At 41.5% G+C, this 230,686-nt stretch carries 190 protein-coding genes and 20 pseudogenes (2 of these 210 only partly in view); 113 read left to right on the top strand and 97 right to left on the bottom strand.

The annotated features are described in order from the left end of the window. Positions 1-425, bottom strand: the start of a protein-coding gene (lpxD, locus tag NSTCB13_RS01275; RefSeq protein ID WP_448271167.1) for a UDP-3-O-(3-hydroxymyristoyl)glucosamine N-acyltransferase. Its footprint begins 628 nt before the window's first position; 425 of the gene's 1,053 nt are visible here — the first part of the coding sequence; the start codon lies at positions 423-425; the stop codon falls past the left edge of the window. A gap of 133 nt (positions 426-558) precedes the next feature. Further along, complete coding sequence (locus NSTCB13_RS01270) at positions 559-1,641, bottom strand: hypothetical protein (protein ID WP_448268439.1); 1,083 nt, start codon at positions 1,639-1,641, stop codon at positions 559-561. 293 nt (positions 1,642-1,934) lie between these two features. On the opposite strand from NSTCB13_RS01270, the gene NSTCB13_RS01265 reads away from it, so the two are divergent. Continuing rightward, positions 1,935-2,420: an SMI1/KNR4 family protein gene (locus NSTCB13_RS01265; RefSeq protein WP_448271166.1), complete on the top strand. Its 486-nt coding sequence runs from the start codon at positions 1,935-1,937 to the stop codon at positions 2,418-2,420. Between the two features lie 95 nt (positions 2,421-2,515). Here the strand turns inward: NSTCB13_RS01265 and NSTCB13_RS01260 are convergent, their stop codons facing one another. The 3 genes from NSTCB13_RS01260 to NSTCB13_RS01250 all read right to left on the bottom strand — a co-directional run bounded on the left by NSTCB13_RS01260 (position 2,516) and on the right by NSTCB13_RS01250 (position 4,454). After that, positions 2,516-3,751 (bottom strand): NAD(P)/FAD-dependent oxidoreductase, encoded by a 1,236-nt coding sequence (locus tag NSTCB13_RS01260; RefSeq protein ID WP_448273096.1) that lies wholly within the window; start codon positions 3,749-3,751, stop codon positions 2,516-2,518. 51 nt (positions 3,752-3,802) lie between these two features. Then, positions 3,803-3,967: a rubredoxin gene (rd, locus tag NSTCB13_RS01255; RefSeq protein ID WP_292774831.1), complete on the bottom strand. Its 165-nt coding sequence runs from the start codon at positions 3,965-3,967 to the stop codon at positions 3,803-3,805. 292 nt (positions 3,968-4,259) lie between these two features. Then, on the bottom strand, positions 4,260-4,454 hold the full coding sequence (locus tag NSTCB13_RS01250) for a hypothetical protein (RefSeq protein ID WP_322683898.1): 195 nt from the start codon (positions 4,452-4,454) through the stop codon (positions 4,260-4,262). Between the two features lie 421 nt (positions 4,455-4,875). On the opposite strand from NSTCB13_RS01250, the gene NSTCB13_RS01245 reads away from it, so the two are divergent. Further along, the gene (locus NSTCB13_RS01245) at positions 4,876-5,433 is read left to right on the top strand and encodes an SRPBCC family protein (RefSeq protein ID WP_448268438.1); all 558 of its coding nucleotides are present in this window, start codon (positions 4,876-4,878) and stop codon (positions 5,431-5,433) included. A gap of 106 nt (positions 5,434-5,539) precedes the next feature. Here NSTCB13_RS01245 and clpB read toward each other — a convergent pair whose 3' ends face one another. Beyond that, positions 5,540-8,158 carry an ATP-dependent chaperone ClpB gene (gene clpB / locus NSTCB13_RS01240; protein ID WP_448271165.1) on the bottom strand — a complete coding sequence of 873 codons (2,619 nt, stop codon included), beginning with the start codon at positions 8,156-8,158 and terminating at the stop codon, positions 5,540-5,542. 89 nt (positions 8,159-8,247) lie between these two features. Here clpB and NSTCB13_RS01235 point away from each other — a divergent pair, with 89 nt between their 5' ends. From NSTCB13_RS01235 to NSTCB13_RS01195, 9 genes and pseudogenes are all read left to right on the top strand, one after another. Continuing rightward, positions 8,248-8,550, top strand: a complete 303-nt coding sequence (locus tag NSTCB13_RS01235) for a hypothetical protein (RefSeq protein ID WP_448271164.1) — start codon at positions 8,248-8,250, stop codon at positions 8,548-8,550. A 209-nt stretch (positions 8,551-8,759) separates the two neighbouring features. Continuing rightward, entirely contained in the window at positions 8,760-9,308 is a 549-nt protein-coding gene (locus NSTCB13_RS01230) for a hypothetical protein (protein ID WP_448271163.1), read from the top strand. Between the two features lie 847 nt (positions 9,309-10,155). Further along, entirely contained in the window at positions 10,156-10,530 is a 375-nt protein-coding gene (locus tag NSTCB13_RS01225; RefSeq protein WP_448271162.1) for a hypothetical protein, read from the top strand. Positions 10,531-10,621: 91 nt separating this feature from the next. Then, positions 10,622-10,876 (top strand): TIGR02450 family Trp-rich protein, encoded by a 255-nt coding sequence (locus tag NSTCB13_RS01220; RefSeq protein WP_322672297.1) that lies wholly within the window; start codon positions 10,622-10,624, stop codon positions 10,874-10,876. A gap of 737 nt (positions 10,877-11,613) precedes the next feature. Beyond that, a pseudogene (gene bchL, locus NSTCB13_RS01215) lies at positions 11,614-12,481 on the top strand (ferredoxin:protochlorophyllide reductase (ATP-dependent) iron-sulfur ATP-binding protein). Positions 12,482-12,513: 32 nt separating this feature from the next. Next, positions 12,514-13,302 carry a DUF5331 domain-containing protein gene (locus tag NSTCB13_RS01210; protein WP_445629959.1) on the top strand — a complete coding sequence of 263 codons (789 nt, stop codon included), beginning with the start codon at positions 12,514-12,516 and terminating at the stop codon, positions 13,300-13,302. A 204-nt stretch (positions 13,303-13,506) separates the two neighbouring features. Beyond that, positions 13,507-14,910, top strand: a complete 1,404-nt coding sequence (locus NSTCB13_RS01205; RefSeq protein WP_334912169.1) for a ferredoxin:protochlorophyllide reductase (ATP-dependent) subunit N — start codon at positions 13,507-13,509, stop codon at positions 14,908-14,910. A gap of 173 nt (positions 14,911-15,083) precedes the next feature. Then, positions 15,084-15,347, top strand: coding sequence for an AbrB/MazE/SpoVT family DNA-binding domain-containing protein (locus NSTCB13_RS01200; protein WP_448271161.1), 264 nt, complete (start codon positions 15,084-15,086; stop codon positions 15,345-15,347). Further along, on the top strand, positions 15,334-15,729 hold the full coding sequence (locus NSTCB13_RS01195; RefSeq protein ID WP_448271160.1) for a type II toxin-antitoxin system VapC family toxin: 396 nt from the start codon (positions 15,334-15,336) through the stop codon (positions 15,727-15,729). The genes NSTCB13_RS01200 and NSTCB13_RS01195 overlap by 14 nt, the downstream gene beginning before the upstream one ends. Positions 15,730-15,866: 137 nt before the next feature. On the opposite strand, the gene NSTCB13_RS01190 is transcribed toward NSTCB13_RS01195, so the two are convergent. Beyond that, positions 15,867-17,153 carry a hypothetical protein gene (locus NSTCB13_RS01190; protein WP_448271159.1) on the bottom strand — a complete coding sequence of 429 codons (1,287 nt, stop codon included), beginning with the start codon at positions 17,151-17,153 and terminating at the stop codon, positions 15,867-15,869. A gap of 202 nt (positions 17,154-17,355) precedes the next feature. On the opposite strand from NSTCB13_RS01190, the gene NSTCB13_RS01185 reads away from it, so the two are divergent. From NSTCB13_RS01185 to NSTCB13_RS01175, 3 genes are all read left to right on the top strand, one after another. Beyond that, a complete protein-coding gene (locus NSTCB13_RS01185; RefSeq protein WP_448271158.1) occupies positions 17,356-17,718 on the top strand; it encodes a hypothetical protein in 363 nt (120 codons plus the stop codon). Between the two features lie 5 nt (positions 17,719-17,723). Then, a complete protein-coding gene (locus NSTCB13_RS01180; RefSeq protein ID WP_448271157.1) occupies positions 17,724-18,155 on the top strand; it encodes an HNH endonuclease in 432 nt (143 codons plus the stop codon). A gap of 111 nt (positions 18,156-18,266) precedes the next feature. Beyond that, the gene (locus NSTCB13_RS01175) at positions 18,267-20,945 is read left to right on the top strand and encodes a DUF3656 domain-containing U32 family peptidase (RefSeq protein ID WP_448271155.1); all 2,679 of its coding nucleotides are present in this window, start codon (positions 18,267-18,269) and stop codon (positions 20,943-20,945) included. Here NSTCB13_RS01175 and NSTCB13_RS01170 read toward each other — a convergent pair. Beyond that, complete coding sequence (locus NSTCB13_RS01170; RefSeq protein WP_448271153.1) at positions 20,940-21,563, bottom strand: Uma2 family endonuclease; 624 nt, start codon at positions 21,561-21,563, stop codon at positions 20,940-20,942. The genes NSTCB13_RS01175 and NSTCB13_RS01170 overlap by 6 nt on opposite strands. Before the next feature lie 415 nt (positions 21,564-21,978). Between NSTCB13_RS01170 and NSTCB13_RS01165 the strand changes: the two genes are divergently transcribed. The 4 genes from NSTCB13_RS01165 to NSTCB13_RS01150 all read left to right on the top strand — a co-directional run bounded on the left by NSTCB13_RS01165 (position 21,979) and on the right by NSTCB13_RS01150 (position 28,513). Then, the gene (locus NSTCB13_RS01165; protein ID WP_448271151.1) at positions 21,979-25,887 is read left to right on the top strand and encodes a CHAT domain-containing tetratricopeptide repeat protein; all 3,909 of its coding nucleotides are present in this window, start codon (positions 21,979-21,981) and stop codon (positions 25,885-25,887) included. A 135-nt stretch (positions 25,888-26,022) separates the two neighbouring features. Beyond that, positions 26,023-26,988 (top strand): trypsin-like serine peptidase, encoded by a 966-nt coding sequence (locus NSTCB13_RS01160; RefSeq protein ID WP_448271149.1) that lies wholly within the window; start codon positions 26,023-26,025, stop codon positions 26,986-26,988. Between the two features lie 132 nt (positions 26,989-27,120). Then, the gene (locus NSTCB13_RS01155) at positions 27,121-27,897 is read left to right on the top strand and encodes a class I SAM-dependent methyltransferase (protein ID WP_448271148.1); all 777 of its coding nucleotides are present in this window, start codon (positions 27,121-27,123) and stop codon (positions 27,895-27,897) included. A gap of 70 nt (positions 27,898-27,967) precedes the next feature. Then, the gene (locus NSTCB13_RS01150; RefSeq protein ID WP_448271146.1) at positions 27,968-28,513 is read left to right on the top strand and encodes a hypothetical protein; all 546 of its coding nucleotides are present in this window, start codon (positions 27,968-27,970) and stop codon (positions 28,511-28,513) included. Between the two features lie 195 nt (positions 28,514-28,708). Here the strand turns inward: NSTCB13_RS01150 and NSTCB13_RS01145 are convergent, their stop codons facing one another. Further along, positions 28,709-29,866 carry an extracellular solute-binding protein gene (locus tag NSTCB13_RS01145; protein WP_448271144.1) on the bottom strand — a complete coding sequence of 386 codons (1,158 nt, stop codon included), beginning with the start codon at positions 29,864-29,866 and terminating at the stop codon, positions 28,709-28,711. A gap of 356 nt (positions 29,867-30,222) precedes the next feature. Here NSTCB13_RS01145 and NSTCB13_RS01140 point away from each other — a divergent pair, with 356 nt between their 5' ends. Beyond that, complete coding sequence (locus tag NSTCB13_RS01140; RefSeq protein ID WP_448271142.1) at positions 30,223-30,594, top strand: hypothetical protein; 372 nt, start codon at positions 30,223-30,225, stop codon at positions 30,592-30,594. A 340-nt stretch (positions 30,595-30,934) separates the two neighbouring features. Next, positions 30,935-32,899, top strand: a complete 1,965-nt coding sequence (locus NSTCB13_RS01135; protein ID WP_448271141.1) for a hypothetical protein — start codon at positions 30,935-30,937, stop codon at positions 32,897-32,899. 133 nt (positions 32,900-33,032) lie between these two features. Here NSTCB13_RS01135 and NSTCB13_RS01130 read toward each other — a convergent pair whose 3' ends face one another. The 4 genes from NSTCB13_RS01130 to NSTCB13_RS01115 form a co-directional block, all read right to left on the bottom strand. Beyond that, complete coding sequence (locus NSTCB13_RS01130) at positions 33,033-33,623, bottom strand: PEP-CTERM sorting domain-containing protein (RefSeq protein ID WP_448268422.1); 591 nt, start codon at positions 33,621-33,623, stop codon at positions 33,033-33,035. Positions 33,624-33,704: 81 nt separating this feature from the next. Further along, on the bottom strand, positions 33,705-34,958 hold the full coding sequence (locus NSTCB13_RS01125) for a nicotinate-nucleotide--dimethylbenzimidazole phosphoribosyltransferase (RefSeq protein WP_448271139.1): 1,254 nt from the start codon (positions 34,956-34,958) through the stop codon (positions 33,705-33,707). 195 nt (positions 34,959-35,153) lie between these two features. After that, the gene (locus NSTCB13_RS01120; protein ID WP_445629975.1) at positions 35,154-35,894 is read right to left on the bottom strand and encodes a DUF2232 domain-containing protein; all 741 of its coding nucleotides are present in this window, start codon (positions 35,892-35,894) and stop codon (positions 35,154-35,156) included. Positions 35,895-35,907: 13 nt separating this feature from the next. Next, positions 35,908-36,609, bottom strand: a complete 702-nt coding sequence (locus tag NSTCB13_RS01115; protein WP_094349203.1) for a Crp/Fnr family transcriptional regulator — start codon at positions 36,607-36,609, stop codon at positions 35,908-35,910. A 634-nt stretch (positions 36,610-37,243) separates the two neighbouring features. Here NSTCB13_RS01115 and NSTCB13_RS01110 point away from each other — a divergent pair. The 3 genes and pseudogenes from NSTCB13_RS01110 (at position 37,244) to NSTCB13_RS01100 (ending at position 42,443) form a co-directional block, all read left to right on the top strand. Continuing rightward, positions 37,244-38,617, top strand: coding sequence for a hypothetical protein (locus tag NSTCB13_RS01110; protein ID WP_448271137.1), 1,374 nt, complete (start codon positions 37,244-37,246; stop codon positions 38,615-38,617). Positions 38,618-38,672: 55 nt separating this feature from the next. Beyond that, positions 38,673-41,330, top strand: a complete 2,658-nt coding sequence (locus tag NSTCB13_RS01105) for a hypothetical protein (protein ID WP_448271135.1) — start codon at positions 38,673-38,675, stop codon at positions 41,328-41,330. Positions 41,331-41,788: 458 nt separating this feature from the next. Then, positions 41,789-42,443 (top strand): annotated as a pseudogene (locus NSTCB13_RS01100) (sugar transferase). 30 nt (positions 42,444-42,473) lie between these two features. Here the strand turns inward: NSTCB13_RS01100 and NSTCB13_RS01095 are convergent. The 9 genes from NSTCB13_RS01095 to NSTCB13_RS01055 all read right to left on the bottom strand — a co-directional run bounded on the left by NSTCB13_RS01095 (position 42,474) and on the right by NSTCB13_RS01055 (position 50,296). Continuing rightward, a complete protein-coding gene (locus NSTCB13_RS01095) occupies positions 42,474-43,310 on the bottom strand; it encodes a carbohydrate ABC transporter permease (protein ID WP_334901009.1) in 837 nt (278 codons plus the stop codon). 237 nt (positions 43,311-43,547) lie between these two features. Then, positions 43,548-43,826 carry a hypothetical protein gene (locus tag NSTCB13_RS01090; protein ID WP_448271133.1) on the bottom strand — a complete coding sequence of 93 codons (279 nt, stop codon included), beginning with the start codon at positions 43,824-43,826 and terminating at the stop codon, positions 43,548-43,550. Positions 43,827-44,079: 253 nt separating this feature from the next. After that, positions 44,080-44,907: a catalase family protein gene (locus NSTCB13_RS01085; protein ID WP_448271131.1), complete on the bottom strand. Its 828-nt coding sequence runs from the start codon at positions 44,905-44,907 to the stop codon at positions 44,080-44,082. Beyond that, positions 44,861-45,091 (bottom strand): hypothetical protein, encoded by a 231-nt coding sequence (locus NSTCB13_RS01080; protein WP_448271129.1) that lies wholly within the window; start codon positions 45,089-45,091, stop codon positions 44,861-44,863. The genes NSTCB13_RS01085 and NSTCB13_RS01080 overlap by 47 nt, the downstream gene beginning before the upstream one ends. After that, positions 45,088-45,705 carry a 5-formyltetrahydrofolate cyclo-ligase gene (locus tag NSTCB13_RS01075; protein ID WP_448271127.1) on the bottom strand — a complete coding sequence of 206 codons (618 nt, stop codon included), beginning with the start codon at positions 45,703-45,705 and terminating at the stop codon, positions 45,088-45,090. The genes NSTCB13_RS01080 and NSTCB13_RS01075 overlap by 4 nt, the downstream gene beginning before the upstream one ends. A 67-nt stretch (positions 45,706-45,772) precedes the next feature. Continuing rightward, positions 45,773-46,717, bottom strand: a complete 945-nt coding sequence (locus tag NSTCB13_RS01070; protein ID WP_448271125.1) for a GDP-L-fucose synthase family protein — start codon at positions 46,715-46,717, stop codon at positions 45,773-45,775. A gap of 23 nt (positions 46,718-46,740) precedes the next feature. Continuing rightward, the gene (gene gmd, locus NSTCB13_RS01065) at positions 46,741-47,820 is read right to left on the bottom strand and encodes a GDP-mannose 4,6-dehydratase (protein ID WP_445629982.1); all 1,080 of its coding nucleotides are present in this window, start codon (positions 47,818-47,820) and stop codon (positions 46,741-46,743) included. 466 nt (positions 47,821-48,286) lie between these two features. Beyond that, entirely contained in the window at positions 48,287-49,042 is a 756-nt protein-coding gene (locus tag NSTCB13_RS01060) for a sugar transferase (RefSeq protein ID WP_445632027.1), read from the bottom strand. A gap of 111 nt (positions 49,043-49,153) precedes the next feature. Beyond that, positions 49,154-50,296, bottom strand: coding sequence for a glycosyltransferase (locus NSTCB13_RS01055; RefSeq protein ID WP_445629983.1), 1,143 nt, complete (start codon positions 50,294-50,296; stop codon positions 49,154-49,156). Between the two features lie 280 nt (positions 50,297-50,576). Here NSTCB13_RS01055 and NSTCB13_RS01050 point away from each other — a divergent pair, with 280 nt between their 5' ends. From NSTCB13_RS01050 to NSTCB13_RS01040, 3 genes are all read left to right on the top strand, one after another. Continuing rightward, positions 50,577-51,515, top strand: coding sequence for an NAD-dependent epimerase/dehydratase family protein (locus NSTCB13_RS01050; protein ID WP_448271123.1), 939 nt, complete (start codon positions 50,577-50,579; stop codon positions 51,513-51,515). A 273-nt stretch (positions 51,516-51,788) separates the two neighbouring features. Further along, positions 51,789-52,319, top strand: a complete 531-nt coding sequence (locus NSTCB13_RS01045; protein WP_448268415.1) for a hypothetical protein — start codon at positions 51,789-51,791, stop codon at positions 52,317-52,319. 77 nt (positions 52,320-52,396) lie between these two features. Continuing rightward, positions 52,397-53,818 (top strand): protein kinase domain-containing protein, encoded by a 1,422-nt coding sequence (locus NSTCB13_RS01040; RefSeq protein WP_448268414.1) that lies wholly within the window; start codon positions 52,397-52,399, stop codon positions 53,816-53,818. 107 nt (positions 53,819-53,925) lie between these two features. On the opposite strand, the gene NSTCB13_RS01035 is transcribed toward NSTCB13_RS01040, so the two are convergent. Further along, complete coding sequence (locus NSTCB13_RS01035; protein ID WP_448271121.1) at positions 53,926-54,666, bottom strand: hypothetical protein; 741 nt, start codon at positions 54,664-54,666, stop codon at positions 53,926-53,928. A gap of 178 nt (positions 54,667-54,844) precedes the next feature. Here NSTCB13_RS01035 and NSTCB13_RS01030 point away from each other — a divergent pair, with 178 nt between their 5' ends. From NSTCB13_RS01030 to NSTCB13_RS01015, 4 genes are all read left to right on the top strand, one after another. Further along, positions 54,845-55,489, top strand: a complete 645-nt coding sequence (locus NSTCB13_RS01030; protein ID WP_448271120.1) for a L,D-transpeptidase — start codon at positions 54,845-54,847, stop codon at positions 55,487-55,489. 137 nt (positions 55,490-55,626) lie between these two features. Continuing rightward, positions 55,627-55,806: a hypothetical protein gene (locus NSTCB13_RS01025; RefSeq protein ID WP_448273227.1), complete on the top strand. Its 180-nt coding sequence runs from the start codon at positions 55,627-55,629 to the stop codon at positions 55,804-55,806. 124 nt (positions 55,807-55,930) lie between these two features. Beyond that, positions 55,931-56,527, top strand: a complete 597-nt coding sequence (locus NSTCB13_RS01020) for an SMI1/KNR4 family protein (protein WP_448271118.1) — start codon at positions 55,931-55,933, stop codon at positions 56,525-56,527. Positions 56,528-56,647: 120 nt separating this feature from the next. Beyond that, on the top strand, positions 56,648-57,523 hold the full coding sequence (locus tag NSTCB13_RS01015) for an SMP-30/gluconolactonase/LRE family protein (RefSeq protein WP_448271117.1): 876 nt from the start codon (positions 56,648-56,650) through the stop codon (positions 57,521-57,523). Positions 57,524-57,812: 289 nt separating this feature from the next. Here the strand turns inward: NSTCB13_RS01015 and pgsA are convergent, their stop codons facing one another. Next, on the bottom strand, positions 57,813-58,349 hold the full coding sequence (pgsA, locus tag NSTCB13_RS01010; protein WP_445629991.1) for a CDP-diacylglycerol--glycerol-3-phosphate 3-phosphatidyltransferase: 537 nt from the start codon (positions 58,347-58,349) through the stop codon (positions 57,813-57,815). 208 nt (positions 58,350-58,557) lie between these two features. Between pgsA and NSTCB13_RS01005 the strand changes: the two genes are divergently transcribed. From NSTCB13_RS01005 to NSTCB13_RS00970, 8 genes and pseudogenes are all read left to right on the top strand, one after another. Further along, positions 58,558-59,979 (top strand): aspartate ammonia-lyase, encoded by a 1,422-nt coding sequence (locus NSTCB13_RS01005; protein ID WP_448271115.1) that lies wholly within the window; start codon positions 58,558-58,560, stop codon positions 59,977-59,979. Positions 59,980-60,145: 166 nt separating this feature from the next. Continuing rightward, positions 60,146-61,117 carry a DUF362 domain-containing protein gene (locus tag NSTCB13_RS01000; protein ID WP_448271113.1) on the top strand — a complete coding sequence of 324 codons (972 nt, stop codon included), beginning with the start codon at positions 60,146-60,148 and terminating at the stop codon, positions 61,115-61,117. Positions 61,118-62,240: 1,123 nt separating this feature from the next. Next, positions 62,241-62,426, top strand: a complete 186-nt coding sequence (locus tag NSTCB13_RS00995) for a hypothetical protein (RefSeq protein WP_104905165.1) — start codon at positions 62,241-62,243, stop codon at positions 62,424-62,426. Positions 62,427-62,830: 404 nt separating this feature from the next. Further along, positions 62,831-63,344: pseudogene (locus tag NSTCB13_RS00990) on the top strand (inorganic diphosphatase). 157 nt (positions 63,345-63,501) lie between these two features. Next, positions 63,502-63,885: an aspartate 1-decarboxylase gene (panD, locus tag NSTCB13_RS00985; protein ID WP_292729447.1), complete on the top strand. Its 384-nt coding sequence runs from the start codon at positions 63,502-63,504 to the stop codon at positions 63,883-63,885. 11 nt (positions 63,886-63,896) lie between these two features. Next, positions 63,897-64,799 carry an MBL fold metallo-hydrolase gene (locus tag NSTCB13_RS00980; RefSeq protein ID WP_445629995.1) on the top strand — a complete coding sequence of 301 codons (903 nt, stop codon included), beginning with the start codon at positions 63,897-63,899 and terminating at the stop codon, positions 64,797-64,799. Positions 64,800-65,158: 359 nt separating this feature from the next. Then, complete coding sequence (locus NSTCB13_RS00975; RefSeq protein ID WP_448271110.1) at positions 65,159-65,695, top strand: GNAT family N-acetyltransferase; 537 nt, start codon at positions 65,159-65,161, stop codon at positions 65,693-65,695. A gap of 84 nt (positions 65,696-65,779) precedes the next feature. Then, a protein-coding gene (locus NSTCB13_RS00970; RefSeq protein ID WP_448271108.1) for an IS630 family transposase occupies positions 65,780-66,957 on the top strand; the annotation gives its coding sequence in 2 pieces (ribosomal slippage) (positions 65,780-66,221 and positions 66,221-66,957; 1,179 coding nt in all). Positions 66,958-67,225: 268 nt separating this feature from the next. Here NSTCB13_RS00970 and NSTCB13_RS00965 read toward each other — a convergent pair. The 3 genes from NSTCB13_RS00965 to NSTCB13_RS00955 form a co-directional block, all read right to left on the bottom strand. Continuing rightward, complete coding sequence (locus tag NSTCB13_RS00965; protein ID WP_445629999.1) at positions 67,226-68,443, bottom strand: HhoA/HhoB/HtrA family serine endopeptidase; 1,218 nt, start codon at positions 68,441-68,443, stop codon at positions 67,226-67,228. A gap of 268 nt (positions 68,444-68,711) precedes the next feature. Beyond that, a complete protein-coding gene (locus NSTCB13_RS00960; protein ID WP_448268399.1) occupies positions 68,712-70,034 on the bottom strand; it encodes a D-alanyl-D-alanine carboxypeptidase in 1,323 nt (440 codons plus the stop codon). 724 nt (positions 70,035-70,758) lie between these two features. Next, entirely contained in the window at positions 70,759-71,829 is a 1,071-nt protein-coding gene (locus NSTCB13_RS00955) for an LOG family protein (protein WP_448271106.1), read from the bottom strand. Positions 71,830-72,593: 764 nt separating this feature from the next. Here NSTCB13_RS00955 and NSTCB13_RS00950 point away from each other — a divergent pair. The 3 genes from NSTCB13_RS00950 (at position 72,594) to NSTCB13_RS00940 (ending at position 77,093) form a co-directional block, all read left to right on the top strand. Then, a complete protein-coding gene (locus tag NSTCB13_RS00950) occupies positions 72,594-73,388 on the top strand; it encodes a GNAT family N-acetyltransferase (RefSeq protein ID WP_448271104.1) in 795 nt (264 codons plus the stop codon). Positions 73,389-73,512: 124 nt separating this feature from the next. Continuing rightward, positions 73,513-75,123, top strand: coding sequence for a glycosyltransferase family 39 protein (locus tag NSTCB13_RS00945; protein ID WP_448271102.1), 1,611 nt, complete (start codon positions 73,513-73,515; stop codon positions 75,121-75,123). Positions 75,124-75,476: 353 nt separating this feature from the next. Beyond that, the gene (locus NSTCB13_RS00940) at positions 75,477-77,093 is read left to right on the top strand and encodes a glycosyltransferase family 39 protein (RefSeq protein WP_448271101.1); all 1,617 of its coding nucleotides are present in this window, start codon (positions 75,477-75,479) and stop codon (positions 77,091-77,093) included. 494 nt (positions 77,094-77,587) lie between these two features. On the opposite strand, the gene NSTCB13_RS00935 is transcribed toward NSTCB13_RS00940, so the two are convergent. From NSTCB13_RS00935 to NSTCB13_RS00920, 4 genes are all read right to left on the bottom strand, one after another. After that, positions 77,588-78,766: an ATP-binding protein gene (locus tag NSTCB13_RS00935; protein WP_445630005.1), complete on the bottom strand. Its 1,179-nt coding sequence runs from the start codon at positions 78,764-78,766 to the stop codon at positions 77,588-77,590. 157 nt (positions 78,767-78,923) lie between these two features. Next, positions 78,924-79,004, bottom strand: a complete 81-nt coding sequence (locus tag NSTCB13_RS00930) for a hypothetical protein (protein ID WP_448270327.1) — start codon at positions 79,002-79,004, stop codon at positions 78,924-78,926. Continuing rightward, a complete protein-coding gene (locus NSTCB13_RS00925; RefSeq protein WP_445630006.1) occupies positions 78,995-79,240 on the bottom strand; it encodes a hypothetical protein in 246 nt (81 codons plus the stop codon). Before NSTCB13_RS00925 ends, NSTCB13_RS00930 begins: the two co-directional genes overlap by 10 nt. A gap of 112 nt (positions 79,241-79,352) precedes the next feature. Then, positions 79,353-79,547: a hypothetical protein gene (locus tag NSTCB13_RS00920; protein WP_322713506.1), complete on the bottom strand. Its 195-nt coding sequence runs from the start codon at positions 79,545-79,547 to the stop codon at positions 79,353-79,355. A 329-nt stretch (positions 79,548-79,876) separates the two neighbouring features. On the opposite strand from NSTCB13_RS00920, the gene NSTCB13_RS00915 reads away from it, so the two are divergent. Continuing rightward, the gene (locus NSTCB13_RS00915; protein ID WP_445630007.1) at positions 79,877-80,374 is read left to right on the top strand and encodes a GNAT family N-acetyltransferase; all 498 of its coding nucleotides are present in this window, start codon (positions 79,877-79,879) and stop codon (positions 80,372-80,374) included. A gap of 68 nt (positions 80,375-80,442) precedes the next feature. On the opposite strand, the gene NSTCB13_RS00910 is transcribed toward NSTCB13_RS00915, so the two are convergent. From NSTCB13_RS00910 to NSTCB13_RS00885, 6 genes are all read right to left on the bottom strand, one after another. After that, the gene (locus NSTCB13_RS00910; RefSeq protein WP_445630008.1) at positions 80,443-81,060 is read right to left on the bottom strand and encodes a class I SAM-dependent methyltransferase; all 618 of its coding nucleotides are present in this window, start codon (positions 81,058-81,060) and stop codon (positions 80,443-80,445) included. Positions 81,061-81,205: 145 nt separating this feature from the next. Further along, on the bottom strand, positions 81,206-83,674 hold the full coding sequence (locus tag NSTCB13_RS00905) for an EAL domain-containing protein (RefSeq protein WP_448271100.1): 2,469 nt from the start codon (positions 83,672-83,674) through the stop codon (positions 81,206-81,208). Positions 83,675-83,695: 21 nt separating this feature from the next. Continuing rightward, entirely contained in the window at positions 83,696-84,733 is a 1,038-nt protein-coding gene (locus tag NSTCB13_RS00900) for a sensor histidine kinase (protein ID WP_445630010.1), read from the bottom strand. A gap of 75 nt (positions 84,734-84,808) precedes the next feature. After that, positions 84,809-85,237, bottom strand: a complete 429-nt coding sequence (locus NSTCB13_RS00895; protein ID WP_448271098.1) for a response regulator — start codon at positions 85,235-85,237, stop codon at positions 84,809-84,811. Between the two features lie 15 nt (positions 85,238-85,252). Beyond that, positions 85,253-86,746 (bottom strand): sensor histidine kinase, encoded by a 1,494-nt coding sequence (locus NSTCB13_RS00890; RefSeq protein ID WP_448271097.1) that lies wholly within the window; start codon positions 86,744-86,746, stop codon positions 85,253-85,255. 34 nt (positions 86,747-86,780) lie between these two features. Further along, positions 86,781-86,942, bottom strand: a complete 162-nt coding sequence (locus tag NSTCB13_RS00885) for a hypothetical protein (RefSeq protein WP_445630012.1) — start codon at positions 86,940-86,942, stop codon at positions 86,781-86,783. A gap of 658 nt (positions 86,943-87,600) precedes the next feature. Here NSTCB13_RS00885 and NSTCB13_RS00880 point away from each other — a divergent pair. The 8 genes from NSTCB13_RS00880 to NSTCB13_RS00845 all read left to right on the top strand — a co-directional run bounded on the left by NSTCB13_RS00880 (position 87,601) and on the right by NSTCB13_RS00845 (position 93,821). Next, the gene (locus NSTCB13_RS00880) at positions 87,601-87,888 is read left to right on the top strand and encodes a Mo-dependent nitrogenase C-terminal domain-containing protein (protein ID WP_445630013.1); all 288 of its coding nucleotides are present in this window, start codon (positions 87,601-87,603) and stop codon (positions 87,886-87,888) included. A 169-nt stretch (positions 87,889-88,057) separates the two neighbouring features. Then, positions 88,058-88,732 carry a response regulator transcription factor gene (locus tag NSTCB13_RS00875; RefSeq protein ID WP_448271095.1) on the top strand — a complete coding sequence of 225 codons (675 nt, stop codon included), beginning with the start codon at positions 88,058-88,060 and terminating at the stop codon, positions 88,730-88,732. A gap of 199 nt (positions 88,733-88,931) precedes the next feature. Next, positions 88,932-89,900, top strand: coding sequence for an arsenosugar biosynthesis arsenite methyltransferase ArsM (arsM, locus tag NSTCB13_RS00870; RefSeq protein ID WP_448271094.1), 969 nt, complete (start codon positions 88,932-88,934; stop codon positions 89,898-89,900). A 143-nt stretch (positions 89,901-90,043) separates the two neighbouring features. Beyond that, on the top strand, positions 90,044-91,009 hold the full coding sequence (locus tag NSTCB13_RS00865; protein ID WP_448271092.1) for an anion permease: 966 nt from the start codon (positions 90,044-90,046) through the stop codon (positions 91,007-91,009). A gap of 43 nt (positions 91,010-91,052) precedes the next feature. Then, entirely contained in the window at positions 91,053-92,060 is a 1,008-nt protein-coding gene (gene arsS / locus NSTCB13_RS00860; RefSeq protein WP_448271090.1) for an arsenosugar biosynthesis radical SAM (seleno)protein ArsS, read from the top strand. Beyond that, positions 92,060-92,830, top strand: a complete 771-nt coding sequence (locus NSTCB13_RS00855; RefSeq protein WP_448271088.1) for an SDR family NAD(P)-dependent oxidoreductase — start codon at positions 92,060-92,062, stop codon at positions 92,828-92,830. The genes arsS and NSTCB13_RS00855 overlap by 1 nt, the downstream gene beginning before the upstream one ends. Positions 92,831-93,060: 230 nt before the next feature. Continuing rightward, on the top strand, positions 93,061-93,375 hold the full coding sequence (locus NSTCB13_RS00850) for a ribbon-helix-helix domain-containing protein (protein WP_448268385.1): 315 nt from the start codon (positions 93,061-93,063) through the stop codon (positions 93,373-93,375). A gap of 2 nt (positions 93,376-93,377) precedes the next feature. Further along, positions 93,378-93,821, top strand: a complete 444-nt coding sequence (locus tag NSTCB13_RS00845) for a type II toxin-antitoxin system VapC family toxin (RefSeq protein WP_448271086.1) — start codon at positions 93,378-93,380, stop codon at positions 93,819-93,821. A gap of 71 nt (positions 93,822-93,892) precedes the next feature. Here NSTCB13_RS00845 and NSTCB13_RS00840 read toward each other — a convergent pair whose 3' ends face one another. Next, positions 93,893-94,813 carry an alpha/beta hydrolase gene (locus NSTCB13_RS00840; protein ID WP_448271084.1) on the bottom strand — a complete coding sequence of 307 codons (921 nt, stop codon included), beginning with the start codon at positions 94,811-94,813 and terminating at the stop codon, positions 93,893-93,895. A 56-nt stretch (positions 94,814-94,869) separates the two neighbouring features. Here NSTCB13_RS00840 and NSTCB13_RS00835 point away from each other — a divergent pair, with 56 nt between their 5' ends. Then, the gene (locus tag NSTCB13_RS00835; RefSeq protein WP_445630020.1) at positions 94,870-95,031 is read left to right on the top strand and encodes a hypothetical protein; all 162 of its coding nucleotides are present in this window, start codon (positions 94,870-94,872) and stop codon (positions 95,029-95,031) included. Here the strand turns inward: NSTCB13_RS00835 and NSTCB13_RS00830 are convergent. Both NSTCB13_RS00830 and NSTCB13_RS00825 read right to left on the bottom strand, forming a co-directional pair. After that, positions 95,020-95,316, bottom strand: a complete 297-nt coding sequence (locus NSTCB13_RS00830) for a hypothetical protein (protein WP_322671179.1) — start codon at positions 95,314-95,316, stop codon at positions 95,020-95,022. The genes NSTCB13_RS00835 and NSTCB13_RS00830 overlap by 12 nt on opposite strands. A 259-nt stretch (positions 95,317-95,575) precedes the next feature. After that, the gene (locus tag NSTCB13_RS00825) at positions 95,576-97,213 is read right to left on the bottom strand and encodes a hypothetical protein (protein WP_448271083.1); all 1,638 of its coding nucleotides are present in this window, start codon (positions 97,211-97,213) and stop codon (positions 95,576-95,578) included. Positions 97,214-97,300: 87 nt separating this feature from the next. Here NSTCB13_RS00825 and NSTCB13_RS00820 point away from each other — a divergent pair, with 87 nt between their 5' ends. Beyond that, positions 97,301-100,609 (top strand): alpha-mannosidase, encoded by a 3,309-nt coding sequence (locus NSTCB13_RS00820; protein ID WP_448271082.1) that lies wholly within the window; start codon positions 97,301-97,303, stop codon positions 100,607-100,609. Between the two features lie 337 nt (positions 100,610-100,946). Here NSTCB13_RS00820 and NSTCB13_RS00815 read toward each other — a convergent pair whose 3' ends face one another. From NSTCB13_RS00815 to NSTCB13_RS00805, 3 genes are all read right to left on the bottom strand, one after another. Further along, complete coding sequence (locus NSTCB13_RS00815; RefSeq protein ID WP_445630023.1) at positions 100,947-101,336, bottom strand: hypothetical protein; 390 nt, start codon at positions 101,334-101,336, stop codon at positions 100,947-100,949. Between the two features lie 583 nt (positions 101,337-101,919). Beyond that, positions 101,920-102,471, bottom strand: coding sequence for a DUF2231 domain-containing protein (locus NSTCB13_RS00810; RefSeq protein ID WP_322713525.1), 552 nt, complete (start codon positions 102,469-102,471; stop codon positions 101,920-101,922). A gap of 33 nt (positions 102,472-102,504) precedes the next feature. After that, a complete protein-coding gene (locus NSTCB13_RS00805; protein WP_445630024.1) occupies positions 102,505-103,245 on the bottom strand; it encodes an LmeA family phospholipid-binding protein in 741 nt (246 codons plus the stop codon). A 244-nt stretch (positions 103,246-103,489) separates the two neighbouring features. On the opposite strand from NSTCB13_RS00805, the gene NSTCB13_RS00800 reads away from it, so the two are divergent. The 4 genes from NSTCB13_RS00800 (at position 103,490) to NSTCB13_RS00785 (ending at position 106,616) form a co-directional block, all read left to right on the top strand. Further along, positions 103,490-104,056, top strand: a complete 567-nt coding sequence (locus NSTCB13_RS00800; protein ID WP_448271079.1) for an HD domain-containing protein — start codon at positions 103,490-103,492, stop codon at positions 104,054-104,056. Between the two features lie 184 nt (positions 104,057-104,240). Next, positions 104,241-104,777, top strand: a complete 537-nt coding sequence (locus NSTCB13_RS00795; protein WP_445630026.1) for a hypothetical protein — start codon at positions 104,241-104,243, stop codon at positions 104,775-104,777. A 21-nt stretch (positions 104,778-104,798) separates the two neighbouring features. Next, positions 104,799-105,635: a CheR family methyltransferase gene (locus tag NSTCB13_RS00790; RefSeq protein ID WP_445632029.1), complete on the top strand. Its 837-nt coding sequence runs from the start codon at positions 104,799-104,801 to the stop codon at positions 105,633-105,635. Between the two features lie 201 nt (positions 105,636-105,836). Beyond that, a complete protein-coding gene (locus NSTCB13_RS00785; protein ID WP_445630027.1) occupies positions 105,837-106,616 on the top strand; it encodes a hypothetical protein in 780 nt (259 codons plus the stop codon). Between the two features lie 193 nt (positions 106,617-106,809). On the opposite strand, the pseudogene truB reads toward NSTCB13_RS00785, so the two are convergent. Continuing rightward, a pseudogene (gene truB, locus NSTCB13_RS00780) lies at positions 106,810-107,695 on the bottom strand (tRNA pseudouridine(55) synthase TruB). A gap of 335 nt (positions 107,696-108,030) precedes the next feature. On the opposite strand from truB, the gene NSTCB13_RS00775 reads away from it, so the two are divergent. Further along, positions 108,031-108,537, top strand: a complete 507-nt coding sequence (locus NSTCB13_RS00775; protein WP_448271077.1) for a hypothetical protein — start codon at positions 108,031-108,033, stop codon at positions 108,535-108,537. A gap of 189 nt (positions 108,538-108,726) precedes the next feature. Here the strand turns inward: NSTCB13_RS00775 and NSTCB13_RS00770 are convergent. The 3 genes and pseudogenes from NSTCB13_RS00770 to NSTCB13_RS00760 form a co-directional block, all read right to left on the bottom strand. Continuing rightward, positions 108,727-110,468: pseudogene (locus NSTCB13_RS00770) on the bottom strand (ATP-binding protein). Positions 110,469-110,747: 279 nt separating this feature from the next. Beyond that, positions 110,748-111,221 carry a response regulator gene (locus NSTCB13_RS00765; protein WP_448271075.1) on the bottom strand — a complete coding sequence of 158 codons (474 nt, stop codon included), beginning with the start codon at positions 111,219-111,221 and terminating at the stop codon, positions 110,748-110,750. A gap of 52 nt (positions 111,222-111,273) precedes the next feature. Continuing rightward, positions 111,274-113,625, bottom strand: coding sequence for an ATP-binding protein (locus tag NSTCB13_RS00760; protein ID WP_448271073.1), 2,352 nt, complete (start codon positions 113,623-113,625; stop codon positions 111,274-111,276). Positions 113,626-113,940: 315 nt separating this feature from the next. On the opposite strand from NSTCB13_RS00760, the gene NSTCB13_RS00755 reads away from it, so the two are divergent. Then, entirely contained in the window at positions 113,941-114,183 is a 243-nt protein-coding gene (locus NSTCB13_RS00755; RefSeq protein WP_448271072.1) for an AbrB/MazE/SpoVT family DNA-binding domain-containing protein, read from the top strand. After that, positions 114,177-114,620: a type II toxin-antitoxin system PemK/MazF family toxin gene (locus NSTCB13_RS00750; RefSeq protein WP_448271070.1), complete on the top strand. Its 444-nt coding sequence runs from the start codon at positions 114,177-114,179 to the stop codon at positions 114,618-114,620. The genes NSTCB13_RS00755 and NSTCB13_RS00750 overlap by 7 nt, the downstream gene beginning before the upstream one ends. Positions 114,621-114,666: 46 nt before the next feature. On the opposite strand, the gene NSTCB13_RS00745 is transcribed toward NSTCB13_RS00750, so the two are convergent. Together NSTCB13_RS00745 and NSTCB13_RS00740 are read right to left on the bottom strand one after the other, a co-directional pair. After that, positions 114,667-116,442, bottom strand: a complete 1,776-nt coding sequence (locus NSTCB13_RS00745) for an alpha/beta hydrolase (RefSeq protein WP_448271068.1) — start codon at positions 116,440-116,442, stop codon at positions 114,667-114,669. A 507-nt stretch (positions 116,443-116,949) separates the two neighbouring features. Beyond that, positions 116,950-117,873 carry a DMT family transporter gene (locus NSTCB13_RS00740; RefSeq protein ID WP_448271065.1) on the bottom strand — a complete coding sequence of 308 codons (924 nt, stop codon included), beginning with the start codon at positions 117,871-117,873 and terminating at the stop codon, positions 116,950-116,952. Between the two features lie 368 nt (positions 117,874-118,241). On the opposite strand from NSTCB13_RS00740, the gene NSTCB13_RS00735 reads away from it, so the two are divergent. Further along, positions 118,242-119,810, top strand: a complete 1,569-nt coding sequence (locus NSTCB13_RS00735; RefSeq protein WP_448271063.1) for a cytochrome c peroxidase — start codon at positions 118,242-118,244, stop codon at positions 119,808-119,810. Beyond that, on the top strand, positions 119,767-120,321 hold the full coding sequence (locus tag NSTCB13_RS00730) for a hypothetical protein (protein ID WP_448271061.1): 555 nt from the start codon (positions 119,767-119,769) through the stop codon (positions 120,319-120,321). Before NSTCB13_RS00735 ends, NSTCB13_RS00730 begins: the two co-directional genes overlap by 44 nt. 354 nt (positions 120,322-120,675) lie before the next feature. On the opposite strand, the gene NSTCB13_RS00725 is transcribed toward NSTCB13_RS00730, so the two are convergent. Then, positions 120,676-121,977: a serine hydrolase gene (locus tag NSTCB13_RS00725; RefSeq protein ID WP_448271059.1), complete on the bottom strand. Its 1,302-nt coding sequence runs from the start codon at positions 121,975-121,977 to the stop codon at positions 120,676-120,678. A 711-nt stretch (positions 121,978-122,688) separates the two neighbouring features. Between NSTCB13_RS00725 and NSTCB13_RS00720 the strand changes: the two genes are divergently transcribed. Then, positions 122,689-122,856, top strand: coding sequence for a hypothetical protein (locus NSTCB13_RS00720; RefSeq protein ID WP_448271057.1), 168 nt, complete (start codon positions 122,689-122,691; stop codon positions 122,854-122,856). Between the two features lie 415 nt (positions 122,857-123,271). Here the strand turns inward: NSTCB13_RS00720 and NSTCB13_RS00715 are convergent. Beyond that, positions 123,272-124,452: pseudogene (locus NSTCB13_RS00715) on the bottom strand (GNAT family N-acetyltransferase). A 421-nt stretch (positions 124,453-124,873) separates the two neighbouring features. Between NSTCB13_RS00715 and NSTCB13_RS00710 the strand changes: the two are divergent. Then, the gene (locus NSTCB13_RS00710) at positions 124,874-125,194 is read left to right on the top strand and encodes a DMT family transporter (protein ID WP_445630041.1); all 321 of its coding nucleotides are present in this window, start codon (positions 124,874-124,876) and stop codon (positions 125,192-125,194) included. Positions 125,195-125,355: 161 nt separating this feature from the next. Here NSTCB13_RS00710 and NSTCB13_RS00705 read toward each other — a convergent pair whose 3' ends face one another. The 3 genes from NSTCB13_RS00705 to egtC all read right to left on the bottom strand — a co-directional run bounded on the left by NSTCB13_RS00705 (position 125,356) and on the right by egtC (position 129,057). Beyond that, positions 125,356-127,020 (bottom strand): FAD-dependent oxidoreductase, encoded by a 1,665-nt coding sequence (locus tag NSTCB13_RS00705; protein WP_448271055.1) that lies wholly within the window; start codon positions 127,018-127,020, stop codon positions 125,356-125,358. A gap of 64 nt (positions 127,021-127,084) precedes the next feature. Then, positions 127,085-127,294 (bottom strand): hypothetical protein, encoded by a 210-nt coding sequence (locus NSTCB13_RS00700; protein ID WP_194044515.1) that lies wholly within the window; start codon positions 127,292-127,294, stop codon positions 127,085-127,087. A 950-nt stretch (positions 127,295-128,244) separates the two neighbouring features. Then, a complete protein-coding gene (gene egtC / locus NSTCB13_RS00695) occupies positions 128,245-129,057 on the bottom strand; it encodes an ergothioneine biosynthesis protein EgtC (protein ID WP_448271053.1) in 813 nt (270 codons plus the stop codon). 265 nt (positions 129,058-129,322) lie between these two features. Between egtC and NSTCB13_RS00690 the strand changes: the two genes are divergently transcribed. Then, positions 129,323-129,925 carry a hypothetical protein gene (locus NSTCB13_RS00690; RefSeq protein WP_448271051.1) on the top strand — a complete coding sequence of 201 codons (603 nt, stop codon included), beginning with the start codon at positions 129,323-129,325 and terminating at the stop codon, positions 129,923-129,925. A gap of 274 nt (positions 129,926-130,199) precedes the next feature. On the opposite strand, the gene NSTCB13_RS00685 is transcribed toward NSTCB13_RS00690, so the two are convergent. Next, entirely contained in the window at positions 130,200-131,531 is a 1,332-nt protein-coding gene (locus NSTCB13_RS00685; RefSeq protein ID WP_448271049.1) for a serpin family protein, read from the bottom strand. 397 nt (positions 131,532-131,928) lie between these two features. Continuing rightward, positions 131,929-133,524 carry a S8 family serine peptidase gene (locus NSTCB13_RS00680; RefSeq protein ID WP_448273095.1) on the bottom strand — a complete coding sequence of 532 codons (1,596 nt, stop codon included), beginning with the start codon at positions 133,522-133,524 and terminating at the stop codon, positions 131,929-131,931. Positions 133,525-133,758: 234 nt separating this feature from the next. Here NSTCB13_RS00680 and rpe point away from each other — a divergent pair, with 234 nt between their 5' ends. Continuing rightward, on the top strand, positions 133,759-134,466 hold the full coding sequence (gene rpe, locus NSTCB13_RS00675; RefSeq protein WP_322684187.1) for a ribulose-phosphate 3-epimerase: 708 nt from the start codon (positions 133,759-133,761) through the stop codon (positions 134,464-134,466). A 1,207-nt stretch (positions 134,467-135,673) separates the two neighbouring features. Here rpe and NSTCB13_RS00670 read toward each other — a convergent pair. The 3 genes from NSTCB13_RS00670 to NSTCB13_RS00660 form a co-directional block, all read right to left on the bottom strand. Next, positions 135,674-136,021 carry a HetP family heterocyst commitment protein gene (locus tag NSTCB13_RS00670; protein ID WP_448270323.1) on the bottom strand — a complete coding sequence of 116 codons (348 nt, stop codon included), beginning with the start codon at positions 136,019-136,021 and terminating at the stop codon, positions 135,674-135,676. Positions 136,022-137,330: 1,309 nt separating this feature from the next. Continuing rightward, complete coding sequence (locus NSTCB13_RS00665) at positions 137,331-137,453, bottom strand: hypothetical protein (RefSeq protein ID WP_448273094.1); 123 nt, start codon at positions 137,451-137,453, stop codon at positions 137,331-137,333. Between the two features lie 527 nt (positions 137,454-137,980). Continuing rightward, the gene (locus NSTCB13_RS00660; RefSeq protein ID WP_448271047.1) at positions 137,981-140,410 is read right to left on the bottom strand and encodes a GH116 family glycosyl hydrolase; all 2,430 of its coding nucleotides are present in this window, start codon (positions 140,408-140,410) and stop codon (positions 137,981-137,983) included. 589 nt (positions 140,411-140,999) lie between these two features. Here NSTCB13_RS00660 and NSTCB13_RS00655 point away from each other — a divergent pair. From NSTCB13_RS00655 to NSTCB13_RS00645, 3 genes and pseudogenes are all read left to right on the top strand, one after another. Then, positions 141,000-144,191, top strand: coding sequence for an nSTAND1 domain-containing NTPase (locus tag NSTCB13_RS00655; protein WP_448271045.1), 3,192 nt, complete (start codon positions 141,000-141,002; stop codon positions 144,189-144,191). A 288-nt stretch (positions 144,192-144,479) separates the two neighbouring features. Continuing rightward, positions 144,480-144,952: pseudogene (locus tag NSTCB13_RS00650) on the top strand (hypothetical protein). A gap of 149 nt (positions 144,953-145,101) precedes the next feature. After that, positions 145,102-145,239, top strand: coding sequence for a hypothetical protein (locus tag NSTCB13_RS00645; RefSeq protein WP_448271043.1), 138 nt, complete (start codon positions 145,102-145,104; stop codon positions 145,237-145,239). 81 nt (positions 145,240-145,320) lie between these two features. On the opposite strand, the gene NSTCB13_RS00640 is transcribed toward NSTCB13_RS00645, so the two are convergent. After that, the gene (locus NSTCB13_RS00640; protein WP_322668253.1) at positions 145,321-145,698 is read right to left on the bottom strand and encodes a CU044_2847 family protein; all 378 of its coding nucleotides are present in this window, start codon (positions 145,696-145,698) and stop codon (positions 145,321-145,323) included. 67 nt (positions 145,699-145,765) lie between these two features. Here NSTCB13_RS00640 and NSTCB13_RS00635 point away from each other — a divergent pair, with 67 nt between their 5' ends. From NSTCB13_RS00635 to NSTCB13_RS00620, 4 genes are all read left to right on the top strand, one after another. Then, positions 145,766-149,968 carry an nSTAND1 domain-containing NTPase gene (locus NSTCB13_RS00635; RefSeq protein ID WP_448271041.1) on the top strand — a complete coding sequence of 1,401 codons (4,203 nt, stop codon included), beginning with the start codon at positions 145,766-145,768 and terminating at the stop codon, positions 149,966-149,968. Between the two features lie 46 nt (positions 149,969-150,014). Further along, entirely contained in the window at positions 150,015-150,176 is a 162-nt protein-coding gene (locus NSTCB13_RS00630) for a hypothetical protein (protein WP_448271040.1), read from the top strand. Positions 150,177-150,344: 168 nt separating this feature from the next. Further along, positions 150,345-150,749, top strand: coding sequence for a DUF4112 domain-containing protein (locus tag NSTCB13_RS00625; RefSeq protein WP_448271038.1), 405 nt, complete (start codon positions 150,345-150,347; stop codon positions 150,747-150,749). Between the two features lie 376 nt (positions 150,750-151,125). Then, positions 151,126-152,331 carry a glutathione S-transferase family protein gene (locus NSTCB13_RS00620; protein ID WP_448271036.1) on the top strand — a complete coding sequence of 402 codons (1,206 nt, stop codon included), beginning with the start codon at positions 151,126-151,128 and terminating at the stop codon, positions 152,329-152,331. A gap of 4 nt (positions 152,332-152,335) precedes the next feature. Here the strand turns inward: NSTCB13_RS00620 and NSTCB13_RS00615 are convergent. The 4 genes and pseudogenes from NSTCB13_RS00615 to cutA all read right to left on the bottom strand — a co-directional run. Further along, positions 152,336-152,458 (bottom strand): annotated as a pseudogene (locus NSTCB13_RS00615) (methylthioribulose 1-phosphate dehydratase); the annotation flags it as partial. A gap of 82 nt (positions 152,459-152,540) precedes the next feature. Continuing rightward, positions 152,541-153,170, bottom strand: coding sequence for an HAD-IB family phosphatase (locus tag NSTCB13_RS00610; protein ID WP_448271034.1), 630 nt, complete (start codon positions 153,168-153,170; stop codon positions 152,541-152,543). Positions 153,171-153,312: 142 nt separating this feature from the next. Next, positions 153,313-153,867, bottom strand: coding sequence for a 1,2-dihydroxy-3-keto-5-methylthiopentene dioxygenase (locus tag NSTCB13_RS00605; protein ID WP_445630055.1), 555 nt, complete (start codon positions 153,865-153,867; stop codon positions 153,313-153,315). Positions 153,868-154,066: 199 nt separating this feature from the next. Further along, a complete protein-coding gene (cutA, locus tag NSTCB13_RS00600; RefSeq protein WP_445630056.1) occupies positions 154,067-154,381 on the bottom strand; it encodes a divalent-cation tolerance protein CutA in 315 nt (104 codons plus the stop codon). A 153-nt stretch (positions 154,382-154,534) separates the two neighbouring features. Here cutA and NSTCB13_RS00595 point away from each other — a divergent pair, with 153 nt between their 5' ends. Further along, entirely contained in the window at positions 154,535-154,645 is a 111-nt protein-coding gene (locus NSTCB13_RS00595) for a hypothetical protein (protein WP_448270321.1), read from the top strand. Positions 154,646-154,905: 260 nt separating this feature from the next. Here the strand turns inward: NSTCB13_RS00595 and NSTCB13_RS00590 are convergent, their stop codons facing one another. From NSTCB13_RS00590 to NSTCB13_RS00555, 8 genes are all read right to left on the bottom strand, one after another. Continuing rightward, positions 154,906-155,910 (bottom strand): aldo/keto reductase, encoded by a 1,005-nt coding sequence (locus tag NSTCB13_RS00590; protein ID WP_448271032.1) that lies wholly within the window; start codon positions 155,908-155,910, stop codon positions 154,906-154,908. Positions 155,911-156,169: 259 nt separating this feature from the next. Further along, complete coding sequence (locus tag NSTCB13_RS00585; RefSeq protein WP_448271031.1) at positions 156,170-157,441, bottom strand: MFS transporter; 1,272 nt, start codon at positions 157,439-157,441, stop codon at positions 156,170-156,172. Between the two features lie 135 nt (positions 157,442-157,576). Further along, positions 157,577-158,641: an aliphatic sulfonate ABC transporter substrate-binding protein gene (locus NSTCB13_RS00580; protein WP_448271029.1), complete on the bottom strand. Its 1,065-nt coding sequence runs from the start codon at positions 158,639-158,641 to the stop codon at positions 157,577-157,579. Between the two features lie 150 nt (positions 158,642-158,791). Beyond that, on the bottom strand, positions 158,792-159,010 hold the full coding sequence (locus tag NSTCB13_RS00575) for a TauD/TfdA dioxygenase family protein (RefSeq protein WP_448271027.1): 219 nt from the start codon (positions 159,008-159,010) through the stop codon (positions 158,792-158,794). Between the two features lie 71 nt (positions 159,011-159,081). Continuing rightward, a complete protein-coding gene (locus NSTCB13_RS00570; protein ID WP_448271025.1) occupies positions 159,082-159,321 on the bottom strand; it encodes a hypothetical protein in 240 nt (79 codons plus the stop codon). Between the two features lie 127 nt (positions 159,322-159,448). Next, the gene (locus tag NSTCB13_RS00565; protein ID WP_448271023.1) at positions 159,449-159,922 is read right to left on the bottom strand and encodes a TauD/TfdA dioxygenase family protein; all 474 of its coding nucleotides are present in this window, start codon (positions 159,920-159,922) and stop codon (positions 159,449-159,451) included. Between the two features lie 38 nt (positions 159,923-159,960). Further along, complete coding sequence (locus NSTCB13_RS00560) at positions 159,961-160,101, bottom strand: hypothetical protein (protein ID WP_448271021.1); 141 nt, start codon at positions 160,099-160,101, stop codon at positions 159,961-159,963. 290 nt (positions 160,102-160,391) lie between these two features. Then, entirely contained in the window at positions 160,392-160,538 is a 147-nt protein-coding gene (locus NSTCB13_RS00555; protein ID WP_448271019.1) for a hypothetical protein, read from the bottom strand. Between the two features lie 543 nt (positions 160,539-161,081). On the opposite strand from NSTCB13_RS00555, the gene NSTCB13_RS00550 reads away from it, so the two are divergent. Then, positions 161,082-161,741: a DUF1003 domain-containing protein gene (locus NSTCB13_RS00550; protein ID WP_448271017.1), complete on the top strand. Its 660-nt coding sequence runs from the start codon at positions 161,082-161,084 to the stop codon at positions 161,739-161,741. Positions 161,742-162,090: 349 nt separating this feature from the next. On the opposite strand, the gene NSTCB13_RS00545 is transcribed toward NSTCB13_RS00550, so the two are convergent. From NSTCB13_RS00545 to NSTCB13_RS00535, 3 genes are all read right to left on the bottom strand, one after another. After that, positions 162,091-163,188: a sulfate ABC transporter substrate-binding protein gene (locus NSTCB13_RS00545; protein ID WP_445632032.1), complete on the bottom strand. Its 1,098-nt coding sequence runs from the start codon at positions 163,186-163,188 to the stop codon at positions 162,091-162,093. Between the two features lie 518 nt (positions 163,189-163,706). Beyond that, positions 163,707-163,940, bottom strand: coding sequence for an EF-hand domain-containing protein (locus NSTCB13_RS00540; RefSeq protein ID WP_445632033.1), 234 nt, complete (start codon positions 163,938-163,940; stop codon positions 163,707-163,709). 180 nt (positions 163,941-164,120) lie between these two features. Next, complete coding sequence (locus tag NSTCB13_RS00535; RefSeq protein WP_448271015.1) at positions 164,121-164,261, bottom strand: hypothetical protein; 141 nt, start codon at positions 164,259-164,261, stop codon at positions 164,121-164,123. Positions 164,262-164,653: 392 nt separating this feature from the next. Here NSTCB13_RS00535 and NSTCB13_RS00530 point away from each other — a divergent pair, with 392 nt between their 5' ends. Beyond that, complete coding sequence (locus NSTCB13_RS00530; protein WP_448271014.1) at positions 164,654-166,081, top strand: hypothetical protein; 1,428 nt, start codon at positions 164,654-164,656, stop codon at positions 166,079-166,081. Between the two features lie 430 nt (positions 166,082-166,511). On the opposite strand, the gene NSTCB13_RS00525 is transcribed toward NSTCB13_RS00530, so the two are convergent. Then, positions 166,512-167,660 (bottom strand): alanine--glyoxylate aminotransferase family protein, encoded by a 1,149-nt coding sequence (locus NSTCB13_RS00525; protein ID WP_448271012.1) that lies wholly within the window; start codon positions 167,658-167,660, stop codon positions 166,512-166,514. A 529-nt stretch (positions 167,661-168,189) separates the two neighbouring features. Between NSTCB13_RS00525 and NSTCB13_RS00520 the strand changes: the two genes are divergently transcribed. From NSTCB13_RS00520 to NSTCB13_RS00500, 5 genes are all read left to right on the top strand, one after another. Then, on the top strand, positions 168,190-174,528 hold the full coding sequence (locus tag NSTCB13_RS00520; protein WP_448271010.1) for a putative Ig domain-containing protein: 6,339 nt from the start codon (positions 168,190-168,192) through the stop codon (positions 174,526-174,528). Between the two features lie 356 nt (positions 174,529-174,884). Then, positions 174,885-175,274, top strand: coding sequence for a DUF1499 domain-containing protein (locus tag NSTCB13_RS00515; RefSeq protein ID WP_448271008.1), 390 nt, complete (start codon positions 174,885-174,887; stop codon positions 175,272-175,274). A gap of 269 nt (positions 175,275-175,543) precedes the next feature. Beyond that, complete coding sequence (locus NSTCB13_RS00510; protein ID WP_445630067.1) at positions 175,544-176,209, top strand: DUF1345 domain-containing protein; 666 nt, start codon at positions 175,544-175,546, stop codon at positions 176,207-176,209. Positions 176,210-176,323: 114 nt separating this feature from the next. After that, positions 176,324-176,569 (top strand): ChaB family protein, encoded by a 246-nt coding sequence (locus tag NSTCB13_RS00505; protein ID WP_445630068.1) that lies wholly within the window; start codon positions 176,324-176,326, stop codon positions 176,567-176,569. A 179-nt stretch (positions 176,570-176,748) separates the two neighbouring features. After that, positions 176,749-177,315 carry a GNAT family N-acetyltransferase gene (locus tag NSTCB13_RS00500; protein ID WP_448271006.1) on the top strand — a complete coding sequence of 189 codons (567 nt, stop codon included), beginning with the start codon at positions 176,749-176,751 and terminating at the stop codon, positions 177,313-177,315. Positions 177,316-177,333: 18 nt separating this feature from the next. Here NSTCB13_RS00500 and NSTCB13_RS00495 read toward each other — a convergent pair whose 3' ends face one another. The 5 genes and pseudogenes from NSTCB13_RS00495 to NSTCB13_RS00475 form a co-directional block, all read right to left on the bottom strand. Further along, entirely contained in the window at positions 177,334-177,816 is a 483-nt protein-coding gene (locus NSTCB13_RS00495) for a cupin domain-containing protein (protein ID WP_448271004.1), read from the bottom strand. Between the two features lie 516 nt (positions 177,817-178,332). Next, complete coding sequence (locus tag NSTCB13_RS00490) at positions 178,333-178,500, bottom strand: hypothetical protein (RefSeq protein WP_448271003.1); 168 nt, start codon at positions 178,498-178,500, stop codon at positions 178,333-178,335. A 286-nt stretch (positions 178,501-178,786) separates the two neighbouring features. Continuing rightward, the gene (locus NSTCB13_RS00485) at positions 178,787-182,551 is read right to left on the bottom strand and encodes a PAS domain S-box protein (RefSeq protein ID WP_448271001.1); all 3,765 of its coding nucleotides are present in this window, start codon (positions 182,549-182,551) and stop codon (positions 178,787-178,789) included. Between the two features lie 10 nt (positions 182,552-182,561). Beyond that, positions 182,562-183,755, bottom strand: a pseudogene (locus tag NSTCB13_RS00480) (PAS domain-containing protein); the annotation flags it as partial. A 411-nt stretch (positions 183,756-184,166) separates the two neighbouring features. Next, positions 184,167-184,346, bottom strand: a pseudogene (locus NSTCB13_RS00475) (EAL domain-containing protein); the annotation flags it as partial. A gap of 409 nt (positions 184,347-184,755) precedes the next feature. Here NSTCB13_RS00475 and NSTCB13_RS00470 point away from each other — a divergent pair. The 6 genes and pseudogenes from NSTCB13_RS00470 (at position 184,756) to NSTCB13_RS00445 (ending at position 190,815) form a co-directional block, all read left to right on the top strand. After that, positions 184,756-185,758, top strand: a pseudogene (locus tag NSTCB13_RS00470) (ABC transporter ATP-binding protein). Next, entirely contained in the window at positions 185,759-186,571 is an 813-nt protein-coding gene (locus NSTCB13_RS00465) for an ABC transporter permease (RefSeq protein WP_445630075.1), read from the top strand. Between the two features lie 216 nt (positions 186,572-186,787). Then, positions 186,788-188,555 (top strand): annotated as a pseudogene (locus tag NSTCB13_RS00460) (GldG family protein). 185 nt (positions 188,556-188,740) lie between these two features. Continuing rightward, positions 188,741-189,367, top strand: a complete 627-nt coding sequence (locus NSTCB13_RS00455; protein WP_448270999.1) for a DUF4340 domain-containing protein — start codon at positions 188,741-188,743, stop codon at positions 189,365-189,367. 96 nt (positions 189,368-189,463) lie between these two features. Then, a complete protein-coding gene (gene purU / locus NSTCB13_RS00450) occupies positions 189,464-190,318 on the top strand; it encodes a formyltetrahydrofolate deformylase (RefSeq protein ID WP_448270997.1) in 855 nt (284 codons plus the stop codon). 95 nt (positions 190,319-190,413) lie between these two features. Further along, positions 190,414-190,815 carry a nuclease A inhibitor family protein gene (locus tag NSTCB13_RS00445; protein WP_448270996.1) on the top strand — a complete coding sequence of 134 codons (402 nt, stop codon included), beginning with the start codon at positions 190,414-190,416 and terminating at the stop codon, positions 190,813-190,815. Between the two features lie 66 nt (positions 190,816-190,881). On the opposite strand, the gene NSTCB13_RS00440 is transcribed toward NSTCB13_RS00445, so the two are convergent. The 4 genes from NSTCB13_RS00440 to NSTCB13_RS00425 all read right to left on the bottom strand — a co-directional run bounded on the left by NSTCB13_RS00440 (position 190,882) and on the right by NSTCB13_RS00425 (position 193,512). Continuing rightward, positions 190,882-191,727 (bottom strand): DNA/RNA non-specific endonuclease, encoded by an 846-nt coding sequence (locus NSTCB13_RS00440; protein ID WP_448270994.1) that lies wholly within the window; start codon positions 191,725-191,727, stop codon positions 190,882-190,884. A gap of 334 nt (positions 191,728-192,061) precedes the next feature. Continuing rightward, the gene (locus NSTCB13_RS00435; protein ID WP_448270992.1) at positions 192,062-192,244 is read right to left on the bottom strand and encodes a hypothetical protein; all 183 of its coding nucleotides are present in this window, start codon (positions 192,242-192,244) and stop codon (positions 192,062-192,064) included. Between the two features lie 188 nt (positions 192,245-192,432). Further along, positions 192,433-192,990 carry a hypothetical protein gene (locus NSTCB13_RS00430; RefSeq protein ID WP_448270990.1) on the bottom strand — a complete coding sequence of 186 codons (558 nt, stop codon included), beginning with the start codon at positions 192,988-192,990 and terminating at the stop codon, positions 192,433-192,435. A gap of 276 nt (positions 192,991-193,266) precedes the next feature. Beyond that, a complete protein-coding gene (locus tag NSTCB13_RS00425) occupies positions 193,267-193,512 on the bottom strand; it encodes a hypothetical protein (protein ID WP_445630083.1) in 246 nt (81 codons plus the stop codon). Between the two features lie 372 nt (positions 193,513-193,884). Here NSTCB13_RS00425 and NSTCB13_RS00420 point away from each other — a divergent pair. From NSTCB13_RS00420 to NSTCB13_RS00370, 11 genes and pseudogenes are all read left to right on the top strand, one after another. Next, a pseudogene (locus tag NSTCB13_RS00420) lies at positions 193,885-194,578 on the top strand (ISAzo13-like element transposase-related protein); the annotation flags it as partial. Positions 194,579-195,219: 641 nt separating this feature from the next. Next, positions 195,220-196,224: an oxygen-dependent coproporphyrinogen oxidase gene (gene hemF, locus NSTCB13_RS00415; RefSeq protein ID WP_448268330.1), complete on the top strand. Its 1,005-nt coding sequence runs from the start codon at positions 195,220-195,222 to the stop codon at positions 196,222-196,224. A 657-nt stretch (positions 196,225-196,881) separates the two neighbouring features. After that, on the top strand, positions 196,882-197,154 hold the full coding sequence (locus NSTCB13_RS00410; RefSeq protein WP_448268329.1) for a hypothetical protein: 273 nt from the start codon (positions 196,882-196,884) through the stop codon (positions 197,152-197,154). After that, on the top strand, positions 197,114-197,740 hold the full coding sequence (locus tag NSTCB13_RS00405; RefSeq protein ID WP_448268328.1) for an L-2-amino-thiazoline-4-carboxylic acid hydrolase: 627 nt from the start codon (positions 197,114-197,116) through the stop codon (positions 197,738-197,740). The genes NSTCB13_RS00410 and NSTCB13_RS00405 overlap by 41 nt, the downstream gene beginning before the upstream one ends. Before the next feature lie 5 nt (positions 197,741-197,745). Further along, positions 197,746-199,179 (top strand): FAD-binding protein, encoded by a 1,434-nt coding sequence (locus tag NSTCB13_RS00400; protein ID WP_448268327.1) that lies wholly within the window; start codon positions 197,746-197,748, stop codon positions 199,177-199,179. Positions 199,180-199,276: 97 nt separating this feature from the next. Beyond that, the gene (locus tag NSTCB13_RS00395; RefSeq protein WP_445637970.1) at positions 199,277-200,701 is read left to right on the top strand and encodes a glutamyl-tRNA reductase; all 1,425 of its coding nucleotides are present in this window, start codon (positions 199,277-199,279) and stop codon (positions 200,699-200,701) included. Between the two features lie 40 nt (positions 200,702-200,741). Continuing rightward, the gene (locus NSTCB13_RS00390; protein WP_448270988.1) at positions 200,742-201,806 is read left to right on the top strand and encodes an aromatic ring-hydroxylating dioxygenase subunit alpha; all 1,065 of its coding nucleotides are present in this window, start codon (positions 200,742-200,744) and stop codon (positions 201,804-201,806) included. 265 nt (positions 201,807-202,071) lie between these two features. Continuing rightward, on the top strand, positions 202,072-203,124 hold the full coding sequence (gene hemE, locus NSTCB13_RS00385; RefSeq protein WP_445630090.1) for a uroporphyrinogen decarboxylase: 1,053 nt from the start codon (positions 202,072-202,074) through the stop codon (positions 203,122-203,124). A gap of 5 nt (positions 203,125-203,129) precedes the next feature. Further along, positions 203,130-204,116, top strand: coding sequence for a hydroxymethylbilane synthase (hemC, locus tag NSTCB13_RS00380; protein ID WP_448270986.1), 987 nt, complete (start codon positions 203,130-203,132; stop codon positions 204,114-204,116). 131 nt (positions 204,117-204,247) lie between these two features. Further along, positions 204,248-205,240 (top strand): porphobilinogen synthase, encoded by a 993-nt coding sequence (gene hemB, locus NSTCB13_RS00375; protein WP_448270984.1) that lies wholly within the window; start codon positions 204,248-204,250, stop codon positions 205,238-205,240. 48 nt (positions 205,241-205,288) lie between these two features. Next, on the top strand, positions 205,289-206,194 hold the full coding sequence (locus NSTCB13_RS00370; protein WP_448270982.1) for an alpha/beta fold hydrolase: 906 nt from the start codon (positions 205,289-205,291) through the stop codon (positions 206,192-206,194). Between the two features lie 180 nt (positions 206,195-206,374). Here the strand turns inward: NSTCB13_RS00370 and NSTCB13_RS00365 are convergent, their stop codons facing one another. After that, positions 206,375-206,533: a hypothetical protein gene (locus NSTCB13_RS00365; protein ID WP_448270980.1), complete on the bottom strand. Its 159-nt coding sequence runs from the start codon at positions 206,531-206,533 to the stop codon at positions 206,375-206,377. A gap of 572 nt (positions 206,534-207,105) precedes the next feature. Further along, a pseudogene (locus tag NSTCB13_RS00360) lies at positions 207,106-207,673 on the bottom strand (IS1 family transposase); the annotation flags it as partial. Between the two features lie 31 nt (positions 207,674-207,704). Here NSTCB13_RS00360 and hemF (NSTCB13_RS00355) point away from each other — a divergent pair. The 7 genes and pseudogenes from hemF (NSTCB13_RS00355) to NSTCB13_RS00325 all read left to right on the top strand — a co-directional run. Then, positions 207,705-208,700: pseudogene (gene hemF, locus NSTCB13_RS00355) on the top strand (oxygen-dependent coproporphyrinogen oxidase); the annotation flags it as partial. A gap of 128 nt (positions 208,701-208,828) precedes the next feature. Beyond that, positions 208,829-210,022 (top strand): ABC exporter membrane fusion protein, encoded by a 1,194-nt coding sequence (locus NSTCB13_RS00350; protein WP_448270978.1) that lies wholly within the window; start codon positions 208,829-208,831, stop codon positions 210,020-210,022. Positions 210,023-210,170: 148 nt separating this feature from the next. Next, positions 210,171-211,346: an ABC transporter permease DevC gene (gene devC, locus NSTCB13_RS00345; RefSeq protein WP_448270976.1), complete on the top strand. Its 1,176-nt coding sequence runs from the start codon at positions 210,171-210,173 to the stop codon at positions 211,344-211,346. Between the two features lie 83 nt (positions 211,347-211,429). After that, a pseudogene (locus tag NSTCB13_RS00340) lies at positions 211,430-212,177 on the top strand (DevA family ABC transporter ATP-binding protein). Between the two features lie 78 nt (positions 212,178-212,255). Continuing rightward, positions 212,256-212,785: pseudogene (locus NSTCB13_RS00335) on the top strand (SOUL family heme-binding protein). A gap of 120 nt (positions 212,786-212,905) precedes the next feature. Then, positions 212,906-213,202: an aminotransferase class III-fold pyridoxal phosphate-dependent enzyme gene (locus NSTCB13_RS00330; RefSeq protein WP_448270975.1), complete on the top strand. Its 297-nt coding sequence runs from the start codon at positions 212,906-212,908 to the stop codon at positions 213,200-213,202. Continuing rightward, positions 213,093-214,199: pseudogene (locus NSTCB13_RS00325) on the top strand (aminotransferase class III-fold pyridoxal phosphate-dependent enzyme). The gene NSTCB13_RS00330 and the pseudogene NSTCB13_RS00325 overlap by 110 nt, the downstream one beginning before the upstream one ends. Positions 214,200-214,871: 672 nt before the next feature. Here NSTCB13_RS00325 and NSTCB13_RS00320 read toward each other — a convergent pair. The 4 genes and pseudogenes from NSTCB13_RS00320 to NSTCB13_RS00305 all read right to left on the bottom strand — a co-directional run. After that, positions 214,872-215,439: pseudogene (locus tag NSTCB13_RS00320) on the bottom strand (IS1 family transposase); the annotation flags it as partial. Between the two features lie 15 nt (positions 215,440-215,454). Next, positions 215,455-218,851 (bottom strand): annotated as a pseudogene (locus NSTCB13_RS00315) (WD40 domain-containing protein); the annotation flags it as partial. Between the two features lie 480 nt (positions 218,852-219,331). Next, positions 219,332-219,739 carry a type II toxin-antitoxin system tRNA(fMet)-specific endonuclease VapC gene (vapC, locus tag NSTCB13_RS00310; protein ID WP_448270973.1) on the bottom strand — a complete coding sequence of 136 codons (408 nt, stop codon included), beginning with the start codon at positions 219,737-219,739 and terminating at the stop codon, positions 219,332-219,334. Further along, positions 219,736-220,077 (bottom strand): hypothetical protein, encoded by a 342-nt coding sequence (locus tag NSTCB13_RS00305; RefSeq protein WP_448270971.1) that lies wholly within the window; start codon positions 220,075-220,077, stop codon positions 219,736-219,738. Before NSTCB13_RS00305 ends, vapC begins: the two co-directional genes overlap by 4 nt. A gap of 119 nt (positions 220,078-220,196) precedes the next feature. Here NSTCB13_RS00305 and NSTCB13_RS00300 point away from each other — a divergent pair, with 119 nt between their 5' ends. Then, positions 220,197-220,796 (top strand): hypothetical protein, encoded by a 600-nt coding sequence (locus NSTCB13_RS00300; protein WP_448270969.1) that lies wholly within the window; start codon positions 220,197-220,199, stop codon positions 220,794-220,796. Positions 220,797-220,933: 137 nt separating this feature from the next. After that, positions 220,934-223,222, top strand: a complete 2,289-nt coding sequence (locus tag NSTCB13_RS00295; protein WP_448270967.1) for an FUSC family protein — start codon at positions 220,934-220,936, stop codon at positions 223,220-223,222. Between the two features lie 324 nt (positions 223,223-223,546). Here the strand turns inward: NSTCB13_RS00295 and NSTCB13_RS00290 are convergent, their stop codons facing one another. The 3 genes from NSTCB13_RS00290 to NSTCB13_RS00280 all read right to left on the bottom strand — a co-directional run bounded on the left by NSTCB13_RS00290 (position 223,547) and on the right by NSTCB13_RS00280 (position 224,397). Then, positions 223,547-223,747 (bottom strand): hypothetical protein, encoded by a 201-nt coding sequence (locus NSTCB13_RS00290; RefSeq protein ID WP_448268308.1) that lies wholly within the window; start codon positions 223,745-223,747, stop codon positions 223,547-223,549. 98 nt (positions 223,748-223,845) lie between these two features. Beyond that, complete coding sequence (locus NSTCB13_RS00285; protein WP_445630107.1) at positions 223,846-224,172, bottom strand: DUF3140 domain-containing protein; 327 nt, start codon at positions 224,170-224,172, stop codon at positions 223,846-223,848. A 9-nt stretch (positions 224,173-224,181) separates the two neighbouring features. Beyond that, positions 224,182-224,397, bottom strand: coding sequence for a hypervirulence associated TUDOR domain-containing protein (locus tag NSTCB13_RS00280; RefSeq protein WP_445632034.1), 216 nt, complete (start codon positions 224,395-224,397; stop codon positions 224,182-224,184). Positions 224,398-224,440: 43 nt separating this feature from the next. Between NSTCB13_RS00280 and NSTCB13_RS00275 the strand changes: the two genes are divergently transcribed. Both NSTCB13_RS00275 and NSTCB13_RS00270 read left to right on the top strand, forming a co-directional pair. Further along, positions 224,441-224,650, top strand: coding sequence for a hypothetical protein (locus NSTCB13_RS00275; RefSeq protein WP_448270965.1), 210 nt, complete (start codon positions 224,441-224,443; stop codon positions 224,648-224,650). A gap of 69 nt (positions 224,651-224,719) precedes the next feature. Continuing rightward, a complete protein-coding gene (locus NSTCB13_RS00270; protein WP_448270963.1) occupies positions 224,720-224,920 on the top strand; it encodes a hypothetical protein in 201 nt (66 codons plus the stop codon). Here the strand turns inward: NSTCB13_RS00270 and NSTCB13_RS00265 are convergent. The 3 genes from NSTCB13_RS00265 to NSTCB13_RS00255 form a co-directional block, all read right to left on the bottom strand. After that, positions 224,898-225,239: a DNA-binding protein gene (locus NSTCB13_RS00265; protein ID WP_448270961.1), complete on the bottom strand. Its 342-nt coding sequence runs from the start codon at positions 225,237-225,239 to the stop codon at positions 224,898-224,900. The genes NSTCB13_RS00270 and NSTCB13_RS00265 overlap by 23 nt on opposite strands. A 319-nt stretch (positions 225,240-225,558) precedes the next feature. After that, entirely contained in the window at positions 225,559-226,824 is a 1,266-nt protein-coding gene (locus tag NSTCB13_RS00260) for a sensor histidine kinase (RefSeq protein WP_448270959.1), read from the bottom strand. Then, entirely contained in the window at positions 226,812-227,498 is a 687-nt protein-coding gene (locus NSTCB13_RS00255) for a response regulator transcription factor (RefSeq protein WP_448270958.1), read from the bottom strand. Before NSTCB13_RS00255 ends, NSTCB13_RS00260 begins: the two co-directional genes overlap by 13 nt. Before the next feature lie 65 nt (positions 227,499-227,563). Here NSTCB13_RS00255 and NSTCB13_RS00250 point away from each other — a divergent pair, with 65 nt between their 5' ends. From NSTCB13_RS00250 to NSTCB13_RS00230, 5 genes are all read left to right on the top strand, one after another. Then, positions 227,564-227,959: a hypothetical protein gene (locus NSTCB13_RS00250; protein WP_448270956.1), complete on the top strand. Its 396-nt coding sequence runs from the start codon at positions 227,564-227,566 to the stop codon at positions 227,957-227,959. 128 nt (positions 227,960-228,087) lie between these two features. Further along, the gene (locus tag NSTCB13_RS00245) at positions 228,088-228,291 is read left to right on the top strand and encodes a putative sulfate exporter family transporter (protein WP_448270313.1); all 204 of its coding nucleotides are present in this window, start codon (positions 228,088-228,090) and stop codon (positions 228,289-228,291) included. A 273-nt stretch (positions 228,292-228,564) separates the two neighbouring features. Beyond that, positions 228,565-229,515, top strand: a complete 951-nt coding sequence (locus NSTCB13_RS00240) for a Na/Pi cotransporter family protein (RefSeq protein WP_448270954.1) — start codon at positions 228,565-228,567, stop codon at positions 229,513-229,515. Between the two features lie 49 nt (positions 229,516-229,564). Next, complete coding sequence (locus NSTCB13_RS00235) at positions 229,565-230,194, top strand: PhoU domain-containing protein (RefSeq protein ID WP_448270953.1); 630 nt, start codon at positions 229,565-229,567, stop codon at positions 230,192-230,194. 200 nt (positions 230,195-230,394) lie between these two features. After that, positions 230,395-230,686 carry the beginning of an ATP-dependent Zn protease gene (locus NSTCB13_RS00230; protein ID WP_448270951.1) on the top strand. It continues 410 nt past the right edge of the window, so only the first 292 of its 702 coding nucleotides appear in the window; its start codon is at positions 230,395-230,397; its stop codon lies beyond the right edge, outside the window.

Below are 230,686 nucleotides of genomic sequence, written 5' to 3'. Positions count from 1 at the left end.
CCATTACCAACTTCTACCCCTTGTTGAATCACAGCATGGGGGCCAATATAAACATCACTACCAACTTTTGCGGTGGAGTGAATCACTGCGGTGGGATGAATTTCTGGGGTAGGGCGATATGGTTGATAAAAAAGTGCGATCGCTTTGGCAAACAATAATCGCGGATCTGGGGTTGCTAGCCAAACAATATCCCTTTCTTGTGCAAGCGCTTGTAATTTTTCGTCCTGGGGCAAAATTAAAGCACTAGCATTGGTATTACCGACAAAAGACCCAAATTTTGCACTTTCTACGTAACCGATCGTACCATTGGTAGCTTCATCAATGGCTGCTACCCCTGTAATTTCTGGGTCTTGGTCTGGGTTGCTAGTCAGGCTATGATTGGTAGCCGCGTCACCAAATTGACGGAGGATTTCGCTGAATTTCATTGTTGGGTGTGTTTAAAATCGATCTACAATTGCAAGATAATTTTCCCTCTTTATGCTCCAATACAATAATTTTGTAGACGCGTAGCGGTGAGGCAATCAGACTGTTTCTAGTTTCGCTTCAAGTTGGATTACTTCACTGACATTCTTCTGTTGATGGCTCTCGTGAGCTTACTTTCACTGCATCTTGTCTCAATAGCGTCTTGAGGCGTTGATTATCTTCGGTAGCGATCGTTTCACCATAGTGATGAAGTTGAAAAAGCTGGCAATACCGGTTTTGTTTAGCGCAAATCAAGCAGCCATAGGCATGATTACCGTTAGTACCACATAGCCGATGTCCCATCACCGGGCCAAGAGAAATATTTTGCTCGCTAGCAACAGTGCTGAGAATTGAACGCAGTTTTGACTCGAATTCTAACGACAAGTATTGCTTACGTCCTGGTTGTGTACGATCCCATTCTGGAACGATTAATTCCTGTTTTAACAGACTCGCTTCAATCTCTTCAGACATCACAAGCCCAGACAGAATAACGTGATGGGAAACATGAGGCAATAGTGTACGTGCTAATTGCCACATTAAAGCTTCATCAAACCACTCTTCAACTAGTGGACGCAGATACCAACAACAGGGAATGCCAAGGTTTACTAAATCTTGCAACAACTGTACCCGACTCTGAATTGAGGCTTGCTCATAGCCTGGTTTCAAGGGTGGTAGACTAACAAAGACAGTGACTCGAAGTGAATGAGGTCGCTCTAGAGTTTTTTTGAGGCGTTCTAGAAAAGATTGACCAGGATGGACTTTGGTAGTTATGTAGACTATATTGGCGGCTTTGCGGTCAATCAGTGCATCCAGAATTGATAGTACGCGTTCTCGATGGGCTGGAATAAAAGGGTCAGAGTAATCGCATAGTGAAATTGGAAAGCCCTTTTGTCCCTCTGGGGTAGCAAAAATGTGGTCTAGCAAAAGATCGAGCAAGTTAACCGGATCTGAGACATCCTGAAAGTTTTGTGGATAATGATGCCAGTCACGGTCTTGATGGCAGACACAATAGGCACATTCAATCGGGCAGCGATTTTGGACATTTGGTAGAAATGGATTGAGGCTGAAGTATTTTACAGCACGCTTCTCATCAGGAATACCAAGCACTGGAAAGCCATGCAGCATATACTGGCTTCCCTGCAACGTAATTGCAGACGCAGCATTTTTATCAGTATTCATATATTTTTTATGCGAAAATTAATACACCCTGAAAAATTTGTCTTCTCTAGGGTGGCTGGTGTGAATATAGAGTGGCAAGGTGGGAAATGCTGGAGGATTAGTAAGAATTTTGATAAGTAAATATAGTTAAGTAGGGCTTGCTTGTTCCTAAAAAACTGGTAAATGGGTTCGGGTTAACACGGAGATGCTCTTGGTAACAAGTTTTAAAAGTAGACTTTTGCCATTTTGTACTAGTCAGATAATTAATAATTAAGATAGAGATTATTTATCCTCTAAACAGTTCAAGTTTTAAAATGATTAATAATATACAAGAATTAAGAGAGCGCTTGTTTACTAGTGGAATAGTAACAAATGAGCAAGAGTTACAAGGATGTACCTCAGAGGAAATTGCATACATTGAAAATAAATATGGAATTTTACCAAGGACTTATAGGGAAATTTTAAGCTTACTAGGGCATAGTGCCGGAAAGCTTGTTAGCAGATCGGAATTTGAGTTTTACTTCGACCAAATTATCGATCATAATGAGTGGCGGCGAGAGAGTCTCCTTGAGTCAATTGCTGAAGGAGACGAATGTACAACCTTGCCTGATAATGCTTTTTGTATCTGTGCTAGAAATGGAGATCCGTGGTTTATTATTGCCAATGGACAAGATGACTGTTCTGTTTATTTTCTGCATGACGATTGCATAACAATTAAAGAGACCAGTAAATCTGTGATGGATTGGATAGAGGGATTTGTAGAAGAAGCTGAATATTGGATAAGGAGAGGACTGAGATAATCAACCTGGTAAAAAGGGTCAGTATTAAGCTCTCATCTAAGCACTAAAGTACTTACTACAAACTCTCTTCATCTGTGATAATCCCTATGGTGGTACTAATCGCTACTCGCCATTGCTACGCCTGCTAAATACCCGGTTGTCCAAGCACTTTGGAAGTTAAACCCACCGGTAACGCCATCAATATCTAAGATTTCTCCGGCAAAATAAAGACCAGGAACTAATCGACTTTCCATTGTCTTGAAGTTGACTTCTTTGAGCTGGACACCGCCACAGGTAACAAATTCTTCTTTGAAGGCTCCTTTACCGTTGATTAAGTATTGTCCCTGAGTAAGTTCTTGCACCAGTTGATTTAAGGTTTTACTAGATATTTCTGCCCAACGGTCTTCTGTAGTAATGCCTACACGAGCAATAATATATTGCCAGAGACGATGGGGTAGATCGACGCCACGATGCAATGCGATCGCTTTTTTTCCCCATTCATCCTTAACTGCTAAAACTTTTTCTCGCACTTGTTCTTGGTGCAAATTAGGCAGCCAATTAATCAATAATCTGGCTTGATAGCGGCTTTCGTGCAGAACTCTCGCACCCCAAGCAGAAAGCTTCAAAACAGCCGGGCCACTCAAACCCCAGTGGGTAATTAGCAATGGCCCAGTTTGTTGTAATTGGGATTTTCCGCCCGCAGATAAACGCAATTGAGCAGGATTAACGCTAACTCCAGCCAATTCCCGCAATTTTCGATCGACAATGTTGAAGGTAAATAACGAGGGTACTGGCGGTTCAATTTGATGACCTAACTCTCGGACAATTTTATAACCTGCAAGGCTGCTACCGGTCGCCAAAAGTAGGCGATCGCATTTAATTGTCTCTCCCGACTTCAGAAAAATATCAAACCCCCCATCTACTGAGGTTCTTACTGAAGTTACATGCGTACCGATACGGAGTTTCACCCCAGCTTTCGCCACCGCTTTAATCAGACATTCCACAATCGTTTCTGAAGTATTGGTGACAGGAAACATCCGGCCATCAGCTTCCGTTTTCAGATAGACGCCACCAGCAGCAAACCAAGCTACTGTATCTTGAGGCCCAAACCGAGTCAAAGCACCCCGCAAAGCTTTTGCACCTCTGGGGTAATTTTGCACTAACTCCTCCGGTTCAAAGCAAGCATGAGTGACGTTACAGCGTCCGCCACCAGAAATTAGCACTTTCGCTAGGGGTTGACGACTGGCTTCGAGTAAAGTAACTTGGGCATCAGGATTAGCTTTAGCACAAGCGATCGCGCCAAAAAATCCTGCTGCCCCACCCCCAATAACTACAATTTGTAACGGTAACAATTTCAAAAATGTCTCTTTTACAGCACCTACTTTCTAGGCTAGCTGTTATTTTCACTCTTCATCAGGTTCAAAGTCGTCTTTTGTTGCACCACAAGTTGGACACGACCAATCTTCTGGGATATCTTCAAAGGCTGTTCCCGGTGCTATATCGCTATCTGGATCGCCTTCTGCTGGGTCATATATATAGCCACAAACAGTACATTTATACTTTGCCATGCTCCTTTTTCCTCGTAAATTATTGGCATTGCTTCCCTATTAAATACTTTTGGCAATGAGTCAAAATAGGTAAGCCACAATTCTTAAACGAGACTACGGTATGAAAATCAAACCGCTTCGCAAAGTCATTAATCATTAATGTCCAAGAGAAACCACGTTCCTTGTGGACGTGACTTGAATTAGCCCGTAGTCATTAGTTTTTTTCGCCCAAGAGGGCAGAGGTATATACCAAAAACTTTTGTATCTTAGGCGAATGACCAATGACAAATGACCAATGACAAATGACAAATGACTAAAAACGCCACCATGTCCTTTGGGCGTAACTGATAATTCCGATCGCGATCGCCCCAAGTAGCAGTAGCCAAATAATTCCACCTGGGATAAAAGTGAGAATACCAATACCTCTCAGTACCCAAACGGCAACGCTAATGCCGAGAAGTATACCAAAAATCTGGATTAATCTACGATTTAAAGAAGATTGATTCACCTAATTTTCCTCTCAATTCAACAGACATTACACTTGATATTGATAATTAAAATATGAAGTTACGATGAAGTTATAGTTTCATCAGAAATAACACGTAAAACCGAGAGATACTGTCCAAACGTTAGGGTAAGGGACTTGATGTTAAATCGTGTTTGTGCCATTCTAGCTGTTAACAACGCAGTTTTTCATCTACAAATATTACTTTGACAAAACTTACTGGAGTATTAATTATGTTAATTGTGATAAGAAACACAGTTTTTACAGTAAAGTAACTGAAATGATCGGCAAAAAATTATCCTTTCCGGAAAAGATAAGTATTAAACTGGAACTAATTTAATAATGGGTTGGATCTAAATCAAGTTTTATGGCTTGTAATTTCAACTCTATTTAGGTGGATGAGTTGAGGAGTAACTTAATCATTATGTCTGCGTCTTATATATCAGATTCAATTATTGCAGGTTCAGATATGGCTTGGAGTCAAGACAAGCAAAAGTTGCTGGTACAGGGTGAAATTTTGGTAGAAACGCGATCGCACAAGCTATCGGGTGGCGCGGTGACAGCCTGGATGTATTTGCCGATGGTGCGATCGCACGTTTGGCAGCAATTAACTGATTATCCCCGCTGGGTGCAATATTTTCCCGATATTACCAAGAGTGAGGTAGTACATAAAGGTGAAGTCAAACGTCTGTATCAAGCAGCACAAAAAGCCTTCTTATTTTTTACGGCTCAAGTAGAAATTTACCTCAATGTTGTAGAAGTGCTGGGGCAGCAAATCCAATTTCGTATGGTAAATGGGACTTTTGAGGACTTTAACGCCAATTTAGAACTACAAGATTGTGGTAATGGCACAATACTTGCTTATACTGTGCAAGCAACACCTCTAATTCCGATTCCATCTATTTTTATTCAACAAGCGATGAATTTAGAGTTGCCTGCAAATATGCGTAAAATGCGACAAGTTATGTGTAAGACTCAATAAAAAATTCAGACGTTGCCGATCGGATTTTCACTTTACCTATATAGATAATTCAAAAACCCGCTTTCTGTCAGAAAACGGGTTTTTGTGTGTGATTTATCAGGTGTAATTATCCGGTAAAGACTTCAACTGGTAAACGGCTAAACGACAACCTTTCATTTTGCACATCTACAAAGATGGTGTTACCGTCGTTGAATTCGCCGCGCAAGATGGATTTAGCAATTTGAGTTTCTAACTCTCGCTGAATCGCCCGCTTCAGTGGACGCGCCCCATACACTGGGTCATACCCTACTTCTGCTAAAAAGTCAAGGGCAGCATCCGAGAGTTTGAGAGATATTTTGCGATCGCTCAATCTTTGCCGCAATCTTTCCACTTGCAACAGCACAATTTGCCGCAATTCCTTCTTATCTAAACCGTGGAAGATGATGATTTCATCAATCCGGTTCAGGAACTCTGGACGGAAGCTATTTCGCATTGCTTCCATGACTCGACGGCGCATTTCATCGTAGTGGCTGTTATCCCCAGCGATATCAAGAATGTACTGCGAACCGATGTTGCTGGTCATGATGATAATAGCGTTCTTGAAGTCCACCTTATGACCTTGGGCATCAGTGACGCGACCATCATCGAGGATTTGCAAGAAGATATTAAATACATCAGGGTGTGCTTTCTCGATTTCGTCAAAGAGAATCACTGAGTAAGGACGACGGCGAATCGCTTCTGTAAGTTGTCCGCCTTCTTCGTAACCCACGTATCCTGGAGGGGCACCGATTAAACGAGAGACGGCGTGTTTCTCCATATACTCCGACATATCGATTCGCACCAACGCATCTTCGCTATCGAACATATACGCCGCCAGTGCTTTCGCCAACTCGGTTTTACCTACACCCGTCGGCCCAAGGAAAATAAAGCTAGCAATGGGACGATTGGGATCGGCCAATCCAGCCCGCGATCGCTGAATTGAATCCGCTACAGCTGTGACTGCTTCTTCTTGTCCAACTACTCGGCGGTGGAGTTCATCTTCTAAATGCAGCAGTTTTTCTTTTTCAGATTCCACCAACTTACTGATCGGAATTCCTGTCCATTTAGAAATAATTTCAGCAATATCACCTTCTGTGACTTCTTCTCTTAATAGTGATTTACCACTTCTTTGAGTGTTTGCCAATTCAGCTTCTATTGCTTCCAATTGACGATGCAAACTGGTTAAAGTGCCGTATTTCAACTCCGCAGCGCGGTTAAGGTCATAGTCGCGTTCTGCTTGTTGAATCTCTAAATTGACCTGTTCAATCTCTTTTTTTACAGACTGAATTTTGTCAATGATATCTTTTTCAGACTGCCATTGAGTATTCAGAGTTTTTTGTTCTTCTTTGAGATCGGCAATTTCTTTTTCCAATCTTCCTAAACGTTCGCGAGAAGCGGCATCGCTTTCTTTTTGCAGCGATAGCTTCTCCATTTCCAATTGCAGAATCTTGCGATCGATTTCGTCGAGTTCTTCTGGTTTGGAGGTAATCTCCATTTTCAGCCTAGCGGCGGCTTCGTCTACCAAGTCAATGGCTTTATCTGGTAGGAAGCGATCGCTAATATATCGACTTGACAATACGGCGGCTGCAACTAAAGCACTATCAGAAATCTTCACCCCGTGGTGGTTTTCATAACGTTCTCTCAACCCGCGCAAAATCGAAATACTATCTTCTACACTAGGTTGATCGACATAAACCTGTTGGAACCGTCTTTCTAGTGCAGCATCTTTTTCGATATATTTGCGGTATTCATCCAAGGTTGTCGCCCCAATACAACGCAATTCGCCCCGCGCCAACATCGGTTTTAACAAGTTACCCGCATCCATCGCGCCTTGGGTTGCACCAGCGCCGACAACGGTGTGAATTTCATCAATAAATAAAACAATATTGCCGCCAGATTCAGTAACTTCTTTTAATACTGCTTTCAGGCGTTCTTCAAATTCACCCCGGAATTTTGCCCCTGCAATCAAAGCACCCATATCTAAAGCGATTAGCTTGCGGTCTTTGAGGGATTGGGGTACATCACCTGCGATAATGCGCTGTGCTAATCCTTCGGCGATCGCAGTTTTACCAACACCCGGTTCACCAATTAGCACAGGATTATTCTTGGTACGGCGAGAAAGAATTTGCACAGTCCGACGAATCTCATCATCTCGCCCAATTACTGGGTCAAGTTGACCTTTACGCGCGGCTTCTGTAAGGTCACGCCCGTATTTTTCCAGTGCTTCGTATTTGCCTTCTGGATTTTGGTCGGTCACTTTTTGGCTCCCCCGAACTTGTTTAATAATATTTTTTAGCTTGCCTTCGTCTAAAGCAAACTCTTGGAATAAAGCTTTGCCAAAACGGTCATCTTTGGCATAACCCAGCAATAAGTGTTCAATTGAAATATATTCGTCTTGAAACTCTTTGCGATATCCGTCTGCTCGATCTAAAAGTGTATCCAAGCTGCGTCCTAAGTAAACAGAACTGCTGCTACCGGATACTTTTGGCTGACGTTGGAAAAATTGTTCAGTGCGATCGCGCAGTTTTTGCAGGTCAACACCCGCTTTTGTGAGAATCCCTGTTGCTAGACCATCTTGTTCTAGCAACGCTTTCATTAGGTGTTCGCTTTCAATTTGTTGTTGTTGATATTGTTTAACAATATCCGGGGTATGAGCGATCGCTTCCCAGGCTTTTTCTGTAAATTGGTTAGGATTAGTAGGTTGCATAGGCTTTTTCAGGAACGTAGAGGTGCTGTAGCTTGTCAGAGGCTACCACCAGAACACCAAGTAAAGATAATTTTTGCTTTCAATAGATATTGTATGAAGAGGGGAGCGATCGCCTAGATCGGTGTTCACGTCTTGTAAAAGTGGTATTTTCCCCTAGTTCCGATTTTCCTCTGTGGATTTCAATTACTTGCCTGCGAAATGTCAGTAGATGCCTTCTTGTGTGCGATGGCGCAAGCGCCCACGTAGGCGATCGCATTAGTTGGGTTTATTCCAGTGAGCGCTTAGGAGTTGGTACAGAGGTTTTTGGAGTCGCCCTGGAAGCCGAATCGTGTTTACTTGACAGCGCTGGAGGAGAAAGTGTTGCGTGTGCTGAGTTGGAGACTAGCAGTTAATGTAACAAGGGAATAATACAACAATGCTGGAAATCTATGTTCGTGCCAGTAATCCGAAAACTTTTGCGGTGCTTTGGTGATGTCTACACCCGCAAAAAAATCTAATTTTCAAAATCAAATTGCATATTTGCATATTTAATCAAAAAACTACTGAATATTCCTTTAGATAGAGGTTTTTCCAACATCTACTTACTTAAGGAGGAAAAATAATGAATCGATTCAAATATTCCAAGAAGATTTTTGGAGTTCTTGCTGTTTTACTCGTAATTTGTGCAACTTTCTTTCCGAAAATGGCAATTGCAGATTCACAGACTGTGCCTATCAAGTCAGATTGTACCGTCGTAGGTGATGTAAGAATAATACCAGATCCAAAAGATCCCAATGAACTCGATGTTCTACCACCGACTGTGATAGTTAACAGTGCCGATGGATGTAGCTTCAGTGCTAACGCGATGAAGTTATCACAAGCTCTAAGGGTTGAAAGAGCTATTATAAATTTGCCTGCGGATGTAACTGGGGTTGTTAAAAGCCTTCAGATCAGCAAAGTCGATAATGAAGGCAATAAAGCAGTCATTTATGGCTGTTCTAATTTAAAAGTTCAGGATGGTACGGATTTAAATGTATCTTGCGGGGGGCCATCTTACTTACCAGCGAACCAGTCCTTGGAATATAATGCAACTATTGCAGACTTTAAGCCAGGGACTAAGTTTGCCATTACGCTGGTAGCATCACAGTCTAAACAACTAGGTTTGCAGTAAGTATACGCCTGTTATACCAAAAAGCCTATTTGGTGTAACAGGTAAAACTGCTTAGTACAAAAAGCTTAGTACAAAAATGTTTGCTCCTTCCTAGCCGTAACTAAAAAAGACGGGCGTACCCCCTTAATTTTAAGCAAAGCCAACTGTATGGCATACACTGCCCGTAATTAGCTCTAATATCCCTTGGTTGAACAACTGAAACATTCCACTCGTGGGTAGAAAACAATTTAGTTCTATGTTTTATCAAGAATCGTATACTTAAATTTTGTATACGATTCCTTTATTAAGCGATTAAATGACTAGCTCGCTTACTTAATTTTGATACAACTCCTATTTATTTCTGGCTAAGACTGTAGCTTTCCCCGGAACTCAGTTCTCATAAATTTGGTATAGCAATAAAACCAAAGTAAATGGCGATCGCAGCAGTAATACCATGAAGCCAAATCTTATTGAATTCACAAGCAGCCATCAAAGAAACGCTCAAAGCTTTTTCGATTAATATTCATAACATTCTAGAGATGCTTATTAAACAAAATTATTTCCAATAAAAAGATTTGGAGCACGTTAAATTATATTTAAAAGATGTGAAATGGTCAAGTAGATATTTCATCAGGTCAATTACACTTAATCGCATTGAAAACAGCTTATCCCTGAAAGTTAAAGCTGACTATTTTTTTCTTAGAATGTATGGTAACTGTCTTAACAATATCTATAGAGACATGGTGATAAACAAAATTACTCCTTCATAAGTAGGAATCGAAATGCGTACACCAAGTATGACGTATTAAATCTACCTTGCCCCCATACAGAGTTACCATGATTTCAGGTCGCCTAGTGGATGCTGAAAATGATTGACCCCTACGACTTTGAAGATGATAACTTTGACTTAGAGGATGAGGATTTCTTGAAAATAAAACCCATCAGCCAAATGACTGAAGGGGAAAAGCTACAGCGATTTAAGCGGTTCTTCGACAGCAGCAGCCGTGCGATGTTGCAAGACTGTCTATTTCGCATCGTCAATGACGAAGATGGTACGGGTACGTTAGAAATTCTTTGTCCTAATGAAGTCGTAAGACAACGCCTTTCTAAGAAAAAGCGCAAAATTACCAACAACATCAACACCTGCTGGAGCCATATCAGATGGTTTTCGCTATGCGTTCAGCAAGATAATGAGTTGGATTGCCAGAAGTTTACCCGTAACGGTGATTTGGTGACATCTTAAGGTGGGGAATTAGAAATTGAGAATTGGGAATGGGGAATGGGAAATAAAGAAAGTGTTTTCCCAATGACAAATGACAAATGACAAATGACAAATGACTAAAAAACAAAAATTTCCTTACCTAGTTGGTTCTAAGTGGACAGCACAGCAAAAAGTTGATGGCTGGCGGCATTTCCAAGTTGTCAATCGGAAAAATCAGGGTAAATGGGTTTACGCCGAAATGGTTGCTGCTTGCGATCCTAAAGTCCGTTTTTGGATAAATGCCAAATTATTACAAGATAACTCCCAGTGGCAAGCTGGTTGGCAAACATTACAGGAAATCCAGGAAATTAAAACTGAGGTGTCCTAATTGCCTTAAGCCGCACAGCCAAAAGATTTTAACCTCAGTTCCATTGCTCTCTCTTTTAGGAAAGAGGCTTTGAATCTTACTCCCCAACGCTAGTAGGGAAGGGATTGGGGGTTAAGTCTGTCATATGACTCAACCCAGAAACCCTATATCTTGCAAATTAATAATATTTTACAAAATCACACTAACTCACTCTCAAGCAGCAATTAAATGGTTTGCTCTACCGACTGAAAACTGGCGATTTATCTGCGATACCTTCTCTACAAGAGGCTTCTCTTTCAGAGACGCTAACGAGAACGCCAACGGTGAGCTACGCTAACACAAATTTCAGTAGTATTTCCAGCATCAGGCTGCATATACCTCTCTTTTGCCTTAACTCTGCGCCCCAATGCCTTGAAAACAGGTTGTAAAAACATTAGCTAATTCTATGAAAAGCATTCAAAAAGGCAGATTTAAATTTTTTGTATTTTGTAACTATTTTTATAAAAATAAGTAATAAAAAGTTTTTATTATGTATTTTTAAATCTTTTAAGGTCTTTAGGGTTCATAAAAACCTAAATTAATCTAATTGAGCTTTAATTCATCCTCTAAAACCGTTTTACAGATTAGGAGCCACTTTCTTTTCTAGGTAATTTGCCCAATAATGACATCAACAGACCTCACGCATCGCCATCTCAGGAAAGGTGAAGGCAAATGTTTGAGCCACAAGTTTGACCAAAAGCTATAAGAGGGAAACAACAGTGAAACTAGCAGTCTACGGAAAAGGTGGTATCGGTAAATCCACAACTAGCTGTAATATATCCGTCGCCCTAGCTAAACGTGGCAAGAAAGTGCTGCAAATTGGCTGCGACCCCCAAACATGACAGCACCTTCACCCTGACTGGGTTTTTGATTCCGACAATTATCGACACCCTCCAAGAAAAGGACTATCACTACGAAGATGTCTGGCCGGAAGATGTAATTTATAAAGGCTACGGCGGTGTTGATTGCGTAGAAGCTGGTGGTCCACCTGCGGGTGCTGGATGTGGCGGCTACGTAGTCGGCGAAACCGTAAAATTACTTAAAGAACTCAACGCCTTTGATGAGTACGATGTAATTCTCTTTGACGTTCTGGGTGACGTAGTTTGTGGTGGTTTTGCAGCACCACTCAACTATGCAGATTACTGCCTGATTGTTACAGACAACGGCTTTGATGCTTTATTTGCGGCCAATCGGATTGCTGCTTCAGTCCGCGAAAAAGCAAGAACTCACCCACTGCGTTTAGCTGGGTTAATTGGCAATCGCACATCCAAGCGTGACTTGATTGAAAAATATGTAGAAGCAGTGCCCATGCCAGTTTTGGAAGTTTTACCTTTAATTGAAGATATTCGTGTTTCCCGTGTGAAAGGTAAGACTTTGTTTGAGATGGCAGAGCAAGATCCTTCTCTAGACTACGTTTGCGACTACTATCTCAACATCGCCGACCAAATTCTAGCGCGTCCCGAAGGTGTTGTACCTAATGATTCACCAGATCGGGAGTTGTTCTCTTTGTTGTCCGATTTTTATCTAAATCCGGGTAAACCCCAGGTTCCTAATTCAGAAGAGGAACTAGACTTGATGATTGTATAAATCACCAAGTTCTCAGGATGGGGGACAATAACATGGCATTCTTTCACAGCTTTACAGATTCAATAAAGCAAAAGTGGTTACAATTTTTCCAGAATAATCGAGACTGGATTATCCTCCACATGGAAGTGGAATCGGTGTACACCCCTGATGGCGGGAAGCGACCACCTTCTTACCTCATCCTGGGAGTTCTTAACGCCCTAGAGCCAAAACTAGCGCAGTTAATGCTGCCATTTGCCAAACTCAATCCTGACGCCGATACCCTGATTGAAGTCCTGGATTTGCATTTTGACCCAGATTTAGCTCTCGGTAATCGCTTCGTCGTCAACCAAGATGTAGAAAAATACGTAGAAGAAGCAGTATCTGTCATTGATGAAAAGCCTGAAGATGAAACATTGACACACGATCATACAAATGGCTTTGCGGCGGTGGCGGTAGTTGAAGAGTTCGCAATCGTGGATTCTGAGGATGAAAGCCTGGGAATCAGCCAGTTGGAAGAAACGGAAAATGGCTTTGGCGATATTTCCTTAACCAACGGACACAACTCAAAAGATGAGTCTCTCCAAAACTCTAGTTTAGAAGCAGATGAGTTTGGGGAAATTGCCTTCGATACAACAGCTGCAACGGAAGTAAAGCTGGATGAAGAAGAGGCACTTGGAGATAGTCCACTAGATGAGAATGCGTTTAAAGACGTGTTATCAGATGTCTGGGGTGATGAAACAGCTTTACAAAAGGCTGAAGAAAATAACGATTTTTTAGGGGAAGAACTGCCAGCAGGCGTTTTTGATGAATCAGAAATTGCCCGCCTCTTCCCCAATGCTTAATTACTAAGTTAGGAGTTAGGAGTTAAGAGTTAGGAGTTAAAAAAGTTGGAGTAAAAAAGTTAGGAAAAAACTTAGGAGTTAAAAAATTTTATATTTATTAATCAGAACTCCTAACTCCTGTACAGACGCGATTAATCGCGTCTCTACTACTAACTCCTAACTCCTAACTTCTAACTTTAAATATCAAGGGGAGAAAAAACCAAAATGACTGTCGCTCAACAACCAGAAGCTTTAAACTTTGAATGTGAAACAGGAAATTACCATACCTTTTGCCCAATTAGCTGCGTGGCGTGGTTATACCAAAAAATTGAAGATAGCTTCTTTTTGGTGATTGGGACAAAAACTTGTGGCTACTTCCTGCAAAACGCGATGGGGGTAATGATTTTTGCTGAACCCCGCTATGCAATGGCAGAGTTGGAAGAGGGCGATATTTCGGCACAGCTGAATGATTATGAAGAGTTAAAGCGGTTGTGCTTGCAAATTAAACGCGATCGCAATCCTAGTGTAATTGTCTGGATTGGCACTTGCACTACAGAAATTATCAAAACAGATTTGGAAGGTTTGGCACCGAAACTAGAATCTGAAATCGGGATTCCCATCGTTGTAGCGCGGGCAAATGGTCTAGATTACGCCTTCACCCAAGGAGAAGACACCGTATTAGCAGCAATGGCTAACCGTTGTCCTGATAAGGCTCCGGTGGCGGAAACAGAGAAAAATGAACGTAATGCGATCGCTAAATTGCTCAACTTTGGTAAGAAGAAAGAAGATGTCGCCCAAGATGAATCTGAGTACGTAGATCATCCACCCTTAGTTCTCTTTGGCTCCCTTCCCGACCCCGTGGTTACTCAGTTAACCTTGGAACTGAAGAAACAAGGCATCAAAGTTTCTGGCTGGCTACCTGCGAAGCGCTTCACTGAATTGCCAGTACTAGAAGAAGGGTATTATGTCGCTGGTGTCAACCCCTTCCTCAGCCGCACAGCTACTACCTTAATGCGCCGCCGCAAGTGTAAACTCATTGGTGCACCCTTCCCCATTGGTCCCGATGGCACTCGCGCTTGGATTGAGAAAATCTGCTCGGTGTTTGGTATTACTCCTAAGGGTTTGGATGAACGGGAAGCCCAAATTTGGGCAGGCTTGGAAGATTACGTGAAACTAATTCGCGGTAAGTCTGTATTCTTCATGGGTGATAACTTGCTGGAAATCTCCCAGGCAAGATTCTTAATCCGTTGTGGGATGACAGTTCACGAAATCGGTATTCCCTATATGGATAAGCGCTATCAAGGTGCTGAGTTGGCACTGTTAGAGAAAACTTGTCAGGAAATGGGTTCACCTTTACCAAAAATTGTAGAGAAGCCGGATAATTACAATCAACTTCAGCGAATTTATGAGTTGAAACCAGACTTAGTAATTACTGGTATGGCTCACGCTAACCCATTGGAAGCACGCGGTATTAATACAAAATGGTCTGTAGAGTTCACTTTTGCTCAAATTCACGGCTTTACGAATGCGCGTGACATATTAGAGTTGGTGACTCGTCCGTTGCGTCGAAATAATAATTTGAAAGATTTGGGTTGGGATAAGTTGGTGAAAGAAGAAGCGAAGATTTAGATTTAGATTTGGATTGAGCGACAGCATAATGCTATGTTAAGGGCGAACTTTCGGGTTCGTCCTTTTTTTCTATAACCGCAGAAACGCAGAGAACGCAGAGGAAGAGGAGAAATGGGGACAATCAAAAATGCTAAAATTTTTATATTACTCTTAGTTTTTTACTTCTTAAGTTAATGGAAATTACCAAATTGTCTCCTCAAGGACAAGTAATTATTCCCCAATCTTTGCGGGAAGCTCATCAATGGGAAGTAGGTCAAGAATTTATTATTATTGATATGGGTGATGGAATTCTTTTAAAGCCTAAGAAACTTTTTCCAGAAACTAAATTAGATGATGTAGCAGGCTGTTTAAAATATACAGGTAAACCTAAAACTATTGAGGATATGGATAATGCAATTCGCCAAGGTGTCGAGGAATCGTGGCATGATTGCAGTTGATACAAATATAATTGTTAGATTTTTAACTCAAGATGATGAATTACAGTTTCAAAATAGCAGAGAAATTTTCCAGACTCAAGATATTTTTATCTCAGATACCGTAATACTTGAGACTGAATGGGTATTAAGGTTTGCATACAAGTTTAAACCACATGAGATATGTACAGCTTTGAGAAACTTATTTGGTTTACCTAATATTTACCTGACTAATCCTAGCTTAATTATTCAAGTAATCCATTGGTATGAAAATGGCTTAGATTTTGCTGATGCTTTTCATCTAGCTCAAAGTCAGCATTGTTCTGAATTTTACACGTTTGATGAAAAGTTTGTCAAAAGAGCGAAGGGGCTAACAAAGTGCGAAGTTAAAAAGCCTTTAACTTAGGAAGATAACATAGCGAACTTAGTACAGCTTTACTTTCAATCGTAGCGTTTTTAAACGCAGAGTAACGCAAAGTAAGCGCAGAGGGACGCAGAGCTTTGCTAAATTTAATTCGCTACGAATCAAATACTTTATTTAGTTCAGATGGAAGACTGTAACTCTAGAGGTTTGGATGGAATGATGTACATTAATTCTGCACCGTCTGGTTTAATCTCTGTAGACGGAGTTAATTTAAGCCAGTCATGAAAGCTGATTTTTAATTGGGATATTGCTTGTAATTCTGTTTGGTAAGATTCAAAGCGGCGATTAGTTTCAATCATAGATTCCACTATCTCCAAAGTTTTAGGAAGACGTGCGTAAATCAGTGGCTTAGGATCATCCCAAAATGCTTTGCCTACCCAATCTACTTTAGAATCCCAAATTGCTGCTGGTATCGATTCTACCCACTTCGCGTTATTCGGATCTTGAGCCAACATGAATAGATTTATCCGTTGCATATCAAAGACTGCATTTTCATCCAAAGTTTGATCGAGCCATTGGTAAATTCGGGTTAGCCTCCGCAAATCAATCTGACCTTTGAACTGAGGTTGTAAGTATACTGCTGGGTTAGAAGTAAGTAGAAGCTTAACATATTCCAGAATACGAGAACGAATAACTCTTGATCCTTCTTGGAAGCGGCGAAGTGCTGTATCGTGTTCTTCTAATTCTAAATAGCAACGTGCTTCAGCTAGGTAGGCTAAAGATAAAGTCAGCAAATACTCATCAGCAATTTGGCTTTTTTGCTCAATTTCGATATCAGCATAGTCAGTGTAAATATGTTCTGCTTCTATAAAGCGGTTAATAGCTTGTAGTGCGCTGCTTCTGCGATTTTCTGGTTTAGTCATAGTAAAGGCATTAATTGCCAATTCGATTGCAGCACGAAAATTAGCATAGAAACTAAGGTCTATTTTCCGGTTAACTTTTTTCAATAGTTCCTCTGCTTGTTTGAGGCGTTGTTCTAGCTCCTTGAGGCGCTGTGCTATTACAGCAAAGCCCATCACTGAGACACCAAGATTAAGTACACTGGCAGCAGTAGTTACCTGCAAAATTCCCTGAGTTAGTTGCAAACTTTGCCCAATTTGTCCTATCTGATTTTCAATACTACCTAAACGCCCATTAATATTAGCTAATCCTTTTCCTGTAACAGCTGCATTAGCCCCTGAAGCAACGAGATTTGTCCCAGAGAAAATAAGGTTGAGTAAATTGTTAGCAGAAGGAGGTGAGGTTGGCACTTCATAATTATTTGATTCCTGCTCCCGTAACCAACTGACAACTTGTTTTGTGGCTACATCTCGAATTACACCTCCAACTCGTTCAAAGGTTCCATCTGCCAATCCTTTGGCAATCCAATCAGTAAGCATAAAGGTTACTGTCACTGGTAAGCTCATAATCTTCTCCTAGTTGCTAAATTGTCAGCAGCCCTATGTATGGTAATAAGCTGCTTTTCTCTACGCAGCAAATACCAGCGCTTTACTTAGTATTCCCAATTTGAGTTTTAGTTTTTCTAATAAACTAGCGATCGCTCTTTTTAACTAGAAGATGCAGAGCGATCGCAGATACAATCATAAGTAAAAGGCAAGCAGGTAGAAAATGGCTGAAATTGTCACCCTTCAACTCCCTGAAACACTGGCACAAAAAGCAAAAGAAATCGCTGCTTTCACACATCGGCGACTTGAAGATGTATTACTAGAATGGATTGACCGCGCCATTACTGAACTACCTATGGAGTCATTACCGGACGATCAGGTTTTGGCTATGTGCAATATGCAGATGGAAACTCAGCAACAAGAGGTTTTCAGTGAGTTGCAAGCCCGTCACCGAGAGGGACAACTTAATGATGCAGAAGTTCGCGAACTAGATGAACTCATGCAGGTCTATCGACGTGGCTTAGTAAGTAAAGCAAGAGCTTTAAAAGTAGCTGTTGAACGCGGCTTGAAACCAGCCCTCAATTAACAGCAATGGTCCGATTTTACATTCCTGTAGAAATAGAACGCCGTGTCCGCACAGATTCTAGAAACCGATGTGGCTATTGTTTGAGTCCTCAGCGTTTAGTGATGGCACGCTTGGAAATCGAACACATTATTCCCATATCTAAAGGTGGTAGCAATGATAAATCAAACTTGTGGCTAGCTTGTCCACTGTGTAATCGCTACAAAAGTGATAAAACTACAGGGGTTGATCCAGAAACTAGCGAAACGGTAAGGCTATTTAACCCTCGTACTCAAGTCTGGTTTGAGCATTTTGGCTGGAGTGAAGATGGTTTACGTATTGTTGGCAAAACGCCGACTGGTAGAGCAACTGTTGCAGTTCTACATTTGAGTGATGATGCAGATGCACTAGAAGTTCGCAGTTATTGGGTACTTGCGGGTTGGCATCCTCCAGAAGATTGAATAAACCGTAGATGAAAGAGCGATGCCTACGGCAACCCCTTTGGGGAACGCCCCATCCCCCAATAACTTCGATAAAATCACTATGGTGCTAGTTAACCCTCTCTAAATCTAATGAAAAGCGATATCTCCGATGGGCTACGCCTACGCTCCCCTTCCCAACCTTCCCTTCAACGTCCTGAACTACTCGCGCCAGCAGGTAATTGGGAATGTGCTAAAGCTGCTGTGGAAAATGGGGCAGATGCGATTTACTTCGGTTTGGATCGGTTTAACGCCAGAATGCGGGCACAAAACTTTACTGAGGCAGACTTACCCCAATTGATGACATTCCTGCACCGTCGGGGCGTAAAGGGTTATGTCACTATCAACACACTAATATTTCCTAAAGAACTAGCAGAAGCGCAGCAATATCTTTGCACAATTATTGCAGCTGGTGTGGATGCGGCGATCGTTCAAGATATTGGTATATGCCGTCTCATCCGTCAACTTTCCCCCGATTTTCCCATCCATGCTTCCACGCAAATGACAATTACCAGTGCGGCTGGAGTGGAATTTGCCAAATCTCTTGGCTGTCAATTGGTAGTGCTGGCGCGTGAATGTTCTCTCAAAGAAATCAATAAAATACAGCAGCAGATTGCCCAACAGGAAACCTCGCTGCCTTTGGAAGTTTTTGTTCACGGTGCTTTGTGCGTAGCGTATTCCGGCCAGTGTTTGACTAGTGAGGCTTTAGGTGGACGTTCTGCTAACCGAGGTGAATGTGCCCAAGCTTGCCGGATGCCCTACGATTTAATCGCTGATGGGGAAGTTGTAAATTTAAAAGAACGCAAATATTTACTCAGTCCTCAAGACCTAGCAGGGTTAGACGTTCTGCCCGATTTGGTGAAATCAGGAGTAACCTCTCTCAAGATTGAAGGTCGCCTGAAAGCTCCAGAGTATGTTGCTAATGTCACCCGTGTTTATCGGCAAGCTTTGGATAGTGTAATGACGGAATTGGAAAGACCTAACCCCCTAACCCCCTTCCCTACTAGCGTTGGGGGAATAAAAGCTCCCCTCTCCGTTTCAAAGAGGGGTTGGGGGAGAGGTCAATCAGACCAAGAACATTACAACCTAGAAATGGCATTTTCTCGCGGACTTTACACGGGCTGGTTCGGCGGAATTAATAATCAGGAACTAGTTCACGCCCGCTTTGGTAAAAAACGTGGGGTTTATTTAGGTGAAGTCAGCCGCATTCACAACGAAGAGGTAACAGTTAAATTGCAAGCGCCTGTCAAACCAGGCGATGGAATTGTATTTGACTGCGGTCATCCAGAAGCGAAGGAAGAAGGTGGCCGAGTTTACGCTGTGGCGTCCAAAGGTAAAGAAACTTTGCTGACATTTGGGCGAAATGACTTGAATCTGCGCCGAGTGCATATAGGCGATCGCATTTGGAAAACCAGCGATCCAGAACTCGATAAGCAAGTGCGTCAGAGTTTTGCTGGCGAGAATCCCCAATTTCAGCGTCCGATTGACTTAGAGATTTATGGAGAAGTTGGTCAGGCATTGATTGCGATCGCCCGCGATCGACTCGGTAATATTGTACAGGTAGAGTCTGCAACTTCTTTAGTTGAAGCCCACACCAAACCACTAGATACAGACCGTTTAAAAGAACAATTCGGTCGTCTTGGTAATACCCCTTTCTGTTTAGGAACACTAACCAACCACCTCAGCGGTGCTATTATGCTACCCATCAGTGAATTGAACCGGATGCGGCGGGAAATGGTAGTACAGTTGGAAGAATTGCGAAGTCAACCCAAACGCTGGCAATTACATTCTGATGTCTCTTTCCAAAATTTACTCCCCTCATCTCCCACCCTGCAAGAAGCTAAAGCTACATCTCCTTCACTCATCGTCCTAGTACGAAATCTCAAGCAACTCCAAGCCGCACTCGAAGTCGGTATTGAAACCCTATACTGTGAATTTGAAGACCCCCGCGCTTACCAAGAAGCCGTACAACTGGTGCGCCAACAACAGCAAAAAAACAAAACAGACAATTCTTCACTTTTAACTGATAACTCAGCACTCCTAACTCCTAACTCCCAACTCCCCACAATTTGGGTTGCACCACCCCGAATTACTAAACCGGGGGAAAATTGGATTTTGCAGCAAGTACGTGCTTGTGAAGCAGATGGCTATCTGATACGGAACTATGACCAATTGCAATTCTTTGCAGCAGACCGTTGTATTGGAGATTTTTCGCTCAACGTTGCTAATCCCTTAACAGCAGACTACTTTCAGCAACACTTTGGTTTAGAAAGGCTGACAGCATCATACGACTTGAATATTACCCAACTGCAAGACCTGCTTACCAGTTGTCCGCCCCAGTGGTTTGAGGTGACAATCCATCAGCATATACCGATGTTTCACATGGAGCATTGTGTTTTTTGCGCTTTTCTCTCAACAGGTACAGACTATACTAACTGTGGACGACCTTGTGAAAAGCAGGAAGTGAAATTGCGCGATCGCGTTGGTAGCGAACATGTCCTCAAAGCAGATGTAGGTTGCCGCAATACTGTATTTAACGGCACTGCTCAAACGGGAGCCGAGTACGTACAGCGCCTTATAGAACTGGGATTACGTCACTTCCGCATCGAATTTGTGAATGAAACACCAGAACAAGTGAGTAAAACAATACATTTTTATAGTCAATTATTGCAAGGTGAGATTACAGGTTCCCAACTCTGGCGCGAGTTGAAGTTGCAAAATCAATTGGGTGTGACTCGTGGCCCTATGGGAGTTTCAGCACTGCGTTCATAATTGATTTTCTGAACGCCCAGCTTGAAAAATCTGTTCGGCGGTTAAATTTAATTCTGGGAATGTAGGGGATATGATGCGATCGCTTCCCCGAAACAGGTTAACTTGATACTCACCATCCACCAAATAATAAACCGAAATAGTCGGTTGTTTGGGATTACCTATGTACCTTCTACCGCCCAAAGCTAAATAGTCAACAATCCAGTATTCAGGAACGCCAAAAGTTTCGTAGTCAACCAGCTTGTGTGCATAATCATCTTTCCAATTAGTGCTGACGACTTCAATAACTAGAGGAACAGATGCAGCTTGAGTAACCGTTGAAGACTTTTTCCACATCGGTTCTGCTGAAAGATTTTTTTGATTTATCACTATCACATCAGGCGAATAACCTGATTCTTTGTCAGGAATCTTAACTAGTGCTTGCTTGGGTATGAGGTATGGGAGTTTTAATCGCTTAAACTCCAAAGTTACTTCGCCGGCTAAAAAACCATTAATCTCTTCATGATCTCCTACTGGCTGCATTTCAACAATTACCCCATCGTGTAGTTCATAGCATCCGCCATCTGGCTTCCAATTGAGGAATTCTTCAAAAGCGATCGTTTTTGGTAAGGCTTGAAACATTACACTTACTCCTAACTCTGGTTTAGAGTTTAGCAGATTACTTGGTTTTGCTCACTTGACCCTCAGATCCCCGACTTCTTAAAGAAGTCGGGGATCTAAATCGACATAAAACCTTGCTAGATAACGCTAAAACGAGTAATCAGGAAGATTTTACAAAATTTTGTATCTATTTTGGTAACAACGTCAATGCAGGTGAATGAACGTTATAAACTCAACCTTGGAATCAGAAAGAGATTTATTAAACCAGTCAACAATTATCAGGCGCATGATGAGGGATTTCAACCGTCACCAAAGCGTTCCATTTTGTTTATGAAAGACTTAAACCTCAAGAACAAAATTGATAATTGATATCTGTAAAATAATTCAACCATAAATATCTAAACCCAAGTAACTCATAGGTTATTGAGGCTTCAGCATGAACAAGCTCGCTAAGTTTAAGTTTAATTTTTGCTGCTCATTTTCTCGTGTTTATCGTTATAGTTTAACTGCATTGCTGGGTGTGGTTTTGTTGTCTGATGCGGTGGGTGCAAAGGTTAGTGGTTTAGAGAACTATTCACCAAAGCGATCGCCAGAAATTCTATTAGATAAATATCGAGATAGTTTTCCATCTTTAGAAACTGGGGATAAGCAAGTATTACTGAGAAGCTATCAGAATCAGCAGCAAATATATATTGCACAGCAGCCAGCACCTACCCCATCAATTCCTTTGAATCCAGAGCAACGAAAGTTATACGAACAGGGAGTCAAGCTGTTTGAAGAAGGAGAGAATTTACAAAAAAAAGGAACTAGAGAAGGATACGATCAGGCTATAAAGAAATATCAACAAGCGTTAAAAATTTCTCAGGATATAGGACTGCGCCTAGAGGAAGCTGTGATAAACCAAAAAATTGGTGTAGTTTACGTCGTTCTTTCAGAAAATCTAGAAGCACTAAAGTATTTTAATCAATTTCTAAATATCTCTCGTGAGCTAAAACTCCCTGTACTTGAAGCATCTGCCCTAACTGTTATTGCTCATGCTTATACCCGAACTGGTAAACCGCGAGAAGCACTCACGTATTTGAAGCAAGCGGAGTCAATTTTTCGGGCAGAAAAAAAATTTGATGCTGTAGCTTCAGTTTTGTTATCTATAGCTGCCGTATACACTGGATTAGGTGAAATACCCCAGACTCTTGAACCGCTAAATCAAGCGTTACAAATTTACCGCGATACATTAAAGGATTTGCCACAACAAGCTACAGTTTTGAACCAGATTGGCTTTAGCTATTCCCAAATGGGTGAACCTCAAAAAGCTTTGAAATACTATGAACAAGCTCTAGAGATTCAGCAGACAAGCCAAGATTTATTACCAGCAAAAGCAGAAACATTAAGAAATATTGGTTCTCTCTATCATCAATTAGGTAAACCTGAAGAAGCTCTTAATTATTTAAATCAAGCCAGAAAAATTCAACAACAAAAAAATTTATTAATTGCTGAAGGTTTAACAATTCAAAAGATTGCTGATATTTATACATCACAAGGAGATTATCAAAAAGCAATAGAACATCACAAACAGGCAAAAAATCTCTTTCAAAAAGGAGGTAATGCAGCCTTAGAATCAATGACTATTCTACGCATTATCAGTATATATAAGAATTATATTGGTGATAATCAAAAAGCATTAGAATTCATAGATGAAGCTCTCCAACTTGACAAAAATGTTACGGGAGACATAGAAAGATATGCCAATACTCTTAACCAAAAAGCTGATATCTATACATCGCAGGGAGATTATCAGCAGGCTTTAGAAATTTATAAAGAAGCATTAGATATTGCAATATCAACAAAAAATCAAAATCTAGAAGCTCGTACTCTTAGTAATATAGCATCTCTTTACGAGCTATTAGGTGACTACAATTTGAGCCTTAAAAGTTATAAACAGGCACTACAGATATATAGACAAATACCAGATAAGCCATTTGAGCTTATGATTCTTCCTTTGATTGGTAACTTGTATATGGCAAAGGGAGACTATCCTGAAGCTATCAAATATTACAATCAAGTCTTGTCATTGTCACGCGAACAAAATAATTCTCAATTTACAATCACCGGATTGATGGGTCTAGCAAGAGTTTACGAGTTAAAAAAAGATTTTCCTAATGCATTAAAAAATGCTGAAACTATATTATCTTTCTCAGAAAAACGTGTAAATAAATATTCAAAAGCAGGCGCTCTCAGCTTGATTGGTATTATTAATCGCACAAAAGGCGACTATAAGCAAGCATTAATTAATCACCAAAAGACTTTATCGCAGTACCGCGAATTAGGAGTTCGTAGATTAGAAGCTCAAACTCTCAACAATATCAGTCTCACTTACGGCTTATCAAAACAGTATCAGGAGGCGATAGACACGCTGAATGAAGAGTTAAAGCTGCGACGAGAGTTTAAAGATAGCACAGGCGAAGCAGACGCACTTTACTTAATCGCCATCAATCAACACAATCTCGGAAAACTCGAAGCCGCACTTTCTAACATCCAAACTACAATCAACATTGTGGAAAACATACGCGGTAATGTCCAAAGCGATGAACTGCGTACCTCATACTTCGCTACAGTGCAAAATTACTACAAATTCTACATTGACTTGTTGATGCAACTGCACGAAAAAGACCCCACAAAAGTATGCGAATTCAACATCCCAAAACTCAAAATCAAAGATAGATGCGATGCTGTTGCACTGCACATCAGCGAACGCGCCCGCGCCAGAAGTTTGGTAGAACTTTTAAAAGCAGGTAACGTCAATCTCCGTAAAGATGTTGACCCACAACTATTAGCAGAAGAACGTCGTTTGCAGTCTAAATTGAATACAAAAGATAAGTTGTTATCAGAGTTATTCAGTCGAGATGTATTACCTGATGAACAGATTGCAAAAACCAAACAAGAAATTACAACTCTTATCCAAGAATCGCAATTAATTTCTGAAAAAATCAGGGCGGCTAATCCAGAACGTGCAGAATTAACTAATCCTAAAGATATACTGCAATTCTCAGAAATTAAACAGCAACTAGATAAAGATACTATCCTGTTGCAATATTCATTGGGAAGAGAACGCAGTTATCTATGGGTAGTCACTCCTAACTCTTTGGAAAGCTACCAACTCCCTGGACAAGAAAAGATAGTCGAAACTGTAGAGCATTTAAATAGCCTTTTACAGCCAAAACAGCAAAATTTGATTCAGGGAGGAACATCAGAAGACAACGCTCAAACTTTTGCAAATACAGATAAAGCTGCAATTGCACTTAGTGAACTTATCCTTAAACCTGTAGCTGGGAAGTTAGGAAATAAACGTTTAGTTATCGTTGCTGATGGGATTTTACATCAAGTACCATTCGCAGCCTTAAACGAACCGAGAAAATCATCAGTCAGCAACGAATATCAACCCCTAGTTGTGAATCATGAAATTGTCAATCTTCCTTCAATATCTAGCATTGCAACTCACAGAAAAAAACTCAAAACACGCGACGTTGCACCCAAAACTCTAGCTGTTCTGGCAAATCCTGTATTTACTGTTAACGATCCACGAGTAAAGAACGATCGACCCTTGGATAGCCCTTCATCATGTGGTGAAATCTACAGTAAGCAGCAATCACAGTTGAAAAGTCAACCCTCAAATAGTTATTCATCTACGGAAACCAGCCTCGATCGCTCAATTTTAGAAACATCTTTGAAAAACATCAATCGGGACAAATTGGAGCCACTCTCAGGTACGAAATGCGAGGGAGAAGCAATTCTCGGACTGGTGAATTCTCCTAATGAAAAGCTTTCCGCCTTTAACTTCGATGCCAATTATAACTTCGCAACCAGCAAACAGTTGAGCCAATATCGCTATCTGCTATTTGCAACTCACGGCATTTTCGACCCTGTGAACCCAGCATTATCGGGTATCGTACTGTCTCTGGTAAATAAACAAGGTAAACCCCAAACCAGAGGCTTCCTGCGACTCAACGATATTTTCAACCTCAACTTACCAGCAGAGTTGATAGTGCTAAGTGCTTGTCAAAGTGGTCGAGCGCAGGATGTCCAAGGTGAAGGGCTGGTGGGCTTGACAAGAGGCTTTATGTATGCTGGTGCAGCTAGAGTTACTGTGTCTCTGTGGAAAGTGAACGATGAATCTACCAAGGAGCTAATGATTGCATTCTACAAACAAATATTGGAACAAAAGAAATCTCCCGCCGCCGCCCTTAATTTCGCCCAACGCCAAATGTGGCTAAGAAAAGATTTGCAAAATCCAGATTGGAAACATTCTCGTTATTGGGCGGCCTTCACTCTGCAAGGGGAGTGGCGGTGAATACCGAATTGACCCTCTCCCTAACCCTCTCCTAAAAGGAGAGGGAACTGGAAAAAGAGGCAATTTAAAGCCTGTCTCCTAGCAGGAGATAGGTCAGATATCAAATTTTCACGTTTTAACTCAGGAGTAAAATCAATGCGTAAACCGTCTATTTACAAACAACTGCTTGCTTTCTTTATCGCCGGAATTGTGGGTTTTACCACTTTAGGTGGTTGGATATCAGTCCAAGCACAAACAGAATCACCGATATCGCCAAATACAGAACAGCTGAATTTTGTAGGGGATGGTAAGCCGTTTAAACCTGGCGATCTTCAACAGTCCGAAAAACCTTATGAAGGCGATCGCGGTATCCCCGATGGTATAGATAAGCGTAGACCTATGCAGAGTAGATATTATCCTTGGTCAGCGATCGGACGAGTGCAGGGAACAACAGCCGACGCTAAAGGCTATTATTGCACGGGCACATTAATTGCTGATGATATTGTTTTGACTAATGCTCACTGTGTAATTGATTCTAAGACTCATCAACTTAGTAAAGAACTTCGGTTTCTACCCAATGTGATTAATGGCAAACTTCAGAGTCAAGAAGATATTGCCAAAGTAGAGAATGTTGCAAAAAATGTGTGGTACGGTACAGATTTCAAGAATGGTGGTTTTGATAGCGTCAAAAATCAAAGCAATGACTGGGCGTTAATCAGAATTGATCAGCCTCTAGCTCGCAAATATGGTCGTTTAGGATGGAAATCTGTACCTAGTTCTACTTTGATTAAACAAAAGCAAGGTAAATTATTCTTTGTCGGTTACTCTGGTGACTACCCAGATCCCACCAAAAAAGGCAATGAATCGTTAACTGCTGGTCAGGGCTGGACAGCAAGTTACCAAGATAATTGCAGCATTGTTGGTGAAAAGTCGAACCTTCTGTATCATAACTGCGCTACCACAGGCGGCGCTTCCGGCGGGCCAATCGTTGATTGGATTGATAATTGGCCATATATTGTCGCCCTGAATAATGGTGAAATTACAATCCCTGCCACAGGTCAGGATATTATCAACTTTGCTGTAAAAATGGATTTCTTGGATAAGTTGACTAGTAGAAAGTAAACTCTTATCTGCTATAACAATCGTATTGATTTGTGAAATTCACAGATCCCCGACTTCTTTAAGAAGCCGGGGATATAATTACTATAAGAAAAACGTTTTATTATATTCAATTAAAAACCACCATAGTTATTTATGAATAATATTTCGACAAGCAATAATTGGGATACTTCGCTTTACGAAGATAAACACGCCTTTGTCTGGCAATATGGCGAAGACTTACTAAAATTACTCAACCCTCAGCCAGGAGAATCCATTTTGGATCTTGGCTGTGGAACTGGACAACTCACAGAAAAAATTGCCCAAGCTGGGGCTGAAGTCATGGGAGTTGATTATGCATCTGAGATGATTGAGAAGGCAAAACAAAACTATCCCCATATCCGCTTTGATGTTGCTGATGCTAGAAACTTTCAAGTAGATAAGCCATTGGATGCTGTGTTTTCCAATGCTGTACTACATTGGGTAAAAGAAGCCGATCGCGCGATCGCCTCCATATACCAATCTCTAAAACCCGGAGGCCGTTTTGTCGCAGAATTTGGAGGTAAAGGGAATATAAAGGCGATCGCCACAGCTTTATACAGTGCTTTAGAGTCCATTGGTATCCCTCAAGCACAAGTAGAGAATCCTTGGTATTACCCCAGCATTGGCGAATACAGTAGCCTCTTAGAACAGCAAGGCTTTGATGTCATTTATGCTATCCTGTTTCCTCGCCCAACTCCCCTAGCAGAAGGAGAAGCAGGCATCGCAAACTGGATTAAAATGTTCGCCAGTCCATTTTTAACCGGACTTTCACCTGAGCAACAAATACAAATAATTCCCGTCGTTGAGGAATATCTGAAGCCAACACTATATCAACAAGGAACTTGGACAGCAGATTATCGAAGAATTCGCATCGTTGCAATTAAACTTTAGATTATGCGATTTTTTACTAGTACCTTAATTACGAATTACGAATTACGAATTACGAATTACGAATTAGTTTATGTATATACCTAAATTCTGCGATCGCCCTTGGCGCAGCCATCGCCAAACATCATTTTCATTACTACTAACTATTACCCTTACAGCTTTACTAGTCCCACCCTCAATAGCACAAACCCCATCAATCCCGTCGCCTTCTAGTGCGCCTTTAGAATTAGACTTATTGACCAAGCCAAAAGACTATATAATCACAGCTACCACCATTCATCCAGAACGATTAACTGTTCCCAGTTTATGGTGGGCACAACAAAACTCTGAAAAAAAGCTATTGGATAATTGGATCGCATATCCAGCTTCTAACAAAGAACCTGCACGAGTAGACTTGATCGTAAATCAGCAAATTTGGAGCTTACTAGAGTATATAGAGCGCTACGACTTCGTAAATCGTTTGGGTAGCGCTGCACGGAACTTTGGTTACAACGTCCGAGTATTTAATTATCAAAAAGAACCCTTAGCGACCTACACTTGTAACTTTAGTACAAGTCCAGCTTTATGTAGTATCCAAACCACTATTAAAAATAAGATAGGGTTACAGCGTTTACTCTAGTAAATAGTTAGGAGTTAGGAGTTAGGAGTTAGAAATTGGGGGACATGAGGGAGAAATAAATTCAAAATTCAAACATTTTAGAACTTCTATCTCACTTCGACTCCTTTCGACTTCGCGGTAGTTGAGCGCAGTCGAAACTCAAGGCAAGTCGCTCAGTGACCACCTGCCTCCTCTTTCCCAATGCCCAATTCCCAATTAAACTTTCATTTTGGCGAATAAAGATTCGTATTGTTTTATTGCTGATGGAGGTAAAGGAAGTAAAAATTCACTTTTATCGAAAACTTTGCGATCGCTCTCTAACAAACTCCATAATGGTTCTTGAATATCGGAAGCGGCAATATTTGTAGGAATTGGTGAATTAGTTTTAGTCAGCACTGAAATTTCTTTAGCTGTGCTTGGTTGCCAACAAAAATCAATCCATTGATCTGATAAACTATCCTTAGTAATCCCTGCGGGACGTACCCATAAGTCCGCCCAGATTGCTGTTCCTGACTGGGGGATAACTGCGGCAAGCTGCGGATAACGTCCCAAAATAGGCAATACATCGCTTGACCAACCAACCGCTAGCCAAGTGTCTTCCATAATTAGAGGTTCCAAATAGTTATTGGAACTGTAAAACTTGACCTGTTGATTTAAAATCTTTAATTCCTTTTCCAAGTCTGGTACTTGGTCAAGATTCTCTGTATTATAAGATTTTCCTAACTTTTTTAAGACCAAACCAATAACTTCTCGTGGTTGATTGAGTAGAGAAATACGCTGCTGCATTCCATCTCGCCACAAATCACTCCAATCTTTAGGTGTCCATCCCAATTTTTGCAACTTGTCACGGTTATAAACAATTACCGTGCTACCCCACCTGTAAGGCGCACCCCAAACCTTCCCTTGAGTATCCAAAATACCCTGGTCGTTGCGCGTTACCAGTTGTTTCCACCTTTCATTTAAAGTAGACCACTGCTTTAATTGGTTTCCCTGCACTTCTTGGAGTGGTTGAATCAATTTTTGTTCAATAGCCGCTTGTAGCCAGTAATCTCCCAATGTCACTAGGTCTGTGTCAGCGGCTTTTTGACCTTGCCTAAAGGGTATAAAACGACGCCATCCCTTCTCATCGCTGGTCTTTGGCTTCTGCTGCCAATTTTGTAATTGTTGAAATAAATCCTGTATATGCTCAACTGGAGCAAATTTTAACTGCACCCGTTGCTGCAAACCTTTGTGGAATTGATTCACCACCTGACCAGGTATAGAACCTTTTAATAACTGTACTTTTAGTTGCGTTTGCTTGTTTCCACCACAGCCAAAAAGCAGTTGTGAAAGCGCCAGTGTGCTTGTACCCAGCAAAAAAGACCGTCGATCCATTGATTTTGGATTTTGAGATTTTTGATTATACCTAATATTAAGCAGAGATTCACCAATGGCTGACTAGCTGAAAAAGTGAATCTGGAGAATTATCAGTATTTTTTCTTGATAATACGGGTAATTTTGAATATTTGACTCAAATTAGCAATCTTTTGGCAAATTTCTACCTCAAGATTAATTTTTATCCATAAATTTACTTGGTGGTACTTATAGTGAAACCTTACTTGTATTTAGAAGTAATGATTTAAATGTCACATTTCCAGCAAAAATTATCAATACTTAAATAATCCATAAGTATCGTTAAGGTTGAGAGTAAATTGAATACCATAGAGGAAATGTACGAATAAAGGTATTAAATGGAGCTATTACAGCAGCAGATCCTGATTCTAAGCCAAAAGCTGGATGACCTGTGCCAAGTAATTGAGCAGCTTGATGGTAAAGTCACTCAAACTTACTCAGAGTGTTCTTTAGCCAATACACAAGCAAAGGATAATTCCCAACAAAATGACGCGGCTGGAGGCTACCAGTTTAAAGGACGTAACAATTTAAATACAGAAATGGAACACAAAGATGTATTGACAGATGGCATTTATCTAGACATGCATCGTCAAAGTGGAGATAACATAACACCAGAAATTCAAATACAACGACTGACAGCGCAATTAACAGCAGCGTACAATCGCATTGCTGCTTTAGAAGAACAATTACTTAGAGAGAGAATTCATTAAATTTAACCTGAAGTTCAACGAATAAAAAAATAGATTGAGGTAGGTAAGACAAGCCTTTAGGTTCAATATTGAGTGATGGTTTTATGAGCATATACTTAGATACAAGTAAGTAATCCAGCCATCAAATTGATAAAAAAATTAAACACACTATTACATATCTTTACGTAATAGTGTGATATATCTACCTATAGGTTTTTAGTCATTACCTCAGTATGAAACAAAAAAAAACAACCCTAAGACTGATGTCATTAGGGTATTGTATGGTTCAAAAACGAAGATTTTTTTATTAATCTGCGTTTTTCTCATTAGCGTTTTTGGCATCTTGTTATCAAATTGGTTGATGACAAGCCAGACAGCTTTCGCAAAAATTGACCTTTTGCAACCTGCTCCGACTCAACCGTTAGGCTATTACGACTATTTCGGCAAGCTGCTGAGTCCTCAAGAAGCATCACAACTAGTTGCAAATAAGGGACTCAATCCTAATAACCCCATTTCCTATCAACGGGTAGGGGCAGTTAAAATTACTAAGGAATTAATCGCCCAAGGTGAAGATATATTCTTCAACCGGAAGATTGGTGATACATTTGGTTTGCAAGGGGTATTTGGTTTAGGGCAAGGCTTTAATGTTCTATCAAATGAAATAGGTGCAGCAGTCGCTAATTTGCACGGACAATCAACGACAAACCTAAAAATTACCCTCCAGAAGGATTTAACTATAGGTAGTCGAACTTTACCTAAAGGGACTGTTATTCCTACAGGTTTGAAATTCCAAAAGGGACAAGTTGTTGCACTAGGAAGCGCACCTAACGGCGATATTACCTGTGCAATCTGTCATGCAAGCCTTTCTAGTGATGGTAAAACTCTTTCAGGAGTACCTAATGGTGAACTTGCTGTCTTCCTTTTCGTTGCTTTATCACCAAATTCAGCCGCAGGGTTTGCGCGGTTAAACTTCAATCCCCTAGATCCACAATACAAAGGCAATGGGAAAATTATTTTAGACAGTAAAGGTAATAAAGTAGAATTACCCGATCCTGAAAAGTTTGAAAAAGCTTTCGACGATGCAGTATTGGATGTGCCTTTTGGTAATTCTGAGAATTCATCAGATAGTATCAACGATACTACTCAAATTCCCAGTATGTTCACATTTAAGAATCATCCTTATTTCCTTGATGGACAGTTTGCTGTAGGTCCATTTGCGGGACTCAGCGCTGTCAGCAATGGTGTTCATTCTTCAGAAAACAATTTGTTGGCAGCTGCTCAAATCAGTGCAAAAACCCTTGGTATTGACCCAGAGGTTTATATTGGTACATTTCTTCAAAACGCTGCCGTTAAGAGCTTACGTTTACCAGAAGGAGTGATAGTAAAACCCTCTGAATGGCTGCGGGGGGTAATTGCACCAAAGCCTACACAAGCAGAATTAGAAGATCAAATTCCTGTCCCTGGTACAGGAACTTACCCAAACCTGCGCCCTAGTTTGTTTACTTACAACGGTTTAGTTTTCAGCCCAAATACTCAAAAGCCTGGTGATATTGCTAGTGGCACTTTCTTATTTGCTGCCAATGCTATGTCTGCTTTCCAAAATAGCTTAGTGCCACCTGCCAACCAGACTTCAGAAAACTGGCAAGCGTTAAACAGCAATTCTGTTAAGCGTGGCGCAAAAGTATTCGAGAAAGCCAATTGTGCAACTTGCCATATTCCACCATTCTTTACTGACAACAAAATTCATCCAATTGATGAAATTCGTACTAACCCCGCTCGTGCCCAATCTCGCTTGGGACTGAGTAAATTGTTAGTACCACCCAAGCTATACACTTTTAACACTCCCGTTCCCATACCTGCTAAGGCTGAAGTCCTGGATGTACCAACGCAGGGTATCTCTGATACTCCCACAACTCTACCTAAAGGTATATTGCCAAAAGGCGGTTACAAAACTACTTCCTTGCGTGGTCTTTATTTAAGCGCCCCATATTTGCACGATGGTGGTGCAGCTGTACGGGCAGGAAGCCTGAAAGTGAACTCAAATGGTAGTTTCACGGTTGTTAACAAGAGTGGTTTAGGGCTATCTGGGACTCTCAGTCAAGGTATATCTGCCGATCCTGCTAGCAGCTTACGTGCCTTGGTAGATCGCGATCTTCGTGCCTTAGTTGTGAAAGCTAACAAAGCTAATCCTAGTTTAGTGCGTAGTAACCTTGATGGCACTGGTCATTACTTCTACGTAGATAGACAGGCTGGGTTTAATTCCAACCAGCAAGCAGACCTGATTAATTTCTTGCTGGCACTTGATGACAATCCTGGAAGTTTTTAATCAAGCTACGGTTGATCTCATATTCTAATACCAAGTCGTCTAGCGATACATCATGAAGGCGACTTGGTATTACTTTAAGCAAGAGTAAGATGCCAGGTATAACGCAATCTAGATCGGAAATGCACTGTAAACCTTACAGATAGATACCTTTACGAGGCTGCTTCTGGGAAGCTAGTGCTTGCTTTCGCTTCATCCACCAGCCAAAACCAAGAGCAACCAATGAGCCACTTACTGTGTATGGTTCGGGAACAGGGCGTGGAGTGACAACACTAAAACTTCCATAATCAACATTGCTAGAAAGCTCTGAATAACCTTCATTTAAACTACTGTAAAATACGTTAACGTTGCCATTTCCGTCTTCCCCGCTTCCAGAAACCAGGTAAGAAAAACCGTTCCGGGTTAGGAGCGGTGTAGTTGTATTTAAAAAATTATCATTGGTTCCGTATGTAGCGGGTGAAAGCAGCCCGATGATTGTCTCAGTAATTCCTTGGGCTGTCCTTGTGCCAGTTATTCCTGTGATTGTATAATTATTTTTTATCGGATCTAGATCGGTGGTTGTAAGGGTGCCGCTAGCGGAAATCGTTGTACCATTTGCTTCATAACTGGGAAAAGAGTACTGAAAATCAAATAGTTGTACAGCTTGGACTGGAGAAGAGGCACTGACATAAGTTATACCTATAACAGTACTAACGGTAGCAATACCAAGATTTTTGACTAATTCCATCAGATAATTCTCCTGAAAAACTAAAAGATAAACAAAATTGTATATAGCACTTTCCAACTCGGAGAGAGACGACTTTAATCTTTAGTTCAAGGCAATACTTAGCCGTTCAAGTTGGGCTTCAATGGCTGCCAAAAGTTGGTGTTGCTGCCAATCTTGGCTAAGATGGGCGGCTATGCAAGCGGCTCCAGCACCCATACCTTCTTTGACAAAGCCCTGCTCATAAGCTCTCAGTTGGGGATAACGAGAATCAGCAAAACTCAGATGAGTTGCTAATAGAGGAGGGGTTTTTCCACTCGCAGTTAAGCTGTTTTTTCCTAAGTTAAGGGCTAAGTCAACTGTACCGCCAGTAGGATCTTCAGCCACCCAGCGGGTTGTGCCTACAACCACTGCTTCTGGTTGCCATGATAAGGCGTAAGCTTGAGCGATCGCACTCATCAACGCATAAACCGCCAGCATTTGCGTCCCTCCAGCCAGCATTACACCACAACTACGGCTAGCAGCGATCGCCATCCCAGCTACCACCGCTTGCATCGGATCGCCCACGGCGGCGACAAGTTGTAAGGGATCTACAGAATTTTGGATTTTAGATACTTCGACTACTTCGACTTCGCTCAGTACAAGTTCGCTCAGTACAAGTTTTGGATTTTGGATTTGAGATTGGAAGTTTATCTCCCCCTGCTCCCCTCGCCTCCCCTGCTCCCTGCTCCCCTTCATCTTCTCCAGCCCAGCTTGCACTAGTGCCCACTTTTGCGCGTGGTTACAAACAGGGTGGCTACTGTTAACTTTTCCAGCAGCATCTATACCTAAACCTGTTAAGATTGCCAGGGCAGTTGTAGTACCTCCGACGACGCACTCACCGACAATCAAATACCCCTGTTGAATATTGGCGGCTAGGCGTTCTCCCCAAAGTAGTCCTTGTTCAAATAAGTGATGTACTGTTGTAATTTCCATAGCAGCCCCTTGACTTAAACACTTAGCAGGAGCGCCACCCAAATCAATTACTGGCACAGCAGGAGCTTGGGGTAAACCAGCATTAAATAAATGAATTGGTATCTTTAGTGACTCAAATACAGCGCGAGAAATCAGCACAGGTGAAGCCCCAGCCGCTAATGGTGGTAGGGGATATTGGGCTTTATGTTCTGGGCCGTGATACAAAAACTCAGCATCGGCACAAGCTGTATATTTCCGATCCTCCGGAGTGCGGCCAGCTGCTGAAATCCCTGGAATTAAACCAGTTTCAGTAAATCCTAAAACACAAGCAAATACTGGTAGACAACCACGATACCTTCGCAGCCATTGTTCACCCTGTTCTTTTTGAGTATAAATACTAATCATTTGGAAAGTTAAAAGTTAGGAGTTAGGAGTTAGGAGTTTAATTCACGCCATGTGCAACTTTTACTCAAACATAACCCCCAGCCCAAACCCTACAAGGGTTGAGGGATAATTCAAAGCTCTATCCTTTTAGGATAGAGGTCAGAATATTAAGTTGCACATCGCGTTAATTCATAACTCCTAACTCCTAACTCCTCACTATCCCTCATAATCCATGAGAACTTGTACCCAGTGTGGTGGGCGGGGAATAGGGTTGCCCAGGCGGTCAAAAAGCAACCATGCTGCCAGGTGTACCACAAAAAGGTAGATAAAGTTGTTGAGTATTATTAAAGCGATCGCTCCTACTTGAATCAAAAATACACTGGGACTGGTCAACAAACTCAAGTTAAAAAATACCCACTCAATGAACTCAGTCACCTGGGTAATCACATAAATCCACAGGTCTTCACCTGACAAAACAGACAGCAACCACAGCCGAAAAAAGACTCCTAAAGTACCTAATAGCGTACCCAAAGTGATAGAAACAATCCAGGGAAGACGACGACGACACCATGTAGCGCCCAAAAGCACTCCCATGAACCCGTAGGGCATGACAAACAGCAAACTGCGGGCTGGCCCCATCAATACCGTCAGCAATAACCCAGAGGTGAGTGCTGCCATCCATGCCGCACGTTTGCCCCAACGCAGATAAACTAGAGCGATCGGCACTGGAAAAAATATCCGCAAAACTGGGCCCAAAGGAAAGTAAAAATTTATAAACCAAATTAAGCTAGCGGTACTGGCTAAAAATGCTGTTTCCACCATCCTCAAGGGCGCATCAGCCTTGATTTGAGGAGGCATTAACTGCTGTTCTTTATCTAACCAGTGATTTTGAGGAGTTGAAGATTCAGAAGATGGATCTTCCTCCGGTTCATCTGGGAGAGAATCTAAAATACTCATATCTGACAAGTTTTTAAACGATCATTCTTTCCAAGGCTGACAAATCGGGAATACAAATAGTGTCTTGATCCCGTTTAATCAAGCCTTTTTTTTCTAGCCTTGTCAATACTCGTGTCACCGTTTCCCGCGCCAGTCCGCTCAAACTACTCAATTCCCGATGAGGTAAATTGGGGATTTCGGTTCCAGTTTGCCCTTTTTTTCCCTGTCCTTCTGCCAAAAATAACAACGTATCTGCTACCCTTGACTGGCTATCAGATTCCCGCAACCGCAATCGGCGATTTACTTGCCGCAAACGTCGTGCCATTAGTTGCGCCAATCGAACTCCCGCCAAAGGTTCTATCTGAAGTAATTTGACAAAATCCTGAGCAGGCATACTACCAATTACCGTTGGGGCCAAGGTAATCACATCCGTGGATCGAGGTGCTTCATCTAGCGCCGCCATTTCACCAAACAATTCACCTTTGCCAATAATATTCAGCGTTACCTCTTTTCCTTCCAGATTGTAGGTGCGAATTTTTACCCATCCGTCCATAATAAAATACACAGAACCACCCCAGTCATTTTCCAGCAGAATCACCTGATTGGCTGGGTGAGTGCGGGTAACTAGATGGGTGAGGGCTGATTCCACAGCAGTTTCTGGCAACCCTTGAAAAAAGGGAGCGGAGGCGATCATCCAGGAATTAGCCTGTGCTTGCAAGCTATATCGATCTTCCATTACGACATCTTTAACTCAAGCTGCTATGTACACACAAAAAACAGGAGCGCCATTTGTAGCCTAAGCTATCATTGCACAGCTCCCTTTCAAAGAAAAAACTAAACTATGCTACACAAGAAAGCGACAAGAAGTTTTTCTAAATAATCTTTACCTATAAGTTTAAACGGAATAAAAGTTTTGCAAAAAGTAGTTTATAGCCTGCGGTTGGATTGCTTAGGGGCTAGCTGCACTGCAAACTTGATTAGTTATGAATATAGGCAAACAACATTAATGATACTAAAGGGAGTAAATTATTGCTCAGGTATTTTAGCGATTTTCAAAAATAGGCAACCAATGACCTGGAAAATTAAGCTTTTCGAGCAAAGGCTGTCTGAAGAGGACAAGGAGAGGGAAAGACAAGGAGATGGGGGGACAAAGATCAACTTTTTTCCTTGTTTTCTTCGATGATTGAAGATTGCCACGACTCCCAGTAATCCATAACATAATGACTAGTCACAATTCCAAGTAGCGGCTTTGGCCACTCAAAATGTCTTCTCTGGTCGACGCTGCGCGTAGCAAGATCCCCATAGAGATACAGTGATTGTAAATTAATTGTCATATTCGTTGACATACATTTCTAAGTAAGGTAATCAAAGTGACTTTTAGTACAGATGAAATTCAAAAGCTGATCGCAGACATTGACAACTTACTTGCCAACGGTGGCAAGCGCCTGTCGAAATTTCTGTCTGGTCAGGCACAAGAGCCTAAAGAAGTTTTAGAGCGAATTCGTGACTTCTTGGTGAGATTACAAGAAAAAGAAGCATTAGAGAGCAGCATCCCAAATCAGTCTTCTGAAGAACCGCCAACGCCAAGGGCGATCGCAAAGCCATCGCCTTTGTTAACAAAATTTATCGATCGCGATCGTAACCAGTATCCACTACCGCAGCCCGAACTCACTCAGGAACCGAGTCCTGTTGGCACCGGACAATTAAATAATGAATTTTCCAGATTGATTCAGCCGTTGCGATCGGAATTAGAATTGCTTTTGCAAGAGCGAGCCACTCTCATACAAGAAATTCGGCAACTAGAACAAAAGCGATTGCAAAACTACTCGTTAGCGCAGCAGTTGACCAACCAGGAACAAATGATTACCGAGTTTTTACAGGTACTCATGAGTCGCCTTGTGCCAACTTTAACACCACTGATGGGACAGACAAGGGAAAATTCCACCAGTTCTTCAGGAGGAACTAATTACACAACAAACTCTACAACTCAATCTTTATTAGAATCCTCTGACGATGTGGAGCGCTTAACCCAGCTAGCTAGGGAGTTAGATCGACGCCTATTATCACTAGATGGGACGGTGAATGTAGTCTTTGAAGCACTACAGCGCAACATTAATACTTATTACGAATCCCTGTCGCAAGCACTGGCAAGAATGCATAGCAAGGGGATGCAAGGCGAACAGCTGATGGCCAGCTTTGTCAACAATTTGACCCAGCATTTGCAACCAGAATTCTCTAGTTCGCAGTCATCTTTCTTGGCAGGAGAATCTGAGACACTATCATCATTGACTGAACCAGCCGAGATTGCAGCTGGAGTTGCGCCCCAATCCTTGGAGCTTATCCAGCCAGAAACTTCATCTCCACTCACAATTGAGCAACAGGAAACTACCCTAACGGAGGATTTAGATGCAGTGCTGTTGCAGCTTGGTGTAGACTCATCTGAATATTCTCAAACCCCGACCGAATTACCGGAAGATATTTCTGCGGCAATTGGTGATGAAGTAGACCAACTTTATGCCAGTTTGTTTGATGCTGGTGATGTTAATAATCCCAGCCTCAATGTTCCCACAAATGACTTATCTGCTCCCACAGCCTCTCCATCACCGTTGAACATCGCCCAGACCCCGCCTGTCTCTCCAAGCGTGGATTCTGCGGCTGTAACTCCAGATACGGGGTCTTTCAACTCAAGAGACTTTAGGCGAAACCACAGATTCATCAGAGCCACAGGAAGAACTATTTTTTGAAGAAGAGACTGACCTAGATTCACCTCTTAGCTTCTCTACTCCACAAATAGACAGTTTGTCACAAATCGGCACTCAGCCAGCTAGCGTTGATACAATTAATACTCTAACTGAGTTATTACCTGATGCCGATAGTGAACTGCAATTGCAGGAAGTCTCATCTTCTGTAGATAATGCCACAACTACAGCAACTGACTTATTGCCCGATCCAGATAGCGAACTGCAACTTCTGGAAGTCTCATCTTTTGTGGATGATGCCACAATCACAGCACCAGTGACTCCAGAAGCACCAGAAATTGAGTTGGTAAAGCCTAGCGAAAGTATCGTTACATCGGAAGTATTAATTAACAGCGATCGCTCCCAACTGTCTTCAGATAACTATATTGCTGCTTCACCTCAAGAAAACTTACTTTTTATTGAGTCAAACCAGTCTCCAGCCATACCAGATATTTCTTTAGATGAAGAACAGTTGCAGCAATTAGATCGGGATTTGGCTAATTTCGATCGGCAGCTAAATTCTGAGTTGCAGCCAGCTACCAACTTGGATGTTTTCTCGGAACCACTTGATAACATTCAAGACACAATCCCCACAACTTCCCCTGAAAATCCCCAAATAGCAGAGAATACATCAACTGCTGCTTTCTCCAGTTTGGCAGTTCCCCAGGTAGAAACTGAAAAAAAAAAGGAAGTCACAACTCCTGTTCCAGAAAGTTCTTTACCTCCAATTACTCACTCCATAAATAATCCAGAAGTTTCGTCCAATATTTTAGAATCAGTCTGGTATTTAGGAATTGATTTAGGTACAACAGGAATTTCCGCTACATTATTAAATCGCTCGACTTTTGTTGTACATCCTATCTACTGGTCAGCAGAAAATCCGCCAGGAACAAGTTCCTTTCAGCAATCATTTCGTTTACCAACAGAGGTTTATCTGCCTACAGCTTCTGTACCCCACGGTGAAAACGAAACTATCGAAGCACATGAGCAGACAGCACCTGCGGCTGTTGCTCAAGATAAAGCACCCGATCGCTCGGCTACTACTTCTGCAACACCAAAATCGACAGCAGATCCGACGCAAAACAATCTCTACTCGGCGCAGTTGAAACCCTATCTACAAGTAGCCATTCCCTACAAGAGCGAACGACAGAAATGGGAACCTGTTTTGCAATTAAATGAATTTTCGGCAGGGCCTTTGATTTGGGTTGTGCGATCGCTCTCTAAGTTACTATTAACTCTCAAATCCGAAAAAACAAGTACCACCCCTAGTTTAGTGGCTGCCGCTGTTGGAATCGGCGAACAAGATTTTTCTCAGATTATCAATAATATTGCTGGTGTAATTTGCACCTGTCCATCTAGCTGGTCGGAACAATACCGCTTTAACGTGCGGGAAGCTTTACTCACTAGCAAACTCATTCAACATCCGCAGCAAGTCTTTTTTGTTGAAGAAGCGATCGCTAGTCTACTCCCGGAACTCGATGCTGTTAATGGTGAGCAAGTAAAACTAAGCGATGCTCAAGGTAATCATCCAGCAAAAACTAGCGAACATCCGATTGTTGGCAACACCCTTGTGATTAACATTGGGACAACTGCCACAGAAATGTTGCTGGTGAATCTACCAGAAACCTTGCAGCAATTGACATACAATGATTTCATGCTCCATAGTTTTGCTTATGCTGGCAAGGGTATTGAACAAGATATAATTTGCCAACTGCTATTGCCACCGAAATCTCGGCAATCACGCAGAGAAACACCAAGCAATAGCAAAACTACCACGAGTAATTCTTGGCAATGGCAACCGTCAATTCCCGGTTTAGACCAAATGCATTGGCAGACTTTAGGGTTGGAAGAATTAGAACTACCTAGAGTCGGAGAACCAGATATCGCTGCTCGCATTCGTCTCCAACAGCGTCTAGAAAGTTCTCTACTGGGACAGGCGGTATTAGATGCGGCATTAGCCCTAAAGCTGATTTTGCAACACCAAGACTCTTTTACCCTAGAATTAGCCGATCAGCGGTGGGTTTTGCAGCGACGAGACTTAGAAAGCCAGGTATTTATTCCCTTTGTGCGCCGCCTGAACCGAGAACTCAACAAGTTATTGGTAGCTCGTGGTATCCCCACAGAAGCGATTAATCAAGCTATCCTGACTGGTGGAGTGGCTTGTATTGGGATAGTGAACCGCTGGTTACGGCAAAAACTTCCCAGCACTAAGATTATTCAAGATTTATATCTCGGCGAAAACGGTGCTCCCAATTGCAGCCGGGTTGCTTATGGTTTGGCGATGCTGCCTCTGCATCCCCAGATTTTAGATATACCCAGGCAACAATACACTGATTATTTCTTGTTTACAGAATTGTTGCGATTGCTACCAGACCGTCCTTTATCTTTCGGTGAAGTTATTCAGTTATTTGAGGGTCGTGGGATCAATACTCGCATTTGTCAGCAACGGCTGCTGGCTTTTTTGGAAGGTGAACTGCCTTCCGGTTTGATACCTTCAGTCACAGAATTAACCTGGCTGACCCAGAGTTCGCAAGAAAATCCTGACTATCAGGCGATCGCCACAGCACCACTATTTGAAAAACAAGGAAGTCTCACTTATCGTCCCAATTCTCAACAATTGTTGTCTTTACGTCGCTATCTAGATGCAATTAAGGCTAGTAATCAGCAATCACTGGAGGAACCATATACGGTGAATTTTGCCTTAGAGGTCGATTGTTGAGACTACTACCGCAAGGCGGAATTAAAAATTAAAAATGAATACAGCATCAGGGTTTCGTTGATTTGAAGTGATTGGTTTATTTCCGTCGTGTTGTACTAGTAGATCGCGCTAGAAATAAGAATACTACTCAAAATTCCAAATGCTCATAACATCAGCATTTGGAATTTTGCGAATTACTACTAGTACTTCAGCACAGTAATTTTTGGGATATGTGGGATATATACGATAGTATTATCTTTTTATTAGTTTTTATTAGATGCATAAAATACCGTAATTTTACAATCTATCACTTGAATTGAAAGATTCTGTAAATTTTGAGTTTTTGATTTTTATATTGGTTAAAATTTATGTATATTAACACTCGGTAGTAGACAACAGCAGTAAAAATCGCCTAAGAATCACGTCTATGTCTACCCTACTAATGTAAAAATTCTTGTTATAAAACTAAGTTAGTTCTTGTGAATAATCTTTATCTTTATTCAGTTAATTGTTTGCAACAGCCTTCACACCCGTCAACGTTAAGCGTGAGAAAACGATTAATTGACATTGTTGGAGCCATTGTGGGGCTGATTGTTACATTTATAATAGCAATTCCTGTAGCAATTGCTACCTTTATTCATGAGCCAAGTCCAATATTTTATTCTCAAATTCGCTGTGGTTTAAACGGAAAAACTTTTCGCATCTGGAAATTCCGCTCCATGATAGTCGATGCTGATAAACTCAAGCATTTGGTTGAGAACCAAGCCAAAGGTCACATCTTTAAATCTGTTGACGATCCTCGCATTACTCCTGTTGGGAAATTTTTGCGGCGTACTAGCTTGGATGAATTCCCTCAATTTTGGAATGTTCTGATCGGGGACATGAGTTTAGTTGGTACTCGTCCACCTACTCCTGATGAAGTCAACAATTACGATCCACACCACTGGGATAGATTGCGAGTCAAACCAGGCATTACCGGAGAATGGCAAGCTAATGGGCGTTCCAGCATTACAGACTTTGAAACCATTGTGAAAATGGATATGGATTATCAACGCAAGTGGGTCTGTAACTTACGATCTGAGTCTGATTATTAAAACTATCTGGGTAGTCTTGAAAAAGACTGGGGCTTATTAAATTGGGGCATTGGGCATGGGAAAAATATTTTTATCCCTTAACGCCGCTACCTGTTTCTGTAGGTACAATGTAACGTTGTAAAAACAGGAATAGTAATAATACTGGGGCGATCGCAATTACTGAGCCAGCAGCTACCAAGCGCCAGTCAAGAGAAAATGTACCTGCTAGCTTGGCGACTCCCAAAGGAAGAGTGTATAAATTTTCGTCTTGGATGACAATTAAAGGCCACAAAAAGTCACTCCAAGCACCAATGAATACGAAAATAGCTAAAGTTACCAGTGCTGGGCGAACTGCTGGTAACATAATATGCCACCATAATCCTAACTCTGAGCTGCCATCCATCCTGGCGGCTTCTTCTATTTCTTTCGGGACACTCATGAAAGCTTGGCGCAACAGAAAAATGCCAAAGGCAGAAGCTAAACTCGGAAAAATCATCCCTAAATAAGTATTTCTCAAACCCATCTGGACTGTCAAAATATAAAGGGGAATCATCACAATTTGGAAGGGAATCATAATCGTAGAGACGATCGCTACAAAAATCCAGTCTCGCCCGACAAATGATAATCTTGCCAACGGATAGGCAGCTAAAGCGCAAAACAGCAGATTTAAGCCCACAGTCAGTACTGATACTAAGGTACTGTTATACAGGTATTGTCCAAAAGGTAGAGAGTTCCACACACTAGAGAAGTTATTTAGTGTCGGTTGACTAGGTAGCAACTGTGGCGGCGACTGAAAAATATTTTCCGTTGGCGATTTCAAGGATGTACTGATTAGCCATAGTAAAGGAAAGAGCATCAACAGTGCGATCGCTCCCAACAGCGCATACATTAGTAGAATCTGCGATCGTGATTTTTTCCAGTTCAGCATTTGATTAATAACTTTCCCAGTTCTCTAAATATTTATTACAACTTTCTTGATAACGCTACAACTTGCTTTCAATATTTTGCACTTGCTCAAATATTTGGTGGATGCTCACCCATTTTCTTCCACATTTTCCGCACACGAGTTAATTACGGACGATTCATTTTTAAAGTATAAATTGTTGCTCTACTAATGGGTGTAAGTCCTACAATTTCTTGTTAATTTATTCACATATTAGTATAATTAAGTCTCCTCACTTTCTGAACTCCCTAATTTTTCCAGAATATCAAAGAATTCGTTCATTATTTTTGCGTCACGTTCTTTTACATCACTCCAGGTTTGACTGTTGTGAATGATATCTTGTGCTTCAAGAAGACAAATACCCAAAGCATTTTTTAAAATTACAATTGATTCGGCTTTTGAATAATTACTCAATCTTAAAAACTTAATAGCAGATTCTCTTTCAGCGGGTTCAGTCAACATTTTGTTCAAATTTTCAGTTAGTTCATTATCGTTATTCATAGTTTTTATCAAATTCAGAAAAGGCATTATGTTGCACAAATTAAATATTTATCAGATTCAGGAGCCATTAGTTTCATAAAAACCATCTACAGCAGATAGACGTAGGTTGGGTGGAGCGGAGCGCAACCCAACTGATTACCAGGATGTTGGGTTACGCAAAGCCTCCACCCAACCTACAATTTTTTTGCAACTTAGCTTCTGTACACACAGATTTCAAAAGTTTATCTTACAGTTTGAAGCAAATTCACAGTAGTTAATCTTCAATCGCGACATAAGGTTGTGGTTCCCGCGAACGTTGGGCAATTTGTTCTCGTCGATACTTTGCAAGTTCGCTGTAAAGCCTCTTGCGAGAGAGATTTACACTTCCAACAGGCTCATGCTCTAGCAGCGTATGCCAAGGGGAAAACAATATACCCTCATCTAAGCGTTTGCGTTCTTCAAAGTCAAATTTCTGACTAGGAATGCGGACAGTTGCAACTTTAATAAATGGTGAATCTGCTTCTTGCCATTCTTGAACGTGGTCTTCAATCGGTGTTTTGTCGTCATCTACATAAAACTGAATTAGGAAGTCAAAAGACGCTTCTTGACCTTCTTCAGTCAAATATTTGACCAGCGTTTCTCGGAGGTAATTTTCTGATTCTGGAAGTGTTTCTGGTGGTTTTTCAAGCTGTTGAGATTTGACAGACAATTTTACAATGCGATCGCCAAATTTAAACGGAGCCATACTCCAATATTGAATCAAAAGTGGATTTACTACCTTTTTGCTACCAATTTTTTGCAAGATAGCAAAAGCGTAACCAAGTTCTTCCAGCCGTTCTGGGGAAAGTTTTCCACTACCTGCTTGGGAAAGATCGGCGTAATCACGAACATCTTTAGTCAAGAAAATAGGATAATTGTTAAGTATAAAATCTTGAGTTTTTTCTTCATCATCCAAGACTTTTTGCCCGTCCACATTCATCACCTTGATGGCGATACCGCGAACATCAGGCTGGCTGTCGGAGTGAAATTTACCACGTTTTTCAGGCGAACCACCACTAGAGAAACGAATCCACGCCGGATACGTTTGAGGCGTTTTGAACAAACCTACTCTTAGGGTCTTCAGGAAGATTAGGTTCAATAATAAACTCTCCCCAAACTAGTCCATGACTTTTGCTATGAATTTGGCGGAGGTCTGGGCCTGTTTTTTGTTGAGCTTGGAGACTACTTGCTATAATTTCGTCAATTATTGCTTCCTGCTCAGTGGTAGATGACGTTGGATTAGTCATAAAACATTTGATAATGTGTCCTCATTATCCTGAATCCTGGAACCTTTATGAGTCAATCCGGTTTCCGTACAAATAACTTGTAGTGGTTTATCCCAAGGTTCAATAGGTATATGAGACAAATAGGCAAAATCAAAGACAATTCCGATAGTCGGCTTTGTCTGCCACTGCGGTAAACTGAGCAAGCGATCGTAATATCCGCCACCATAACCTAAACGATATCCTTGATAGTCGCAAGCTACACTGGGGACGAGAATCAAATCCACTTCAGCCGGATCTAATATTAGAGCATCGGCGTGCGGTTCAGGAATGCCATAAGCGCCTGTTTGGAGAGAATCTTCAGGTGTCCAAATATGCCAACATAGGGATTTATTAACGCAGCGAGGAAATCCCCAACGATATCTGGTGTTGGCAAATAGTGGACTGAGATCGGGTTCTTGACGAAAGCTGAAATAAGCGAGTATTGTTTTTGCTTGGGTGAATAAAGTAGAGTTTTGTAAATGAGAGCATAAGCGATCGCTTTTTTCTCTCCATTCTCCAACGGACATTGATTGACGGGTTTTGAGTAAAGTGCGGCGCAGTTCTACTTTATTTAGTTGATAATTAACTTTATCCATAAAAATAGTCAAAAAAATAAGCTGGGCATTACCCAGCTTGGATCGCTTTACATTCACCAGAACATAGTTATGCAGCGTGTTGACGATACCACTCAATGGTATTCTTTAGCCCTTCTTCAAAGCTCACCTGAGCCGTGAAATTAAAGGCTTGTTTTGCTCGTTCAGTATCTAAACAGCGGCGGGGTTGACCATTAGGCTTATCAGTTTGCCACACAATTTCCCCCTTAAACTCCATTAATTCGCAGATTAGAGTTACTAAATCAAGAATGGAGATTTCATAACCGGTTCCCAAGTTAACTGGTTCCGATTCGTTATAGAATTGAGTCCCCATCACAATCCCCCGTGCTGCATCTTCTGAATAGAGAAACTCACGGGTAGGACTGCCATCACCCCAAACTTGAAGTTCCTTTTCTGCATTAATTTGGGCTTCGTGAACTTTGCGAACTAACGCTGGAATGACGTGGGAACTTCCGGGGTCAAAGTTATCTTCTGGGCCATATAAATTGACTGGCAGTAGGTAAATGCCATTAAAACCGTACTGCTTACGGTAAGATTGCAATTGAACTAAAAGTGCTTTTTTTGCAATTCCGTAAGGGGCGTTGGTTTCCTCTGGGTAGCCATTCCACAGATCGTCTTCTTTGAATGGCACTGGAGTGAATTTAGGATAGGCGCAGATTGTGCCAACACAAACAAATTTTTCTACTCCCGCTTGGTAAGCAGCGTGAATTAGCTGGGTTCCCATGATCAAGTTATCGTAGAACAACTCTGCGGGTTTTTCACGGTTTAAACCGATACCACCCACATGAGCTGCTAGATGGATGATTATGTCTTGCTGGTCAACTGCACGTTGGCTATTTTCCCAGACACGCAAATCGGAATCGCGCGATCGCGGTATTGTAATTTTCTCGCGATCGGCTCCTGCTTTACACAGTTGATCTATCACCTGACGGCCTAGAAACCCCGATCCACCAGTGACTAGAATCCGTTTATTTTTTAGTTCTAAGGCGGTCATATTTTATCCTCTGTGATGCCAAATCAGAAGTGCAAAGCGCCCAGTGTTTGACGAATAGTCGCAATGTCATCTGGAAATTGTGAACCTTTTCCATTGGGTGAAGTATGACCCAATGCTTGTAAGTCTGCTTCTACCATTAGGGAAACTAGTTCTTCAAAGGTTACTGATGGTGTCCAGCCCAAGTTCTGCCGTGCTTTGGTAGAATCGCCAATCAACAACTCTACCTCAGATGGACGCAGGTAACGCTCATCAAACTCTACATAATCTTGCCAATTAAGATTCACATAACTAAATGCCAGTTCCAAAAACTCTCGTACCGAGTGGGTTTCACCAGTAGCAATTACGTAATCGTCTGGCTGGTCTTTCTGCAACATCAACCACATTGCTTTAACGTAATCCTTGGCATAGCCCCAATCTCGCTTGGCATCTAGATTACCCATATAAATCTTTTTCTGCTTCCCAGCAACGATACCAGCCACCGCTCTAGTAATTTTGCGGGTTACAAAGGTTTCACCCCGCCGTGGTGACTCGTGGTTAAAAAGTATGCCATTACAAGCAAACAAATTATAAGATTCACGATAATTTACAGTTTGCCAGTGAGCGTAAACTTTCGCACAGGCATAGGGACTGCGGGGATAAAAGGGCGTTGTCTCAGTTTGAGGTACTGCTTGTACTAAACCGTACATTTCTGAAGAACCTGCCTGGTAAAATCGCACCTGAATTCCGGTACGATGCTGGTAGTCTCGAATTGCTTCCAACAGACGCAATGTCCCCATTCCTACTGCATCTACTGTGTATTCTGGTGAATCAAAGCTGACTCTGACGTGGGATTGAGCGCCGAGGTTGTAAATTTCTACTGGCTTTACTTCTTCTAAAATACGCCGTAACGTTGTACCGTCTGTCAAGTCACCGTAGTGAAGAAACAAGCGTACTCCCTCTTTGTGGGGGTCTTCGTAAATGTGATCGATGCGGTCTGTGTTGAAGGTAGAAGTCCGGCGAATTACCCCATGAACCTCATAACCTTGTTCCAACAAAAACTCACTTAGATATGAACCATCTTGTCCAGTAATACCAGTAATCAACGCTCGCTTCTGTTGCGTCATGCTCAATTATCCCTTATTGTCTTTGATTAAAAAGTTACAGCCAATCTTATACAACCTAGCAACTAATTGCTGAATTGCCTAATGGGAAACCTACGAGTTCTTGTTGTTATGAGACTTTTTCCGTAAATAAATATACTGAAGAAAAAGCAATCTAGCACGTAAGTCCAACATTTAGATAACTCAAAATTATTTAACTATGTATATTTTCTTTTACCAGATACGAGATTATTTTTATGTATATTTTTTTTTCAAAACTTCATATATCTCTAGTTATGTGAAGACTTAATAAAATAGCCATTTGAAATTAGACTTCTGGCAAAAGTGCCAAATATCTACACTCACAGAAGTCTGAATTAAGTAGAAAAGCACAAATGATAGAGATAAAAATGAGCAATCCTTGAGCGTGAGGGGAGAATTAGTACTTAGGGGCATTAACTGCCCCACAGAATTCACCCTAAGTATTTACTCAGTAAGCACCGTTATTTTTAGTTAGAATTACTACATCAACAGTTTTCAAGATGATCCATAAATCAAGCCAGAAATTCCTAAATTTGACATAATGCAGGTCTATTTGGACTCTCCGAGGATAAGGAATGTCATTACGTCCAGATACCTGCCACAAACCAGTAATTCCTGGACGGATTGTTAAAATCTCATCAATATGATAACCGTATTTTGGCAATTCTTCTGCTACCAAGGGTCGGGGGCCGACTACACTCATATCCCCTTTTAAAACATTCCAGAACTGGGGAAATTCGTCTAAGCTAGTAATTCGTAAAAATCGACCAATTTTGGTAATCCGGGGGTCTTGTTTTAGTTTAAAACTGCTCTCAAATTCTTGTCGCAACTCGGGCGATGTTTCCATCATTTGCATGAGGATTTCGTCCGCATTGCTTACCATTGTTCGGAATTTAATACAATTAAACGCTTTGTAATTTTTCCCTACCCGTTCCTGGATATAAAATATTGGCCCTTCTGAGCTCAAGGCAATCAGCAAGGCCAAAATTAAGTAGACGGGGAAGAACAAAATCAATACCGACAGCGAAAACACTATATCGAAGAGTCGCTTGGCAAACTCTCCGTTTAAACCCTGAAAAGATAAACCTTTGGGCTTAACTTTTGGCGTCTTCGTTTTTTGACCGCGTTTTAAGAAACGCACAGACGCTCTAGTGTCTTGCCTTACGCCTCGCTTGCCGGAGAGGAGTGAGCTCTGGGCAGTCATCATACTCCTTAATAATCCACACCACACATAGTCCCAATATTAAAGCCAAAATGAGATGCTTCTGGGGGAAATTGCCAAAAGCCTAAAAAAATAAGATGTTAATCAAGACCATCATTGCAAAAATGGTCTTTTTTCGTTGCACTTGTTTACAAAATCTAGATAACGATCTGCAAAGATTTGCGGTGAAAACTGCGCAGCGTGCGATCGCATATACTCGGAACTGAACGAACCCTCATACATTTCAAATTTTTCTACTGCCTCCACCAAAGCCGCCTCTGTTTGCGTCTTGAAAAATATACCTGTCCCTGTATCCGCACCAGAGCGAATATCTCGCACTGTTTCTAGAGCACCCCCTGCACCATAAGCAATTACTGGCGTGCCGCAGGCTTGTGCTTCCACTAGGGCAATACCAAAATCTTCACAAGCTGCATACACAAATGCTTTAGCCCTAGACATATATTTTTTTACCACATTATCGGGTTGCCAACCGAGTATTTGGATATTTGAGTTTGCCATCTTGCGAATCTTATTCATTTCATCTCCTGTACCAATGACTACTAATGGTCGTTTTAGTTGATTAAAAGCCTTGACAATCAACGATATTTGCTTGTAACTCACTAACCGGGAAACTGTCAGGTAAAAGTCCTCTTTCTCAGATAGAAACGGAAATTGAGCAATATTCACTGGTGGATAAATGACTGTTGCTTCTCGCCGATAGCAACGCCAAATCCGCCGAGCTGTATGTTGCGAGTTAGCAATGAAATAATCAACGCGATTGGCACTCAATACATCCCACTGGCGCAAACGATGTAATAAATATCGCGTCACCCATCCAGGTAAGCCACTACCCAGTTTACTGTGGCGCAGATAATCAAAGGTCAAGTCCCAGGCATAGCGCATAGGGCTGTGACAGTAGCAAATATGCATCTGTTCGGGAGTGGTAAGGATTCCTTTGGCAACAGCATGGGATGAAGACAGAATGACATCATAATGCCGCAAATCCAGTTGTTCAATTGCCAAGGGCCACAAAGGCAAGTATTTTTGTATACCGTTGCGGGCATAGGGAAAGTTCTGGAGAAACGTCTTGCCAATTTGACGCTTATATAAATAACTTTCTCTGTTGCTGGATTCAAAATCTATGAGAGCATACAAATCAGCATCAATGTGATTCAAAATTTCTCGGACAACGAGTTCTGAACCACCTGTGGCTTTGGGTGTCAGCCACTCATGAACTAGGGCATATTTCAAGGGCACAGCTAAACAATTCAAAATTCACGCATTCAAAATTGAAGATAGTTTTTTTAGACTCCGACTGAAAAGTTTCCTATTGTAATTAATTAACGGGAAGTGCTTCAGATTAGCAAATGGGACGGAATCTTTCCCTCAGAGGTTCCAGATGGATACTACAACCTGATAACCTCAGATTGGGAATGGGGTATTGGGTATTGGGGATGGGTTATTCTCCTTGTCTTCTTAGTCCCCAGTCCACAATACCTACTCTCTTAATGACAACTGATATAGAAAGGGTGAATTTATGCGAATTCTGATTATGGGTGGTACTCGGTTCATTGGTGTCTATTTGACTCAACTACTAGTGGAAAAAGGACACGAGGTAGTGCTGTTCAATCGTGGAAATCGGCCAGCACCTCCTTTACAGGGAGTAGGACAAATTATAGGCGATCGCACAGATGCTACTCAATTAAAAGCAAAATTATCACAAGAAAACTTCGATGTCATTTTTGACAATAACGGTCGAGAACTTACTGATACTCAACCACTAGCAGAAATTTTTCAAGACCGAGTGCAACATTTTGTGTATATGAGTTCTGCGGGAGTGTATCTCAAATCCGATCAATTGCCCCATGTAGAAGGCGATGCAGTAGATCCCAAAAGTCGCCATCAGGGTAAACATGAAACAGAAGCTTACCTGACTCAATTGGGATTACCATTCACTTCTATTCGTCCTACTTATATTTACGGCCCTCGTAATTATAATGAGTTAGAAGGCTGGTTTTTTGACAGAATTGTGCGCCATCGCCCCATTCCCATCCCCGGAAATGGCTTGCATATCACCCAGCTAGGTCATGTAAAAGACTTGGCAAAAGCTTTGACTCAGGTTTTGGGCAATGAAAAAGCCATAGGACAGATTTATAATATCTCAGGCGATCGCTTTGTCACTTTTGATGGTTTAGCCCGTGCTAGCGCTGTTGCGGCTGGCAAATCACCCGATGCTGTCAAAATCGTCCATTACGACCCGAAAAAGTTTGATTTCGGCAAACGCAAAGCTTTTCCGATGCGGGTGCAGCATTTCTTTGCTTCGGTAAATAAAGCGCAAACAGAATTAAACTGGCATCCTGAATATGATTTGATTTCTGGGCTGACTGATTCTTTTGAAAATGATTATTTAATATCTAAAAGCGAGCGAGCCGAGGTTGATTTTTCTCTAGATGAAGAAATTTTGCAAGCTTTATAAGACTAATTTAAGGCTTGTACTTTTGGTTGGGTTTAAGCGACGGTTGCCCGTAGGGCAATCGTCAATTTCACATGAATTGACCATTAATAATTACGCAAAATATGGTAATCCATAATTTGGATTAATACTTTTAGACCGATTCTGCTTGATTAATACAAAAGTTTAAAATTCGATGACACATCATTCAAACATAATTATAAATCTGTATAATATTTTCAGGAATCAAACCATACTGAATTGTAATTATCTGTAGAAAGTTACAGGGTTGTAATAATGAATACACTAACTTTACAGTGTGCAATTACTTTCCAATGGAATGATGCTGGTAACAGAAGAATTAAGATAGCACATAGAGAAAAAGTTCGTGCCTTGAGAGAAAAAAAACCTGCATATAACAAGCTTTTATTAAAAAATGAATGTTCAGAACCTGTGTATGTTGCTGCTAGCTTCATCGCTTTAGATGATGTATTACAAACTAAAGGTTGGTTTGTTCTGCAACCTAATGGTGGAGAATCATCACCTGGTTATTTGACAATATCTGATGGAATATTTTTACACGCAACAATTAACAAAGGCGATCGAGAACCTCCGATAAAAGGGGAAGGAGATAAAACAAGCACTATAAAAAGAGTTGTTACAACAAAAGAATTTGACTATATTGAAGAACCTTTTCTCGATCCAAATGAAGAAAGCAAATCAGTTGAGGTTTTTTACAAAGTTAAATTTGATTTTCCCCCAACTATTGGAGATGAGTACACAACTAAAACTTTTAAGTGTAAGGGAAATACTTTACAGTTAAATTAATATTAATGGGCATAGGGCAATTCTAGTTTTCCAAAAGTAATACAAGACGTTAAGTAACATCCTATAAAATTACATGGATGGTAATGAATACAGTTCTTCGGAAACGTTACAAAATCTTAGGCAGCTTGGGAAGTGGTGCATTTGGCGACACCTATTTAGCTGAAGATTTAGATTTGCCTAGCAAACCTAAATGTGTCGTCAAACACCTTAGACCTAAAAATGTCAAACCAGAAGTTTTGATGCTCGCTAGACGCTTATTTGAGAGCGAAGCAGAAGCTTTATATCGCTTAAGTAATCTTAGTAAGCAAATCCCTAAACTATTTGCTCATTTTGAAGAAAATGGCGAATTCTATCTGGTGCAAGAATTTGTGGATGGGCATGATTTAGCAGCAGAAATCATTCCTGGTAATCCCTGGAGTGAAGATAAAATTGTTCAACTATTGCAACAGATTCTAAAAGTTTTAGTTGTCGTTCATCAGCAGAACATCATCCACCGTGATATAAAACCCCAAAATTTGATGCGTTGCCGTAAGGATGGCAAGATTGTACTGATTGACTTTGGAGCAGTTAAAGAAATTAAAGGTTTGGCGGCGAATTCTGAAGGTCAAGTTACTTCAACTATTATTATTGGCTCTAGTGGCTATATGCCAGATGAACAAGCTAATTCTAAGCCAAAACTATCTAGTGATATATATGCAGTAGGAGTGATTGGTATTCAAGCTTTGACAGGCAAATTACCTAAAGACTTTCAAGAAGACCGCAACAATGGAGAAATAATTTGGCGAAACGAAGCAAATGTTAGCAATAAATTAGCTAATGTTTTAACTAAAATGGTGCGTAAAAGATTTAGTGAGCGATACCAAACAGCAAGCGAGGCTTTGCAAGCACTGAATTCTGTATCTCCAAGACTATCAAAATCAACAACGTCGTGGAAATTACCATTTCGCCAAAAAGTTTTAGTTGCAACTGGAGTAGGAGCAGGAATACTTGCAATACTTGTGTTAGCTCCTTTAATTCTATTGTCTACCAAAACGACCGAAAACTTTACTCAACTACCGTGTGATGCTAAACTATCTTCATTAGAATTAAATTTACCAAAATTACCAGATAAACCAGATAGAAAGTTTAAGAATAATATCAGCTATTATGGCTCTTCTGATGAGAATAATAACTTCAGCGGTAAGGGAATCTTAGTCTTTAAAAATGGTGATAGATATGATGGAGATTTCAAAAATCATAAGCGTGATGGTTGTGGAAGATTTTCATTTATAGGTGGAAATGTATATGAATATTATATAGGTCAGTACGTAGACGATCGGCCTAACGGTCTAGGAAAATTAAGATGGAAAAATGGTGATGAGTATAGAGGGAATTTCAAAGATTATGAATGTGAGGGGGAAGGAGTATTTAAACCTGCAAATGGATCTTCTAAAAGTGGAATTTGGCATAAAGGTAATTTGTTAGGAGACAACATATCCATATCATGTAATCAAAAGTAAATATAAATATTATATTGGGTAGATTTTAATATTTGAAATTAGTAAAGATTAGTTTAATGATAAACTAACCGTAAAACAGCAGACATCAAGGAATAAGGAAAAATGAATCAAAAGCAATGTGAAAAATCAAAATTTATCTCTAGTGCAGTTTCTTTACTCTTTTTAACTTCTTGTTTCAGCTTTGCGATTCTCCCACAAATAGGATTGGGACAATCTACAAAGCAAGAAACACCCACTAATAACACCACAGAACCAAATAGCACAGGGCAAGCAACACCACCTGCTTCTGACGAAATCAAAAACCCGATAACACCTACTAATAACACCACACAACCAAATAATTCACAGCCAGCAACACCACCTGCTTCTGACGAAATCAATCCAAATACTGGCAATACCACAACGCCGACTAATTCAAATACTGGCAATACCACAACACCGACTAATCCAAATACTGGCAATACCACAACGCCGACTAATCCAAATACTGGCAATACCACAACGCCGACTAATTCAAATACTGGCAATACCACAACGCCGACTAATCCAAATACTGGCAATACCACAACGCCGACTAATCCAAATACTGGCAATACCACAACGCCGACTAATCCAAATACTGGCAATACTAAAAAGCCGACTAATCCAAATACTGGCAATACCACAACGCCGACTAATTCAAATACTGGCAATACTAAAAAGCCGATTAATTCAAACACTGGCAATACTAAAAAGCCGATTAATTCAAACACTGGCAATACTAAAAAGCCGATTAATTCAAACACTGGCAATACTAAAAAGCCGATTAATTCAAATAATGGCAATACCACAGAGCCAACATATCCCATTCCAGGACGAGGATAAAACTTATTTGATTAGTGAGATTTTGCAAAATAGTTGAGTAAAAATTCAGAATTCAGACTTCAAACTAGTTGAAATTTGAGTTCTGAATTACTATTAATAAATAAAAGCAAAATTAAAAATTAAATATTTTATAATAAACTTATAAATTTAATGCAATAGATTATGAACAATAGTGTGTATTATCGTAATGTTCTCAAGTTGGGATTAATCTCAATTGCTTTGCTTTTCTGGCTTCAATTACGTGCTATTGCCAAAACTACAATTGAGCAAAGAGTAACGGAGAAGACAATAATTAGTCAACTGAACTCTCCTCCCGCGCAGCCAAATCTTCCTAGCACTTCTGAGCGAATGATGCGTTTACTGCTGAGGCTAAAGCTTCCAGTGCAGACAACCCCTCCTAATACTTCTGAGCAAAATATCCATTTACTACTCTTTCTCAAACAACGAAAACTTTATGTTTATCGGGGGGATGTTTTACAAGCCAGCTATCCCGTAGCTATTGGTAAACCAAAGTGGGAAACGCCTACAGGCAAATTTAAAGTGCTTAATATGGTTAAAAACCCAGCTTGGCGAAATCCATTTGTTAGTTACACAGAAGTTATTCCTCCAGGTTTAGAGAATCCTCTAGGAGAACGTTGGATTGGATTTTGGACTGATGGAAAAGACCAAATCGGATTTCATGGTACTTACAAGCGAGACTCTGTAGGGAAGGCAATTTCTCATGGTTGCGTTCGTATGTATAATGAGGACGTGCGAAAATTGTATGAAATGGTGACAATAGGTACTCCTGTAATTGTAGTTCCTTAAATACAGATAAATGTACATAAATAACGATGATTTATTCGTTATTACCGTTGTTCATCTATGATTTCGGTTTCGTAAAATTTTGGTGATAAAAAATCAATTTATCGAGAGATGTTTTCAATCAGCAGTGTTAGCTTTTTGTGGCAAAAGATAAATATCCTGAATATGATTTTATTTCTGGTTTACAAGATTCTCTGGAAAATGACTATTTAGCTGTGGACAGAAGGTTTCGCGCAGAAGTTGAGGCTGAAAAAGGTGAAATTCGTCAGGCAAACCAGAGTCCTCTGGGTATTCACTGGGAAGATCGTACATGGTGGTAGGGTTTCTTTTGGAGGACGAGGGGGGTCTGTTTGATACATAACGGGAATCCTGACCGACTAATTTTAAATTAACAGATCGCGATAAAGGTTTGGCAAAAATCAAAAGACAAATTTTTGAAAATGAATGAGCGCGAGCGAAAATATTCAACAATATTTCATAAATCTCTTAGAGATTATTGAAAAACAAAGACCTGGATACATTGCTGTTTTAAAAGAAGGTTTACTAGATAATGAAATTCAGAATAGCATTATAAATCATTCAATTCCTGAAGGTTTAATTGCTATATATTCGTGTGTTAAAGGATGTGATTTGGAACGTCCTAATGATTTAGATTTTCCTACATATTTACTTCCTGGATTCGATTTAATTGAAATTGATAAAGTAGATAGATTTATAAATCGTTTGCATAGCGTACATAAAGATCCAGACTGTTGGGGATGGCAACCAGATATGATTCCTTTTTTATATGGTAGCGGAGGTGATTACTATTGCGTCAGAACTTTGTCAGACAATCAATCAGTTGTACGGATTCCTAAAGATGATGTTCTATATATAATTTCTGAAAGTATTAAAGATTTTATTTTAATAGTTACGGAATGCTATAAACAAAATGCTTATTTTTTGGATGAAGATAGATATCTGGAATGTAATTATGATTTGGAAGAAAAAATTATAGTAAAATTCAACCCAAATTATTATTATCAAAATGGGTTAAAATAAAAATAACGATCAAACGCATAAAATCCATTTGTTATAAGTTAAACCAAGAACTTAAGAGTAGAAATTGAGTTGACATTGGGTAAAGATGTATACTTCATTTAATATTTAAATTAACTGCTTATGGGACAATATCCACTCCACAATGTTCTACAAGCCCGTGCCCGTTTAGGTGAAAGCCCCATCTGGGACTCTACCAGAAGCTTACTGTACTGGGTTGATATTTATAACCATCAAGTGCATCAGTTCAATCCTGCTACAGGGAAAGACTTGTTTTTTGATGTAGGAGATGTAGTAGGTGCGATCGCAACAGCAGGTGCAGATAGATTAATTATGACATTACGTCATCACTTGGCATTCCTCAACACCCAGACAGGCGAAGTTACTCCCATTTTGGAGATTGAAGGAAATCTGCCAGATAACCGTTTTAATGATGGTAAATGTGACCCCCAAGGCCGCTTTTGGTTTGGCTCAATGTGTTCTTTAGAAAAACCCCAAGCTAGTCTTTATCGTTATGATGCTGATGGTTCATTGCATATCATGGAAACGGAATTGACTATCTCTAATGGTCTGGGGTGGAGTCCGGATCAAAAGACGTTTTACTTAACAGATTCTCCTGAGCAAAAGATATATGCTTACGATTTTGATTCAGTTACAGGTAGCATTACTAATCGCCGGATTTTTGTTGATTTAACTCATGAATCTTTCTATCCAGATGGGTTGACAATAGATAGTGAAGGACATATTTGGTCCGCTATGTGGGATGGATGGTGTGTGATTCGTTTTAGCTCTAAGGGCGAAGAGATATTGCGGATAAAGCTACCTGTGCAAGTGCCAAGTAGCTGTACTTTTGGGGGCGAGAATTTGCAAACACTCTACATCACCACTGCTTCAGTTGGACTCAGCCAAGCGGAAATTGAAAAAAGTTTCTACTCAGGTGATTTGTTTGCTCTCCAAACTGATGTTACCGGATTACCTAGCTATGATTTTGAGAAATAAAGTATTAGCTGTGTAAAAGTGAAGCGCTAAATTGCCTCTCGCATTCGTTCAACTCGACTCTTTACTTGTTTGCAAATTCTAAAAATTCCGAGTTGCGAGTTCCGATCTCGAAGTTTCCAGTTGCGATCGTGAAGTTCCGAGTTTTGAATCTCAAGTTTCGAGTTTTGATCTCGAAGTTTCCAGTTCAGATCCTGAAGTTCTGAGTTTTGATTTCAAAGTTCCGAGTTTTGATCTCGAAATTCCGAGTTTTGAGGTTGTTGCCAATATTCCTGTGTAGCTTATTCCTGGTTCATTTTACATCTAATAGAGTATTTTCCTTAATTGGATTTTGCGGCAAAAGATAAATACCACCAGAAATTAAAGTTAGGGCAACAGAAATCCAAAAGGCAATTATAGAGGGAGTTTGCCACACTTCAGGTAGGGGTGCAATTAGAAGTGCGATCGCAACTATTTGACTAATAGTTTTGAGTTTACCCCAAATATTCGCTCCGGTAATTGTTGTTTGATTTACTCGCCAACCAGCGATCGCTAATTCTCGCGCTAAAATCAAAAACACTCCCCAAGCCGGTATTTTTTCTAGTTCAATCAAAACCATCAATGGCGCTAGTACCAGAAATTTATCCACTAAGGGGTCAAGAAATTTACCCAACTCACTAATTTGGTTGAGTTTCCGCGCCAAATAGCCATCTAACCAATCAGTTAACGCCGCAACGATAAAAATCGCCAAACATATCCACCTAGCTTGTGGTGTGGGGTTGTATAAGCCATAAAGCAAAAATGGTACACCCAGAAGGCGAGAGAAGGTAATCCAGTTGGGTAGAGTCATAGGATATTGGGCATTGGGCATTGGGCATTAGGAGTGCTGTTAGCGAAGCTCGGCGTTTAGCCGTGCTGAGTTAAGAGTTAGGAGTTAAGAGTTAAGAGTTAAGAGTTAGGAGTTTTCTTTACCCCCTTGTCACCTTGTCTCTAATTCTCCCCACTTTCTCCCTAAGCGTGGGAAAATCTGTTTTCTGAAGCTCTCTTAAAACAATACTATGACTGAATACACAGACTCTCAATTCCGCATCGAACGCGATTCGATGGGCGATCGCCAAATCGCTAGTAGCGTTTATTACGGTATCCAAACCCTACGAGCTATCGAAAACTTCCCCATTAGCGGCATCAAGCCTTTAGCTACTTACGTAGATGCTGGATTGATAATTAAAAAAGCTACAGCAATTGTGAATGGAGAACTAAATTGTATTCCCCAAGATATTAGTCAGGCGATTGTGCAAGCAACTGATGAAATCTTAGCTGGGAAGTTCCGCGATCAATTTGTTGTGGATGTTTATCAGGCGGGTGCTGGAACATCCCACCACATGAATGTTAACGAAGTTCTCGCAAATCGCGCCTTAGAAATACTTGGTGAAGAAAAGGGCAATTACAAACGTGTTAGTCCCAATGACCACGTTAATTATGGGCAGTCTACCAATGATGTGATTCCGACTGCAATTCGCATTGGTGGATTATTGGCATTATCTAAGACATTACACCCAGCAATAGATAGTGCGATCGCATCCTTAGAAAACAAAGCTGTAGAATTTCAAGATATCGTCAAATCTGGCAGAACCCACTTACAAGATGCTGTACCCGTGCGTTTGGGTGAGAATTTTCGAGCTTGGGCGCAAATTCTTACAGAACACCAAAACCGAATTTATACCGCCTCTGGAGATTTGATGGTGCTGGGTTTGGGAGGTAGCGCAGCCGGAACGGGATTAAATACTCATCCTTTGTATCGCGCCCGTGTGGTAGAAGTTCTCTCAGAATTGATTGATACTCCTTTAGAACCTGCGCCCCATCTCATGGCAGCTATGCAAAGTATGGCTCCATTTGTGAATGTTTCTGGTGCGTTGCGGAATTTAGCCCAGGATTTAGCCAAAATATCTCATGATTTACGGTTGATGGATTCGGGGCCAAAAACAGGCTTGAAAGAAATTCAACTGCCTCCAGTGCAACCCGGTTCCTCGATTATGCCAGGGAAATATAACCCAGTCATGGCAGAGATGACATCAATGGTGTGCTTTCAGGTGATGGGTTACGATAGTGCGATCGCTTTAGCCGCACAAGCCGGACAATTAGAATTAAATGTGATGATGCCGCTAATTGCCTATAACCTAATTCACAGTATCGAAATTCTCGGCAATACCATCGCTGCACTCACCGAACGCTGCATTGAGGGAATTACTGCCAATCGAGAACGTTGTTTAGCTTATGCCGAAGGCAGTTTAGCTTTAGTAACCGCACTAAATACCCATATCGGTTATTTAAATGCCGCAGCTGTCGCCAAAGAATCTTTAGAAACTGGTAAATCTCTGCGGCAAATTGTTTTAGAACGAGGATTAATGAATGAAACAGATTTAGCCACAGTGTTAAATCTAGAACAAATGAGTGGTATCTTACCGCTCAAAACAGAATAATAGTTTATGGGGCATGGAGCATTGGGTAGGGCATGGTATTCTCCTTGTCCCCTCATTCTTGACCCTGCGTGAAGCTTTAGCTACTTTTTATTTAGTCTTTTCTTCAATTTTGAATTTTGAATTTTGAATTTTGAATTGATTTCTCCCTCTATCCCCTACCTATACTATGCAGACTCAAAAACCAGCTGTTAGTCTCATTCGAGCTACATCTTACGAACGAGAGGCTTTACGAGAATCCTTAGTCACACTGCTGGAACCTTTTGGAGGAATAGCAGCGTTTGTCAAAAAAGGCGATCGCGTTTTACTCAAACCGAATCTACTTACCGGATCGCGTCCTAGTAAAGAGTGTATCACCCGTGCCGAACTAGTTTATGAAGTTGCCCAAATGGTAATTGATGTTGGCGGTAAGCCATTTTTGGGCGATAGTCCTGCTTTTGGTAGTGCCAAGGGCGTAGCAATAGCAAATGGCTATCTGCCTATTTTAGAAGAACTCAATCTTCCCATCATCGATTTTCACGGTCAGCGTTACCAAACCGTTAGTGATAATTTTAACCATTTGCGCCTGTCTAAAGAAGCAATGGAAGCAGACGTAGTGATTAACCTACCGAAAGTTAAATCACATGCTCAGTTGACATTAACACTGGGCGTAAAAAACCTGTTTGGTTGTGTCCCCGGCAAAATGAAAGCTTGGTGGCACATGGAAGCGGGAAAAGACGCGAATAGATTTGGTGAAATGTTAGTAGAAACTGCCAGAGCGATTAACCCTAACTTAACCATATTAGATGGCATCATCGGTCACGAAGGTAATGGCCCCAGCAACGGGGAACCTCGCCAACTGGGCATTTTAGCAGCCGCATCAGATATATTTGCCTTAGATCGGGCAATGGTAGAAATCCTCAATGTTTCTCCTGAACAAGTGCCCACAGTTGCAGCTTCTCAAAGGCTAGGAGTTTGTCCAGAACTTGCTGCCATAGAGTTTCCACATTTAAATCCTGACTTATTAAAAATAGAAGATTGGCGGCTACCAGACAAGTTAATGCCCATTGATTTTGGTATGCCCCGCGTCATTAAGTCTACCTTTAAGCATCTTTACACCCGATTTATCAAGGAACCAATCAGTGTTTATGGAAGGCAGTAGGGGGCGGGGAGATGAAGAAGCAGGGAGGCAGGTGGTCACTGAGCGTAGCCGAAGTGGGAGCAGGGGGAGAATAACTCTTAACTCCTAACTCATCTACGGATAAGGGTTAATCGCGTCTCTACTCCTAACTCAGCACGGGCTAAACCCTAGCTATCCGCTAACAGTACTTAGCACTCAGCACTGTTTTGCTCAATGCCCAATTTAGTGCAAACGTCGTTACAGCAATTTCATTTATTAGCAGAATAATCTGTAATTACCCTCCGATCGCTTAACTAAACCGCCCTATTATATTTAGTGGCGGTTTTTTTCGCTGATTAATTTGTTATACAATTTTTCGTCTGAGATTTTGATTTATTCAAAAAGTTATACGGATTTAGGATCTGGAAATTGGCATTAGGTATTTTGTTCAGATATGGGGATTTGGTAATAACTTACTATACCTCTAGGCCACTTTCTCAAACTTATTTACTCTATCTTTATGTAGATTGACAAAATGGCTGTGATATTACATAGATTGCAAAATTGAAATTCTTAAATATTTGTTTAGTGATATCACTGAATCCATTCTTCCTTATACAGTTAATGTATCTGTGTTTATTCGGTAGTTATCATTGGTTACAAAAATCGTTACTACTATTTCTTCTCTGGTGTCAAATATTTTATGTATAACTACTATATAACAATCAATTGCACTGAATATCTATCAGTGCAATTGCGGTTTTGTGTCCTGTATCACAAATTAGCAATTCCAGTAAAATGACCTTATCAAAAGCTTTATAGAATGTTATAATCATGAAGTATCGGATAAATATGTTTTGCTAATTAATCTTTAATCAGCGAAAAAATGTAACTTATGATGCTGTCAAAGTTTGCTTTGCGTATGCAACCCGTTACACCATACAAAGAAACACCTGAAAATATTAATTACAAAATAAAACATAATTTGTTTAATTGTAACTTTGTCTTAAGAATTCTATGTATAAAAAGCCTACTATGACAGTTGTATAACTGGTTTAAATTGTAGAATGCTACACATTTTACAGTTTAAAAATAGCTAAAATAGCATTAATACTCTCACTGAGAGAGTAAACCTACACAGTGTTGCGAAGAACTTCAATTTTGTATGAATTCAAATAGCCAGTCTGCCAATGCCGATACATATTCCCAACGTTTGGCAGACATTGTGGGAACTGCGATCGCTCTATTGACTCTTACCCTACCCGTATTTGTCATCGCCCACTATTCTTCAACCAATGTTCAAAATAACCAGCAACCTCTGATCCAAAATATACAAAGAAATCAAGATTGATCGAGCTTCATAGTCGCATTTTCTCATGAGGATATCTACAAAAAAGCAGAACACTGATTTTGTAGACAATCTCTGAAGATGTGGGTGTAGTTAGTCAAAAATAAGCTAAATCTGGATTGTGTGACTCCAGATTTCAGTTGTCTTAACAAAGTTAGGACAGAAATCCCCCTAACAGCAATTAAGGGCGGAGAATATCCATAATACCCTCTTGGAAAAAGCGTTGCGAGCAAACTTCGTAACGCTTTTTCTATTTTTTCCCCTCCGCACCTCTGCTTCTTGTACCCAACGGCCCCATGCCCTGGAATAAATACCTTGGGAAGAGATCCATATTGCCCTAAAATTCTACACGGGGAGCGAAGCTGACAGAGTGCCCCCATGATTCACAGTTATCAGAGGAGTTTTTTGTGGACTTATCTCGTATTCCTGCCCAACCAAAACCGGGTCTAATCAACGTTCTGATTGAAATTACTGGCAAAAGTAAAAATAAATACGAATACGACAAGGAACTACAAGCTTTTGCTCTAGACCGAGTACTTTATTCCTCAGTACAATATCCTTATGACTACGGCTTTGTACCTAATACTTTGGCTGATGATGGCGATCCCCTAGATGGTATGGTCATAATTGATGAGCCGACCTTTCCCGGCTGTATTATTGCTGCGCGACCCAATTGGCTTTTTGGAGATGATTGACGGTGGCGATCGCGATGAAAAAATCCTTTGTGTTCCTGACAAAGATCCGCGCTACACTCAGGTAAAATCCCTGAATGACGTAGCACCACACCGCTTAGAGGAAATTGCTGAATTTTTCCGTAGTTATAAAAATTTAGAAAAAAAGGTGACTGAAATTCTCGGTTGGCAAGATGTAGACAAGGTTGCAGCTTTAGTTGAAAAATCCGTCAGAGCTTATAGAGGATAATAGAAAAGTTAGGAGTAGAGACGCGATTAATCGCGTCTGTACATGAGTTAAGAGTTAAGAGTTATGAATTTTTATTCCTCACTCCTAACTCCTCACTTCACTTTGCTAACTTTCCCTTGTTACGGATTTTATAATCTGCCACCAAACCCAAACCAGAATGCAGCGTACTCTCCTTTTGGCAAAAATTCATAACTGCACCCTTACAGGGGCAAATATCAACTACGTGGGTAGTATCAGCATTGATGAAATCCTTTTGGAAAAAGCTGGTATCTTACCTTATGAGCAGGTGCAAGTAGTTAATAGTGCCAACGGCCAGCGCTTTATTACTTATGCGATCCCTGCTCTAGCTCATTCAGGAATCATTGAGCTAAATGGAGGTGCGGCACGTCTAGGCATTATTGGCGATCGCTTGATTATAATGACTTACGGGCAGTTTACTCCAGAAGAGTTAAAAAGTTACTCTCCTACGGTAGTCATTGTGGACGAAAAAAACAGGTTGTTGGAAGTGCGGCGCTACGATGACCTGCTCAGTAAGGTCTAATTTCAAGGAAAATGTCAAATTTTGAGTTGTCGGATTCCCAGAGCTACATAACAGAAAAGTCATCTACCCTGCCCAGTAGCCCAGCAGGTGAATTTATCGTGCAATTTTGGGGTGTCAGAGGTTTAATTCCTACTCCCAGTAGCAACACCAATCGTTATGGTGGTAATACTGCTTGTGTAGAAATATATGTGGCTGGGAAACGCTTGATTTTTGATGGCGGTACTGGCTTACGCATATTGGGTAAAACTTGGCAAGAACTGCAACAGCCACTAGAAGCCCATTTATTTTTTACCAACTGCCAATCAAACCGAATTCAAGGATTTCCCTTTTTTGCTCCTGCATTTATTGGGGAAAATTGCTTCCATATTTACGGCACAGCTGCCTCCAATGGAGCCTCAATCAAACAATGTCTGTACGATCAGATGCTCCAGCCGCACTTTCCTTACCCTTTACAGGTAATGCAGTCAGAATTGCAATTTTACAATCTGACCCCAGAAAGTGACGTAAAGTTAGATGATGTCACCATTACCACTGCATTAATTAATCAAACTCAGCGGTCAGTTGGCTATCGAGTTAGTTGGCAAGAGTATAGTGTTGCTTATATCACAGATTTGCACCAAAATGCCGATCAAGTGGAGCGAGAGCGGATTTTAGAGTTTATTCAAGGCGTTGACTTGCTGATTGCCAATGCCACTTACACTCCGCCGACATCTCACAACCATGATTCTGCTGATTTACTCTGGCAAGCTGCGGTGAATGCAGCTCTGAGTGCTGGCGTCAAACAGCTAGCTATTTCTCATCATCACCCAGATGACCATGATGACTTTCTCGATCGGGTGCAAGTCGATATTAAATCTGCTTTTCCTCAAGCGATACTAGCCCATGAAGGTCTGATATTAGTTGTTGGGAAGTGATTTAGAGTCGTTGTAGCGATCGCCTAAGTTATGTTTAGGGTCATAGCCCTGACTGGGGAAGGAAGTTTCCCAGCACTGGTAGTCCTAAACCCTTACTACAAGTTATACGGAAAAATTCCCTATAATACCCGAATATGAATCTTATATAGAAAAATTCTGTATAATTACCCGATTTGAGGTATTTATATAGAAGGTTTCCGCATAATAAATAGTTATGCCGTCTCCGTGTTCAGGTTAGGGCAGTAATTAAGAAGTTATTCATTAGTGCTAAAGTTCATCATTTTGGGATATCGGTAGAGTTCTTTAATGTACTCTCCGAAGTAAAACTGTAAATTACAGCATGAGGTGGTAGGCTCCCTATGCAGAATGTTTCTTTACGCCCAATTACCGTAGAAGATGCAACCTCAGTACAGCTTTACGCTTCGGATGCTCGGCTTGCGGCAACTTGTAATGTGCCTCACCCCTACCCGCCTAACGGTGGACAAGTATTTGTTGAAAGATGTATTCATGCTTGTGAGTCGCGCCAACGATTTCCCCATGCCATTCTTCTTGATGGGCAATTCGTGGGAGTGATCGGTCTGAATCTGCCTGACTTCAAGAATCTAAGTGCTGAAGTGGATTATTGGCTGGCAGTCCCATTTTGGGGGCAAGGAATCATGACTCAAGCTGTTGGTTTAGTTGCTAGTGTAGCGTTTCAAGACCTTGGCTTTCGTCGTTTGTTTAGTGGCTGTTGGTCTAAGAATCCAGCCTCCTGTCGCGTTTTAGAGAAGAATGATTTTACGGAAATATCGAGTGTTGTGAATGATGGTCACTTTGGACAGAAGTTTGCAGGAGAGACAATTCGTAGATTTACCCTCTCATATAACGAATGGCAAACGTATGTAATGACGGCATAACAATCGCGCCGCACCGGAACATTTCAGTATTGGACTGACACAGCTAAAATAGTGCAATAGATATGCCAAGGTGAGGACTCGAAAGTGGGAAGAGGTCGCCGAGATAAAGTCCATCTGACGGTAGAACAAAGAGAAAAACTTGAACAAATCAGCCGAAATGGCTATGCACCCGCCAAAAAAATCCTACACGCCAGAATTCTGCTCATGTGCGATGAAGGAGAACAAGAAACAAGAAAATGGACGGACGAAGAAATAGCACAAGCTTTACAGGTACATAGGAACACAGTCGGAAGAATTCGCCAGAGATTTCTGCTCAAAGGCGAAAAACCTGCCTTGGAGCGATCGCAAAGAAAGACTCCTCCCACAGCACCAAAAGTAGATGGAGCAACCGAAGCACATATCATCGCTCTTTGTTGTTCCGACCCACCATCTGGCAGAGCAGACTGGACAATTAGACTGTTAACAAGAGAACTGAAAAAACGGACAATTGTCACAGAAATCTCGCGTGAAACTGTGCGACGCACTTTAAAAAAAACCAATTACGCCCTTGGAAAACGCAAAGATTCTGTATTCCAGAACGGGATTTAGCGAGATTCGTATCGCAAATGGAAGTCATTTTAGACCTTTATAGCCAGGTACATAGTGAAGATGAACCCTTAATTAATATGGATGAAGCCTCTGTCCAGCTCACTGGGCATGTCTACGAACCCCTAGAAATGGAACCAAATCAAGACAAAAAGGAGGATTATCACTATACCCGTGAAGGAGTGCAAGCTTTGTTTATGTTTTTTGACCCGAATCGGGGATGGCGCAGAGTTAGCAATCGAGACCATCGCACTCGTGTTGATTGGGCAGAAGAAGTCCGTCAACTTTTGGATGTAGATTATCCTCAGGCGCGAAAAGTGAAGTTAGTCTGTGATAATCTCAATACTCACAACATCGCCTCACTTTATGAAGCATTTCCCGCCCCAGAAGCCCATCGATTGGCCAGACGCTTAGAAATTTATCATACTCCCCGAAACGGCAGTTGGTTAAACGTAGCTGAAATTGAACTGAGTATTTTATCAAAGCAATGTTTAGCCAGAAGGATTCCTACCTCTGAACAACTCAAAATTGAACTCTTAAACTGGCAACAGGAACGCAATCATAGTGCTTCTAAAGTAATATGGCGGTTTTCTACTCTTGATGCCAGGGTGAAACTCCAACATCTTTATCCAGTTTTTGAGGAGGAGGAATCCGTTAGTTCTAATGCAACATTTTAGCTGTGTCAGTCCAGTATGGTGGGTTAGGATGCAAGTGTTATCTGCGTCCGGTGAGCGCAAAGTTGGGCTGTTGAGTTACTGAGACGAGTCAGTGCGATCGCAGTTTCTATTCAAAGAGGATGTTTTAAAAGTCTAAATTGTTACTCGTCTTGGCGACTGGAAGTCGCGGTTACACAGACATTAAAAACCTTTATAGAATACACGCGCTTTGGGCACAGCAATGCTGTGCCCTTACTATTCCACACAATTAAAATAGGCTATATTACCCCTACGAAGCATTTTGCAACTCGGCTGTGCGGACTGAAAGCTGCTCTGTCTTATTACCCCGTTGCACTTTTACCTGTAATACTTGACCAAGGCGACTGTCTTCCACAACATTCTGTAATTGTTCGGCACTGGTAATAGCTTTACCATCAATTTGCAGAATTACATCCCCGCGTCGGATACCCGCAGATGCAGCTGGAGAATTGGGAACAACTCGCATCACAAAAACACCATTAATTTCTGGTATCTGAATCGGAGAGTTGGGATCGGTGTTATTTTGCTTGGCGAGATCGGGTGTCAAAGTTAGCATTTGCACACCTAAATAGGGATGAGCAACTTTGCCATCGCGTTGTAATTGCGCGGCGATCGCTTTAGCTTTATCAATAGGAATGGCAAATCCAATACCCATTGCATCAGGACGAATGGCTGTGTTAATACCAATTACTTCACCTTGACCATTCAATAGTGGCCCGCCAGAGTTACCAGGGTTAATGGCAGCGTCTGTCTGAATGAAATCCAAACGTTTGTCACTAATGCCGACTTGGGCGCTGGAACGTTTGAGGGTACTGACAATTCCCAAGGTAACAGTATTATCGAATCCCAAAGGATTACCAACTGCGATCGCCCAGTCTCCTACTTGGACATTAGTGGAAGAACCCAAAGGCGCGACTGGTAAATCGTTACCAGCGTTAATCTTGACTACTGCCAAATCTGTGACTTCATCAATACCTTGAACTTTCCCTTCAAAGGTGCGGCCATCTTTGAGTCGGACTGTTACTTTATCGGCCTTATCGACCACATGAGCATTAGTCATAACTAACCCGCTCTTGTCAATAATAAAACCTGAGCCTAAACCGCGTAACTGCTCAGACGGCGGCATCTGTTGGGAGAAACCGTCACCAAAAAACCGACGGAAAAAGGGGTCTTCCATAAATGGATCGACGCGGCGAGTAATTGTCCGTTCAGTATCAATGCGGACAACTGCTGAACCGACACGATTCACTGCTGCTGTAACAAAGCTACTGCTACCGATCGCAGCACTAGCTGGTGATTGTCGTTGAGCAATTAGATTTGAAGTATCAACAGCAGTTATTGTGGGTGCTGGTTCGGCTTGGGAGGGTAACACCTGCAATGTGCTAATCGCTAGCACAACTCCTAGCGCGATCGCTAAAACATGAGTAGTGAGTTGACGTAGAGACCGAGATATTTTGGGAAATCGCATAATCACAACCTAATTTATAAGCTTAATTGTTGCTTAGTCGTGACAAATCTATTTACAGTTATTTTTATTTCAGGTTTCGCCTGCTCTTTCCCCTATTGGGGTTAGGGTATTTTGCGAACTACCTGTAATCAACTTAATAGAAAATTTAACCCAAAAGCTATTATGGACATTTACCCTTTACAAGTTCGGTTTTTACCCATCAATAAAACTTTTGGATTGCGAATAAGATTAGTCCGCTCTCTGTTCTAACTGTAGACTATGGAAGTCCCTAACTTTTGTATAAAATTTCATTGCGATTAGCTGCACCTAGCTGGGGTAAAGAGTTAATGGCTGAGTGGGGAGTGAGGTTAACAGGAACAGTTAGAGGTAATTGTAATTGTTTGACAACACTTTGCAAGAGTTGGTCTTGTCCAGTCCGCAAACCCCAGACATTTGTGCCACGGTTGATAATAGCAAACCAAACCAAACCGCGATCGCGTGTGGGCATCACTCCCGCTAAAGCGCTCACATCCCGGAGAGTACCAGTTTTGATCACAGTCGCCAGGGGAATGTGTCTGGTGTGTAGTGTCCCCCGATGATCGAATCCAGACATCGGGAACAAGTCAGCTAGATTCAGTTGATGGGCAGATGCCTCAGCTTGAATAGCCATAAACATGGCACACACAGCCCTGGGGGAAATGCGATTTTCCGGCCCCAATCCAGAACCATTGATTAACTGGATTTCCGCTTGTGGCACTCTCGCCAGATTAGCAGCAGTTGATTGGACTACAGGCGCTCCCCCTACTGAATCTGCTAGCATCTCTGCCATATCGTTGTTACTATAAACGTTCATTTCCTTGAGTAGTTGCTTCAAGGGCAATGAGCGATGACGCAGTAACAAAGTTTGTTGAGGGTTTGGTTGCGCCTCAACTTTCACCGCGCCAGCAATCACAACTTGAGGCTTGGGTGTTCCCTTGGGCATAATTGAGTGGGTGTAAATCGCAGGGCGTCCCCAAGTGGCACGATTTAGCGTTTGCTTGAGCATCAGACCAGCTAGCATTGGCTGACGTTGAAAATTCATGGCAAAACTGCCAGTAATAATCAAATTCCCCTTTACTTGCTTGATGCCCATTTGATTGAGAGTATTACCAAGAGCGATCGCTTCTTCCCAAACAAACAAAGGATCGCCACGGCCTGTAACCACCAAATCGCCCTGCACAACTCCATTTACCACTGGGCCAGTCACACTCACCAAAGTATCAAATTGGTAATCTGGTCCCCAAGTTTTCAAAGCAACTAGTGAAGTGGCAATTTTAGTTAAAGAAGCAGCCGGCAGAGGTGTCGTACCTTGGTGATTTGCCATCAGCATTGGTCCTGACTGCATCCAAATTCCCTGACTCTCAGCCAGATTTTGCGCCACCACTTTTGATGTAATCAGCTTTTTCAAATATTCCTGCACCGTAGTCGCCCCAGTTGGATTTGGATCGGGGGCAAGAACAAAGCCAGGGCTACTTTGCCAAGTTAGTGCATCTAAGGCATCTAGAGGTTTGATTTGTACTCCAGCCATTTCCAGCCAAAGCGACACCAAACCTGAACCCAATAATTCCAGCATTTTTTATTCCTCTGTTAGGATCTCAAGCGTTGTTTACTGTGCTAATATACAAGCTTTTTTACAAAAATCAGTATTGAGTCATAATAACTGGTGTTTTTCTCATCTGTAAGTAGGGTGAATTATATTGTTTTCGTGGCTTGCTTTGACAGTGCCAAAATCCCCATTGCTCATGAAGATAGCCGCATGAATATATAAAATATTTTTGCTCTGTGGAGAGACTACGCTGTTGGCGATGTCGACGACGGACTGTATTGTACCCCTACAGGGAAGCAAGGGAAGCTTGCGGTAGCGTCTCCAACAGAAGAAGACTCGCTTTCAGCTGCCTACTCCTACAAAGAAGCAAGCTACGCCCAGGGTGTCGCAGCCTGATAATAAAAGGCTTTATGCTGTGCGATCGCTCTTGGTAATTTCATAACCTTGAAACAAGGAATGGGAGAGTATTCAAAATTCTCTCCCTTTTTTCCCTTAATACAAGGTGAGTTCGATGAACCTCTCCCGGACAACCTCCCTCTCCCACGGGGTCAAGGGAGGAGCAACGAGAAATTAGGGTTTTGGCTTTCCTCTCCGTGTCCAAGAGGGGTTGCGGGAGAGGTCAAAAAAGGGCTTGTCGAACTCACGTTAATACATTAATCAGCATTCAAGTTGCATAATCAGGGCGGATAAGATGTCCGCCCCATAAGATAGTGAGAAAATTTTAATATGCAAATTAGATGTGTTTTATTACCTACTTTCTTTCTGGATGCGCTGCATCCTCTGGTGAAGGAGTACCCATCCGGTTAATTGTGGCAATCATCTGATACAAACGTCCCAAATCGCGTTGATTGAAGTACAAAATGAGGCGAGGTAGTCCAACAGTTTCATCTTGTGCTTCTTGAGGTAATGCCTGACTTTTTTCAATTCTTCCTTGAATAATAATGTCGCTAAAATCAGCATTAAGTTTTTCTAACAGAGCGTCTGATATATCTGTCTTCAGACGGATGACTAACTTATCGCTGACATAACGACTGGAATGATAAACCTGGTAAAAACGGGTGATAGCATCACAAGCCACATCCAGGTTATCTGTCACCGTGTAAAGGCTGGGGTCTTCAGGATTGACAAGACCGTTTTGCACTAGTTGCTTATCAATATATTCGCTCCAAGAGCGCCAGTAATCACCACCAGGGCGATCGATTAAAACTAAAGGTACTGGCCCAAATTTACCAGTTTGGCTTAATGTCATACATTCAAAAGCTTCATCTTGAGTACCAAAGCCTCCCGGAAACAAGGCTACAGCATCACTTTCTTTGAGAAGAAACAACTTGCGGGTAAAGAAATATTTGAAGTTAATTAGCTTGGGATCGCCCTCGATAAAAGGGTTTGCTTGCTGTTCAAAGGGTAACTGAATGTTTAATCCAAAGGAATTTTCTCGCCCAGCACCTTCATGACCCGCCTGCATGATTCCACCACCGCCACCAGTCATCACCATAAATCCTAATTGAGAAACAGCGCGAGCAAACTCAAGGGCCATTTGGTATTCTGGTCTATCTGGCGCTAGACGAGCAGAACCGAAGATGGTGACTTTGCGAACGTGGCGGTAATCATAAAAAAGCTGGAAACCGCGCTCCATATCTGCTAATGCAGCGGATAATATTTTCCAATCGAGACGCTCAATTTCGGTATCAGCTAGACGAACAATAGTAGTAAGTGCTTGCTGAATAAATTGCCGATTTTTTAATGTCGGTAAACGAACGATCAACTCAGCGATATCCGCCTGTAAAGACTCTAATGTGTCAAACGACGCAGATGAGGTCATGAGAACTGCCGCAACAATGGCACTATATTTTACGTGAACTACTTACACTCTAGCAAGCGGGAATAGCTCTCTGATGTGCAGTTAGCAAATTCAGAACTAGTTTTGAAGCTGGAAATTCTAAAAATCTTTTTGATAAAGCTTGTTGCGATACTTAAACTTTTGAACACCATCGCAAGTTCTCTCGGTCGACCAATTGACATAACTCCCTCACTTAGGTTAAATATCGTCACAATATACAGCATTCAAGTTGGTGAGGTACACAAGCTCACGTCTGTTGCCCAAATATAAAACGTGTTTTACCCCTGAATTCCGAATTCTGCTGTATATCAGAGTTTGTGTCAAATGCTATGAATTACATCCATAGCGTATATCAAAAGAAAATTTTGTATCTTATTGCCAGATTTTTTAGGAATTAATGCTCATAATAAAAGCACTCTAACCTTAATCTAAGAAAGTAAAAAAGCTCTTAGACCACAATACCGTTCAGTGAAACCTAAAATCCTTGCTAGAGACGCGAAATTGAACCGAGCAACTCTTGGAGATGCTGCGCGATCGCCCCGCTATGCTAACATCTTGCTGCGCTAACGCGTCTTTATAGGTCAAAAATCAGTATAAAAAATCCTTAACTGAAGGGTATTGGTCTAAAGGATCTTTTGTTGAAAACTGTCTCAATTACACTTCGACACATTAATGCATAATGTGACCTGTTTGTTTAGTGCCTAAATCCTAGTAGAATAATTTCGCAAATCTAAGTAGGAAGATAGATGGAAGTTTCTGGACGCAACATCAATTACCCACTGAATCCTCCTTCCCCTCTTGAAGATTTTCCCGTCCTTCAAACTGAAAAATATACCCTACGACTGGCTTCAACTGAAGAAGAATTAGAATCCATTTTTCGGTTGCGTTTTGAGGTGTTTAATCTGGAACTAGACTTAGGATTTACTGCTTCTAACTTTAACCAGATGGATATAGATAAGTTTGATGCGGTTTGCCATCATTTAATCTTAATCTCCAAACAAACGGGTAAAACGATTGGAACTTATCGGATGCAAACTTATACAATGGCTTCTCAAAAATTGGGTTTTGATGCTACCGATATATTTAATCTTAATGGAATTCCCAATTCTGTACTTCAGGTAGCAGTGGAAGTTGGGCGTGCATGTATAGCGAAAGAATATCGCAATATTCAAGCACTTTTACTGCTCTGGGAAGGGCTGGCAAATTATCTCATCTGGAGTAAAAACCAATATTTCTTTGGTTGTGCATCATTACTGACACAATGTCCTTGGCAAGCAACTTGCGCTTATAATTATTTTCAGCATAATGACTTCATGCATCCGAGTATTTTGGTTTATCCAAATCCACAATTTTGTCTAGAAATGCCTCAAAGTTGTCCAAATAAATATAATAATTTTGAAATTCCTAAAATTTTGCAGGCATACTTGAATATTGGAGCTAAAATATGCAGTGTTCCAGCTATCGATCGGCAGTTTAAAACCATTGATTTTTTAACTATATCTAATGGCAAAGACTTTGCTAGATGGCGCTATAAAATTTGATAACACTCCATCAAATTACCTAAGCTGTATCCGATGAACAAACTCAGATATAATTCCTACCGAACGTATCTCATTTAGTCCACCTCACTGAATTATATTAGACAAATTATTGGGAAAACTACTTATGCACCATCTCAAATTGGCTCCGAGTTGGTTGCGATTTTTAATTATTTTCTTATTGACAATGGGTATATTGTTTCGTTTTTCTAATCTTGATGGGAAAGTTTTTTGGCACGATGAGACTTTCACTTTATTACGGATTTCTGGTTATACGGCAAATGAAGCTAAACAACAACTTTTTAATAATCGGATCGTTGGTGGAGAAAGTTTTGCCCAGTTTCAAGGTGCAAATCCAGAAAAAAGCTTAAATGATACAATTATGTCTTTAGCAAAACAAGATTCTCAACATCCACCGTTATATTACATAATAGCCAGATTGTGGGTGGAAATCTTTGGTAATTCGGTGACGGCAATTAGAAGTTTATCAGCCTGCATTAGTTTGCTGGTTTTTCCTTGTGTTTATTGGCTATGTCGAGAATTATTTAATGTGCCATTATCGGTTCCTGGTGTTGCGATCGCCCTCATGGCTATCTCTCCAATTCACCTAGTGTACGCCCAAGAAGCACAAGAATATATTCTTTGGTTAGTCACCATTTTACTATCCAGTGCGTTTCTGCTACGAGCCATACGGCTAGAAGATGAGCTAGCAGAAGAACGACAAAAACCAGATTTATTCGCTATTTGGAGCCTTTATGCAGTCACCTTAGCCATTAGTCTTTATACATTTATTTTGAGTGCATTTGTAGCAGTTTCTCACGGAATTTATGTGATGATAATTGCTAAATTTAAGTTTACTGAAACTGTGAGAACTTATTTGTTAGCATCACTAGTTGGTTTTTTAGCTTTCATGCCTTGGATAACAATTGTAATTGGTGATTTTTTTCAATTTTTAATTTCAGCAGACAAAACACCACAGTCCGATCTAATACCTATATTTCCATTTTTATCAATGCAGTTAAGCCGGATTTTTTTTGATATAGACCTTAGTTCAGAAAATCCTTTAAGCAAATTAATTGCACTAACCCTTTTAATTTTGGTAGGATATTCTATTTATTTTATTTGCCGAGCAACTAACTATAAAGTCTGGTCTTTTATCATCACATTAATTGTAGTACCAGCATTACCCATAATACTGCCAGATTTAATTACTGGGAGTATACGATCGTCTACCGAAGCATATTTAATCCCATCTTATTTAGGAATCCAGTTAGCTGTTGCTTACCTACTAGCTACGCAACTATATAATGGCAGGCGATCGCGTCGGAACTTTTGGCACATAATCATGGCATTAGTAATTATTTGTGGTTTGATTTCTTCTAAGGTGAGTTCCCAGGCAGAAACTTGGTGGAATAAGGGTATGAATTATGGCAATCCTCAAGTTGCCCAAATCATTAATCAGAGTAATCGTCCACTTTTGATTAGTGATGCTTTGGGTAATAATTATGGTAATGTCTTTTCTTTAAGCTATCTTTTAGAACCAAAAGTGCGATTTCTGTTAGTGAACAATCAAAAAATTCCGAAAATTCCTGATAGGTTTACTGATGTGTTTTTACTTAATCCTTCAGAGGCTTGGGGTAAAACCATAGAAAAAAAGTATAAATTCAAAACAGATATTGTTTATAGCGATAACTATTATTCAATTTGGAAGTTTGCTAAGACTCGTAATTTGCGCTGACGTAATATCTCACTTAATAATCAATTACCTACCAAGCTATCAACTAAGCAAACAATTTTTCCATAGCTGCCAAGTCTTGAAAAGTTCTTTGTTGCACAAATAAGCCTGCTTGGAGTACATAAACCCACTTCTCCCACTTCACTAAACAAGTAATTTTGTAGCTAAATATACAATTTTTTTATTTTGCACAATAAACTACTGATAATTACTACCTCCGCTACTTGACTAACTCACTATCTATAATTGCAACCCACCACTATTTGGTTAGATATTTTTAATAACTAGTTTTGAGAGTCACAAAATTGTTTTGTTAAAGTAGATAATTGTTGTACAAGTTATTGTGAAATTTAGTTATGCGGCTCCAACTTGCTCCAAAGAGGTTGCGATTTCTCATTGTAGTTTTGTTAATGGTGGGTATATTTTTTCGTTTTTTTAACCTTGACCGCAAAGTTTACTGGCACGATGAGACTTTCACTTCATTACGGATTTCTGGTTATACGTCAAATGAAGTCAAGCAGCAAATATTTAATGGTCGCCTAATTAGTAAAGAAAGTTTTGCCAAATTCCAAAGTCCCAATATGGAGAAAGGCTTACGTGACACAATTATATCTTTGGAAGTAGACGATCCACAGCATGCACCACTGTATTATATACTCGCTCGGCTTTGGGTGGGAATCTTTGGCAATTCGGTAACGGTAATTAGAAGTTTATCTGCCTTTATCAGTTTGCTGATTTTTCCGAGTATTTATTGGCTGTGTAGAGAATTATTTAAATCATCAGCATGGGTATCGGAGGTTGCGATCGCACTCATGGCAATCTCCCCTATTCACTTAGTATATGCCCAAGAAGCACGAGAATATATTCTCTGGATAGTGACTGTATTACTATGCAGCGCTTCATTACTACGAGCATTACGATTGGAATCACAAGGTGGAGTACTACGTATACTAAATTGGGGAATGTATGCAATCACCTTGGTGCTTAGTCTCTATACATTTTTATTCAGTGGATTTGTTATAGTCGCTCATGGGATTTATGTAATTGCCACTGCAAAATTTAGGTTTACTAGAACAGTAAAAGCTTATCTATTAGCATCTTTAGCAGGGTTTTTAGCTTTTACACCTTGGATACAGGTTGTGATAGTTAACTTGTTGCAATTAAAAAGTTCAACAGCTTGGACAAAAAGACATTTACCCTTAGATGATTTAATTAAATCTTGGCTTTTACAGTTAAATCGGATTTTTATTGATTTAGACTTAGGCTTTGAAAATCCGTTTACCTATGTAATTACGCCATTTTTTTTAGTTCTTTTTGGATATTCTATTTATTTTATTTGTCGAAAAACTAACTATAAAATTTGGTTGTTTATTATCACGCTAATTATGGTTCCTGCATTACCTTTAATGCTACCAGACTTACTTTTTGGGGGTATACGCTCACTTGCCGAACGTTATTTATTGATTTCTTATTTAGGAATTCAATTGTCTGTTACTTACCTACTCGCTACGCAGCTACATAATAAGAGTTTAGTACGCCGACGAATCTGGCAAATAATCATGGGACTAGTGATTATTGGTGGACTAGTTTCTTATGGAGTGAGTTCTCAGGCTGATACTTGGTGGAGTAAGGTTATTAGCTCTGGTAATCCACAAGTTGCAAAAATTATTAATCAGACTAATCATCCACTTTTGATTAGTAATGATTCTGGTATTAATTATGGTAATGTCTTTTCTCTCAGTTATCTTTTACAACCAAAAGTGCAGTACCAATTAGTAAAAGGCCGTTCTATCCCCAATATTCCTGATGGTTTTACTGATATTTTTTTACTAAATCCTTCAGATACCTGGCGTCAGCAAATAGAAACAAATTATAATTATAAAACTTTTGTAGTGTACGGTGACAAAAATTATTTGGTCTGGAAAATAGAAAATCCACGTAGCGATGTATTTTTTGAAAAAATTAGGACTTAAGCAAAACTAGACGCTGTAGTTATGGGCAATTCATATAAATGAATTCGCGTCAGATAAAGAAGGAACTTAATTGTGTTTCAACTATTATTTGCATAACTTTATCTTCCAAAATATTTCCATATATTTTTGATGGCAAATACGCCAACGCAGGTTGCAAATTTTAGCAGGTAATAAAACTTGTCCAACACCAAATTCCCAAGCACCAAAATAAGCAGAGGAGCAGAGGGGTAGGGGGCAAGGGAGCAGGGAGCATACTTCGACTCCTTTCGACTTCGCTCAATGACCAACGCTCAGTAACCGGGGAGCAGGCGGAGAATAGCTCTAACTCAACTCATTACTCATTACTCCTAATGCTCAATGCTCAATGCCCAATACTTCGACTACGCGGTAGTTGAGCGCAGTCGAAACTCAGTACAAGTGCCCAATGATGGCAGTTGCTCCACTTGGGGAGACCCCAATACCCAATGCCCAACTATGATAATTTACTTGCCTAATTATTGTAGTGGCAGAGTGACAATTACTGTTGTGCCGACACCCTGCTCACTTTCTAATTGAATATGACCACCATGTAACTCCACACATTTTTTAACTATAGTGAGTCCCAGTCCTGTTCCTTGAATTACACCCACATTGCTGGCGCGATAGAAGGTTTGAAATAGATGAGTTTGATCTTTGAGAGGAATCCCCATTCCCCGATCTTTGATTTGGAAAATTGCGAGGCGATCTTTGCAAATCAAATCAAACCAAATAGTGTCACTTTCAGGAGAATATTTAATGGCATTGGAAATTAAATTAGTTAAGATACAATTTAGTAGGTCTTCATCAATTTGGGCTTGGGTTGATTCACCTTGACAAGTAAAGATAATGCTGTGCTTACTACCTGCATTGAGTTGAAGAATATCTGTGAGTTCGCTACAGAAATTTTCTAAATTTAAAAGTGTAGGTTTGTATTCGAGTTTAGCTGCTTCCGTTTTACTCAAGAACAATATCTCATCTAAGAGATTAATCATCTGGTTGATAGCATTTTGTATTCGATCGAAATATTTAATTCTCCGGATATCAGTTAGTTTATTGCTGTTGTATTCCAGGATATCTACAGCCGTCCGAATCGTAGTCATAGGGGTGCGGAACTCGTGAGAAACCATTGCTACAAAGTTTGACTTTAACTCGTTAAGTTCCTGTTCTTTTGCCAGTGCTTGACGGGTGCGTTCTTCACTCTCGCGTAGTTGGTTGAGAATTTCGCTTCTTTCAATGGCATAGCGAATGGCACGCACTAACCATTGGATAGTGATTTTATCTTTAACTAGATAGTCTTGCGCTCCTTCTGCTAATGCTTGCAGTGCTAAATCTTCATCATCAACACCTGTTAATATTACAACTGGGATATCAGGTACTGCTGCCCTAAATTCTTTCAACGTGTCCAGTCCAATAGAGTCTGGAAGGCTGAGGTCTAACAAAACTAGGTCGAATCTGCGTTGCTTTCGACTCTCTATCTGAGAATTATCAAGGTTAGACGTAGAATTTTCCCTGCTAGCTTCTATCGCCTCAGATAACCGTTCAACATGTAACATCTGCCATTGTTCTTGATCTGAATTTAAAAATATCCGGCGTAGGAGATAAGCATCACTTGCACTATCTTCTACTAATAGAATGTGAATTGTGAGCTTTTCCATAGTACAGGGTTATATCAATTTGTTAGATAATCACCTGATTTCCTATTTTGTAGATAGGGCTAGAATTCATTCGCTTATTAGAGGGTTAATAAGCGGTTATTAAATATATATTTAAAGATACCTTAATTTGCGTTGAAGGTAAAATAAAATACTGTTCCTACGTCCGGCCTAGTTTCGACTCAGCCCAGATGCGATCGCCATATCGCTCAACGATTTTTTTGTAGATAGCTAGACTAATGCCAGTACCAGAAACTCGACGAGTATGAAGACGGCGGAAAACCTCAAAGATTTGCTCAAGATATTGAGACCATTATCCTGAGCGATCGCTATATGTAAATTACTAAGAGCTAGACTGGGAGCAGTATTACAGTCAACGAGAACAAATTGATGATTGCGAGTACCCACACGAGAATAAACATAGCTGCGGTAAGCTACGCTAACGCCCCAACGTAGAGACAATGCAATTTTTGACATAAAAACAAGTGGAGATGTAGTGTAACACCACATTTCCACTCTAAATTTAGTGTATTAGGGTTACAACAAAAGACCCCACGAGCTGATTAAAACTTGAGAAAGTTCAAATTAATTAACGTGACTCAGTTCCTTGATTGGGGCTACCTGCTACACCATCGTTTTCTGGAGCTTCTGGAGTAGCAGTGGATTTAGCATCACTGCCTTGCGCATCACCAGTTTTGCGGATACTTTCGTCAGTAGGGGTTTCGCCGTCAGCAGAAGCAGTAGACGCAGGTTGTTCATTATTAGATTTTTGTTGTTCAGCCATGATTACATCCCTAATTATTTATCGTTGAGATGATCTTAAAAAATTAGGAGTATGAATGCATCTATCCAGATATAGTTATGGCTGATTTCTACCTCTATCGGAAGTATTGCTTAGTATTACTCATGTATGCTGAAAAAATCCAGAAATGTAGAGTTATTTAACCTTACAACCCTTCCTATCGCTAAGGGAGAACCTGGAACGGGTTTTATGTCTAAGATGCTTTTAAAATTGCTTTATTGATAGTTGCCAGGAAATAGCAAGCGATCTGAGTCTGGCTAGGCGAATAATATGGTTTGATGATGGTGATACAAACTATCAAAGTCTAATTAATGAACCAGAACAATCTATCGTTACCATCTGGATGTATCCTTCGCAAGGCAACCTCTGGGGATCAGTGGTCGATTCGATTGCTGGTATTTTCAGCGAAACTCGATCCAACCCAATTAAATTGGCAGCAATTTTGGGTAATTGAATACAATCAGAATCTGATAGCTTGTGGACAGCTACGTAATTTCTCAGGGGCACAAGAACTTGGTAGCTTGGTCGTTGCATCAGCTTGGAGAGGTCGCGGTTTGGGTAGTTTGCTAACGCAGCATTTGATTAATACAGCAACGCAACCACTTTATCTGGAATGCTTAGGTCAACGGCTGGTGCAGTTTTACAGTCACTTTGACTTTGTGCCAATATCTTTTGAAGATTTGCCACAATTTCCCAAGACAATAGGCTTATCTACGCTTAAAGAGAAATTTAGATTCTCGCAGTTAGCTAAAAGGCTGCTCAAAGTTCCTGTGGTATTTATGGAATATCGAGGTCAGGCTAATTCGTAATTCGTAATTTCAGATATGCAGAACAAGGCTTGATACAAGATGTTTCCAACTTTTTATTGCCTCCATTTTCAAATCGGAGGTTTAGCAAAAATTGTTAGTAAGACAGGCCCTAGTAAATAATGGTGATTCAAACACAATAGCCCAGCAGAGGAGCCAAGAAGTTGACGTTGATTAGGGCTGTAGAGTCTAATTCCACGGGGAGAGACTGGCAATAATTGAGGTTCTGTCTCTTTTTTGGAAGTCATGTCAACTAAATAAAAGCGTCCACCAGGAGAAAGTACCCGTGCTATCTCACTAACCACCTGTTTTGGTTCCAAATAGTGCAAGAAGCTGATAGTATTGAAAACGGCATCAAATTGACCATCAGCAAAGGGAAGAGACTCAGCTTTGCCCTCAATATAAATTAAGCGTGGACGGTGGCGGTTGTTCTGTCTTGCTACCCGCAACATATTAGCAGACAAATCCAATCCGGTAGCTTGGAGATTGGGAAACTGAGTAGCAAGGCGCTCAAGCAAGCGTCCAGTACCACAGCCGATATCAAGTACATTTGCTGGCTCTGGTAAATCGACGTACTCCAGCAACCGTTGGTGAATGGCTCGATAAAACACTGAAGGAAAGAACCAATCGTAACTTGATGCCCATAGGTCAAAAAATAGCTTTTTGTTTTTGAAAAAGTCATCAGTCATTAGTTTTCGCAGCTTTCTTAAAGCTTGATGCTTTTTGAGGGTAAGTTTAGCTGCGCCTCCAAGAATTTGGTTAACAACACAAATTAACTATAGCGGTTCTGAATTAGTTGTAATATGTTGCTCTTGTCAGGTTATTTAAACTAAGCTAACTAGGTTCAATGCCAGATAAAATCAATGTTTCTACCGACTTGTTATCGAGGGGTTGGGAGAAAAAATATCCCTGTGCATATTTGCATTTCATCACTTGAAGTTGCGCCAGTTGTTCTAGTGTTTCTACGCCCTCTGCGATTACATCTATATTTAGACTCTGTGCTAGAGCGACGATCGCTTGAACAATCTCTAAGTTTTCTCCATTAGCACCAATCTTAGCAATAAAGGAACGATCGATCTTCAAGGCATTACTGGGAAAGCGATGCAGATAACTCAAGGATGAATAGCCGATGCCAAAATCATCTAAGTGTAATTGAATATTCATCTGTTGCAGTTGCGATAGCATAAAAGTTGCTAATTGCATATTCTCCATAAGTACGCTTTCAGTAATCTCCAGCTTTAAACTGCCAACTTCTAAACCAGTCTCTTGGATAATTTGGTTAATTTGCTCAATCAGCCCAGGTTGGGAAAACTGCTTAGTAGAAAGATTTACACTAATCGTTAAAGGTGGGTCAGTAGGAAATTGTACTTGCCAAGCCCGCATCTGCCGACAAGCCTCGCCTAGTACCCAATAACCAATAGGGATAATCAACCCAGTTTCTTCTGCCAGGGGAATAAAGCTGTCTGGAGATATTAATCCGTGTTGCGGGTGCTGCCAACGAACCAGAGCCTCGAAGCCAATAATTTTGTAAGTTTCTAATAAAACAATTGGCTGGTAGTAAACTTGAAACTCCTGGCGTTCAACTGCCCGTCGTAGATCCATCTCTAACTCTAATAGCTGGGTTACTTGGGCGTACATGGTTGAGTCAAATATTTCATGGCGTGCTTTACCCAATGCTTTAGCGCGATACATTGCAATGTCAGCATCGCGCAAGAGTTCCTCCGGTCGGTTATAACTACCCTTGCTCAGGGCGATGCCAATACTAACGGTGGTGAATACCTCGTACCCACTGAGTTGGAACGCAAATGTCAGAGCTTCGTGTATCCGCTCCACTACGGTGATTACGTCATTGGCATTTTGGAGATCGTCAAGCAAAATTGTAAACTCATCTCCCCCTAGACGGGCAACTGTGTCTCCAGTACGCAGGCAATTTTCCAATCTCCGAGCAAGGGCAGTTAGTAGTCGATCGCCAATCATGTGACCGAGACTGTCGTTGACAACTTTGAAGCGATCTAGGTCTAGAAACAGAACAGCGAATGTATAGTTCGCGCGTCGTTTTACCTGCATGAGCGCACGTTCTAGCCGTTCCATAAATAAGGCACGGTTTGGTAGTCCGGTTAGGACATCGTGAAAGGCATCATGAATTAATTGTGCCTCCGCAAGTTTGAGAGCGGTAATGTTGCGAGAAATACTTAAAACAAAATATACTGAACCATCGCTAGTTAATTCAGGCACAAGGCGGGTATGGTAATGTTTTGTTTGCTGGCCGATCGCTAAACTGCATTCAAACTCCGTTTCTTCTTTGGTTTGAAAAACTCGCCGAAGCTTGCGATCGCATATCCAGCAAAATTCTTCTGGTAGACTTAACTCTGCATTTGTTTTGCCGATAAATGTCTCGGCTGATATTCCTGTAACTTTTTCAATAGCTGGATTAACGTAAACGTAGCGCAATTGAGGGTTAAATCTGGAAATAATATCAGGTGCATTTTCAACTAGTGCTTTGAATTCTTGCTGGCGACGCGCTAGTGCCTCTAGAATTTGGTTGCGTTCGGTGATATCCTGAAAGACCAAAACTGCACCTGTGATATTACCGTTGTCATCTTTAATCGGTGCAATACTATCATCAATTGGTATTTCTGTACCGTTTTTAGCAATAAGTATCGTCTGTTCTGGTAGACCGACAGTAACGCCCGACTGAAGGACTTGCTCTACAGGATTTTCAATTATTATACGAGTTTTTTCATGAGCAATATTAAATACTTCTGTTGCTTCTTTCCCAAATGCATCTGCGTAATTCCAACCCGTCAGTACCTCCGCAATTGGATTCATAAAATTCACAGTTCCAGATTCGTCGCTAGTAATCACAGCATCTCCAATACTTTTAAGTACAGTAGTCAGCCATTGTTCATTCTGTTTTAATTTTTTTTCCGTCCGATGTTTAGAAAGAGTAATTTCAATCGTGAACTTTAATTCTTTTTCTTTGAAGGGCTTGAGAATGTAGCCAAACGGCTCTGTTACCTTTGCTCGATTCAATGTTGATTCATCTGCATTAGCAGTCAGATATATGATTGGAATATTAAAAAGATTATGAATTATCTGAGCAGCCTCCACACCATCCATTTTTCCTTTGAGGTGAATATCCATTAGAACTAAATCAAGAGAATCATCTGCTGCTTTCCTAATTGCTTCTTCTCCCGAATCGGCAAGCGCCATAACACTGTATCCAAATTTCCTCAGCCGACTTTGTATATCCATTGCCACGATGATTTCATCTTCAACAACTAATATATTTACTGGGTTCATGATTTTATTTAACTTCTAAATTTAGAAAATTTTATTCGTAAATATAATTTTATACTCTATTCCCTTGTTGTTGGTAAAATCGATATTGCCTTGTAACTGATGTATTAGACCTTTGACTAATCGTAAACCTAATGATTCTGTAGCTTGAAAGTCAAAATCTTGGGCAAAACCAACACCATTATCACCGATAGTAAGTGTAAACAAATTTCCTTCTGTGGAGCAAAAGTCAATATAAATTTCTCCTGGTTCTCTTTGGGGAAAGGCATATTTTAGGGAATTTGAAATAAGTTCGTTGATAATCAAACCGCAAGGAATAGCTGCATCAATGGCTAGAAAAACCTCCTCAACATTCATTTTCAAGGTAATATCGCTGGAATTAACGTTGTATGAATAAAATAAATTAGTTACTAAATCTTGGATATAGTCGGCAAAATTAATTCTTGCCAAGTCTTGAGATTGATATAGTTTCTCGTGGATCAGAGCCATTGATTCAATCCGGTTCTGGCTATCTTTGAATACCTCAAGAGCTTGATTGTCCTTGAGATACTCTGCTTGCAGGTTGAGCAGACTAGAAATAATCTGCAAATTATTTTTTACCCGGTGATGAATTTCTTTCAATAGCACTTCTTTTTCTTGAAGCGATGCTTTAATCTGCTCCTCTGCTTGTTTACGCTCCCGCCTCACCAGTGCCTCACGCAACTCGCGGGTAACAGCAGGGGTAAGCCGTGCTAGATTGCCTTTGATGATGTAGTCATGGGCACCAGCTTTCATAGCGGCTACTGCCGTATCTTCACCAATCGTGCCTGAGACGATAATAAATGGCAAGTCAAGTCCACTTTCCTTAACCTGCTTCAGTGCAGCCGGGGCGCTAAAGGTGGGCATGGAATAATCGCAGATCGCGATATCCCATGTTTGCTCTGCGATTGCAGCTTTCATAGCTGTGGGTGTATCAATTCTTTCAGAGGTTACTTCATAGCCTCCACGTTGCAGTTCGCGCAGTATCAACAAAGCGTCGTCTTCTGAATCCTCAACAAGTAATACACGCAGTGGTATACCCATGTAATTCGTAATTCGTAATTCGTAATTGAGAAAGTCAGCTTTGCATCTATAACCTGATTTTGGAGGATTGGTAAGCTATATTCTTGGTGGTGATTCATTTAAGACAAACCAGTACAATCCTAGTTGTCGCACTGCTTCACTGAATTGGGAAAAGTCTACTGGTTTGCGAACATAGCTGTTGGCTCCCAAGCTGTAACCATTGATTAAGTCTTGCTCCTCTTTGGAGGAGGTGAGAATGACGACGGGAAGAATTTTTGTCTTGTCATCGGTTCGTAGGTGTCGCAAAACTTCTAGACCATCCATTTTAGGCAACTTCAAATCTAGAAGGATGAGATTCGGCATAACGCTCATGTCGCGATCGGCGTATACACCTTTACCAAAGAGATAATCTAGGGCTTCTACCCCATCGCGTGCTACTACTACCTCGTTCAGAATATTGTTTTTCTTAAGTGCGCGTAGAGTGAGCGCTTCATCGTCAGGATTGTCTTCTACAAGTAAAATCATGTTCTATTCCTCTAGTTAAAGGGTGAAGTAAAATGTTGCACCTTGCTCCACTACGCTTTCTGCCCAGACACGGCCACCATGACGGTGAACAATGCGCTGTACAGTAGCTAGTCCGATGCCAGTACCTTCAAACTCAGTCATAGCGTGTAGGCGCTGAAAAGCACCAAAGAGTTTGTCAACATAAGCCATATCAAAGCCTGTGCCATCATCACGGACAAAATATACATGGCTGTCATTTTGCTGTAAAAGCCCAAATTCTATCCGTGCTTTTTGATGTTTACCTGTAAACTTCCAGGCATTACCCAGTAGGTTTTCTAGCACGATCCGTAACAGATGAGCATCACCATTAGCAACCAATCCCGACGTAATGATAAACTCTACTTGGCGTTCTGGTTGGGTTTTGTGCAACTCTGTAGCGATCGCTTCTACTAGTGCGCTCAGATCGACCTTTTCGTAACGCATCTCACTACGCGTTAATCGTGACAGATTCAGTAAATCGTCGATCAGTTGTGCCATTCGCTGGGTGGCTGCACGCACTCGCTGGAGGTAGTTTTGACCTAGTGCGTCCAGCTTGTCTGCATAATCTTCTAGGAGTGCTTGACTAAAGCCGTCGATACTCCGCAAGGGGGCGCGCAGGTCGTGAGATACAGAATAACTAAATGCTTCCATCTCTTTGTTAGTGGCTTCGAGTTGTGCTGTGCGTTCTGCAACTCGCCCCTCAAGCTGGACGTTTAGACGCAGAATCTCTGACTCCGCCTTTTTGCGCTCATTAATTTCAGTTTGCAATTCTTCGTTAGTGTTTCTCAGTTCGGCAGTCCGTTTGTTAACCTCTATTTCTAATTCATCACGAGCCTTTTGCAAAGAATTTTCCATCCGCTCGCGTTTGACAAGTTCCTGATTGGTGATTGTGGCTGCGAAACCGACGATCGCAGAAGCGATAATGCTACCAAAAATAGTCAGCAAAGTTGTTTGATGAGCGCTGGCGTTTGCCTTCATCGTTCGCTGTTTCAACAACTCATTTTCTTCGTTCTCCATAGCTGTGGTCAGCATTCGGATGTCTTCCATAATCTGCTGACCCCGATCTGTCTGAACTATTTGCAACGCGGACTCTAAGTTTTTGCTCCTAGCGTTAATCGTCTGTTCAATCAAAACCAGTTTTTTAGTTATCAGAGGTTCAAGGCGATCGAGCCGCCGCTGTTGATTCGGGTTATCCGCAGTCAATTGGCGTAGAATTTTAAGTTTCTGAGCAATCTCGCCAGTTGCAGTGCGATAGGGTTCCAGATACCGTTCTTTGCCTGTGAGAAGATAGCCTCGTTGTCCAGTCTCTGCATCTTTGATCTGTGACATGACTTCTTTTGTCTTTTCAAGCACTTCGCGTGTATGTGTTACCCATTGAGCGTTTTCTTTATACTGAAGCAAACTAAGGTATGAGATGATGCCAACACCAGTCATAATTGCGACTGCTATTACAAAACTGCCTGTATTCTTTTTGTAAATAGCCCATTCCATTTTTTACCTTCCTAGTTGAAAAAGTAGCTGCTGGCTAAATTGGTAAAAACGGTGAGCCAGTGCTGTAGAACGGTAACAGTTGCTCTCTACTGGCTATCTTCTTTTCTTTAGGAGAGGCTGCGTTAGTGTCGTTAGGATCGTCACGCGTTCCCGTCTCTGAAACAGAAGGGTGACTAGCAGCCCAACTACTCGTCATAGTTTTAGTAACTGATACCAAGTTTCTTAACTTTGAGAGCGAATTAGCCCTAATAAAGGATATCTATAATTAGTTAATGATTGTGACCGTATATTTTCTGAGACATGAGAAAGCAAATAATAAATTTTGTTAAATGATTCAGTATATTTCCGCAGCCATATTCACGATATTTTCGCTTGCATAAATTATATCAATGTGCTAAGTCACATCAGCAATTGCACTTAAAAATCTTTACTTATATTAGCTTGATATTAAATTGATTGGCAAATACGTAGACTAAATAGAAACATAAATTACTATCAGTAACCTGAAAAATTCTGCATCGTCCAGGGATTGAGGCGAAATGTTTGTCAAATAGTGCCAATTTGCCCAAAAGCGTTGTCCTGTAACCTTTTTGCCCTGAAAATCGAGCTTCTTTACGAGAGAAAGGTTAGGAGGTTAGGTTTTGGATAGGTTTTTCAATATGAAGTGAAAAGTCAGGACAAATTATCGGGAACTGTAGTACTCGAATGTGTAGTTAACACTACAATTTCTACCTCTGTAGAGAACCAAAGAAAAAGTAATAAGTGCATAAAACTATAAAACCGATCTGTATCTATTTATAGAGGTTCAAATACAAAAAACTCAATCTAGTTTGAAATTATCAAGGTGAAAAATTATGACAAGCTTTATTCAAGTTCGCTCACACAATGACCTACTGCACCCAGTCCGCGAGTGGTTGGAAACGATAGAAATTCATAACTCCAAATTGGCTCATTTTCTATGCAAAGCTATTCCTGCTCAATGTCCCTTTGAGCGAGACATCATGCTGCTTGGCCGGAAGCTATTTCATATTCCACCTATGTGTAAATTAAATCCTCTATACGAGGAAGTGGTTGGTTTGCGTTTTAGAGCGCTCTGTTATCTCGCCGATGAATGTGGTGAAGATATCACAGCTTATTGCTGATCGCCAGTTGGATTGTTCTTCGATCGAGCAGCGATCGGTAATTGCAGATTTACGGTTGTTACTTACTTAGGTTTATACTAAGCTAACGTACACCTAATTAGATGTTTGGCTATTAAGTAGCTGGCACTATTGTTGCTTCCCGTATCCTGCTGAAATTATTAAGATCATCATGACGCACATCTTACTGATTGAAGATGAGGTCAAACTGGCACGATTTATCGAATTGGAATTGAATTATCAAGGCTATCAAGTCAGTATTGCCTACGATGGATTAACTGCACTCGCCGCAGCCAGGGAGTTGCATCTGGATTTAGTAATCTTAGACTGGATGTTGCCTGGTTTGTCGGGGTGGGAAATTTGCAGCCGCCTGCGGAGTATCGCCCAGAAAGTGCCGATAATTTTATTAACCATTAAAGATGAAGTAAGCGATCGCATTGCAGGTTTAGACGCTGGTGCTGATGATTACCTGGTTAAACCCTTCAGCGTTGATGAATTATTAGCCAGAGTCAGCGTTCGCCTACGAAGAAGCAATCAAGTAGAGTACGCCGATGTTTTAGAATTTGAAGACCTAAGTTTAAATCGTCGCACGCGGCAAGTGTACCGAGATCGGCGGTTAATTGAGTTAACTGCGAAGGAATTTGATTTACTAGAATATTTGTTGGCCCATCCGCGACAGATAATTAGCTGCGATCGCATTTTAGAGGAAGTCTGGGGTTATGACTTCATGGGCGATGCCAACATCATTGAACCCTACATTAACTACCTGCGTCTGAAACTTGAAGCCAATAACGAAAAATGTCTCATTCAAACTGTGATTGGTGTTGGCTACACATTGCATGATTGAATTGGGGATTGGCAAAGACAAGCGAAAGACTTTTCAATAATTCTTCTTTATTCCCTCAGTGCCTATTGCTTAAAAGCAAAATTTTTGATTATAGCTAACTTTGGTGTTTTTGGCAATCTCTACAAAAACTCATCCAACTTAGAGTTAATTATATTAGGATGCACAAAGCTATCATCCAAAATCCAAAACTCAAAGTGGCATGACCTATCTAGAAACAGCAGCGCAATTCTACCGCGAAGTTGCCCAAACCCCGCAAGTTGGACTTTGTTGTGTACAAAGTACGCCCCTGCAACTACCAGGATTGAAAATTCCTTTGCCAATGCAGGAAATGAATTATGGTTGTGGCACCACTGTTCACCCCACCGAATTAGGAAACCAACCTACTGTGTTGTATGTCGGTGTTGGTGGCGGCTTAGAAGCGTTGCAATTCGCTTATTTTTCCCGTTATGCAAGTGCTGTAATTGCCGTTGAACCGGTTGGGGCCATGCGGGAAGCAGCTGCACGTAATTTGGAAATTGCTGCTCAAGAAAACCCCTGGTTTAACACCAGCTTTGTCGAAATCCGCGAAGGTGATGCTTTCAACTTACCTGTTGCTGATGGTAGCGTCGATATCGTGGCACAAAATTGTCTTTTCAACATCTTTGAACCAGAAGATTTAACTCGTGCTTTAAAAGAAGCATATCGGGTGTTAAAACCAGGTGGACGCTTGCAGATGAGCGATCCAATTGCGACTCGTCCCATTCCAACACATCTTCAAGATGATGAGCGGCTAAGAGCCATGTGTTTATCAGGCGCACTCACATATCAAGAGTATACTGAAAAGATTATAAATGCTGGTTTTGGTCAAGTTGAAATTCGTGCCCGTCGTCCTTATCGCCTACTAGATTCCCAGACTTATAATTTAGAAGAAAACCTACTTTTAGAAAGTCTGGATTCAGTCTCATTTAAAGTTGTCATTCCAGAAGATGGTGCTTGCATTTTCACTGGAAAAACAGCAATTTATGCTGGTTCTGAACCCTTCTTTGACGATTTGGCAGGTCATATACTTCAGCTAGGTATTCCGACTGCGGTGTGTGATAAAACGGCTGCTAAACTTGCTGCTAGTAACCCAACAGAAATAATTGTTACCAATTCAACTTGGCACTATAACGGTGGTGGCTGCTGTTAATTTATTCAGAAAGAATTCAGGTGTCGGAATTCATTCAGAATGGTTCTGTGCGACTGGATGATGAATGCACAAATTAAATATTTCACTAATTACATTCTGAATTCTAGATTCTGAACTATGACTTCTTTTTTATAAACTCAAAAATGTTGTTAATAAATCTATTTTTAGCCACGCTTTTTTTAGCATATTCAAATGGAGCGAATGATAATTTTAAAGGTGTAGCAACGCTGTTTGGTAGCCGAACTAGCAGCTATCAAACAGCAGTTTTATGGGCAACTTTCACAACTTTTGCTGGTGCAATAACTGGGATTTTTTTAGCAGGAGCATTAATTAAAAACTTCTCTGGAAAAGGACTATTACCTGATGCGATCGCTAATTCTCCAGAGTTTCATCTCGCAGTGGCGATCGCTACTGGATTGACTGTAATCATTGCTAGCCTCATGGGGTTTCCCATTTCCACAACTCACAGTTTAACAGGTGCGCTGGCTGGCGCTGGATTAGTTGCGATCGGACTGCAACTTAATTTTGCCGCTTTAGGAACTTCCTTTATTTTGCCTTTATTACTCAGTCCAATCATGGCTATTCCCTTGTCCGCAGGAATTTACAGCTTATCTGGCTATATTAATTCAAAATGGCATCTACCAGTCAACCAAAAAATGATTGATGCTTGTCATTTTTTCAGCGCTGGAATTGTCAGTTTTGCTAGAGGATTAAATGATACTCCTAAGATTGTTTCACTCATCCTAATTATTGAGTATTTCTCGATTCAGGGAGGAGCGATCTTGATAGCGATCGCAATGGCACTTGGCGGTTTACTCAACTCCCAAAAAGTTGCAATAACTATGAGTGAAAAGATTACTTCAATGAATCATACTCAAGGCTTATCAGCAAATATAGTAACTGGAGTTCTCGTCATTGCAGCTACTCGGTTTGGGCTTCCAGTTTCTACGACTCACGTTTCAGTTAGTTCTATTTTTGGTGTTGGATTAATTAACAAAAAATCTAAATCTAATACTCGTGTTTTTTATCAAATTCTACTATCGTGGTTTTTAACTTTACCAACTGCTGCAATTATTAGTGCGATCGCCTACAGATTACTGCAAGGTTAGAAAAATTGAATATTGTTGTGCAATTTTTTAGGAGTAGTAACTAATGCAAACTCAAGCAAAAATTATCCGAAATCCAGCAGTCACAACCTTTCAAAATAAACTCAGTTCACCTTTGACAAAAAAAGGAATCACTGTTTTACAAATTAATCTAGGTAAACGTTGTAATCTTACTTGTACACACTGTCATGTCGAAGCCGGACCAAAACGTACAGAAGAACTTTCTCCTGAAATTTGCGAACAATTGACTTCACTAATCCATAAATTTCCTGAAATTAAAGTTGTGGATTTGACTGGTGGCGCACCTGAAATGAATTATGGATTTAAGCCACTGGTAGAAGCAGCAAAAGCAACTGGTAAACAAGTAATTGTCCGGTCTAATTTGGCGATTTATTTTGAAGATGGATTTGGTGATTTACCAGAATACTTTGCTAAACACCAAGTAAGAATTGTGGCTTCTCTACCCTGTTACCTAGCAGATAATGTTGATAAAATGCGCGGTACTGGTGTTTTTGATAGTTCAGTCAAAGCTTTGCAGTGGCTTAACCAACTCGGCTATGGTAAAGATCAAAATTTAATTTTGGACTTGGTTTTTAATCCCCAGTTACCCACCGATGAAAAATTTTCTTTAGCTCCCGAACAGAGCAACCTAGAACGAGATTACAAAATGTTCTTACAAGAACATTTTAATATTATGTTTAATAACCTCTTCACTTTTACCAACTTACCAGTTGGTAGAACCAAAATGCATTTAGAACGGAGAAAACTGTACGCTAGCTATTTGCAGTTTTTAGAGTCGCATTTTAATCCCAGCACAGTTGAACATTTAATGTGTCGCGATGAACTTTCAATTGACTATCTGGGCAATGTATATGATTGTGACTTTAACCAAATGATGAATTTGCCTGCAAAAACTCGCAATGGTGAAACTTTGACAGTTGGTAAATTGTTAGAAGCCGGCAATTTAGACTTAATTAATGAGGTACAAACTGCTGCTTATTGCTATGGTTGTACTGCTGGGTGTGGTTCTAGTTGTGGTGGCGCTTTGCTCTAATGTCTTTTATCGATGAAATTAATCCTGTCAATGCTTTGATTGTGGGAGCCAGCCAAGGTATTGGTTTAGGTTTTGTGAAAAAATTGCTACAAAATCGCCCAATAGCTAAAATTTATGTAACTTCTCGTCAACCGAAATCGGCCTCAGAGTTAATAGCTCTTGTAAACGAATATCCTGAGCGATTAATTTGTTTGGAGATGGATATTACTGACGAGTTACAAATTATTGAAGCTGTTCAAAAAATACATACTCAAGTTGACAAACTGCATTTGGTAGTCAACTGTGTAGGACTGTTACATGAAGATACTTTGCAACCTGAAAAAAGCTTAAGACAGATCAATTCAGAAAATTTGTTGCGCTACTTTCAGATAAATAGTATTGGTGCTGTTTTACTGGCTAAACATTTATTGCCTCTGTTTCGTCATGGAGAACGCAGCGTGTTCGCCACTATTTCTGCTAAATTGGGCAGTATTGGCGATAACCAACTTGGTGGATGGTATGGCTATCGGGCTTCTAAAGCAGCGCTTAATATGTTGATGCGAACTGCGGCAATTGAGTATAAAAGAAGTTGTCCGAAAGCATTAATAGTAACATTGCATCCTGGTACAACTGATACCCGCCTTTCTCGTCCTTTCCAAAGAAATGTCCCTGCGGAAAAATTATTTTCAGTAGAACGTACTGTTACCCAATTATTGGCTGTCATCGAACAGCTTCAAGAAGGCGATAGTGGACACTTTTTCTCATGGGATGGGAGCAGATTGCCTTGGTAATTGCGTTACGCTGGTGTTAGTAGTCTGCAAACCTAAAAATACTAAGTGAGGACTGGGAAAAGGGGAAAGGGGAAAGGGTAAGGGATTTAAACCCTTTTCCCCTTCCCCCTTACCCTTTTACCCCGCCAAGTCACGAAAGCGAACTATTTGTGAAACTCACGTTACTTGTAACCAAAGCCTATGAAGTTTTTTGTGCCAGCAACCAAGGATAATATCAAAACGGAGAAGGTATGACTAACATTCATATTTCCTTACCTGAGTCGATGAAAGTCTTTGTCGAAGAACAAGTAGCTAAAGGTGGTTATAGTTCAGCCAGTGAATATCTTCAAGAGCTAATCTTTCAAGATCAACAGTGCAAAAGCCAAGAAGGAAAATGCGCTCAGTTGATGGCAAAGCTTCAGACACAAGGTCAACTGAACAATGAGGAGTTTGAAGTCGTTGCAGATAAGTTAGCTGACGAATTTGCGCTATGTGTTGGGTCAAATTTAGCAGTGCTGTCAGATTATGCTGTGACTCGTGAGAGTATTTATGAGGATCATCCTTAGCAGTGGTATATCTCATAGACACTAACATCCTACTGCGTTTTGTAGATCGCACTCACCCACTACACCCAATAATACGAACTGCAATCCAAAAACTGCGACGCGATGAACATACACTGCAAATCACCGTGCAAAACTGCGTTGAGTTTTGGAATGTTGCTACAAGACCAGCCACAAAAAACAGATTTGGCTTAAGACCAACAGATGCAGATCGGCTGCTGCGACTGATTGAACGCCTCTTTCCATTGTTGCCTGATATGCCTGCTATTTACCCTGAGTGGCGTAGGCTTGTTGTTGCATTCAGTGTATCAGGTATCCAAGTGCATGATGCTCGTCTCGTTGCTAATATGAAGGTGAACAGCATAACGCATATTTTGACATTCAATATTAGAGATTTCATTCGCTATGCGTCTGAAGGAATTGTAGCGGTTGATCCAACAACACTGTAGTTGTTATTTTTCAATGTGCGATCGCTAGGATACTATAGCCATAGAGTTAATCAAGCCTCAGTACTGAAAGGCTAAGAATTAGGAAACTCTAACTCAGCGCTTCCTCGTGCTAACTGCGCTATCTCAGATGGTAGGTGTCGCTCTAACCAATCTTCCAAATCAGCCATTACCTCTCGATAATTGAGGTCACTCTGAATCTCATGATAGGCTCCTGGATACTCAATTCTCAGCTTATCTTTGCAGTTTATCCGTTGGCAAAAAATGTCGCTTCCTGCTGGCAAAGCTACTCGGTCTGCACCACCGTGGAGAATTAATAATGGTAATTGCCAATCACCTGCATGAGCATTAATCCAATCAACTGTTGCAAAGAATTCTGTAGCCAGACGGGCAGTAGCAAGGGTATGTCGCAGTGTATCCTGAGCGATCGCAGCTACAACCTGCGGATCTCGTGAAGCAGTACTGATGTCAATGCCTGTATTCAGTGTAAAACGCGGCCACATCCGTGAGAGCATTTTTCCTAAAAATACCCGAATCGGTGAAACCCCAACTTTCCCCAAGGTTGGCGCAAGAGCGATCGCACCCTGCAATAATGATGCTTGTTGGGGATAGCGCAGAATGTAATCTAAGACAATCACCGCACCTAAGCTGTGACCCAAGAGAAAAACTGGACATCCAGGATTCTGAGTCTGAATTAACTGTAAAAAAGCTCCCAAGTCTTCACGAAACTCACTCCAAGCGTTGATATAGCCTTGCTGACCTGGTGAGCGTCCATGACCGCGCAAATCTAAGGCGTAGATAGCGTATTGCTTGGGTATCAAATGTTCAATGATATTACTGTAGCGATCGCCGTGCCCTCCAAGTCCATGCACAATGGTTAATATTGCCCGGACTTTACCCTCTGGATGCCAGCTTTGGTAATACAGTTCAAGTCCTCCAACACCTTGGAATCTGTTTTTTTTACGAGACGCTAGGCGATCGCTATGGTCAATCATAGGGTTAATTTTTTACGTATTCTCCCAACAAGCTACTAAAAAGTCAACTGGAACGGGTGTGGAAAGAAGAAATTGCTGTCATAGAAGCGGCTAAAGCAGGAAGGCAAGATTTAGTTGAGCTAGCCGCAGCAATTAAACAGACAGTACCCACAGGGGAAGACATGCATACACTGCGACAAATAGAAATCATATATTGTGGTAAGAGATTATTTTTCTAAAAAGTTTGTAACTTTGAAATTTGATGTTCCCTCCCAACAGTGGTTCAAAAATGCACTTACCTGGGCATCTACTGAATCAGCCGATTCCCTAGATGCATTAAATTGTACTGCTGTCACAATGTATTCAAAGATAATTACAAACTGCTTTTGCGGTGAAATTCTTTCGACTACAATTGTTTCACCTATCTTCGGGATTTGAGGCAGATTTACCACAAACGTCTCAATTTTCGGTTTATCTAATGGATTTTTGAAATTGAAGTATTTACAGTAAACAATAATTTTCACTTAGACAACCACCAATAACAATTCAAAATTCCAAATTCACGCATTCAAGAATATGTAGGGTATCTGTGAACAGCTTTTGCTTAAGTAAGTACCATTCGTCCTATAATTTCTTAAAAAATATCTACCAGTTTATACCAACTCACCCAAATCAGGCTACAGATGTAAATCTAGAAACCCAGATGCAATCTGACAAGTCTTAATTACGAATTACGTAGCTTGCTTCTCGCCTTTGGCGAGTATTACGAATTACGAATTAGTCTTATTTCCCTTGCCACAGCTGCCGCAACGACTGAAAAACCTTTACAAATCTTTCTTCTAGCCAGACCATAACATAATCAAGCCATTCCAAAAGTTGCTCTAAGGGGTGCTTTTCATAACCAGTTGAAGTTGCTGTGGTTTCTATCCAGTCTGGCTGTGCCTCAACTTGACTACTTTGATGAAATTGCTGTTGCAAAATTTCCCCTTTACGACTCTCGCTTTTAGTTTGGGAAATACGGGTTTGAGTTTGTTTTACAGAGGCGACTTTTCCAGATATTTTTTGACTTGAGGCGAGATTACTACTTGGTTGTTTTCTTTGTACCAAACCAGATCCGAATTTAGGTTGTTTTACACTCAAATTTTTTTGTGGAAAATGCCTTATTGATAAACTTGGGGCTAAAGCAGGATTTTTCCCCTCAGAAAGTGTAACTGACTTGTCAGCAACGGTTTTGGTGTCACCAAATAAATCATTCCACGTTAGCCAAGGATCGTTTGTAAAATCCTGGTTCTCTTCCACAGGGCTTTTGGATAAGGCTTTTCTCAGGCGTGACGAAAAGAGTTTACCTGGCATCTCATTACTAATTGTTGTCTCAAGTGTTTTTCTATTACCAACACCAAAAAAGTAATTAAGCGCCGCCTCAATCAAAGCCTGAAAATTCTGTGAATGAGTTTCTAAACCATCAGCGTTGGGAGCAATCTCTCCTTTAGCAGCTAATCGATCTTTGCCATAAAGAAATATGTTTAACTGGGTTTGGGCAACTTGGATAACTTCCTGGCTACGTTTTTGCGCTGGGACTAAAGCATTCGATTCCAACTTCGCAACGGTTATATCTAGAAATGCTAATAATCTATTTGTATTAAGTAAATCTTTTGGTATACCCTCGGCTAAAACTGGAATTTTAGCTGGATTTACGTCAGTGAGTTTTGCTAATAATTGGTCAATTTGTGGTAATAGCCGCGTTTCTTTTTTAGCTATAATCAAACGCCAACACTGCCAGTAATTAGCAACTTCGTTAATAATTCGGTCTTCTAATTTTGCCTGTTGTTTGGGTGTTAAGATATCTAGAATTTCATTGTCGGCAGTAACAAGTACTAAATTTCGATTCATCAAATTTGTGGCAATTCCTTGCACTATTGGAAGACGTTGTTGAAGGGCATTGTCTAATTGTGAAGGGTTGAGACTGAGAGCTTGATTAGCGGTAATATTTGATGATTGAGTAAGATTAGAGTTCTTTTCAACGAATTTCAGCCGAAAAACTCCCAATAAAGCCAAGGGATTGAAATCTTCAGATGCTTTCGTAGGAGTGGAAGCGGGTTCATCTGGTGACAGGTGATTGACTGCCTCTAGTACATTTTGAATGGGACTATCAGCATCGGGTAGAGTTTCAGGCTGGAAATCGGTATCATTTGGTTGTAACTTTAATCTAGTTTGTGGTTCTCTAGTATGTAGCGTTTTCCCAGATGATTCAGATGACTGAAACAGTAGATACACTGGGTAAAGTAGTACCTCGACACCCCACTTAGTGGCGACTTGCAAATGCCGAAAGGTATGTTCCCACTGTTGTGTCACCCGCCGAGATTGCTGGTGGACAAAGTTAAATAGTCTGCTTTGATAACGACCAGAGGAACCAGAAGACATAGTAGTAATTTTTTAGTTCAAGTCTTGTTAAGTTGTGAGACTCGCGCCAAACAATAAAAACGACCAACACCTCATCTTAGCGAATATATGACCCCGACTGTCTCTCAATCCCAGACCAAATTTATCTCACAAACAATTGAGCAACTGCGCTCTTTTTGTCAAGTTAATATCCAGTCTACGTGGCTGTATCAAGAATCTGACTTAGTTATTACTGATGTTGTAGCTGCTGATTTGTCTCATTGGCAACCTGTCCAGTTGAATGCTAAAGAACATATTGCTTGGACGGGCGGGAAAAAAGTGCTATGGCTGGTGCAAAGATTGGTAGTTCCCCAAGATTTACACGGTTATCCCTTAGCGGGGTTATCTTTGCGGCTGGCGCTGGTTTGGTGGGCGGATTCTGCTGAGATTTATGTAAATGGCGAGTTAGTGCTGGAGGGTGATTTATTTGATTGTTCGCCGAGAGTGCTTCTGTGTCAGGGGGTGACGCCAGGGGAAGAATTCATTGTGGCTTTGCGATTAGTGAGTCCGGGACATTGTGATGGTGCTTTAGTGCGATCGCTCCTAGTTTATGAGTCTTATGTTGATAATAATCCCGATCCGGGTTTTGTGGCTGATGAGTTAGCTGTGGTGCAACTTTATTTGGAAAAATTTGCGCCGGAGAAGTTGGATGTTTTGGCGGCGATGGTGGGGGAGGTTACGAACCGCAGAGGCGCAGAGGACACGGAGGAAGACAAGGGAGGGTTGGTAAAGTCGTTTTTATCTCTACGCCAAAATTTAATTCAATCCAAAATCGTTCGACTGAGCGAAGTCGAAGTCCAAAATCGTTCGACTGAGCGAAGTCGAAGTCCAAAATCTAAAATTTTCCTGTTGGGTCATGCTCACTTAGATTTAGCATGGTTATGGCCTGTAAGTGAAACTTGGAATGCGGCGCAAAATACTTTTGAGTCGGTTTTGAAGTTGCAAGCAGATTTTCCTGAGTTAATTTTCTGTCATTCAAGCCCCGCACTTTATGCTTGGATTGAAGAACATCGCTTGGATTTATTTAGGGCAATTCAAGCACAGGTAGCCGCCGGACGTTGGGAAGTTGTCGGCGGAATGTGGGTGGAACCAGAACTCAACCTAATTGCTGGTGAATCAATAGTCCGTCAGTTATTGTATGGTCAACGGTACATCCAGGAGAAATTTGGCAAGCTTTCAACTGTGGTGTGGGTTCCAGATTCTTTTGGTTTCTGTGCAACTTTACCGCAGTTTTTCGCTAATGCCGGAATTGAGTATTTTGTGACGCAGAAGTTGCGGTGGAATGATACTACTAAATTTGATTATGGGGCTTTTTGGTGGCGATCGCCTGACGGTAGCGAAGTCTTTAGTTTGATGTCTGCACCCATCGGTGAAGCTATAGACCCAGTTAAAATGGCATCCTACGCTCTTGAATGGCAAACTCAAACTGGTTTACCAGAATCCCTCTGGCTTCCCGGTGTCGGCGACCACGGCGGCGGCCCCACCCGTGATATGTTAGAAACCGCCCAACGCTGGCAAAAGTCACCTTTGTTCCCAGACTTAGAATTTACGACGGCTGAAAAGTATTTACAGCAACTTGTAGAGACGCGATTCATCGCGTCTGTTAATAATCATGATTCTTCCCCTGCTTCCCCATCCCCCTCATTCCCTACTTGGAATGACGAACTATACTTAGAATTCCATCGCGGTTGCTACACTACCCACGGTGATCAAAAACGCTGGAATCGTCGTTGTGAAAATTTATTATATCAAGCTGAACTATTTGCTACCTTGGCGACTGTAAGCTGTGGTGTGACATATCCGAAAGCAGAAATTGAAGCAGCTTGGAAACAAATGTTATTTCAACAGTTTCACGATATTTTACCTGGTTCTTCAATTACCCAAGTTTACACAGATGCCTTGCCCCAATGGCAGCAAGTGGAACAAGTAGGAACGAAAATATTACAGGAATCACTTTTAGCGATCGCATCTCACATTACCCTATCAGAGCCACCAAAACCCGATAGTCTGCCTATTTTTGTTTTCAATTCTCTCAATTGGCAACGTTCTGAGGTAGTCTCTGTAGCCTTACCTACAGCAGAAGATTGGCAGATTTACGACACTTCTGGAAACCAGCTTGTCTCCCAACTCTCTGAACCATCAACTATACTATTTCTCGCCACCGAAATTCCACCCGTAGGCTACCGCATATTTTGGCTTTCCCCTTCACTCACTAGTACAGACGAGATGAATCGCGTTTCTCCCTCATCTCCCGCACTCTTCCCAGACTGGATTTTAGAAAATGAATTCTTGCGAGTTGTTATAGATCCCGACACCGGAGATTTATCAAGTGTTTTTGACAAAACTTATCAGCGAGAAGTTTTGAGTGGGGCGGGGAATCAACTGCAAGCTTTTAAAGACAGTGGGCAATATTGGGATGCTTGGAATATAGACCCCAATTATGCTCAACATCCCTTACCTTCAACAAATCTTCAATCTGTTCAGTGGTTAGAACAAGGCCCAGTGCAAAGTCGTGTGCGCGTGGTGCGTCAGTTGGGTGAATCGGAATTTTGCCAAGACTATATTTTGCAAGCTGGTTCACCTCTGCTGAACATTGCTACAACTGTCAATTGGCAAGAAAATCATGTCTTAGTGAAAGCTGCTTTTCCTCTAAATATTGAAGCTGACTTTGCTACTTATGAAATTCCCTGTGGCGCGATTCGCCGCCCAACTAAACCGCAAACTCCCGCAGAACAAGCAAAATGGGAAGTTCCTGCTTTGCGTTGGGCTGATTTAACAGCAGAAAACACACAGACAGAAGATACCGCAATCCCAAATCGTTATGGTGTCAGTTTGCTCAATGATTGTAAATACGGTTATGACAGCAAACCAAACCAACTCCGTCTAACACTGCTACGCAGTTCTAATTGGCCAGACTCAAAAGCCGATCGAGGTTTTCACGAGTTTAAATATACCTTGTATCCTCATGCTGATAGTTGGGAATCAGCCCATACAGTACGGCGTGGCTATGAATTGAATATACCATTGCAAGTGATATTCAATTGGCCACTGGCAAAACCCTCCACTGCTGCTATCGGCACTATTGAAGGAGTAAGTTTCCTAGATTTATCAGCTGAAAATTTAATCTTGATGGCCTTAAAGCCATCTGAAGACGATCCACAGCAATTAATTCTGCGATGTTATGAACCTCACGGAGAAACAGCCGAGTTATCTTTGCAAAGTGATTTAGGGTTAAATCTTGGAAATACAGTAGATTTATTAGAGCGTTCCGCCAGTACTGAATTTTCATCTTTGCAACAAAAACAAATATTGATTATACAACCTTGGAAAATCGCCAATTTTAAGGTGATACCAGCGATTAATCCCAGGCTGAAGTGAGCCACCATATTTAATGTTTAGTAATTAATAGAACAACTACTGGCGTGGCAAGGCTAAATTTGTGCATTAGCAAACTCTTGTGGGATAAGCTCTCTAGCCCGTCTTTTTTGGCGGGCAAGATGCCCGCCCCACAATAAAATTTATTGCAACATTTTTGTCTTGTCACGCCACTACTAACCATTAGACATCTGGTGAACTAAATATGTGTTATCCGAAATATTTAGTAGGCAAAATTCATGTAGCTGGAGGCTTCCCATAGCATTTTCTGGAAGCAAGCTACGCGTAGCCTTTCCATTAAGAGAAGGGTATTATGCCTACGTCATTTTTACTCCTATCTCTAATAGCGTCGGCGGATAATCTGGTATCGTCCGTAGGGCTGCCGTCGTTCGATAATCTGGCGTTGTCTAAAACGCTGCCGTTGTTGGATTCTCTGATATCGTCCGTAAGGCTGCCGTCGTTGGATTCTCTGGTATCGTCCGTAGGGCTGCTCTCGTCGGATTATCTGCCGTCTCTCGTAGGGTTGCCCTCGTCTATAGTATCGTCTTGACCACCGTTGAGCAATTAAAAGCTCTCCGGTTTTATTTCCAACCAGGTTAGCATCTGGTGCAACGCTCTGTTCATTCAGAGTATTACTTAGAGAAATATCTTTGGCTTCAGCTAATGAGGGCGGAGACACAAAGGCAAATAGCAATACTGCTATTGAAGATAACTTCCTGAAACCTTTCATGTTTTTGCTTCTCTAAACTTTCGGTAATAACTTTATTAAAACACTTTAAAGTCTGAAAGTTAGCAATCGCGCACTTTTTTAAACTTAATTTAGTATGAAATTCAATCTTGCAATTTCACTCTTTTGTATAATTGCAATTTTTATAAGCTTGTGTATATAAAGAGTTAGTATATTAACAGGATGTATTTTTTTTACCACATAGACAAAGTATACAGTTATTAATTAAACAAGCTAAATTTTTTATTGTAATATGAGTTTAAAAGCCTTGCTGGGCAAGGAAAATATCCTCCCAAATTTTAATTTATAAAAACTTTAGCTCGGACTTATCTCCATTCCCCAAGATGTATCAAGGCTGTATCAAATACAAACTATAACTGCTAAATTTTCTTAGCGGCAGCTGTAAATAATAATCTGTCATTGGATTTGTAGTTTCAGACAACTATCTTGTTAAGTGCTGCATTTTTCCTATTTTCTGCCTCACTTCTCTACAAGAGGCTGCGGCAACGACTACGCTCAGTAACCACTTGCTTTCTGCCTCCTGTCTGATTATTGAGCGTAGTCGAAACACTGCCTTACTCATCCTTTAAGGATATCTTCTGCTACCTCCACCCACTACACCAATTTTGTGGCGATAGGAGAGTTCAGCGCCGAACCAACCAGAAGCACTGGTTAGCGTACCGACAACAAGCGAGATTAACAGTCCCCAAGGTAAGATTCGAGATTCAGCGTCACCCAAGCGTAGGAGAAAGTTAACGAGTGATAAAACTAGTATAGAAACGTTAAGTATCAAATGCGTCCAACCGGCGGTGCGCTTGCGGACTCGTTCAATTTTTACAAAGTCGCTCAGACCGATCGCAGATGCAAGGATGCCTCCAGCTAATCCAAGTCCGATTAACCATAGCGAAGCCCTAGCCCAAAAGAAATCGCCAGTTAACCAATAACCAATGTCACTTCCCAAGGCAGCAGCTAAAAATGCTATGGGAAAGATCACACTCAAGGGGTGTAGGGGATGTCCGGCGATCGCTACTGTACTGGGTACACCAGTATCACGATACTCACTGTCGTTACTTTCAATAACTGGTGGAATATTTGGAAAAGGTGTTGAACCTGTTTGTGTTGTTTCTGTAGTTTCCATTATTAGTATCCTGAATTTATGAACGTTACATTTTTAAGCTGAAGGAATTTTTTCCACATAAGCTTCAGCCTGTAAGATTAGTTTACCTAGTTCTACTTTTAGTTGGTTGACTTGCAAACTCATACCATCTAAATCAAAGTTACTTAGATTCAAAATTTCGCTAGTTTGATCGATCAAAGCTTTTGTCAACTCTGGCGATATTTCCTCACTTTCGCCATACTCGACATTTTCCAAAGCAACACTTTTTCCATTACTGCTAATCCTGGGGACTGCGGAAAACGCAACTTGCTGATTTTCACCAGTTTCTACTAATTTTATACTGGCATTTAGTGCTACTTTTTCATCGCCCGGTAATCGAAAATCTACATTTTGAGGTTCAATAGCCCTCAGCTGTCCGTTAATATGTATTTTTTGACTTTGCAGTTGCGATCGCACATATTCGGAGTTGAAAGCACGATTAATATCAGCTTCGGTTAACACAACCTCTGCATTAGCTTCAGTCGGTTTAGTTAGTTCAATTTTACCAAAAGCCACGCTTAGAGGATTAATAGCAACATTAGTCATTTGCATTTCCAATTCCTCCATACGGAGGTCTTTCTGCATAACTAAACCATCACCTTCAATCGTGACTTCATCCACTTCTCCCTGAACCAGTTTCAGCGGGTCTGTTTTGATGTCTACATCTAAATTTTCGACTTCATCTAATTGACTAGATAATCCTATTTCTGCCGCTTTATTGAGAGCTTGCTCTCCTAATCCAGGATTGTCTGGCATTATGTAAATTAACTCCTAGTTGAAAACACATCCTTGAGTAAATTTAATAAACTAACAGCAGAGTTTTATCTATCTGTCGATGGAATATAGATTTAAATGTTATCTATCTAATTTAAAATTCAAATTTTACTTGTATACTCATTTCATCCTTTATTACCTCTGCACTTGGAGCGATTTGTTATAAAATTGACACAAACCCAATATTTCGGTTGAGTTATTCTGACTGCTGGAATTTTTTTATACAATGCTCTCAGAACGTTTTACCGCAGCCCTGATCTACGCCACCCAACTACACGCCAACCAAGTTCGTAAAGGTTCAGGTGTCCCTTATATTGCCCATTTATTAGGTGTCACTAGTATTGCTTTAGAATACGGCGCAAATGAAGATGAAGCGATCGCAGCTCTTTTACACGATGCGATCGAAGATCAAGGTGGCGCTGCAACACGAGAAGAAATTCGCCGTCGCTTTGGTGACAATGTAACGGCAATTGTAGATGGTTGTACTGATGCTGATACAACTCCAAAACCCCCTTGGCGACAGCGCAAGGAGGCATACATTGCTCATATTCCTACAGCTTCCCCATCAGTACTGCTGGTGTCATCAGCTGATAAACTTTACAATGCCCAGTCTATTCTCAAAGATTATCGCATTTTGGGCGAATCACTTTGGGAACGTTTTCATGGACGTAAAGAAGGTACTCTTTGGTATTATCGGGCGCTTGTAGATGCCTTTAAAAAGACTGAAAGCACTGTAATAATTGAGGAATTAGAACGGGTGATTTCGGAAATTGAAGTCTTAGCATCTACATAAAAAATTTATTTACCCAGAAGTAGATAAAAGATTTATTAGAACTAGACAAACGGATTTTTTACAAACACGATATAGTCATGTTTCTCACGAATAAATTTTGGCTTTTAGGTTCTCTCTCTAGATAAAAAACCTTTCTCTCGGTAGATAGGTGTACTGACATGATTGTGACTGGTATGTTACCAATATGACGATAGTAAGACAAAACACCCTAAATCCAACTGTAAATCCTTCAGTAAATCCTCCAGAAAACTTGGCAGAAAAATATGCAGAAGCAGAGCGGATGCGTGATGTTCTGCTTTTACTGCAAAACTTGATTAACAGTGAAGAAGCCACTGTAAAACTAATTCTGGATTGTCTTTATGATGTTGGTTCAGTCAATTTGATTAATCAAAAGCTTCGCCTAAAACCCTTAAACAGGGTGATGAAATTAATTGCCCGAATGTCTAAACCAGTTTTTAGAATCTTAGCTTTAAAATGGTTTAAAAAGAACTGTCCGCAACTGATTACTAATTGGCTACACACGCAAGTCTCCTTTGAAAATCTCCAAAAGACACCTGAACAAGTAGCGATTGAAGTTGTACAACTAGAACCATATTCCATCCCACAGAGAGAAAGCCTGAGCCAAGAGATAAAAAATCTGCGCTATCAGGTTAGATGGCTAGCTGGAATTTCAATAATTGCGATCGCTGTTTTAGTAGTAAAAGCCATTCGGTTAAACTGAAACCGATGAATTATGAATATTATGCCTCTGCCCAAACCGATCTTGGAGGACATAGAAATACACCTACTCTTAGAAGGTGTATATCAGTACTACGGTTATGACTTTCGCAATTATGCTCTTTCATCACTCAAGCGCCGTATTCAGGGCTTCATGCAATTAGAAGGGGTAGCAAATATTTCTGCATTGCAAGAGCGGTTACTACATAATCGCGCCTATTTAGAAAGATTTTTGCTGGCTCTGACGGTGAATGTAACATCAATGTTTCGCGATCCCAGCTTTTATAATACCTTCAGAAATCAGGTTATTCCCTTCTTACAAACCTATCCGTTTATTCGGATCTGGCACGCTGGATGTTCAACTGGTGAAGAGGTCTATTCAATGGCAATTTTACTGCAAGAAGAAGGACTTTATCACCGTTGCCGCATATATGCCACTGATACGAATGAGAAGGTATTACAAAATGCTAAAAGTGGGATTTTCTCGTTGAAAATGATGCAGGAATATACTCACCTGTATCTAAAAGCAGGCGGCAAGAAATCTTTCTCAGAGTATTATACAGCAGCTTATGACAATGCTATTTTTCGAGCGTCTCTAAGAGAAAATGTGGTTTTTGCCCAGCATAATTTAGCCACTGATAGTTCTTTTAATGAGTTTAATGTGATTCTTTGTCGTAATGTCCTCATATATTTTAATCAGGTACTTCAAAAGCGAGTACACGAACTGTTTTATAATAGCCTTTGTACTTTTGGCATCTTGGGTTTAGGAAGACAAGAATCTATCAGATTCACCTCTTATGAGCCTTACTATGAAGAGTTAGTAAAGGGTGAGAAAATATATAGGAAAATAGCAGGTATGTGAAAAGAATGCTTTGAACGGGTAATTGAATTATGAATTATGAATTATCTGAAAATAACTAATACTCAATATCCCAAAAATTATGAATAAAATTGCGCTCGTTGTCAAAAGACAGTCTGTCAAACATTTATTATTGTGTTCAGAAGATAGATTTAGCGAGCGTTTAAGGTAAATTACACATTAAAGTATTAAAGGAGATTGTCGATGCAACTTCTCGAATGTCCTCCTGTTGCAGTCATTGCTGGAGAAAATGCGGTTCATGTTTCTCAACTACCTTCTATATGGCAAGACATTGCTAGAGGAACCACGAGTGTCGGACTTTCTCAACCCCAAAGCTATGTTGAGATGGCACAGCTATTTTTGTATAAATTAGAACGTGGTGATGTTGATTTATTTAGCGATCGCCCCCAACTAGCTCACCTAATACCCTCATTTTCTCAGCTATTTGCACAACTAGCATGGGAAACCTTAGAGTTTTTTGGACAAGACTTTCTCAAACACAGCTATCCGAACTTTGCAGAAATTCTTTGCGATGTGGAGTCAAAAGGAATTGATTACGCTGATGAAGTAAAAGTGGCTCGCATCGGCATAGATTTATTTAATGAATTTGGTTATGAACTACCTGCTAGCTTTTATCACGTGCATTTAGCACCAATTTACCGCGATCATGTTTTTGAAGAACGTGCTTTGCGATTCGATCGGCGCGATATTGAGCATAAACGTGCTTGGGATGCCATACTCCATGCAGGTAAGGTATTTGCTATTCAAATGAAGGTGCAAAGTATTGCCTCCAAATACGGTTTTACTTATCAGCATGGCTGCGGTTGCAACTCTCATCTATCTTCCATTGATGTATCTCGTGGCGCGTTTGAATATGAATTGAGTTTCGACAAGCGTCAGCGATGGATTCGCAGTTTCATCTGGACTGCTTGGTATGAGTATGCTTTCTTTGCGATCGTACCTAATACGAGTTATTTGGTTTAATAAGAAAGGAGTCAGGAGTCAGAAATGAATTGTGTGCGACTAGTGGATAGCGCAAGGGTAGCGAGTCCGCTTACCCTTACAGCGAGGTACACGCAGCGTCTCGTAGAGAATATCTTGATTCTTACCGGAGGTGGAGTGTCTTCGGTTCCACTCTTAAATTCTGACTTCTGAATTCTGACTCCTGAATTCTTCTTCAAGAAATCGCCTCAAAAACCATTTGCGGAATTAACACTTCATCTTGTAATTGCCCAACACCTAAAAAGCGAGTCTCTTCTTGATAAACTCGCACTATCCCAGTAATATCAGAATCTAGAGAAACTCGCTGACCCTTGACACCATTTTTGAGCAGGTATTGCTGGTAAAGTCACAGACAACAAATGTTGTAACGCCGCATCAGGGGCGAGAGGTTGAAATGTCCCGCCTTGCAATTTAGCTTCTAAGTCGGTGAAAGTGAGACTATCTGTTAAATCGAAACCACTGCTTTGGGTACGGAGCAAAGCCGCAAGTGTGCCACCAGTTTCTAAGATTGCACCTAAGTCACGAGCGATCGCTCTAATATATGTACCAGATCCACAGGCGATCGCCACATCCAATTCGGGAAAATCTCCTTCTCTCCAATCCAAAATATCTATCTGAAAAATTTCTACTGTCCGCACTGGAACTTCCACTATTTCACCTTTACGTGCTAAGTCGTAGAGACGTTTCCCATCCACTTGAATTGCACTATAACTCGGTGGGATTTGCTCAATCTTGCCTTCAAATTGTGCCAGTGCAGTTTTCACCTCTGCCAAACTCAATCCAGCACAAGCTTGAGAACTAATGATTTCACCTTCTAAATCATCGGTTGTAGTCCGCACGCCCAAACGAATGGTAGCCTTGTAAGCTTTGTTTTCTGGCAGATATTGCAATAATCTTGTGGCTTTACCAAGTGCGATCGGTAAAACCCCTGTTGCTGCTGGATCTAAGGTTCCCGCATGTCCTACACGTTTGAGGCGCAACAATTTTCGCACCCGCGCTACGCAGTCGTGGGAAGTCCAGCCAAATGGTTTGTTTAAGTTGAGAAAACCTTGAAATAACACAAAATCAATACTTACAGCTTATAAATTCTATTAAATACTCATTTAATGCTTTAAGCATTAATATTTAGCAATTAAAGTTTATTTTATTTAAGCATTATTTTATCAGTATCAAGACATTCTCTAAGCACTTTACCGAATAATATCCAAAAAGCGCAGATAACGGCGAGTATTTTCCGCAAATATCACGATGTCATTTATAACTTCCAAGACATAAAACTGTAATATTCAAGAAATCTCATAGAAAACTTAATGAAAGTTTTGATTGTCATTCAAAGATTTTATCTGTAGCGCTTTTAGTCAAACAACTATCAATAGGTTTTACGAACATAAATCAAATGAAAAAATCAATCTTCACTACTACATTGTTTTTTTGCTCTATGTTGATTGTAAGTTGTAGTAACTCAGACAATATTGCTTCTCAACAGAATAAAGTTAATTTAGCAAATACTGCAACAGCTACGCAAGTTAATTCTGAATCTATTTCTGTAAATCAAGTAAAACTAGATAACAGCAAAAAAACTATTAAGTCAGCATCAACTGAAAAAACATCTCCTAAAAACAATCAATCCAAAGAAATTAAAAACGATAATCCAAGTTCTGGTACTATCAAAGATATGCAAAACGGAGACTTGAAATGCTACGTTACTGTTGTCGATGAAAATGGCAAAGTATATGAAGGTGTCGGTGCAGTCTTTGAGGTTTGCGAACCAGAGAAATACGTCAACAAAAAAGTAAAAATGTCTTATTCTCTAGAGAACGTCAGTGATTGCCAAAGTTCTGAGCCTTGCGGGAAAACAATCAAAGAATGGTTAATTAGCAAGATAGAAATTCAAGATCGATAATTACAATATGCTTTTTAAAATTATCTAAATCAACGTGAGTTCGATGAACCTCTCCCGGACAACCTCCCTCTCCCACAGGGAAAGGGAGGAGCAACCAGAAATAGGGTTTTGGCTCCCCTCTCCGTGTCGGAGAGGGGTTGGGGGAGAGGTCAAAAAAGGGCTTGTCGAACTCACGTTTTATCAAGTGGATTATGGGGATAATTGACCAGTTGGAGATATTTTCGGTAAGCTAACTGTAACTTTAGTTCCTTGCCCCACTTCACTTGCCAAAGTAATATTGCCACTATGTAACTCGACACAAGCTTTAGCGATCGCTAGCCCTAAGCCTGTACCAGGAATTGTGTCAACGTTACTTCCACGACTGAAGGATTGAAACAAATTTTCTCGATCTACCATCGGGATGCCAATTCCCCAATCTTTGATGTAAAAAATTGCTTCTGATTCTTTGCCGATCAGGTGGAATTCTACAGTACCTCCATCTGGAGAATACTTAATTGCATTGGACATTAAGTTAATAAAAATTTGTTGCAAAAGTCCGCGATCGCCCCAAAATCCATGATGATTACCAGTAATTTTAAAAATCAATTCGTAGCGATCGCTTACTGTTTCTCGCTCTTGTTCTAAAAGGTCAGAAAAAAATTGTAGTAAATCGACTGATATTGGTTGAAACTTGGGTTTTTCCAGTTCAAGTTGGTTAACCAGAAGCATATTATCCACGAGTTTGGACATATACCTTGCTTTCTGTTCAATGATTCCCAAGAACCTCTGTTGTTTGGACTCATCTAGTTGCTGGCTATGTTTTACCAAAGTTGATGCCGCAGCCAGAATTGAAGTTAGCGGCGTTCGATACTCATGGGAAACCGTTGTAATTATTTGGGATTTAAATACATTGAGTTGCTTTTCTTTGGCAAGGGCTGCTTGAGTTTGGGCTAACAATTCCGCCTGTTGAATAGCGATCGCTAACTGTACTGATACTTCATTAAGCATTTCTGCATCATCAGTTTGCCACTGTCGCTCCTCGGAATTATGGTGAGCAATCAATAAACCCCAAAGCTTGGGTGTTGGGTTCCCATTGTTGCTTAGATTAATCGGAACTACCAGATTTGCCTTAGTATTAAATTGCTCTTTTAGGCTGACACAATTACACAAGCCAAGCTCATAGATATAAGGCATTGGCGATTGGGAATTAGGCACAAAAGGCAGAGGGGCACACGGGCACACGGGCACAGGGGAAACTACTGCAACTTCTCCTCTGCTCCCCTGCTCCTCTGCTCCCCTGCTCCCCTGCTCCCCAGTCCCCCAGCGCCAACCCGATCGCACAATGCCACAGTGCTGTATGACTCAACTGAAGAGGCAACTATTTTACCATCTGTATCTGGGGCAAACTGATAAACCATGACGCGAGCGCACTTCAGAAGTTGCTGTACTTCGGCTACAGCCGTATTCAAAATTTGCTCTAGGTTAAGAGACTGGCGAATTCGTAAAGCAGTTGTGGCAATTAGGCGTTGTCTCTCCTGAGTTTTGAGCAGTTGGGCTTGCAAGCACGACTGCTTAATGGCGTTGCGGACTGCTAGTTGCAGCACATCCTGTGTAAGATTTTGCTTGACTAAGTAATCCAAAGCACCTCGTTTCATTACCTGCACAGCGATTTCTTCATCACCGCGCCCTGTCAACATAATCACGGGGACAGAAGTCTTAAATATCTTCTGCTGGATGCGATCGAAAAATTCTAACCCACTCATATCAGGTAGGCAAAAATCCAGCAAAATGACATCGCAGCGTACTTTTTGGCACAAAGCAAGTCCTTCTTCTGCACAGTCTGCCTCTAAAATCTGGTAGGACTGGTGCGGATCTTTCAAAAGATATCGACGATAGATTTTCCGATCTGCGGCACAATCATCGATGATAAGTAGCGTCCATGTGTCCAACATAAGGTTATGAGGATCAGGGAGCTATATAGATCCCTTTTATCCAGATTGTGTTTTCTTGCATAATTCTAAAAATAATATAAAATAAGTGTAAATAAAATCTAAATTCTTTAGTAATCCTAAAGAAATACCAAATAGTCAAAAACAGTAAAATAGGGAAAAGGAATCTAACACAGACAAACAGACACAGCGACTCAAAGAGGAAGATGTCTCTGTGTCCTCTGAGCCGTCTCCTTTATTATCGGTTTTTCCCTACTGCTAAATCAACAAAAAATAAATAAATTAATCCAACACAGGCGGTGTATTAGCTTCAAGCCAGTAGTCTACAAATGCCTGGATCGTCTTTTTTAGTTCCTGAGCATCCATCGGTTTTACCAGATATCCATTTGCGCCTCTTTGGTAGCACAATTCAATATCTTTGGGGTTAGATGATGTGGTAAAAACAACGATGGGGATTCCCTTAAAACTCTTATCTTGCTTGAGCCGATCTAAAATGTCACGCCCATCAATCCCTGGCAAATTGAGATCGAGCAAGATTACAGAGGGTCGTAATGCTACTTTTGAGTTGGGTAAGTCTTCGTCCTTAGCGTAGGAATCGTTTCCCTGTTGATAAAGGAACTCTAAAACCTCATCCCCATTCGTACAACGGTGTATGGGGTTCTGGACGGACATACGCCGCATCAGACGTTGCAGCATCCGAAAATCTTCATTGCTGTCCTCAACAACGAGCAGCGGTTCATGAAGTTTTTTTGTCATTCTTGGTCTTAAAAGAGCTTAACAAAAATATATATTTAGTCATTATCTTAAACTATTCCAGCGTAAAATAAAAAATTGAGCCAACGCCTACGGTAGATTCAACCCAAATGTGACCGTTATGAAGCTCAACAATCTTCTTAACAATAGCTAGTCCTGCACCTGCTCCTCCACCGTACTTTTGCTGGGAATGGAGCCGCTTAAATAATCTAAAGATAGTTTCTAGGTGATGCTGTGGAACTCCAATGCCGTTATCTCGGACATAAAATATTGGGCATGGGGCATGGGAAAGAGGCAGAGGGGCAGGGTGCGGGGGGCAGAGGGGAAAACTCTCCTCCCTTGCTCCCTGCTCCCTGCTTTCTTGCTTCTTCCCTTGCTCCCCTGTTTCTTCTTGAGAAAAGTAGCCAATCTCAACCCATTGCTCTGTCTTATCGTTATATTTGAACGCATTACCAAGCAGATTACTGAAGACTTCATTAACCAGGACTCGATCGCACAAAACTGTTGGTAAAGGCCGAGGAATGCGAATATCCACAAGCCCAGAGTCTTGGCGACTAGCACGAAAAATGTCAATTACTTGGTTGAGTAATTCGTTGAGGTCAGTTGCTTGCAAGCGCAGTTGGGCTTGTCCTAACTGCGATAACCGCAGCAGAGCATTAATCAGAGTTTCCATGCGTACAGACAAGGATACTACCGTTTGCAAGCACTCAATTCCATCATCATCTAATACTTGGGCATAGTCTTCTAACAGCACTGTTGAAAAGTTATAAATGCCTCGCAAAGGTTCCTTGAGGTCGTGGGAAGCGGCGTAGGCAAAGGATGCTAGTTCTTGGTTGCTGCGCTCTAACTCCAGATTGATTTTAGCTAATTCATCTGCTTTTGAGAGTACAATACCAACGATCGCATTATTCAAAGCGATCGCACTGTCAAGTTCGCAAGGTTTCCAAGGTAGAGAAGTTAATCTAACCGTTTCTTGCCATTGTTCAAAGGATTTACGGGGAGACAGGGTATAGCTACCGTCTGCCTGTGCTTGCATGGATTCTTGTGGATTTCCTGCCCAGTGTACCGTTTGAAGAACTTCAGGGCGAAACCAAAGGATATAATAGCGCCGAATTTTAGAAATCCGCAGTAGCAACAAGCCACTAGCAGTATCTTTAAATACTAGTGCCTCTTGGTAAAGCTTCGGCAGAGAATCAGTAGCAAACAGATTGTCACTAACTTGGGTATTCGCCCATTCAATCAGTGCCCGAACTTCATCAATATTTGGTGTTGTCCCCACAAGGGTAATTTCATTATCCAGACAAACCGCAGCTCCAGAAGCACTAACAAGATCGAGCAAGCGAATTTCCGGTTTAATTAAGGCATCGATAAAATTGTCTGCTTGGGAAATAGACTCAAGGAACTCAGACTGTAGCGATTTGAGTTTTACTTTATAATCCCATTCCGAGTTACTAATTTTGTGTGCTAATTCTGAAGATGCAATCTGTCCCAAAAATTCGCACATCTTGCGGACTTCGTAAGAAATATACTTTGGTGTTTGATGGTGACAGGATATTAATCCCCAAAGCTTTTGCTCTTGAATAATTGAAATCACCAAAAGAGCCTTCACCCCCATATTTTGATGATATTCAGTACAACACCAATCAAAACTCCGCAGCAGACAGTAGCTTAAATCAAGATGCTGATGTGTTGTCGGATTTTCCGTTGGAACTAGTTTGACAGGTTCGGCAGTCAAATCGGGGAGAAATCTCAGAAAACAGCGCGTGTATAACTCCCTAGCCTGCGCTGGAATATCTGTAGCGGGATAGTGGAGTCCTAAATAAGGTGATAAATCTTCCCGTTTAACTTCTGCAACCACAGAACCCGCTTCTGACTCGTCAAATTGATAGACCATCACTCGATCGAAACCGATGATTTTTTGGACTTCTTGTGCTACTAAATGCAAAAATTCTCCCAAATTGGATGTCCTTTGCATTTTAGCGATCGCTTCACTCGCAAAACTATGAAAGTTTAAGAAACTCATCTCAAATTCCGAGTCAGTTGGTTCTAGCTCCAGAATCACAGCTTCTTCTGTACGATGAGCAATCGCATCAAAGTATATTTCCCCATGCAAAGTATTTATTAATACTTTAAAAACATTAGCGCTGCCAACCTTTTTGACTAAGCACTGCTTGACAATTTCCACTGGCTGAGGTTCAAGTAAATAGCTCAAAGGTTTACCGAGCAAATCTTCTGGAGCTTTGTACAAATAAACTTGGGTATTGTTGCTAACTTGCAGTATCTCTAATTGAGTACTGAGTGCCAGGAGAATGCCATGAGGTTGAATAGAGCCAGGTATGTGAATAGGTTTGCGATCGTGGTTAGTCAGGGCAGTAGCTTGGGCTGTAGTATATTCCGGCTGGCTCATAACTTAACTTATGTAAAGCTAGTTTTAAAATAGCGCAATTAAATGTCATATTTCTTTAAAGTATATGCTGATAAGTATGAATGCGATCGCATATATCTGTGCTGCTTATGGTTTTTACACTAATTAAGGTAAGTGCAAATAACTAGAAGATGGTGTAGTGGCGTGGCAAGGCTTCCATAACATAGCGAAAATACAAATTAATTATGGTATATTCAAAGTAGATACGTAAAAGAGTCCAAAATAGGTGCGTCAAGCTCCGAAAGTTTTATGTTTGGGTGTGAAATTTTTTAAGAAAGCATTTATTTGGAGGTAGTTATGACTACAGTTGTTACGAAGTGGGGAAACAGTCTAGCTATTCGACTTCCGAAAGCTTTGGCTGAACAAGTTAATGTCAAAGAGGGGACAGATGTAACTTTCAGCATTTCAGGCAATAGTATTGTGATCACGCCGCAGCAGCGAAAAAAATATACCCTTGATGAATTATTGGAAGGTATGACTCCAGATAATTTCCATTCTGAAATTGATACTGGATCTGCTGTGGGGAATGAAGTTTGGTAGTTAAAGCATACATTCCAGATAGAGGTGATATTGTCAAGTTAGATTGCGGAACTACAAAGCAAATTACGGCTGATTCGATCCGACGTGTATTAGCCCTGAGAACATCAGGAATGTCATTTGAAGATATTGCTGAAACCCTTAATGCTGAATTAAAACCTCAAGGGCGTGAGCAGATGGGCTATCATCCTTTTTTAGTTATGTCGCCGTTAAAATACAATCGAATGGCTTCTATAGTTCTAATTTGTCCAATTACTAATCAAAAAAAAGGTCTTAACTTTGAGGTTCCGCTTCCTGACGGAATGATAACCAGTGGCGTGGTGCTAGCCGATCGGATCAAATCACTAGACTGGAAAGTTAGAAAGGTTTTGTTTGTAGAGAAAGTTGAACAAAAGTTAATTGAAGAAGTGCAAGCAAGAATTGAACCTCTAATTTTATAAAGGTGCAAATAAATTTTCCAGATGTAATTAATTACGTCTGTACAAATCAAATAAAAATCATTACATGCAGTAATGCAACACCAATATCCAACATCCAAAATCCGAAGCTGACTATGGTGTTGGGAACTTTTTTGTTAACGAGTTTGGCTCCTTTGATATCTAATAATTGTGCTAATTCAGTTGTATTCAATGACTTAACGAGACTCAAGCCAAGAGGCTTACTAGAAATGCTTTGAGTGTAAGCGGCGTTTAGGTAGGGTGTGTATTGCGGCTTGCCTGCAATGTATGTTTGGAAGAAAGGTAAACTCAAAACATTTATGTAACGACGCGCTTGAGAAGCATCACCAATCATATCGGCAGGTAATGCTACTTGTTGATTTGCAGGGTTTGCATTGCCAATGGTGGAAAAGTGTGTGCCACCTACAAGCATGACGAGATACTTTTGGGAATTTGTCAACCAGGAGAAAGGTAAAATTTGCTCGGATAAAGCTGGTGCAACTGTATCATCACTACTGCTGACAATCATCACTGGAGTTTTAATTTGACTTAAGCCAGCTTTGCCGAAAATCGAACTCGTAATGGGATTAACTGCGATCGCAGCTTTGACTCTTTCATCCCGCAGGTTATAATCTTTGCCAAACTTGCTAATGCTCAATTCTAAAGCGCGACACTGGAGCAGTAAAGACATATTCCAGGTATTTTGGAGTGCTGCTGGTTGACAGTCTTGTTTTAGCTGCTCAAAGTTAATTTTAGCGCCTGCCAGGGCTAAGGCTGTATAGCCTCCCAAAGATTGACCAAATACTCCGACTTGTTGCAGATTTAGGCGACCTTTAAACCGTGAATCAGATTGATTATCTTTTTGCAATTGATTCAGTATATATGTTATGTCCAAAGGTCGGTCTTGAAATTCGCTTGGTTCTGCTACTTCAATAGCGCGTCCTTTTAACAGAGAATGCAATTGTTTCGCATCACTACCAGGGTGATTGGGAACAACGACGGCAAATCCGTAAGAAGCTAGATGAGTGGCTAAATATTGAAAATTACTGCTGTCTAAACCCAAGCCGTGAGAAATGACAATTACCGGTGCAGGATTCTGGACATTGGGAATGTAAACATCAGTCAATAAAAGCCGATTGCGGGTTGAGTCGAAAAAATTCAAGGTGTATTTTTGCGACTTAAATTTTCCCGGAACCTTTAAATCGGGCAATTGCGAAAAATTTGGTGGAGAAATGCTCTCAGCTTCTATTTTAGACTTTTGGGAAACAGCTGCGATCGCTTGATGAGTTTGGTTAACAAGTTTCTCCAATTGTGTAGCTATTTCAAAAGTCTCGGCGACATCAAGGCGAATGCTGCTGCTGGGATATTTACGCAACACATTTAAAAGTGTCAAGCCTCCCGATTCTCCAGAGGCTAAAATTAGCGCCGAACGCAAAGTACCAAATCCTGGTTCTGGCTGATTGGTTTTAATCACTTGCGCCAATCGATGCAGTAAAAATTCTCCTTGGGGTGTGTAGAGAAGTTGCGAAACTACTACTGGACTAACTTTCACGCGATTAAGTAAAATCCGCCGCAATTCTTGAAGCTGTTCTAAAGGCAGATATCGCTGATAAGCTGCTAAGTCTTCGTTAATTACACCTGTTTTGGCGTAGTTCTCTAAAGTCCTGACTGAAATGGAAAGTTCTAAAGCTGAATAAGATGCATAAATCCGCTCTGCTGCCAAGACAGAATTACTAATTCCAAACGTTGGCAACACCATTGAAAGAACCAGCAATAAAGAATTTTTTCTGAGGGTGCTGGCCCAATTACCAAACAAACTATTCATCGCTCAACTGTTTCGGTGGTCTGGTTTTATCAGGTGTTGGCTTTGGTAGTTATTCGGGCGCCCTGCTTGGTTTACTTAAAGTTATTAGCCTCAATTTTATCAAAACAGAATTTAGGAGTCAGTAGTTATAATTGACGATGAATTATGTATGACTTGCGAATGTAGCTGGCTGAAAATAATGGGTATAAATGGGTTTAAATTTTCCACCAAATTTGAGATTTAGTAGTCAAAAAAAGTAGTGATTCCCAATGCCCTAGTAATTTCTTCTGACTCCTGAATTATGATTTCTGAATTCTTTTGCAAGGATATTTCGGCTATAAAGTCAACAATCAAATCCTACAAAGTCACGCAGATGGGTAAAGTATCCGACTGACTTCAGTAGTTTGCCTTCACTATTAAATCATAACAAATAAAAAATAGTTTGCCTCAGTATTTATGTTGTAGCTTTGAATATTGCACAAATTTACTAGATGAAAAAGCCAGTAAAAATCCTGAAAAACATGGCATTTAATCAGCTTTTCCCAAGGCGATCGCTACTGAACCTATAACTACTAAACCCGCTCCAAATATTGCTATGAGGGTGAAGTGTTCTGGTGGTGTCCAATCAGGTGCAATAACTGATACAATCGCTACTGCTATTAATGTCACAATGGGAGCTAAAGCTAATACTGCACTTACTCGTGATGCTTCCCAATGTTGTAATGATTCAGAAAAAGCACTGTAGGCGATTAAGGTATTCAAGGCACAAAAAATCAACATTCCTAAATGGAAAGGATCGAGTATAAAAAGTGATTTAACTTTTGCTAGAGGAGTGAATAATAAAGTACAACCTCCATAAATAACCAACATGATGCTAGTGGAAGATAAAGATTGTAATAACTGCTTTTGCGCCAAAGCATAAATAGCCCAAGCTGTCGATCCTAGCGCAATTAAAACACTACCTAGTATATATGTGCCATGTGCTGTAATTAAATTCGTTAGTTGTTCGCGAAAAAATAAAAGATAACCACAAATCATGACACTAACGCCAATCCATTGAGACAGCCGATAACGTTCTTTAAAAATTACTAACCCTCCAAAACCTAATAAAAGGCTAGATAATTGAATGAGAACTTCAGCGTTAGCAGGCGATGTTAATGCTAAACCTTGGATAAACGAAAAGTAATTAATCCCTAAAAATATTGTCGCGATCGCTAATAATTTTCCAGAAGCAGAGCGCAATTGTTCTAATTTTGGTAATTTGCCGCGTATCCCTAAATACACAGCAAGCAGTACAAATGATACCAAAAAGCGAAACCAAATTACGGTATAGACATCAAGTACTTGTAGAATTACTGCAAGAGCAATAGGTAAAATTCCCCACAAGAAGACTGTCAATAGCGATAACATTAGTCCTAAGCGCCACCGACCAGAACTTTGATGTATTAACATTAAAATATCCCAAAAATAAGACTGATAAGTAAGTTATATCTAATTTAAATATCTAAACATTTTATCAAACTCTTATCGATAAAATATATTAATAGTTTAGTTAATCCAAATTCAATATAGAATAACCAATTTTTTCAACTCAATTTATAATTCGTAGTCCGAAGAGGGTGTTTTTTTTGTATTCACGTAAAATTCGTAATTTGCACGTTCATTTTACATGAATATTAAATTTCAAACTTCCTCAAAAATGTATACTTTATCTTGGTGTTACTTTAGAAAAAACTATGGGGATTATACCCATAATCAGCTTAGTAATCTTCACCACCGCTTTATCATGTTACTTATTGCTGACCTCAAGAGGTCGATTTTTGCTCAAATCTTTGGTGACAAAAATAAAGCGGCAAGAGTGGAAATTCAGATATGGCAAAGCTAATTACTTAAGATCGAGATTTTTAAGGACTGTAACAATTGCTGCCATTATTCTGGTAGCAGTAGTAGCCGGAAATACTGTATCAGCAGTTACAGGCCCGTCTCCAGTTTCTCTCAAGAGTGTATCGGTTCCAGAACCTGACAATCTTGGAGACTTCGTAAAAGACAAAACGGCTGCAATCAAATTAGGAAAGACTCTTTTTTGGGATATGCAGATTGGGAGTGATGGAAAGACCTCCTGTGCTAGTTGTCACTTCCATGCTGGAGCTGACAATAGATCCAAAAATCAGATTGCTCCTGGGCTTTTGCGGGTCAACGCCGATGGTACAGAGAATCCAGATTCAGTTTTTAATGTCGGCGGACTACCAAACTATCAGCTTAAACCAGAAGATTTCCCCTTCCACAAGCTGTCAAACCCAAACGATCCTAAGACTGTTGTATCTGACCGTAACGATGTCAGTTCTTCTCAGGGGATCTTCAATACGAAGTTTGTGGATGTCACACCTGGGAATGCAGAAGACAAAGTTACCACTGAGCCAGATCCGGTGTTTAACGTAAAAGGTATCAATGTGCGGCGCGTCGAGCCGCGTAACACGCCAAGCGTGATTAATGCCGCATTCAACTTTCGCAACTTTTGGGATGGAAGGGCACAAGATATCTTTAATGGGGTGAACCCCTTCGGTTTAAGAGATCCTAACGCCGCTGTCGTCAAGGCTATAAACCCAATTAGGGCAGAATTTGTGAAAGTCAGCCTCAATAACTCGTCTTTGGCATCTCAAGCTGTCGGGCCGCCACTCAGTTCTTTTGAGTCATCCGCAGATGGTCGCACTTTTCAAGAAATTGGTGATAAGTTCGGGAGTGATAAGTTGGGGCTAATTGACAGAATATCTTTCACCGCTGGTAAGGGTAAAAAGCTCCCCCGAAAACTTGCGAAAAAGTTATTACCTCTTAGACCGCTAGCTAAACAGATTGTGCATCCACAAGACAGCGTTTTAGGTAAAGATAGTAGATCGCCTAAGCCTGGACTTAAAGATAAAACATACGAGCAGATGATTCAAGATGCCTTCAAGCCGGAGTGGTGGAATTCTACTCGCCTCATCCAAGTTGACTCTGACGGTAAACGGACTATTGTCAAGAGGCCCGATCGCTCTTTGACGACTAATGAGTATACATTGCTAGAGTACAACTTCTCGCTATTCTTTGGGCTGGCAATTCAGTTGTACGAGTCTACGCTCATTTCCTATGATACGCCCTACGATCGCTACTTGGAAGGAAACACCAGCGCCCTAACCGCGCAGCAGCAACGAGGGAAAGGACTGTTTGAGGGCAAAGCTTTGTGTATTGCTTGCCACAGTGGAGTAGAATTAACAGCTGCTTCAGTCAGCAACGTGGCTAAAGAAGGACGAATCAAACGTGCGCCGTTCGCGCCAAACTCCCCAGAAGACACTGGTTTCTTCAATATCGGTGTCAGACCCAGCCACAGACGACCCCGGTTTGGGTGGTTATGACGGTTTACAGAGTAAAGGTCAACGTAATCCGCTTTCAGAGGCACGATTGGCTCAGTTGGGTAAATTTAAGGATCTCCTTGGCGAAAACCCCCCAACCCTTAATCCACCGTTGAATTCCACTGAGCCTGTGTTTGCAAATGGAGCTTTCAAAGCACCTGGACTTCGCAATGTGGAACTAACTGCTCCCTACTTCCACAATGGAGGTCAGGCGACTCTAGAGCAAGTGATTGATTTTTACAATCGTGGTGGTGATTATGGAGTACTTCCACCGCTAAATCTGTCACCAGTAGAAAAACAAGAATTAGTCGCCTTTTTAAAAGCGTTGACTGATGACCGAGTTCGGTTTGATAAAGCGCCCTTTGACCATCCACAATTGTTTATCCCTAATGGACATGTGGGTAACACTAATTACGTTGTCAATGACGGCACTGGTAAAGCTACAGATGACACAGTGGAAATTCCTGCTGTTGGTAGGAGTGGTAATGGTGGTACACCAAATTTCCTAAGTTAATCTCATTTCACGACGAAATACCTGAATACAGATAAATATCTAGGGACGTACAGATGCACGTCCCTATTTTTACGATTTAGTGCAATTGCGAAGTTCGTAGTGAGGGCTAAAGCCCTCAAACCAAGGACTAAAGTCTTTACTACAAACTTATTCACCCTACTCAATACTCAGCACTCAGCACTCAGCACTCAGCACTCAGCACTCAGCACTCAGCACTCAGCACTCAATACTCAGCACTCAGCACTCAATACTCAGCACTCAATACTCAATACTCAGCACTCAGCACTCAGCACTCAGCACTCAGCACTCAGCACTCTTCATTGATGTGGTGGACTAGTAATTACGATCGCTTGACTAACGAGTGGGCTCGCCAAGTATTGGTTGTATATTGCTAACTTTGGTATTGTCTAGGTAATTATAGACTCTTCTGGAAACTTCACGAACAAAATCGCCGGCTCTTGAATCGTAGTTTGGTCTTTGCACCAAAACACCTGCTAAATAGCTTTTGCCGTTGGGCATTTGAATAATACCCGCATCACCAATGATAAATCTCAATGTACCAGTTTTGTGGGCAATGGTAGCTCCTTGGCCGATACCGGCTGGTAGTAAACTATTGGTTTTCACATGGCGCATAATGCCTAAAACTCGATCGCGGCTAGTTGGGGATAACAAACGATTATTAGAAACTAACGCCGCCAATCTGACCAAATCTTTGGAACTAGTTGTATTTGTGCCACCGATGTCTGGAAGTAGATTCCGAAGTGCTGTATTTTGCAATCCCCAGCTACGAAAACGTTGACTAACTTTTGCGGCACCACCCAAGCGATCGAGAATTAAATTGGTGGCGGTATTATCGCTGATTGTCATCATCAAGGTAGCAGTTTCCAGGACACTAAATTTAGTGCCAATGGGTTTGTATTGCATAATTCCAGATTCGCCAACCTTTAAATCGCGCCGCATCACTAATTTATCGGTAAGTTTAATTCTACCTGCATCTATTTCTTGGAAAAGAGCCACTAATAAGGGAAATTTGATTGTACTGGCAGCAGCAAATCTTTTTTCGCCATTAATATCTATATAGTTTCCTGTATCTAAATCCAAGAAAAATATTCCCGGATTTAAGGTTTTATAACTTGCTAACAAACTGCGAATCTGAGAAGTAATACCAACCATTTCTTGACCAAGATTCACAACTCCAGCAAATGTCGATGCATCTGTGGATTTGATGGCAATATCTTCTCGATTTTCCCCAACAATGGGATTACTTTGGCGGTTAAATGAATTGAATTTGAAAATCCAATGAGAACGGGAATCTCCTTTAACTGATATATTTTGGGGAGTAACATCATAACCAGGAGCTAACTCAACGACAAAACGAGTAGTTTGAGAGTCTGGTTTGCCGAGGCGAATTTCTTTCACCGCCTTCCCAAAACTTTGTTTGACGGTATCGGAATTAAAATTAGTTCCGGGTAAGTCAATCACTAATCGATTCGGATTATCTAATAAAAAGGCTTTTGGTTCTATTCCCGAAGTGGTAGTTAAGTCTAATTGGTTTTGGCTAGAATCATAGTACCAAGACTGTAATTGTGAAGCTTTAGCTTGTCCTGCAACTAGAACCAAACTGCTTAAACCAATCGCCAGTAGATGTGATTTCATGTTGTGAATGTGGGTGTGCAAGTTAGGAGAAACTAATCAGGTTTACTTAGATTGTTTTCTGATGACTGTGCTGAACTTCCGGAGAAAAAGTCATAAATCCCGTTGAGTTATTTTTACCAGATGATATTTGGGATTAGATAAGCACGATAAATCATCATTACTTATTAAAAGTAAATCGCTGATAGTTTTATTTGTGTGTGAGTTGATAACAACAGAAATTGTTAATCTAGCGCAAGGACGAGCAAAGGATTAATTATGTTTCCAGCTTAAGGATTATCAATAAATAAATTACTACTACTTGTTTATGGGTATGTGGACAGAGGTGTTGCCCTGCTCCCCTAACGCCTGCTCCCCTCTAATCTACTGTGTAAACACAAGTCGAAGTAAACTATTAAGAGAAGGGACTTGAAGGGGCAAATGAGAGTATGAAATCCAATAAGAATTCATGCTCAACTGTGGTTCGGAAAAGCATTCGGCGACCCAAGGTTGATAAAAAGGGGGCAGCGTTGTACCAAGCAATGCGAAAACATCCATCAGTCAGCGTCTGTCGAATAAGTAGAAACAGAGTATAACTTGTAGCGTATTACCGCTTTTTAGAAAATCAGAACGTGACAGTAAAGGAATTAGTCCGAAGCCAGTCAGACCACTACCTATTTACAAGTTTTTGATTTTATGGTTATATAAGTCGGTAAACAACACTTAAACACTAAAATGACAGATCAAATGACGATCGAAAAGATAGAAAGTAACGAACTCAGGGAACTCAGTGAGGAGGAATCAGCATCAGTAGTCGGTGGAAGACATGAGCTAACCAACTTTTTAAAGTATGAGATAGATTTATTAAAGCATATGAACGATGAATTTCAGATTCTGCGTTAAACCATTGTGGAACCTGAGACATTAGAGCCGGAGAATCGTCTATTAAAGCTATTAAGGGTTGTCTACATTTAGAATGAAATAACCCTGGGTAAATGCCTTGTTTATCAAAGCTATAAACATCCAGTGTGGGCAACCTCTGAAGCCGATCAATGGCTTGATACAATTTAAACTGAAGCGATCTTTTGCCAGGATAAGAACAGGCAAAGTGGGTAATAAAATAACATTTATACGCAATAATGTTGGTGAGCTAAAAGTTCCTTCTTGGGAGATTGACATAACTATCCTCACCTTCTCCCACGCCTCACTTCGACAGACATCCCTCTGGCTGGTTTTGACTACGCAAAACTGTCCTTCTCCGACTCTCAAGAGGAGCAGACTTGAACTAAGGCAGAGAAAGATTCGTTGACAGATGACGTTAAAAAAAATCAGCCACCCAAGGAGAACTACCCGCAAAGATTTGCGTAGCTGCTGAAATAGCGGTTTCTGTCCCCCATGCAGTTTTCCGGCTATTTGCAAATGGTAGGGAGCGAACAAACTTGTATATATTGGTGCTAGTTCTCGGACATCTAGCTGCAACTCACCTTTTCCACCTTTGGTAACTTCACCGCGTCCATTGGCAACAGAAAGAATGAATTTACCATTGTTTGCATCTAGCAAATTATCTTGAATATCTAAGTGCAATTCAGTTTCAATTCCCGAAGGATAACCCCGCATGGACAGCGCCTTGACTACATCTACTACTCGGAGCATCCAACGCATCGTATGCCTAAGCTTGGCAGTTTGCTCTGGTAGCAGCAATGTCAAGGAATCAATTGCAGAACTCCTCCATCGCACGCGTTCAATTTGGGAGCGATGACTGGCAAGAAAAGACCAGAATGTTTGTGCAGCCGCAGTTGTGAGAATTACCCAATCTTTGATTCGCAGAATTGCGCCATCTTCTTTTGGATGTTGACTAAAAAGGATGTAACCTTCGGGTTTCTCTTTGGTACCGATAAAATACGCGTAAAATGTTTCCTTCTCATCTGGTTGAATTAAGCGCTCCCAGATTGCTCGATGTCGGTCTAAATATCCATGCGTTAGTTTCGCCTGCTGCTGATATAGTTCGTGAAAGACTTGATGATTAATTGGCACTATTGGTTGTAAAGGTAGAGGTTGCTCCCGCAGTTGGATACTTTTAGTTGCAATTTCCCAATTACACCAGCTACCCCCCTGCTCATACCCGACTTTTCGATACAAGCCTTGAACTGCTGGATAAAGAGCAGAGAGCGGTATACCTCTAGCATAAAGTTCCTTGAGCGTCTGCTGCATGAGAGCGATCGCAGCTCCCGAACCGCGATACTCTGGAGCAATACCCACAACGGCAATTCCTGTCATTGGTACGCGCACACCACCCCACCACTGACCCATATCCAGAGTTGCCAATCCACCAACTAATTGCCCAAATCCCCGAATAATACGGAAATTTTCTACACCAATGAGATTGATATAAGCTTCTTCACCACCAACTCCGCTGATGAAACACTGCTCAAGGATATATATCAGCTGCTGAATATCCTGTGGATCGGCAAGAGTGCTGTATTCAAATTGAGCCGTCATCTCTTGTACCATTAGTAGGACAAAAACACAATCACACTACAGCAGATGTTGCTCGAATGCTTGAGCAATTTCATCGCCATAAAGCCCCGGAATCAGCCTCAATTATACTACTGCACGTTTGGTTTTAAATGTTGGACTTACTTGTCAATATGCTGGATTCAGGGTTATTGGTCTAGATAATTAGTCTTTCAAAACGCGAACAATCGCGTCTCTATATAAGGGTTTTGTTGCTCTATCTGAACTGTATTTACTTAAATCGTTTCTTTGTGAAGCTGCATATATTTGCCTTCGCAACACTCTTCCTCCAAAGCATCTTCATCGAGAATTGATATTACACTTGTAAAAATTTTTAATGAGTTACTTCAGGAGTGTTTATTCTATTTTTAGGGCAGTTGCTCTTAACTAACCACTTACAAAAAATATGTCAACAAGTTGGATTTACCTTATATTAGCAATCCTCTTTGAGGTTTCAGGCACAACTTGCATGAAATTATCACAGGGATTTACTAAAATAGTTCCTTCAGTATTAATATTTGTCTTCTATGGACTTTGTTTTACTTTTTTGACCTTTGCTCTCAAGAAACTTGAAGTAAGTATCGCCTATTCTGTCTGGGCTGGATTAGGAACTATTCTAGTAGCTCTTATTGGGATTATTTGGTTTCGGGAATCTGCCACATTCATCAAACTTGTGTCGATCGCCTTAATCATCATCGGGGTAATTGGGATCAACGCAAGTCAATGAAGGGGGCAGGGGGCAGGGGAGCAGGGGAGAGGGTTTGTAGATTTTATACAGCTTATACCATTTGAGATTTTGGATTGGGAATTGCCTTGGTGCGTCTGGCTTGGTGTGAATCCATCTGTCGCAATCATTTTTCCAAATGGTATTAGTATTGGCTGCTTTAGCTAAACATTACTTAGGTAGCGGTGAACGAATTGAATGGCGATCGAACCTTCTCCGACACCGGATGCCACCCGTTTAATTGAGCCATAGCGGACATCTCCGGCTGCGAAGATTCCGGGAATGTTGGTTTCTAATAAGAAAGGAGAGCGTTCCAAAGACCAACCACGAGGAGATTTGCCATTATGCGCTAAGTCCGGCCCTGTGATGATAAACCCCTGAGCATCGCGTTGAATAACGCCATCGAGCCAATCAGTTTTGGGGCTAGCACCGATAAAGATAAACAGCGATCGCACAGACACGGTTTCGATTTGTCCAGTGTTAGCATGGGCGATCGCAATTGCTTCTAAATGTTCCTCTCCCTTCACTTCCACGACGGTGCAACCCGTGCAAACTTTGATATTTTCAGTTGCAGCAATTTGGTCAATCAAATATTGAGACATACTTGATGCTAATGACTGACCCCGTACTAACATAATCACTTTGCTGGCATACTTAGAAAAATGCATTGCTGCCTGTCCGGCAGAGTTTGCCCCGCCTACCAAGTAAACCTCTTCGTTGGTGCAGGCGATCGCCTCAGTCATAGCAGCACCGTAATAAATTCCTGCTCCTGTGAGCTTGTCTGCTCCTGGAACCTTTAGCAAACGGTAGGAAACGCCTGTTGCAACTAAAAGCGCATGGCAACTAATCTCGCTACCATCTGCTAATTGCAGAATCCGATAAGGATCTTCTAGTCGAACCCTAGTTACTACTTGAGGAGTGAGAATTTCTACTCCAAATCGCCGCGCCTGGGTGACTCCCCGCCTTGCCAAATCACTACCACTCAAACCAACAGGAAACCCCAAATAGTTCTCAATCCGCGAACTCGTACCTGCTTGTCCTCCTGGCGCTTCCCGCTCAATTAAGACAGTACTCAATCCCTCAGAAGCGCCATAGACGGCAGCTGCCAGTCCGGCGGGGCCAGCACCCACGATCGCTAAGTCATAAAAGGGACGCTCTGCCTGAGTTTGCAGTCCAATTTTGGCGGCAATCTCTAAATTAGATGGTTGAATTAATCGGGAACCATCGGGAAACATCACTAAGGGTAATTGTTGTCTACAATCAGCTTGGGCGAATTCCACCAATTTTTCTGCATCCGGCTCCAGTTCAATATCTAACCACTTAAATGGAATCTGGTTACGTGCTAGGAAGTCTTTCACCTGATGTGAAAAAGGCGACCAGCGATTACCAATGACTCGAATGCCTTCAAAGGGTGGGCGAAATCCTGCTAGCCAGTCATCTAGCAAATCATCTAAAACCGGGTATAGTCTCTCTTCTGGTGGATTCCAAGGCTTGAGTAAGTAATAATCAAGTCTGGCACTATTAATCGATTTAATCGCAGCATCCGTATCTGCATAGGCCGTCAACAAGGCACGTTTCGCATCGGGAAAGATGCTTTTTGCTTGTTCCAGAAACTCCACGCCTCCCATTTGGGGCATACGTTGATCCACTAGAAATAGAGCAACTGATTCATTGCGCAATTTTAGTTGCTGCACCACATCCAGAGCCGCGATCCCGGAATCTGCCCGAACAATGCGGAAGCGATCGCCATACTGATGACGCAAGTCTCGTGACACCGCTTGCAATACTTCTGGATCGTCATCGACGGTTAAAATTGCTGGTTTCGCCATAACTACTGTTACTTAACAATTGCAGTGTCTAGCCGTTATCTTCAAAAATCTGCTGTCAAAATATCTACTGTTTAACCAGTTGCTTTAAACGAAAGTATGCTTCTTCTGGTGTCAGCGGTTCCGATTGAGTTTCATTGGGTATATAAAATACCCAGGTATCAGGAAAGTAATGCACCACAAAGCTAGGAATCAAACCTAAGCTTACTGCTTGCTTGCCGAGTTTTTCAGTTTGTTCCTCTAAACTCAGTTGGTCATGAAATGAGTGTTCAGCCATACTTTTGCATCTCCCTGTACTTTATTTGACCCTGGAAGAAGGTTCAAAACCAGCATTGCACGAATTTAGCTAAAGGTGATTTACACCATGTTTTAGAATGAGCTTGAGAATATTTTGGTAGTAAACCTAAATAATTTCAAATATGCTTTCGTAGAGAATCATAAAACTATTTGGGTCATTCAGGGTAACTGAAATTGGATTGAATCAGGCAACAGGGCATTTTTGGCGTTGAGGTCTGAGGAAATCATCTGTTTCCCTCTATACTCGTAATCGGCACTACAAGTAAGTATGCGATCGCTCCTGCTTGGCTGTGTACAGTGATGGACAGAGTACAAGGGAGCCATAAAATGAATGATGATTGCGTCACCGATGACTCGCTAATACCAATTTAAAAAAAGAATGCGACAAATAGACCACTTGTAGAGACGCGATTCATCGCGTCTTTAGCCAAAAATGTGTTGCAATCATTAAGAGCTAATTTGTAAACTCAAGTAAAGTACTTGTCTTGCAAGGATTTCAGGAATTTGAGTCAAAAAAATACTTATTCGCTGAAACTCAGACCTAGTAACGAGTTGAGTATCCTTCAGATTTTCTTTACGAATCAGCTCTAATTGAATTGGTATAACGCATCTCTACAAGACGCACTCGCGTTCGCTATCGGTGACACTAGCTAGCTCCCAGAGGAGTTGAAAGACGGATAATTTATGTTGTCTCTCTCATTTGCTTCCAACTGTTGCCTTTTGGCACAAGCAATAACAATGCTTGTCTACCATCACACCAACTTTAGGGACTTCCAAAGAAAAAAACATTCAATTTTTCTTGTGGGGCGGGCGACACGAGAGCCCAATGGTTAGGGCGGACAAGATGTCCACCCCACAAGATTGAATAATTTATTTCTTGGTAATCCCTTAGAGGGAAAAGCTCAATTTCCACAAAATCGCAATCCTTTTTTAAACCCCAATGGGAACAAATCTCTCCAATAGGCTAATTGTTGGCTGTAATGATTGGGCTTCAACAAATAGCGCACTTTGCTCATCAAAAGCAGTCCAATTTTGGTGATTGGATAAAGGCTCAGAAGCAACAATAACTTGGTTTGGCTGCTTGAGTTTATCATAAGACCAATAAAGAGTAGGTGCTTGTGTGCGATAAGCATAGCGAATTGCTGCAACTGCTTGACCATCACTGACAATTACATTGGCACTAAAGCTGGTGTCGTGTTCTGATGCCAACTTAGTCAATTTTTGAACTGTGGCATTTAATGCTGACAACAGAGTGCTGTTTGGAGACGACTGCCACATTTCCACTAGTAGGGCGAAGATGTGTTCAGAGTCAGTCGTACCTTTAATCAGGCGGTAAGTGGAATCAGAAAGGCTCTTACGTATTGGTCTACAAAGAGTTTGTTGAAAGTTTGATATCTCACCATTATGCACAAACAAAAGTTTCCCACTACGAAATGGCTGACAATTGCTAATGTCGAGGGATTCACCTGTTCCAGCTAATCGGACATAGCCTAAAGTACAACTGGATTGTACATAGTTGCTCAACTCTTCCAGATTCGGCTCGTTCCACAGCGGGATAGTATTTCGGTAAATGAATGGTTTACCCACTTCATCGTACCAGCCTACACCTACTCCGTCTCCACAAACTACTCCTGATTTTAATTCCAAAGGACTGTAACTTTGTTTGTAGAGCGAATGTTCTTGTTTATACAGCAACTCATCTAAGAGGATGGCGTTACCAAGATAGCCAATTAATCTACACATAAAAAAAACGATGTTGCTGAAAGAGTAAGAAAAATCAGTCACAAGCCCCGATAGAAATCGAATCTTTTAACTGGACAATTATTGCAAATCATTACTAATTTAACAATTATTGTTGATCTTGTGTATGTTTGATCTGTGACTTTAGTCATGGTTTTGTTGTCTTGCTAAAGATATAGAACAGAAGCTAAAGTAATATTTATTCCTTACCTTTGTTTGAGCTTGATTTGTGAATTATCCGTTCGCATTCAAAGGATTTTAGAGAATTATGCCAATTAAAAAACACATTAATCTTAATCAAGGATGTTTTCTGAATCCTGCAAATAAACAGATAGTTGTCAATTTAGCTAGTGAAGATATTTTAAATTTAATCACGCAAGAATTAAAAACTCGTTACACTCCAGAAACTCAAAAAAATCTACTCGAGGAGAGTTCCAAATTATTACCTAATTTTGTATTTCAAGAATTATTACAACGCCAACAGCAGGTAGTAGATATTAACCCAGATAGTTTAATTGTCGTTAGCTGTCAGATAGCAGAGGCAGAAGTCGATGATTTGGGATTTGATTTAAATGTCGAAGTATATTTTGTAGTTGGAGATATAAAAGGTCAAAACCATTTTCGGGCTAATCAAATAGTCCTTTGGTCGAATATATGGGGTGATGAAGAACAGCCTTTTGATTTAGAAGATGAACTAGGCAAACAATTCTGGACAAGTTATCAAATTCAGTTGCTTTTTGATGAAAAAGAGCAGCAAACAATTGAACTGGAACTATCACAAATAGATGATTATGCCGCGAGGTTAGAATTTTTTCCATCACTAAAAATATTTTCACCATCCATAGTTCCCTTTACGGATAATGAATTCTAAAAATTATTATCCGCAGATACAGTGAATGTAAACCTCGTCTAACTTGAAAACCGTAGTTTTATAAGTTGGGTACAGCGATAGCGTAACCCAACATAAAATTTGGTGGTAATGTTGGGTTGCGTTTCACTCCACCCAACCTACAAAAATATATTTTTTAAAAAATTCTATATCTTAACATAGATCGGGTTTAAATTAATCATTTATATTCACTGAATATTTTATTTTTTGGAAGTTCTCTTTTAAAAAGATGAAGTCTTCAATCCCTCCTACATTCTCATTGTGGTTCGATAATTGAACCCATAAACAAAATGTTTCCCGTCTGATTATCCCTGATGGCACAGAAGAAGGGGCGATCGACAATCATTCGGAATGGTTCTGGTTCTTGTCTTGCAGATGTTGCTACTATTCCCACTGAAGTAGCCGCAGCCGCTTCAGTGCCTTCTTCATTCACTTCAACAAAAGTTTTATGCTTAACTTGGCTAATGGCAAAATTTTTACCCATGCCAGAAAAATTGGCTTTGTTGCTGAAAGCCTCCCCCATACCTAAAGTTTTTAAAGCATCATTGAGTGTAATCTCGTAATCTGTTTTGAAGCGGGGTAGGCGAATAAACCCTTTTTGATTGTTGAACTGAGTCATCCATTTTTCCCAGTTCTCAACATTCAAGTCTTGATAAAATGCTTTGAGGTTGGAATTCTTTTTGGGTAAGAATATATAAAAACTTATCTTACCATCTTTCCCATAAGGTAAACTAACTGCCTGAAACTTTTCGCTTTCATAGTATCTATAATCACCTTCTTGTGACATCATTGGGTGTTGTTTTTGCCTGCCAGATGTGATGTAAAAAGGGTATGAAGCAGTTTCTTTCTTGTCAAATTCGTTACTCCAACTACCTTTAAAATATATGGCATTCATCAGAAATAATACCTGATTTGGTTCAATTGTTTCAACTATTTTAGTGATTTTACCGTTAGTATTTTCTTTGACCCAGTTATTGATAATGCTAGATGCGGCGGCATCTTGAAAGTTTAAATTGCTAACTTTAGCTTGATAGAAGTCCTGGGTTCTCTTGAGAAAGTCTGGCGAAAAGCTAACATCTTGATTTGCCCAAAGGGAGTTAGCAATTTTCAATTGCACTTTCGTATCCGAATTGTCTAAAAGCTGTTTTAATACCGCCGCATAAGAAGAGTTGATTTCTGGTAGATTCATTCCCTGTAATTCTAGGGTTTTTGCCATTGCTTGTTGAGTCGAGCCGCTAGCGCCGTTATAAGTCATTGCAAGAGCGATCGCAACACTCGAAGGTGAGATAAAAATATTCTTCTCACCTCGATCGTTTTTCAGAACTTCTGAAAATAGTTTGAAGCCAAACTTGTTGCTAGACTCAACAATTTTTGTATCAGTGTTGGCTGTTTTTTTTTGCAATGGAGTTTCTGGCTGAGGTAAACTAGATTGGGCAAGGGCACTTTTATTACTATCGACTTGAGAACACCCTAATACACTGAATAGAACAACGCTTGCAGCTGCCAAAGCATAACGTCTGCCTAGACTAACACCGTAACGTCTTTGCAGGAAATTTTCTTTTGCATCACTCAATTTATGGCGATTCATTCTGCTACCTCACTTGCCAAAGATTCCCGATTTGTGCTCAGAGTTGACGCAGATACTGTGTCAATGATTAACTATTGCATTTACTCCAATAGAAAAATGGGACTGTTACAGTTTTTGTAACAGCAAATTAGTAGCTCAGAGTAATTAAACACAACTTGTGGAGTTGCTAATTCCTTATTGAGACGGCTATACAGACGAGTTATAAAAATTTTGATTTCTAAGAATTTTTATCTTTACGTATAAACGTATTGTAAGCTACGCAATCATAAAATAACCACTTCTGTGAGGTTTTTAGAGATCGAATAACGTTTCTTAGAGGCAGAAAATCTCGTTCCCATGCTCTGTATAGGAACGAGAAAACGCTGTAATTTTACACAGATATTTGTGCTAACTTATTTCAATTAATCGGTACACTCCACCAAGCTAAACTGTAGGGTTGAGTCGCTTCATTGAACTTTTGACGAAACTGGACGCGGATTTTGTAATTGCCAGTAGCAGTAACGGGGCAGAAAATATGTTCTACACTATCAATTTGGCTGATTGAGGAGCAAACAGCGCCAGCTTCAGAATTTTGAGCATCAGCTTTTACTAAGTAGAGGTCGAGATTATTTAAGCCGCGATCGCGAAAATTTTCGCCTACATCATATTGCTGGTTTTTATTTTTATCGTTAAGTTCTACCAATCGATCCCAAGTCAGGGTGACAGCAACAAAACTTCCCTGCTTTAACGGTTTTGCTAATATATAGTCAACAGATGCTCCAACATCAACTGTGCGATAATCCCAACCAATAGCCGGTACCGCAGCTGATGCTTGCCATTGACCAGCACTAAATTGCTGATAAGCGCGAAACGCGTTCAAATGACCCGCTCCCATTTGGGCATCCAAGGGAATCTTTGGATCTTTATAAGCATCAGAATCTAGCCAGTTTTGATTTTGCTTATCAATTAGCGTCCGAGTCATTCCCAACTTTAAGCCATCGCCGCTATCTAGAAGTTTGTCTGCTGAATTCAGCAATACAGCTTTCATCACTTGATGACGCCGAGAATCAATGGTCCAGTGAAGTTGTTTTGTCCGCATCTGTCGGTCTGCAAGTTCCTGCAACAGAGCAACGGTAGCTGTTACTTGAGGCGCGGCAAAACTAGTGCCTGTAACCTTGTTCAATTTGCCATCTGGATTGAGCAAAGGAATATTATTACCAGGAGCAACTAAACTGATAGCGCGACGCCCATCAAGGTCAAATTCCTTTCCAGCTAGTCTTTGATTCACTCCTTGGTTAATACCCGCCAGATTAGCCACGTCTACTTTGTTAAAAACTCCCCCTCGGCGGGATGAAAAAGCCACATTTATTCCGTTAAAATTATCTGTAGGAATAGGAATGCCGCCTTTGCCCTGGTTGCCTGCGATCGCATACAAAACATCATGAGCGCGACTAGACCAGTCAACACATAAAGTTAATAAAGCATTGCCGTCTAAAGTAGCTTCCGGTCGAGGATCGCGGCTCAGAGGTTCCCCAAAGCTAAAGTTAATTGCACGAACATCGCCACCATTTTGGAGCGCTATGTGCTGTGCCGATAAGCACTCTTCTGGCTGACCCATGTTTTTAGTCGAACCCACTGCTGATGAATACAATCGCGCTCCCGGCGCAACTCCTGGCAAAGCTTTGTCTTGACTCACCATCACACCAGCGACATTGTAGGCGTGAGGGTCAACACCGCTATTAGACTTAGCTGGGCCATTGCGTAAGAAAACCGCTGCTAAAGATATGGCACGATTTTTAGACACCGCCTTATCCCACCCAAACATTCCCGGCCGACCAATTTCCACTTGACCAATAGCAATCTTGCGACCGATTAAATTATAAGGAGCTTGGTGTAGCTTCAAAGCATCAATACCGTTAGTTCCCAAAGCAGACTCTAAAACCGAAGCCACTACCGGCGCACTCAGACAAGACGCAGTTAATCCCCAAATTATCCAGGTTAGTTTTTTAGTCATTTGTTGTTTGTCATTTGTCATTGGTCATTGGTCATTGGTCATTGGGCATGGGACACAAGAGGCAGAGGAGGCAGAAGTTCTAAAATGTTTGAATTTTGAATTTTGAATTTTGAATTTTGAATTGATTTCTCCCCTGCTCCCCACTCCCCAAAAAGACCGGGATCAAACTTATGAGTCTTGTTCAATGTTTTGTTACAATGCGTACAGACGAGGACGCTTAAAAACCCACTAGCCATGACCCAAAACCTATCTCAAAAGCCCATTGTAATTTCTCCATCTATCCTATCAGCCGATTTTAGTCGCTTGGGTGACGAAATTCGTGCCGTAGATGCAGCTGGAGCGGATTGGATTCATGTTGATGTCATGGACGGTCGTTTTGTACCTAATATTACGATAGGCCCTCTGATTGTGGAGGCGATTCGTCCGGTTACGACCAAGCCTCTGGATGTCCATTTGATGATTGTGGAGCCAGAAAAGTATGTAGAAGGATTTGCTAAAGCGGGTGCTGATATTATCTCCGTACACTGCGAACATAATGCTTCTCCACACCTGCACCGCACCTTGGGGCAAATTAAAGAGCTTGGTAAGAAAGCTGGTGTTGTACTTAATCCTGGTAGCCCTCTAGAGCTAATTGAATACGTTCTAGATTTGTGCGATTTAGTACTAATTATGAGCGTCAACCCTGGTTTTGGTGGTCAAAGCTTTATCCCTGGTGTGTTACCCAAAATCCGCAAGCTACGCCAAATGTGTGATGAACGTGGTCTCGATCCCTGGATTGAAGTGGATGGGGGACTGAAGGCAAATAATACCTGGCAAGTTTTGGAAGCGGGAGCCAATGCGATCGTCGCCGGTTCAGCTGTGTTTAATGCTAAAGATTATGCTGAGGCTATTACAGCAATTCGCAACAGCAAGAGTCCTACTCCAGAATTAGCTAAGGTTTAATTCTTTTTTGAATTAACCAATCATTAAATATGGAAGTGAAAAAGAATGTAAAGACATAGTGGTACTACGTCTCTACAAGATTTCTAGATTAATTTCACCAGATATCTATTATCCACAAAAAATAAGGTGGGCAATTTGCCTACCTTATTTCTTTTTATATACAGATAAAAAACTGGAAGCTATTTAAGTTTTGAACTTCCAGTAGTGTTATATAAATTGAAAGTTTATAAACCAAAGATAATCCCGGTTGGGAGGACTAGGATTTCAATAGTTGAAAGAGAAGCGTATGAGCTACTAGTTCTACCAGCCAAGGACAACAATTTCACCGTAACTTTTCTATTTCCGTTCCTGAAATTGATGTTAAGCGTTTGCAATATTTAACTAAAGCAACACCAACCACAGGATAGAAAGTTTGATCGGCATTACTCGCACCGTCTGCAGTCAGTGAAAGCTGTGTAAAATTTGGCTTGGGGGAATCCACCTCCTCAAATTCTTTTTGCTCAAACTTCCTCAGAAAAAGAACCACCAGTAGCAACGGTTGGATTATTGGTCTTGGTCTATGAGTTATTTACTCCATCAAATTCTGATTACTTTTGTAATCAGTTTGATTGATTTCATAGTTAGAACTAATCGTTGATTTTATTTTTTAAATTAACTTGCTTGCCAAATCACCTCTATTTTGGTTGAAGTTGTATTTGTTATTAGTTTACCAATATCATTAGTATATATTTGCCATTTTGGCAGATTTTTGCTAAATTTATGAAATTAATGATTGCGATAGAAAACCTGCTATGCTATAAAATTCAAATTAGCATCGCAGGTTTTCAGATAATCAATCAACTTTAGAGCAGAATCTATTGATTCCAAATACTTTTTAATTGAATCCACAGGATTTCAAGGAAACGTCTTGAACATTTTCTGGTTTTAATGGCGATTTGCTTGATTGATGTTCGTTAATTTGCTGTGTCAATCTCTGGTCTAAACTCCCACCAAGGATTTATCAAAAAAGTTCGGTTTAAAAACCTCGCCCTCGTAGGCGAAAAAATCCTTGTCTCACTCGGTAGGTGGAAACCCCACTCATATTGTGGGTGGCTGTATTTAATGCGTGAATTTTGTTAGCGTTGGCGGCAAGCAAGCGAGTCTGCGTACCCTAACAGGGAAGCAAGCTACGCGCAGCATTTCGTAGAAAGCGTCATTTTGAATTGATTCATGCTTTTTGCTTTCTAACTACTTCTAGATAAGCTAAGTCTTTAATTTTGCTTAAGCAGCTTGATGACGCATTATTCTCAGACTGAGAATCATGAGCGTGTTTCAGCATTTTTAGATTTTCAGTTTGCTGTTGTTTTGTCCTATCGGCTTGAGAATTTTCTTTGAGCAATCGATTGTAGGTGCGATATGGAATGTAATGGAGAGGATTATAACCACCAAATCGCAGCATTAAAACACATGCCCAGGAATACTTTCCAGCAAGAATTGCCTCAACTACTTTGTCAAATTGTTGAGCTTTTACTGTCTTATCTAAGTTACTACTAATACCAGCAATGTCTTGATTCATCATAGTTTTAGTTATCCTGGATGAAGTAAACTATTTTCTTTTTTTGCGATTGTTGGTGTTTCAATTGAGGCGTACAGACTGCACTAGCCTTTTTGAAAAAGGTTGAATTGCTTGTGGTCAATTATTAGCACTAGAGCGGTGTGAGATGTTTACAAGAGATAAAAATCCATAAGTAAATGATTTTTCTTGGTTCACACGCTTATATTTCTTACTACTGTTTAATTAGGCAATTTCCGGGAAGTTTGCATATTTTTTTAGACTAACAAAAAAATATATTATCTTTGAGCGGTATTAGCACCATTCGTATTTATACTATTTTTTGTCGTTCATGTCATCTGCTAATTTAGTCTATTGGTAGGTTAAATTTACTGAATGTATTTAGATACTTACTTGTGGATTGTGCAGCTTTTAGTTTTGTCCTCTTTGGCTAATTCTTGAGGGGTGTTACCCCTCACCCGATATCATTTTAAAACCTTTATTATTATCGAGTAACTAAAAAATAGTACCATTAACTAGAATGTAAAACAACTAGATAAAAATATTAGTAAATCGGTGATAAAACCATTGCCAGCAATAGTATTGAGCCTATTTTTCAATAAGTTCACTTGGACAATAAGACTTATTAACCTTGTCTTTATTGGTTGGCAAAAGCTACAGCTTTAGCGTATCTAAATAAAATTGTTGTCAATCAATCGGAAATATTTCATAATGCTTGGATAAGAATCATAAAATAGCCCATACTTCAAAGATAAGTTTTGGCTAATAATATATATAGATAATTCTAATGCTCGTTAGCGGAGTTAATAAAAACATCCGCAGATGGATACCTTTATAAAAAATTAGTAGTCTAAGTTTGTACAATATTAGAGAATTTGAGAATAGAGATAAAGCTAATTAACAAAGAATATTATGAACTTGATTTAGCAGTGATTTCTCTAATGTCTAAATATCTATAAAAATCTGCTTTGATTCGGAGAAATTATTTGCATGGTGCGCGTTCGCAAAGCGTCCCGCAGAGAAGCGCAGCGCAAGCGCGATAGGGAGAGACCAGGGAACGGGGAACAGGGAAGAAAGAATAAAAGTATACTGAGTTTTTTTCAAAAATCAAATGCGAGTCTTGTAGCAGATTTAAAAAATTGAGATTACAAATGTAGTAACAATTGGGCTAAATGGCGTACAAGATCAAAAATCAATATGCGATCGCCTTTATCTCTCCAGACAACTACACAATGAATTACTTGACAACGAGCTATCCAAGGGTTATAGTATGAGTCCAGCTTACTTAAAACTAGTCCTTACTGATAACGCTTCACATCCTGCAAGTTTGGGCTGCTTCTAGTAAAGGCTGGTGAAATGCACCTGTAAGATTTACTGGCGTTAAGTTGCGCAAGCTGTAGGGATTTAAGCGTATGCACCACTGCTGGCTAATCATTGCCAAACACGAAGCGCCACAATCCGATCAACTTTGCTGTTGAGTAAAGTAATAGGCACGTCATAACCTAGCTTTTGATTGCGAACGTAATCTAGGAACTATCAGCAATATTTATAGCTAAAGCTAGTAATATTTGCATTTTTTGAAACATTAGGCTTATAATTCTCAATGCTTCAACTCTTACCATTACTGAAATTTTCCTTCGCTTCCGGAAACACTCGGAAAATAAAATCGCAAATCTAAATTTTACTTTTCCAAATGAAGGCAAGTTAAATTCTGTAGGGACGCACATCTGTCATAGGTGTCAACTTAAGGTAGAAGTTATTTAAGAGTAAGGGTTCTATGCCCTCATCCCCTAACCCCTTCTCCCAATATGGGAGAAGGGGAACTGGAGAATTTGCTTCCTTTTGCTAATTTTGGGAGAGGGACTGGGGACAAAACTTATACAGTCAGAAGATTTCAGCTTAAGTTGACACCAATGACATCTACGTGTGTTGTATCAAAACGAGAACCGCTTTGATAGTCAATCAATTAATCACTAAGTAAATCCCCCAAATCGCCATTGGCCGCAGGTAAGTGCTAGCGCGGAAAGTACCAGTTGCGGTGATAGCTTCTGGCGTGCGAAATTGTAGACCATTTTCATAAATTTGCTGCACCACAGCTTGCGTCAACCTCAACGCTTCATCTTTCATTCCCATTTGCACGAGAAAAGCCGCCAGCCCAAAGTTTATCCCCGTCCAAACTTCTAAAGGATGAGTAGCTTGGGGATTTTCTGGCGAGCCATCACGACGAACACCATTAGCAGCACCAAATTCACCATTACAGAATTTCAAAAAGCAAGCGTCATAAACGGTTTTCAGCGCCGAAAGGGCGCGATCGCTCGGTACAATATCAGGTAAGTCCAGCAGACGTGCATAAAACTGTCCGCACAATTGATCTGCCATCACTACATCGGAACCACTTTTACTATCAAGTCGGTAATATTCCCCATTCCAGAGTTTTTCTTGGTAAATAGGCAGAGATTGTTGTAACCAAGTTTCATAAGTGGATTTTTGCGCTGCCAACTCCGTTGTGTTACTTGTCTGGTAAGTTAATAAAATATCGCTGATGGCGATCGCAGCCTCTAGCGCCGCTAACCATAACCCACCACAATAAGCACTGACACCTTGTAACCGCCAATCATCAAAGGTTTGGTCAGGCGCACCAGAATTTTCCGGAATCCCATCGCCATCGAGGTCAAAAGTTTTCAGGTAGTCGAGCGTTTGAACAATCGCATTCCAGCAATCTGCCAGGAATTCTACATCGTCAGCACCCGTGAGTAAAAAATCACGGTATACTTGCAAAACGAAATCACTACCTAAATCTTTCCATAAATTACAGTCTTGATAGCTGGTGTAGTTGGTTTTCTCCCAAACGTGTTCGTTCGGTGCGCCTAAATCGTGGGGTGTTGCACCTGCAACTTTGCGAACTGCAATCGGGCTTTCGGCCTTAATTGTCATGTAATAGCCAATGATTCGGGGAGTATCATCACCTTGAGGAATCGCCCGTGCAAATGCCCGAATCACCGACTTTTCTAATTCTGGAAACAGCATCAGCAGGGCAAAAGAGCCATACAACCGTACATCTAGACTTTCATACCAACGGTAATCTAGGCACTCCAGCACTGCAAACTGACCGATAGGGTTAAGTTCTGATGCTGCACTCCAGAGAGTACCGCCGCTGGTGAGGTCATAAAGCTCATTAAATAGAGCCATTTTAAACCAGTTGGGTAAATCTTCCCGGTCGAGAATGGGTTTTTGCCAACTTTGAATTTGCGATCGCCAGTTTTGGTATTCTTGTAATGCAGTGGATGCGATCGCCCAAGCGTTGTTGCCATTTTTACCAAAAAAATCTGTATATCTGCGGTAATAGCTGACTCCAGCCGCAAATTCTGTGATTGGCAAATCCCAAGTGACGACAAAAGGAATTTCAAGAGTTTCGCCTGGTTGGAGAGTGAAACGGATTGCGATGCCTGCGGCCGGCGTAGCCATCGCAGCCCCGATTTGTGTATTCTCTGTTGCTGGAGTAGTATCAACATAATTAGGCAAAGATCCATCTTTAGCAAAGCTTTGCCATACCTCATCACCCGTACCTTCAGGATTCCAGCGGCTATGATGAAATACTTCCACTTGGGGATGTTTCAGCGTCGCAATACACCAAGTTCCGTCGCCTTCTTGCAAAGGTTCATCAATACCAACCCGACCTAAAACACAGCCAAACTGTTGTTTATTTTCAACTATCTGGTTGTAGTTTCCTTGACTTTCGCCCCAGCGTGGTTGGTATTCGTAAACCGGACTCCCATCATCGCGCACCCGCACTTCGGGAGATTTGAGAGCGTTTGTAAACCAGCCCACCATATTTTGCCAAGTGAGCATAATACTGAGAGTAATCGGTGTATCTGTGGGGTTGTGGGCATTCCAGACAAATATTGCCACAGGGTAGCTAGTTTCTTGGTAATTACCTGCCCAGACTGGGGAAAATTGCTCACAAGTCAACTGTGTTTGAAATACATTTTTATATACAAACCAGCTACGTGGATATAGCGCATGATAATCGCCCGTTCCCTCTGTGTCGGGAGGTGTCGGATACCATTGCCACGCTTTCAGAGTGCCATCATCGGGCGCTTGCGTAGATAAAGCATAGGCTTGGGAAGATGTGCTATTGGATTCAAACACACTGAACTGACAAGCGGGAACGTTTTTGAAGGTATGCTCGCCGCCGTCGATGTGCCACAGGTTAAAGTCTCCCCGTGAAGAACGGCCGATGCAACCTGCACCAAAGCCGCCTAAAGGCATACCATGCCAAGGGCCATCATCAATATTACTTGCATAGCGGACTGTATAAGGTTTATCCCAGCCTAAGCCGATGGGACGGCTCCAAGTGCAAGAGGGAATTTTCAAAGAGAGTTGATTTGTCATCGCCTAATGTTACAGCGTGCAGTTACGTCAATAGACCTCTTGCAAAAGTTACTTTTGCACTCTTGCGGGAAAAGGGGAAAGGTCAAAGGGGAAAGGTTTTTTTATTCCTTTTCCCTTTCCCCCTTACCCTTTTCCCTACTTCTGCAAGAAGTCTAATGAAGACTAGCGCGATGTGAGATTTTTCTCAAGGTAGTAGCACGGTAATGCCCATTGGTATCTAAAACTTCTCGCTTTGTGCATTTTTTATTCAGAATCGGGTTTTGGGAAAAGGTTAAGGGGTAAGGGTTAAAGGTTTTTTCTTTTCCTTTTCCCTTTAACCGAGAAGTATTACATTGGTGTCAACTTCAGCTGAAATTTTCTAACTAGTCGTAGCCCGCCCTTAGACATTGCTGCCGTAATTACTACTGAACTACAACGTATAGAGCTTATCCCAGTCACTAAGACTTTAATATTGTGCTTTTACTGCCTGTTACTCAACTGCTACTTGAACTTGAAATCTAGAGTTTTTAACTCAAGTGGGTAAATAACTCGTTAATTTGGGTATTTTAAAGCACAGAGGTAATTTTCTCAATAGTTTTAACAAAACAAGATGACACAATACGCCCTTGTAGTTGAAATTGCTCACAATGACAACAGTTTCGGCAGCCTGACTAAACCTATTGATGATGCAGAGACTGTGGTTAACACAGAAAAATTTTTGCTGGTGGTAGATGAGTTTGAGAAAGTATTTACAGTTTGTATAGATAAGGAAGAACGGCAGAGATTTATTGAACTACTGACTGGGGTAGTAGAAATTCATGATTCGCGGTTAGCTGTTGTAATTACTATGCGAGGTGATTTTCTTCAATCCTGTTTAGATAATCCTTCTCTGACTCACCTGATTCAAACCCCAGTAGTTGTTATACCGCCTTTAACTGGAGTTGATTTCAAGGAGACAATCGCCAAACCTGCCCAGCTTCAGGTTCATAGTGTTGAAGAAGCAGGAGCATTAAAAATTCTCCAAAATCTTCAACAAGAACCAGGGAGTTTGCCATTGTTAGAGTTTGCCTTAACTAAACTCTGGGAGAAACGCAAGCAAAAGAAATATCAACTTACCCAAGAAGAGTATGAGAACTTGGGAGGATTAACTGCGGTGTTAAATCTCTATGCAGAAAATGTTTATCACTACCAAGATTATCAGAAAGAATATCCAACTCAAGAACGCACTCAGCAAGAAAAGGAATGGATTAAGCAGATTTTTCTGCGGTTAGTGGGAACGGGAGAGGGAGGAAAGGATACCCGACAGCGCCAACCAAAAGCCACATTATTAAATATTGCAGGTGATGATGCCAATCAACAGCAACAACTTAGTGAGTTGCTAGATGGTGAAACAGGATTGGTTAAGGGACGCTTATTAGTTTCTGAGAAAGATGAAAAAGGAGAAGTCTGGATTAATTTAGCTCATGAAGCTTTAATTGAAAGTTGGCAGCAGTTTGCCCAGTGGCGACAACAAGACCGAGACTTGCGACCGTTGAGCGAGTCATTAGAAAATACCCGACGGGAATGGTTGAACGAAAGGCCGGATGACAAATATTTAATCCAAAAGGGATTGCTGGCCCAAGTGAGAGATAGCTGGCAACAATTGCAGGCCGATTTGCAATCACCCCAACAAGATGAGGATTTTTACCAGCGTAGCGATGCCGACGACAAAGACCGGATTGCCGAGATGGAAAGGGCGCTTACTGAATCCCAGTTGCGAGAAAAAGCGGCTAGAGTAGACGATTTATTGCCCTTACAACCCCTAGATAGTCTAGTTTTGGCAATTCAAGCTATGGGGGAAAATCAAGAGAAACTACCCCAGCAGATTCTTGCATCAGTTCAGAACAGTTTGAATCGGGTAGTGAATAAAGCAAGAGTCTTGATTCCCTTCTGTGGTCATGAAGGTAATGTCTCTTCTGTCGCTATCAGCGCTGATGGGCAGACGATTGTCAGTGGCGGTGAAGACGGTACTGTACTGTTGTGGAATTACCAAGGTCTTTCCTTAGCTGAACCTTTGCGTGGTCATCAGGGTAATGTCTCTTCTGTCGCCATCAGTGCCGATGGGCAGACGATTGTCAGTGGCGGTGCTGACGGTACTGTACGGTTGTGGAATTACCAAGGTCTTGCCTTAGCTGAACCTTTGCGTGGTCATCGGGGTAATGTCTCTTCTGTCGCTATTAGCGCCGATGGGCAGACGATTGTCAGTGGCGGTGAAGACGGCACTGTACGGTTGTGGAATTACCAAGGTCTTCCCTTGGCTGAACCTTTGCGTGGTCATCGGGGTAATGTCTCTTCTGTCGCCATCAGTGCCGATGGGCAGACGATTGTCAGTGGCGGTGCTGACGGCACTGTGCGAGTGTGTAACCGCCAAGGACTTCCCTTAGCTAAACCATTGCGTGGGGATAAAAATGATGTCTCTTCTGTCGCCATCAGTGCCGATGGGCAGACGATTGCCAGTGGTGGTGCCGATGGAATGGTGCGGTTGTGGAATTACCAAGGTCTTCTCTTGGCTGAACCTTTGTATGGTCATGAGGGGAATGTGAGGTCTGTAGCCATCAGCGCCAATGGACAGACGATTGTCAGTGGCGGTGCTGATAGTACGGTACGGTTGTGGAATCGCCAAGGTCTTTCCTTAGCTGAACCTTTGCGTGGTCATGAGGGGAATGTGAGGTCTGTGGCCATCAGCACCGATGGGCAGACGATTGTCAGTGGCAGTGATGGCTGCACTGTGAGGTTATGGAATCGCCAAGGTATTGCCTTAGCTGAACCTTTGCGCGGTCATGAAGGCAATGTTAGGTCTGTCGCTATCAGCACTCATCGTCAAACCATTGTTAGTGGTAGTACTGACGGCACGGTGCGGTTTTGGAACCACCAAGGTCTTCCCTCAGCGAAACCTTTGCGCGGTCATAAGGGTTGGGTTTATTCTGTTGCCATTAGCATCGATGGTCAGACGATTGTCAGTGGCGGTACTGACGGTACGGTGCAGTTGTGGAATCACCAAGGTCTTGCCTTAACTGAACCTTTGCGCGGTCATCAGGGTTGGGTCTATTCTGTCGCCATTAGCACCGATGGTCAGACGATTGTTAGCGGTGGTAGTGACGGTACGGTGCGTTTGTGGAACCTGCAAGGTCTTGCCTTAGCTGAACCTTTGTATGGTCATCAGGGTTATGTCAATTCTGTCGCCATCAGTGCCGATGGGCAGACGATTGTTAGTGGCGGTGATGACGGCACTGTGCGGTTGTGGAATCGTCAGGGTCTTGCCTTAGCTGAACCTTTGCACGGTCATCAGGGTTTTGTCAATTCTGTTGCCATTAGCGCTGATGGGCAAACGATTATTAGTGGTGGTACTGATGGCGCTGTGCGGTTGTGGAATCTGCAAGGTCTTCCCTTGGCTGAACCTTTGCACGGTCATAAAGGCTGGGTTTATTCTGTCGCCATTAGCGCCGATGGGCAAACGATTGTTAGTGGTGGTGATGACGGCACTGTGCGGTTGTGGAACCTGCAAGGTCTTCCCTTGGCTGAACCTTTGCGCGGTCATGAGGGTTGGGTTTATTCTGTCGCCATTAGCACCGATGGGCAAACGATTGTTAGCGGCGGTGAAGATGGCACTGTGCGGTTGTGGCGCGGTGACTGGCGTGCATGGTTGCAAGTTTGTTGTGACAGGTTACGTTACCATCCCGTCTTCACCAATCCGCAAACAGAGGAAGCAAAAGCCGCTTGTGAAACCTGCCAAAAATATGTTTGGAGTAAAGTCAGCGGGTAACAACACAGTATTACTGTGCTTCTAAGAAGGTTTGTATTAAACTCAATTGCAAACGGCTATCAAGCAACACATCCTTGGGTAAAGACGCGATAAATCGCGTCTCTACAAGTGGTCTATTTGTCGCATTCTTTTTTCAAATTGGTATAAATTATGGTGAGCTAAAGGCTTAGGCGTAACCCGCACTTTGACAAAGCTCACCTTTTGTCTTTGGAATTTTTATTGGTGTTATTGAAATTATGATATATTTAAGCACTTTAAAACTAAACAAAATACTGTAGACTAATTTCTATGTCCACAGCCCCAATTAGTGCAACACTAGCGCAATCAGATAGAGATGCTGTGTTGCAAGCGATCGCTACAATTAAAGAAAAGCTACCATTTTTGATTGATTTAAGTAACGAGGAGCGGAAAGCTTTACCCAAGATGGGAGATAAAAGCCGCGCTTTTGTAAGCATTGCATTAGAAGTGGCGACACAGAACCCAGAGTTTTTACCGCGATCGTTTGACCTTAATGAGATGCGAAAGACGTACAATTATTTGAAGCTTTGTATCCAGTAGTGCTGTCTTTGTCACAATTACAAGAGTTGCTGGACGATACATCTATAGCAGTGGGTAGTGAAGCTTATGCAGCCGCGTTGCAGGTGTATAACTATGCTAAAGCTAGTGGACAAGGCGCTGGTTTAAATGGAGTAGTTGAGGAAATGGGGCAAAGGTTCGCCCGTAAATCTCGGAAATCCAAGCCTCAAGCCGCAGCGTTGTAGAAAATAGCTCGGCGATCGCACTTCTAAGGTGCAATGTTGAGGCTAAGAACTCGGATGTTGGAGTAAAGTGCTCGGTGTTCCGAGTTCTGAACTCGAAGTTTCAACCTCAAAACATGGAAGTTCGAGATAAGAACACGAAATTTGAAGCTATGAACAGCAACGTCGGAGATCCAAAGGTGAATAATGGTGAGTGGAGGGCAATTGCTCTCTCTTTTAACTCGGAACTTCGTGCTTTGAACTGCAACAGCCGAGATTCAAAGGTCAATGATGGTGAATCAAAGGCGTAGACGTAGCCCATCAAAAACATCGCTTTCATAAATTCATAGCAGAGTTGAAGGTACAAAGCTTATCCTTGGCAAAGCAAAACCTTAAGTGCTGGAATTTTGCTTATTTTCAGGAAACTTACACTTCACCTCAATTTCAAAATTACTCTCCGCCGAACCTTCAGTTACGAAGGGGATACCAGTTTTTCCGCCTATCTTCAAGCCAAACTTCAGAGTCACCTCTTCGACTTCAGCAGCACCTAAATTTTTAAAAGCGCCAATGGCATATTTGGTATAAGCTCGAATTTGATGGTGAACTTCCTCAATCTTGACAAATGCCTCTTCCCGAAAACCGTAGGATTCTTTCTCCTCATCAACTTCCGGTGTGACAACTTCTGGTATATTTGGCGTTTCCTTTGACTCGAACAGAATGGTATAGATTTCCCCGTCTTCTTCAAAGACTAAACGTTCTATGTTCGACATCAAGCCCTCAGATTTTAGGTGTATTTAAGTTATCTTATTCTGTAACAGACAACTTAAATACGTATAGATGGCTCGTTACGCGCTTGTAGTTGGCATTACAGATTATACAAATCAGCTTTCTAATCTCACAAAACCAGTTACGGATGCCGAAGCAGTCGCGCAGGTACTAAAAGCGCATGGTGATTTTGAGGATATCGTTGTTCTCAAAGGGAAAGTTAGTACAACTAAGTTGGCTGAAGCTTTAAAAACACTTTTGCAACAACAAGCAGTTAAAAACGAAGCGCTAATTTACTTTACAGGGCATGGCATCACTGTATCTGACAGCTTAGGAACACTACAAGCATATCTAGCAACCTCTGACTTGACAATTGTCACTCAAGGCAATCAGATTATTGAGCAAACAGGCGGGATTAGTCTTTTAAGTCTCAACAATTTAATTAGAGACTCCGACTTGAGTAGTCTAGTAGTGCTGTTAGATTGCTGTCATAGCGGTGAATTTTTAGAACGCAATCTCATCGAGAAAACTCTGACTGCCTTTATTTCACAGCGCGATTACTACTTTATTGCTGCTTGTAGAGGTTTTCAACAAGCTTATGCCAAAAAAAGCGAACAACACAGTATTTTTACAACAGCTTTGCTAGCTGGTTTGTCACCAGACAACACTAACGATCGCGGACAGGTGACAGGCGATCGCCTCTTCGATATACTTGCCACACAACTCAAAGGTAGTGGACAAGAACCAATCCGTATGGGTTGGGGGCGTTCCATTACTCTAATTAACCACAACATTCAAACCCAAGCTCAAACCTTTGAGGTAAAAGATGAATGTCCTTACCAAGGTTTAAAAGCTTTTGAAGCGGAACAAAAACAGTTTTTCTTTGGGCGCAAGCAGGTTGTAAGGAAGATTCTGGGGAAACTGGCACAAAATCCCTTTGTTCCAATTATTGGCGCTTCCGGGAGCGGTAAATCTTCTGTAGTTCAAGCGGGTTTAATTCCAGAATTAGATCGTAGAGTCTGGCAAATTTTACCGCCAATCAAGCCAGGATTTCAGCCGTTGCAGGAATTGAGAGCAGTTCTGAAAGCATTTTTTCCAGGGGCGAGAAAAGAAAAATTGCTTTGGGAGTTGATTACTAATGAAGCGAATCCTTTACCTGTAATTCTGGAGCATCTCACAGGTGCAAAAAAATTTTTATTGCTAGTAGACCAGTTTGAGGAATTATTTACTGTCTCGGTTGCTGAAGAAAAGCAGAGATTTATTGAATTGCTGACTCAGGTAGTAGAGATGATCGATTCGCGGTTGTCAGTTGTGATTACCATACGATCGGATTTTCTCGAACCATGTTCAGATTATCCCTCTTTAAATAAATTGATTGAAAATCAGCTTGTTTTGATGCCGCGTATAACTGGAGTTGATTTAAAAGAGACAATAACCGAACCTGCTAAACTTCAAGGTCATAGTGTTGAAGAAGGACTATTACTGAAAATTTTAGAAGATGTTGGTAAAGAACCGGGATACTTGCCGTTGATGGAGTTTGCTTTAACTAGACTCTGGGAAAAACGCGACCAACAAAAGCATAAACTCACCTTAGAACAGTATGAAAACTTCCAAGGATTGACAGGGGCGCTAAATTTTCATGCAGAAAATGTTTATCTTTACGAAGATTATCAGCAGGATTCCCCGACTCAAGAACGAAATGAACAGGAGAAGGACTGGATTCAACAAATTTTCCTGCGATTAGTGCGAACGGGAGAGGGAGAAAAGGATACCCGACAGCGCCAACCAAAAGCTGAACTGTTAGCCATTGCTGGTAATGACCAAGAACAGCAGGAAGCATTAAGTGAATTGCTAGATGAAGGATTAGTGAAAGGACGTTTGCTAGTAGCTGGGAAAGATGAACAAGCAAAAGCTTGGATTGATTTAGCCCATGAAGCCTTAATTGAGGGTTGGCAGAGGTTTCAAGAGTGGCGACAACAAGACCGAGATTTGCGGCGGTTGAGCGATCGGTTAGCAGATGCTTTACGCGAGTGGGTGAACAAAGGGGAGAATGAAAAATACTTAATGCAGGGGGGATTGCTGGCAGAGGTGCGGGAAAATTGGGAACAGCTAAAATTTTTATCATCACCTCAAGCCAAAAATTTTTATCAATGCAGTGATGCTTATGAACAACACCAAATTGCTACATTAGAAAAGGCACTTACTGAATCACGATTGCGAGAAAAAGCCGCCAGGATAGAGAATTTATTGCCTTTCCAACCCTTAGACAGTTTAGTTTTGGCAATTCAAACAATTGGTGAGAATCAAGAGAAATTACCCCAGCAGATTCTTGCACCAGTTCAGAAAAGTTTGATTCAGGTGATGAATAAAGTAAGAGTCTCCATTCCTTTCCGTGGTCATGAGAATGTTGTCTGGTCTGTCGCCATCAGCGCCGATGGGCAGACGATTGTCAGTAGTGGTCGTGACGGCACAGTGCAGTTGTGGAACAGCCAAGGTCTTCTCTTAGCTGAACCATTGCGTGGTCATAAGGATTATGTCTATTCTGTCGCCATTAGCGCTGATGGACAGACGATTGTCAGTGGCGGTACTGACCGCACAGTTCGGTTGTGGAACCGCCAAGGTCTTCCCTTAGCTGAACCATTCTGTGGTCATAAGGATTATGTCTATTCTGTCGCCATTAGCGCTGATGGGCAGACGATTGTCAGTGGCGGTACTGACGGCACAGTAAGGTTATGGAATCGCCAAGGTCTTGCCTTAGCTGAACCATTGCATGGTCATGAGGGTTATGTCAATTGTGTCGCTATTAGCGCCAATGGGCAGACGATTGTCAGTGGCGGTCGTGACGACACAGTGCAGTTGTGGAACCGCCAAGGTCTTGCCTTAGCTGAACCATTGCATGGTCATGAGGGTTATGTCAATTGTGTCGCTATTAGCGCCGATGGACAGACGATTGTCAGTGGCAGTGATGACCGCACAGTAAGGTTATGGAATCGCCAAGGTCTTGCCTTAGCTGAACCATTCCGTGGTCATGAGGGTGTTGTTAATTCTGTCGCCATTAGCGCTGATGGGCAGACGATTGTCAGTGGCGGTCGTGACGACACAGTGCAGTTGTGGAACCGCCAAGGTCTTGCCTTAGCTGAACCATTGCATGGTCATGAGGGTTATGTCAATTGTGTCGCTATTAGCGCTGATGGACAGACGATTGTCAGTGGCAGTGATGACCGCACAGTAAAGTTATGGAATCTCCAAGGTCTTTCCTTAGCTGAACCATTCCGTGGTCATGAGGGTGAAGTCATTTCTATCGCCATCAGCGCCGATGGGCAGACGATTGTCAGTGGTAGCGATGACGGCACAGTACGGTTGTGGAACCGCCAAGGTCTTCCCTTAGCTGAACCATTGCGTGGTCATGAAAATTTTGTCAATTCTGTCGCTATTAGTGGCGATGGGCAGACGATTGTCAGTGGTGATGGTAACGGCACAATGCGGTTGTGGAATTTTCAAGGTCTTCCCCTTCCCTTAGCTGAACCATTGCGTGGTTATGAGGATTATGTCAATTCTGTCGCTATTAGTGGCGATGGGCAGACGATTGTCAGTGGCGGTCGTGACGGCACGGTGCGGTTGTGGAATTTTCAAGGTCTTCCCCTTCCCTTAGCTGAACCATTGCGTGGTCATGAGGATTATGTCAATTCTGTCGCCATCAGCTGCAATGGGCAGACGATTGTCAGTGGTGGTGGTAACGGCACGGTGCGGTTGTGGAACCTCCAAGGTTTTCCCTTAACTGAACCATTGCGTGGTCATGAGGGTGATGTCTCTGCTGTCGCCATCAGCGACGATGGGCAGACGATTGTCAGTGGCGGTGATGACGGCACAGTGCGGTTGTGGAACCGCCAAGGTCTTCCCTTAGCTGAACCATTGCGTGGTCATGAAAATTTTGTCTCTTCTGTCGCTATTAGTGGTGATGGGCAGACGATTGTCAGTGGCAGTGGTGACGGCACAGTTCGGTTGTGGAACCGCCAAGGTCTTCCCTTAGCTGAACCATTGCGTGGTCATGAAAATTTTGTCAATTCTGTGGCCATCAGTGCCGATGGGCAGACGATTGCCAGTGGCGGTAAAGACGGCACAGTGCGATTGTGGCGGGGTGGTTGGCGTGCATGGTTGCAAGTCTGTTGCGACAGGTTGCGTTATCATCCCATCTTCACCAATCCGCAAACCGAGGAAGCAAAAGCCGCCTGCGAAGTCTGCCAAAAATATGTTTGGAGTAAAGTCAGCGGGTAAAAACACGGCATTGCTGTGCCTCTAAGAAGGTCTGTACTCGATTCAATTGCAAACGGCTATCAAAGCAGTAAGTGTCGGTTTGCGCTGGCAGGAACTTGCTGCTTACCTGCAACCACAAATACACGAACACGCGATCGCCTTCCTGGATTTGCAATATATCTATGCATTGGTACGGGGGGTAAAGATGACTAGGCGGCAGAGATGTTAGAGAGTATGCAAACTCATAAAGAAAACGTGTTATATCATGTCTGGCTAATTAGTCATAATGCTTTTTTGGGCAGTATTCAGGATTTTTATTCATACTTGTTATTTCTAACGGTACAAGACAAAGAACTAAAAATGGTGCAATTTAAAAGTAGTGTAAATATGGTCAATTATGGACGCTGCTAAACGCCTTGCTACTCTAAATCGCATCCGCAAACTCAGCCGTCTGATGGATACATCAATACGTATCCCTTTGACAGGTTTTCGCATTGGCATAGACCCAATCATTGGTCTAGTTCCAGGTGCTGGTGATTTAATCAGTACAGCGTTTTCAGCTTACATTATATTTTTAGCTACTCAGTTTGGCATCCCGCGTCAAGACTTAATCAAAATGATTTTTAATGTAGGTTTGGAAACAGTCGTTGGTACTGTGCCTTTAGTGGGTGATTTGTTTGATGCTTTCTATAAGTCCAACATTCGGAATTTGGCAATTTTAGAGCAACATTTGACAGTAGTTGAACCAGAACTAAAAAAAGTGTCTGATGAACTTTACTCTCAAAAATTCAGCCAAATTTAAGTAGGAAAAGAGCGTAATTTATGGCCATAGGCATTGCCATTGCACATTCACTATGTATTTTCTAGTACATTACTAGCCAGTTGTAGTGAAGCGATGACCAAGCGCTGTGGGTTAACTGCTGAGTTCTTCTACAGCGTAGGGTCAACAACTGGCGATTTGCGTCTGTTCTGTTGATATCTTATTTAAAGGGCAATTCAAAGACAAGTTATGCCAAATTGCCAAAACCTTTGAAGGCGGTATCGTCACTTCAACTTTTTCTTAAAGAAGAGTGGAAAGAATTGATGGGCGAACCTATCGGTTAAATTCAGCCTTGGTGTAATTGAAAATATTGTAGAGTATAGAATTGTCCTAAGTATTGCTCTACGCAACTCCCCCTATGACTACCGCACCCTTAAGCTGGGAAGAACTAGAAACCCTCACGGACTATCAAATAGATACCGTTAATGGTCCCACCAACGCTAGAGCTAGGTTGCGCTTGTTTGGTCAGCCGGAATCTGATGTGCGGGTAACGCTGTACCGCGATAACCATGCTTGGTGTCCTTACTGTCAAAAAGTTTGGTTATGGCTAGAGGAAAAACAGATCCCCTACCGCATCGAAAAAGTGACAATGTTCTGCTATGGGGAGAAAGAAAGTTGGTACAAACGTAAGGTACCATCAGGAATGCTCCCCGCGATCGAGCTAGATGGACGGGTTATTAAGGAAAGCGATGACATTTTGATCGCTTTGGAAAAGATATTTGCTCCATTGAACCAAGGGATGGAAGACCGCACGGTGCTTCCTCTACGTCAATTAGAACGACTTTTATTTAGAGCCTGGTGCGTTTGGCTATGCTCTAGAACCGATTCCTCTCAACAAGAACAACGCAACCGAGAACAATTTATCGGAGTGGTGGCTAGGGTAGAGGAGGCTCTGGGTAGCACCCCAAGCCCTTACTTTTTAGATAGCTTCGGCATCGTCGATGTCATTTTTACGCCATATCTCGAACGAATGAATGCGAGCCTTTATTACTACAAGGGCTACTCACTGCGGGAGGAAAACCCTCGTTTGAGTGCATGGTTTGCGGCAATGGAAAGCCGACCGACTTACTGCGGTACTCAGAGCGACTTTCACACCCACGCACATGATTTGCCGCCCCAGATGGGAGGCTGTTGGGAAAACGGCGAAACCCAGATGCTTCTCAATAAAGCGCGGGTGGATAACGGCCCCTGGTTTGGACTACCAGATGTTACTTATCCAGAGCCGGAGAACTCCCGGATGGAAGCTCTTAAACGAACTATTGACCACCGCATCAATATTATCCGAGTCAACCCCTTAGATGATAAATTGTTCGATCTAGCGCTACGTTGTGCTTTAACACACATGATGACAGGGGAAGACTGTATACCTCCATCGGGATCTGATGTCGCTCTCCGATATTTGCGCGATCGCATTAATGTACCACGAGACATGTCTATCTACGCAGCCAAGCGATTGAGAGAATCCCTAGAAAAAACCGCAGCCCTTGCGGGTGATGGGCAGCCAGCCCCCATTCCCACTAAGCATCGACGAGATCAAGACCCCTCTAACTTTGCCATCAAGTAGAATTTCAGATATTTATGCCTAAACGAATGGCAGCAACCATGTAGCGAAAGATGTAGTCTAATAACTCAATATAATTACAAGCAGCTTCAAGAGAACAAGCCCAAACTGTCAAACCATGATCTCGAATGCAGTTCCTACCATCCAACCTTGTTGGTAAAAAGACCGAGCAGTGGCAATTAGTTGCAAACGAGGATCTGCTATTGTTCGGTTTAACTCCATGATTTTGCTAAATAATCGCGGATTTGGAAAAAATCATTCCAAGGAATATAAGGTTTTTGGTGTTCATCTAAATATTGTGCTAAAGGAGAGCGTGCAAAGACAACAGAAGCTTGCAATCCCATATTTAAGTCGGTGATGGAGTCACCAATCGCGATCTTTTCATCGGCTGGGTACCGATCCATAACTTGCACTTTAGCGATCAGTTCTGTATCTCCTTCGTATTCAGAATTTACTTTTAAATAAGTACTGCTAATATCGACATCTACAGCATAAATTCTCTCTATTCTATGCACTATCCCATCCAAAACGACCTCTACCATTCCCCGTAGTCCCCCAGAAATTACTATTAATGAAACTCCCTGAAACTCCAAAAAATCCAACAATTCTATAAACCCAGGACGTATTAATTGAGGTTTAGTAAATTCCAGAATTTCTGGATAACTTGCAGATGGAATTGATTGCAGAATTTCCTTGACTCCCTCTCGCAGTGTCAGCCTTTTGGCATACATTTCAGGCAGTAGTTTTGCAGAAATTACTGGTGCAAACTTTTTTAGAACCGCGACAAAAGTTTCGTCAACTGTAATAGTGCCATCAAAGTCACAAAAAACAATCCGCTTCATACTAATTTGTAATTTGTAATGTTTGATAATTTAGAATTGAGCGAAGAAAGATAGAAGGCAGAAAATATATTTTTGTCCTCTGCGGAATGGGTTTAAAGTCCCTAAATTTATTTATGGGGATTACTTTCTGCCTTCTGCCTTTTCAACTCAGCAGGGGTTGGCGGGTGCGAATTTCTTTGCCTGTATATTGGGGTATCCAACCTTCTGTGGTGATGAAATAGCGTACTGCTTTCACTCGCTTTGCTGGGGTAAGATAAAACCAATGTTCGGTTCCGGCTGGAATGTTGATATATTCTTCTGGTTGTACTGTCAGTTCTACTTGACTACCATCAGAACGTACAAAGCCAAAAATCGCTTCTCCATCAATGATGTAGCGGACTTCATCATCTGCATGGGTATGAATTTGGTCAAACTTTGCCATTGACTCATCAAGGTTAGGAATCCCTTGATGAAGGACAATCAAATCACGAGATTTATAACCGGCTGTCTGTTGTAGTTGCTCAAAGTAACTATCTATTGCTTTGAGTACTTGTTCTTTTTCATCTTCGTTGAGACTATCCTGTGCCAACAAATGTTGAAGTTGAGGGTTATCTCCTCCCGTCTGACGATTAATTTGAATATTCAGAGGGGCTAATTCCTGAGCAATGTGAATTAAATCGGTGTAGAGAGTTCCATTTTCTAGTTTGAGAATTGCCATTTTTGACCTCCAGTAAAATAGTTAGAATAAGCTTGTTGAGGCATAAGGGACTTCCAACTAAAAAAATATCCTATCGCTGTGTAAGTAGAGGAGAAGGCTTGCCGTGAGCGACTCGTGCCGACTTGTGCCGAGCAAAGTCGAGGTAGCAAAACTGAGGTAAGCCAACGGAAGCAGGGGAAGAAATGGTATTAGGTAATTTCTATTGTGAGCGTGGTGAAACTTCTGCATTCAACCAATTGACAAAACCCTGATTAATTGCTGTCGGAGAAATTTCGGCGATAAAATTAGTATAAGTAATATGCTCATGAATAAGTTTTTCGATTTCTAAAGCATAACCATCTTGAGTTTTGATAATTAAAATAACTTCTGGTTCTTCAGTAATGTCTCCTTGCCAACTATAAGCACAAGTAATCGGGAACCAATTGACACAAACTGCTAACTTACATTCTAGTAATGCCCGACCAATTTGACGCGCTTCATCTGTATTATTTAAAGTTACATAGTAGATTTTCATAAAAGTTTCCGACTTAGAATTAGAGTGAAAAAACACACCTTAATCCCTTCAATTGATAAAGCTGCTATTTTAGCGAGAATTAAGCGAGAAAATTTCCATTGAATTGAGATTGATGCTGATTATAGAATGTGTCCATAATTACTACAACAGCAAATTGTTACAGATATTAAATCTGGGTTAATTCCTTTTTATATTACTGCTACTGTGGGGACAACCTCATCTCATGCCATAGATCCATTTACAGAAATAAATGCGATCGCTTGAGCGTAATAGTATCCCAGACCACTATTACCCCTTGTGGCGATCGCCGTTTTACTCGCTTTAATTGGTCTTTGCATCATCTTCAGCCTGTAAACTGAAAACCTATGTCAATACAAGCGCAGCAGTAACAAGTTCGCGATGGTGGGGTACTTTGACCGCGATCGTCACCAAATCAACACCTGAATATGCTTACCCTGACTGAACAAGACGGAAAAACGACGCAGCACATCGCAATCCAAGGGTCGATCGAGTACTTAGTTGCTCTATGGGCGATTTCCAGAAGGGTACTCATGCCCTAAAATGGGATGGGGTGTGTAAGGTTCTTCTAGGAATTCGCGCTCTCGATCGGAGAGTTCTAAATCCACCGCCTCGACAGCCTCTTTGAGATGTTCGATCTTGCTAGCGCCTATTATGGGAGATGTTACACCTGGTTGATGTAATAGCCAAGCTAGGGCAATTTGTGTGGGTTTAACTTCTCGTTTTGTAGCTAATTCAACTACGCGCTCAACTATTTGAAAATCTGAATCTTGATAATAGAGTTTGTGAGCGAATTCGTCAGTTTTTGCACGTAGTGTTTGCCCATAGTCTGACTTACTGCGATTCCCTGACAAAAAGCCCCGCGCCAAGGGACTCCAAGGAATAATACCAATCCCTTGATCTTGGGCTAGAGGTATGACTTCTCGTTCTTCTTCTCGATAGACTAAGTTGTAGTGATTTTGAATTGATACAAAGCGAGTCCAGCCGTGAATGTCTGCTGTATAAAGGGCTTTAGCAAACTGCCATGCGTAAACACTAGAAATCCCCAGGTAACGGACTTTACCTGCTTTCACAAGATCGTGAAGTGCTTCTAGGGTTTCTTTGATTGGTGTCTCATAGTCCCAACGGTGAATTTGGTATAAGTCTACATAATCAGTCTGTAGTCGCCGCAAAGAAGCATCAATGCTATCAAAAATATGTTTGCGAGATAGTCCTCGATCGTTTGGGCCATCGCCGACTTTACCATGTACTTTGGTAGCAATAACAACCTGATCTCTGTTTGCAAAGTCTTTGAGCGCTCGCCCGACAATTTCTTCACTGGCGCCCAAGGAATACACATCGGCGGTATCAAAGAAGTTAATCCCCAATTCCAAAGCCAGTTTTATAAATGGGCGACTTTCTTCTTCTTCTAATACCCATTGGCGCAATTTACGGGAGCCATAAGTCATCGTGCCGAGGGTGACACGCGATACTTTGAGTCCAGTTTTGCCAAGATTTACATATTTGATCATACTGTCTGCTCTACTTTTGTTGGGATACTTAATAACGTTGTGACATTTCTACAGGCAGCTGGGAGGTGCAATTAACTTCATCGGTGCGTCCTCAAGCTAATTTTTAATGAATTACTAGAATGTTGTTACCAAAGGCTTTGCACTTTTCTCGTACACTCGATCTGCCTAAAGGATTGCAAAGCTATGAGCATTACTTTACAACAGCTAGGACTTAAATACTATATACCAATCGAGTTACCGGAGTTAATGATTATAAAATTTAAGAATCAATCCAACGGCTCACTGCTGGCAATTGTGCACAGAACCATAGCGCACCTAAGATATTTAGACTGCCACAGACGATCAAGGCATTAGTCGCACCAAAATTCTGTGCCAAAGTTCCAGCTAACAGATTCCCAAAGGGCATCATACCCACCATTGCTAGGGCATAAAAACTCATCACCCGTCCCCGCTTATCCTCGGCAACTAGGGTTTGGATAATCATATTACTACTGGTAATCAGAAGGATAGAAAAGCAGCCTGTAAACACCAGTATGATTATGGATAATCCAACTTGACGCGATAGTGAGAAGGAAATCAAACTTATCCCAATCAAGACTTGAGCGGCTACAATCAAACGCTCTAAGCCTGCAATCCCTCGCCTAACACTCAGATATAAACAAGCAAACAACGAGCCAATGGGCGCTGAGGTGCTGAGGTGAGCCATTGTAGTTGCATCCCCATTTAAAATCTTAGCTGCGAAGATGGGCATGAGCGCGACATGAGACATCCCGACTAAACCTTGTAACGCCAGTATTAATAAAATTGCTCTAATCGGCTGGAACTTGGAGACATATTCAAAGCCCTCCCGCAATTTCTGTAAAGTATCGCTAAGGCTCGTTAGGATCTGCGTAGGTCGGACTTTCAGCCGCATTGCTAGCAGGGTAAAGATAGCAGGAATATAGCTGAGGGTATCGTAGAGAAAACAATATTTCACCCCTAGCGTCGCAATCAAAATCCCGCCCATAGCTGGCCCCAATACCAGCGAGGAACTTAACATCACTGAATTCAAAGCGATCGCATTACTCCAATCGGCGCGATCGTCTACGGTTTCGGTGACGATTGTATGGCGCACGGGCATATCTAATCCCTTGAGCAAACCATTGAGAACACTCAATACCAATAGGATGGGAAACGTAATCCAATTCCTAAAGGTAAGAATTGTCAAAGCTAGAGAAACGCTAATTCCCAATATCTGCACCACCATTAATAAGTCACGACGGCTCCAGCGATCGGACAATACGCCAGAAAAGGGAATCACTAATAACGTCGGTAAAAATTGTACAAAGCCTGCAACTCCCAACAACCAAGCCGATTGAGTCAAATCGTATACCAGCCAAGGAATAGTTAACTGCTGGGTCATAAATGTCCCAGACATTGATAGTAACTGTCCTCCAAAAAACAGGCGAAAATTACGCCAGCGAAAGGCGGGTAAATATTGGTAAATGATATTACTTACGCGATCGCCTAGTTGTTTATTCCAAATTTTCATTAGCGCAATTATTACGATGTTATCCTAAATCTTAGAATATCTAATATTTAGTTTCGCTAATAATTATAGGATAATGCGTAGTTTACCGCCGTAGGCATCGCGTCTGGTTTTGTAGCAAGCTTGCTGATTCAAAGATTAAGCCTTATTCCTAACGGCATCCGGTGTAATTGCTGCATACTGTTGGGCGCTTAGAGTTGCTCCTCGAATATCGACTAGTTTCGGCACGACTTTCAGTTGATATAGGAGATCTGCAATCTTTTGTTGAGCATTAATCACTTCCTCGGTGATCGGTCTCATATCATACTTTCTTCTTGCCAGCGTTAACTCCATAGTATCCACGTCAGTCTTAACCTTTGGGGCAAGGATTTCGGCAGCTGCACGCCTATTTTTATTTGCCCACTGCCCAATCTCATAGTACTCTGACAAAATTGCTTTCAACAGGTCAGCGTTATTAGTGGCAAAATCTCGTGAAGCCAAGTAATAACTCCCTGGTGTTTTAATTCCTTGGGCGTTTCGTAAGACTCGAATAGTGCCTTCTTGTTGCAGCTTGATCAGACTAGGATCGCCTTCTACAAAAGCATCAACCGTCTTGTTCAAAAACGCTGCTCTTCCATCTGCAATGGCTAGATTCACTGATTCAAAATCACTGATTTTTAGCCCTATCTCTTCAAACGCTTTCACTACAAAAAAGGTCTGAGCCGTTCCTCTAGAATAAGCAACTTTTTTACCTTTAAGATCTGCCAATGTTTTGATTGGAGAATCCTTTAGCACAACAATTGCTGAACCTTCTCCAGTCCCAGGCGGCGTATTAACTAGATAAATCAAATTAGTACCAGCTGCCTGAGCAAAAATAGGTGGTGTTTCACCGGTTGGCCCCATATCAATACTACCCACATTTAAGGCTTCCAATAATGGTGGCCCGGACACAAATTGAGACCAAGTAACACCTATTCCTTGAGGAGCTAAACGTTTTTCAATTACGCCTTTTTCATGTGTTAGATCCCCAGAAACTTGGTAGCCAAGCCGAACAACTTTAGTACTGCTACTGCTCTTAATACTAGTGTTACTGGCAATGCTATTGCCGATACTGGTCTTGGTTGTACCACAACTGGCTAAAGTCGTAAAAGAAACTAATCCATAGAAGGTGTAGAGTAAATCACGTCTAGATATCGAATATTTGCCAATTTGCACTTTTCTCATAATTACTCACCTAACTTTGATGTTGATAGCTTTAGGTAAAAATTTAGGCACTGTTGTACTAGGTTTTCTCCCTTTTTTCTCTAAGAGAAAAGGGAGAAAATGCTTTGTCTTTGTATCTGAAATCATCTACAAATGTGAGCTAGCTGAACTTTAGAACGGACGGCTACCCCGAAGGCTGACCCGTTTCAGAACACGGGTTGCATTGGCATCAAATTCAGGACGGTAGTGAGACGTTGCCTGATTATCCCAATAAAGCAGGTCGCCCTTGCTCCACTGGTGCCGATAGGCAAACTGGGGTTGCTTAATATGCTCTTGCAACCGTGCAATTAGTTTTGCTCCTTTTATATGGTCATAATCGAGAATATTCACATCGCTGAATGTATTTAAAAAAGGCTCTGCCTCTTGTCAAGAAGATCGGAGGCAGAGCCTCCCAGAATCGGTTAAGAGCCTCTAATACCATTTTGGATTTTAGATTTTAGACTTCGGCTCCTTTCGACTTCGCCGTAGTTGAATCTCGACTTACTTCGACTACGCTCAGTACAAGTCGCTCGATTACCGCGCAGCGATGCACTGAGCGCAGTCGAAGTGTCGAAACTCAAGGCAAGTCGCTCAGTCGAACGATTTTGGATTGTGAAACATCCATTGGATAAATGTTTCAGTTTTCCATCTGTCGCAATCATTTTTCACGCTTGGTATAAGCTCTTAATCAGTCAGAGCAAGGCTGTATCTTAACAAGCGTGCCATTCGGTTCAGAGTACTTTTAAATTTACTCAGCACTGCTTTGAAAAAAGCTAACAGGACTCAGGTTTACGAAAGCACTGGTTGTGGTTCCTTAGACTCAGCTTTCTGCTTGAAGACAGTTGGTACTTCTGCGTTGAACACCTCACCTTGAACCACTTGGGAGCGGAAACCATCAACTCCAACTGGAACATCACCAGTAATAGTGGTGCGATATAACAGACGCTCCACATCCAAATGATCTAAATCTTGAGGAGCTAAATGCACAGTGGCGCGGTTATCCCAGAACGCGATATCACCATTGTTCCAACGGAAACGGGTGGTGTAGGCAGGCTTGGTGATTTGGTTGAAGAACAACTCAAGTAACAGTTTGCTCTCTTGTGGTGACACGTCAATAATGTGCGAGGTGAAGCCAGGGTTCACGAACAACGCACGTTCGCCAGTCTCAGGATGAACCCTGACTACTGGGTGGATTGAGACTAGTGGATTGACAGCAATGCGCTCGTCGAATTTGCCGTTGCGGGGCTGATACCCGCCCCCCATTAAAGCGATGTTCAGCTTTCAATGTGTCTGCTAGTGCCCTAAGGGGTGCTGACAGTCCCCTCATAAGCCGCAACTAGATTACTCCACTGAGTGTCACCACCGAAGCTGGGGACATTAACCGCGCGTAAAATTGACCCCTGCTGGTGGATTAATAGCTGCCCGTTACGTCTGTGTGCCAAGGACCACCAGTGCGAAAACCGTACTGCTTCTCATAGAGCTTACGATCTACGGGTTTGATCTGTGGGGAATCCTGGTACTGGTTCAGGCTCTCCGAGTGGATGTGCGAAAGTTACTTCACCGAAACGAGATGTAAACTCAACCTGGGCAGCATGATCTATGTTCTGACCCACGAAAGAACACAACTTTCCATTTCAATAATGCTTTACGGATTTCTTGAACTTGCTCGTCAGAAAGAGGACGGGAAAGGTCTACGCTACCGATTTCGGCACCGATGAAACCAGCAACTTGTTTAACTTCTATATGTTTGTAGCCCATGTAGATTCTCCAGAGTTTGATCTGTAGGGTGGTGTTCACACTCGCCTGTTTCTTTTGGAATTTTGCCAATATGCGATCGCAACATTCCTGTGCTGGCAGTAGAACTGAAAATATTATACATTATTCCGATAGATTTACCGTAGTATGCAATGCTATTTAACAATTTCCTGTATTTTTGCAGCTAGATTCGGAATTGAGACACTGATACCCTTCTTTACGAGAGGCTCTTGCTAGCTTGCTTAAGGGACTTCCAGTAAATAAATTATCCCATTTCATTCCTATCAATACGACTTTCTCTCCCTCTGCAAGAAGTGCCTTCTAAGCGACGGAATATTTTTTTAATTGGAAGTCCCTAAGAGGAGGGGTACGGCAAAGCTACTTCGGCTGCGCGGTAGTTGAATCTCGACTTACTTCGACTACGCGGTAGTTGAATCTCGACTTCGCTCGATTACCGCGCAGTCGAAACTCAGTACAAATCGCTCGATTACCGCGCAGTCGAAACTCAGTACAAGTCAGTGACCATCGTATACATCGCTGGTATTCTCACGAGCAATTACTTCTATTTATCGTTTTGAAAAAAAAGAATATTTGCTTCTATCGACAGTAAACCTTAATTTTAAAGTATCAAGCCAAACACATACTGAATTAACTAAACAGGTGTAGCATGAGTATAAGCAAAAAAATATTGTCAAATAGCGTTGATGTACAAGCACTTCAAAACACTCAAGTTGCACAGAAAGCTCCAGACGCATCGATAGAGCAATTAACGCCCGGACAACAGCTTGCTGATAAATTAGCAAACCATGTAGGCTCTTGGAAATTCCTGATTTGCCAAAGTACCATTTTGGCGGGATGGGTGGGAATGAACTTGACACCAGGAGTTCCCCACTGGGATAATTCACCGTTCATTATGCTCAACTTAGTGTTTTCATTTGCTTCTGCCTACACAGCGCCAATTGTATTGATGAGTCAAAATCGCCAGTCTGACACTGACCGCAGAAGTGCCGAAATCGACCACCAAGTGAATCTAAAAGCCAGTCAAAATATTGAACTACTACATCATAAATTGGATGAATTACACTCTCAAAGGCTTAACGAACTAACTCAAATTATCAAAGACCAGCAACAAATTATTAATGAGATGAAAGAAACTTTAGTATATAGTCCGATAGAGAATAAAGAAGCTAAAGTGGCTCTATTACCAGGCTTGCATATTCAAATTAATAGCAAATTTCCTAAACAACCTTCTAGCAATAAATCTTTTACAGTTGCTCAAGCAGTTGGAGATAATAACAAAGTTGTTGAAAAACTGATTTCTCACTAAAAATCAGCCATAATATCATGTCCGGTTAAAGACTTATCATTTAGAGGGCAGTTCTTGCTGGGAGCAGGGAGCAGGGGGAAAGAGGGTTTTCTGGTTTTTGCACAGATGCGCGAATTATAACTAATTAGGCGCACATGATATAGCTTTTTTTATTAGCAGATAAGAGACTGCATTTTACTTAACTCTTTCTTTTCATGATAGTCAATTTAGTTAAACTCAAGCTCTTTAAATAGTAATTTTTGTTTGGATATTTATCTAAAATTGTAGACCATAAGCTTTTCTCTAATATTGCTTATGGTCTACATTCCTAATCATGTAGGTTTTAAAAATTTTGAGAATCTCAAGCTATTTATTTTGAAGATTTCTGAGCTTGAATTTGATCGAAAATAGCACCTTCATTAAAAAATTTCTGTTGAATCTTGTTCCATCCTCCTAAATCTTCTGCTTTGAACAGAGTTTTAACTTTAGGAAAATTGCTACCCAATTCTTTTGCAATCGTATTATTTACAGGACGAAATCCTATTTTGGAAAATTCCCGTTGTACCTCTGGGGTATAGAGATATTGAACAAATGCTTCTGCAACTTTCCGAGTCCCGTGTTGCTCGACGTTCTTATCTACCACAGCAATTGGATTATCAATAGATATATTCACATTAGGGACAACATAAGAGAACTTTTCGCCTTTTTGTTTTGATAAAATCATTTCATTTTCATAGTTTAGTAAAGCATCTCCTTGACCTTGTTTAAAGAACAATTCGCTGGCATTACGAGCAGTCTTGGGCAGCACAGGTACATTTTTATAAACTTTGGAAGTAAAATCTAATGCTTGCTTCTCATTCTGACCAGTTTTTGTCATGTAACCCCATAAACTTAAGAAGTTCCATCGCGCACCACCAGATGTTTTCGGGTTAGCTGTCAGTACGCTCACTCCCGATCTTGTCAAATCTGTCCATGTTTTAATATTTTTGGGATTCCCCTCACGAGTAGCGATCGCACCTACAGATTGGGTGACAATTGCATTATTTGGTGCTTCTTTTTCCCAACCCGGTTGAATAAAACCTGTCTGAACCAGTTTGTCAACATCAAGGGCTAGTGACAGGTGTATCACATCAGCCTCTAAACCATCAATTACATTTAGGGTTTGAGAACCAGACCCATCATAACTTTCAGTAAACTTCAGATTTTGGTTATGCTCTTTTTTCCATTTTTCTACAAATTGTGGAATAATTTGCTCGTATGCAGCCTTGGTCACTGAGTAAGAAACAAACGTTAGGTTGACATCACGCTCTGAAGTAGCGATTCTATTACCAGTGTTATCAACATTAGCTCCAGAGCAAGCACTCATCACTATACTTAAGCTTACTCCCGCCAAAAATAGGGATATAAACCCCCAGTTTCTTATAGCTTGCCAAGCTTTAACAGTACGAGTGTGAACTTGTTTCCTGATATAGTTTAACTTCCAAGTATGCTGCCGCTTGTTTCTCAAAATTTCCCTCCTCTATTAAATTCGGTAAGCCGAGAGATTTACTGTAGTTTAGAGGTATTATAAGATAGTTGGATTCATTGCATAACCTTTGGTTAACCTAAATTTAAACAAGTTGTATATGTAAAAGACCGAAAGCACTTCACCTACCGCATCGTTGAGGCTCAAATGGTGTCAAGTTAAGCTCAAACAAGCAACTAGAGGAAATTCCTGCACGGGGCAGCAGTCCTGGAGCTAATGCAATTCGCTACTATTGCCAAAGTATTGGCGCGAGTGGATGGGAAATTTTTGAGTTTTCAAAATTCTGTAGATGCAATCGCTCCTCTCCCCTCCCACAATTGCAAAAAGCCAGCCTTTCACCTCTAAGGTCATCTCTTTTAGGCTAGTGAATTACCAATGACCATGAAAATTGCAAATCCCTCAAAGCGTCGGCTAGAGAGGGATTTTTGGTTATTGGGTATTGGGTGTTAGGGATTGGGTTGCTAGTTTAAATTATTTGCTTTCTCAACTGCTTCTTTTAACTCTTCATAGGTAATACTGCCGTCTTTATCTGAATCATAATTTACTAGCAATTCCTGCGGACTAGTAGTATTTGTTTCTGATGAAATGATTGCACTTAAGCCAGGACTTAAAAAAAGATCGTTAATGGATACTTTGCCATCTCCATCGGTATCTAAGTTATTAAAAAGGGATTGAAGCTCTTGCTCGGTCATGATAAGTTTCTATCTGAACTAGTTTTTCAACTTAATATCTCATTAATCTTTGATTAATATCTCAAAATTAAAAAAACTTGTATCTTTAGACGTAGAAACGGCGATCGCTGGGGCTTAGATCGGGTGTACGCTGTGGGTTACAGTTATTTACAGTCTGACGACGAAAATAAATCGAGTAGGCGCTCAGTGACCACCGCAGGCATCGACTTCTTGGTTGAGTACAATTTCAAAGCCTTGCGACAATCGATCGAATGCCTTACGGTTTAGTCCAGTCAATGCCCTCAGCAGACGGTCTTCTTTCAAAACCCGATTGATATCTAGCATTTTTCTGTCTGATTCCAGTTGCTAATCGTTACTCTACCTTATGAAGCGACAAGTCTAAAGAAGACTAGTCAAAAATTCTTAGCTAATTTTCCGGAATGGGTAACAATGACGTGGTAGTAAATATCAGAGCATCGATATTATACTGAACCTCTATAACTAACCTTCGGGGAATATATCCCCATTGTTTCCCTCAAGAACCCGGTTATTAAAACCGGGTTTTTGGTGTTTATATCAAGTTACAGTCGAGCAAGTCAGGAACAGAGCGATGCCTACGGCGGGCTACACCAACGCAGCGCTTCTCTCAATTGTCTGGGTATCAAATAAAACTATTGTCCAGAAACTTTTAAGAGATTTTATTGGTCTGGTTCTTCAAATTCTGCAAAAATCAACCAATGTCATCTTCTGCTCAAGGTATTCCCGGATTACCCGATTTGACGCATCCAGTTGAACTGGTTCAATTTGGAACCCAGGCGCTCAAAGCTTCATTGTTATTAGTATTTTTGGTCGTAGCTTTAGGAGTTGCGATCGCACTCATCAGTTTTTCTCTGCGTCGCAGTCAGCCGGAACAGTTTATATTCATTGGCGAATGGGCTGTTCGTTATTCCCAACTGTTACGGGGATTACAGCATTTAACTCTAGTATTAGTCTTGTTAGTTCCGGGATTTTTTCTGTGTTCGACTTTGAGCAATCGCTATCACTACTGGGAACAAACAAAGGTAGCTCAAGTAGCTGAAAGTGTCGCAGGTGAAAAGCTCGAACAATCTGCCCCGCAAGTTCGCTACACTATCCAGGAGCCATACTCTTATACCACACAAGCCAATGGCAAGATAGTCAAAATCAATGATACGCGAGAGATTAACCGCTTCTTAACGCTGGCTGGTTCGCAAATTCAAGTCAAGCTAGACCAAAGCGTAGATGTTCCAGGTCGCAGTTCAATTTATCGCGTGGAATACACTGCTGATTATAAAGTAGTTAACCAACTCAAGGATATTAATAATTTCTTTTTTGAAGCATCGCCACCTAACGGCTACACACTTCTTGCTGGCTACAAAGTAGAGCGTAACGGCACTAGGCTACAACAAACTAATCCGGGAGACTATGGCTTTCCCTTCCAGCTGCAACCAGGAGAAGAAACCATCTTTCGAGTCACCTATCAGGCTCAAGGCGGGCCTCGCTGGGTTTACAGCGCCGCCGGACAGTTGCTTTCTAATTTTCGCCTCACAGCAATTGCCAACTTTGCTCCGGCTGATTTTGCTAGTGGTGTTGTACCGAATGAAATTAAAGTTACTGGACGTAGTACTCAGTTTACTTGGAAATTTGACGATAATGTTTCAGTCAAAAATCCATTTGGAGTGTTTACTAACACTGACCCCATTCGTCATACTGGCATCATTCCCCGGCTTTTATTACTAGCACCTGCAATATTTTTGTGGTGGATATTGTTGTTATATTTGTCACTGCCAATGAATTTTAGAAATATTGCGATCGCTGCTAGTATTTTCTTTGCTTGTCTGTTGACTTTGACCTATCTAGCTCGTGTTATCAATGCTCAATTGGCTTGGACTTTAATTTCCATCATTTTACTAATTTTAACATGGGGATTGGGAGCTAGCCGCAGTGCTTCCCTGGCTGCGATCGTTGCTACTATTGCTGGAGCTGTGCTACCTATTTTTGGATTATTAATACCGTTTAGCGGACTAACCCTTAGTTTGGCGGGTTTGCTTTCAGCGGTTTGGCTAGCAGTTCGTCACTGGTATGGCTGGTACAGTTTGCACCCAGAAGATCAAAGATTGCAGACTCAGAAAAATGCTAAAAATTAGACGATTCCGCTATGATTAGCTAAGTTTTAGCGTGGGGCATTTATGGATAACGATTTACTCGCTTTCTTTGCGGCTGCTGGGTTACTCATTCTCTATCTTATCTTCTCAGCTTTAACTGAAATGGGTACTAAATTACCTTGGAAGAAATAAGCTGATGGGCTAAAAAGTTTACACTTCTAAACCTGATTGGGGTTGGAAAAAAAAGTAAACATCCTTTAGGCTTGGTTAATATATTTATTGTTCGAGATAGTAGCAAATGCGCGATCCACAAAATAACCACATTAAAGTTGAACCGGCAACTCTGGTTTTGATTGTATCTGTTTTAATACTCTTGCCTCTGCTAGTTGTTGGTTTTTTCTCGCAGTGAAGTTAGCCCGATACTCTTTTTCTCAGGTGCGTTAAGCTACTGTTAACGCACCATATATCAAAACTACTTAGGCAAAACCTGCCGCAGTGCGGCTAAAAGTTGGTCAACGCTTTCCTTTCGACTATTAAAGCCCATCAATCCCACGCGCCAAACAAGACCCGCCAGTTCGCCAAGACCACCGCCAATTTCAATATTATGTTCATTGAGTAACTGCCGTGCGATCGCTTTACCATCTACCCCGGCTGGAATACGGACAGTGGTAAGCGTTGGCAATCTATACTCTTGTTCAACGTGCATACTCAGTCCTAAATTCTCTAAACCTTCCCAGAGATATTCTACGTTCTTTTGATGCCGCTGCCAGGAATTTGCTAATCCCTCTTCTGCAAGCAAACGTAGTGCTTCCCGCAATGCATAGTATAAATTAATAGGTGCTGTGTGGTGATAGGTGCGTTCAGCGCCCCAATACTTGCCCAGCAACAACATATCTAAATACCAGTTTGCAACTTTCGTTTGTCGCTGTTGCAATTTTTCAACTGCACGCGCACTCATTGTAAAAGGAGAAGCACCAGGCGGGCAACCTAACCCTTTTTGGCTACAACTATAGGCTAAGTCAACTCCCCAAGTATCCAAAAACAAGGGGACGCCGCCCAAACTTGTCACCGTATCCACTAATAACAAAGTGCCAAATTCACGACACAAATCAGCGACCCCTTCCAAGGGTTGACGTGCGCCTGTGGAAGTTTCGGCATGAACTAGAGCTAAAATAGTTGGACGATGAGTTTTTAAGGCAGTTTGAATTTCCTCCAAGTTGAAGACTTGTCCCCAAGGTTTGGTAATGGTTCGCACATCAGCGCCATAACGCCCAGCCATATCCACAAGGCGATTACCAAAGTAACCAGCTACACCTATTAAAACTACATCACCGGGTTCTACAGCATTGGCAATGGTTGCTTCCATTGCAGCTGTTCCCGTACCGCTGACTGCAATAGTAAGTGAGTTTTCTGTTTGCCATACGTACCGTAGCAACGACTGAATTTCATCCATGAGTGCAAGAAAAGTTGGGTCAAGATGCCCAACGGGTGAAGTATTCATCGCTTGGAGAACTGTGGGATGGGCATTAGATGGCCCTGGCCCCAACAGCAGACGGGACGGGATTTCTAGCGGCGTGAGTTGCAAGCGCCCGGAGTCGTTAATTGAAATTGTTTGCGTCATAAATCTCTCTTCATTTAGACGATACTTACCGGATCATATAGGAATCCGATTTGATTCGGAGAACTTACTTGTCTAGGGAGGAAACAGGAAATCTAGCAATAGGGCATTGCAGAACAGTGCTATGAATTGAGGCAAGCAGAGGAAACTGAGGAAATTTTTGGACGTTGCTAAATCATTCCGCAAATATGCAACGTCAGGATATAGATGTGTACTCAACACGGTTCGGATAAGTCTTTTTAACTCAGAATTCCCTTTAGGAAAAGGTTACTGGGTTTGGGTTAGAGGTTTTTTCTCTCGCTTTCCCCTTTCCCCTTTCCCCAAACCGTATTGGATGTTTACTGAGTTTTTTATCAAAAGTTTCAGCTACTTTCTATGCCCAAAATTTCTAAATCTTCATTAATTAAACTGGTGGATTTACCGAGGGAAAGGATTTATTTTATTCCTACATTGAAAGTGAAAGCAACTACAAGAAACGATCTGCAAAAAGTTTCATTTTTGCTGAATATCAGGGATTTACCATTGGAAATTTATGATAAAGCATAATAGCAATAAAAACTTTACTATAAACAAAATATCTAACAGCATTAATATTAAATCAACTTTAGACTTGTATCCTACTCGCCTAGTTTTTATTGACCCACAGGTTGATGACTACCAAAGTCTGGTAATGGGTGTATTACCAGATACCTCAATTGTAGTCTTAGATGCCAACCAAGATGGTATTGAGCAAATTAGTCGAGTGCTGGAGTCTCATCAGGGAGTCAATAGCCTGCACATTGTTTCCCACGGCGCACCTGGGTGCATCTATTTGGGCAACAATCAACTCAACAACGAAACGCTCAATCGTTACGCAGCCCAACTTATGGGTTGGGCAAATGCTTTGGGTGAAGACGCACAACTACTGCTATATGGTTGCAAAGTCGCTCAAACCGAGCCAGGTGTATTGTTTATACGCTGTCTGAGCGAATTGACAGGTGCAGTAGTAGCGGCCTCTGATGACTTGACAGGGAGTGCTGCATTAGGTGGTGATTGGGAACTGGAGGTTTCTACAGGATCTATTGTTCCTCGTTTAGCGTTTGGGCAAGAAGTAATAACAGCCTACGCTTCAATTCTATCTGTAGTTCTCGATGCCAACTTTGATAGTGATGGCAAAGTCACTACTGATATTGGTACTAATACCACTGACATTGCTAGAAGCATTGTCATACAAGACGATGGCAAAATTCTGGTAGCGGGAGTGAGTAATAATAACTTTGCTGTAGTACGTTACAACAGCAATGGTAGTCTCGACACTAGCTTTAATAGTACTGGCAAAGTCACTACTGACTTCGGCAATACTGACATAGCATACAGCATTGCCCTGCAAGACGATGGCAAGATTCTGGTAGCGGGAGCGAGTAGTAGTAACTTTGCTGTGGTACGTTACAACAGCAATGGAGGTCTTGATACCAGCTTTGGTACTGCTGGCAAGGTTACTACTAACTTGGGCAGTACTGACATAGCCTACAGCATTGCCCTACAAGACGATGGCAAGATTTTGCTGGCAGGAAAGCGCGGTAATGACTTTGCTGTGGTACGTTACAACAGCAATGGAAGTCTCGACACCAGCTTTGGTGGTACTGGCAAGGTCATTACTAACTTGGGCAGTACCGATATAGCCTACAGCATTGCCCTGCAAGACGATGGCAAGATTCTGTTAGCGGGAGTGAGTAATAATAACTTTGCTGTGGTACGTTACGACAGCAATGGAGGTCTTGACACCAGCTTTGGTACTGCTGGCAAGGTCATTACTGATATTGGTACTAATACCACGGACACCGCCTACAGCATTGCCCTGCAAGACGATGGCAAGATTCTGTTAGCAGGAGTGAGTAATAGTAATTTTGCTGTGGTACGTTACAACAGCAATGGAAGTCTCGACACCAGCTTTGGTACTGCTGGCAAGGTTACTACTAACTTGGGCAGTACTGACATAGCCTACAGCGTTAGCGTGCAAGCTAATGGCAAAATTATTGTGGCGGGTTCGAGTAACAATAACTTTGCTTTAGTACGTTACAACAGCAATGGTACTCTTGACACTGATTTCAACACTACTGGCATTATCACTACTGATATCGGCACAAAGACTACTGATAATGCCTATGCTCTCACCCAACACGATGGTACGGTAATAGTCGCGGGAATAAGCGCCAATAACTTTGCTGTGGCACGTTACAGGGTTAACCAAAATCCAGTACTAGTGAAGGAAATCGCAGACAAAGAGACTCCAGAAGACATAAATTTCAACTTCACAATCTCAGATAGCTTCCAAGATCAAGATCCTGAAGACATTCTCACTTACACTGCCACTCTCGAAAACGGTGACTCTCTACCGAGTTGGTTAACCTTGAATGCTGCAACCAAAACCTTCAGTGGCACTCCCTTGAATGAGAATGTGGGTAGCTTGAACATTAAAGTTACTGCTACGGATACTTATCTTGCTCAAGTCAGTGATGTGTTTACGCTCACCGTTAAGAACGTCAACGATGCGCCAGAGGTATTTCAGGCGATCGCTCCTCAACAAGCAACAGAAGATGCAGTTTTCACCTTCACTATCCCAGACAACACCTTTAAGGATGTTGATGCTGGTGACATTCTGACTTACACTGCCACTCTCGAAAACGGTGACTCTCTACCGAGTTGGTTGAGTTTTAATACTGCTACCAAAACCTTCAGTGGCACTCCCTTAAATGAGAATGTGGGTAGCTTGAACATTAAAGTTACTGCTACGGATACTGCTCTTGCCCAAGCGAATGATATTTTTGTACTCACCGTTAACAACGTCAACGATCCGCCAGAGGTATTTCAGGCGATCGCTCCTCAACAAGCAACAGAAGATGCAGTTTTCACCTTCACTATCCCAGACAACACCTTTAAGGATGTTGATGCTGGTGACATTCTGACTTACACTGCCACTCTCGAAAACGGTGACTCTCTACCGAGTTGGTTGAGTTTTAATACTGCTACCAAAACCTTCAGTGGCACTCCCTTAAATGAGAATGTGGGTAGCTTGAACATTAAAGTTACTGCTACGGATACTGCTCTTGCCCAAGCGAATGATATTTTTGTACTCACCGTTAACAACGTCAACGATCCGCCAGAGGTATTTCAGGCGATCGCTCCTCAACAAGCAACAGAAGATACAGTTTTCACCTTCACTATCCCAGACAACACCTTTAAGGATGTCGATGCTGGCGACATTCTCACTTACACTGCCACTCTCGAAAACGGCGACTCTCTACCGAGTTGGTTGAATTTTAATGCTGCAACCAAAACCTTCAGTGGCACTCCCTTAAATGAGAATGTGGGTAGCTTGAACATTAAAGTTACTGCTACGGATTTAGCTCTTGCCCAAGCGAATGATATTTTTGTACTCACCGTTAACAACACCAACGATCCGCCAGAGGTGGCGAATGAAATTGCTAACCAACAAGCAACAGAAGATACAGTTTTCACCTTCATTATCCCAGACAACACCTTTAATGATGTCGATGCTGGCGACACTCTCACCTACACTGCCACTCTCGAAAATGGTGAGTCTTTACCGAGTTGGTTAAGCTTTAATGCTGCAACCAAAACCTTCAGTGGCACTCCCTTAAATGCAAACGTGGGTAGCCTGAACATTAAAGTTACTGCCACGGATTTAGCTCTTGCTCAAATCAGTGATATGTTTACACTCACTGTTAACAACACCAACGATCCGCCAGAGGTGGCGAATGAAATTGCTAACCAACAAGCAACAGAAGATACAGTTTTCACCTTCATTATCCCAGACAACACCTTTAAGGATGTTGATGCTGGCGATAGCCTCACTTACACCGCCACTCTCGAAAACGGCGACTCTCTACCGAGTTGGTTGAGTTTTAATGCTGCTACCAAAACCTTTAGTGGCACTCCCTTAAATGAAAACGTGGGTAGCCTCAACATTAAAGTTACTGCTACGGATTTAGCTCTTGCCCAAGCGAATGATATTTTTGTACTCACCGTTAACAACACCAACGATCCGCCAGAGGTGGCGAATGAAATTGCAAACCAACAAGCAACAGAAGATGCAGTTTTCACCTTCATTATCCCAGACAACACCTTTAAGGATGTTGATGCTGGCGACACTCTTACTTACACTGCCACTCTCGAAAATGGTGAGTCTTTACCGAGTTGGTTGAGTTTTAATGCTGCAACCAAAACCTTCAGTGGCACTCCTTTAAATGCAAACGTAGGTAGCCTCAACATTAAAGTTACTGCTACGGATACTGCTCTTGCCCAAGCGAATGATATTTTTGTACTCACTGTTAACAACGTCAACGATGCGCCAGAGGTATTTCAGGCGATCGCTCCTCAACAAGCAACAGAAGACACACTTTTCACCTTCATTATCCCAGACAACACCTTTAAGGATGTTGATGCTGGCGACACTCTCACCTACACTGCCACTCTCGAAAACGGCGACTCTCTACCGAGTTGGCTGAGTTTTAATGCTGCGACCAAAACCTTCAGTGGCACTCCCTTAAATGCAAACGTGGGTAGCTTAAACATTAAAGTTACTGCCACGGATTTAGCTGTTGCTCAAATCAGTGATGTGTTTACGCTCACTGTTAACAACACCAACGATGCGCCAGAGGTGATGAACGAAATTGCAAACCAAGAAGCAATAGAAGACACGGTTTTCAATTTCACTTTCTCAGAAGACACCTTTAAGGATGTCGATGCTGGCGATAGCCTTACTTACACCGCCACTCTCGAAAACGGCGATTTTCTACCCAGTTGGTTAACCTTCAATGCTGCTACCAAAACCTTTAATGGCACTCCCTTAAATGCAGATGTGAGTAACTTCAACATTAAAGTTACTGCTAGGGATATTTTTGGGGTTGAAGTCAGTGATGATTTTGCACTCACTGTTAAGAACGTTAACGATGCACCAGAGTTAGTAGAGGCGATCGCTAATCGAAAGGTACTCATAAATACGCAGTTCAATTTCACGATCCCAGAAAATACCTTCATTGATATTGATGCCGGCGATAGCCTCACCTACACTGCTACTCTCGAAAACGGCGAACCACTGCCCAGTTGGCTAACTTTTAATTCTGCTACCCGGAATTTTAGTGGTACTCCGACGATGGAGAATTTGGGTAATCAAAATATCAAAGTCACTGTCAAGGATATTTCTGGGGATGAAGCCAGTGATGTGTTTGTATTGACAGTTGCTAAGTTCAATAGTGCGCCAATTGTAGATCGGGCGATCGCTGACCAAAAGGCCACAGCAAAAACTACCTTCAACTTCACCATTCCTGAAAACACTTTTAGCGATGTGGATCTTGAAGATACCTTGACCTACACTGCTACCTTAGACAATGGCGATCCACTACCTAGTTGGTTAAGCTTCAATGCTAACGAGCTTACCTTCAGCGGCACTCCTACGAATGATGATGTGGGTAGCTTGAACATTAAAGTCACCGCCACAGATCCGGCTCTTGCTGAAATTAGTGATGTATTTGCACTCACAATTGCTAAAGCTAACAATCCACCAATTGTAGAGCAGGCGATCGCTGACCAAAAAGTTACGGCAGAAACTACCTTTAACTTCACTATCCCTGAAAACACCTTTAGCGATGTAGATATTGAAGATACCCTAACCTACACTGCTACCTTAGACAACGGCGACCCACTACCCAGTTGGTTAAGCTTCAATCCTAATAAGCGTACTTTCAGCGGCACTCCTACGAATAATAACTTGGGTAGCTTGAACATCAAAGTTACTGCCAAAGATTTGGTTGGGGCTGAAGTCAGTGATGTGTTTGCACTCACCATTGCTCAAGAAATTACTGCTGAGACTAAATCAACTAGCCTACTGACAAGAATTACAGGTGATATCTTTACGATCAAAAATCAAGTTGACGGTGAAAAAGCCAAACTCTCAGTCAAGATTAAAAGCAACACTTCTGAAGAAGTCAATGAACTGGGTGTATTTGTCGTTGACGATGCAGAAGGTAGGATTAATGGCGTAGCCCCTGGTGCGGCAAATTACACCGAACTAGCTCTCCAACGAGCAACAGTGCTTCTTTCATCTCTTGCCAAACTACCCAATGGTTTTAATCCCACTGACCTCAGCAGGTTACTGGAGTTCAACTCTGAGAGCAACCTAAGATTTTATTTAATCCGTAGCAGCACTACTCAGGCGGTGCTATCTGGACAAACCCCTTTTTCTCAGGTGCTTTTTGCCTTGGATACGAATGTGGACGATACAGGGTTCTCTCTCAACTTCCAGAATTTGGTTGTCAAGATTGCAGCAACAGAGCAAGATCCACCTTTAGGTACTGGTCTTCAAGGAAAGTATGAACCCGAACTAATTGATTTACGGGATGTGAAACAATTGGTGAAAGCCGAATTTGTAGTTCATAGAGAAGCAGCTTTTAACAACTTTGTTGGCTTTTATCAGATAACTGATGAGAATGGTGGCATCGATACCAATGGCGATGGTAAACCAGATGTGCTGGTTGGACAGGCGGGTTATACTCAAGCAGCTATTAGTCACCGTGTCGCTGGTATTGATTTGAGTGTAGCTAACGAAGGTACAGCAACTTTCACAGGTAATTTCCAACCTGGTGCTATTTTCGTCCCATTTATCATCGTTAATGCCGGGACTGATGCAATTCTTGATAGCAATACCAATAACGATCCGGCAGTTTACTTCTCCTTCTTGGGTGCTAACACTGACAAAGCAGATCATATTCGCCTATTAGGAAATAACGCTTTTGGCTTTGAGGATTTGGCTAATGGCGGCGATCGAGATTATAACGATTTGATTGTCCGAGTTAATTTGAGTATCGCATAGTAGTTCGCTTTCGTAACTTGGCTCTTTAAAGGGCAAGGGGGAAAGGGAAAAGATGTTTACTCCTTTAACCTTTAACATGACCCCCTTTTCCCAGCCCTCACCTAACAATTTTGGGTTGGCAGACTACTAGTCTGAAGTAACTTGGTATAGGTGTAATATAGCCTGTAAGCTTTATTGAGCAAAGAATACAGGCTTTTTTTATGAAAAAGTCAAATATTGAGTTCATAAAGAGCGATCGCATCACCGATGTTTTAGTGAATCTGTCATTTGCCAGAAGATGCGATTACAGCAAAATATTACAGTGATTCAAACAAATGTGTGAGAGTATATTTATTCACTCACCCGGAGACATAATTATGGTTTTTGCTGGCAAACGACCAAATAATTTAGGTATTAGCAACGGTAAATTAGCATCTTGCCCTAATTCTCCCAATTGCGTTTCTAGTCAGAGTACAGATGCATCTCATCAAATTGCACCACTAACTTTTACATCTACTCCAGAACAAGCGATTACTAATCTTAAACAGATTATTGAGTCTTTACCAAGAACCAAAATCATTACTGAAAGTAAAGATTATTTATATGCAGAATTTAAAAGTGCTTTACTGGGATTTGTGGATGATGTAGAATTCTATCTAGACCGGACTGCCAATGTTATCCATGTACGTTCAGCTTCACGTTTAGGTCAAAGCGATTTGGGTGTTAATCGTAAACGCATAGAGACGATTAGAGCCAAGTTCCAATAATTTTTAATTGAACTAAAAGCTGGAGATTAAAGACTGGGAAGATAAAGAAGTAGTTGGACAAAATTAATTACACAATGTCATTGCGAGTGAGACATTCCCAGAGTATTGGGTGATTCACAGAGTTTGCAATGGTTGTAAATATTTTTGTCCATCTACTTATGTGGATTTAGACTATTGTAAAATCTGGAATGAAGATTGTGGAATGTGGTGTAGTGTTTCACCAAAAATTATGAATTACGAATTAGTTAAACTCTGCGATCGCTAAATTTGTGAAATTTAATTTATTTAAAAACTTTGACTCTCGACCCCGACTAATTGTTGCTGTCGGATTTGCTGTATTAGTTTCAGTCATCCTGCCGCCTTCTCTGCACTTACCTACTCGCATTCTCTGCGCTTGGAACTCCGGTATTGACTTTTTCTTAGCGATAACGTGGTGGAAAATGACCAAGGCTAACCCAGAAAAAATTCGCCGTTATGCCGAGAGTGAATACGAAGGACATTTGGCTATATTTATGCTGGTAATTGCTGCGGCTTGTGCCAGTGTTTTAGCTATTGGGTTTTTACTTGATAAAAAAGGATTGTCAATAATTCAGCTTACCCTACACGTTGTACTTTCAATTATGACCATTGTCGGTTCCTGGTTATTAGTGCATACGATGTTTGCAGTGCAATATGCGCACAGTTATTATAAATATATTAATCGTAATCATAGTGAAGAAATCACTAGAGGTTTAGATTTTCCTCATAACGACTATCCAGACTACTGGGAATTTTTATATTATTCATTTGTTGTCGGCATGACCAGTCAAGTTTCAGATGTGCAGACAACATCACCCTATATGAGACGCTTGACTCTGTTACATGGCATATTATCATTTTTTTTCAATACCACCATTTTAGCTATGAGTATTAATATCATTGCATCGCTGATTTAAAAATTGTTTGACTCAGCCAAAAGTATGATTATTTAGTCTCTACTTAGAGAAGGAGGAAATTAGATTACCAGTTCTTTAGCATGGACTCAAGTTAAGATAATTCGGAGTGAGTTCATGCCTTATAACAAAATAGATGAATTAGCGGAAGACATCAAGGGACAACTGCCTGAACACGCACAACAGATTTTTCTTGCGGCATTTAATGCTGCTGAAAGTGATGGTTCGAGTGAAGAGGGTGCGCGCGATATTGCTTGGAATAGTGTAAAAAATGAATACGAACCAGGCAATGATGGTAAATGGCAGAGAAAGCCTGAAGACACTGCGATACATAATAAAGCTGTTGTATCTGGTGGAAACTAAGTAAATCTCACCTGTGTATAACTATCTAATCTCAAGGGTCTTATAAGGGTTTAAGGGGAATTTTATTCTTAGAAAATAGAGATAAAATTCCTCTTTTTTCACAAATTATGTCAGAATATAGATACTTTTAACGACTTATATTAATAGCTGCTATAAAAAATATTCTATCTATACAGGATATGCTGACTCGAAAAGGCGAAATATCTATTCGTCTCATGCAAGATGAAATGTATGATTATGAGTTGATGGCAAAATGGTTAACTAATGCAAAAGTTTTAGAATTTTATGAAGGAAGAGATAATTTTTTCCCTTTAGAAAGAATTATAGAAACGTACAAACCGATGGTTAGGGGAGATGAGCCGATTATTCCTTGCTTCCTCTACTATCAAAATATTCCCATTGGTTATTTGCAGTATTGTACGCTCAATGACTTATCGGAAACTGATAGACAATTGTATCATCTCGACCAAACCGATCGCGTCTATGCGATTGACTTGTTCATCGGCGAAACCGACTATTGGAACAAGGGAATTGGTACAAAAATGCTGTCAGTATTTATCAACTATCTTTTTGATCGGTGTCAAGCTCAGAAAATTGTTATAGATCCGCACGTTAACAATTACCGTGCTATTCGCTGTTATGAAAAATGTGGTTTTGTAAAAGTAAAGCTATTGCCGACACATGAACTGCATGAAGGAGAATACTCAGATTGTTGGCTTATGGCAATAGAGCCAAAGAAATCATGAGGAAATGCATTCTACCTATTATGCCTTCTTACCTGCTACTGGTTCAGTTATATTTTCCATATCGACCAGATTCCACTTTAAACCTTTGCTCCGATATATACGCTTGTGCAAATTTGGATAATCACCGATATCATGCTCTAGTCTTTGACCAACTACTATACATTTGAATATAGAATTGCCGGTGTTTTTCAGGTTGTGCGGCTTACCACCAGCGCGATATCCAATAAAATCTCCTGCTTTCACTGGATAAACGCTTTCTCCAATTGTGGCTTCAGCTTCTCCCTCAAGAATGTATACGCACTCTTCTTCGTGATAGTGCATATGAAGCTCCGTTGATTCACGTCCAGGCTCTACTTCAATGATGTGGAAACCGATATTTTTTAAACCTGTCAAATCTCCTAAAGACTTATTTAGTCTGCGAGCATTAGAGTTGAGAAAATGTGTTTTTTCTAGTCCTTCATAAGATTCAATCTCTTCTTTGGTGACTAAATACTTTTCCATTTCTTGATACCAAGGTGTTAAGAAAATTTGATGTTGAACAAGTGAGGGGCCTAAAGATCGATTAAGACGGAAGTTAAAACAGGTTCAAGAGGTTCCATCTCAGCAGAAGCGATGCCCTTCTCTACGAGACGCTCCGCGTAGCTTGCTTCCACGTTCGCGTAGCGTCCCGTAGGGAAGTGGTACGACAGGCTCAGGGTAAGACCTACGGCGGTAAACTACGCTTCTATTTGTGGATGGGATTATATCATCACCTCGTTATTAAGTGCAACTTCAGAGAAAATTGGTATCAGTTAATGTCTGACTGGATACCGAGAGTAGTAAGTAAAGCGGCGTGAATAATTCAAGGTTTGTAGTGTTCGCGAAGCGTCTCGCAGAGAGGCTTTCAGCCCTCAAAAGAGGACTAAAGTCCTCACTACAAACTAATCTCAATATTTTTTACATTACTTAATCTAGTTTGATTTCTTCTTACCGACTTACTTACATCAGTTTAGATCGTAGCTATAGTAGGTTACTAAATTAACTTGCGTGTTCCCAGTCACTAAGTAACTCATGTTGTTGGACTATTTTATGGGATTTACGAAATGGTACTTTGGGAGTACCAATACTCATACCAGGAAAAGACTGTTTTTTCGTCTTGGGAGGTCTATTTTCTAGGGTTGTTGAACTGAACTGTTGGGTTTTCATTGGTAAATAAATCTCTGATTAAAACCTGAGCATTAATTTAACGTGAGTTTGACAAGTCTTATTTGACCTCTCCCCCAGCCCCTCTCCGATGCGGAGAGGGGAGCAAAAAGCTTAATTTTTCTTTCTCCTCCCTTTCCGTTTCGGAAAGGGAGGCTGGGAGGGAGAGGTTCATCGAACTCACGCTAATTTATAACATCAATTTGCAAACGGCAAATTTCTAAATAAAAATAAAAAATATATATTTAATTTGATTTGTAAAAGAAAGAAGAGAAATTAAAGAGTTTATTTACTCAGAAGGTGAAGTGTGCCCAATGAGACTAACGATCGCTGCGGCTAAATCCGCTGGATCGACGGGTTTAGGTAGATGTTTTTGAAATCCTGCTGCCATTGCTTGGTTGTAGTTAATTTCTCCTGCATAAGCAGTCAAAGCGATCGCCGGAATTTGTCCGCCTTGCTCTGGTGGTAATTTTCTCACTTCACGTAGCAACATATACCCATCCATGAAGGGCATTCCAATATCGCTTAAGAGGATATCTGGGTTTGATTGCATTAATGTTTGCAGCGCTTCATCTGCTGATTCAACTGCCGTTACCGTCGCGCCATATTGTTCCAGCGCAAAGCTAAAAAACTCTCGCACATCGGCTTGATCGTCCACAAGTAGGATTTGGACTCCAGCCAGTAATGTCTCTTCAGTACTGAGTTCTGCTTGAGAAGCCTCACCACTGCTAACTCGCAACTCAGAATTTTTCAGCAAAGGTAGTTTAACTGTGAAGGTAGCACCTTGTCCTTCTCCGGGACTCTCTGCCTGAACTGTGCCACCGTGAAGTTCTACCAGATGACGCACAATTGCCAGTCCCAATCCCAATCCGCCAAATACTCTGGTTGTCTTAGCATCTGCTTGCCGGAAGTAATCAAAGACGTAGGGCAAAAATTCTGGGTTAATTCCTTTACCTGTATCAATTACCTGGATTTGGGCATCTAAACCAACTTGCTCGAGACGCACTTGTACAAGTCCATTCGTGGGTGTGAATTTAACGGCATTGGAGAGGAGATTCCACATCACTTGTTGCAAGCGATCGCCATCACCAAGAACTTTGCCGATATCATTACTTAACACCGTTTGAATTTGAATCGATTTAGCTTCTGCTGCTAAACGCACTGTTTCTAATGCAGCTGCGATCGCTATTTTCAAATCCACTGCATGGAGATTTAACCTAACCTTACCTTGCAAAATCCGCGAAACATCAAGTAAATCTCCAATCAATTCGGTTTGTAACCTGGCATTGCGCTCGATTGTTTCCAATGCTCGGATTTTAGTAGCTTCGTCGAACTTGCGGGTTCTGAGTAACTTTGCCCATCCTAAAATTGGATTCAAGGGAGTTCGGAGTTCGTGAGAAAGGACAGCGAGAAATTCATCTTTAATTCGGTTGGCTGTCTCGGCTTGGGCCCTAGCAGTCTTTTCAGCTTCGTAAAGTTGAGCGCGGGCGATCGCCTGAGCACACTGCTGTCCCAGTGTCAACATAAATCCCCGGTCTTCTTCATTAAATATTTGTCCAGTCGTAAAGCTTAATCCCAGTGCGCCAATTACTTTACCTTCTACCACCAAGGGAATGGAAGCCCAGGCATTATTCCCCATAACAGTCACAACATCTGCTAACTCAGGATATCTAGCAATCATGGCTGCTAAATTTTCTAAAAAAATCGGCTGCCCAGTTCTGACTGTTTCTGCTATTTGGTTAGGTGCTGCGATCGGAAAAGTTGTCAAAGTATTGATGAGCGTTTGCGGATAGCCAATTGCTTGCACAACATTTAGGGTAGTATTTCCCTCAGTCAGTAAGACAACGGAACCACCAGTAGCTTCCAAGGCGGCAATGCCTTGGTTCACCACTACATTAGCTACTTGTTGGGGAGTTAAGGCTTCCGAGAAGGCAGCAGTTATTCTTTGTAAAAGTACTGTGCGATTGACAGACCGTTCAGTTTCCTGGTAGAGTCTGGCGTTGTCGATGGCTGTCGCTGCCCGCCGAGCAATATCTTCTGCTAAAGCCAAGTCTGTTTGTTGATAGTACCGACCAGATTCGGCGGTAAAAAAAGAGATTGCTCCAAATAATTGCCCGCGAGAACGAACTGGAATCACCATTAGAGAACGAATATCCAAACTTTGCAGCAATTGCAGATGTTCGTCGTCTTCAGACATCTGTAAAAGATGTGAGTCAGATAATTCGGGATAAAAGACAGATATTCCTAAGCGTAGCTGCCGTACCAGCTCTTTGGCTTTGGTTTTGGGTCGATAACGCCGTCGGATTTCGTCTAAAATATTCAGTTTTGTGGAATCGGCAATTGCGATCGCAATTTGTTTACTTGACCAATCTTCCTGGAAGACATCTACAATGCACAAATCGGCTAAAGTTGGAACTGCTAGATTAGCTACATTTTCTAAAGTTATTTCATAATCCAATGAGGCAGCTAGTAAGGTACTGGCTTCGACTAAAAAGTTTTGTGTCGCTTCAACTCGTTTGCGATGGCTAATATCTTCAATAATCCCTAATGCATACATTGGTTGTCCCTTCGCATTCCAAACCGCTGATGAAGTTAGATTTACCCAAACTATGGAACCATCTTTGCGGATGTAGCGCTTCTCTAAGGAATATCCACTAATTTCTTTTGCTAAAACTCGCCGAGCATTTTCCAAATCAACTTCTAAATCGTCAGGATGGGTAATTTCCTGAAAGTTCATTTGCATTAACTCTTCATGGCTATATCCAGTAATTTCGCATAGGGCAGGATTAATTTGCAGAAATCGTCCATCCAACGCTACTAGAGTAATACCGACAGTTGCCTGATTGAACATTGCCCGAAACCTTTCTTCACTTTCTCGCAAAGCAACTTCTGTTTGCTTTGCTGCGGTCACATCTGCCAAAATAATCCCAATTCCTATTGTTTCACCCATTGCGTTATTAACTGGGTAATAGTTGCCCAGCCAGTAACCGTAACGTTTTGGTTGTTTTCTTGTCTCACCGCTGATTTCCATATTCAGCAGGGGTTCTCCAGTATCTAACACCTGCTGTAATTGTGGCTCTAACTCAGCCGCCATTGCTGGCAAGGCTTCTTTAAATTTGCGTCCTAGATGTTCTTCTATAGTTAAACCGTTAATGTCAGCGAAAACTTGATTAATGCGGATATATCGCAGTTCTCGATCCAAAAAGCATACAGCAATAGGAGCTGCTTCTAGCAGCGCATCTAGAAGAGATAGAGATTCAGCATAATGGACTAAAGCTTGGTGGATGTCTCGATAAAGTTGGGCATTTTCCACTGCTAAGGCAGCACGATGAGTAATATCTGTTGCTAAAGTTAGGTCAGTGCGATCGTAGCGACGGTCTGATTGAGTGCTGACAAAGGTAATACAGCCGAGTATGCGCCCTTTTGCGATTAATGGCACAATCATTACAGACTTCATCCCCAATTGCCGAACAAGTTCTAAGTGTTCCTGATTCTGAGTAGTTGCGACTAATAGCGAGTCAGATACCTCTGAGATCAATTCACTTTGTCCAGTTTGCAGTACTCTTGTAATTGCACTTGCACTCTTGTAATCTGTCACATACTCTTGAAGTTTACGCGCCAACTCCGCTTTCGATGGGTCTGCATGGGCAATGGGTAGGCGGCGAATGGAACCATCTTCATTTAAAATATCGACGCTACACCAATCAGCTAGCTGGGGAACTGAAATTTTGGCGATCTGTTGTAAGGTTTGTTCATAATCTAACGAAGTAGAGAGTACACTACTAATTTGGGCAATATAGCGTAGTCTTTCCTCAGCCTGGTTGCGCTCTGTAATATCGAGGACAAAAAAAGCTCCTCGATCTACAGTCCCTTCAAAGTGGCTACCACCTATCAAAATCGGGAAGCGTGAGCCGTCTTTACGGATATATTCTTTTTGATATGGTGTACAAAAGAAACTGTCTTGTAATTGAGTTATTGCTTCTCGATCGAGTGGCACGTACTCTGTAGGAGTTAGGGTCTTGCCAGCGAAGTGTTCCAGAAAGTAATTCTTCACGGGTATAACCGACCATATTCAGCAAGGCATCGTTAGCATCTGTAATCCTGCCGTCTCGATCCCAGAAGCCGATACCAATCATGTTTGAATCAACCACACTGCGAAACTTAGCTTCGCTTTCTCGTAATGCTTGTTCAGTTTGTTTGAGTTGAGTAATATCAATTGAGCTAATGCCCACTCCCAACAACTGTCCATTCGGCAAACACACCGGATAATAGCTGACAAGACCATAACGATATACCCCAGGCGGATAGGTTTCACCGCTCACTTCTTGATTGAGTAGGGGCTGCCTAGTTTCCATCACTTGCTGAAAAACAGGCTCAATTTGCGCCGCCCATTCTGGTAGTACTTCCCTAAAGGTGCGACCAATATGTTGAGTTTGCGGTACACCGTTAATAGCAGCTAGCGTTTCATTCGCATGAATGTAGCGCAGTTCAGGATCGAGAAAAGCCAGCGCCACTGGCGAACTAGTAAGCCAAGCATTGAGTAAAGCCAGAGATTCATCTTTTTGCCCAATAGCTTGTTGAAGTTCCTGGTGCAACCTGGCTTTTTCTAATTCTGCCTGCTTGCGCTCAGTAATATTCACACCTGCACAGGTGATACCTAAAATGTTATTGTCTGCATCCCTTAGCGGTTCAACTAGCAAATCGTAGTAACGATTTTCTTGACCAATTGTCAAATAAACCTCTTGGCGGGTTACAACACCAGTTTTTATTACCTTTAGCTTAATTGCCTGCAATTGCGCTGCTACTGAGGCGGTAAATAATTCATCATCAGACTTACCTAACATTTCCTCAACAGTTTCTGGACTTTGAGGATTATGAATCCACTGATATCGCAAATCGCGATCTTGCTGAAAGACCACGATATCTGAACTACTTAACGCTAATCGAAATCTTTCTTCACTAACTCTCAGCTTTTGGAGATTTTCATCCGCCCTTGTTTTAGCAGTTTTTAATGCTTCACATAAAATACTAAAGAACAATCCTTGCAATGCAAATAACCCAATTTGCACAGAATTAGATAAATTAAAACTCAGCTCATAAGCTGGAGGGAGAAAGAAATAATTGCTCAGTAATGCAGACAATGAAGTTGCTAACAACCCTGATTTCAAACCACCATACCAAGCACTCAACATTACAGCGCTAAAAAATAGTAGAAAAAAAGTTCCACTCATGCTTAACCAAGGGTCTAGGATTAACATTAGCACTAATGCTAGTGCGACAATTAATACAACAAGGACATAACGCAGTAACTGAGGATAATCAATATGGGGCATGAAAAGTTTTGAGAAAAACTAATACTCATTGCTGAGACTGTACATACCCTAAGCTAGTTTTTGATTTTTAGTAAGTTATCTACAGATAGATTTTTGTTGAGTTATAAAAGTCTCTTTTGCCAGAGGTCAATGTTTTAGTTATCTGATATGTGAAGTAAAAAATTAGCTCGACCCATCAAGATAAATAACATTATTTGGCTAATTTAAAATAATAAATACAAATACTAGCTAACTTATAACAAAAATTATCGAATAATATCTGGTTCAAGATAGAGAGAAATAGAAAATCTTGATTGTAGTTGTGAGATAACCTATTTAGATCGTCCAACTGCTTTTTTAATTAGCCGATCGTTTGCCGAATTCACCAGAAGATAAATACATAGTTTGAGTTGCTAGAAGTATTTGTGCTGTCTCATATTTTAGAGGTTTAGAGAACAGATAACCTTGACCAAATTCGCATCTAAGTTCCTGTAACCATAAAATTTGTTGTGGTGTTTCAATATCTTCGGCAATAACGGCTAATCCGAGTTATTGTTCAAAAGAGAAATGAGAAATAGTTTCTTTCAAGATACTCTTGCTTAATTAACTTGACACTGCTCCTAGTACAGATTGGCTATGGTGTACACACAAATCTAAAAAAGCTCGATTTTCCATTATTCTCTTGTTTATCTCGTTTCTATGCAGAGTATGAGAATGGCTTATTAGGGGCTGATGGCTTAATTTGACACCAATGGCATCTTATAGGGGACGGGTGAGGACACCCATACCACAAGAAAATTTGGGATGTTTTTTATTTGGAAGTACCTAAAGACGTTTTTCAGGAACTTTACCCATTGTCAGCTAATCTTTGTGTCAGTCCCCCATACTCAATATTGCGATCTAAGATTATTGGGTATTCTATAAATTTGCGATCGCCACTATACGGATGATTGAAGTTGAACATCTGAGTAAAATATACGGCTCTACCCCAGCAATTACTGATGTCACCTTTAGCGTCGAACCTGGGGAGATTTTAGGGTTGTTGGGGTCCCAATGGAGCTGGAAAAACCACAACCATGCGGATTCTGGCTGGTTATTTACCGGCAACCAATGGAAATGCTCGAATTGCTGGTTATGATGTCCATGAAAATTCTTTGGCTGTGCGCCAACGCATTGGTTATTTACCGGAAACACCGCCATTATATCCAGACATGACGGTGGAGGGATTTTTGCATTTTGTCGCCCGAATTAAGGGAGTTCCAGCAGGCGATCGCCCCAACAAGGTATTAGCCGCCATCGAACGCTGCAACTTGGAAGATAAGCGGCGAGTAATTATTCGCAAACTCTCTAAAGGATACCGCCAACGGGTCGGAATTGCTCAAGCGATCGTTCACGATCCCCCAGCAATCATTTTGGATGAACCCACCGTTGGACTCGATCCCCGACAAATAATTGAGGTGCGGAACTTAATCAAAAGCCTCGCTGGTACTCACACAATTATTCTTTCCACGCATATTTTGCCAGAAGTGAGTATGACTTGTAGCCGCGTCGCCATCATCAATCGCGGTAAAGTGGTGGCAACTAATACACCAGAAAACCTGATGACTCAGTTGACAGGTGGTTCTGGGTATGAGTTGGAAATAGAAGGAGAAGCCGCCTTAGCGAAACAGGTATTGCAAAAAGTTGCGGGTGTGAGTTTGGTTGAATCAATTCCTATAGCCGGAGGTTATCAACCGCAGGCAAATCGCGCTTACTTGCGGGTGATATCGCAACCAGGAAAAGAACCAGGACGCGATATTGCCACAACATTAGTGCGTGCGGGATTTGGTTTACATGAACTGCGGCGGGTTAACGCCACCTTAGAAGACGTATTCTTGCAACTAACCACAGAAGAAAAAAATTTCGATCCTGAGGTAGACTTAGCAGCAGACAAAGAAGGAGCAGCGTAAATGGGTATAGTGCTGAGTAATATTATTGCCATTTATCGCCGAGAGTTACAGAGTTATTTTGTATCACCTTTGGCTTATGCGATCGCAGGCATATTTTGGTTCATCGCCGGGTTATTCTTCGTGATGATTTTGCTAGGGCCAGATGGCATTTTAGTAGGAGTCGCGGCAATAGATGCACAAGGGCAACAGCTGGGAGTGCCAACACCACCAATAGATGTCCCCTACGAATTTGTCCGAGCATTTTTAGATCGCATGGGATGGCTATTGTTATTTATCCTGCCCATACTTTCAATGGGACTTTATGCCGAAGAACGGAAGCGGGGCACTTTAGAACTATTAGCCACCTCACCAATCACTAATTGGGCGGTAGCTGTAGGTAAATTATTAGGTGTAATCACATTTTTTATCACAATGGTTGTACCCATGCTAGTGTTGGAAGCGATCGCCATCAGCGGCTCAAATCCACCAATGACGCCCTCAATTCCCTTACTGGGTCATATTGGATTAATCTTATTAGCAGCAGCAATTTTATCTGTAGGAATGTTTATTTCCTCATTAACAGACAGCACAATTTTATCTGCTGTTCTTACCTTTGCAGTCATCTTATTATTGTTATTGATTGATTTAATCGCCAAAATTGTCCCTGGCCCCGTCGGTGAAGCTTTAGGTTATCTATCGTTGCTGAAACATTACAACACATTAATCCAAGGCATTTTTGATACTAGCGCTTTAATTTTATTCGCCAGTTACATTTTTTTTGGCATCTTTCTTACAGCTCAATCAATTGATGCACTGCGTTTTCAAAGGCAGTAGTTATATAAGTTATGAGTTAGGAGTTAAAAGTGAGGAGTTAAAAGTCATCAGGACTTAAGCAAAGTAATGAAAAAACCAACTGAAAAGGAGGTATCCGCACAGCGTCTCTTAGAGAAGGTAACAAAGGAATAATAGTATCAGAGAGTTAATAACTCCTAACTCCTAACTCCTAACTCCTAACTCCTAACTTTTAATTCCTAATTTCAGTCTAATAATATGAAGATACTTGCAAAAAAGAAACTGTGGAAATATCTGTTTTGGTTAGGCCCATTCCTAATTACTGTCGGTTTAACAGCTGGGTTAGTCTCTGACCAGTGGGGACTAATTCCATTAGTATTTCTGATTACAGGAATTGTTATTAGTGGGTTAGGGATAATATGGCAAAGCTACCAGAGTAACTGGTGGAATCGTCGTTCTACCCAAGCTGGGACTAATGCCCTAGTGGCAACTCTGGCAATATTAGCAATTTTGGGATTGATTAACTTTTTGGGAACTCGCTATCACTTACGAGCAGACTTAACAGAGGCTCAATTATTTACCCTCGCACCCCAATCACGTGAATTAGTAAGGGTTTTACCACAGCCAGTGAAAGTATGGGTATTTGATATTAACCAAAATCCCCAAGATAGAGAACTACTAGAAAATTATCAACGCCAAAGCTCAAAATTTAAATACGAGTATATCGACCCCCAAGCTAGACCAGGACTTGCAGAAAAGTTTGGCGTCAAAGATTATGGAGAAGTTTATTTAGAATCTGGCGATAAACGGCAATTAGTACAAACAATAAATGAAAATGAGCGATTGTCAGAAATTAGATTAACTAGTCGCCTGCAACAACTAACAAATTCAACCACAGCTAAAGTTTACTTCCTCCAAGGTCATGGCGAACGCCAACTTTCGCCTGGTAAAGATGCAATATCACAAGCAGTTCAAGGATTAGGCGACAAAAATTTCACAACATCACCCCTGAATTTAGGAGAAACTTCCAAAGTTCCTCAAGATGCGGCTGTAGTGATAGTAGCTGGCCCCAAACGAGGGCTGTTTGAGGGTGAAGTCAAAGCTTTGCAAGACTACCTTAATCGCGGCGGTAACTTACTGCTGATGATCGATCCGAATACCGATCCCAAACTTAATAGCTTGCTACAAGAGTGGGGTGTTCGTCTGGATAATCGTTTAGCAGTCGATGTCTCTGGCGAAAGCGTTGTGGGACTTGGCCCTGCTGCGCCCTTAGTCACAGAATATGGACAACATCCGATTACCAAAGATTTCGGTAACGGCAATTCTTTTTATCCGATTGCGCGACCCACTGGAAATTACCTCTGTGCCTGGTGTTCAGGCTACTCCACTGTTACGAACCAAACCCTACCCTAGCAGTTGGGCAGAAAGCGACCTCCAAAGCGAAAAATTAGAGTTTAATGCAGATAAAGACCTCAAAGGCCCTTTAACCTTGGGCGTTGCTTTAACAAGAAAACAAACACCCAAATCTACTTCCACTCCCCAAGCTGCACCCACACCTTCACCTCTACCATCGCCAACAACTCAAAGCAAGACTAGCCCGACTCCTTCCCCTTCTTCCAAGACTCCGCAAGCCTTACCCTTACCATCACCAACTACTCAAAGCAAGACTTCTCCCACTCCCCCTACCTCCCCTGCCTCCCCTGCCCCCTCTGCCTCCCCTGCCCCTCCTTCCCCTGCTGCCTCATCTCAAACAGCTACCGAGTCCCGGTTAGTAGTTTTAGGAAATTCCGATTTTGCCACTGATGGTTTGTTTCAACAGCAATTAAATGGAGATGTATTCCTCAACTCAGTTACTTGGCTGAGTCAACAAGATCGGCAACCCCTTTCCATTCGTCCCAAAGAACCGAAAAATCGGCGAATAACCCTGACAACCACACAAGCTAATCTTTTAATATTGTCATCTCTGTTAGTTTTACCCTTAATTGGGTTTGCGATCGCAGTTATTATTTGGTGGAAACGACGGTAAGAAGAGACGCGATTAATCGCGTCTGTACAAGAGTTAGGAGTTATAAATATTAACTCTTTACCAATGACAAATACTTCTCTATGAGAGGCTGCGCCAACGGCTTCGCTCAGTACAAGTGACAAATACTTCTCTACGAGAGGCTGCGCCAACGGCTTCGCTCAGTACAAGTGACAAATGACTAAAAAATGAAATTGCCACGAACGACTTTAATTTTGATATTGCTAGCGCTGGGTTTAGGTGGTTTTGTTTACTTCCATGAAATTCGAGGTGCAACTGTGCGCGAAGAAATCAAGGAGCAAAAGCAGAAAATTTTCTCTTTTGGAGAAGATGATGTGCAGTCTTTGACAGTCAAGACAAAAAAACTCACCCTGAATCTGGAACGTAACCCTGAATCTTCTAGTAAACCCAAGTGGTTAATCAAATCTCCAATATCGGGGCCAGCAAATGATGCTATTGTTTCTTATTTAATGGATTTGTTGGTCAAGGGTAATAGCGAGCGTACTTTATCAACTTCAGTAAAAGAGCTTGGAGAATTTGCCTTAGATCCACCCCAAGCAACTATTAATATCACCCTGAAAAACCGACAAAGCCATCAGTTGATTTTGGGTAAATCTAACTTTAACGGTCGTTTATTGTATGCTCAAGCTGACCCTACTGCTAAACCCGATGGAAATATAAATGTGCTGTTAGTATCTACAGATTTTGCAAATGCCGTAAATCGAGAACTATCAGAGTGGAAACAACCTGTAGATAATAGTCAGAAGCTACCTGGACTCAGCACCCCTTTACCAACTCCAACAAATAGTAAATAAGCAATTACGGTTTCTGTGGTATGTTTCGGTAACGCACAATGGGTTAGCACATCTGTGCTACTCTACTTCAAATCTGACTAGTTTTTCTAAGTTACTATGACAAATCCCACAGCAACATTGCTGATTTCCTGCCCCGATCGAAGGGGACTGGTGGCGAAATTTGCCAATTTTATCTATTCTAACGGTGGTAATATTATTCATGCAGATCAGCATACAGATTTTGCTGCTGGGTTATTCCTTACCCGGATTGAATGGCAATTAGATGGTTTCAATTTACCGCGAGAATTTATTGCCCCTGCATTTAATGCGATCGCACAACCTTTAGATGCTAAATGGGAATTACGTTTTTCTGATACAGTACCACGCATTGCTATTTGGGTAAGTCGGCAAGACCATTGTCTATTTGATTTAATTTGGCGACAACGTGCTAAAGAATTTGTTGCTGAAATTCCTTTAATTATTAGCAATCATTCCAATTTAAAGGTAGTGGCAGAACAATTTAATATTGACTTTCAACACATCCCCATTACTAAAGATAATAAATCAGAACAAGAAGTCCAACAACTAGAATTACTCCGCCAGTACAAAATAGATTTAGTTGTATTGGCGAAATATATGCAGATTGTTAGTGCAAATTTTATTAATCAATTCCCACAAATTATTAATATACATCACTCATTTTTACCAGCTTTTATCGGAGCAAATCCTTATCACCGAGCTTTTGAACGTGGTGTGAAAATTATTGGTGCGACTGCTCATTATGCTACTGCTGATTTAGATGCAGGCCCAATTATTGAACAAGATGTAGTGCGAGTAAGTCACCGTGATGAAGTTGATGATTTGGTAAGAAAAGGCAAAGATTTAGAGAGAATTGTATTAGCCAGAGCAGTGCGATCGCATTTACAAAATCGTGTATTAGTCTATGGGAATAGAACAGTAGTATTTGAGTGATTTCATATCCGAAGGAATGCAAGAGAACGTTTTCTAGACAGTCTTTGTCAATTATCTAACTCAAAAATCAATGCTCATAACCATAAATAAATTTTATGACTAACGAGATTACGGAAAAACTTAAACAAGCCTTTGATGGTTTGTTAATGATAAGTGAATCAGAGTATCCTTTTGAAGCTTTTTTGTGGTCTAATCAAGCGCAAGAACCTTTGACAAATCAAAAACTTCTCCAGTTAACAGGACATCCTCAAGAAACATCAGTTGAAGAAGTAGAACTAGATTATTTTTTTCGGAACTGTGCCCAAGAAAAAGAATGGCACGATGAAATACAACGACAAAATGTGCCGAAGTTTAAATCACTTGTCAAAAAACTAAGAGATTGCCTCACTAATATCAAGGTTTATCGCATAGGTACGGTAAGTATTGATGTCTATATTGTTGGTAAAACTTCAGATAAAGATTTAGGCGGAATTTCGACAAAAGTTGTAGAAACCTAACGAATCAAACATCAGCCTATCTATAATTTGCAGATAGGCTTTAAGTTTTAAGTGAAGTAAGTATCCTTACAAATTGTCAACTCTAGACTCAATTACACTTTGAATAGACGAAGAAACATTAGAGAGCAAATTGTAACCAGTATTTGTTTCAATGGAATCAACACTAACTCTGTAGTTTGTCCAGTTATTATTTCTAATTCCCTGCGAATTAGGCATATTCACTGCAATTACTCTTGTGTTATTAGTGACGCTGCTAGCATCAGAATTTGATGAATTTAATACTACAATAACCTTCCACGTTCTAGTCGGAACTGTAACGTTACCATTAGCAATTGTGTTTTTTGTTCCATTCGACCCGGTTCCACCAGTACCATAGGAGCCTGAAATAATATAGAGTTCTTTCCCCTGGTTTACTAAGTCTCTAGAATAATTTTCTAGTGCAGCCCAAGGCCCCTGATTATTATCAGGTGACTGAGGAATTATATTCGTCATTAAAAAAGTAGCAGAGTTATTGGTAACTGTATTTGTCCTATCTGCTGAAGCAGTCATGTGTCCCCTATCAAAACCGCTACCAGTGTAATCGGAAGAAGTGACTCGGTAGCAGCTTGAAGGTAATGTAGTATCTGCACGAAAATCATCTTGGCGAGGTGCGCTTCCTAGCCATGATGTGTTTAGCTGCCAACTTACCCAATTTGGTGTCCCTCTATAGCAATTGTAAGAAACTGCGTATTGAGATTTGCTCAACAAAAGATTACTGTAACTACTGCCAGCATTACTAGGATTGCCCATTCTTAGATGAACGCTTGAGGGTTGTGCTGTTAGTGGCTTTTGTAGATAATTAAGCAGAGTGAAAGATATTGCTGTTGGTACAGCAATAGGTAGAATAGCCCTGAGAAAATCAGACTTCTTCATTTGTTACTATTTATTTGTTTAAACAAACTACAATTGTCTCTGTTAAAGTTACAGTAATTCAGTAAAACTTACCAATCGCAATATAGCTATGGTTGTATAAAGAGAGGTTAAAAAACTGTAAATAGTGCGTTAACATCTAGTAATTATTTAGGTGACGCTCTGAAATTAGATAATCACCTAAATAAGATGAAAAACTTATATATTATTTGCTTTAATAACTGAGTGATGGCGCGGAATGCCCGCGCCCAAGCGATCGCTATTTTCGCTCTACTGAGACCTAGAGAGTATTTTGACTGATTGACAAAATACGCTCGATCTTAAATCTCATGAGAGCTTAGAAAGAGGAAGGAATATTAAAAAATAGTCCTTGGTCGAATTGATCTTTCAAAAAGTTTTCGAGTTCAATTTCGTCGTCATTCGGAATTTGAAACCAAGTCTTGATGTTGTGCTTCAAGAAGTAGCCGAAAGATTTACAGCCGAAAAGTTGCTGCCCAATGCTTGTGATTGCGACGTTCATTGTATTTTCCTCAGGTTGTTTGAAGTATGCGATTAAGAATTGGTTAAACAAATTGGCGTTCTACAACAAATGGATAAATTCTGGCAAGCAGTTTTTGTACAGGGGAAGCAGGCAAAGAGATTTTATACTAAATCATCCCGCTTTCTCTGCAACGCCAACAAATTAATCATTGTTTAGCGATATTTACATTAGCAAATGTATTCAGGAATAGAATTATTTTTACTACAAGCGTCTAATTTGAACTGATTCAATATCTGCTGTAATTCCACTTCTGGTATATACTTCTCCTTAAGCGAGTTGAAGTACAACAGTGCAGTTTCATAGCAGGCGACAGTTATGTTAGTGCGCTCCTCTGAAGTTAGTGCTCCCACTATTTGAACTGTCTCCTCCACATGCTTTACGTCACTACCTAAACAACTGTGCATTCGCAGGCAGCGAGTAGCATAGGTATTAGGTGGTAGTATCGCTTCCACCAGTTGGATATGCTCTGCTTTAATATTCATTGCTAGACGTTCCATCGTATAGCAATACCCAACGCAACTAATTGGATCTGCTGCTTGTACGCTCTGAGTGAAGAAACTCAGCAAAGCCATAGCACTCGGAGAGACAAGTGTTTTTACTACAGCTTCCGCATCATATCCCATCGACTGAATATCAAGCAAGGCGAGGCGATCGTGACCTTGTTCTTCACGAGCTTTTTCTGCTGCCCACTGTGCTAAACTCCAGCGTCCCCCCCAATCTAGCAAAGCGCCGAGCTGCTTCTTCCATTAATAGCCCAGTAGAGTGAGTTAAATGGTAGGAAGCGGCAAGTTGCCAGATCCAATGAGAGGGAGTTAAGGCAGGTGGCTTGCAGTTTGGTAATGTATCTTTGGCAGCAGATACTATAGCTCTATCTAGAAGCTTGCGAGTCTCAGATATAGTGTCCCTGTTAAATATCAGTTGGATAAAGGGATTACTGCTCTTTAGACTTAATTCCTTACTTTTGTTAGGTTTGTCGATGTTAGTTGAACGAAATAATAGATTCATGGCAAATTTCTTTCATGGGTTGTTTCTACCCATTCACGAATAAGGTTGTAGAGGATAAAGCGTTGCATAACCTCTCTTTGGGCACAAAGAACTTTAAATTGTATCTTCAGAGACGAGGGAATGTATGCCTTGATATGCGTGATATTGTCTCGGTCTTCATCTAAGGTGTCAGTCGTGAAAGAAGAAGTTGGCCCATCAGCCTTTACCCATTCGCTAATTAATACTTCCAAGACTTCACTCATCTTTAATCCATATTGTGCACAGAGCGCTTTAAACCGAAACTTAAGCGCTTTCGGCATACTACCTTTAATCACCGTATATGCCTCTTGCTCCTCCTTATACATCCAGGTTACAAAAACGAAAGTTCAAAAGTCCTTTGTGATCTAGGGTAAGTTTTCTGAAAAATTTCACCAGTAAAGACTAGTGAAGTTAAGAAAAAAGTTATTTAGTAGTAACAACACTACAAGTATTTTTCTAGAAATTCCAGAAAATAAAATATACAAATATAATAATCATTCTGAAAAAACAGGGAGAGACTGGCGATCGCTAATCTCTCCCTCCCTTTTTGTAGTAAATTCAATGATGATTGGATTTTTGGGTGAACAGAGATGCCTATACAATTAACGGATTCACTGAAAAAGTTATTGAAGGAAACCGCACGGCAATTAAAAGGTGCAGACAAACGTAAATTTATAGCACAAACAGTAGTGGCATTAGGACACGGAGGACAATCTCTAGCGGAGCGAGAGTTAGGATGGAATCGCGTAACTATTAGTAAAGGAATTAAAGAATTAACTACTAGTATTACTTGCGTGGATAACTATCGAAATAGAGGACGTAGTAAAGCAGAAGCAAAACTACCAAATCTTTTAGAAGATATCAAAAAAATTGCCGATTCACAAAGGCAACTAGACCCAGATTTTAAAGGCGAACGAGTGTATACAAGCCTTTCTGCTGGTGAAGTGAGACATCAGTTAATTGAAAAGTTTGGTTATAGCGATCGAGAATTGCCAACTTCAGAAACAATTCGTGTCAAGTTAAATGATTTAGGATATTGCCTCAAGAAAACTGCTAAAATGCAACCTCAAAAAAGTACCCGAAAGAAAGTGACGTAGTTTTTGAGCAATTAGCTATAGGACATCAAGAAAATAAGCTTTAGATAAATCAGGTATTTTACATTTAAGTTAATATTGGCTCATTTACTCGTGGTGGTATAAATCAAGTGCTAACGGTAAATGATGACCATGATTTTACCCAAAAACAAGCATGACTCCTTACGGTATGTTTGTTTTAGAGCTATTTTTATATTGAATAATTTTCACTAATTACTTTCCTAGTTTCCAGTCCCTATTTTCAAGGCAGGTCTATTTACCAAAAATACAGTGTATCTCGCCTGTTTAAATGATTATTATTCTAGCAAGTTGTATATTTTATTTTCTGGAATTTCCTAAATATTGAAAAAGCGAAAAAATTAGTACAAGCGTAAATCATCGGTAACAATGTTTTGTCTTCTATCTAAAGAATGACATATTGATTATGTTTAAGTTAAAAATTAGCTAAAAATAACTTATTGTTTAGTTAAGTTAAAATTTTACCAAACAATTGATTTTAAGTGTGACTAGTTACGGTTATTGAAGTTATCCTGTTTTTCTTCTGCCAACTAGGCAATTACTTCTTAATAATTTCTTTATAATTTTCCTAAAATTCTAAATCTTCACTAGTAAAAATTTGGCTAACGGAAAAAAATAGATTACGAAAAGATTTAGGTAATGCGAAACCTAAAAGTAATTAACGCGAAAGGCTAGCTCTTTTCTTTCCAGATTTTGCTACAAAGCAAACATACTTAATCAATGAAACTCCAAGCTGACAACTTGAGAAGTAACTGCCAATTTTTATAGATTCCAAAATTTCTTCGGAAATAATTATTTAGTCACAACGAGGTCATCGTCATGGTTCAAATTCTTGAAAATCCAGCAGTCAAGCAACCACCAATTAGTAATAGAGTTGAAAGTTTTTTGTTAGATATGTTCGATAATGTTTGCGAAGCTATTGAGGAAATAGATGGAAGTAAACTTCACGAACAACGCTGGACAAGAGATGAAATAGGGCAATGGGTACAAGGTGAAAACAGTAACGGTGCTATCTATATCGACAAGTCGCTGCGGAGCGGTAATGTATTTGAAAAAGTAGGTATCAACTACGTATCAATGCAGGGTGAGTTACCTCCTGGTGTCACCTTTCGAGGATCGGATGTTGTGATGGCTGACCCAACAACTATAACCCCAGATGAAAAAGGTACTTCTTTCTTCGCTACGAGTACCAGTGTTGTGATTAATGCATATAATCCAATGGTGCCGACAGCACACGTTAACTATCGGTACTTTCAATTGGGTGATGGTACTGAACTTGGTTCTTGGTGGTTTGGCGGTGGAGGTGATTTAACACCAATTTACTTATTTGAAGAAGACGCAGTTCATTTTCATCAAGTACATAAAGCAGCTTGCGACCAGCACGATGCAGAACTCTATCCACGCTTGAAAAAGTGGTGTGATGAATACTTTTATCTTCCTCATCGCAGTGAGTGTAGAGGTGTAGGTGGAATTTTCTTTGACAATTTACAACATTCCGATGCCGAAACTCTACTTTCCTTTGTAAAAACTTGTTCTGAAGCTTTCATTCCTGCCTATTTTCCGATTGTCAAACAACGTAAGGATATAGAGTTTACGGAAGAGCAAAAATATTGGCAGCGCATCAGACGCGGACGTTATGCCGAATTTATTCTTCTGCATGATAGAGGTGTTCGATTCGGATTGGCAAGCGGCATCGTGAGTACCCAAAGTGTCCTCAATTGTATGCCTGGAGAAGCGTTTTGGAAGTATAACGACCAACCCGCTGCTGATAGCGAAGAGGCAAAACTTCTGGAGGTACTGAGAAATCCCCAAGAGTGGGTATGAAGAAAAGGAAAGGGGTAAAGGGGAAAGGGGAAAGGAAACTCCTGCCCTTTTAAAAGCAGGGGTTTCAAATATAGACACTGATTTTTCTCTCTGCGAGACGCCAAGGGCGAACGCACTACGTGTCTGCTCAATCTTCTTTTTTGTTCGACCTATTTAAAAACACTTGCTCTATACCTTGTGGAGAAAAGTTCTTTATTTGTGCCCTTTCCCCCTTTTCCCCTTCTTGGTAAAGGCGTTAACAGCAGATTTGAAAACATGGCTACCCAAATCCTAATGCCGTTTCACCTGAAGATTGATACAGATTGCAGGGAAATAAGAAAAGTAATTTGGATCGAAAATTGAGTGAAATGGTATAAGAAGCGCCTAATTTTTACTCTTCACATTTATTTAGAGATAGCCTATAAACAGGAAGTTACAAGGTGTTTATGGAAAAATTGCCGACGAGTATTTGGCTAAAAATTAACAAATCATTTCGTGGGTCTAACTCAACTGAAGTCGTCAACTTCAAAACTGAAATTACCAAATTTTTACCAATTCAATGGTTGAGTTATTTCTCCATTGAACAACTGCGGGAAGTTGACATTGTATTCCTGTGTATGTTTTTTAGCAGATATCTAGCGTTGACGCTCGTTTTACTATACTTATGGAGTTCTATTCATGCTAGTCCTGAATCGCCAAGGACATGCTAGCCCTGAATTAGTCAGGATAATAAACTCCATCTTTGAGCAGGATACCAAAGATTTGATTGACAAGTTATGTAGTCAATCGGAAGAATTTATGAGCAAAAGAGTTGATGGCGATCGCTATCTCCAATATAGCAGCGATCGCCCATTGATTACCTCGTTTTTCCAAGTCATTCAAATTAGTAAAAAAATACGGAGAAGTGCCAATGGACAACGTTATAGGTATTGGCGACATTACCATGAATGATGTGATGCAAATGGATTCTTCCAAAGCAGTGAGTATGTTTAGGAATCGATTTGCAGCCTACAAAAAGCTGGCAGATGAAATTGGAGAAGATGCAGCTTTTGAACAAATGATGTTAGCCTACCCCGCTCATCAAAAGGCTTTCATGGGTGCTTTCATCGATAATACCACCATAGCCAAAGGCTTTACCGATGCAATTCCGATCTTTCGGATCATGGGCTTCAAAATGCAAGTCGTAGATATTTCCCAACCAGGAAAAGATGCTGCACTAGAAATTCAACGAGTTTGTCCGGTTCTTACAATTGCCAAAGAATATGGGCTTGAAAGCCCTTGCCGAGTTATTTGTGAGATGGAACAAGAAGCAACCAGGAGAGCATTTCCTGGGATGAAAGCCGCAATTATTAGTAAACAGGCAGATGGTGACTGCGTTTGTATGTTCAAATATGAAAGACCTGCCAAAGGGTTAGAAGTAAAGCCACAAAAATCACCCAGCTTATTCTCTCATATTCTCGATTTGATTCGCTTGACTCCTAAAATCTTGCAGATTGGGATAAATCTTTTAAAAACGTCTCTTTCTAAAGGATCGTAACTTTTATGAATGGCATCATTCAAGACCTCAAGCATTTGATTGCAGGTGAAGTCAGCAACGCTTCAGAAATTTTGACAGAAGTTTCTCAAGATTTTGGTGGTATATTCCAAAAGTCTCCCCAAGTTGTTGTCACTCCTCAAAACGCTAACGATATTGCCCAAACTGTTAAATATGCCGCTCAAAAAGGATTAGTAGTTTCTTCACGTGCTGCGGGACATTCCTTAGGTGGTCAGTCTTTAAACCAAGATGGAATCGTTTTAAATATAAAGAATCTCGATAAAATTCGAGATATTCAAAAAGAGCAACTTTGGTTTAAAGCTGATGCGGGGACTTCTTGGAATCAAGTAATTGATGCTTGTATCCCTGATGGTTTAGTTCCTCCTGTATTAACCAATTATTTTGGTGTTTCTGTAGGAGGAACTCATTCTGCGGGTGGTATAGGTGCAGCCTCTTTTCTTTATGGAAATCAAGCTGATAATTGTCTTGGTGTAGAAGTTGTAACCGCAGAAGGCGAGATTCTCTGGTGTTCGCCTGAAGAAAACAGCGAACTTTTTAATCACGTACTTTGCGGTTACGGTCAGTTTGGAATTATTACCCAAGTTCAGCACAAACTTAGAATTTTCCCCTCTCAAACTCGCACTTATTTACTGTTCTATGACAACCTAGATGCTCTTTTGCATGACAAACGGGTTTTAGTAACCGAACAAAGAGTAGATCATCTCGTATCTTTCCCAGTTCCCTGTTTGCAAGGAGTATCTAGAGTAACAGGAATAATGCAACCTTTGATTCAATGGTTTTACACGTTGCGGATTACTGTTGAAGCAAATTGTCTTGACGTTATTGATGATAAAGAAATCTTTGCTGGCTTAAATTTTTACCGTCATATCCATACTGAAGACTTGGGATTTGAAAAATTCATCGAACCGATGATTCAAGTAGATAGCAAGGATATTGCTCACCCTTGGATGGATGTTTTTCTTCCGGCCTCATCTGCTAAAAATTACATCGAAACGGCTCTCAAACAGTTGCCTTCTTTTCTCGATATTAGTAAAGCGCAGATGGGCTGCTTTTGCTTGGTAAATCGCAATAATAAGATGCCGATGTTTCGTTTACCAAAAGAGGAAGAACTGATTATTGGGTTTGGAATTTATCCCAGCATTCCAAAATCGCAAGTTCAACCCATCTTAGCTGAATTGAAAAAGCTGAGTAATCTGAGTTTAGAAATGGGTGGAAAAAGATATTTAACTTGCTGGATAGATTTTACTATTCAACAGTGGCAAAGCCAATTTGGCGATTACTGGCCAAAAGTTAATGAAATTAAAAAGAAGTACGATCCCAAAGGGACATTTAACTCTGGCTTTTTTGAATACGAACAGATTGCCCAACCGGAAAACCAATTTGTTAAGGAAGTTGCTACAAAATCTGCGATCGCAGTATAAGTCACTTCTCAATCATCTTGTTTAAAATCAACTCTAATTCTCCATCCATATTACTTGACCGAGGCTCTAGAAGAGGACAAACTTCAAAAGAGGAAACATGAATATTGCACTTGTAGGTCTTAGTCATAAAACAGCTCCAGTTGAAATTCGGGAAAAACTGAGTATTCCAGAGGAGCAAATTGAAAACGCGATCGCCCAACTGTGTAAATACTCTCACATTGAAGAAGCTGCTATTCTTAGCACTTGCAATCGTTTAGAAATTTACGTAGTTGTCAACAAGATAGACCGAGCAGCTGCTGAGGTGACGGAGTTTCTTTGCGAGTACAGTAAACTGCCTTTTTCAGACTTACATCAATACTTGTTTACTCTGCTACAGCAAGATGCTGTTAAACATTTGATGCAAGTTGCTTCTGGTTTAGATAGCTTGGTGTTGGGAGAAGGACAAATTCTGGCTCAAGTTAAACACGCCTACCAATTAGTTCAGCAACACAATCAAGGCGAACGCATCCTCAATCAGTTGTTCAAGCAAGCTGTTACCACTGCAAAGCGGGTGAGAACGCAGACATCAATTGGTACGGGTGCGGTTTCGGTTAGCTCTGCGGCAGTAGAATTAGCCCAAATCAAAGTAGAGAAGTTATCGGCTTGTCGAGTGACAATTGTCGGCGCTGGTAACATGGCTCGGCGACTGGTACAACATCTCATCGCTAAAGGCGCAACTCAAATTTCCATTGTCAATCGTTCCGTCGAACGCGCCGAGGAATTGGCGAATCAATTTAGTGATGTTGGAGTGCAATATTATCCGCTTGCTGAATTGATGTCATTAGTGGCAGCTTCAGATTTAGTTTTTACTAGCACTGCTTCAGTTGAACCCTTGCTTGATAGAGCCAAACTCAAAGCTGCATTGCAACCCGAACAGCCTTTGATGCTGGTTGATATTTCAGTGCCTCGTAACGTTGATGCCGACGTTAATGAGTTGCCTCACGTTCGGGTGTTTAATGTTGATGATTTAAAAACCGTTGTTGCCCAGAATCAAGAAAGTCGCAGGCAAATGGCAATAGAGGCGCAAGCATTAATCCAAGTGGATTTAGAAGCGTTTCAAACTTGGTTGCGATCGCGAGAAACTGTTTCCATTATTAGCTGTTTGCGAGACAAAATGGAAAAAATTCGCGAACAAGAGTTAGAAAAAGCTTTGTCGCGTATGGGGTCTGATTTTGCTAAAAAACATCAAGAAGCCGTCGAAGCCCTAACTCAAAGGATTATCAACAAAATTCTCCACGAACCAATGGTGCAATTGCGGACGCAGCGAGATTTGGAAGCTCAACGTCTTGTCCTCCAGGTTCTACAAGTGTTGTTTAATCTAGATACGGCAGAGGTGCAATCTAATGTTGTTGCCCAAACATCCTCTTTATCAATCAGCACCGTAGAGATAGCAGCAAAAAACATCAATGTTACTCAAATGAGACTTGAAAGTATTGAAGTCCATGCAAAAGTTGAAGAAGTTATTGCTCAAAGCGTAACTTAAGAAACTCCATGATTCTTAATAGCAATAACAGGAAGCAAGTATGTTAAAAAACTTCTGGTACGCTTGTGAGTTCAGCGCCGCCGTTACCACAAAGCCCAAGCAAGTTCGGATATTAAATCAGAAATTTGTCTTCTACCGTAACGCTAAAGGACAACTAATCGCTTTACAAGATCGGTGTCCCCATCGTGGCGCTGCCTTATCTCTCGGTTGGGTAAAAGATGATTGTGTCTATTGCCCCTATCATGCCTGGAAGTTTCAAGCAGATGGGAAATGTATTAATATTCCTGCTAATCAACCCGGAATTCCTATTCCTAAGAATGCTCGTGTAGATAGCTATCCAATACAGGAAAAATACGGTTTTATCTGGCTATTTTATGGTGATTTACCAGAAGAAGAACGTCCGCCAATCCCACCATTGCCAGAATTTGAAGACCCAAGGCTACAGAAAATTTTCTTTGAATACGAACTGAACGCTCACTACACCCGCACGCTAGAGAATGATATGGATATGTCTCACGTATCTATTATTCATTCCAAGTCTTTCGGGAATGGGTTTGCATTAGAGCAAAAAATGGAAGATTACGAGCTGAATATCGGCGAGTGGGAAGGTCACGCCAAAGTTAATGTCCGAGATTATACCAAAGCAAAAGACATTTTCGCCTTTGTCTTTCGCCCGTTGAAAGCCAATGTAAAGGTGACTCTGGGCTTTTATATGCCCAATATCACGCGCTTAGTGGTTGACTTCGGTCGTGGCAAGCTAGTTAATTTTACTGTTCACGTTCCTGTTGACGATCGCACCACCATTACTAAGCGAATTCAGTTCCGCAGTTTTTTAACTTTCCCTTGGGCCGATGGCATCTTTCAACGGGCAGCTTACAAAGTTGTGATGGAAGATAAGGGAGTGGTTGAGTCTGAATATCCGATGGCAGTTCCAGATAAGTTGTCAGACGAAGTTCACGTTCCTTGCGATAATTTATCTCTTGCTTATCGCAAACTTCGGCAAAAATGTTTGGCGATGGGATGGGGTATGAAACCCGATCGAAACCCATCAAACAACTCGAACGGAAATTTAATCCAACCTTCTTCTGTTTTATTGAAGAACTAAATTTAGAGTTTGCATAACTAGGGCGGGCAAGATGCATTGGTGTCACCCCACCCTAACCCTCCCCTTTACAAGGGGAGGGAACTGGATTTCTTTTTCCCCCTTTATAAGGGGGGATTAAGGGGGGTAAAGCGTATGTGGGACAAGCGTTTAAGCTGAAGTTGACAGCCCCACAAGATTGGATTATTTGTTGCCAATGACAAATTTTTGAAGGCAATTGTGCATACTCGGTCTTGAAATGACAATTATTAAATCCAGGGAGAAATACATGGGAAATTATACGTTACTGCAAGCTGCGCGAGGTGAGGTACTCGATCGCCCTCCAGTATGGGTGATGCGCCAAGCAGGTCGCTACATGAAAGTTTATCGAGATTTGCGTCAGAAGTATCCTTCGTTTCGCGATCGCTCCGAAAACCCCGATCTGGCCGTGGAAATCTCGCTGCAACCTTTCCATGCCTTCCAACCCGACGGGGTGATTATGTTTTCCGATATCCTCACGCCGTTGCCTGGTATGGGTATCTCGTTTGATATTCTTGAAAGTAAAGGGCCGATATTCGAGCGACCAATCCGCACGCCAGCACAAATTGAGGCGCTGACTGCCCTTGAACCCGAAGCTTCTTTACCCTTCGTGCAGCAAATTCTGAGGACGCTACGCCAAGAAGTTAACACTCAAGCTACCGTTTTGGGGTTTGTGGGCGCACCTTGGACATTAGCTGCTTATGCAATTGAAGGTAAAAGCTCGAAAGACTACGCCATTATTAAGAAGATGGCTTTTTGCGAACCTGCAATGCTGCATCAATTCTTAGGGAAACTGGCAGATGCGATCGCAGTTTACGCCCGTTACCAAATTGATGCCGGTGCCCAAGTCGTGCAACTGTTTGATTCTTGGGCGGGACAACTCAGCCCTGAAGATTTCCAAACGTTTTCCCTACCTTACCTGCAACGAGTCGTGCAACAGGTTAAGGCAACGCACCCGGATACACCCCTGATTTTGTATATCAACAACAGTGCTGGAATTCTAGAGTTAATGGCGCAATCGGGTGTTGATATCATTAGCGTAGACTGGACTGTAGATATGGCAGTAGCGCGGCAACGACTTGGTGCAAATATTGGAGTCCAAGGAAATATCGATCCGTGCGTGTTGTTTGGTACTAAAGAACTAATCCGCGATCGCATTCTCGACACGATTCGCAAAGCGGGGAACCAAAAGCACATCCTCAATCTCGGTCACGGGATTTTACAGAACACTCCCGAAGAGAATGTTGCTTTCTTTTTCGAGACAGTCAAACAACTCAGCTACTCGTCAAACGATCTTAACTAAAAGTTATGACTCCAGTTCAACCCGCTTCATCTCACATCTCGACTCCGGTTCGCACCATCCGCATCGGTTCTCGGAAAAGCCAACTCGCACTCGTACAAACTTACTGGGTTCGAGAACAACTCCAAAAGCACTTTCCCGATATTTCCTTTGAAGTCCACACCATGTCCACCCAAGGCGATAACATCTTGGATGTGGCGTTAGCCAAGATTGGCGATAAGGGACTATTTACCAAAGAACTCGAATTAGGAATGCTCAACCAGGAGATTGACTTTGCAGTTCACTCTCTCAAGGATCTGCCGACTTGCTTGCCAGAGGGGTTGGCGTTAGCAGCCGTCACAGAACGGGAAAACCCGGCAGATGCTTTAGTTGTGCATGAAAAACACAAAGATAAGCAAATCGATACCCTGCCAGAAGGCACAGTCATCGGTACTTCTTCCCTACGCCGCCTTGCACAATTGCGTTATCACTTCCCCCACTTTACTTTTAAGGACGTGCGCGGCAACTTAAATACGCGCTTGGCAAAGTTGGATGATGGAGAATACGATGCGCTAATTTTGGCAGCAGCAGGATTGCAACGATTGGGAATGAGCGATCGCATTCATCAAATTCTGCCCACCGAACTTTCTCTTTATGCCGTCGGACAGGGAGCTTTAGGGATTGAATGCCGCGCTGAGGATTTGCAAGTACTGTCATTACTCAAAGCAATCGAACACGTTCCCACCCGCGATCGCGTTTTAGCCGAGCGTGCCTTCTTGCGAGAACTAGAAGGCGGTTGCCAAGTACCAATCGGTGTTAATACGCAACTAGACGAGAATAATCTTACATTAACAGGATTAGTCGCCAGCGTCGATGGCAAACGTCTAGTAAAAGATTCTGTCACGGGCACTGCTAGCGAAGCGGAAAATTTAGGTATTCAATTAGCTCATAACTTGCGGGAACAGGGAGCGACAGACATTTTGGCTGAAATTTTCCACACAGTCCAGCGGAGTTAAGGGCTTGCAACTAAGTAGGCAGGGGGGAAACAGAAAAATACGATTAAAAAGGAAAAGATTTTTTCGCTCGCCGCTTTCCCCTTTACCCCTTACCCTTTACCCTTTACCCTTTCATCGTTCATTTTAATATTATGTTTCCAATTCATCGCCCGCGTCGGCTGAGAAGCCATCCCCAATTGCGGCGGATGGTGCGCGAAAATGTACTGACAACCAGCGATCTAATTTACCCGCTTTTTGCCGTACCGGGTGAAGCGATCGCCAATGAAATTAAATCCATGCCAGGAGTTTACCAACTTTCTGTAGATAAAATCGTCGAAGAAGCGAAGGAAGTTTACGACCTCGGCATTCCAGCGATTATTTTATTTGGGATTCCTGAAGACAAGGATTTAGACGCAACGGGCGGTTGGCACGATTGCGGCATCGTGCAGCAAGCTGCCACCGCCGTCAAACAAGCAGTCCCAGAATTAATCGTCATTGCCGATACCTGTCTGTGCGAATACACTACTCACGGACACTGCGGTTATTTAGAAGTAGGTGATTTAACCGGGCGCGTTCTCAACGATCCGACACTGGAATTGCTGAAAAAAACGGCAGTATCGCAAGTCAAAGCTGGTGTAGATATCATCGCGCCTTCGGGAATGATGGATGGTTTCGTGCAAGCCATTCGTTCGGGTTTAGATGAAGCTGGTTTCCAAGATACGCCGATTCTGTCCTATGCTGCTAAGTATGCTTCGGCTTACTACGGGCCTTTCCGAGATGCTGCGGAGTCTACACCACAATTTGGCGATCGCAGAACCTACCAAATGGACTTTGGTAACGGTCGTGAAGCCTTAAAAGAAATCGAACTCGACATTATCGAAGGTGCAGATATGTTAATGGTCAAGCCAGCCTTGGCTTACATGGATATTATCTGGCGCGTCAAGGAAGCAAGCAATCTACCCGTTGCTGCTTACAACGTTTCTGGCGAATACTCGATGGTTAAAGCTGCTGCCCTCAACGGTTGGATTGAGGAAGAACGGGTGGTCATGGAAACATTGACTGGTTTTAAACGGGCTGGCGCTGACTTGATTCTCACCTATCACGCCAAAGATGCAGCCCGTTGGTTAGCAAAACTTGGCAATTAAACTTTCTAGTTTTGATTTAATGTCGTTCGTCTAGAGGAGGAATAAATCATGTTCATTCCACTCGGTTTTGTTCAACGCTCCGTTTTAACTAGCTTGGGAAAGATGGCCTATTACACTAACCAAGGTGAACTTTGGGCAACCGATGGAGTGGGCGATACGCCATCGGGCACGTTACCCGAAACTTTGATATTCTTCCACGGTATTGGAGGTGGAGCATCTGCCTACGGGTGGTCGAAGGTGTATCCAGCATTTGCAGGAGATTATAGAGTGTTGGCACCCGACTTGATTGGCTGGGGGCGATCGGATCGTCTTGAACAAAATTATCTTCCAGGCGACTACATCGCAATGCTAATTGAGTTCATCGAGAAGACGTGCCAAGCCCCTGTAACAATAATTGCTTCTTCCCTAACTGGAGCATTTGCGATCCGAGCCGCAGTCAAACGTCCCGACCTCTTTAGATCGCTCATTCTTACGCTTCCGTCAGGCATTAAAGACTTTAGGCAATACTATAGCAATAGTTTTTTCGCTCAAATTGCTAGCGTTCCTATTCTCGATCGCGTTCTTTATGCAGGACAAGTCAGCAGCTTTGGCATTCGTGACTTTTTTGAGCGAGTGTTTGCTCAACCCAATCGTCTTTCTCCCGAAATTGTAGAAGCTTTTGTGCAATCGGCGCAGCAGCCAAATGCCGAGTATGCTGCCCTGTCATTTTTACAAGGTAACTCATCCTTCGATCTATCAGAATACATTCCAAGATTGACAACGCCTACCATCTTTATTTGGGGAAACCAAGCGAAGTTTACAGGGCCGGATGTAGGGCGTCGCCTTGCAAATCTAAATCCACAAGCAATTCAAGCATTTATAGAACTAGAAAATGTAGGGTTGAATCCAGAACTGGAAGTGCCGGAAGTAATAATCGGATTAATTCGCAAGTTTTTGCCTGTGTTGAAGCAGTAAATTTTTGATATGGCGCTTCTTAGTTGAGTACAATACAGACCTAACTCCCTTCCTTACAAGGGAATGGGAGTAAGATTCAAAGCCTCTCTTCTTTTAGGATAGGACTTACTCAAAAATAGCCAACTTTGCTTAATCGCGCAGCAGTTTGCCGTAGGCTACCGCCAAGAACACCAAGAGTTCTTAAAGTTTTATCTTTAATGCATCGACCTGCAACTTTAATGCATCGACCTGCAACTTTGATGCATCGACCTGCAACTTTGATGCATCGACCTGCAACTTTGATGCATTGACCTGCAACTTTGATGCATCGACCTGCAACTTTGATGCATCGACCTGCAAAAATTAACTTTCCCTACGTTACCCAACAACTCTAAAAGATTTTTGTGTACGCGGTAGCCTTTTTAAGAAGGGCTAGGGCGTGTTTTCAAAGTCTTAGATCCGCCCAACCCCCCTTAAAAAGCTACCGTGTATACACAAGTCGAATTACCCCCCTTAATCCCCCCTTATAAAGGGGGGAAAAAGAAATCTAGTTCCCTCCCCTTTATAAGGGGAGGGTTAGGGTGGGGTAAAACCAGGATTTATCAACTACTTGAGACTTGTGTATACACCGTAGCTTAAAAAGGGGGGCAAAGAGTCTCTTAAAGTTCCCCTTAAGAAGGGGGATCTAAAAAGTTAGGAGGCTAAACAAAAATGTTCGCTATTAGCAAATAGGAAAAATAGGTTGATCTCATGAACACTACTTTAACTCCTCAAGCAACTCAATCCAAGGTGTTGCATATTTGCGGGATGAATTAGGCTTAAAGGGTGACAAAACCGTCATGGAGGTAATGAAGTAATAATTTAATTGAAAGCCTAAGCATTTCCTCTGATTTGGAATAACACAAAGTCTTACGATGGAGGCGAGCCAAATAATGTCTTAATCTTGTATTTTCTCCTTCAACTCTCGTCATATATGTTTTCTTAACAATATGATCTCCATGATCAATAAAACATGGATAAACCGGGTATCCATCTGTTACATAAAAATAGCTTCTCCAACACTTGATAATCTTCCATAACTTTTCAAAGGTTTTTGCACTACGGTCTCCTAATACCCAGGCGAGAATTCCCGAATAGCTTTTATTTACTGCCGTCCAAATCCATTTCTTGTTTTTTTTTACCAACAAAAGTTTCCAATTCATCCACTTGGGTTACTTCAGGAATTTCAATACTCGGCGGTGCATCAGGTAAGGGGTCTGCGGCTTGTTTCACCCATTGAATTACCGTATTATGGTTAACTCCTGTTTGTCGCTCAATTGCTCGAAAACCTGTACCATTAACATACATTGTCAAACATTGTCTCTTAATTTCATCTGAATAACCTCGCTTTGAATATGATTCTACAAATTGGCGATCGCATCGCACACAGATGTAGTTCTGCTTACCACGACGATGCCCGTTCTTACGTATATGAGTAGATGCACAATTAGGACAGTTCATCCCTTAATTATGCAACACCCAATCCAAACCTCTACTTCCAGTTGATGCCAAGGCTAGAGTTAGCCAGTTCATGCGACAGCTGCAAGACGAAATCTGTCAGGGTTTGCAACAGCTAGATGGCGAAGGCACGTTTCAGGAAGATGCATGGGAACGAGCCGAAGGAGGTGGCGGGCGATCGCGCGTTATCCGCGACGGTGCAGTATTCGAGCAAGGTGGAGTTAATTTCTCTGAAGTCTGGGGTTCTCATTTGCCGCCTTCAATCTTGGCACAACGTCCAGAGGCTAATGGACATCAGTTTTATGCCACCGGAACTTCGATGGTATTGCATCCGCGCAATCCTTACGTGCCAACGGTTCATCTCAACTACCGCTACTTTGAAGCTGGCCCCGTTTGGTGGTTTGGCGGCGGCATCGATTTAACGCCTTACTATCCGTTTGCTGAAGATGCAGCCCACTTTCATTACACATTAAAACAAGCTTGTGACGCGCACGATCCCGAATATTATCCAGTGTTTAAACCTTGGTGCGACGAGTATTTTTATCTCAAACACCGTCAAGAAATGCGGGGCATTGGCGGCATCTTTTTTGACTATCAAGATGGTGAAGGTCAGCTTTATCGAGGCCCCGATCCCAAAGGAACAGCCGCACATAACAGCGATCGCGTTGGCATCCCAGCAACCCGCAATTGGGAAGAATTATTTGCATTCGCACAAGGTTGCGGTAAAGCTTTTCTACCTGCTTACACGCCAATTGTCAAGCGGCGGCAGTCAATGGAGTATGGCGATCGCCAACGTAATTTTCAATTATATCGGCGCGGACGCTACGTTGAATTCAATTTAGTTTACGATCGCGGCACGATTTTCGGACTGCAAACTAACGGACGCACCGAGTCAATTTTAATGTCTTTACCTCCATTAGTGCGTTGGGAATACGGCTATCAACCCGAACCAAACACCCCAGAAGCCGAGTTATACGAAGTATTCTTAAAGCCTCAAGATTGGGCAAGCCTGACATCTCTTGTAGTTTAACTTTTGCTGTCAAAACATAAGAAATGTCATTTGTCATTAGTCATTTGTCATTCGTGTTTACAAAGGACAAATGACTAATGACCAAGGACAATTTTACTAAAGTCCTCGCTGAAATTTGAAGGATTGACATGAATTTACAATCGCTCTCAAAACCTTCAACACAATGGATGCTGGCTGTAGTTGTGGCTGGTACAGCTCTTACAGGAATTATCGCTTTTTACGGTGTTTCTCAATCAAAATCAACCAGCAAACCTGTTGAAGTTGTGCAACCGAAACCAAAGATTGAGGAAATTACCGCTTTGGGACGGATAGAACCAGCAACGGAAGTTATCAAAGTATCCGTACCTGCGACATTAAGCAACGATCGCGTAGCCGAACTACTCGTACAGCGAGGCGGTAGCGTTAAAGCAGGTCAAGCGATCGCCATTATGGATTCGCGCGATCGCTTGCAAAATGCTCTACTGGAAGCGCAAGCACAAGTCAAAGTATCCCAAGCAGAGTTAGCCAAGGTGCAAGCTGGTGCAAAATCAGGAGAAATTGCCGCCCAAAAAGCTGAGATCGATCGCCTTGAAGAAGAGTTAAAGGGCGAAATATCTACTAGACATGCCACCATCTCTCGCTGGCAAGCCGAAGTTAAAACTGCCAATAGTGAGTATAATCGTTATTCCTCGCTTTACCAAAACGGCGCGATTTCTGCTGTGGAAGTAGATCGAAAACAACTAACTCTAGAAACAGCGCAAGCACAGCTTACCGAAGCTAGAGCTAACCAAAATAAGAGTGTAGATACCCTACGGCAGCAAATCGAGCAAGCTAAGGCCAACCTAAATAAAATTGCTGAGGTACGTCCGGTAGACGTGCAAGCAGCTGAGGCCGAGGTTAATAAAGCGATCGCCGCAGTCAAAAAAGCTGAAGCCGATCTCGCTGAAGTTTATATCCGCGCACCTATAGCGGGTCGCATTCTCGATATTAAAGCCAAACCCGGAGAAGTCGTTGGCGAAAAAGGCATTGCCGAACTCGGACAAACCACCTCGATGGAAGCGATCGCAGAGATATATCAAACTGATATTGGCAAAGTTCGTGAAGGTCAACAGGCAACGATTTCGAGTGAGTCGTTCTCCCAACAGTTGCGCGGAACCGTTCGGCTGATTGGACTACAGGTGATCCAACAAGAAGTCACTAGCGGCGAACCTGGAGAAAACCTCGATCGCAAAGTTGTTGAAGTGAGAATTGCACTCGATCTCCAAGCTAGCAAACAAGTTGCAAACTTAACTAACTTGCAAGTACAGGTTGCCATTCAGCCGAATAACAATATCAACCAATAAAAGAGAATAGCCAAAATTAATACTAATTATCAAAAATAATGCAGCAAACAAACCATTTTGTAGAGACGCGATTCATCGCGTCTTCACTTCACCCAAAGATATGTTGCTTAAATTTTGAATTTATAATTTTGAATTGGAGCGCAGCAACTTGACTATATTCGGTAAATTATTTCGTAAAACCCCACTTGCTTGGCGGCAAATGAGCCGTCAAAAGACTCGATTGTTCGTTGCTATAGCAGGAATTGCCTTTGCTGATTTTTTAATGTTTTTTCAACTCGGAGTTAGGGATGCACTATTTGATTCGCAAGTTACTCCCTATACCACGCTTAAAGGAGATTTATTTTTAGTCAATAAACTGTCTGATAACTTGCAATCTATCAAAAGTTTTTCCAGAAATAAACTCTATAAAATAGCAGGTGTTAACGGTGTAAAATCCCTGGCGACGCTATATGTCAGTCAAGCATCGTGGCGAAATCCTGAAAATCTAGCTAGCCGTAAACTTTTCGTCTATGGAATCAATCCAAATCAGCCAGCATTTGACTTACCAGAAGTCAATCAACAATTGAATAAACTGAAGTTATTGAATCGAGCGTTATTTGATAGAGCTGGATTGGTTCCTCAGCTTGGGGACGTTCCTAGTTTGCTGAAAAAACAGAATCCGCTTATCGTCCAAACTAACGATTATCAAATTCAAATAGTTGGATTATTTAAGCTTGGTTCTTCTTTTTCTGCTGACGGCAATTTAATTGTCAGCGATTCTACCTTTTTACGACTCTTTCCCCAACGCCAAGCAAACGACATCGATCTGGGTATTGTTGAGGTAGAATCAAATGCCTCCATTGAGCAGATCCAAGCTGATTTACGAGCCAAGCTACCGGATGATTTACTAGTTCTAAACATCGCTGAATTCACTGCTCGTGAAAGTGCATATTGGTCTACAGGCTCCTCTATTGGCCCGACTTTTAACCTTGGTGTCGCAATCGGTTTTTTAGTTGGAGCAGTCATTGTTTATCAAATTCTTTATACTGATGTCTCAGATCATTTGCCCGAATATGCAACTTTAAAAGCAATGGGTTACAGCGATATATATCTAATTAGAGTTATCGCTCAAGAAGCGTTTATTTTAGCGGTTTTGGGGTTTATTCCAGGTTTTTTGCTCTCAAGTGGATTTTACATTTTTTTTCAATCCGTGACGTTTTTACCGACTGCAATGAAAGTACCTCGTGCGGTAACTGTGCTAATTTTGACTTTCGTCATGTGTATTGGTGCGGGAGCGATCGCTATGCAAAAATTACGAGCAGCCGATCCAGCTGATATCTTCTAAGTTTTGAGTTGAAGTTTAGTAAAATACCGCATCCAAAACTCATAGTTTTCGAGAACGAAACCCAAATTTACAGTTGAACTCTCATGCTGCAAGAAATTAGTCTCGTAACTCAAAGCTCAAAACTCAAAGTTCAAAATACTTCCCAACAACCAGTTATTTCAGTTTGCCATCTCGATTACTACTTCGGTCAGGGACAACTCTGCAAGCAAGTCTTGTTTGATATTAACCTCGACATTTATTCTGGAGAGATCGTGATTATGACTGGCCCATCTGGTTCTGGTAAAACCACTTTACTAACACTAATAGGTGGATTGAGAGCCGCAAAAGAAGGCAACTTGAAAGTTTTGGGACAGGAAATGTGTGGAGCTAGTAAGCGGCAATTGATGGAAGTGCGGCGGCAGATTGGTTATATTTTTCAGGCACACAATTTATTGACTTTCTTAACTGCCAAGCAGAATGTCCGAATGTCTTTAGAACTGCATGATGAGTATCTAAAGCAAGATATGGATCGGCTGGCGACGGATACTCTCAAAAGTGTTGGTTTGGGCGATCGCATCGATTATTATCCAGACAGTCTCTCTGGAGGGCAAAAGCAGCGAGTTGCGATCGCTCGTGCCCTAGTCAGCCATCCTAAAATTGTTCTTGCTGACGAACCTACTGCTGCTCTCGATAAAAAATCAGGGTCGCGATGTTGTAGATATCATGCAGCGTTTAGCTAAAGAGCAGGGTTGCACCATTTTACTCGTCACTCACGATAATCGAATTCTTGATATTGCCGATCGCATTATCCACATGGAAGATGGACGGTTAGTACAAGAAGTGGGAAAGTAAGAAACGCATTAATTTTAATTATTTGTGGAAGTCTGATGAGTCAAACCGAAGAACCAAAATATTGCGTATTGCAATCCTATGATGATATTGAAATCCGGCAATACGAGCCAAAAATTGTTGCCGAAACAGTCATTGAAGCCCCAAAGAGATCGAGCAAACAAAGCTGCATTTTCGATTCTTGCCGCTTACATATTTGGTGAAAACACATCTGTAACAAAAATTGCCATGACCGCGCCCGTTACGCAATCCCAGCCAAGTGAAAAAATCGCCATGACTGCGCCCGTCATTCAACAACAAGCGGGAGAAAATATTGCTACAAGCACTTGGGCGGTACAGTTCGTAATGCCCTCAGAATACACCCTGGCAACGCTGCCAAAACCAAAAGATTCTCGCATTGCTATCAAAGAAGTTCCAGCAACAAAGTAGCAGCAATCCGTTTCTCTGGTTTAGCTGGGGATGAACAATTGAAAGAAAAGGAAGCCAAATTATATGCTTTTCTTGCTCGGCAAGGTATCGAGACAAAAGGTAAACCGATTTATGCTTTTTATGACTCTCCCTTCATCTTGCCCGCATTCAGACGCAATGAAGTCATGCTCGAATTGAAATAATATCTGCACGTTTTGATTGTCACTTTTAATAATTAGATTCTCGCTCTTTGCGATCGCATTATCCACAAAAGGTAATCGATTAACTTTAGAACGCAGTCAAATATCTCAGGAGCAAAAATTATGATTGCAACGACTCAGTTAAAAATTACTAAATCAAAGGAAATCTTTGCTGCTGCCCAAAAACTAATGCCAGGAGGAGTCAGTTCTCCCGTGCGGGCTTTCAAATCTGTTGGCGGACAGCCGATTGTGTTCGATCGCGTCAAGGATGCTTACATCTGGGATGTGGATGGCAATCAATATATCGATTATGTCGGCAGTTGGGGGCCTGCTATCTGCGGTCACGCTCATCCTGAAGTTATTGCTGCTCTCCACGATGCCTTGGAAAAAGGAACTAGCTTTGGTGCGCCTGTTATCTAGAAAATGTACTGGCACAGATGGTAATCGATGCTGTTCCCAGTATCGAAATGGTGCGTTTTGTCAACTCCGGCACAGAAGCTTGTATGGCTGTGCTTCGTCTGATGCGAGCTTTTACGGGGCGGGAGAAGTAATCAAGTTTGAAGGCTGCTACCACGGACACGCCGATATGTTTCTTGTGAAGGCTGGCTCTGGCATTGCCACCCTTGGCTTGCCGGATTCTCCTGGCGTGCCCAAATCCGTAACTAGCAACACGCTGACGGCTCCTTTCAACGATTTAGAAGCAGTAAGAGTATTATTCGAGCAAAATCCCGATGAAATTGCTGGTGTCATTGTTGAACCTGTGGTTGGAAATGCAGGTTTTATCCACCTGCTGCGGGTTTTCTTGAAGGTTGCGAAAACTGACGCAGGAGTATGGAGCGCTGCTGGTATTTGATGAAGTGATGACGGGCTTTCGCATCGCTTACGGTGGAGCGCAGGAAAATTTGGTGTCATTCCTGACTTGACTACCTTAGGTAAGGTCATCGGTGGCGGTTTACCCGTAGGCGCTTATGGCGGTCGCCAAGAAATTATGTCGATGGTTGCTCCAGCCGGAAACGTGTATCAAGCCGGAACGCTTTCGGGCAATCCACTGGCAATGACGGCAGGAATTAAGACGCTAGAGTTGTTGCAACGGCCTGGAACTTACGAGTATCTCCATCGCCTTACAAAGCGACTCACAAATGGGATACTCGAAATTGCTAAACAAACAGGTCACGCGGCCTGCGGCGGTCACATTAACGGCATGTTTGGTTTCTTCTTTAACGAAAGCCCAGTTCGCAATTATGAAGATGCCAAAAAGTCTGACTTAAGTAAATTTGCTAGCTTCCATCGCGGTATGTTGGAACATGGAATTTATTTAGCTCCATCTCAATTTGAAGCTGGATTTACTTCTTTAGCTCATACCGAAGCAGACATCGATTGCACCCTTGAAGCAGTCCGAACAGTTATGTCTCAGTGAGTTAGTGGTCTATCAAGCCGACGAAAGCTGGGTGAGGGCTGGGGAAAGGGAAAAGGGGAAAGGGAAAAGGGTAAAGGGTAAGGGATTTAAAACGAATGGCACGCTTGTTAAGACACAGCCCTTGCCCTAACTGGTTAAGAGCCTCCAGGCTGGGAATCCATTCTGGGAGGCTTCGCCTCCTCTTTCTTGACCAGAGGCAGAGCCTCTGGGAATACATTCTCAAGCCTCCAGGCTGGGAACGAGGCTACACAAGCTTTCGAGCTTTACAAGTGTGCCATTCGGATTTAAAACCTTTTCCCTTTCCCCTTTCCCCTTTCCCCTTTCCCCAGTCCTCACAAGCGCATTTTTGGGTTGGCAGACTACTAGGCTAATGATTGGAATTTAGATAACTGCTCCTAAAGAGGTCAACGTGGCAGTTGTCGCCTCAGTTAAACCTTTAACTCCGAAAATATTCATTTGCTCATAGGGCTTACTTGCTCTCATGGTTTTTAAGCATTTGCCTGTTACGATATCCCAAAGTCTAATCGTGGTGTTGCATATTTGCGGGATGAATTAGGCTTAAAGGGTGACAAAACCGTCATGGAGGTAATGAAGTAATAATTTAATTGAAAGCCTAAGCATTTCCTCTGATTTGGAATAACACAAAGTCTTACGATGGAGGCGAGCCAAATAATGTCTTAATCTTGTATTTTCTCCTTCAACTCTCGTCATATATGTTTTCTTAACAATATGATCTCCATGATCAATAAAACATGGATAAACCGGGTATCCATCTGTTACATAAAAATAGCTTCTCCAACACTTGATAATCTTCCATAACTTTTCAAAGGTTTTTGCACTACGGTCTCCTAATACCCAGGCGAGAATTCCCGAATAGCTTTTATTTACTGCCGTCCAAATCCATTTCTTGTTTTTTTTTACCAACAAAAGTTTCCAATTCATCCACTTGGGTTACTTCAGGAATTTCAATACTCGGCGGTGCATCAGGTAAGGGGTCTGCGGCTTGTTTCACCCATTGAATTACCGTATTATGGTTAACTCCTGTTTGTCGCTCAATTGCTCGAAAACCTGTACCATTAACATACATTGTCAAACATTGTCTCTTAATTTCATCTGAATAACCTCGCTTTGAATATGATTCTACAAATTGGCGATCGCATCGCACACAGATGTAGTTCTGCTTACCACGACGATGCCCGTTCTTACGTATATGAGTAGATGCACAATTAGGACAGTTCATCCCTTAATTATGCAACACCCTAATCGTTTCATCGTCACCGCCACTAACTAAGGTTTGGTTGTCTGGACTAAAAGCAACCGACCAAACCAAGCCTGTATGTCCGTGCAAAACTTTCAGACACTCACCTGTAGAGACATCCCACAACTTGATTGTCAGATCGTGACTCGTGCTAGCCAGTATTTTGCCATCAGGGCTAAAGGCGATGGATTGCAACCAGTTTGTATCTGCTTGTAAAACTTTGAGGCACTCGCCCGTGTCTGGATTCCACAACCTGATTGTTCGATCTGGACTAGCACTTGCCAAGATATTACCACCGGGAGCGATCGCAATTGCCCAAATCCAACTCGTGTGTCCTGCCAATGTTTTGAGGCAATCACCCGTCTGAATATCCCACAACTTGATCGTTTGATCCCAGGAGCCACTTGCCAATATCTCGCCTTGAGAGATGAAAGCAACTGACCAAACCGCAGCGTTATGTCCCTGTAAGGTTCTTAAGGTTCGACCCGAACGCACGTCCCATAGTTTTATAGTACAGTCTTCACTGCCACTTGCTATAATTTGGCTGTCTGGACTAAAGGCAATCGATAAAACTGCGGCGCGATGTCCCTGTAAAGTTTTTAAGGTTTGACCTGAAGAAACATCCCATATTTTTAGTGTTTTATCTACACTACTGCTGACTAGGATATTTCCTTGATGATTAAAGATAACTGAATGAACCGAGTTGGAATGTCCTTTTAACACTTGGAGGCATTCACCAGTTGCGGCATCCCATAACCTCACAGTGCGATCGCGGCTGCTACTAGCAAAAATTTGACTAATGCTTGACAAACTAGCACTAACAGGACTAAAGCTAACAGAGAGTATTTGATTGGTATATCCTTGTAGGGTCTTGAGGCATTCACCTGTCTCGACACTCCATAGCTTCACGGTTTGATCGTGGCCGCCGCTAGCCAGAAACTTACCTTGGGGACTAAAGGCAACTGCAAAGACCCAACTGAAATGTCCTTGAAGCGTTTTGAAACATTCACCCGTATCGACATCCCATAACTTTACGTGATGATCGTGCCCGCCGCTAGCCAAAATGTCGCCTTGCGGGCTGAAGTCCACTGAAAAAACTCGATTTGAATGCCCCAGAAGTGTTTTGAGACATTCACCCGTTTGAGTTTTCCATAGCCTAATAGTTTGATCCTCGCTGCCACTTGCCAGTATCTGACCATCTGGACTGGGGGTAATTGACCGGATTCCACTATTATGATGCTTTTGAAACGTTTGAATGCACTCTCCAGTGTTGATATCCCACAATTTAACGGTGCGATCGTCACTGCCACTCAACAGTTGAGTATCTCCCCTAAAGACAACAGAGAGTACCCAACTCAAATGTCCCTCAAGTGTTTTGCAGCATTCTCCAGTACTACTATTCCATAACTTCACGGTGCAGTCATCGCTGCCACTTGCTAATGTGCAATTATCTTGGCTAAATGCAACCGACCAAACCTCATTTGTATGCCCTTCTAAGGTGCGAAGGCACTGACCAGTACTAACATCCCATAGCTTTATTGTGTAATCTGTGCTACCGCTAGCGAGAATATTACCATCAGGGCTGAACGTCAGTGATGTTACCCAACTTTTGTGTCGCGTGCAGATCAAGACTGGTTGCACATCGCTAACTTGGTACAGATGAATTTCTCCGTTACTGTCACCTATGGCCAGAAGTTCTCCATCAGGACTAAAGGCTACCGCATGAATAGCGCCAAAGGTTTCAGTAAAGGTACACCTCGCTAGATTTGCATAGGCAAAATTCGTATTTTGCAAATTTACATCTCGCAGGGTCGGCTTGCCAAATGGTTAAACCAGAGAAATCATAGCCCGTTAAATTAGTTTCTAGTTGATTGAGTAAGTTAAGAATATTACCTGCTACATATCCCGGCTCCAAGGGTGATTTCTCTCGCTGCTTGAGTAAGATTTGAGTCAGTTCATATTCCAAGTTTTTTTTACCTTGCAACAGTGGAATTAATCGGTTAATCAGGGGATAGAGAATCAGACGAATTTGAGTCTCTCTTACATAGTCTTTGGCAGTAGCTTTGATCAAGGCATGGCTTCTAAAAAGAGAAAACTCCTGCTTTGCAATCTCCTCACAAACTTGCTCAACCAAGCGACTTGTCACGTACTCCATGACGACTGGCTGTAGAGTGAAGCAAGTTGTATGTCGTTCAATAAGCGATCGCCTTCCCAAAGATTCCAGCGTTTCAACTAAATTCAGTTGGGGAAAAGGCGATACTAAATCTTCTCGTAACTTGGAGAGGTTCACTGGCTCCCGATTAATCGCTAGCCAGTACATTACATGCTTTCCCTCATCAGATAAACGCTCAAATTGCTGCTCTAATAAATCGCGAAGATCTCCAAATACGGTGGTTTCTTCTTTTAAAAACTCACAAATATAACCATCAAATAAATCTTGAATTGTAGTTGCGACAATTTTTAAGGCTAAGGCATTGCCTCCATAGCGTGTAACCAGTGCGCTGAATTGAGTTTCTGAACCCTTAAGCCTTTTACTCTTAAGAATTTCCTCTCCCTCTCCTTCTTTTAGTCCACCCAATCGCAAAGTTCGCACTGGCAAGGCTTCTCCTTCTAGAGAGGCGATCTCTTTCGGTTTTTCTCGCGTTGTCAGTAGCAAGCAACTCTGATGGTCTGATTTACCTACTCGTTTGAGGAGTTCGCCATACTGCTCGTATCCAAGGCTATATTGTCCTGCTCGACTCCCACCACGTAATACAGCATCTACATTATCGAACACGACCAAGCAGCGCATTTCCTTAAAGTAGTTAAGCAACTGAGAAATCTTATCACTAACGCTTTCCGGCAATTCTGCCTCAGTTTCTTGCTCATCAGACAGAAACTGAATAATACTAGCCAAGAATGTATCAATAGGTGGAGCGTCATACAGCGATCGCCAGACAATACAATCAAATTTGTCTTGCATTAGTTCTGCCAATTTAATCGACAGAGAAGTTTTTCCGACTCCACCCATTCCGAGAATGGTAACTAATCGACACGAATCCTTCAGCAGCCACTCATCCAGAGTACTGAGTTCTTCTGTACGTCCGTAAAATGCTAAGACAGAAACAGCTTCCCCCCAATCTTGACGGCCATTGGAATCTGAGGTTGAATAGTAGCCTTCGCATAGAGAGCTATCAAAACCAAGAAAGAGAGCCTCAAGTGTTCGCTTGTCAACTCCCTTCCTACGGTTCAAAACTTTTCTAATTGTTAGAGGATCTAAGTTAGTGCGGTAGCTTAACTCTTCAAGAGTAAATCTCTTGCCAAAATTATCTCGAAACTCAAACTTGTGCCTTGCTTCCTCAAACTTCTGTAAACCAACAGAAGTGAGTATAACTCCGCGCTTGCGTCTTGGCATACCCAAATTCCTCTACAGACAAAGATAGATTTAGCACAGAACTTAAGTACTTTTTCACCCAAGATATATTTATAACTGTTTTCGGTTTTTTTTGATAATGTCAACAATGACTTTTTTCCTCCTAACCGAAACTTCCCAGAATTGACTAAAACGTTTTGCTAGAATCGCACAAGCGATCGCACTTTACGAAAATCTCCTCGAACACCAGAAAAAGGCTTACAACAAAACTCTAGCTGAAAAGATGTGGATTTACCAAAAGCGCCAAGAAGAGCAGGTACAGAATGGGCTGGAAGCCATTCTCAGTAAATGCGCCATAGTTTAATCGCTTTGGTTACAGACTTATCTTTGTCAATCGCACTTACAAAATCGTGTATGAGTATATGGTAATATAACAGTAAGTTTGAATAATTTTATACCAGTAGTAATACAAGAGAACGAGTGCGGAAAGTTGTGAGATAATGTTTTCTAGCCAGTCATTTGTCAATTATCTATCTCCCAATCTTCAATCAGTAAGTTATTAATCCGCTTAAATTCTCTGGTGTTATGGGTAACAAGGCTTAAGTGATTTGTCTGTGCGATCGCAGCAATTTGTAAATCATAAGCTCCAATTGGAGTGCCTAATGCTTCTAGCTGAGATCGAATTATTCTAAATGTCATTGCTGCAAGATCGTCAAACGGTAGTGATATAAATTGAGCTAAAAATTCTTGCTGTAAGGTAAGATTGCGTTCTGGGTTGGCACTTTTCATTGCGCCATAAAATAATTCAGCTTTGACGATTGAGCAAACGGCAATATCTTTAGTAGCAGTGGTTTCTAATTTCTGTTTTAAGGTGAAATTTTTACCACGCATATAGATAATGCAAGTGTTAATATCTAGCAGAAATTTCACAGGATGGGTTCGCGTTCTTGTTGTCCTTGGGAATGGCGAAAGAATGTTTTATCTTGAATACACCCATAGAATTTAGTCAAAGGATATTCTGGAGTTTCAATTTGGGTTTCTGGTTCTAGGGACTCAATCAGGGTTTTTAGCAATGTCAAGCCTCGGCTAAGGTCGAGTTCTTTGGTGAGTTCAGCCAAGGGGGATTGACGGAAGAATCGTGGAAGTTTGGTGGGTTGGTCTGGGTGGGTATTGTGTGCGATCAGGTTTTGGGCAAGGAATTGGATAATATACAGTTTATCGTTGGGGGAAAGCTGAAGGAGTTGTTGTTCGAGTTCTGGGATAGCCATGATGGGGTTTAAGTGGAGGATAATTTTATTTTACTTTCACTCTTCAAGGGTTAATTTAGTTTGACTGGTTTTTTATCGGTTAATAGACCTAACCCCCTAACCCCCTTCCTGAAGCGGGAATGGGAAAAATTGGGATTAATCAGCTTAAAGCTATGAATCATTTAATTAACGAACTTTTTGTAAATATAAAATCAGACGACGAACGTGTACGCAGTAATGCAATTACTGATATATCATTCATCCTAGAAATTAATTCTTGGCAGTTACCACTAGATGAAAGACTGAGTAGATATGATAGTTTAATCAAAAAGGAGTTAATAACTATAAATTTAACTGAGAGCGAAGAGGCAGAAATTGTAGAATTCCTAAAAAGAGAGATTATTGATTCAAATAGATCGAAGAGTAGTTTATTATTTACTATAGGTAAATCTTCATCAAGAACCGGACTTTTAGCACTACTAGATATTATTCAAAATTCCTCTTCTGAATTTAATCCAAATGAGTCCTATCAAGCTTTAGTTTCTTTAGAGAAGATATTGTTCTGGAATAATTATGGATTATCTAATGAAGAAAAAAGAAACATTGTTTCTGAAATAAATCCTACAGCTTTTATAGAAAGTAAATTGGCATGGGCATTGAATAATTCTCATTCACCCCATTCAACCGGATTGCAGTATACTGCCGAAGGTTTACTAGATGGTTTAAGTCATTATCTCTAATGTTTTAAACTAGTCATAGTAAAAATTAAGCAACTCAATCACCTCAAAAGACATATTACAGACATCCGCCACGCTGTTATATCTGGCTAAAATGCTTTAAGAAGCGATCGCGCTTTGTTATAATCGCCAGTCTGATAATGTCATTTACAGATAAACGTCCTCTTAGTTGGTTGTTGCAGCAGTTTCAACTCCAGCCAGGTAAGCCCGCCCTTTCCACTGGTTTGCGTAGCCTTTTTGTACTGGGTGTCCCGATTGGAATTGGCATCATTACAGGTCATACTGCTGAAAGTGCGATCGCCACTATGGCAGCTTGGTTTGTTGGGATGGTAAATGTTGACGGAGCCTACCGTCAGCGAGCGATCGCGATGATCGCAGCTACGATTGGGGTAACTGTGATGTTCCTAATCGCAAGTCTGGTTAGCAGTCATCTCTGGTTAGCTGTCCCGACCACATTCTTGGTAATATTTATCGCAGGTTTAGCAAATCTCTATGGAAACGTGGCTGCATCTGTCAGCTTGGTTACTTCGATCATGTTTGTGATTGCGCTGGCTAGATTCGCTTCATTTTCTAATTTGCCTACTCTTATTCAACACTGTGCGCTATGTCTAGCTGGTGGAACATGGACAACTGTCTTGTCATTAGGACTGTGGGTGGTGCGTCCTTATGTACCTGCAATGCAGATAGTTGCTAACTGTTATTTCTCATTAAGCAATTTTGTGGACTTAGCAGGCCACAGGGCATTAAATCCAAAGGATCGTCAGGAGTGGGAACAGCGATTTTTGCAAGCTCAGGATACAGTTATTCAAAACTTGACATCTGCCCGTAGCGTCTGGACAACGATCTGGACTAGGCAAAGAGGAGCTAACTTACGAGGAAATCAGTTACTCGTATTAATCGAGGATGTAAATCAAATTGTTAATTCTGTTGTCGCACTGAACGAACTATTAGCGATCGCATCGGAACATCAATTATTTTCTCGGTTACAACCAGAAATTCAGCAAGTGATAGAACAGTCAGCAATTGCTCTGCAAATGTTATCAGAAGCAATCGCCAAAGGAAAAAACTCACCTCACTTAGGGGATCTCGATCGGAGTCTTGAAGCATTAGAACACCAAAGGCAAGTTCTGCGATCGCAAGTCCTGAATCAAACCATCAATGCTCAAACAGATGATTATTCCGATCTCCTCAACCTTGGGAAAATTACAGCCAGTTTGACAAAGCTAGTAGAGCAAATTCATACTGATGCAGAGATTGTTACAGATTTAAGCCAAGGAAAACTGCGTAACAGCATTGCCCAGCGAGATATTTCCCCCCCAGCCCAACCAGAACGTTCTACAATCATTGATACGCTGCGAAATAACTTCACTTTTGATTCAGTCCTCTTTCGTCATGCGTTGCGCCTCGCACTGATCGTAACTTTTGCTGAATTAATTGCCGAGCTATTCCAACTACCTAGAGGCTACTGGATCACGCTCACAGCTTTAGTTGCACTCAAACCCAACTTTGGCGGAACGTCACAGACAACAGTCCAAAGAGTCATCGGTACTATTTTAGGTGGAATTATTGGCATTGCTTTGATTTTACTAGTTAAGAATCAATTGGCGATCGCAGTTTGTTTCCTGCTGCTAGTATTTGTGGCGATGTCGGTGCGATCGTTAAGCTACAGCATATTCATCATACTGCTCACTCCCGCCATCATCTTGCTACTCAACATGATTAGTGCAGGTGGCTGGGAGGTTGGAGTATTGCGGATCTTCGATAGCTTTGCTGGGGGTGTCTTAGCACTACTTGGTAGTTATTTGCTTTTCCCTACTTGGGAACGACAGCAACTTCCTGCACAACTAGAAAAGACAATTCGAGCTAATCTTGCTTACTTTCAGCAAGTAATAGCTAACTATCTTCATCCAGAACATAATGCGATCGCTGATTCTATCAACATGCTACGCCACCAAGCTGCACTAGAGAACGTCAACGCTAACGCCGCAGCTCAACGATTGTTCAGCGAACCTCGTCACATTCAGGGAGAAATCGAACCTGTAATGACGCTGATGGCATACATTCGCGGCTTTTTCAGTTCGGTAACAACTTTGGCAGAACATCTGCGGGAATTTAGCGGCGAGTACCAATTTACTGAACTCAAGCGACTTGCCGATACCATTGTCCAAGTTTTGGAAAACTTAGCAGATGCCCTTGGACAGGGACACTCACCCCAACCATTACCAGCGCTAGATAGCGATCTCGAAGCAATTCACAACCAAATCCAACAGCTACATACTGCTCGGTTATCAGAAATTGCTACCAATTCCAACACTTTAACTCCCACATTACAAGCCGTTCGAGAACAAACTCCACTTTCTACAGAACTGGATCGAATTGTGAATGAAATTAAAATTATGCACTGTGTAATTGCTCGTCTGCAAGAATAATTTTCTTTTCACGCTGGTGCTGCGTTTTGCGCACCACGCGGGTGTTAACCTCTTGATTTTTTGTGAGTCTGCGATCGCAGCGACTATTTTCGAGGGACGATCGGCTGCTTTAACGTGAGTTCGACAAGCTTTTTTTGACCTCTCCCCCAACCCCTCTCCGTGTCGGAGAGGGGAGCCAAAACCCTAATTTCTTGTTGCTCCTCCCTTTCCCCGTGGGAGAGGGAGGTTGGGAGGGAGAGGTTTATCGAACTCAGGTTGCTTTAGCAATGCGCCGAAGGATTTATAACCCGCAACTTGGGTTAGTACAACATTTGAAATTCGTAGCTAATCAAATTTGGCAATACGTTGCGATGCCAATGTATCCCTTTGCGATGCCAATGTATCCTTTTGCGATGCCAATGTATCCTTTTGCAATGCCAATGCATCCCTCTGCAATGCCAATGCATCCTTTTGCAATGCCAATGCATCCTTTTGCAATGCCAATGCATCCTTTTGCAATGCCAATGCATCCTTTTGCAATGCCAATGCATCCCCCTACATAAAAAATGCTATGCTTTTACGCAAAACTGTATTTAGGGCGATCGCAGGAATTTGCCCACCTCAATGGCGGGCTATGAGGTACTTTACTTAATTGGATCGTGTCCCCAATTCTTCAAAGAATAGCACCAGCGTGTGTCTTCCAAATCACCCGATGGCTGCTGTGCAAGATGACGATGGACGTAACTAATAACTTTCTTCATGTGCGAAAGATCGTCGTTGGTGTAATCATCCTTTTTCTGCAATAGCTCGATGATACGCCGTCCAGATTTATGACCGATTGACTCATCGTCGCCATCTTTTTGCCCGACAGTTTGTGACTCATCCGTATCTAGCCAAGACTCTAGTTCTTTAGGTGTCATATTGACAACTTGATGAAACTCGTCAATCACCCCTTTAACATCTTTACTCATGACTCAGCATTACTCCTCTACTTTCTTCAGAGCATCAGGCTTGTGAGCAGCTTGTTTTCCTGTCTTATCGCTTTCAACTAAATATTCGGGATTATCTTCACTTGCAGTAACATGGTGTTCTTTAATATCTGTAGGTGAAGTGAGCTTCTTTACAACTTTGCCAGTTGTCTTACCTTGTGAAGTGTTCCATTCAACGCGATCGCCTTTTTTAAATTCTTCAGCCACATTCATCCCCTATTTGATGTTTTATACCTACTAAATTCACATTATGTCTGCGACTGGAAAAGCAGCCATCATTCTGGTGATAGAGAAAAAAACAGCAAACAAGATTAGTCAGCGTTGCAGAGAAAGCGGGATGATTTTGCTAGTTTTGTGGGATGGGCCGAAAAGCCATTGGTGTCAACTTAACGTAAAACCGATGTCCTGCAAGGAACTGAAGTTCCTTGCTCATAGCAAAAGTCATCTAAAAGATGACTAAATATTCCGGAAAATCTTTAGTCTCTTTAGATGACTTGAGCTGTTAGCCTGGAACTTTAGTTCTAGGCGGGTGATGAAGCCAACAGTGAAGCCATTTCTAGCTAGACACGTATGGCATCTTGCCCGTCCCTTGTATTTCGCGGCGCTCGTGTCGCCCACCCTACAAGAATCATTCCTTGATTCAGCAACGCCGGTTAGTCTTCAGCAATCAAAATTAGATTCATGGGAACAACCTGAAGTATCGGAATTTAATCGTCATGAATTTGAATAGTTTCACCGTTGGCACGAGTAATACTAACTGCTTTGAACTCATTGTCGTCATAGTTGCCAACTACGGTGACTTGTTCTCCTACAGAGAGGTTAATGGGTTGTCCTAACTGAGGTTCTGCGTCAACGATGATTTGTCCTTTACCATCGTTGAGAATGAACTCGTCATCTAAAAGCTTACTAACTTGACCGGAGATAGTAGTAACACGAGCATTTGGCAAATTCTCAATTTGGTTTGGTGCTTTCTGCGCTTCCACCTCAAAAGAAATTAGCAAGGCAAACAAGCCAGTTAAAACGATACTGGGTATAGGATTGAAATTCATTTGTTAAGTCCTCCAATCTGATGTGTAACTCACGCTTATTTTCAGATTGCCGGATAAAAGTAACTAGAAAGTAACAGCACGGTCTTAAGCTAAGAAATTCCTTCACTAACAATTAAAATCTTTGCTTGCCCAATATTAATTGCTTGTTATGGTGAGGGTTTAGGCATGAAGGGTAGCTTGATTTGAAATGTAGAGCCTTTACCCAAACAGCTGATTGCGATAAGGGACTTCCAATTAAAAAAATATTCCGTCGCTTAGAAGGCACTTCTTGCAGAGGGAGAGAAAGTCGTATTGATAGGAATGAAATGGGATAATTTATTTACTGGAAGTCCCTAATTTGTCCCCCATGTACTTGGACAATCTGTTGTGCGATCGCTAATCCTAACCCGAAGCCTCCTGTATGGCGCGATCGCACACTATCTACTCGATAAAACCGCTCAAAGATATGCGGTAAATCTGCCTCTGGAATCCCAATACCGCTATCTTGTACTTCAATTACCACCCAACGAGACTCTAAGAAGGCTCGTAAGCAAACTCTACCTCCAGACGGCGTGTAACGGCAGGCATTACTGAGAAGATTTGTTAGTGCTTGCCGCATTAAATCTGGATTTATTCTCAACATTACCAATTGTTCAGGAAATTCGCTGGTGAATTCTAAGTTTTTTATCTTTGCTGAGTGAGTGTATTCCTCTACTAATGCTCCCAGCCAGCTAACCAAATTGACGAGGTTAAGTGCCTCTGGCTTTAACTGTCCTTCATTTCGAGCTAAGAATAATAAATCACTAATCAACATTCCCATTGATTCAGCAATCTGGTCAATATTTTCCAGGGAACTTTGCTGTTGATTAGGGTCAATTGGTTCGAGCAAACTAAACTGAGCATGATTCCGAATTGCCTGAAGGGGTGTCCTTAGCTCGTGGGAGGCATCAGCTGTGAAGCGCTGTAATTGCTCGTAGGATTGACGAATTGGCTGCATGGCCATTCCACCCAGAAACCAACCCGTCAAACCAATTACGCTTAAAGCAATGGGTACACCTACTATTAAAAACAGTCTCAACGACCATAAAGTTTCTTCAACAGGCGCTAAAGAAGCAGCTATTTCTAGATAGCCAATTAATTGTTTATTCTGAAAAACAGGAACTGTTAATTGACGCAGCTGTTTATTGCAATCACCCCCTTGGGGCGGCTCCTCTGGAGTATTGCTTAACTCAATTGTTTGAAATCCTAATTGATTATTTAATTGCTCTGATGGAGTGACACCAAAAAACTCTAGTAGTTGCTTTTTGGGAGTGTACCAACGGGCATAAATAATTTTATTGTCAAAGGGCAAAGCTTCACCACCTAAGATAGGGACATCTTCGAGACTAATGCGTTGCTGTTCTTGGTAAAGTCCATCTTCAACGCCAGCCGCCATCAACTGAGTTGTCTTGTAAAGTTCTTGGTCAAATGCCCGCAATTGCTCTTTTGCTTCTAAAAAGTAAAGTATTGTTGCAAATATCGCCAGAATACTTCCCATAGAGAGCGTAAACCAGCGAGCTAGGTTACGCCGACTGCGGTTGAACATGTTAGGGATTAGCGATCGCATGATTCAGGAGCAACTAATCGGTATCCTATTCCGTAAACAGTCTGTAGCCAATCTTCTGCTTTGACTATCTGTAAGCGTTGCCGCAGTCGATGCACTAACATCGTTATTGCTTTACTATCTGGGTGTATATTCCACTCCCAAAGTGCTTGTTCGATTTGGTCATGAGTGAGTACCTGACTGGGATGTCGAAAGAAATATTCCAACAATTGAAACTCTCGACCCGACAACTGGACTGTAACTTCCTGGCGTTGTAACGTTAGAGTGTTGAGATGAAGTTGTAAGTCGGCTAACTCTAGCGTGTCGCCTTGCCAGAGTGGCACTCTGCGTCCCAATGCTCGTACTCGTGCCAATAGTTCGAGCAAACTAAAGGGTTTAACCAAATAGTCATCTGCACCAACATCTAAAGCAGATACTTTATCCAAAATTGCATCTTTAGCTGTGAGAATCAGCACTGGAGCCGTTTTTCCTGCTTGACGATACTTTTGACACAGACTAACACCACTCACCTTGGGCAACATCCAATCTAAAATTAACAGGTCGTAGTCTCTCTGTTGTATTAACCACTGGGCTGTTTCACCATCTTCAGCACCGTCTACAATATGTCCGACTTTCGATAGCGCCCCCTGTAGTGGTTGTAACTGAGTAACATCATCCTCTACAAGTAAAATTCTCATTCATCATGTCGCTGTACTTTTTTCTCTTTCCTATGATGAATTAATCATCAAACTTTTTCTGTATTATGGCTCGACCTCGTTGGTTGCAATTTCTCATTAACTTAGGACTAGAGTTTTGGCTGCCACTACCCTTAATCGGACTGTTTTTTTGGTTGAGTACGGGTTTGCTAACGCATCAAGTATTGAGTTATACCTATGACACAACTGCCCAAATCCACTCCGATTTAAAACATCAAATTCAGTTTTCTGTTTCACTAGCTGTCATGTCTATTGAAGCTGTAATTCAACGCAAAGAAAAGTTAACTGAAGTTAAAGTTTACACTGCTGATTCGCTTTTAAAGGAAATGGAATTTGAGTTTCCTGTGACTGAATTTGCTCAAGTTGATGCCGCGATCGCTCAAGCTTTAGGATTACCAATAACAGCAATAAAGCAGTTAATACGTTATCGCATTGAAAACTAATACCAAATCGTACCTCTAGCTTTAACTCATTCTAGGATTCCAAAAAAACACATAAATTAGATAGATTTACCGTATAATTAGTACACAATTTGAGAGTTAAGTGCTAATCAAGCGCAACATGGCTTGATATAGGTAAAGGAGCAATCGAAGCTGAAGACGATGATGCAGCGTTTGCGATCGCGGCAATTTTAGCATTAGGTGCGTTTGGGCTGTTTGTTTACCCACTGATTGGACATACCTTCGGCATGAGCGATCGTGCTTTTGGACTTTGGGCAGGTCTGGCGGTGGACAACACAGCAGAAGCTACAGCAGCCGGCGCGCTTTTGCCATAAACCACAGCCAATAGCCGCCCCCAAGCCCGCCGCAGTCTCGACATAGGCGGCTGTCGTAAAGCTCTGTGATTTAGAGAGCGCAGATTTTCTGGGAGATCCTTGTATTAGTTTGAATCTTTTTCAAAGAATATTGTTTTTCTTGAACTTCGGCATATTTAGCACTCAAGATTAACCTGTACCATATTTATTTAACCAAAAGTTAACTTATCCTTAAATACAGTATGTATACCAACTTACTGTATTTTTTGTAAGTTAGCAAAGTAAGGTGTGCTGATGCTGAAGACTCAAGATCCCACACAAGTGTTGATACTGTTAATTGGAGGTTCAACGCTACTTCTGTACGGAGTGAGACTAGTTACTGATGCAATGGAGCGGGCATTAGGTTCACGTCTGCGGCTGGTGATGATGAGGCTGGCGAGGCATCCTCTGGCAGCTTTTATATCAGGGATTATCGTAACTATGCTGACCCAAAGCTCCACAGCAACTGCCTCGGTGATGGTGGGACTGGTTAGCGCTCAGTTAGTACCCTTAGCAGCAGCAGTAATCATGCTACTGGGAGCTGCTGTAGGCTCTACATTGGTCGTACAACTGTTGGCGTTCCACATTACTGAATATGCACAAGAGTTCCTGGGTTTAGCGGCAGCGTTTGCGCTGTTGACTCAACGCAAGGCACTGCGGGATGTTGGTCGTGGTGTATTCAGTTTTGGATTGGTATTGCAGGGTTTAGCAATGATTGACGCGAGTAGCGCTCCTATTGCCGATAATCCGATTACGAATGAAATTATGCAGGCACTCTCCCAGTCTCCTTTAGTACTGATATTACTGGGTATCTTGCTGGCAGCAGCATTTGTCTCTAGCATCGCCGCAATCGGAATTGTTATGGCTTTGGCTGGAGGAGGTGCCCTCCCACTAGAAGCGGCTTTGGCAGTAATGCTAGGTGCCAATATTGGCACAACACTCATGCCCTTACTCACTGCATTGAACAGAGGCAGCGTTGTTGGACGCCGACTAGGATTTATCTATGTTGGCACTAGGCTTGTTGGGGGAGTATTGGTGCTGGCATTGCTCAATCCCTTGACAGTGTTATTGACTCGTCTACTCCCCAATCCTTCAACACAAGTAGCATTAGCACACCTGGGATTTAACTTAATATTGGCGATCGCTTTTGTGCCACTAGCAGGGTCTACTTGCAGACTTAGCGACCAGACTTCTACCAGAGCCTGAGACAGAAAAGAAACTAAGTGCACGCTACCTCGATCCCAATGCATTGACGTTGCCTGCCGTTGCACTCGGTCAAGCAATGCGTGAGGTTATGCGGATGGCAGATTTGTCCGCAGAGATGTTACAGCTTAGTATTCAAGCGTTTGAAGACAGAGTGAAAGATTTACCTAAACAGATTGGGGCACTCGATAACCAGCTTGACGACATGGAAACTGCTATTAAGCATTATCTGATTCAAATAAACGATCAACTGCTAACGGCAGAACAGTCGCAACGGGAGTTAACATTGCTTTCTATCAGTACGGAGTTAGAGGCAATTGGCGACATCATCGACCGACAACTTATGCGATTAGCCCGACGCAAACGGCGCAAACAAATTGCTTTCTCTGAGCTAGAGTGGAACGACATTGTTGCTTACCACGGCGAGGTACTAGGACTGCTACAACGAACACTAACAGGGCTAGCTGCACAAGACTCAACTATTGCAGATGAAGTATTGTCTCAACGGCAGTGCCTCAATCAATTTAAGCGGGAAATTTATCTACGACATCTCCAGCATCTGAGTTCAGGAGATCCTGTCAGTCTTAATGCCAGTTCTATTCTCTTGGAGATGGTTAATGCAATGAACCGTATTCTTTCTCATATCAGTAGCATTGCCCGTGCTATTCAGGGAGAGCTATGATTTATTAACGGGACTTAAAGATTTTTGAGGAAAAAATAAGCCTCAAACCCATGCAGAGTAAGGTAAATAGACCAAAGGCCAAAAATGGTTTAAACCCAGATATACCAATAAACAAAGCAAAACGATGTCGAAGTCTCTCTATAATATACATTAATTCCCACATAATGAAGAAATATTAAGTTGCATTCAGAAAACTTTCAATGAGCCAAACTAGCCTAAATTTAGTTGCAATATCTATCTTTCTCATGACCCTATCGGTATTGGTGGGGCCATTCTTCAACTTATCTCCGACAGTACCAGCACTTGCTACCTTCACCATCTTAGGCATCGCGACATTAGATAGTTTCAGCTTGCAAGGCAAGGGTGGTACTATCTTTTTAGATTGGATTGCTGGTTTTTCAAAAGAACACCGCGATCGCATCGTCCACCACGAAGCAGGACATTTCTTAGTTGCTTACCTGTTGGGCATTCCCGTTACTGGCTACACACTCA

Source organism: Nostoc sp. DSM 114160, assembly GCF_053470305.1.
The sequence above is the reverse complement of the archived record's forward strand: the minus strand, read 5'-3'. Positions and strand labels throughout refer to the sequence as shown.

What these genes read in the sequence shown, in the direction of transcription:
- NSTCB13_RS00815 (WP_445630023.1), bottom strand. Translation starts at nt 101,336, where the DNA reads ATGAAAGGTTTCAGGAAGTTATCTTCAATAGCAGTATTGCTATTTGCC.
- NSTCB13_RS00555 (WP_448271019.1), bottom strand. Translation starts at nt 160,538, where the DNA reads ATGTATAATATTTTCAGTTCTACTGCCAGCACAGGAATGTTGCGATCG.
- NSTCB13_RS00840 (WP_448271084.1), bottom strand. Translation starts at nt 94,813, where the DNA reads ATGATTGACCATAGCGATCGCCTAGCGTCTCGTAAAAAAAACAGATTC.
- NSTCB13_RS00660 (WP_448271047.1), bottom strand. Translation starts at nt 140,410, where the DNA reads ATGACAAATCAACTCTCTTTGAAAATTCCCTCTTGCACTTGGAGCCGT.
- NSTCB13_RS00665 (WP_448273094.1), bottom strand. Translation starts at nt 137,453, where the DNA reads ATGATTAGCCAGCAGTGGTGCATACGCTTAAATCCCTACAGCTTGCGC.
- NSTCB13_RS00495 (WP_448271004.1), bottom strand. Translation starts at nt 177,816, where the DNA reads ATGGAAAAGTATTTAGTCACCAAAGAAGAGATTGAATCTTATGAAGGA.
- rd (WP_292774831.1), bottom strand. Translation starts at nt 3,967, where the DNA reads ATGGCAAAGTATAAATGTACTGTTTGTGGCTATATATATGACCCAGCA.
- NSTCB13_RS00920 (WP_322713506.1), bottom strand. Translation starts at nt 79,547, where the DNA reads ATGGCTGAACAACAAAAATCTAATAATGAACAACCTGCGTCTACTGCT.
- NSTCB13_RS00910 (WP_445630008.1), bottom strand. Translation starts at nt 81,060, where the DNA reads ATGACTGATGACTTTTTCAAAAACAAAAAGCTATTTTTTGACCTATGG.
- NSTCB13_RS01125 (WP_448271139.1), bottom strand. Translation starts at nt 34,958, where the DNA reads ATGATTAGTATTTATACTCAAAAAGAACAGGGTGAACAATGGCTGCGA.
- NSTCB13_RS00550 (WP_448271017.1), top strand. Translation starts at nt 161,082, where the DNA reads ATGAGTATAAGCAAAAAAATATTGTCAAATAGCGTTGATGTACAAGCA.
- clpB (WP_448271165.1), bottom strand. Translation starts at nt 8,158, where the DNA reads ATGCAACCTACTAATCCTAACCAATTTACAGAAAAAGCCTGGGAAGCG.
- NSTCB13_RS01230 (WP_448271163.1), top strand. Translation starts at nt 8,760, where the DNA reads ATGAATCGATTCAAATATTCCAAGAAGATTTTTGGAGTTCTTGCTGTT.
- NSTCB13_RS00455 (WP_448270999.1), top strand. Translation starts at nt 188,741, where the DNA reads ATGAAATTGCCACGAACGACTTTAATTTTGATATTGCTAGCGCTGGGT.
- NSTCB13_RS00710 (WP_445630041.1), top strand. Translation starts at nt 124,874, where the DNA reads ATGTCAACAAGTTGGATTTACCTTATATTAGCAATCCTCTTTGAGGTT.
- NSTCB13_RS00935 (WP_445630005.1), bottom strand. Translation starts at nt 78,766, where the DNA reads ATGGAAAAGCTCACAATTCACATTCTATTAGTAGAAGATAGTGCAAGT.
- NSTCB13_RS00285 (WP_445630107.1), bottom strand. Translation starts at nt 224,172, where the DNA reads ATGAGTAAAGATGTTAAAGGGGTGATTGACGAGTTTCATCAAGTTGTC.
- NSTCB13_RS00700 (WP_194044515.1), bottom strand. Translation starts at nt 127,294, where the DNA reads ATGGCTGAACACTCATTTCATGACCAACTGAGTTTAGAGGAACAAACT.
- NSTCB13_RS01115 (WP_094349203.1), bottom strand. Translation starts at nt 36,609, where the DNA reads ATGGAAGATCGATATAGCTTGCAAGCACAGGCTAATTCCTGGATGATC.
- NSTCB13_RS01245 (WP_448268438.1), top strand. Translation starts at nt 4,876, where the DNA reads ATGTCTGCGTCTTATATATCAGATTCAATTATTGCAGGTTCAGATATG.
- NSTCB13_RS00905 (WP_448271100.1), bottom strand. Translation starts at nt 83,674, where the DNA reads ATGAACCCAGTAAATATATTAGTTGTTGAAGATGAAATCATCGTGGCA.
- NSTCB13_RS00795 (WP_445630026.1), top strand. Translation starts at nt 104,241, where the DNA reads ATGACGATAGTAAGACAAAACACCCTAAATCCAACTGTAAATCCTTCA.
- panD (WP_292729447.1), top strand. Translation starts at nt 63,502, where the DNA reads ATGCAGCGTACTCTCCTTTTGGCAAAAATTCATAACTGCACCCTTACA.
- NSTCB13_RS01265 (WP_448271166.1), top strand. Translation starts at nt 1,935, where the DNA reads ATGATTAATAATATACAAGAATTAAGAGAGCGCTTGTTTACTAGTGGA.
- NSTCB13_RS00410 (WP_448268329.1), top strand. Translation starts at nt 196,882, where the DNA reads ATGCTAGTCCTGAATCGCCAAGGACATGCTAGCCCTGAATTAGTCAGG.
- NSTCB13_RS00465 (WP_445630075.1), top strand. Translation starts at nt 185,759, where the DNA reads ATGGGTATAGTGCTGAGTAATATTATTGCCATTTATCGCCGAGAGTTA.
- NSTCB13_RS00785 (WP_445630027.1), top strand. Translation starts at nt 105,837, where the DNA reads ATGCAACTTCTCGAATGTCCTCCTGTTGCAGTCATTGCTGGAGAAAAT.
- NSTCB13_RS00535 (WP_448271015.1), bottom strand. Translation starts at nt 164,261, where the DNA reads ATGCTAGATATCAATCGGGTTTTGAAAGAAGACCGTCTGCTGAGGGCA.
- NSTCB13_RS01040 (WP_448268414.1), top strand. Translation starts at nt 52,397, where the DNA reads ATGGTAATGAATACAGTTCTTCGGAAACGTTACAAAATCTTAGGCAGC.
- NSTCB13_RS01180 (WP_448271157.1), top strand. Translation starts at nt 17,724, where the DNA reads ATGGTCCGATTTTACATTCCTGTAGAAATAGAACGCCGTGTCCGCACA.
- NSTCB13_RS01020 (WP_448271118.1), top strand. Translation starts at nt 55,931, where the DNA reads ATGAGCGCGAGCGAAAATATTCAACAATATTTCATAAATCTCTTAGAG.
- cutA (WP_445630056.1), bottom strand. Translation starts at nt 154,381, where the DNA reads ATGAAAATCTACTATGTAACTTTAAATAATACAGATGAAGCGCGTCAA.
- NSTCB13_RS00250 (WP_448270956.1), top strand. Translation starts at nt 227,564, where the DNA reads ATGGCTCGACCTCGTTGGTTGCAATTTCTCATTAACTTAGGACTAGAG.
- NSTCB13_RS00975 (WP_448271110.1), top strand. Translation starts at nt 65,159, where the DNA reads ATGCAGAATGTTTCTTTACGCCCAATTACCGTAGAAGATGCAACCTCA.
- purU (WP_448270997.1), top strand. Translation starts at nt 189,464, where the DNA reads ATGACAAATCCCACAGCAACATTGCTGATTTCCTGCCCCGATCGAAGG.
- NSTCB13_RS00350 (WP_448270978.1), top strand. Translation starts at nt 208,829, where the DNA reads ATGAATTTACAATCGCTCTCAAAACCTTCAACACAATGGATGCTGGCT.
- hemE (WP_445630090.1), top strand. Translation starts at nt 202,072, where the DNA reads ATGGGAAATTATACGTTACTGCAAGCTGCGCGAGGTGAGGTACTCGAT.
- NSTCB13_RS00810 (WP_322713525.1), bottom strand. Translation starts at nt 102,471, where the DNA reads ATGGAAACTACAGAAACAACACAAACAGGTTCAACACCTTTTCCAAAT.
- NSTCB13_RS01095 (WP_334901009.1), bottom strand. Translation starts at nt 43,310, where the DNA reads ATGCTGAACTGGAAAAAATCACGATCGCAGATTCTACTAATGTATGCG.
- NSTCB13_RS00400 (WP_448268327.1), top strand. Translation starts at nt 197,746, where the DNA reads ATGAATGGCATCATTCAAGACCTCAAGCATTTGATTGCAGGTGAAGTC.
- NSTCB13_RS01120 (WP_445629975.1), bottom strand. Translation starts at nt 35,894, where the DNA reads ATGAGTATTTTAGATTCTCTCCCAGATGAACCGGAGGAAGATCCATCT.
- NSTCB13_RS00925 (WP_445630006.1), bottom strand. Translation starts at nt 79,240, where the DNA reads ATGTCAAAAATTGCATTGTCTCTACGTTGGGGCGTTAGCGTAGCTTAC.
- NSTCB13_RS00745 (WP_448271068.1), bottom strand. Translation starts at nt 116,442, where the DNA reads ATGAATAGTTTGTTTGGTAATTGGGCCAGCACCCTCAGAAAAAATTCT.
- NSTCB13_RS00445 (WP_448270996.1), top strand. Translation starts at nt 190,414, where the DNA reads ATGACTAACGAGATTACGGAAAAACTTAAACAAGCCTTTGATGGTTTG.
- NSTCB13_RS00655 (WP_448271045.1), top strand. Translation starts at nt 141,000, where the DNA reads ATGACACAATACGCCCTTGTAGTTGAAATTGCTCACAATGACAACAGT.
- NSTCB13_RS01050 (WP_448271123.1), top strand. Translation starts at nt 50,577, where the DNA reads ATGCGAATTCTGATTATGGGTGGTACTCGGTTCATTGGTGTCTATTTG.
- NSTCB13_RS00610 (WP_448271034.1), bottom strand. Translation starts at nt 153,170, where the DNA reads ATGAAGCGGATTGTTTTTTGTGACTTTGATGGCACTATTACAGTTGAC.
- NSTCB13_RS00890 (WP_448271097.1), bottom strand. Translation starts at nt 86,746, where the DNA reads ATGGAATGGGCTATTTACAAAAAGAATACAGGCAGTTTTGTAATAGCA.
- NSTCB13_RS00425 (WP_445630083.1), bottom strand. Translation starts at nt 193,512, where the DNA reads ATGAGTGAAGTCTTGGAAGTATTAATTAGCGAATGGGTAAAGGCTGAT.
- NSTCB13_RS00825 (WP_448271083.1), bottom strand. Translation starts at nt 97,213, where the DNA reads ATGTCTTCTGGTTCCTCTGGTCGTTATCAAAGCAGACTATTTAACTTT.
- gmd (WP_445629982.1), bottom strand. Translation starts at nt 47,820, where the DNA reads ATGACGCAACAGAAGCGAGCGTTGATTACTGGTATTACTGGACAAGAT.
- NSTCB13_RS00625 (WP_448271038.1), top strand. Translation starts at nt 150,345, where the DNA reads ATGGACGCTGCTAAACGCCTTGCTACTCTAAATCGCATCCGCAAACTC.
- NSTCB13_RS01080 (WP_448271129.1), bottom strand. Translation starts at nt 45,091, where the DNA reads ATGACTAATCCAACGTCATCTACCACTGAGCAGGAAGCAATAATTGAC.
- egtC (WP_448271053.1), bottom strand. Translation starts at nt 129,057, where the DNA reads ATGTGTAGATTAATTGGCTATCTTGGTAACGCCATCCTCTTAGATGAG.
- NSTCB13_RS01160 (WP_448271149.1), top strand. Translation starts at nt 26,023, where the DNA reads ATGCGTAAACCGTCTATTTACAAACAACTGCTTGCTTTCTTTATCGCC.
- NSTCB13_RS01170 (WP_448271153.1), bottom strand. Translation starts at nt 21,563, where the DNA reads ATGTTTCAAGCCTTACCAAAAACGATCGCTTTTGAAGAATTCCTCAAT.
- NSTCB13_RS00390 (WP_448270988.1), top strand. Translation starts at nt 200,742, where the DNA reads ATGTTAAAAAACTTCTGGTACGCTTGTGAGTTCAGCGCCGCCGTTACC.
- NSTCB13_RS00880 (WP_445630013.1), top strand. Translation starts at nt 87,601, where the DNA reads ATGACAAGCTTTATTCAAGTTCGCTCACACAATGACCTACTGCACCCA.
- NSTCB13_RS00800 (WP_448271079.1), top strand. Translation starts at nt 103,490, where the DNA reads ATGCTCTCAGAACGTTTTACCGCAGCCCTGATCTACGCCACCCAACTA.
- NSTCB13_RS00530 (WP_448271014.1), top strand. Translation starts at nt 164,654, where the DNA reads ATGTCATCTTCTGCTCAAGGTATTCCCGGATTACCCGATTTGACGCAT.
- NSTCB13_RS00755 (WP_448271072.1), top strand. Translation starts at nt 113,941, where the DNA reads ATGACTACAGTTGTTACGAAGTGGGGAAACAGTCTAGCTATTCGACTT.
- arsM (WP_448271094.1), top strand. Translation starts at nt 88,932, where the DNA reads ATGACCTATCTAGAAACAGCAGCGCAATTCTACCGCGAAGTTGCCCAA.
- NSTCB13_RS00765 (WP_448271075.1), bottom strand. Translation starts at nt 111,221, where the DNA reads ATGACAAAAAAACTTCATGAACCGCTGCTCGTTGTTGAGGACAGCAAT.
- NSTCB13_RS01090 (WP_448271133.1), bottom strand. Translation starts at nt 43,826, where the DNA reads ATGAATAACGATAATGAACTAACTGAAAATTTGAACAAAATGTTGACT.
- NSTCB13_RS01135 (WP_448271141.1), top strand. Translation starts at nt 30,935, where the DNA reads ATGACAAGCCAGACAGCTTTCGCAAAAATTGACCTTTTGCAACCTGCT.
- NSTCB13_RS00725 (WP_448271059.1), bottom strand. Translation starts at nt 121,977, where the DNA reads ATGAAATCACATCTACTGGCGATTGGTTTAAGCAGTTTGGTTCTAGTT.
- NSTCB13_RS00580 (WP_448271029.1), bottom strand. Translation starts at nt 158,641, where the DNA reads ATGAGAAAAGTGCAAATTGGCAAATATTCGATATCTAGACGTGATTTA.
- NSTCB13_RS00945 (WP_448271102.1), top strand. Translation starts at nt 73,513, where the DNA reads ATGCACCATCTCAAATTGGCTCCGAGTTGGTTGCGATTTTTAATTATT.
- NSTCB13_RS00690 (WP_448271051.1), top strand. Translation starts at nt 129,323, where the DNA reads ATGCCAATTAAAAAACACATTAATCTTAATCAAGGATGTTTTCTGAAT.
- NSTCB13_RS00585 (WP_448271031.1), bottom strand. Translation starts at nt 157,441, where the DNA reads ATGAAAATTTGGAATAAACAACTAGGCGATCGCGTAAGTAATATCATT.
- NSTCB13_RS01220 (WP_322672297.1), top strand. Translation starts at nt 10,622, where the DNA reads ATGACTAAAAAACAAAAATTTCCTTACCTAGTTGGTTCTAAGTGGACA.
- NSTCB13_RS01005 (WP_448271115.1), top strand. Translation starts at nt 58,558, where the DNA reads ATGACTGAATACACAGACTCTCAATTCCGCATCGAACGCGATTCGATG.
- NSTCB13_RS01165 (WP_448271151.1), top strand. Translation starts at nt 21,979, where the DNA reads ATGAACAAGCTCGCTAAGTTTAAGTTTAATTTTTGCTGCTCATTTTCT.
- NSTCB13_RS01195 (WP_448271160.1), top strand. Translation starts at nt 15,334, where the DNA reads ATGATTGCAGTTGATACAAATATAATTGTTAGATTTTTAACTCAAGAT.
- NSTCB13_RS01015 (WP_448271117.1), top strand. Translation starts at nt 56,648, where the DNA reads ATGGGACAATATCCACTCCACAATGTTCTACAAGCCCGTGCCCGTTTA.
- NSTCB13_RS00490 (WP_448271003.1), bottom strand. Translation starts at nt 178,500, where the DNA reads ATGAAAACCCAACAGTTCAGTTCAACAACCCTAGAAAATAGACCTCCC.
- NSTCB13_RS01225 (WP_448271162.1), top strand. Translation starts at nt 10,156, where the DNA reads ATGATTGACCCCTACGACTTTGAAGATGATAACTTTGACTTAGAGGAT.
- NSTCB13_RS00865 (WP_448271092.1), top strand. Translation starts at nt 90,044, where the DNA reads ATGTTGTTAATAAATCTATTTTTAGCCACGCTTTTTTTAGCATATTCA.
- NSTCB13_RS01155 (WP_448271148.1), top strand. Translation starts at nt 27,121, where the DNA reads ATGAATAATATTTCGACAAGCAATAATTGGGATACTTCGCTTTACGAA.
- NSTCB13_RS00900 (WP_445630010.1), bottom strand. Translation starts at nt 84,733, where the DNA reads ATGGGTATACCACTGCGTGTATTACTTGTTGAGGATTCAGAAGACGAC.
- NSTCB13_RS01045 (WP_448268415.1), top strand. Translation starts at nt 51,789, where the DNA reads ATGAATACACTAACTTTACAGTGTGCAATTACTTTCCAATGGAATGAT.
- NSTCB13_RS00705 (WP_448271055.1), bottom strand. Translation starts at nt 127,020, where the DNA reads ATGGCGAAACCAGCAATTTTAACCGTCGATGACGATCCAGAAGTATTG.
- NSTCB13_RS01205 (WP_334912169.1), top strand. Translation starts at nt 13,507, where the DNA reads ATGACTGTCGCTCAACAACCAGAAGCTTTAAACTTTGAATGTGAAACA.
- NSTCB13_RS00790 (WP_445632029.1), top strand. Translation starts at nt 104,799, where the DNA reads ATGCCTCTGCCCAAACCGATCTTGGAGGACATAGAAATACACCTACTC.
- NSTCB13_RS01190 (WP_448271159.1), bottom strand. Translation starts at nt 17,153, where the DNA reads ATGAGCTTACCAGTGACAGTAACCTTTATGCTTACTGATTGGATTGCC.
- NSTCB13_RS00875 (WP_448271095.1), top strand. Translation starts at nt 88,058, where the DNA reads ATGACGCACATCTTACTGATTGAAGATGAGGTCAAACTGGCACGATTT.
- NSTCB13_RS01075 (WP_448271127.1), bottom strand. Translation starts at nt 45,705, where the DNA reads ATGGATAAAGTTAATTATCAACTAAATAAAGTAGAACTGCGCCGCACT.
- NSTCB13_RS00305 (WP_448270971.1), bottom strand. Translation starts at nt 220,077, where the DNA reads ATGGCTATCCCAGAACTCGAACAACAACTCCTTCAGCTTTCCCCCAAC.
- NSTCB13_RS00940 (WP_448271101.1), top strand. Translation starts at nt 75,477, where the DNA reads ATGCGGCTCCAACTTGCTCCAAAGAGGTTGCGATTTCTCATTGTAGTT.
- NSTCB13_RS00570 (WP_448271025.1), bottom strand. Translation starts at nt 159,321, where the DNA reads ATGATTGCGACAGATGGAAAACTGAAACATTTATCCAATGGATGTTTC.
- NSTCB13_RS01070 (WP_448271125.1), bottom strand. Translation starts at nt 46,717, where the DNA reads ATGACCGCCTTAGAACTAAAAAATAAACGGATTCTAGTCACTGGTGGA.
- NSTCB13_RS00850 (WP_448268385.1), top strand. Translation starts at nt 93,061, where the DNA reads ATGACTAACATTCATATTTCCTTACCTGAGTCGATGAAAGTCTTTGTC.
- hemF (WP_448268330.1), top strand. Translation starts at nt 195,220, where the DNA reads ATGGTTCAAATTCTTGAAAATCCAGCAGTCAAGCAACCACCAATTAGT.
- NSTCB13_RS01000 (WP_448271113.1), top strand. Translation starts at nt 60,146, where the DNA reads ATGCAGACTCAAAAACCAGCTGTTAGTCTCATTCGAGCTACATCTTAC.
- pgsA (WP_445629991.1), bottom strand. Translation starts at nt 58,349, where the DNA reads ATGACTCTACCCAACTGGATTACCTTCTCTCGCCTTCTGGGTGTACCA.
- NSTCB13_RS00950 (WP_448271104.1), top strand. Translation starts at nt 72,594, where the DNA reads ATGGAAGTTTCTGGACGCAACATCAATTACCCACTGAATCCTCCTTCC.
- NSTCB13_RS01060 (WP_445632027.1), bottom strand. Translation starts at nt 49,042, where the DNA reads ATGACTGCCCAGAGCTCACTCCTCTCCGGCAAGCGAGGCGTAAGGCAA.
- NSTCB13_RS00670 (WP_448270323.1), bottom strand. Translation starts at nt 136,021, where the DNA reads ATGAATCAAGACATTGCTGGTATTAGTAGTAACTTAGATAAGACAGTA.
- NSTCB13_RS00255 (WP_448270958.1), bottom strand. Translation starts at nt 227,498, where the DNA reads ATGAGAATTTTACTTGTAGAGGATGATGTTACTCAGTTACAACCACTA.
- NSTCB13_RS00960 (WP_448268399.1), bottom strand. Translation starts at nt 70,034, where the DNA reads ATGCTGGAATTATTGGGTTCAGGTTTGGTGTCGCTTTGGCTGGAAATG.
- NSTCB13_RS01035 (WP_448271121.1), bottom strand. Translation starts at nt 54,666, where the DNA reads ATGGGATATGTTGGCTCTGTGGTATTGCCATTATTTGAATTAATCGGC.
- NSTCB13_RS00435 (WP_448270992.1), bottom strand. Translation starts at nt 192,244, where the DNA reads ATGAACGTCGCAATCACAAGCATTGGGCAGCAACTTTTCGGCTGTAAA.
- NSTCB13_RS01210 (WP_445629959.1), top strand. Translation starts at nt 12,514, where the DNA reads ATGGCATTCTTTCACAGCTTTACAGATTCAATAAAGCAAAAGTGGTTA.
- NSTCB13_RS00405 (WP_448268328.1), top strand. Translation starts at nt 197,114, where the DNA reads ATGGACAACGTTATAGGTATTGGCGACATTACCATGAATGATGTGATG.
- NSTCB13_RS00440 (WP_448270994.1), bottom strand. Translation starts at nt 191,727, where the DNA reads ATGAAGAAGTCTGATTTTCTCAGGGCTATTCTACCTATTGCTGTACCA.
- NSTCB13_RS00680 (WP_448273095.1), bottom strand. Translation starts at nt 133,524, where the DNA reads ATGACTAAAAAACTAACCTGGATAATTTGGGGATTAACTGCGTCTTGT.
- NSTCB13_RS00370 (WP_448270982.1), top strand. Translation starts at nt 205,289, where the DNA reads ATGTTCATTCCACTCGGTTTTGTTCAACGCTCCGTTTTAACTAGCTTG.
- NSTCB13_RS00500 (WP_448271006.1), top strand. Translation starts at nt 176,749, where the DNA reads ATGCTGACTCGAAAAGGCGAAATATCTATTCGTCTCATGCAAGATGAA.
- NSTCB13_RS01200 (WP_448271161.1), top strand. Translation starts at nt 15,084, where the DNA reads ATGGAAATTACCAAATTGTCTCCTCAAGGACAAGTAATTATTCCCCAA.
- NSTCB13_RS00980 (WP_445629995.1), top strand. Translation starts at nt 63,897, where the DNA reads ATGTCAAATTTTGAGTTGTCGGATTCCCAGAGCTACATAACAGAAAAG.
- NSTCB13_RS00775 (WP_448271077.1), top strand. Translation starts at nt 108,031, where the DNA reads ATGAAAAAATCAATCTTCACTACTACATTGTTTTTTTGCTCTATGTTG.
- NSTCB13_RS00720 (WP_448271057.1), top strand. Translation starts at nt 122,689, where the DNA reads ATGACAGATCAAATGACGATCGAAAAGATAGAAAGTAACGAACTCAGG.
- NSTCB13_RS01030 (WP_448271120.1), top strand. Translation starts at nt 54,845, where the DNA reads ATGAACAATAGTGTGTATTATCGTAATGTTCTCAAGTTGGGATTAATC.
- NSTCB13_RS00605 (WP_445630055.1), bottom strand. Translation starts at nt 153,867, where the DNA reads ATGGCAATTCTCAAACTAGAAAATGGAACTCTCTACACCGATTTAATT.
- NSTCB13_RS00620 (WP_448271036.1), top strand. Translation starts at nt 151,126, where the DNA reads ATGACTACCGCACCCTTAAGCTGGGAAGAACTAGAAACCCTCACGGAC.
- NSTCB13_RS00520 (WP_448271010.1), top strand. Translation starts at nt 168,190, where the DNA reads ATGATAAAGCATAATAGCAATAAAAACTTTACTATAAACAAAATATCT.
- hemC (WP_448270986.1), top strand. Translation starts at nt 203,130, where the DNA reads ATGACTCCAGTTCAACCCGCTTCATCTCACATCTCGACTCCGGTTCGC.
- NSTCB13_RS00965 (WP_445629999.1), bottom strand. Translation starts at nt 68,443, where the DNA reads ATGCGATTTCCCAAAATATCTCGGTCTCTACGTCAACTCACTACTCAT.
- NSTCB13_RS00590 (WP_448271032.1), bottom strand. Translation starts at nt 155,910, where the DNA reads ATGATCAAATATGTAAATCTTGGCAAAACTGGACTCAAAGTATCGCGT.
- NSTCB13_RS01150 (WP_448271146.1), top strand. Translation starts at nt 27,968, where the DNA reads ATGTATATACCTAAATTCTGCGATCGCCCTTGGCGCAGCCATCGCCAA.
- NSTCB13_RS01270 (WP_448268439.1), bottom strand. Translation starts at nt 1,641, where the DNA reads ATGAATACTGATAAAAATGCTGCGTCTGCAATTACGTTGCAGGGAAGC.
- NSTCB13_RS00645 (WP_448271043.1), top strand. Translation starts at nt 145,102, where the DNA reads ATGAACAGCAACGTCGGAGATCCAAAGGTGAATAATGGTGAGTGGAGG.
- NSTCB13_RS01185 (WP_448271158.1), top strand. Translation starts at nt 17,356, where the DNA reads ATGGCTGAAATTGTCACCCTTCAACTCCCTGAAACACTGGCACAAAAA.
- NSTCB13_RS00260 (WP_448270959.1), bottom strand. Translation starts at nt 226,824, where the DNA reads ATGCGATCGCTAATCCCTAACATGTTCAACCGCAGTCGGCGTAACCTA.
- NSTCB13_RS01145 (WP_448271144.1), bottom strand. Translation starts at nt 29,866, where the DNA reads ATGGATCGACGGTCTTTTTTGCTGGGTACAAGCACACTGGCGCTTTCA.
- NSTCB13_RS00240 (WP_448270954.1), top strand. Translation starts at nt 228,565, where the DNA reads ATGCTGAAGACTCAAGATCCCACACAAGTGTTGATACTGTTAATTGGA.
- NSTCB13_RS01140 (WP_448271142.1), top strand. Translation starts at nt 30,223, where the DNA reads ATGGAGCTATTACAGCAGCAGATCCTGATTCTAAGCCAAAAGCTGGAT.
- NSTCB13_RS00685 (WP_448271049.1), bottom strand. Translation starts at nt 131,531, where the DNA reads ATGAATCGCCATAAATTGAGTGATGCAAAAGAAAATTTCCTGCAAAGA.
- NSTCB13_RS00635 (WP_448271041.1), top strand. Translation starts at nt 145,766, where the DNA reads ATGGCTCGTTACGCGCTTGTAGTTGGCATTACAGATTATACAAATCAG.
- NSTCB13_RS00895 (WP_448271098.1), bottom strand. Translation starts at nt 85,237, where the DNA reads ATGATTTTACTTGTAGAAGACAATCCTGACGATGAAGCGCTCACTCTA.
- NSTCB13_RS01130 (WP_448268422.1), bottom strand. Translation starts at nt 33,623, where the DNA reads ATGGAATTAGTCAAAAATCTTGGTATTGCTACCGTTAGTACTGTTATA.
- NSTCB13_RS01175 (WP_448271155.1), top strand. Translation starts at nt 18,267, where the DNA reads ATGAAAAGCGATATCTCCGATGGGCTACGCCTACGCTCCCCTTCCCAA.
- NSTCB13_RS00995 (WP_104905165.1), top strand. Translation starts at nt 62,241, where the DNA reads ATGAATTCAAATAGCCAGTCTGCCAATGCCGATACATATTCCCAACGT.
- NSTCB13_RS00515 (WP_448271008.1), top strand. Translation starts at nt 174,885, where the DNA reads ATGGTTTTTGCTGGCAAACGACCAAATAATTTAGGTATTAGCAACGGT.
- NSTCB13_RS00525 (WP_448271012.1), bottom strand. Translation starts at nt 167,660, where the DNA reads ATGACGCAAACAATTTCAATTAACGACTCCGGGCGCTTGCAACTCACG.
- NSTCB13_RS00760 (WP_448271073.1), bottom strand. Translation starts at nt 113,625, where the DNA reads ATGAGCCAGCCGGAATATACTACAGCCCAAGCTACTGCCCTGACTAAC.
- NSTCB13_RS00565 (WP_448271023.1), bottom strand. Translation starts at nt 159,922, where the DNA reads ATGGGGGGCGGGTATCAGCCCCGCAACGGCAAATTCGACGAGCGCATT.
- NSTCB13_RS00885 (WP_445630012.1), bottom strand. Translation starts at nt 86,942, where the DNA reads ATGACGAGTAGTTGGGCTGCTAGTCACCCTTCTGTTTCAGAGACGGGA.
- hemB (WP_448270984.1), top strand. Translation starts at nt 204,248, where the DNA reads ATGTTTCCAATTCATCGCCCGCGTCGGCTGAGAAGCCATCCCCAATTG.
- arsS (WP_448271090.1), top strand. Translation starts at nt 91,053, where the DNA reads ATGCAAACTCAAGCAAAAATTATCCGAAATCCAGCAGTCACAACCTTT.
- NSTCB13_RS00955 (WP_448271106.1), bottom strand. Translation starts at nt 71,829, where the DNA reads ATGACCTCATCTGCGTCGTTTGACACATTAGAGTCTTTACAGGCGGAT.
- NSTCB13_RS00640 (WP_322668253.1), bottom strand. Translation starts at nt 145,698, where the DNA reads ATGTCGAACATAGAACGTTTAGTCTTTGAAGAAGACGGGGAAATCTAT.
- NSTCB13_RS00820 (WP_448271082.1), top strand. Translation starts at nt 97,301, where the DNA reads ATGACCCCGACTGTCTCTCAATCCCAGACCAAATTTATCTCACAAACA.
- NSTCB13_RS00275 (WP_448270965.1), top strand. Translation starts at nt 224,441, where the DNA reads ATGTCTGCGACTGGAAAAGCAGCCATCATTCTGGTGATAGAGAAAAAA.
- NSTCB13_RS00295 (WP_448270967.1), top strand. Translation starts at nt 220,934, where the DNA reads ATGTCATTTACAGATAAACGTCCTCTTAGTTGGTTGTTGCAGCAGTTT.
- NSTCB13_RS00740 (WP_448271065.1), bottom strand. Translation starts at nt 117,873, where the DNA reads ATGTTAATACATCAAAGTTCTGGTCGGTGGCGCTTAGGACTAATGTTA.
- NSTCB13_RS00855 (WP_448271088.1), top strand. Translation starts at nt 92,060, where the DNA reads ATGTCTTTTATCGATGAAATTAATCCTGTCAATGCTTTGATTGTGGGA.
- NSTCB13_RS00300 (WP_448270969.1), top strand. Translation starts at nt 220,197, where the DNA reads ATGGGAAAAATTGGGATTAATCAGCTTAAAGCTATGAATCATTTAATT.
- rpe (WP_322684187.1), top strand. Translation starts at nt 133,759, where the DNA reads ATGACCCAAAACCTATCTCAAAAGCCCATTGTAATTTCTCCATCTATC.
- NSTCB13_RS00330 (WP_448270975.1), top strand. Translation starts at nt 212,906, where the DNA reads ATGATTGCAACGACTCAGTTAAAAATTACTAAATCAAAGGAAATCTTT.
- NSTCB13_RS00505 (WP_445630068.1), top strand. Translation starts at nt 176,324, where the DNA reads ATGCCTTATAACAAAATAGATGAATTAGCGGAAGACATCAAGGGACAA.
- NSTCB13_RS00395 (WP_445637970.1), top strand. Translation starts at nt 199,277, where the DNA reads ATGAATATTGCACTTGTAGGTCTTAGTCATAAAACAGCTCCAGTTGAA.
- NSTCB13_RS00915 (WP_445630007.1), top strand. Translation starts at nt 79,877, where the DNA reads ATGAACCAGAACAATCTATCGTTACCATCTGGATGTATCCTTCGCAAG.
- NSTCB13_RS00265 (WP_448270961.1), bottom strand. Translation starts at nt 225,239, where the DNA reads ATGAATTTCAATCCTATACCCAGTATCGTTTTAACTGGCTTGTTTGCC.
- NSTCB13_RS00805 (WP_445630024.1), bottom strand. Translation starts at nt 103,245, where the DNA reads ATGCCAGACAATCCTGGATTAGGAGAGCAAGCTCTCAATAAAGCGGCA.